The organism is Sulfurospirillum sp. HTRB-L1, from assembly GCF_059415125.1.
On sequence record NZ_JCAHZR010000003.1, the window covers coordinates 56,458 to 287,143 of the forward strand.

General features: G+C 47.5%; 216 protein-coding genes and 1 tRNA gene (2 of these 217 running past the window's edge). 95 read left to right on the forward strand and 122 right to left on the reverse strand.

Annotated features, from left to right (window positions below):
* A protein-coding gene (locus tag AC5SLM_RS05905) for a hydrolase (protein ID WP_495250009.1) crosses the window boundary here: on the forward strand, positions 1 to 291 show its 3' portion. Its footprint begins 279 nt before the window's first position; the window shows 291 of its 570 coding nt (coding positions 280-570); its start codon lies off the left edge, out of view; the stop codon is at positions 289 to 291.
* 10 nt (positions 292 to 301) lie between these two features.
* Positions 302 to 2,185, forward strand: a complete 1,884-nt coding sequence (locus tag AC5SLM_RS05910; RefSeq protein ID WP_495250010.1) for an AMP-dependent synthetase/ligase — start codon at positions 302 to 304, stop codon at positions 2,183 to 2,185.
* Here the strand turns inward: AC5SLM_RS05910 and AC5SLM_RS05915 are convergent.
* Complete coding sequence (locus tag AC5SLM_RS05915; protein ID WP_495250011.1) at positions 2,182 to 4,101, reverse strand: EAL domain-containing protein; 1,920 nt, start codon at positions 4,099 to 4,101, stop codon at positions 2,182 to 2,184. The genes AC5SLM_RS05910 and AC5SLM_RS05915 overlap by 4 nt on opposite strands.
* Before the next feature lie 171 nt (positions 4,102 to 4,272).
* Here AC5SLM_RS05915 and AC5SLM_RS05920 point away from each other — a divergent pair, with 171 nt between their 5' ends.
* From AC5SLM_RS05920 to AC5SLM_RS05940, 5 genes are all read left to right on the forward strand, one after another.
* Positions 4,273 to 4,656: a hypothetical protein gene (locus tag AC5SLM_RS05920; protein WP_495250012.1), complete on the forward strand. Its 384-nt coding sequence runs from the start codon at positions 4,273 to 4,275 to the stop codon at positions 4,654 to 4,656.
* Between the two features lie 298 nt (positions 4,657 to 4,954).
* Entirely contained in the window at positions 4,955 to 6,169 is a 1,215-nt protein-coding gene (gene amt / locus AC5SLM_RS05925) for an ammonium transporter (RefSeq protein ID WP_495250013.1), read from the forward strand.
* A gap of 9 nt (positions 6,170 to 6,178) precedes the next feature.
* On the forward strand, positions 6,179 to 6,517 hold the full coding sequence (locus AC5SLM_RS05930) for a P-II family nitrogen regulator (RefSeq protein ID WP_495250014.1): 339 nt from the start codon (positions 6,179 to 6,181) through the stop codon (positions 6,515 to 6,517).
* Between the two features lie 199 nt (positions 6,518 to 6,716).
* The gene (locus tag AC5SLM_RS05935) at positions 6,717 to 8,081 is read left to right on the forward strand and encodes an SLC13 family permease (RefSeq protein WP_495250015.1); all 1,365 of its coding nucleotides are present in this window, start codon (positions 6,717 to 6,719) and stop codon (positions 8,079 to 8,081) included.
* Positions 8,082 to 8,278: 197 nt separating this feature from the next.
* Complete coding sequence (locus tag AC5SLM_RS05940) at positions 8,279 to 9,643, forward strand: SLC13 family permease (RefSeq protein WP_495250016.1); 1,365 nt, start codon at positions 8,279 to 8,281, stop codon at positions 9,641 to 9,643.
* Here AC5SLM_RS05940 and AC5SLM_RS05945 read toward each other — a convergent pair.
* From AC5SLM_RS05945 to AC5SLM_RS05955, 3 genes are read right to left on the reverse strand one after another with little or no spacing between them, the layout of a single operon-like run.
* A complete protein-coding gene (locus tag AC5SLM_RS05945) occupies positions 9,609 to 10,301 on the reverse strand; it encodes a hypothetical protein (protein ID WP_495250017.1) in 693 nt (230 codons plus the stop codon). The genes AC5SLM_RS05940 and AC5SLM_RS05945 overlap by 35 nt on opposite strands.
* On the reverse strand, positions 10,298 to 12,031 hold the full coding sequence (locus AC5SLM_RS05950; protein WP_495250018.1) for a molybdopterin-containing oxidoreductase family protein: 1,734 nt from the start codon (positions 12,029 to 12,031) through the stop codon (positions 10,298 to 10,300). The genes AC5SLM_RS05945 and AC5SLM_RS05950 overlap by 4 nt, the downstream gene beginning before the upstream one ends.
* Positions 12,032 to 12,823, reverse strand: a complete 792-nt coding sequence (locus AC5SLM_RS05955) for an efflux RND transporter periplasmic adaptor subunit (RefSeq protein ID WP_495250019.1) — start codon at positions 12,821 to 12,823, stop codon at positions 12,032 to 12,034.
* Between the two features lie 88 nt (positions 12,824 to 12,911).
* Between AC5SLM_RS05955 and AC5SLM_RS05960 the strand changes: the two genes are divergently transcribed.
* The 19 genes from AC5SLM_RS05960 (at position 12,912) to AC5SLM_RS06050 (ending at position 29,119) form a co-directional block, all read left to right on the forward strand.
* On the forward strand, positions 12,912 to 13,832 hold the full coding sequence (locus tag AC5SLM_RS05960; protein ID WP_495250020.1) for a ketopantoate reductase family protein: 921 nt from the start codon (positions 12,912 to 12,914) through the stop codon (positions 13,830 to 13,832).
* 30 nt (positions 13,833 to 13,862) lie between these two features.
* On the forward strand, positions 13,863 to 15,299 hold the full coding sequence (locus tag AC5SLM_RS05965; RefSeq protein ID WP_495250021.1) for a GGDEF domain-containing protein: 1,437 nt from the start codon (positions 13,863 to 13,865) through the stop codon (positions 15,297 to 15,299).
* Positions 15,300 to 15,507: 208 nt separating this feature from the next.
* Entirely contained in the window at positions 15,508 to 15,732 is a 225-nt protein-coding gene (locus tag AC5SLM_RS05970) for a FeoA family protein (protein ID WP_495250022.1), read from the forward strand.
* Complete coding sequence (feoB, locus tag AC5SLM_RS05975) at positions 15,729 to 18,179, forward strand: ferrous iron transport protein B (RefSeq protein ID WP_495250023.1); 2,451 nt, start codon at positions 15,729 to 15,731, stop codon at positions 18,177 to 18,179. The genes AC5SLM_RS05970 and feoB overlap by 4 nt, the downstream gene beginning before the upstream one ends.
* Before the next feature lie 14 nt (positions 18,180 to 18,193).
* Positions 18,194 to 18,493 carry a hypothetical protein gene (locus AC5SLM_RS05980; RefSeq protein ID WP_495250024.1) on the forward strand — a complete coding sequence of 100 codons (300 nt, stop codon included), beginning with the start codon at positions 18,194 to 18,196 and terminating at the stop codon, positions 18,491 to 18,493.
* Positions 18,494 to 18,584: 91 nt separating this feature from the next.
* Positions 18,585 to 19,379 (forward strand): DUF4198 domain-containing protein, encoded by a 795-nt coding sequence (locus AC5SLM_RS05985; protein ID WP_495250025.1) that lies wholly within the window; start codon positions 18,585 to 18,587, stop codon positions 19,377 to 19,379.
* A gap of 9 nt (positions 19,380 to 19,388) precedes the next feature.
* A complete protein-coding gene (locus tag AC5SLM_RS05990; protein WP_495250026.1) occupies positions 19,389 to 20,468 on the forward strand; it encodes an Opr family porin in 1,080 nt (359 codons plus the stop codon).
* A gap of 44 nt (positions 20,469 to 20,512) precedes the next feature.
* Positions 20,513 to 21,253 carry an EAL domain-containing protein gene (locus tag AC5SLM_RS05995; RefSeq protein WP_495250027.1) on the forward strand — a complete coding sequence of 247 codons (741 nt, stop codon included), beginning with the start codon at positions 20,513 to 20,515 and terminating at the stop codon, positions 21,251 to 21,253.
* Between the two features lie 9 nt (positions 21,254 to 21,262).
* Positions 21,263 to 21,394 carry a hypothetical protein gene (locus AC5SLM_RS06000; RefSeq protein ID WP_495250028.1) on the forward strand — a complete coding sequence of 44 codons (132 nt, stop codon included), beginning with the start codon at positions 21,263 to 21,265 and terminating at the stop codon, positions 21,392 to 21,394.
* A complete protein-coding gene (locus tag AC5SLM_RS06005; protein WP_495250029.1) occupies positions 21,391 to 22,227 on the forward strand; it encodes an ABC transporter ATP-binding protein in 837 nt (278 codons plus the stop codon). The genes AC5SLM_RS06000 and AC5SLM_RS06005 overlap by 4 nt, the downstream gene beginning before the upstream one ends.
* Positions 22,224 to 23,855: a DUF4857 domain-containing protein gene (locus AC5SLM_RS06010; RefSeq protein ID WP_495250030.1), complete on the forward strand. Its 1,632-nt coding sequence runs from the start codon at positions 22,224 to 22,226 to the stop codon at positions 23,853 to 23,855. Before AC5SLM_RS06005 ends, AC5SLM_RS06010 begins: the two co-directional genes overlap by 4 nt.
* Positions 23,852 to 24,316 (forward strand): Fur family transcriptional regulator, encoded by a 465-nt coding sequence (locus AC5SLM_RS06015; protein WP_495250031.1) that lies wholly within the window; start codon positions 23,852 to 23,854, stop codon positions 24,314 to 24,316. The genes AC5SLM_RS06010 and AC5SLM_RS06015 overlap by 4 nt, the downstream gene beginning before the upstream one ends.
* A 114-nt stretch (positions 24,317 to 24,430) precedes the next feature.
* Positions 24,431 to 24,751: an HMA2 domain-containing protein gene (locus AC5SLM_RS06020; protein ID WP_495250032.1), complete on the forward strand. Its 321-nt coding sequence runs from the start codon at positions 24,431 to 24,433 to the stop codon at positions 24,749 to 24,751.
* The gene (locus AC5SLM_RS06025) at positions 24,748 to 25,428 is read left to right on the forward strand and encodes a ferritin family protein (protein WP_495250033.1); all 681 of its coding nucleotides are present in this window, start codon (positions 24,748 to 24,750) and stop codon (positions 25,426 to 25,428) included. The genes AC5SLM_RS06020 and AC5SLM_RS06025 overlap by 4 nt, the downstream gene beginning before the upstream one ends.
* Positions 25,429 to 25,480: 52 nt before the next feature.
* A complete protein-coding gene (locus AC5SLM_RS06030; protein WP_495250034.1) occupies positions 25,481 to 25,717 on the forward strand; it encodes a hypothetical protein in 237 nt (78 codons plus the stop codon).
* Entirely contained in the window at positions 25,714 to 26,040 is a 327-nt protein-coding gene (locus AC5SLM_RS06035; protein WP_495250035.1) for a magnetosome protein MamC family protein, read from the forward strand. Before AC5SLM_RS06030 ends, AC5SLM_RS06035 begins: the two co-directional genes overlap by 4 nt.
* 16 nt (positions 26,041 to 26,056) lie before the next feature.
* Positions 26,057 to 26,299 carry a YtxH domain-containing protein gene (locus AC5SLM_RS06040; RefSeq protein WP_495250036.1) on the forward strand — a complete coding sequence of 81 codons (243 nt, stop codon included), beginning with the start codon at positions 26,057 to 26,059 and terminating at the stop codon, positions 26,297 to 26,299.
* A 2-nt stretch (positions 26,300 to 26,301) separates the two neighbouring features.
* Positions 26,302 to 28,419, forward strand: coding sequence for a heavy metal translocating P-type ATPase (locus AC5SLM_RS06045; RefSeq protein ID WP_495250037.1), 2,118 nt, complete (start codon positions 26,302 to 26,304; stop codon positions 28,417 to 28,419).
* A 124-nt stretch (positions 28,420 to 28,543) separates the two neighbouring features.
* Complete coding sequence (locus AC5SLM_RS06050; RefSeq protein WP_495250038.1) at positions 28,544 to 29,119, forward strand: hypothetical protein; 576 nt, start codon at positions 28,544 to 28,546, stop codon at positions 29,117 to 29,119.
* Position 29,120: 1 nt separating this feature from the next.
* Here the strand turns inward: AC5SLM_RS06050 and AC5SLM_RS06055 are convergent, their stop codons facing one another.
* The 3 genes from AC5SLM_RS06055 to AC5SLM_RS06065 are packed head-to-tail and all read right to left on the reverse strand — an operon-like array spanning position 29,121 to position 30,060.
* Positions 29,121 to 29,678, reverse strand: coding sequence for a manganese efflux pump MntP (locus tag AC5SLM_RS06055; protein WP_495250039.1), 558 nt, complete (start codon positions 29,676 to 29,678; stop codon positions 29,121 to 29,123).
* Between the two features lie 6 nt (positions 29,679 to 29,684).
* Complete coding sequence (locus AC5SLM_RS06060; RefSeq protein WP_495250040.1) at positions 29,685 to 29,879, reverse strand: hypothetical protein; 195 nt, start codon at positions 29,877 to 29,879, stop codon at positions 29,685 to 29,687.
* A gap of 10 nt (positions 29,880 to 29,889) precedes the next feature.
* Positions 29,890 to 30,060 carry a hypothetical protein gene (locus AC5SLM_RS06065; protein WP_495250041.1) on the reverse strand — a complete coding sequence of 57 codons (171 nt, stop codon included), beginning with the start codon at positions 30,058 to 30,060 and terminating at the stop codon, positions 29,890 to 29,892.
* 190 nt (positions 30,061 to 30,250) lie between these two features.
* Between AC5SLM_RS06065 and AC5SLM_RS06070 the strand changes: the two genes are divergently transcribed.
* Positions 30,251 to 31,333, forward strand: a complete 1,083-nt coding sequence (locus AC5SLM_RS06070; RefSeq protein ID WP_495250042.1) for a GGDEF domain-containing protein — start codon at positions 30,251 to 30,253, stop codon at positions 31,331 to 31,333.
* 41 nt (positions 31,334 to 31,374) lie between these two features.
* On the opposite strand, the gene AC5SLM_RS06075 is transcribed toward AC5SLM_RS06070, so the two are convergent.
* The 3 genes from AC5SLM_RS06075 to AC5SLM_RS06085 all read right to left on the reverse strand — a co-directional run bounded on the left by AC5SLM_RS06075 (position 31,375) and on the right by AC5SLM_RS06085 (position 33,527).
* A complete protein-coding gene (locus tag AC5SLM_RS06075) occupies positions 31,375 to 31,869 on the reverse strand; it encodes a flavodoxin (protein ID WP_495250043.1) in 495 nt (164 codons plus the stop codon).
* Positions 31,869 to 32,612, reverse strand: a complete 744-nt coding sequence (locus AC5SLM_RS06080) for a hypothetical protein (RefSeq protein WP_495250044.1) — start codon at positions 32,610 to 32,612, stop codon at positions 31,869 to 31,871. The genes AC5SLM_RS06075 and AC5SLM_RS06080 overlap by 1 nt, the downstream gene beginning before the upstream one ends.
* 114 nt (positions 32,613 to 32,726) lie before the next feature.
* Complete coding sequence (locus tag AC5SLM_RS06085; RefSeq protein ID WP_495250045.1) at positions 32,727 to 33,527, reverse strand: ion transporter; 801 nt, start codon at positions 33,525 to 33,527, stop codon at positions 32,727 to 32,729.
* A 236-nt stretch (positions 33,528 to 33,763) separates the two neighbouring features.
* On the opposite strand from AC5SLM_RS06085, the gene AC5SLM_RS06090 reads away from it, so the two are divergent.
* From AC5SLM_RS06090 to AC5SLM_RS06100, 3 genes are read left to right on the forward strand one after another with little or no spacing between them, the layout of a single operon-like run.
* Complete coding sequence (locus AC5SLM_RS06090; protein WP_495250046.1) at positions 33,764 to 35,671, forward strand: TonB-dependent receptor plug domain-containing protein; 1,908 nt, start codon at positions 33,764 to 33,766, stop codon at positions 35,669 to 35,671.
* A complete protein-coding gene (locus tag AC5SLM_RS06095; protein WP_495250047.1) occupies positions 35,671 to 36,135 on the forward strand; it encodes a hypothetical protein in 465 nt (154 codons plus the stop codon). The genes AC5SLM_RS06090 and AC5SLM_RS06095 overlap by 1 nt, the downstream gene beginning before the upstream one ends.
* Positions 36,125 to 38,029: a putative bifunctional diguanylate cyclase/phosphodiesterase gene (locus AC5SLM_RS06100; RefSeq protein ID WP_495250048.1), complete on the forward strand. Its 1,905-nt coding sequence runs from the start codon at positions 36,125 to 36,127 to the stop codon at positions 38,027 to 38,029. The genes AC5SLM_RS06095 and AC5SLM_RS06100 overlap by 11 nt, the downstream gene beginning before the upstream one ends.
* 31 nt (positions 38,030 to 38,060) lie before the next feature.
* Here AC5SLM_RS06100 and glyS read toward each other — a convergent pair whose 3' ends face one another.
* The 4 genes from glyS to AC5SLM_RS06120 form a co-directional block, all read right to left on the reverse strand.
* Positions 38,061 to 40,112 carry a glycine--tRNA ligase subunit beta gene (gene glyS, locus AC5SLM_RS06105; RefSeq protein ID WP_495250049.1) on the reverse strand — a complete coding sequence of 684 codons (2,052 nt, stop codon included), beginning with the start codon at positions 40,110 to 40,112 and terminating at the stop codon, positions 38,061 to 38,063.
* A gap of 92 nt (positions 40,113 to 40,204) precedes the next feature.
* Positions 40,205 to 40,333, reverse strand: coding sequence for a hypothetical protein (locus AC5SLM_RS06110; protein ID WP_495250050.1), 129 nt, complete (start codon positions 40,331 to 40,333; stop codon positions 40,205 to 40,207).
* Entirely contained in the window at positions 40,330 to 41,730 is a 1,401-nt protein-coding gene (locus AC5SLM_RS06115; protein WP_495250051.1) for an endonuclease/exonuclease/phosphatase family protein, read from the reverse strand. The genes AC5SLM_RS06110 and AC5SLM_RS06115 overlap by 4 nt, the downstream gene beginning before the upstream one ends.
* Complete coding sequence (locus AC5SLM_RS06120) at positions 41,727 to 42,368, reverse strand: carbonic anhydrase (protein ID WP_495250052.1); 642 nt, start codon at positions 42,366 to 42,368, stop codon at positions 41,727 to 41,729. The genes AC5SLM_RS06115 and AC5SLM_RS06120 overlap by 4 nt, the downstream gene beginning before the upstream one ends.
* 106 nt (positions 42,369 to 42,474) lie before the next feature.
* Here AC5SLM_RS06120 and AC5SLM_RS06125 point away from each other — a divergent pair, with 106 nt between their 5' ends.
* Entirely contained in the window at positions 42,475 to 44,718 is a 2,244-nt protein-coding gene (locus AC5SLM_RS06125) for a GGDEF domain-containing protein (RefSeq protein ID WP_495250053.1), read from the forward strand.
* Here the strand turns inward: AC5SLM_RS06125 and AC5SLM_RS06130 are convergent.
* Genes AC5SLM_RS06130 through purU form a run of 3 tightly spaced genes read right to left on the reverse strand, consistent with a single transcriptional unit; the run spans position 44,710 to position 47,152 of the window.
* Positions 44,710 to 45,852, reverse strand: a complete 1,143-nt coding sequence (locus AC5SLM_RS06130; RefSeq protein ID WP_495250054.1) for a BaiN/RdsA family NAD(P)/FAD-dependent oxidoreductase — start codon at positions 45,850 to 45,852, stop codon at positions 44,710 to 44,712. The genes AC5SLM_RS06125 and AC5SLM_RS06130 overlap by 9 nt on opposite strands.
* Positions 45,849 to 46,319 (reverse strand): tRNA (cytidine(34)-2'-O)-methyltransferase, encoded by a 471-nt coding sequence (locus AC5SLM_RS06135; RefSeq protein ID WP_495250055.1) that lies wholly within the window; start codon positions 46,317 to 46,319, stop codon positions 45,849 to 45,851. Before AC5SLM_RS06135 ends, AC5SLM_RS06130 begins: the two co-directional genes overlap by 4 nt.
* Positions 46,319 to 47,152 carry a formyltetrahydrofolate deformylase gene (gene purU / locus AC5SLM_RS06140; RefSeq protein ID WP_495250056.1) on the reverse strand — a complete coding sequence of 278 codons (834 nt, stop codon included), beginning with the start codon at positions 47,150 to 47,152 and terminating at the stop codon, positions 46,319 to 46,321. The genes AC5SLM_RS06135 and purU overlap by 1 nt, the downstream gene beginning before the upstream one ends.
* A 127-nt stretch (positions 47,153 to 47,279) precedes the next feature.
* Here purU and AC5SLM_RS06145 point away from each other — a divergent pair, with 127 nt between their 5' ends.
* The gene (locus AC5SLM_RS06145; protein ID WP_495250057.1) at positions 47,280 to 47,879 is read left to right on the forward strand and encodes an acetyltransferase; all 600 of its coding nucleotides are present in this window, start codon (positions 47,280 to 47,282) and stop codon (positions 47,877 to 47,879) included.
* A 39-nt stretch (positions 47,880 to 47,918) separates the two neighbouring features.
* Here the strand turns inward: AC5SLM_RS06145 and AC5SLM_RS06150 are convergent, their stop codons facing one another.
* Entirely contained in the window at positions 47,919 to 49,583 is a 1,665-nt protein-coding gene (locus tag AC5SLM_RS06150) for a methyl-accepting chemotaxis protein (RefSeq protein WP_495250058.1), read from the reverse strand.
* Positions 49,584 to 49,691: 108 nt separating this feature from the next.
* Positions 49,692 to 50,093, reverse strand: coding sequence for a phosphate-starvation-inducible PsiE family protein (locus tag AC5SLM_RS06155; RefSeq protein ID WP_495250059.1), 402 nt, complete (start codon positions 50,091 to 50,093; stop codon positions 49,692 to 49,694).
* A gap of 90 nt (positions 50,094 to 50,183) precedes the next feature.
* Between AC5SLM_RS06155 and AC5SLM_RS06160 the strand changes: the two genes are divergently transcribed.
* Positions 50,184 to 50,891 carry a pirin family protein gene (locus tag AC5SLM_RS06160; RefSeq protein ID WP_495250060.1) on the forward strand — a complete coding sequence of 236 codons (708 nt, stop codon included), beginning with the start codon at positions 50,184 to 50,186 and terminating at the stop codon, positions 50,889 to 50,891.
* Here AC5SLM_RS06160 and gltA read toward each other — a convergent pair.
* The 10 genes from gltA to AC5SLM_RS06210 all read right to left on the reverse strand — a co-directional run bounded on the left by gltA (position 50,888) and on the right by AC5SLM_RS06210 (position 64,644).
* Positions 50,888 to 53,128 carry an NADPH-dependent glutamate synthase gene (gltA, locus tag AC5SLM_RS06165; protein WP_495250061.1) on the reverse strand — a complete coding sequence of 747 codons (2,241 nt, stop codon included), beginning with the start codon at positions 53,126 to 53,128 and terminating at the stop codon, positions 50,888 to 50,890. The genes AC5SLM_RS06160 and gltA overlap by 4 nt on opposite strands.
* 37 nt (positions 53,129 to 53,165) lie before the next feature.
* The gene (locus AC5SLM_RS06170) at positions 53,166 to 54,287 is read right to left on the reverse strand and encodes an HD domain-containing phosphohydrolase (RefSeq protein ID WP_495250062.1); all 1,122 of its coding nucleotides are present in this window, start codon (positions 54,285 to 54,287) and stop codon (positions 53,166 to 53,168) included.
* Positions 54,287 to 55,720, reverse strand: a complete 1,434-nt coding sequence (locus AC5SLM_RS06175) for a response regulator (protein WP_495250063.1) — start codon at positions 55,718 to 55,720, stop codon at positions 54,287 to 54,289. The genes AC5SLM_RS06170 and AC5SLM_RS06175 overlap by 1 nt, the downstream gene beginning before the upstream one ends.
* Positions 55,720 to 57,633 (reverse strand): PAS domain S-box protein, encoded by a 1,914-nt coding sequence (locus tag AC5SLM_RS06180; protein WP_495250064.1) that lies wholly within the window; start codon positions 57,631 to 57,633, stop codon positions 55,720 to 55,722. The genes AC5SLM_RS06175 and AC5SLM_RS06180 overlap by 1 nt, the downstream gene beginning before the upstream one ends.
* Positions 57,630 to 60,464 carry a PAS domain-containing sensor histidine kinase gene (locus AC5SLM_RS06185; RefSeq protein ID WP_495250065.1) on the reverse strand — a complete coding sequence of 945 codons (2,835 nt, stop codon included), beginning with the start codon at positions 60,462 to 60,464 and terminating at the stop codon, positions 57,630 to 57,632. The genes AC5SLM_RS06180 and AC5SLM_RS06185 overlap by 4 nt, the downstream gene beginning before the upstream one ends.
* The gene (locus AC5SLM_RS06190) at positions 60,461 to 60,817 is read right to left on the reverse strand and encodes a response regulator (protein WP_495250066.1); all 357 of its coding nucleotides are present in this window, start codon (positions 60,815 to 60,817) and stop codon (positions 60,461 to 60,463) included. Before AC5SLM_RS06190 ends, AC5SLM_RS06185 begins: the two co-directional genes overlap by 4 nt.
* A gap of 226 nt (positions 60,818 to 61,043) precedes the next feature.
* Positions 61,044 to 61,859 (reverse strand): phosphatidylserine decarboxylase, encoded by an 816-nt coding sequence (locus AC5SLM_RS06195; RefSeq protein ID WP_495250067.1) that lies wholly within the window; start codon positions 61,857 to 61,859, stop codon positions 61,044 to 61,046.
* 1 nt (position 61,860) lies between these two features.
* Positions 61,861 to 62,979: a metallophosphoesterase gene (locus tag AC5SLM_RS06200; protein WP_495250068.1), complete on the reverse strand. Its 1,119-nt coding sequence runs from the start codon at positions 62,977 to 62,979 to the stop codon at positions 61,861 to 61,863.
* A gap of 21 nt (positions 62,980 to 63,000) precedes the next feature.
* Complete coding sequence (locus tag AC5SLM_RS06205) at positions 63,001 to 64,326, reverse strand: alanine/glycine:cation symporter family protein (RefSeq protein WP_495250069.1); 1,326 nt, start codon at positions 64,324 to 64,326, stop codon at positions 63,001 to 63,003.
* Positions 64,327 to 64,443: 117 nt separating this feature from the next.
* Entirely contained in the window at positions 64,444 to 64,644 is a 201-nt protein-coding gene (locus AC5SLM_RS06210; RefSeq protein WP_495250070.1) for a hypothetical protein, read from the reverse strand.
* A 234-nt stretch (positions 64,645 to 64,878) separates the two neighbouring features.
* Here AC5SLM_RS06210 and AC5SLM_RS06215 point away from each other — a divergent pair, with 234 nt between their 5' ends.
* Complete coding sequence (locus AC5SLM_RS06215) at positions 64,879 to 65,097, forward strand: cold-shock protein (protein WP_205459343.1); 219 nt, start codon at positions 64,879 to 64,881, stop codon at positions 65,095 to 65,097.
* A gap of 43 nt (positions 65,098 to 65,140) precedes the next feature.
* On the opposite strand, the gene AC5SLM_RS06220 is transcribed toward AC5SLM_RS06215, so the two are convergent.
* From AC5SLM_RS06220 to AC5SLM_RS06300, 17 genes are all read right to left on the reverse strand, one after another.
* Positions 65,141 to 66,496 carry an aspartate kinase gene (locus AC5SLM_RS06220; RefSeq protein ID WP_495250071.1) on the reverse strand — a complete coding sequence of 452 codons (1,356 nt, stop codon included), beginning with the start codon at positions 66,494 to 66,496 and terminating at the stop codon, positions 65,141 to 65,143.
* 9 nt (positions 66,497 to 66,505) lie between these two features.
* Positions 66,506 to 66,904: an ectoine synthase gene (locus tag AC5SLM_RS06225; RefSeq protein ID WP_495250072.1), complete on the reverse strand. Its 399-nt coding sequence runs from the start codon at positions 66,902 to 66,904 to the stop codon at positions 66,506 to 66,508.
* Positions 66,905 to 66,913: 9 nt separating this feature from the next.
* Positions 66,914 to 68,191 (reverse strand): diaminobutyrate--2-oxoglutarate transaminase, encoded by a 1,278-nt coding sequence (gene ectB, locus AC5SLM_RS06230; RefSeq protein ID WP_495250073.1) that lies wholly within the window; start codon positions 68,189 to 68,191, stop codon positions 66,914 to 66,916.
* Positions 68,188 to 68,691, reverse strand: coding sequence for a diaminobutyrate acetyltransferase (ectA, locus tag AC5SLM_RS06235; RefSeq protein ID WP_495250074.1), 504 nt, complete (start codon positions 68,689 to 68,691; stop codon positions 68,188 to 68,190). The genes ectB and ectA overlap by 4 nt, the downstream gene beginning before the upstream one ends.
* A 190-nt stretch (positions 68,692 to 68,881) precedes the next feature.
* The gene (locus tag AC5SLM_RS06240) at positions 68,882 to 71,110 is read right to left on the reverse strand and encodes a diguanylate cyclase domain-containing protein (RefSeq protein WP_495250075.1); all 2,229 of its coding nucleotides are present in this window, start codon (positions 71,108 to 71,110) and stop codon (positions 68,882 to 68,884) included.
* The gene (locus tag AC5SLM_RS06245) at positions 71,107 to 71,898 is read right to left on the reverse strand and encodes a substrate-binding periplasmic protein (RefSeq protein ID WP_495250076.1); all 792 of its coding nucleotides are present in this window, start codon (positions 71,896 to 71,898) and stop codon (positions 71,107 to 71,109) included. Before AC5SLM_RS06245 ends, AC5SLM_RS06240 begins: the two co-directional genes overlap by 4 nt.
* A gap of 129 nt (positions 71,899 to 72,027) precedes the next feature.
* Entirely contained in the window at positions 72,028 to 73,152 is a 1,125-nt protein-coding gene (locus AC5SLM_RS06250) for a tRNA nucleotidyltransferase/poly(A) polymerase-related protein (RefSeq protein ID WP_495250077.1), read from the reverse strand.
* The gene (locus AC5SLM_RS06255; RefSeq protein WP_495250078.1) at positions 73,149 to 73,484 is read right to left on the reverse strand and encodes a CiaD-like domain-containing protein; all 336 of its coding nucleotides are present in this window, start codon (positions 73,482 to 73,484) and stop codon (positions 73,149 to 73,151) included. Before AC5SLM_RS06255 ends, AC5SLM_RS06250 begins: the two co-directional genes overlap by 4 nt.
* Positions 73,475 to 73,723 carry a tetratricopeptide repeat protein gene (locus AC5SLM_RS06260; RefSeq protein WP_495250079.1) on the reverse strand — a complete coding sequence of 83 codons (249 nt, stop codon included), beginning with the start codon at positions 73,721 to 73,723 and terminating at the stop codon, positions 73,475 to 73,477. Before AC5SLM_RS06260 ends, AC5SLM_RS06255 begins: the two co-directional genes overlap by 10 nt.
* Entirely contained in the window at positions 73,720 to 74,790 is a 1,071-nt protein-coding gene (gene leuB, locus AC5SLM_RS06265; RefSeq protein ID WP_495250080.1) for a 3-isopropylmalate dehydrogenase, read from the reverse strand. Before leuB ends, AC5SLM_RS06260 begins: the two co-directional genes overlap by 4 nt.
* On the reverse strand, positions 74,787 to 75,299 hold the full coding sequence (locus tag AC5SLM_RS06270; protein ID WP_495250081.1) for a 3-isopropylmalate dehydratase small subunit: 513 nt from the start codon (positions 75,297 to 75,299) through the stop codon (positions 74,787 to 74,789). The genes leuB and AC5SLM_RS06270 overlap by 4 nt, the downstream gene beginning before the upstream one ends.
* Positions 75,300 to 75,472: 173 nt before the next feature.
* A complete protein-coding gene (locus AC5SLM_RS06275; protein WP_495250082.1) occupies positions 75,473 to 76,090 on the reverse strand; it encodes a LysE family translocator in 618 nt (205 codons plus the stop codon).
* A 23-nt stretch (positions 76,091 to 76,113) separates the two neighbouring features.
* Positions 76,114 to 76,437, reverse strand: a complete 324-nt coding sequence (locus AC5SLM_RS06280; RefSeq protein ID WP_495250083.1) for a branched-chain amino acid transporter permease — start codon at positions 76,435 to 76,437, stop codon at positions 76,114 to 76,116.
* Positions 76,430 to 77,098, reverse strand: a complete 669-nt coding sequence (locus tag AC5SLM_RS06285; RefSeq protein WP_495250084.1) for an AzlC family ABC transporter permease — start codon at positions 77,096 to 77,098, stop codon at positions 76,430 to 76,432. The genes AC5SLM_RS06280 and AC5SLM_RS06285 overlap by 8 nt, the downstream gene beginning before the upstream one ends.
* An 80-nt stretch (positions 77,099 to 77,178) precedes the next feature.
* Complete coding sequence (locus AC5SLM_RS06290) at positions 77,179 to 77,352, reverse strand: hypothetical protein (protein ID WP_495250085.1); 174 nt, start codon at positions 77,350 to 77,352, stop codon at positions 77,179 to 77,181.
* A 9-nt stretch (positions 77,353 to 77,361) separates the two neighbouring features.
* A complete protein-coding gene (gene flgG, locus AC5SLM_RS06295; RefSeq protein WP_495250086.1) occupies positions 77,362 to 78,150 on the reverse strand; it encodes a flagellar basal-body rod protein FlgG in 789 nt (262 codons plus the stop codon).
* A gap of 5 nt (positions 78,151 to 78,155) precedes the next feature.
* Positions 78,156 to 78,959, reverse strand: a complete 804-nt coding sequence (locus AC5SLM_RS06300; protein ID WP_495250087.1) for a flagellar hook-basal body protein — start codon at positions 78,957 to 78,959, stop codon at positions 78,156 to 78,158.
* A 180-nt stretch (positions 78,960 to 79,139) separates the two neighbouring features.
* Here AC5SLM_RS06300 and rpoD point away from each other — a divergent pair, with 180 nt between their 5' ends.
* Positions 79,140 to 80,993, forward strand: coding sequence for an RNA polymerase sigma factor RpoD (gene rpoD, locus AC5SLM_RS06305; RefSeq protein ID WP_495250088.1), 1,854 nt, complete (start codon positions 79,140 to 79,142; stop codon positions 80,991 to 80,993).
* A gap of 27 nt (positions 80,994 to 81,020) precedes the next feature.
* Positions 81,021 to 81,707, forward strand: a complete 687-nt coding sequence (locus tag AC5SLM_RS06310; protein ID WP_495250089.1) for a hypothetical protein — start codon at positions 81,021 to 81,023, stop codon at positions 81,705 to 81,707.
* Between the two features lie 16 nt (positions 81,708 to 81,723).
* On the opposite strand, the gene AC5SLM_RS06315 is transcribed toward AC5SLM_RS06310, so the two are convergent.
* From AC5SLM_RS06315 to AC5SLM_RS06330, 4 genes are read right to left on the reverse strand one after another with little or no spacing between them, the layout of a single operon-like run.
* On the reverse strand, positions 81,724 to 82,254 hold the full coding sequence (locus AC5SLM_RS06315) for a hypothetical protein (RefSeq protein ID WP_495250090.1): 531 nt from the start codon (positions 82,252 to 82,254) through the stop codon (positions 81,724 to 81,726).
* Positions 82,251 to 82,526, reverse strand: a complete 276-nt coding sequence (locus AC5SLM_RS06320) for an AtpZ/AtpI family protein (protein WP_495250091.1) — start codon at positions 82,524 to 82,526, stop codon at positions 82,251 to 82,253. The genes AC5SLM_RS06315 and AC5SLM_RS06320 overlap by 4 nt, the downstream gene beginning before the upstream one ends.
* Positions 82,523 to 83,809, reverse strand: a complete 1,287-nt coding sequence (gene hemL, locus AC5SLM_RS06325) for a glutamate-1-semialdehyde 2,1-aminomutase (protein ID WP_495250092.1) — start codon at positions 83,807 to 83,809, stop codon at positions 82,523 to 82,525. The genes AC5SLM_RS06320 and hemL overlap by 4 nt, the downstream gene beginning before the upstream one ends.
* Before the next feature lie 26 nt (positions 83,810 to 83,835).
* The gene (locus AC5SLM_RS06330; RefSeq protein ID WP_495250093.1) at positions 83,836 to 84,168 is read right to left on the reverse strand and encodes a c-type cytochrome; all 333 of its coding nucleotides are present in this window, start codon (positions 84,166 to 84,168) and stop codon (positions 83,836 to 83,838) included.
* Between the two features lie 80 nt (positions 84,169 to 84,248).
* On the opposite strand from AC5SLM_RS06330, the gene folD reads away from it, so the two are divergent.
* The 13 genes from folD to AC5SLM_RS06395 all read left to right on the forward strand — a co-directional run bounded on the left by folD (position 84,249) and on the right by AC5SLM_RS06395 (position 94,985).
* Positions 84,249 to 85,088 (forward strand): bifunctional methylenetetrahydrofolate dehydrogenase/methenyltetrahydrofolate cyclohydrolase FolD, encoded by an 840-nt coding sequence (gene folD / locus AC5SLM_RS06335; protein ID WP_495250094.1) that lies wholly within the window; start codon positions 84,249 to 84,251, stop codon positions 85,086 to 85,088.
* A gap of 15 nt (positions 85,089 to 85,103) precedes the next feature.
* Positions 85,104 to 85,943, forward strand: a complete 840-nt coding sequence (lepB, locus tag AC5SLM_RS06340; protein WP_495250095.1) for a signal peptidase I — start codon at positions 85,104 to 85,106, stop codon at positions 85,941 to 85,943.
* Positions 85,930 to 86,574, forward strand: a complete 645-nt coding sequence (locus tag AC5SLM_RS06345) for a site-2 protease family protein (protein ID WP_495250096.1) — start codon at positions 85,930 to 85,932, stop codon at positions 86,572 to 86,574. The genes lepB and AC5SLM_RS06345 overlap by 14 nt, the downstream gene beginning before the upstream one ends.
* Before the next feature lie 60 nt (positions 86,575 to 86,634).
* Positions 86,635 to 87,063: a ribose 5-phosphate isomerase B gene (gene rpiB / locus AC5SLM_RS06350; RefSeq protein WP_495250097.1), complete on the forward strand. Its 429-nt coding sequence runs from the start codon at positions 86,635 to 86,637 to the stop codon at positions 87,061 to 87,063.
* Position 87,064: 1 nt separating this feature from the next.
* Positions 87,065 to 87,397, forward strand: coding sequence for a hypothetical protein (locus AC5SLM_RS06355; protein ID WP_495250098.1), 333 nt, complete (start codon positions 87,065 to 87,067; stop codon positions 87,395 to 87,397).
* Between the two features lie 24 nt (positions 87,398 to 87,421).
* Positions 87,422 to 87,976: an adenine phosphoribosyltransferase gene (locus tag AC5SLM_RS06360; RefSeq protein WP_495250099.1), complete on the forward strand. Its 555-nt coding sequence runs from the start codon at positions 87,422 to 87,424 to the stop codon at positions 87,974 to 87,976.
* Positions 87,976 to 89,181 carry a tryptophan synthase subunit beta gene (gene trpB / locus AC5SLM_RS06365; protein ID WP_495250100.1) on the forward strand — a complete coding sequence of 402 codons (1,206 nt, stop codon included), beginning with the start codon at positions 87,976 to 87,978 and terminating at the stop codon, positions 89,179 to 89,181. Before AC5SLM_RS06360 ends, trpB begins: the two co-directional genes overlap by 1 nt.
* 9 nt (positions 89,182 to 89,190) lie before the next feature.
* Positions 89,191 to 89,775 (forward strand): DedA family protein, encoded by a 585-nt coding sequence (locus AC5SLM_RS06370; RefSeq protein WP_495250101.1) that lies wholly within the window; start codon positions 89,191 to 89,193, stop codon positions 89,773 to 89,775.
* On the forward strand, positions 89,772 to 91,184 hold the full coding sequence (locus tag AC5SLM_RS06375) for a leucyl aminopeptidase (protein WP_495250102.1): 1,413 nt from the start codon (positions 89,772 to 89,774) through the stop codon (positions 91,182 to 91,184). The genes AC5SLM_RS06370 and AC5SLM_RS06375 overlap by 4 nt, the downstream gene beginning before the upstream one ends.
* Positions 91,184 to 92,284, forward strand: coding sequence for a redox-regulated ATPase YchF (gene ychF / locus AC5SLM_RS06380; protein ID WP_495250103.1), 1,101 nt, complete (start codon positions 91,184 to 91,186; stop codon positions 92,282 to 92,284). Before AC5SLM_RS06375 ends, ychF begins: the two co-directional genes overlap by 1 nt.
* Before the next feature lie 137 nt (positions 92,285 to 92,421).
* On the forward strand, positions 92,422 to 93,339 hold the full coding sequence (locus AC5SLM_RS06385) for a bile acid:sodium symporter family protein (protein WP_495250104.1): 918 nt from the start codon (positions 92,422 to 92,424) through the stop codon (positions 93,337 to 93,339).
* A gap of 126 nt (positions 93,340 to 93,465) precedes the next feature.
* A complete protein-coding gene (gene msrP, locus AC5SLM_RS06390) occupies positions 93,466 to 94,431 on the forward strand; it encodes a protein-methionine-sulfoxide reductase catalytic subunit MsrP (protein ID WP_495250105.1) in 966 nt (321 codons plus the stop codon).
* Positions 94,431 to 94,985 carry a protein-methionine-sulfoxide reductase heme-binding subunit MsrQ gene (locus AC5SLM_RS06395; protein ID WP_495250106.1) on the forward strand — a complete coding sequence of 185 codons (555 nt, stop codon included), beginning with the start codon at positions 94,431 to 94,433 and terminating at the stop codon, positions 94,983 to 94,985. The genes msrP and AC5SLM_RS06395 overlap by 1 nt, the downstream gene beginning before the upstream one ends.
* A 27-nt stretch (positions 94,986 to 95,012) precedes the next feature.
* Here the strand turns inward: AC5SLM_RS06395 and AC5SLM_RS06400 are convergent, their stop codons facing one another.
* From AC5SLM_RS06400 to AC5SLM_RS06475, 16 genes are all read right to left on the reverse strand, one after another.
* Positions 95,013 to 95,546, reverse strand: coding sequence for a PAS domain-containing protein (locus AC5SLM_RS06400; RefSeq protein WP_495250107.1), 534 nt, complete (start codon positions 95,544 to 95,546; stop codon positions 95,013 to 95,015).
* Positions 95,547 to 95,548: 2 nt separating this feature from the next.
* A complete protein-coding gene (locus AC5SLM_RS06405) occupies positions 95,549 to 95,902 on the reverse strand; it encodes a chaperone NapD (RefSeq protein WP_495250108.1) in 354 nt (117 codons plus the stop codon).
* Positions 95,899 to 96,855 carry a WD40 repeat domain-containing protein gene (locus AC5SLM_RS06410; RefSeq protein ID WP_495250109.1) on the reverse strand — a complete coding sequence of 319 codons (957 nt, stop codon included), beginning with the start codon at positions 96,853 to 96,855 and terminating at the stop codon, positions 95,899 to 95,901. The genes AC5SLM_RS06405 and AC5SLM_RS06410 overlap by 4 nt, the downstream gene beginning before the upstream one ends.
* Positions 96,840 to 97,331 (reverse strand): 4Fe-4S binding protein, encoded by a 492-nt coding sequence (locus tag AC5SLM_RS06415; protein ID WP_495250110.1) that lies wholly within the window; start codon positions 97,329 to 97,331, stop codon positions 96,840 to 96,842. Before AC5SLM_RS06415 ends, AC5SLM_RS06410 begins: the two co-directional genes overlap by 16 nt.
* On the reverse strand, positions 97,332 to 97,937 hold the full coding sequence (locus AC5SLM_RS06420) for a nitrate reductase cytochrome c-type subunit (RefSeq protein ID WP_495250111.1): 606 nt from the start codon (positions 97,935 to 97,937) through the stop codon (positions 97,332 to 97,334).
* Between the two features lie 9 nt (positions 97,938 to 97,946).
* Positions 97,947 to 98,765, reverse strand: coding sequence for a quinol dehydrogenase ferredoxin subunit NapH (gene napH / locus AC5SLM_RS06425; protein WP_495250112.1), 819 nt, complete (start codon positions 98,763 to 98,765; stop codon positions 97,947 to 97,949).
* The gene (gene napG, locus AC5SLM_RS06430; protein ID WP_495250113.1) at positions 98,758 to 99,567 is read right to left on the reverse strand and encodes a ferredoxin-type protein NapG; all 810 of its coding nucleotides are present in this window, start codon (positions 99,565 to 99,567) and stop codon (positions 98,758 to 98,760) included. Before napG ends, napH begins: the two co-directional genes overlap by 8 nt.
* Positions 99,568 to 99,570: 3 nt before the next feature.
* On the reverse strand, positions 99,571 to 102,363 hold the full coding sequence (gene napA, locus AC5SLM_RS06435) for a nitrate reductase catalytic subunit NapA (RefSeq protein WP_495250114.1): 2,793 nt from the start codon (positions 102,361 to 102,363) through the stop codon (positions 99,571 to 99,573).
* Between the two features lie 91 nt (positions 102,364 to 102,454).
* Positions 102,455 to 103,819 carry a type IV pili methyl-accepting chemotaxis transducer N-terminal domain-containing protein gene (locus tag AC5SLM_RS06440; protein WP_495250115.1) on the reverse strand — a complete coding sequence of 455 codons (1,365 nt, stop codon included), beginning with the start codon at positions 103,817 to 103,819 and terminating at the stop codon, positions 102,455 to 102,457.
* Positions 103,820 to 103,828: 9 nt separating this feature from the next.
* The gene (locus tag AC5SLM_RS06445) at positions 103,829 to 104,494 is read right to left on the reverse strand and encodes a Crp/Fnr family transcriptional regulator (protein WP_495250116.1); all 666 of its coding nucleotides are present in this window, start codon (positions 104,492 to 104,494) and stop codon (positions 103,829 to 103,831) included.
* Between the two features lie 52 nt (positions 104,495 to 104,546).
* Positions 104,547 to 105,212, reverse strand: coding sequence for a hypothetical protein (locus tag AC5SLM_RS06450; RefSeq protein ID WP_495250117.1), 666 nt, complete (start codon positions 105,210 to 105,212; stop codon positions 104,547 to 104,549).
* Positions 105,205 to 107,859, reverse strand: coding sequence for a cytochrome c biogenesis protein (locus AC5SLM_RS06455; RefSeq protein WP_495250118.1), 2,655 nt, complete (start codon positions 107,857 to 107,859; stop codon positions 105,205 to 105,207). Before AC5SLM_RS06455 ends, AC5SLM_RS06450 begins: the two co-directional genes overlap by 8 nt.
* A gap of 92 nt (positions 107,860 to 107,951) precedes the next feature.
* Positions 107,952 to 109,463 carry an ammonia-forming cytochrome c nitrite reductase gene (gene nrfA, locus AC5SLM_RS06460; protein ID WP_495250119.1) on the reverse strand — a complete coding sequence of 504 codons (1,512 nt, stop codon included), beginning with the start codon at positions 109,461 to 109,463 and terminating at the stop codon, positions 107,952 to 107,954.
* A 12-nt stretch (positions 109,464 to 109,475) separates the two neighbouring features.
* Complete coding sequence (gene nrfH, locus AC5SLM_RS06465; RefSeq protein WP_495250120.1) at positions 109,476 to 110,012, reverse strand: cytochrome c nitrite reductase small subunit; 537 nt, start codon at positions 110,010 to 110,012, stop codon at positions 109,476 to 109,478.
* A gap of 361 nt (positions 110,013 to 110,373) precedes the next feature.
* A complete protein-coding gene (locus tag AC5SLM_RS06470; protein WP_495250121.1) occupies positions 110,374 to 111,015 on the reverse strand; it encodes a Crp/Fnr family transcriptional regulator in 642 nt (213 codons plus the stop codon).
* A 63-nt stretch (positions 111,016 to 111,078) separates the two neighbouring features.
* Complete coding sequence (locus tag AC5SLM_RS06475) at positions 111,079 to 111,684, reverse strand: MarC family protein (protein ID WP_495250122.1); 606 nt, start codon at positions 111,682 to 111,684, stop codon at positions 111,079 to 111,081.
* 222 nt (positions 111,685 to 111,906) lie between these two features.
* Between AC5SLM_RS06475 and AC5SLM_RS06480 the strand changes: the two genes are divergently transcribed.
* The 3 genes from AC5SLM_RS06480 to AC5SLM_RS06490 all read left to right on the forward strand — a co-directional run bounded on the left by AC5SLM_RS06480 (position 111,907) and on the right by AC5SLM_RS06490 (position 114,116).
* Positions 111,907 to 112,830: a manganese-dependent inorganic pyrophosphatase gene (locus tag AC5SLM_RS06480; protein WP_495250123.1), complete on the forward strand. Its 924-nt coding sequence runs from the start codon at positions 111,907 to 111,909 to the stop codon at positions 112,828 to 112,830.
* Positions 112,831 to 112,964: 134 nt separating this feature from the next.
* A complete protein-coding gene (locus tag AC5SLM_RS06485) occupies positions 112,965 to 113,693 on the forward strand; it encodes a Rieske 2Fe-2S domain-containing protein (RefSeq protein ID WP_495250124.1) in 729 nt (242 codons plus the stop codon).
* 12 nt (positions 113,694 to 113,705) lie between these two features.
* On the forward strand, positions 113,706 to 114,116 hold the full coding sequence (locus AC5SLM_RS06490; RefSeq protein WP_495250125.1) for a hypothetical protein: 411 nt from the start codon (positions 113,706 to 113,708) through the stop codon (positions 114,114 to 114,116).
* A gap of 21 nt (positions 114,117 to 114,137) precedes the next feature.
* Here the strand turns inward: AC5SLM_RS06490 and AC5SLM_RS06495 are convergent, their stop codons facing one another.
* Positions 114,138 to 115,520 carry an FAD-dependent oxidoreductase gene (locus AC5SLM_RS06495; protein WP_495250126.1) on the reverse strand — a complete coding sequence of 461 codons (1,383 nt, stop codon included), beginning with the start codon at positions 115,518 to 115,520 and terminating at the stop codon, positions 114,138 to 114,140.
* A 213-nt stretch (positions 115,521 to 115,733) separates the two neighbouring features.
* Here AC5SLM_RS06495 and AC5SLM_RS06500 point away from each other — a divergent pair, with 213 nt between their 5' ends.
* Genes AC5SLM_RS06500 through AC5SLM_RS06510 form a run of 3 tightly spaced genes read left to right on the forward strand, consistent with a single transcriptional unit; the run spans position 115,734 to position 118,898 of the window.
* Positions 115,734 to 116,972: a glutamate--tRNA ligase gene (locus AC5SLM_RS06500; RefSeq protein ID WP_495250127.1), complete on the forward strand. Its 1,239-nt coding sequence runs from the start codon at positions 115,734 to 115,736 to the stop codon at positions 116,970 to 116,972.
* Complete coding sequence (locus AC5SLM_RS06505) at positions 116,969 to 117,262, forward strand: YggT family protein (protein WP_495250128.1); 294 nt, start codon at positions 116,969 to 116,971, stop codon at positions 117,260 to 117,262. The genes AC5SLM_RS06500 and AC5SLM_RS06505 overlap by 4 nt, the downstream gene beginning before the upstream one ends.
* Positions 117,252 to 118,898 carry a lytic transglycosylase domain-containing protein gene (locus AC5SLM_RS06510; protein ID WP_495250129.1) on the forward strand — a complete coding sequence of 549 codons (1,647 nt, stop codon included), beginning with the start codon at positions 117,252 to 117,254 and terminating at the stop codon, positions 118,896 to 118,898. Before AC5SLM_RS06505 ends, AC5SLM_RS06510 begins: the two co-directional genes overlap by 11 nt.
* On the opposite strand, the gene AC5SLM_RS06515 is transcribed toward AC5SLM_RS06510, so the two are convergent.
* Positions 118,831 to 119,292 carry a hypothetical protein gene (locus tag AC5SLM_RS06515; protein WP_495250130.1) on the reverse strand — a complete coding sequence of 154 codons (462 nt, stop codon included), beginning with the start codon at positions 119,290 to 119,292 and terminating at the stop codon, positions 118,831 to 118,833. The two genes, AC5SLM_RS06510 and AC5SLM_RS06515, sit on opposite strands and share 68 nt — an antisense overlap.
* A 154-nt stretch (positions 119,293 to 119,446) precedes the next feature.
* Between AC5SLM_RS06515 and mobB the strand changes: the two genes are divergently transcribed.
* From mobB to AC5SLM_RS06550, 7 genes are read left to right on the forward strand one after another with little or no spacing between them, the layout of a single operon-like run.
* Positions 119,447 to 119,956: a molybdopterin-guanine dinucleotide biosynthesis protein B gene (mobB, locus tag AC5SLM_RS06520; RefSeq protein ID WP_495250131.1), complete on the forward strand. Its 510-nt coding sequence runs from the start codon at positions 119,447 to 119,449 to the stop codon at positions 119,954 to 119,956.
* Positions 119,949 to 120,791 (forward strand): class 1 fructose-bisphosphatase, encoded by an 843-nt coding sequence (locus AC5SLM_RS06525; protein ID WP_495250132.1) that lies wholly within the window; start codon positions 119,949 to 119,951, stop codon positions 120,789 to 120,791. Before mobB ends, AC5SLM_RS06525 begins: the two co-directional genes overlap by 8 nt.
* Complete coding sequence (locus tag AC5SLM_RS06530) at positions 120,778 to 120,978, forward strand: hypothetical protein (protein ID WP_495250133.1); 201 nt, start codon at positions 120,778 to 120,780, stop codon at positions 120,976 to 120,978. Before AC5SLM_RS06525 ends, AC5SLM_RS06530 begins: the two co-directional genes overlap by 14 nt.
* Before the next feature lie 15 nt (positions 120,979 to 120,993).
* Positions 120,994 to 122,916 (forward strand): methionine--tRNA ligase, encoded by a 1,923-nt coding sequence (metG, locus tag AC5SLM_RS06535; protein ID WP_495250134.1) that lies wholly within the window; start codon positions 120,994 to 120,996, stop codon positions 122,914 to 122,916.
* Complete coding sequence (locus AC5SLM_RS06540) at positions 122,913 to 123,911, forward strand: hypothetical protein (protein WP_495250135.1); 999 nt, start codon at positions 122,913 to 122,915, stop codon at positions 123,909 to 123,911. The genes metG and AC5SLM_RS06540 overlap by 4 nt, the downstream gene beginning before the upstream one ends.
* A gap of 9 nt (positions 123,912 to 123,920) precedes the next feature.
* Entirely contained in the window at positions 123,921 to 124,340 is a 420-nt protein-coding gene (gene ybeY, locus AC5SLM_RS06545; RefSeq protein ID WP_495250136.1) for an rRNA maturation RNase YbeY, read from the forward strand.
* The gene (locus AC5SLM_RS06550; RefSeq protein ID WP_495250137.1) at positions 124,340 to 125,272 is read left to right on the forward strand and encodes a calcium/sodium antiporter; all 933 of its coding nucleotides are present in this window, start codon (positions 124,340 to 124,342) and stop codon (positions 125,270 to 125,272) included. Before ybeY ends, AC5SLM_RS06550 begins: the two co-directional genes overlap by 1 nt.
* Here the strand turns inward: AC5SLM_RS06550 and citC are convergent.
* The gene (gene citC, locus AC5SLM_RS06555) at positions 125,269 to 126,141 is read right to left on the reverse strand and encodes a [citrate (pro-3S)-lyase] ligase (RefSeq protein WP_495250138.1); all 873 of its coding nucleotides are present in this window, start codon (positions 126,139 to 126,141) and stop codon (positions 125,269 to 125,271) included. The two genes, AC5SLM_RS06550 and citC, sit on opposite strands and share 4 nt — an antisense overlap.
* Positions 126,142 to 126,314: 173 nt before the next feature.
* Here citC and AC5SLM_RS06560 point away from each other — a divergent pair, with 173 nt between their 5' ends.
* A complete protein-coding gene (locus AC5SLM_RS06560) occupies positions 126,315 to 126,611 on the forward strand; it encodes a hypothetical protein (protein ID WP_495250139.1) in 297 nt (98 codons plus the stop codon).
* Positions 126,612 to 126,627: 16 nt separating this feature from the next.
* On the opposite strand, the gene mrdA is transcribed toward AC5SLM_RS06560, so the two are convergent.
* The 16 genes from mrdA to AC5SLM_RS06640 form a co-directional block, all read right to left on the reverse strand.
* Positions 126,628 to 128,421, reverse strand: coding sequence for a penicillin-binding protein 2 (gene mrdA, locus AC5SLM_RS06565; RefSeq protein ID WP_495250379.1), 1,794 nt, complete (start codon positions 128,419 to 128,421; stop codon positions 126,628 to 126,630).
* Positions 128,421 to 128,906, reverse strand: a complete 486-nt coding sequence (locus AC5SLM_RS06570) for a hypothetical protein (protein WP_495250140.1) — start codon at positions 128,904 to 128,906, stop codon at positions 128,421 to 128,423. Before AC5SLM_RS06570 ends, mrdA begins: the two co-directional genes overlap by 1 nt.
* A complete protein-coding gene (locus tag AC5SLM_RS06575) occupies positions 128,873 to 129,331 on the reverse strand; it encodes an N-acetyltransferase (RefSeq protein ID WP_495250141.1) in 459 nt (152 codons plus the stop codon). The genes AC5SLM_RS06570 and AC5SLM_RS06575 overlap by 34 nt, the downstream gene beginning before the upstream one ends.
* The gene (gene yihA, locus AC5SLM_RS06580) at positions 129,328 to 129,933 is read right to left on the reverse strand and encodes a ribosome biogenesis GTP-binding protein YihA/YsxC (RefSeq protein ID WP_495250142.1); all 606 of its coding nucleotides are present in this window, start codon (positions 129,931 to 129,933) and stop codon (positions 129,328 to 129,330) included. The genes AC5SLM_RS06575 and yihA overlap by 4 nt, the downstream gene beginning before the upstream one ends.
* Positions 129,930 to 130,400 carry an LptA/OstA family protein gene (locus AC5SLM_RS06585; protein ID WP_495250143.1) on the reverse strand — a complete coding sequence of 157 codons (471 nt, stop codon included), beginning with the start codon at positions 130,398 to 130,400 and terminating at the stop codon, positions 129,930 to 129,932. Before AC5SLM_RS06585 ends, yihA begins: the two co-directional genes overlap by 4 nt.
* The gene (locus AC5SLM_RS06590) at positions 130,397 to 130,921 is read right to left on the reverse strand and encodes a hypothetical protein (protein WP_495250144.1); all 525 of its coding nucleotides are present in this window, start codon (positions 130,919 to 130,921) and stop codon (positions 130,397 to 130,399) included. The genes AC5SLM_RS06585 and AC5SLM_RS06590 overlap by 4 nt, the downstream gene beginning before the upstream one ends.
* Positions 130,912 to 131,406, reverse strand: a complete 495-nt coding sequence (locus tag AC5SLM_RS06595; RefSeq protein WP_495250145.1) for a KdsC family phosphatase — start codon at positions 131,404 to 131,406, stop codon at positions 130,912 to 130,914. The genes AC5SLM_RS06590 and AC5SLM_RS06595 overlap by 10 nt, the downstream gene beginning before the upstream one ends.
* Positions 131,403 to 131,975 (reverse strand): imidazoleglycerol-phosphate dehydratase HisB, encoded by a 573-nt coding sequence (gene hisB / locus AC5SLM_RS06600; protein WP_495250146.1) that lies wholly within the window; start codon positions 131,973 to 131,975, stop codon positions 131,403 to 131,405. Before hisB ends, AC5SLM_RS06595 begins: the two co-directional genes overlap by 4 nt.
* Entirely contained in the window at positions 131,972 to 132,754 is a 783-nt protein-coding gene (locus AC5SLM_RS06605; protein ID WP_495250147.1) for a septal ring lytic transglycosylase RlpA family protein, read from the reverse strand. Before AC5SLM_RS06605 ends, hisB begins: the two co-directional genes overlap by 4 nt.
* Positions 132,741 to 133,949 (reverse strand): lytic transglycosylase domain-containing protein, encoded by a 1,209-nt coding sequence (locus AC5SLM_RS06610; RefSeq protein WP_495250148.1) that lies wholly within the window; start codon positions 133,947 to 133,949, stop codon positions 132,741 to 132,743. Before AC5SLM_RS06610 ends, AC5SLM_RS06605 begins: the two co-directional genes overlap by 14 nt.
* Positions 133,950 to 134,008: 59 nt before the next feature.
* Entirely contained in the window at positions 134,009 to 134,800 is a 792-nt protein-coding gene (locus AC5SLM_RS06615) for a TatD family hydrolase (protein ID WP_495250149.1), read from the reverse strand.
* Positions 134,797 to 136,056, reverse strand: a complete 1,260-nt coding sequence (locus AC5SLM_RS06620) for a GGDEF domain-containing response regulator (protein WP_495250150.1) — start codon at positions 136,054 to 136,056, stop codon at positions 134,797 to 134,799. Before AC5SLM_RS06620 ends, AC5SLM_RS06615 begins: the two co-directional genes overlap by 4 nt.
* 20 nt (positions 136,057 to 136,076) lie before the next feature.
* A complete protein-coding gene (locus AC5SLM_RS06625) occupies positions 136,077 to 137,600 on the reverse strand; it encodes an AAA family ATPase (RefSeq protein ID WP_495250151.1) in 1,524 nt (507 codons plus the stop codon).
* A complete protein-coding gene (locus AC5SLM_RS06630; protein WP_495250152.1) occupies positions 137,597 to 138,472 on the reverse strand; it encodes an NAD(+) kinase in 876 nt (291 codons plus the stop codon). Before AC5SLM_RS06630 ends, AC5SLM_RS06625 begins: the two co-directional genes overlap by 4 nt.
* Before the next feature lie 114 nt (positions 138,473 to 138,586).
* On the reverse strand, positions 138,587 to 140,356 hold the full coding sequence (locus AC5SLM_RS06635; protein ID WP_495250153.1) for a sensor histidine kinase: 1,770 nt from the start codon (positions 140,354 to 140,356) through the stop codon (positions 138,587 to 138,589).
* A 46-nt stretch (positions 140,357 to 140,402) separates the two neighbouring features.
* Positions 140,403 to 141,185, reverse strand: a complete 783-nt coding sequence (locus AC5SLM_RS06640; protein ID WP_495250154.1) for a response regulator — start codon at positions 141,183 to 141,185, stop codon at positions 140,403 to 140,405.
* A 126-nt stretch (positions 141,186 to 141,311) separates the two neighbouring features.
* On the opposite strand from AC5SLM_RS06640, the gene AC5SLM_RS06645 reads away from it, so the two are divergent.
* Together AC5SLM_RS06645 and AC5SLM_RS06650 are read left to right on the forward strand one after the other, a co-directional pair.
* The gene (locus AC5SLM_RS06645) at positions 141,312 to 145,718 is read left to right on the forward strand and encodes a beta strand repeat-containing protein (protein WP_495250155.1); all 4,407 of its coding nucleotides are present in this window, start codon (positions 141,312 to 141,314) and stop codon (positions 145,716 to 145,718) included.
* A gap of 10 nt (positions 145,719 to 145,728) precedes the next feature.
* Positions 145,729 to 147,408 (forward strand): ShlB/FhaC/HecB family hemolysin secretion/activation protein, encoded by a 1,680-nt coding sequence (locus AC5SLM_RS06650; RefSeq protein ID WP_495250156.1) that lies wholly within the window; start codon positions 145,729 to 145,731, stop codon positions 147,406 to 147,408.
* A gap of 83 nt (positions 147,409 to 147,491) precedes the next feature.
* Here the strand turns inward: AC5SLM_RS06650 and AC5SLM_RS06655 are convergent, their stop codons facing one another.
* Complete coding sequence (locus AC5SLM_RS06655; protein WP_495250157.1) at positions 147,492 to 149,387, reverse strand: 7TM diverse intracellular signaling domain-containing protein; 1,896 nt, start codon at positions 149,385 to 149,387, stop codon at positions 147,492 to 147,494.
* A complete protein-coding gene (locus AC5SLM_RS06660) occupies positions 149,384 to 150,061 on the reverse strand; it encodes a response regulator transcription factor (RefSeq protein ID WP_495250158.1) in 678 nt (225 codons plus the stop codon). Before AC5SLM_RS06660 ends, AC5SLM_RS06655 begins: the two co-directional genes overlap by 4 nt.
* A gap of 319 nt (positions 150,062 to 150,380) precedes the next feature.
* Between AC5SLM_RS06660 and AC5SLM_RS06665 the strand changes: the two genes are divergently transcribed.
* From AC5SLM_RS06665 to AC5SLM_RS06675, 3 genes are all read left to right on the forward strand, one after another.
* Positions 150,381 to 154,679, forward strand: a complete 4,299-nt coding sequence (locus tag AC5SLM_RS06665; RefSeq protein WP_495250159.1) for a GLUG motif-containing protein — start codon at positions 150,381 to 150,383, stop codon at positions 154,677 to 154,679.
* Between the two features lie 9 nt (positions 154,680 to 154,688).
* The gene (locus AC5SLM_RS06670) at positions 154,689 to 156,362 is read left to right on the forward strand and encodes a ShlB/FhaC/HecB family hemolysin secretion/activation protein (RefSeq protein ID WP_495250160.1); all 1,674 of its coding nucleotides are present in this window, start codon (positions 154,689 to 154,691) and stop codon (positions 156,360 to 156,362) included.
* A 307-nt stretch (positions 156,363 to 156,669) separates the two neighbouring features.
* Entirely contained in the window at positions 156,670 to 157,323 is a 654-nt protein-coding gene (locus AC5SLM_RS06675; RefSeq protein ID WP_495250161.1) for a hypothetical protein, read from the forward strand.
* Positions 157,324 to 157,621: 298 nt separating this feature from the next.
* Here AC5SLM_RS06675 and thiC read toward each other — a convergent pair whose 3' ends face one another.
* A complete protein-coding gene (thiC, locus tag AC5SLM_RS06680) occupies positions 157,622 to 159,490 on the reverse strand; it encodes a phosphomethylpyrimidine synthase ThiC (protein ID WP_495250162.1) in 1,869 nt (622 codons plus the stop codon).
* Positions 159,491 to 159,803: 313 nt separating this feature from the next.
* On the opposite strand from thiC, the gene aspS reads away from it, so the two are divergent.
* The 3 genes from aspS (at position 159,804) to AC5SLM_RS06695 (ending at position 164,313) form a co-directional block, all read left to right on the forward strand.
* A complete protein-coding gene (aspS, locus tag AC5SLM_RS06685; protein WP_495250163.1) occupies positions 159,804 to 161,552 on the forward strand; it encodes an aspartate--tRNA ligase in 1,749 nt (582 codons plus the stop codon).
* An 8-nt stretch (positions 161,553 to 161,560) separates the two neighbouring features.
* Positions 161,561 to 162,133, forward strand: coding sequence for an adenylate kinase (locus tag AC5SLM_RS06690; RefSeq protein ID WP_495250164.1), 573 nt, complete (start codon positions 161,561 to 161,563; stop codon positions 162,131 to 162,133).
* A gap of 146 nt (positions 162,134 to 162,279) precedes the next feature.
* Positions 162,280 to 164,313: an EAL domain-containing protein gene (locus AC5SLM_RS06695; RefSeq protein ID WP_495250165.1), complete on the forward strand. Its 2,034-nt coding sequence runs from the start codon at positions 162,280 to 162,282 to the stop codon at positions 164,311 to 164,313.
* Positions 164,314 to 164,319: 6 nt separating this feature from the next.
* Here the strand turns inward: AC5SLM_RS06695 and AC5SLM_RS06700 are convergent, their stop codons facing one another.
* From AC5SLM_RS06700 to AC5SLM_RS06770, 15 genes are all read right to left on the reverse strand, one after another.
* Positions 164,320 to 165,474 (reverse strand): GGDEF domain-containing protein, encoded by a 1,155-nt coding sequence (locus AC5SLM_RS06700; protein WP_495250166.1) that lies wholly within the window; start codon positions 165,472 to 165,474, stop codon positions 164,320 to 164,322.
* On the reverse strand, positions 165,471 to 166,475 hold the full coding sequence (locus tag AC5SLM_RS06705; protein ID WP_495250167.1) for a BMP family ABC transporter substrate-binding protein: 1,005 nt from the start codon (positions 166,473 to 166,475) through the stop codon (positions 165,471 to 165,473). Before AC5SLM_RS06705 ends, AC5SLM_RS06700 begins: the two co-directional genes overlap by 4 nt.
* A 139-nt stretch (positions 166,476 to 166,614) precedes the next feature.
* Positions 166,615 to 167,316 (reverse strand): tRNA (5-methylaminomethyl-2-thiouridine)(34)-methyltransferase MnmC2, encoded by a 702-nt coding sequence (mnmC2, locus tag AC5SLM_RS06710; RefSeq protein ID WP_495250168.1) that lies wholly within the window; start codon positions 167,314 to 167,316, stop codon positions 166,615 to 166,617.
* Positions 167,317 to 167,322: 6 nt separating this feature from the next.
* Positions 167,323 to 168,780 (reverse strand): N-acetylmuramoyl-L-alanine amidase, encoded by a 1,458-nt coding sequence (locus tag AC5SLM_RS06715; RefSeq protein WP_495250169.1) that lies wholly within the window; start codon positions 168,778 to 168,780, stop codon positions 167,323 to 167,325.
* Entirely contained in the window at positions 168,764 to 169,861 is a 1,098-nt protein-coding gene (locus AC5SLM_RS06720; RefSeq protein WP_495250170.1) for a nitronate monooxygenase, read from the reverse strand. The genes AC5SLM_RS06715 and AC5SLM_RS06720 overlap by 17 nt, the downstream gene beginning before the upstream one ends.
* A complete protein-coding gene (gene tyrS, locus AC5SLM_RS06725) occupies positions 169,861 to 171,060 on the reverse strand; it encodes a tyrosine--tRNA ligase (protein ID WP_495250171.1) in 1,200 nt (399 codons plus the stop codon). Before tyrS ends, AC5SLM_RS06720 begins: the two co-directional genes overlap by 1 nt.
* A 23-nt stretch (positions 171,061 to 171,083) precedes the next feature.
* The gene (locus tag AC5SLM_RS06730; RefSeq protein ID WP_495250172.1) at positions 171,084 to 173,243 is read right to left on the reverse strand and encodes a RelA/SpoT family protein; all 2,160 of its coding nucleotides are present in this window, start codon (positions 173,241 to 173,243) and stop codon (positions 171,084 to 171,086) included.
* A gap of 9 nt (positions 173,244 to 173,252) precedes the next feature.
* Positions 173,253 to 173,471: a DNA-directed RNA polymerase subunit omega gene (locus AC5SLM_RS06735; protein ID WP_495250173.1), complete on the reverse strand. Its 219-nt coding sequence runs from the start codon at positions 173,469 to 173,471 to the stop codon at positions 173,253 to 173,255.
* Between the two features lie 14 nt (positions 173,472 to 173,485).
* A complete protein-coding gene (gene pyrH, locus AC5SLM_RS06740) occupies positions 173,486 to 174,202 on the reverse strand; it encodes a UMP kinase (protein WP_495250174.1) in 717 nt (238 codons plus the stop codon).
* Between the two features lie 123 nt (positions 174,203 to 174,325).
* On the reverse strand, positions 174,326 to 175,558 hold the full coding sequence (locus AC5SLM_RS06745) for a murein hydrolase activator EnvC family protein (protein ID WP_495250175.1): 1,233 nt from the start codon (positions 175,556 to 175,558) through the stop codon (positions 174,326 to 174,328).
* Positions 175,555 to 176,370, reverse strand: a complete 816-nt coding sequence (locus AC5SLM_RS06750; RefSeq protein WP_495250176.1) for an FtsX-like permease family protein — start codon at positions 176,368 to 176,370, stop codon at positions 175,555 to 175,557. The genes AC5SLM_RS06745 and AC5SLM_RS06750 overlap by 4 nt, the downstream gene beginning before the upstream one ends.
* A complete protein-coding gene (locus AC5SLM_RS06755) occupies positions 176,357 to 177,028 on the reverse strand; it encodes a cell division ATP-binding protein FtsE (protein WP_495250177.1) in 672 nt (223 codons plus the stop codon). Before AC5SLM_RS06755 ends, AC5SLM_RS06750 begins: the two co-directional genes overlap by 14 nt.
* Positions 177,025 to 178,188 carry a tRNA (guanosine(46)-N7)-methyltransferase TrmB gene (gene trmB, locus AC5SLM_RS06760; protein ID WP_495250178.1) on the reverse strand — a complete coding sequence of 388 codons (1,164 nt, stop codon included), beginning with the start codon at positions 178,186 to 178,188 and terminating at the stop codon, positions 177,025 to 177,027. The genes AC5SLM_RS06755 and trmB overlap by 4 nt, the downstream gene beginning before the upstream one ends.
* Positions 178,189 to 178,195: 7 nt before the next feature.
* Positions 178,196 to 179,422 carry a fibronectin type III domain-containing protein gene (locus tag AC5SLM_RS06765; protein ID WP_495250179.1) on the reverse strand — a complete coding sequence of 409 codons (1,227 nt, stop codon included), beginning with the start codon at positions 179,420 to 179,422 and terminating at the stop codon, positions 178,196 to 178,198.
* Entirely contained in the window at positions 179,325 to 180,332 is a 1,008-nt protein-coding gene (locus AC5SLM_RS06770; RefSeq protein ID WP_495250180.1) for an RluA family pseudouridine synthase, read from the reverse strand. The genes AC5SLM_RS06765 and AC5SLM_RS06770 overlap by 98 nt, the downstream gene beginning before the upstream one ends.
* Before the next feature lie 49 nt (positions 180,333 to 180,381).
* Here AC5SLM_RS06770 and AC5SLM_RS06775 point away from each other — a divergent pair, with 49 nt between their 5' ends.
* The 3 genes from AC5SLM_RS06775 to AC5SLM_RS06785 all read left to right on the forward strand — a co-directional run bounded on the left by AC5SLM_RS06775 (position 180,382) and on the right by AC5SLM_RS06785 (position 182,012).
* Complete coding sequence (locus tag AC5SLM_RS06775; protein WP_495250181.1) at positions 180,382 to 181,488, forward strand: FtsW/RodA/SpoVE family cell cycle protein; 1,107 nt, start codon at positions 180,382 to 180,384, stop codon at positions 181,486 to 181,488.
* Between the two features lie 45 nt (positions 181,489 to 181,533).
* Positions 181,534 to 181,610 (forward strand) — tRNA-Ile (locus AC5SLM_RS06780).
* A 48-nt stretch (positions 181,611 to 181,658) separates the two neighbouring features.
* Complete coding sequence (locus tag AC5SLM_RS06785; protein WP_495250182.1) at positions 181,659 to 182,012, forward strand: hypothetical protein; 354 nt, start codon at positions 181,659 to 181,661, stop codon at positions 182,010 to 182,012.
* Here the strand turns inward: AC5SLM_RS06785 and AC5SLM_RS06790 are convergent.
* Together AC5SLM_RS06790 and AC5SLM_RS06795 are read right to left on the reverse strand one after the other, a co-directional pair.
* Entirely contained in the window at positions 181,999 to 184,149 is a 2,151-nt protein-coding gene (locus AC5SLM_RS06790) for a WD40 repeat domain-containing protein (protein ID WP_495250183.1), read from the reverse strand. The two genes, AC5SLM_RS06785 and AC5SLM_RS06790, sit on opposite strands and share 14 nt — an antisense overlap.
* Positions 184,136 to 185,386, reverse strand: a complete 1,251-nt coding sequence (locus tag AC5SLM_RS06795) for a response regulator (RefSeq protein WP_495250184.1) — start codon at positions 185,384 to 185,386, stop codon at positions 184,136 to 184,138. The genes AC5SLM_RS06790 and AC5SLM_RS06795 overlap by 14 nt, the downstream gene beginning before the upstream one ends.
* Positions 185,387 to 185,478: 92 nt before the next feature.
* On the opposite strand from AC5SLM_RS06795, the gene AC5SLM_RS06800 reads away from it, so the two are divergent.
* Positions 185,479 to 186,180: a response regulator transcription factor gene (locus AC5SLM_RS06800; protein ID WP_495250185.1), complete on the forward strand. Its 702-nt coding sequence runs from the start codon at positions 185,479 to 185,481 to the stop codon at positions 186,178 to 186,180.
* Here AC5SLM_RS06800 and AC5SLM_RS06805 read toward each other — a convergent pair.
* The 8 genes from AC5SLM_RS06805 to AC5SLM_RS06840 form a co-directional block, all read right to left on the reverse strand.
* Complete coding sequence (locus tag AC5SLM_RS06805; RefSeq protein ID WP_495250186.1) at positions 186,143 to 187,879, reverse strand: two-component system response regulator; 1,737 nt, start codon at positions 187,877 to 187,879, stop codon at positions 186,143 to 186,145. The two genes, AC5SLM_RS06800 and AC5SLM_RS06805, sit on opposite strands and share 38 nt — an antisense overlap.
* The gene (locus AC5SLM_RS06810) at positions 187,867 to 189,093 is read right to left on the reverse strand and encodes a sensor histidine kinase (RefSeq protein WP_495250187.1); all 1,227 of its coding nucleotides are present in this window, start codon (positions 189,091 to 189,093) and stop codon (positions 187,867 to 187,869) included. Before AC5SLM_RS06810 ends, AC5SLM_RS06805 begins: the two co-directional genes overlap by 13 nt.
* On the reverse strand, positions 189,093 to 190,127 hold the full coding sequence (locus AC5SLM_RS06815) for an FIST C-terminal domain-containing protein (RefSeq protein ID WP_495250188.1): 1,035 nt from the start codon (positions 190,125 to 190,127) through the stop codon (positions 189,093 to 189,095). The genes AC5SLM_RS06810 and AC5SLM_RS06815 overlap by 1 nt, the downstream gene beginning before the upstream one ends.
* A gap of 1 nt (position 190,128) precedes the next feature.
* Entirely contained in the window at positions 190,129 to 191,181 is a 1,053-nt protein-coding gene (locus AC5SLM_RS06820) for an FIST signal transduction protein (protein WP_495250189.1), read from the reverse strand.
* Positions 191,182 to 191,382: 201 nt separating this feature from the next.
* The gene (locus AC5SLM_RS06825; RefSeq protein WP_495250190.1) at positions 191,383 to 191,748 is read right to left on the reverse strand and encodes a NifB/NifX family molybdenum-iron cluster-binding protein; all 366 of its coding nucleotides are present in this window, start codon (positions 191,746 to 191,748) and stop codon (positions 191,383 to 191,385) included.
* A gap of 186 nt (positions 191,749 to 191,934) precedes the next feature.
* The gene (locus AC5SLM_RS06830) at positions 191,935 to 192,273 is read right to left on the reverse strand and encodes a NifB/NifX family molybdenum-iron cluster-binding protein (RefSeq protein WP_495250191.1); all 339 of its coding nucleotides are present in this window, start codon (positions 192,271 to 192,273) and stop codon (positions 191,935 to 191,937) included.
* Positions 192,274 to 192,286: 13 nt separating this feature from the next.
* Entirely contained in the window at positions 192,287 to 193,156 is an 870-nt protein-coding gene (locus AC5SLM_RS06835; protein WP_495250192.1) for an ATP-binding protein, read from the reverse strand.
* Positions 193,153 to 194,010, reverse strand: coding sequence for a nucleotide-binding protein (locus AC5SLM_RS06840; RefSeq protein WP_495250193.1), 858 nt, complete (start codon positions 194,008 to 194,010; stop codon positions 193,153 to 193,155). Before AC5SLM_RS06840 ends, AC5SLM_RS06835 begins: the two co-directional genes overlap by 4 nt.
* A gap of 135 nt (positions 194,011 to 194,145) precedes the next feature.
* Here AC5SLM_RS06840 and AC5SLM_RS06845 point away from each other — a divergent pair, with 135 nt between their 5' ends.
* From AC5SLM_RS06845 to AC5SLM_RS06915, 15 genes are all read left to right on the forward strand, one after another.
* Positions 194,146 to 195,993 carry a diguanylate cyclase gene (locus AC5SLM_RS06845; protein WP_495250380.1) on the forward strand — a complete coding sequence of 616 codons (1,848 nt, stop codon included), beginning with the start codon at positions 194,146 to 194,148 and terminating at the stop codon, positions 195,991 to 195,993.
* A gap of 64 nt (positions 195,994 to 196,057) precedes the next feature.
* Positions 196,058 to 196,807: a bifunctional hydroxymethylpyrimidine kinase/phosphomethylpyrimidine kinase gene (gene thiD / locus AC5SLM_RS06850; RefSeq protein ID WP_495250194.1), complete on the forward strand. Its 750-nt coding sequence runs from the start codon at positions 196,058 to 196,060 to the stop codon at positions 196,805 to 196,807.
* The gene (gene thiE, locus AC5SLM_RS06855) at positions 196,797 to 197,405 is read left to right on the forward strand and encodes a thiamine phosphate synthase (RefSeq protein WP_495250195.1); all 609 of its coding nucleotides are present in this window, start codon (positions 196,797 to 196,799) and stop codon (positions 197,403 to 197,405) included. Before thiD ends, thiE begins: the two co-directional genes overlap by 11 nt.
* A complete protein-coding gene (locus tag AC5SLM_RS06860; protein ID WP_495250196.1) occupies positions 197,402 to 198,349 on the forward strand; it encodes a YbgA family protein in 948 nt (315 codons plus the stop codon). The genes thiE and AC5SLM_RS06860 overlap by 4 nt, the downstream gene beginning before the upstream one ends.
* Positions 198,346 to 199,653 (forward strand): cryptochrome/photolyase family protein, encoded by a 1,308-nt coding sequence (locus tag AC5SLM_RS06865; protein ID WP_495250197.1) that lies wholly within the window; start codon positions 198,346 to 198,348, stop codon positions 199,651 to 199,653. The genes AC5SLM_RS06860 and AC5SLM_RS06865 overlap by 4 nt, the downstream gene beginning before the upstream one ends.
* A 126-nt stretch (positions 199,654 to 199,779) precedes the next feature.
* Positions 199,780 to 200,787: a TAXI family TRAP transporter solute-binding subunit gene (locus AC5SLM_RS06870; protein ID WP_495250198.1), complete on the forward strand. Its 1,008-nt coding sequence runs from the start codon at positions 199,780 to 199,782 to the stop codon at positions 200,785 to 200,787.
* Between the two features lie 128 nt (positions 200,788 to 200,915).
* Positions 200,916 to 201,200, forward strand: a complete 285-nt coding sequence (locus AC5SLM_RS06875; protein WP_495250199.1) for a c-type cytochrome — start codon at positions 200,916 to 200,918, stop codon at positions 201,198 to 201,200.
* A 9-nt stretch (positions 201,201 to 201,209) separates the two neighbouring features.
* Entirely contained in the window at positions 201,210 to 201,767 is a 558-nt protein-coding gene (locus AC5SLM_RS06880; RefSeq protein WP_495250200.1) for a TorD/DmsD family molecular chaperone, read from the forward strand.
* Positions 201,742 to 204,015 (forward strand): molybdopterin-dependent oxidoreductase, encoded by a 2,274-nt coding sequence (locus tag AC5SLM_RS06885; RefSeq protein ID WP_495250201.1) that lies wholly within the window; start codon positions 201,742 to 201,744, stop codon positions 204,013 to 204,015. The genes AC5SLM_RS06880 and AC5SLM_RS06885 overlap by 26 nt, the downstream gene beginning before the upstream one ends.
* Positions 204,016 to 204,026: 11 nt before the next feature.
* Entirely contained in the window at positions 204,027 to 204,656 is a 630-nt protein-coding gene (locus AC5SLM_RS06890) for a 4Fe-4S dicluster domain-containing protein (RefSeq protein ID WP_495250202.1), read from the forward strand.
* Between the two features lie 10 nt (positions 204,657 to 204,666).
* On the forward strand, positions 204,667 to 205,023 hold the full coding sequence (locus tag AC5SLM_RS06895; protein WP_495250203.1) for a hypothetical protein: 357 nt from the start codon (positions 204,667 to 204,669) through the stop codon (positions 205,021 to 205,023).
* A gap of 91 nt (positions 205,024 to 205,114) precedes the next feature.
* The gene (locus AC5SLM_RS06900; protein WP_495250204.1) at positions 205,115 to 205,804 is read left to right on the forward strand and encodes a response regulator transcription factor; all 690 of its coding nucleotides are present in this window, start codon (positions 205,115 to 205,117) and stop codon (positions 205,802 to 205,804) included.
* A complete protein-coding gene (locus AC5SLM_RS06905) occupies positions 205,794 to 207,458 on the forward strand; it encodes an ABC transporter substrate-binding protein (protein ID WP_495250205.1) in 1,665 nt (554 codons plus the stop codon). Before AC5SLM_RS06900 ends, AC5SLM_RS06905 begins: the two co-directional genes overlap by 11 nt.
* On the forward strand, positions 207,459 to 209,114 hold the full coding sequence (locus AC5SLM_RS06910; RefSeq protein ID WP_495250206.1) for a sensor histidine kinase: 1,656 nt from the start codon (positions 207,459 to 207,461) through the stop codon (positions 209,112 to 209,114).
* Between the two features lie 61 nt (positions 209,115 to 209,175).
* Entirely contained in the window at positions 209,176 to 209,685 is a 510-nt protein-coding gene (locus tag AC5SLM_RS06915; RefSeq protein WP_495250207.1) for a lipocalin family protein, read from the forward strand.
* Positions 209,686 to 209,786: 101 nt separating this feature from the next.
* Here the strand turns inward: AC5SLM_RS06915 and AC5SLM_RS06920 are convergent, their stop codons facing one another.
* Positions 209,787 to 209,957 (reverse strand): hypothetical protein, encoded by a 171-nt coding sequence (locus AC5SLM_RS06920; protein WP_495250208.1) that lies wholly within the window; start codon positions 209,955 to 209,957, stop codon positions 209,787 to 209,789.
* Between the two features lie 353 nt (positions 209,958 to 210,310).
* Here AC5SLM_RS06920 and AC5SLM_RS06925 point away from each other — a divergent pair, with 353 nt between their 5' ends.
* From AC5SLM_RS06925 to AC5SLM_RS06935, 3 genes are read left to right on the forward strand one after another with little or no spacing between them, the layout of a single operon-like run.
* A complete protein-coding gene (locus tag AC5SLM_RS06925) occupies positions 210,311 to 211,750 on the forward strand; it encodes a phytoene desaturase family protein (RefSeq protein ID WP_495250209.1) in 1,440 nt (479 codons plus the stop codon).
* The gene (locus tag AC5SLM_RS06930; RefSeq protein ID WP_495250210.1) at positions 211,743 to 212,744 is read left to right on the forward strand and encodes a sensor histidine kinase; all 1,002 of its coding nucleotides are present in this window, start codon (positions 211,743 to 211,745) and stop codon (positions 212,742 to 212,744) included. The genes AC5SLM_RS06925 and AC5SLM_RS06930 overlap by 8 nt, the downstream gene beginning before the upstream one ends.
* A complete protein-coding gene (locus AC5SLM_RS06935; protein WP_495250211.1) occupies positions 212,722 to 213,408 on the forward strand; it encodes a LytR/AlgR family response regulator transcription factor in 687 nt (228 codons plus the stop codon). The genes AC5SLM_RS06930 and AC5SLM_RS06935 overlap by 23 nt, the downstream gene beginning before the upstream one ends.
* A gap of 98 nt (positions 213,409 to 213,506) precedes the next feature.
* On the opposite strand, the gene AC5SLM_RS06940 is transcribed toward AC5SLM_RS06935, so the two are convergent.
* The 3 genes from AC5SLM_RS06940 to AC5SLM_RS06950 all read right to left on the reverse strand — a co-directional run bounded on the left by AC5SLM_RS06940 (position 213,507) and on the right by AC5SLM_RS06950 (position 217,327).
* Positions 213,507 to 215,807, reverse strand: a complete 2,301-nt coding sequence (locus tag AC5SLM_RS06940; RefSeq protein WP_495250212.1) for a TonB-dependent siderophore receptor — start codon at positions 215,805 to 215,807, stop codon at positions 213,507 to 213,509.
* 93 nt (positions 215,808 to 215,900) lie between these two features.
* A complete protein-coding gene (locus tag AC5SLM_RS06945; RefSeq protein WP_495250213.1) occupies positions 215,901 to 216,848 on the reverse strand; it encodes a FecR family protein in 948 nt (315 codons plus the stop codon).
* On the reverse strand, positions 216,845 to 217,327 hold the full coding sequence (locus tag AC5SLM_RS06950; protein ID WP_495250214.1) for an RNA polymerase sigma factor: 483 nt from the start codon (positions 217,325 to 217,327) through the stop codon (positions 216,845 to 216,847). The genes AC5SLM_RS06945 and AC5SLM_RS06950 overlap by 4 nt, the downstream gene beginning before the upstream one ends.
* 204 nt (positions 217,328 to 217,531) lie before the next feature.
* Here AC5SLM_RS06950 and AC5SLM_RS06955 point away from each other — a divergent pair, with 204 nt between their 5' ends.
* Together AC5SLM_RS06955 and AC5SLM_RS06960 are read left to right on the forward strand one after the other, a co-directional pair.
* A complete protein-coding gene (locus AC5SLM_RS06955) occupies positions 217,532 to 219,238 on the forward strand; it encodes an autotransporter assembly complex protein TamA (protein WP_495250215.1) in 1,707 nt (568 codons plus the stop codon).
* Positions 219,235 to 222,411 (forward strand): translocation/assembly module TamB domain-containing protein, encoded by a 3,177-nt coding sequence (locus tag AC5SLM_RS06960; protein ID WP_495250216.1) that lies wholly within the window; start codon positions 219,235 to 219,237, stop codon positions 222,409 to 222,411. Before AC5SLM_RS06955 ends, AC5SLM_RS06960 begins: the two co-directional genes overlap by 4 nt.
* 156 nt (positions 222,412 to 222,567) lie before the next feature.
* Here the strand turns inward: AC5SLM_RS06960 and AC5SLM_RS06965 are convergent, their stop codons facing one another.
* The 5 genes from AC5SLM_RS06965 to AC5SLM_RS06985 form a co-directional block, all read right to left on the reverse strand.
* Positions 222,568 to 225,039 carry an arsenate reductase (azurin) large subunit gene (locus AC5SLM_RS06965; RefSeq protein ID WP_495250217.1) on the reverse strand — a complete coding sequence of 824 codons (2,472 nt, stop codon included), beginning with the start codon at positions 225,037 to 225,039 and terminating at the stop codon, positions 222,568 to 222,570.
* 10 nt (positions 225,040 to 225,049) lie between these two features.
* Positions 225,050 to 225,529 (reverse strand): arsenate reductase (azurin) small subunit, encoded by a 480-nt coding sequence (locus AC5SLM_RS06970; protein WP_495250218.1) that lies wholly within the window; start codon positions 225,527 to 225,529, stop codon positions 225,050 to 225,052.
* A gap of 421 nt (positions 225,530 to 225,950) precedes the next feature.
* Positions 225,951 to 227,198 (reverse strand): ATP-binding protein, encoded by a 1,248-nt coding sequence (locus AC5SLM_RS06975; RefSeq protein WP_495250219.1) that lies wholly within the window; start codon positions 227,196 to 227,198, stop codon positions 225,951 to 225,953.
* Between the two features lie 307 nt (positions 227,199 to 227,505).
* Complete coding sequence (locus AC5SLM_RS06980; RefSeq protein WP_495250220.1) at positions 227,506 to 227,787, reverse strand: nucleotidyltransferase family protein; 282 nt, start codon at positions 227,785 to 227,787, stop codon at positions 227,506 to 227,508.
* 256 nt (positions 227,788 to 228,043) lie between these two features.
* Positions 228,044 to 230,686, reverse strand: partial view of an AAA domain-containing protein gene (locus tag AC5SLM_RS06985; protein ID WP_495250221.1) — the 3' portion only. Its footprint extends 768 nt past the window's final position; only the last 2,643 of its 3,411 coding nucleotides appear in the window; its start codon lies beyond the right edge, outside the window; the stop codon is at positions 228,044 to 228,046.

A 230,686-nucleotide genomic window follows, 5' to 3' on the forward strand; every position in this document is an offset into this window, starting at 1 on the left:
GTGGAGCCGCTAAGTAAACTGGAGAAAACCCTTTACGGGGTAGATGAGCTCACGGGCCTTGTCATCGCCTGTGCCCTCGTGCGTCCCTCCCGCTCTTTGCAAGATTTGGAAGTCAAATCTGTAAAGAAAAAGTTTAAACAAGCCTCTTTTGCCGCAGGGGCCAACCGCGAAGTCATCCAAAAAGGTGCGGCCATGCTTGGCATGGAACTTGACACACTGATTCACGAAGTGATTGTGGCCTTGCGTCCGATTGAGACGCGTTTGGGCCTTGGTCAACCATCTTACATGTAAAGGAAATCTTGTGCCCTTTGGTCCTACGCTTTTTCATATGTTCATCCAAAGCTATCAGGCTTACAAAACACAAACGGCTTTTATTTACCGCATTGGCGAGAGTGAATACACCGTAACCTACGAAAAACTTTTTGATGACGCCTTATTGCTTGCACGCGCCCTAAGGGCTAAAAAAATCACCAAAGGCACCAAGGTCATGTTTGTGTGTGACAACCGCTACGAGTGGATTGTCACCGACTTGGCATTGTTATCCCTAGGGGCTATTAGCATCCCTAGAGGGTCTGACACGCCAACCCTTGAGCTTGACTTTATCCTCAAACACTCCGAAGCGGAGTTTTTGATTGTAGAAACCGAAGAACTCTATGAGCGCTACAAAGACGTGCTCGCCAACCAAAAGGCTATTTTTATCGTCGAAGGTGCGCGGGTTCACACCTTGTTTGATTCTCTTTATTCGTACAATGACCTGCTCAAAGACCGCACTATTAGCAAGAGCGAGGTAGAGGCGTTTATCGACCAAAAAGAGCACCTTTCCCCTTTGGATATTTTCACCCTCATTTACACCTCAGGCACCACAGGCACGCCCAAAGGCGTCATCCTCACCCACGGCAACATCATGCACAATGTGGAGCACATGCCCATTATGATTGGTTTGATGAAAGGGGAAACATGGCTTTCCATCTTGCCCTCGTGGCACATTTTTGAACGCTCCGCAGAATACCTCTCCATCGCCTATGGCTGTACGACAATCTACTCCACCATCAAAACCTTTGCTAGCGACCTAGAACACTACCGCCCCACTCTTGTGGCCACCGTACCGCGCCTTTGGGAATCCATGTACAGCAAAATCAACCAAGGCTTGGAGAAAAAAGACCCGAAAAAAGCCAAGATTTTCAACAAACTCGTACGCATTAGCACAGCGTACAACTACTACGACCGGTTGCGCAAAAACCAACTCCCCCGTTTTTACCCTGCGTCAAAATTTGAGAAATTTCTCCTTACATGTAAGGGCACCCTAGCCTGTTTTTTCCTCTCTCCGCTCAACACCTTTGCCAAAAAGAAGCTCACGTTGGTACAAGAAAAATTTGGCGGACGCTTGCGCCTTGCCATTAGCGGCGGAGGGAGTTTGCCTGAGTATTTGGACGAGTGGATTGACGCCCTTGGGATTCGCATCGTCAACGCCTATGGCATGACCGAATGCGCCCCTGCCATCGCAGGACGCGGGGTATTGTGCGACGTGTTTGGCACCCTTGGCTACGCTGTACCTGGCACGACACTGCGCATTGTCAACAAAGCAGGCGGCGACGTGCCCATCGGCGAAGTGGGAGAAATCTGGGTCAAAGGCCCCCAAGTCACGCCAGGGTATTATAAAGCCCACGAAGAAAATGCCAAAACATTCTCAGGAGATGGATTTTTAAAAACAGGGGATTTGGGCAAATTTACCCTCGGGCACGAATTGCTCATCACGGGGCGCTCTAAAGAAATCATCGTCCTAGCCAACGGCGAAAACGTCGATCCTAGCCGCATTGAATCCACCCTTTCCATGCTCCCTTTCATCACCGATGCCATCCTCGTAGGACACGACAAAAAGGGGCTAGGCTTACTCATCGTGCCTGATTTTGAAAAGCTCAAAGACTACGTGTTAGAACAATACGGCGAAGTGGTGCACAGCGTTGAACAACTGCTTGAGAATAAAACCCTCACCCAAAAAATCAAATCCAAGATGAACGAACTCTTGCACCCGCAAAAAGGGTTCAAACCCTTTGAAAAACTGCAAAACATTCATTTTTTAAGCGAAGAATTTAAACCCGGTGTTGAACTGACCAACACCTTTAAGAAAAAGCGGCACGTGATTGAGAAAAAATACAAAGAGCTAATCGACAAACTCTTGCACTAAAGCTTTTCCAAAGGGAGCGGTTTAGCAAGGTAATAGCCTTGGACATAATCCACTCCCATCTCCTCCAAAATATCGTAAACCTCTTTAGAATGGACAAATTCCGCGCACGTTTTAATGCCCAAGGCTTTCGCAAAGGAGAGGATGGTTTCCACGGTAATGCGCGCGTTTTTGTTGGTATCGATGAAGCGAATGAGTGAGGCATCAATCTTTAGCACGTCTACATGTAAGTTTAAAATATGCTCAAAACTCGAATACCCCGAACCAAAATCATCGATGGCGATGCTACAGCCTTTGGCCTTGACTTGGCGCACAAACTCTAACACTTCTTTGTAATTCTCAATCCCTTCGCTTTCTAAAATCTCAAAGGTGATGCGCTTTGGCTGGGGAAATTGGTCAATTTTGTCGACAATAAACGCCACGGTTTTGGGGTTTAAAATATCCATGATGGAAACATTTACCGAGAAAAAAGCGTCGCGGGTGCGCATCGCTTCAAAACTTTTACTAATAACAATCCGCGTCAACTGAGGGTACAGCTTGCTTTTTTTCGCCACATTTAAAAAAGAGCCCGGCAACACTTCGCCCCCCTCTTCATCCATGAGGCGCATCAGCACTTCGTAGCGCTTGGCGTTTTTATCTTCAAGAGAAACAATCGCTTGGTAATACGGAACAATGCGGTCATCATGGATGGCGCGCTTAAGTTTACGGGAAGACTCGATGTTTTTTTCATACTCTTCTTTGATTTCCATCGATGGCTCATACAGCAAGTAGGAAATGCGCTCTTTTTTTGCCCTTTTTAGCGCCATGTCCGCATGGGCTAACAAGGTTTCCTCGCCAATGGCTGCACCAACGGTCGCCATGATGTCAATGTCATGGTCTTCATCGGTAATCAACACAAATTGGCGCAGTTCTTCTTGTAAGGCGTGAATCTTCTTCTCCAACACCCGAGGAACGGTGCACGAAAGCACAATCGCATACTCATCCGCATGCAGTTTGTACGCATGGGCGCGGTGCTCCTTGGCAAAACTCAAGACCAACTGCCCCAAAGAAACCAACACCTCATCGCCAATTTCCTGGCCGTAAAAATCATTGGTTTGTTTAAAATCATCGATGTTGACAAGGGCTAGGGCGTTGCCTTTTTTAGCAGCAAGGTCTTGGGTGAGTTGGTTGCGGTTGGGGAGGTTAGTGAGGGCGTCGTGGAAAATTTGGTAGTGCATCTCTTCACTTTTTTGGCTAAGCATCTCCAAATGTTCCTTAAGTTCCTTCTCCAACGTGACACGGTAATGCTCGTCGCGCACATACGCTTTTCGCACAAAATACCCCAACAGCACGTACACCATCATGCCCACGACAGCGTACACCGCCATCGCATACATGTACTCGCGGCGCAAGGAGTTTAGCAAGGCGCTATTTTTCCCCTCCACGCCAATCACCCCTACCAAATCCCCCTCTTGGTGCCCATCCTCACAAAAAAGAACGCACAGCGCATGGGCATAAAAAGGTGCCGCATAATAATAAGTTCCATTTTTTTCGGCTTTAAAATACTCTTTTGCGTCAGGGTGTGCCAGAAAATAGTTCAAAGCATGGGCATCGCGCATAAACACCTCGGAGGAATCTTTTTTTATATGCTGCACCCGCACTTCTTTGATGGCCCCATCAAATTTTTGCGTAAGGTGTTCTGTAATATTGCGAGAAGAAAAGGGGGTTAAAGCGGGGTCAATCACAACTTTATGCTCTAAAAAAGCACGCTGGTACGCTTCCTCAAAGGCCATCACCGCATTTACCAGTGTTCTGGATTCTTCAAGGGCAACCGTTTGGTACACGCTTTTGATTTGTGCATAATCCTTATACGCTTTAATAAACAGAAGCCCCACAAGGACAACGAAGAGTGTAAGCAAAACCTTATGATATGTCTTCAATCAAGCTCCTAGATTAGGGATGTAATTCTAGTGTGTTAATACTTAAGAATCGACCAAAAATACCTTAACACGAAAGAATTAAGCCAAGGTAAAAAATAATTATTTTTTACCTTGTTTACTAAAAGTAAATTATTTTTGATATAATTCAAAAAACCATGAAGGGTTGCTGTGTTGTCTCATTTATTATTCGAACTCACACGCATTGTATTAACACTTGTTGTTATCGGAGGCTTCTTTGTCTCTATCTACCTTATTCCCTTGCTCATCACGTACACCTATGAAACATTGGCCACCTCCATCCTTGAGTGCTTCGTCAAAATTACCTGCATCGTTGTTTTGCATTTTTTTATGCCTCTTTTTCTTCTCTACGCTCTCCCCAAACCGAGTTTAAAAGCGGGGGTCTACTTGGTGATTTATGGGCTTTTAATGGGAGGGATGTACTTCCTTACAGGGATTATCTCCGCAACCATTGGGGCGATAATGTTTTTTATAGGCGTTTATTTCATGCTCGCCTACGTTTTAACATCCCCCAACCTGCCCGTTAAGAATGATTAATTTTTAATCATTTTTTAGCCTTTCGATTCCTCTTTTTTTAACATTTCGGCTCTTTTTTTAAAAAACCCTCCTCCCTTCTTGCGCCACAAAGCCGTTTTTCTTCCCCACACGCCAAGAGAAAAAAACCCCGCGCCCCTATCAAAAGCCTCGCCCTGTCTTCATTTTTGCATTTTTGCATTTTTTCAAGCCCTCCTTCAGGGCATTTTTAAATGAATTGCCTATATTTTAATCATTCAAGTGTTTATTTAAAATCAATTTACCTGTTATACTGCTTCCAACATTTCAAAAAGGAGAGCAAATGGAAAACTTTGCTGATGTAAAATATGTTCTTGATGGCTTCTTGTTCGTCATCATGGGTGCCTTGGTCATGTGGATGGCTGCAGGCTTTGCGATGCTGGAGGCGGGACTTACACGGTCCAAAAATACCGCCACCATTTTGACCAAAAATATCACGCTTTATGCATTAGCAGGTATCACGTACTACTTTATTGGGTACAACTTGATGTACGGTGATGGCAATGCGCTTTTTGGAAGCATTGGCCCTGTTGTAGTTGAAAGTGGCGGCGACTATCCCACCATGGCAGACTTCTTTTTCCAAATGGTTTTTGTCGCAACAGCCGCTTCTGTGGTTTCAGGTGCCGTTGCTGAGCGCATGAAATTGTGGCCATTTACTATCTTTGTTTTTGTGCTCACCTCCTTTATTTATCCCCTTCAAGGCCACTGGACATGGGGCGGATCTGAACTTGGTGGTTTGATTGAAGGCTTCTCTGACTTTGCGGGTTCTACCATCGTTCACAGTGTTGGCGGTTGGGCTGCATTAGCGGGTGTCTTACTCTTAGGAGCGCGCAAAGGCAAGTACGGCAAAGACGGCAGTATCAAAGCAATTCCTGGCTCTAACCTTCCCCTTGCAACCTTGGGTACGTTTATCCTTTGGTTGGGATGGTTTGGGTTTAACGGCGGCTCACAGCTTGCCCTTGGTAGCAAAGAAGACATTGATGGTATCGCTTCGGTCATTGCGAGCACCAACATGGCAGCAGCCACTGGCGCCATTACCGCAATGATTTTAACGCAAATCATTTACAAGCGTGTGGACTTAACCATGGTGCTTAATGGCGCACTTGGTGGTTTGGTTGCTGTAACAGCGGGTCCAGATTTAGGGATGAATGTTGCCTTTATCGACGGCCTTGTGGGTGGTATCTTGGTTATCCTTGCGGTGCCTTTCTTTGACAAACTGCGCATTGATGATCCCGTTGGAGCGCTCAGTGTTCACTTGGTGTGTGGTATCTGGGGAACCCTAGCTGTGGGTATCTTTAACCCTGATGTTTCCATCATTGCACAAGTCAAAGGGATTGTTGTGATTGGCTTATTTGTCTTTGTCGTTTCCTTTATTGTATGGTATATCCTTAAAATCACCGTGGGCATTCGTGTGAGCGAAGAGGTAGAATACGAAGGACTTGATGTTCACGAGTGTGGCTTGGAAGCGTACCCAGAATTTAGCAAGATTAACCGATAAGGAGAGAGTATGAAAAAAGTTGAAGCAATCATCAAGCCTTTTAAACTCGAAGACGTGAAAGAGGCACTGACAGAACTCGAACTTACGGGAATGACTGTCAGCGAGGTCAAAGGGTACGGTCGCCAACAAGGCCACTCGGAACTTTACCGAGGTGCTGAGTATGTGGTAGATTTCTTGCCCAAGGTTAAAATCGAACTTGTAGTGAAAGATGAGATGTTGGACAAAGTCCTTCACGCTATCATTTCCGCGGCCAAAACAGGCAAGATTGGCGATGGAAAAATCTTTGTAAGCGACATTGAAAAGATAGTCCGAATCCGAACAGGTGAAACGGACGAAGAAGCGGTTTAGCCTCTTCTTTCACAAGAAGTCAAGGAGGGTTTTTGCGCGTGTTTTGCGCAAAAACCCTTTTTTTATGTAACGATTCTACACATCTTTTCTTTCTTTTTTTTCCTTTACATGTAAGAACCAAAAACATCTCAATAATCTCCCACCCCTTCGTTACAATCAAAACAAGACTTCTTTTATCTTAAACTACAGGGGAGAATACATGCCGCAGGAAAAAACCCAGGAAATGCAGATAAAACTCATTATGATTGGCCTTTTGATTGGCCTTGTTGGCTACGGAATCGGCCTTTTGGTGTTTAATGAAAACCAAGCAAGACTCATCGGGCTCATCGCTTTTTTAGTCACCATGTGGACCAACGAAGGCCTTCCTGTAGGGGTTGTCTCTCTTTTGCCTATCGTGCTTTTTCCTTCTCTTGGTATCATCAGCATCACCATGACCGCCCCCAATTACTCCAATCCTATCATCTACCTCTTTTTGGGCGGATTTATTTTGGCCGTAGCGACAGAAAAGATTCATTTGCACGAGTTTATCTCCTCTAAAATTCTCAATGTCTTCCCCTCAACCCCACGGGGCATCATCTTTTCCCTCGCCACCACAGCGGCGATTTTAAGCTCCTTTCTCTCCAACACCACTGCTGCATTGTTGCTCATCCCTATTGCCTCTTTTTTAACCTCCGAGATGCAACTCAAAATCCGCTTCATCCTCGCCATCGCTTATGGCGCAAGCATTGGGGGCATCATCACGCCTATTGGAACCCCGCCTAATATGATTTTGCTAGGCTTCATGCAAAAAGAAGGGATGGAGATGATTCCTTTTGTCAAATGGATCATGCTAGTGGCCCCGTTGGCCTCCATGATGCTTGTTATGTCGTGCTTTGTCCTCACCTTTGGGCTAAAATTTAGCCAAAACATACGGGAGATTGACAACAGCAAAACCATCAGCAAAGACCAGAAACGTTTGTTGTGGATTTTGGGAGGCTTGGTGGCGCTATTGCTTGTTAACTCGCCCGTCAAGCCCTATTACAACGGCCTTGGGATTAATGAGAGCGTGATTCTACTGGGCTTTGGTCTTGTGATGTTTTTCCCCAAGATTGGCTTTTTGAAGTGGGAGGACAGTAAAAAAGTGCCTTATGAGATTATGTTTTTATTTGGCGCGGGCTTTTCCATTGCGCGGGCATTTTCTGAAACAGGGCTTGCCTCGGCTATCGCGGGGTATTTGATGGCGATTTCTAGTTTCCCGCCCTTGCTGTTGATTTTGTGTGTGGCCGCGCTTATGACCTTTACCACCGAAATCACGAGCAACACTGCGCTCATTTCCATCGCCTTGCCCATCATCTTTGCCCTTGGGCAAGTGGCAGATATTCAGATTGAACTGTTAATGATGGTGGCCACCATTTGCGCAAGCTACGCCTTCATGCTTCCCATCGCCACGCCACCCAATGCTATCGCTATGAGCACGGGGGTCGTCAACACCTTTACGATGATACGCATAGGTTTTGTGCTTAATCTTTTAGGCATCAGCCTTGTCACTTTCATCGCCCTAAGCTACTGGCAGTATTTTCTTTAAGCGAGTCAAAAAGCACCCTCTTTGTAACCCAAAAATTCCTAAAAAAGAGGGTGTGTAACTATTTTACACACCTTGCCCTCTTTTTTCAATGCCTTACATGTAAAGCGTTGAAACATCCCAATAATCTCCCATGCCCGTGTTAAAATCCCTACCGATAGTAGAGTAGTTCACTTTATTTTACCAATACGGGAGCACACATGCCACAAGAAAAAACCCAAGAAATGCAACTCAAGCTCATCGCCATGGGCTTAGTGATTGGCCTTATTGGCTACGGAATCGGCCTTTTGGTGTTTAATGAAAACCAAGCAAGACTCATCGGGCTCATCGCTTTTTTAGTCACCATGTGGACCAACGAAGGCCTTCCTGTAGGGGTTGTCTCTCTTTTGCCTATCGTGCTTTTTCCTTCTCTTGGTATCATCAGCATCACCATGACCGCCCCCAATTACTCCAATCCTATCATCTACCTCTTTTTGGGCGGATTTATTTTGGCCGTAGCGACAGAAAAGATTCATTTGCACGAGTTTATCTCCTCTAAAATTCTCAATGTCTTCCCCTCAACCCCACGGGGCATCATCTTTTCCCTCGCCACCACAGCGGCGATTTTAAGCTCCTTTCTCTCCAACACCACTGCTGCATTGTTGCTCATCCCTATTGCCTCTTTTTTAACCTCCGAGATGCAACTCAAAATCCGCTTCATCCTCGCCATCGCTTATGGCGCAAGCATTGGGGGCATCATCACGCCTATTGGAACCCCGCCTAATATGATTTTGCTAGGCTTCATGCAAAAAGAAGGGATGGAGCTCATCCCCTTTGTTAAGTGGATTATGCTTACCCTTCCCTTGGCTTCCATGATGCTCGTCGCTTCATGTTTCGTGCTTACCTTTGGCTTGAAATTTACCCAAAACGTGCGGGAAATCGACAACAGCAAAACCATCAGCAAAGACCAAAAGCGTTTATTGTGGATTTTGGGAGGTTTGATTGCTTTGTTATTTGTCAACTCGCCCATTAAGCCTTACTACAATGGCCTTGGGATTAATGAGAGCGTCATTTTACTGGGCTTTGGTCTTGTGATGTTTTTCCCTAAGATTGGCTTTTTGAAGTGGGAAGACAGTAAAAAAGTGCCTTATGAGATTATGTTTTTATTTGGCGCGGGCTTTTCCATTGCGCGGGCATTTTCTGACACGGGACTTGCCACAGCCATCGCAAGCTACTTGATGGCGATTTCCGACTTTTCGCCCTTCATGCTCATCTTGTGCGTCGCCGCGCTCATTACCTTTACTACCGAAATCACAAGCAATACCGCGCTCATTTCCATCGCCTTGCCTATCATTTTTGCCCTTGGAAAAATGGCCAATATTCAGATTGAACTGTTGATGATGGTAGCTACCATTTGCGCAAGCTACGCCTTCATGCTCCCCATCGCCACCCCGCCTAATGCCGTTGCGATGAGTACGGGCGTGGTCAACACCTTTACGATGATGCGCTTTGGCCTTGTTCTAAACCTTTTGGCCATCGGCTTGACGACCTTTATTGCGCTAAGTTACTGGCAGTATTTCCTCTAAACGCCTGAGTGAGGTTAAAGCACAACTCACTCACCATAAAAAGCTCCCACAAGGGGATGATTTCTAAAAATTCCATCCCCTCTTCAAGGGCTTCAAAATTGACGCTACATGTAAAGCCATACCCCTCATAAGGCGGGGAGATTTCAGGTAAATCGTACGCATACACAAAGGTAAAGCACACATCAGGATTGCGTCCCATGCGGCGGATGCGCTTAAGGGTGCCTTCGTAATCTTTGGCATTCAAAGCGATTTCGGCGTGGATGTTATGGGAAAGCACGTTGCGTACAAAGGAGAGAAGGTCGAAAAAATCTTCGTACCGCGGGCCCAAACGGGCGTGTAAAAAATCAGAAAAAGACGAATCAAACCGCAACGCTTCAACCATTGCCATGCAAATGCCACGAAAAGCATTAAATGCCACAAAATAATCAAACAAGCTCACTTCGCCACTGTTTTCTTTGGCATCCTCTAATACCGCTTTGGTAAATTTTGGATGAAAATGGTACGTGTGAATGTTGTCGCACACCAAAGAAACTTCAAAAAGCGTCTCATCAAACTGAGCGGTCTTGGCAAGCTTGCCAAAAAATTGCCCCGCATGCAAAAAATAGAAATTTTGCTCCACAAGCAACAAGGCATCTTCTAAAAGTTGTGCCGCCCTCACACGCGCTCCCAACGCACATGCATCTCTTGATACGCAGCACTGCGACCCTCTTCGCTCTCAAAAGAAGGAGTAATCGCATTGGCATTGGCGGCTCCTGAGTAAAGCAAAAAAGTATCTTCACGCAACCTAGCATCGTTTTTTACCGTATACACACAGGTGCCATAGCGGCTTGAAAGACGAACCTCTTCCCCCTCACTCAAGCCCAATGCTGGCGGTACATGTAAAGCATGGTGGGGCGAAAATTGGGAGTTGAGCGCACGGGGCCACTTGGCAAAAATCAACCACATCCCCTCCCCCTCCAAAGCATCATCAAACTCTTCTAAAAAGAAAAATTTTCCACTTGGGGTGTAAAAGGTCTCTTCGTAAGGCCACGTCTCATAAAGGCGGTTTTGCCATCGTCCCTCTTTCTCCACGCCGCCTGAAGCTAAAAAATCTTCAAGGTAAGCATCTTCGGACTTGAGCGCCTCGTACCCAAAGGCTTCCATCAACGCGGCGCAAAAGGCGTACTCGCTCAGGGCGTTTTCATTTTCCACTATTTTTGGCATACGGCCTAAAAAATGGTGCCCGTAGCTTGCTTTGAGGTCATCTTTTTCCAAAAAGCTTTTCGCTGGCAAGACAATGTGAGCAAGGTCTGAGGTGGCATTTTCATGAAGCCCAAGGTAAATCACGCAAGGGGTACGCCCCAAACGCTCCCGTACTAGAGCAGATGCGGGCATCTGTGAGGCAGGGTTTCCTCCTTGCACTACCACCACATCATAAGCAGAAAAATCCACATTCACCAAGGAAGCTTCCTTGGAAGTGACTTTAAAAGGAGAAGTAAACCCTGCACCGCTATCGCTTAAGTACCCTACCCCGCTTCCTCGCGTTCCTAGCCACCCCATCATGGCCGCAAACGAGTCGATGGCGCGTAGTACCACATGAGCATGGGCATAGCGTTGCACTCCTGTGCCCACCAAAAAGGCAACTTTCTTGCCTTTCATGAGGTTTAACATGTGGGCAACATCTTCCAAGGAAAGGCCGCAGTGTTGTGCTAGAGTCCGAATAGGCGTCCATAAAAACAACTCTTTAAACTCCCCAAACCCTTCCGTGCGCGCCTCGATAAACGCCGTATCTTCAAGCTGTTCCATGTAAGCAATGCGCGCTAAAAGCAAGGCCAGATACACATCCCCGCGAGGACGAATAGCCAGATGCAACTGCGCATTGGGCATAATAGCAGCAGGGTCGATGACAATCACCGTTTTGCCCTTAAGGGAAGGGAGCATGTGCGTGTTGGTTACGGTAGGGTTTCTTCCCCACAGCACCACCACTTCGGCTTCTTTTACATGTAAGGGAGAGAGTGTTAGGTTAAGGCCGCGCCCTTGTTCTATGCCAAAAGCACCGCCCTCATCGCACAAGCTTCCCTTAGCAATCACGGCACCGTGCTTGGCAAAAAAGAGTTTGGTGACCCCTTGCATGAGGCCTAGGTTGCCACTTCCTTTGTAAAAAAGGATTTTATCAGGAGGGGTTTGTTTGAGCGTAGCAATGGTTGTTTTAAGGGCAGTCGCAAGAGGCACTTCCTTGCCCTCCACCCGCGCTTTTTCAAGGCGTGGATGGTCAAACCAACGGTTTAGATGGGGACACAAGTACCCTTGCGTGATAGGATGATTTTTTTCTGCGCGCAGGGGTTTTCCCGCGTCGTACTCGACACTGCACCCATCAAAACAATCCAGTGGACAGGTGGTGCGTTTCACCTACTTAAACTCCACCTTCACAAGGCGCGAAAATAGCGTGGGAGAGGGGATGATGATTTCTGCTTTATAGGATGAAATGTTTTGTGCGTCGGCTACAGGCCAAAGCTTGTCCAGTTTTATCTGTGTCGCCACATCGTCAAGGTAAATGGTTTTTTCGCCAACCGTTTGGGCGTCGTTGGCATTGAGAAACAAGGTGAGTTTCCCGTGGCGCACATCGTGGGTTTCCACCAGTGTTGTTCCCACACTCACGTAGTCGCGTGCGTTTACATGTAAGGCATACACAAGCATATTGTCAACCACGATACGTTTTTTGGCAATGGTATCTTCCAAGCTTTCAATTTTAAACCGCAACTCCACAATCTGACTCTCAAGGTTGTGCAAGGTGGAGCGGGTAGAGATAGCTTGGTTTTGAGCGGTGACCAAGGCAATGTACTCGGCTTCTTTGGCGGATTGCGCCTTGGTTTTTAAATCTTTAACGCGCGCGTATTGGTCTTCTTTGACAGCGGCAATGGCTTCAAGGTTTTGCAAACTCTCACGGGTTGCTTCTTGCATCCCACGAAGGGCCACAAGTTTTTGACGTGAACGTTCTAGCTCTACCTTATCCAAGGCATCATCTAGTTGCACCACCACCAAATTTGAAGCCACCATACCTTCTTGGTCTCGGGCAATGTGACTCACAGTCCCGCTTGTACTTGCTTTGATTGTATACACTTCAACGGGTTCAACTTTTGCATAATACACAGAAGCGTAAAGCTGTAAAGCGGTAAAAACTAGAACGCTAAGGGCTCTCACACAACTCTCCTTTGATGGTCATTCAAAATTTCATGGTATTATAGCCAAGCAATGTTAATGTCACGTTATGCACACATAAGGAAAACAGATGAAAATAGCCATCGTTGGAGCAGGAGGAATCGGCGGGTATATTGGGGCAAAACTCATCCATGCCAAGGAGGCGGACGTAACCGTCGTTGCACGGGGAAAGCACTTAGAAGCAATCCAAAACCACGGGCTTTTAGTACACGACGAAGAACACGAATTTCGCGTCCTAGGAGACAATTTCACCCAAACTCCCCTGCAGTTTGCTCCCTTTGATGTGGTCATTTTTTGCACCAAATCCTATGATTTAAAAGAAGCTGCATGGCACATGGTGCCGTGTGTGGACGAAAACACCCTTTTGTTTGCCCTGTGCAATGGCCTAGGACACGCGACGACCTTGGCGCAGGTTTTTCCCCATAACCCCATCGCCTCGGCGTGCCTTTATATCCTCTCCAACCTGCAAGCACCCGGCGTCATTAAAAAATACGGGGGCGTATTTTTACTCATAGCTGGCCAAGAAGACACACCCCATCCTTACTTATACCAGCTTGCCATGGCTTTTAACAATGCCGATATGCCCTTTAAAATTAGCGAAGATATTGGTCTTGCGTGTTGGAAAAAATACCTTTTTATCAGTGTTTTTGGCACCCTTACTGCTTTTTATGACAAACCCATTGGCTGGCTCATGAAAGAACAAAGCGAACAAGTGCGTGCGCTTTTAACCGAGGTGGTTGCCATCGCCAATACGCAAGGTGTTGCCCTCAATGAAACCCACATCGCCCAAGCATACGAACAAGCCCAAACCAAGGTTCCCTATGGTGCCACCACCTCTTTGCAACTAGACATTCGCACAGGCAACCCTAGCGAACTTGAGGCCCTCACAGGCTACCTTGTCACCAAAGCGCGCGATTGCGCCCTTAGCACACCCACCCTTATTTCACTTTACACGGGATTATTACAAAAAACCAAAGGAATCCTTGGTTAAAATGGCGCCCACTATCATAAGGAATTCTTAATGCATTTAAAATACAAAGTGGTTAGCACGATTTGTTTGCTACTGATCTCTGTCTCCCTTGGTTCCTCTTTGTTAAACTACTACCACTCCCTTCAAAGCAGTGACATGGAGCTCAAAGAACGCTCACTTCCTCTTTCTATCGACAATATTTACACCGAGATTCAAAAACATTTCATTCAACCTACCCTGGTCTCTTCCATGATGGCGCACGACACCTTTGTAAAAGAGTGGTTAAGACGCGGCGAGCAAAACCCCGAAAAAATCTACGAATACCTCGACACCTTTAAAGAAAAATACAATATGTTTACCACCTTTTTGGTCTCTGATTTTACAAGAAACTACTACCACCCCACGGGCATTATCGATGTGGTTTCTCCTTCTAATCCTGCCAACGCGTGGTATTTTGATTTTAAAAAATTGCCCGAAGAGTATGAGATTAACCTTGATTTCAACGAACACCTCAGCCATGGCCTTATTATGTTCATCAACTACAAAATCCTCGACGAGGAAGGTGCATTCATGGGGGCAACTGGCATTGGCATTAACGTCTCTTATGTCCATGAAATGCTCAAATATTTTCGTGAAACTTACAAATTTAACGTCTTTTTTACCAATGCAGCAGGAGAGATTTTACTGATTGAAGAGGGGGTCAAGGCCGCGGATTCCTTGGTTGCCATCGAAGGGTTAGCTTCCCTTTCCCGCGAAGCGTTAAAAAACGAATCCGTACAGTTTGAATACCAATCGGGCAAAAATCATTTTATTGTCAACTCAAAATACATCCCCGAACTCAATCTTTTTTTATTTGTTGAAGCCAATACCTCAGACTTTACAGGTGAACTCAAAAAAAACTTTTTAGGCAACTTGCTTCTTTCTCTCTTGGTCACAGGCATTGTGGCTGCCATCATTGTCTTTACCATCAACACGTACCAAAAACAGCTCGAATCCCTTGCGGCCAAAGACCCCCTCACAGGGCTTTACAACCGCCGTACCTTTGACAACCACTTTCACACACTCGCCACCTTGCATCGCCGCACTAAAGCACCCTTGAGTGCTATTTTGTTTGACATTGATGATTTTAAACGCATCAACGACACCCTAGGACACCTCGCAGGAGATACTGTCTTGGAGCAAGTGGCACTTTGCGCCAAAACAACCGTTCGAGATTCGGACATCCTTGCCCGTTGGGGCGGAGAAGAATTTGCCCTCTTGCTCCCCAACACCACCAAAGAAGAAGCCTTCCAAGTGGGTGAAAAACTTCGTCATGCCCTCCTCTCCCACGCTCCCATCAACACCCTCATCAAAGGCACCCTAACCATCAGCCTTGGGGTGAGTGCCTTTCACGAGGACGACACCCTAAATTCTCTTTTTAACCGCGTCGATGAAGCGATGCTTCGCGCCAAAAACAATGGGAAAAATCAAACGGTTTTCGCCCTATAGCGTCCAAGATATTTTACTTGGACGCACTTTCAGGGTTTACATGTAAGGCTATTTTTCGCCACTTAACCTCTTCGCCTTAACAAAAATTTAAATTTATAATCACTCAAAATTTTTATGTAATCTCAGTTATTTTCATCTCCTTTTAAGCTCATTTTTCTTATAGTTCGAGAATGATTATCAAAAGCGATACTGAAGAAAAGAGGTTAACATGTGTTTAGATGAACTTGCCAGTGGAACCCTTTGTAGAATCGTCAAGATTCACGCCAACAACGCACTCAAATACAAACTCTTAGACATGGGCTTTGTGTTGGGTGCACACGTGAGTGTCGTACGTGAAGCCCCCTTATACGATCCCATGGAATTAAAAATCCATAACTACCTACTCTCTTTGCGCAAAAGTGAAGCAAAACTAGTAGAAGTAGAACTTGTATGATTAAAGTCGCCCTCGCAGGTCAGCCAAATTGTGGCAAATCGACCATTTTTAACCTTATCAGTGGCCTCAAGCAACACATCGCCAACTACCCCGGTGTCACGGTTGAGAAGAAATCTGGCACCTTTTCCCATCAGGGCCAAACCATCGAAGTCGTCGACCTTCCTGGCACGTACTCTTTTAGCTCTTACTCCCTTGAAGAGCGCGTGGCTAAAGAGTTTATCTTAAACGAAAACCCTGATATTATCGTCAATATCGTCGATGCTTCCAACATCAAGCGCAACCTCTACCTTACCTTTCAGCTCCTAGAAATCGGGAAACCGGTGGTGGTAGTGCTCAACATGATGGACGTAGCAGAACGCCGTGGAATGGAAATCGATGTTCAAAAAATAGCGCGAATGCTCTCATGTCCTGTTATTCCCGCGAGTGGTTCCAAGGGCGAGGGAAAAGAAGCCATCATCGACGCTATCATTCAAGCCCAAACCACCCCATACAATGAATTTAAAATCAACTACGAAGAACTTGAACCCTTTATCCAAGAAACCGAAGCCTTATTGCCAACAGATGCCCTGCAAGCCTCTCGCCGTTGGCTTGCCATCAAGGCCCTTGAGGGCGACAGTGTTATTTTAGAAAAGCTTCCCAAGACAACCCTTGCCATTCGTGAAAAATGTTTAGATTTTCACCGCCAATACGACAAAGATGTGGAGAGTTTTTTAGCCGCCATTCGCTATGACTCGGCCGATGTCATCTACCATCAAAGTGTCGTCGAAAAACAACAAGGCAAAAAAACCGCCACAGATATTGCGGATAGCATCATCCTCAACCGTTGGCTCTCTTTTCCCATCTTGTTTTTAATCATCTTCTTGATTTACCAATCCTCCATCGTTTATGGCTACAAACTCACCGACTACACGTGGCCCCTTTTAGCCGCTTTTAAAAACTTCATCATCAGCATTTCCCCCGAAGCGGACTTTACACAAGTGCCCATAATCACGGATTTTGCTATTTGGATGGTCAACAGCGCCAATGCACTATTAAACTACATCCCTATTTTCCTCATCCTCTTTGCCCTCATCGCTATTTTAGAAGACGTGGGCTACATGCCACGCATGGCGTTTATCTTAGACCGCATTTTTAAAAAATTTGGCCTCCATGGCCAATCCACCCTTCCTCTTGTATTAGGCGGTGCCTTTGTAGGCGGGTGCGCGGTCCCTGGTGTCATGGCGACCAAGGGCATTGCCGATGAGCGGGCGCGCATGGCGACCATTTTGGCGGTGCCGTACATGAACTGCCTCGCAAAGGTGCCTTTTTACACCCTACTTTTAGGGGCATTTTTTGAAGCACAAATGGCACTGATGATGTTTTTTATCTCTACCGTGACCCTTTTTGTTGCCCTCATTGTTGCCAAACTTTTAACAACAACCGTTTTAAAAACACGGGAAACGTCCCCCTTTGTTATGGAGCTCCCCCCCTACCATCTTCCCACCATCAAAGGGGTCATTTTTAGAGCCTTTGAACGGGTATGGATGTACATCAAAAAAGTAGGAACAATCGTTCTTGCCGTAGCCATTGTCTTATTTGTCATGCTAGAGCTTCCTGGCCTTAGCAAAGAACAAAAAGCGAGCTACGACGCGCGAAGCGAAGCCTTGCTTACCTCTTTTTACGCTCAAACCGCTAAAACTTCTTACGCCAAAGAGTTAAGCACGCGTGAGAGTGTTTCGGGGCTGTTAAACACCTATGATGACTACCGCGCCAGACGCATGTCCGCAAGTCCTGCGCAAGCGGGAAGTATTGATGAAGCCTTTGAAGCAAAGGCACCCTTTTACATGACCTTTATCAAGCCTCCTGAAGGTGACGCAGAAGCACGCACCATCAACCGCCATTTGCGCAACCTCTCCCGTGACCGACGGGGCATTTTGCAAGAGATGAAAAACGACAAGGTTGCCAGTTCACTCCTTGGCTTCATCGGCCGATCTTTGGAGCCCATCACACAATTTGCGGGTTTTGATTGGAAAATCAACGTGGCCTTTTTAAGCTCTTTTGCCGCCCGTGAATCCGCGGTAGCAACACTGGGCAGCATCTATGAAAGCAACGCGGCAGATAACTTAAGAGCGGAAGAAGCCATGGCACAAAACAGCGGCTACACCCCCTTGCATGCCGCAGCTATTATTATTTTCATGCTCTTAACACCCCCTTGTATCGCCACGATGATTGTGGTGAAACTCCAAACGGGAAGCTACAAATGGATGCTTTTTGCCATCTTTTTCCCCATTACACTGGGACTTTTGGCCTCATCACTCATCTTTACCCTTGGCACAGGGTTTGGTTGGAGTGGCCTAGAGGCCTTTGCGCTCTTTTATGGTGTAGTTATTGCCCTAACGCTTCTGATGGGAAGTTTGCCGCAAAAACGCATCAATTGGAGTGGTGGTTTTCGTTTTAATAAATCTTAACTAAAGGAGAGAAAATGAAGAAAATTGTTTTTGCAAGTTTACTTGCAGCAGGTTCACTGTTTGCGCATTCGGCGCTTATGAGTTGTTTTGACAACGGGGATGGCACTATTACGTGCGAAGGCGGCTTTAGCGATGGAAGCAGTGCAAGCGGGGTTGGTTTTTTTGTTAAACAAGGGGGCAATACCCTTGAAAGTGGCAAGATGGACCAACACAGTGAGTTTACGTTTAAAAAGCCCGCGGGCGATTACCAAGCTATCTTTGATGCAGGCGAAGGCCACCAAGTCGTCATTCAAGGCAAAGATATCATTCAGTAACGGCATTGGCGCTCTTGTTGTTTGATTTTACAAGAGGTCTATTGTTTTTCATTGAGAAAGATTATTATTACACTTACATTAAGGAGTTCGCATGAGAAAGAAGTTTTTAGGTTCACTGGTTGCAGCAGGCGTTTTAGCTACAGGTGCGATGGCGCATTTTCAAATGCTTTACACACCAGAAAGCGCTCTTGAAAAACCTACAAATATCGAACTACGCCACGTGTTTAACCATCCTTTTGCCGATGAACACACCATGGATATTGCAGGGATTGAATCTTTTATTGTGATTAACCGTGAGCAAGAAAAAAACCTACTCGACACCCTTAAGCCTATCGAGTTCAAAGGTAATGCCAACAGTGGTAAAGCGTACGCTTCTACATACCAAGCCAGACGCATGGGCGACCACGTGTTTATCATCACGCCAACACCTTACTATGAAAAAAACGAAGATGGCTACATTCAACAAATCACTAAAATGATGGTCAATGTGGCAGGTGCACCAAGCGATTGGGACACGACGTTTAACCTCAAAGCCGAAATCGTACCGTTGACAAAACCTTATGCCATTTGGGCAGGTGGCACTTTCACGGGCATCGTCATGACCGAAGGTGAGCCTGTACCCTTTGCAGAAATCGAAGTCGAATACCTCAACCACGATGTTGATCTTAAAACAAACTCCATGGGCAAACCCCACGTGGAAGCCCCGCAAGATGCCTTTGTTACTATGACCATTAAAGCCAACAAAGACGGCGAATTTACCTTTGGCATTCCTAAAGCGGGATGGTGGGGATTTGCAGCCCTAGGTGTTGGTCCGGATGATGAATATAAGGGCAAAGAACTTAGCCAAGATGCCGTCATTTGGGTTCAAGCCAAAGAAATGAAATAAGGATTGATGATGCACAAAAAACTTAGTCTCATCGCCGCCACCCTTTTGGTGGCAGGCTCTTTACACGCAGATGCTTTTGACATCGAAGACATGCTCAAAAGCGGTAGTTTCTCAGGAGACTTTGTCCTTTATGGCCAAAAGCTAAACTATAAAAACGCCCCCAACGAGAGCTACACCATGGGTTCTGTGGGCCTAGAGTACCAAAGTGAAAATTATAAAGGCTTTGAGATTGGCCTTGGTTTTCGTGCCAATGGTAAGATGAGCGAAAAAAATGACGGTTACAACAACGACGGACAACCTAGTGCGCTACTTCATACTGCCACTATCTCTTATGTGCATGAACTTTTTGCCTTACATGTAGGACGTCAAGCTATTGATTTGGTTTGGGTTTCAGACTACCATGAATCGGTCGTTGCACAGTATTTTGGGTTGCCAGATACAGTTGCTACCCTTGCTTACAGCCAAAAATATGCCGTTGCCGATGTGGATGGGCCACTGGAAAAATTTGAACGCTTTAATGAAAAAAAAGGCGGTTGGGTACTAGATGTGGTATATGAAGGAATTGAGCATGTTGCCCTTAACCCTTACTATTATTATGGCAAAAACGTTGCGAAGTGGTATGGTTTAAAAGCGGATGCGGACTTTGATGCTTTTGGTGCCACCTTGCACGGCGCAAAAAGTCATGAGGAAGCAGGAAGCAATGGGTACTTTTGGCACGGGGAAGCCAGAGCTAGCGTTTATGATTTAGGATTAAGTGCGGGTTACATGCGTGCAGGTAAAAAAGCAGGTGTTGGCAGTATGGAGACCCTTGGTGAAAATGTCAATCCTTTTGAAGAGGGCAACTTGGTCTTTGGTGAAAATGCCAAAACCTACTACGCTGCCCTTGAGTACGCGTACCAAGATTTTGCTTTTGGTGCCATCTATGGCCGAACCAAAGCAGCCAATGAAAAACAAAAAGAGTTAAACCTCACCGCAGGCTACTCGTACAACGATGCGTTAAGCTTTGAAGCAATCTTTGCAGACATCAACAGCAACGATAACGACGAGGATTATCGTAAGTTTTCCCTTAACGCTACCTACGCGTTTTGATCTTTACATGTAAGGGCTTTGGCCCTTACATTCATTGGAGCTTTATGAGCTATGTTCATCCTTTTTCCCCTTCTTGCACCTTCACAGCTTCCATGGCAAAAGAAGTCTTGATTTTAGGAAGTTATGGGGTCGAGTACCAACCCATAGTGCATTTAAAAAGTGGTACGGTTTTAGGTTATGAGGCATTGTCGCGTTTTGTGTATCAAGGAAGGGTGATTCCTCCCAATGTGTTCTTTGATGCCTTGCACGAAGACCGCGCCTTATTTTGCAAAGCAGAAGCGACGCTCAAAGCGTTTCAGTTTGCCCATCGCCCCAGTGAGGGGACGTTGTATGTTAACATCGACCCGCATATTTTAGAGGACAAACACGCCTCCAAGGCGGTGCTTGCATGCCTTAATCGGCACAGTGATTTTGTGGTGGAGTTGGTTGAAAATTCTTACACCACCTTACATGCCAAAGAGATCTTTGATGTTTTTTTGAGCCAAAATTACACCCTAGCGGTGGATGATTTTCTTCAAGAAAACAGCATGCTTTCGCTGTATTTGCTCAAAGCCTGCCACGTTCTCAAACTTGACCGTGGCATCATCCAAGAGTTGCGTTACGATAATGCTTTCTCAAGCGTTATCCAAGGGCTCATCGCCTTTGCCCACGCCAAAGGCAAAACGGTCATCTTTGAAGGGGTTGAAACCGAAGAAGATTTGCGTTTTGCCGAAGTTCTTTCGTGCGATAGCGTCCAAGGGTTTTTATTTCAACCGTTGTTTATCACACACTTTAATGCCTACTAAGGAGATTTTATGGAAACCGTTATTTTAATCCTCATTGCCCTTGGGGCCGGAGCGTACATTTACTATTCACTGTTTAAGAAAAAAGGCTGCAATTGCAGCGGTGGCGAGTCATGTGCAAGTAAAAAACCAAAGCAACCATGACCCCCATTATTGAGATTCGTCATCTTTGCCACGCCTATGGCAAAAAAGAGATTTACCGCGATCTTAACCTTACTATTGAAGCGGGATCTGTTTTTGGCATTTTAGGAAAAAATGGCGTGGGCAAATCAACCCTCATCAACATCCTCATGGGCTACACCCTCCCAAGTCAGGGCGAATGCATGATTTTTGGGGAACCCACCCATGCGCTCTCCCCTGCAACAAAGCGCAAGATTGCCTTGTTGCACGAAGGCTTCGTGGCCTATGATTTTTTTACCGTAGGCCAAGTCGAAGCCTTCCTTCGTGCCTTTTACCCCGCGTGGAAACGCGACTATTTTTATGACCTTGTGCGCCTTGCAGGCCTTGAAGACACGCAGCGCCTCTCCACTCTCTCTTTTGGGCAAAAATCCCAAGTTGTACTGGGTGCTTTGTTTGCCCAAGATGCGCAGCTGCTCATTTTGGATGATTATTCCATGGGGCTGGATTTGGGCTACCGACGGCTTTTTATTGACTACCTCAAAGACCACGTCAGGAGCACGCAAAAAACAGTCCTCATGACTTCTCATGTGATGGGGGAATTAGTAGGGCTTATTGATGAGATGCTTATTGTCCAAAAAGGAGGCCATATCTACCGCAACACCATGGAAACCTTTTTGGAAAGCTTTCATTGCTACGCCTTCAAAGAAACGGACGCCATTGATTCCATCGCCGTCCATCGCATCGAAATCCACGGCACAACGCGTAAACTTTTTACCTTTGACACCGTAGAACACCTCCCCCAAATTCCATGCGATTTTGAAGAAAAATTTCTAGGCTTTGTAGGAAAATACGAATGATACGCGCCATTTTTACCAAAGAGTGGACCAAGCTCAAACCCTTGGTGCCCCTATGCCTCATCATCCTTCTTGGGGCTACTTTTGCCCTGTGGCACCATGTGCGCTACTTGTTCATCAGCGTTGAGCCCGAATCCATGGCATGGTATCGCTTCTCTTTTTTGGGAGAAAAACCTTATTCCTCTTTATTGTGGCTCTATTTTCTTGTTGGCGGCTTAGTGGCGATGGTGCAGTTTTTACCCGAACGCCTTCACGGTCGCATGAAACTTCTTGCCCACCTTCCCTTGCGCCCTTTTTCCCTTTTGGCCTTACACCTTGGCATGGGCGTGGCATTTTTAGGGAGCTTTGCCCTGCTTCTTAGCGGTGCTTTGTACGCCCTCATGGGGCACTATTATCCCGCACCTGTGGGAATTATTGTCTTAAAAGACAGTTTCTTTTTTGCATTAGCTAGCCTCCTTATTTACAGTGGCCTAAGCGCTGCCATCCTTGAAAAATCCCCAAAGCGCGCCCTTTTTAAGCTCACCCTCACCCTTGCGATTGGCTGGATTTATGCCCAACCTCCCTTTGGTTGGGAGGATTTGGGCTGGATGGGCGTAGGGTTTTTCTTGATGGTTCTTGCGGGCGAGAGCTTTTTGCGCATCAAAGACATACCCCTGCGCTCTCCTGCCTTTTTTGGGTTAGCATTTTTGGCCCTTGGGTTTGCAAGCATCAAAGGTGTGGGGTTTTTCTTAGCCCACTACACCACACCCCTGACCCATTATTATCTTTTTTATTCCCCTATTGCGAACACCTTTGTCTACCAACGTAATTTTGGCGGACACCAGTTTGAATACGGCACCAAAGAAGGGGAAACCTTTGACCGCCTTACCTACGAAGGGTTGTTGCCTTTTGTATATTGGCGCAATTTCGAGATCCAAGGAAAGCTGCCCATAACACTAGAAGGCACCGTGTTTGAGGCGGAAGAAATCAAAGAGAGTCGCCTTAGTTTTGCCTACGCACCCAGTGCGTTGCGCCCTAAAGAAATAGCCTTACTTCCCCTTATTAACCCCAAAGCCAACACAAGCATGATTCCTTTTCCTGAGGAAGTTTTGTATGTCCAAAACGATGGCATCGTGGTGTACGGCGAAGACGCGCGTTTAGACACCGCACTTTCCCAAGAGATTGCCCAGCTTACAAAAAAGGCGGGGGTTCGCTTTCCACTGCGCCATGTTTGGGGGAAGCACACCAACCTAAAACCCCATGACTTTGGGATGTTTTTGATGGACAGTAAGGGGGCATTGTTCAACCTCAAACGCTACGATGACATCACCTCCTTTGAGCCTATTCAAACACCTCAGGGACTTGAGCTTGTTTACATGTACCCCAGCGAAAACCGCGCCAATCATTTGGCAGGATATGCCATTGATACCACAGGGAAAATGCATATTCTTTTAAGGGAAAACTGGGAATTTGTTCCCCTTGCTTTGCCAGATTTTGATTACACTTCTATGCAATTTCAATTTATCCAAGACCCGCTCCACTACCTTGCGCGCTATGACGATGGCACGCGGTACTACGGGGTGCTTTTTTCAAAAGAACTTACCCTCCTTGATGCTGTCTCTTTTTCATCTCGTTCCAAAGGTTCTTTATGAAGCCAACGACACTTGAGGGCAAAAAAGCCTTTGATGCGTTCTACCAACGTTTTTTAGCCATGACAAAAGAGCAAGGGCATTATGAATCTGCCCACCGAGAGGCGGTTTTAAAGGTGTTGTTTTTTAGCGCTTCTCACCTAAGTGCCGAAGAGATTGCTTTGCGGGTGCGCAAAGAGTCAAAAATCTCTCTTCCTACAGTGTACAATACCCTCTCTTTTCTAGAAGAACTTGGCATGATTCATGTCTTTATTTATCCTCCCTACACCCTCAAAACCTACCGATTGATGCTAGAATACCACGACCAACTCGTCTGCATCAAATGCGGGAAAGTTGTCACGTTTTACGACAAAGAACTCGAAAAGCGCGAACGGCTCATCCTCGAAAACCACGCGTTTACTGGCATCAACCAAACCATCATCTTGTATGGCATCTGTGACACCTGCGGGGGCCAGGCTGTTTAAAGTGAGGTTATTCCCCTGAAAAGCGGGCCAGTTGATAACAACAATCAGTAAACTTTAAGTTTTTTTTAAATCCAAGAAGACTAGGATTGCACCATTACATGTAAGGAAATAGTGTTGAAAATTTGTGCAGAAGAAATTGTTAAGATGGTTTCGTATTTTTCCATCATCCACCACATCAAAGGCCGCGTTCGCTTACGTGTAAACCCAAAGATTAAAGAACACGGCAAAGAGTGGAAGATTGAAGATATTGAACGGTTGGCCCAAAAGATTACAGGTATCCATCGCATCAAAATCAATAAAATTGTTGCTTCCATCACTATTGAATACGACGAAGCCATTCTTCCCATGGAACTTTGGAAAGATTTAACCCAAGGAACCAATACCCAAGAGGTCACCAAGCGCATCAATGCCGCTTACAAGGAGATACAACAGTGAAAAAAGCCAAAAAACCTTTTCTCAAGTACGTAGACCCCACCCTTAAGCTCTCTCCCTTGCACCAAGCCTTGCACATCGCATTGCGCGATGCGTATTATGGCTTTGCCCTGCACAAAAAGGCCGTTGAGACCTTTGGGTTTGTTGCCCCTTTTGCAACGGTACTTGAAGCCAAACAGCAACACATCACAGAACTTACCTCTTTGCTAGTGCGCTACGAAATTCCCTTGCCCGTCAACGACGAAGCGGCGTGCATCACCCCTCCCATGGGACTTTTAGAAGCCTATGAGCTCGGTGTTGCCTTTGAGATTGAAACCATGCAGCGCATCACCCACCTTCTTCCTCACGTTGCCACTTACGCTGACGTGCAAGAGATGCTTTTTCGCCTCCAAGCAGCGTCTTACAACACGTTTTTGCCCACCTTTCGTACCCATGTTGTCCAACAAGCCAACACCACCCCCGTAGCCACAGGGCTCTCCCAAGAAGAGATGATGGCCAAGGTTGAAGAGTGGCGCAATGTTGCCCAACGCATCGCCGCAGGAGACACCAACGCGCTAGGAGAGATGTTTCAAACCATGAATATCTCCTTTGTAGGAGGCATACTCTTAGGTGGTGTTGCCGCTTCACTTTTAAGTCAAATAAATACCCCCAAAGAACCTGAAGAACCCGAGTCGCTCTAAGTAGCCCACCGCGCACTGTCCCTGTGCACATTTACCCATCAAAGGAGAACGTATGGCACTACCATTTTTAGCAGGCATCGCCATTGGAAGTTTAGTTGTTGTTGCTTATAACAACAAATCTGTGCTTAAAGAAAAGCTCACCCAAGGGGCCCAAAAGGCCAAAGAAGTAGCCCAGTGTGGCATCGAAAAAGCCAAAGAGGTGGCACAAGATACCCAAGCGTGCCTTGCCAAAAAAGAACCCTGTTCCCCAACTAAAGAAAAAACCCCATCTTCGAAGGAAAAAGCATGATTGATACAGGCACACCACGAAGTGTTTTAGGACACGTTGTTAGCGGCACCATTGCTTCTGCGGCTATTGCGGGAGGGATGCAGTACAACCAAGTGCAAAAAGGCACCCTTGATAAAAAAGCGGCCATCCGCACTACCATCAAACTCTCTTTACAAGGGGGCGTTGCCACGGGTGCAGCCATCGCAGCAGCAAACCATTTAGGAAAAAGTAATTTTTTTGGGGTACTAAGCGCACTTAGCATCGGTGTAGCAGGCGTGTATGCCATCGAAAAAATCAACGACTACGTGCAAGAAAAAGCTCCCCTCGAATCACTAGAAGTATAATATAAAAGGAAAACCCATGGACAATCCCTACATCAAAACACCCCCTGCCATCGCCGAAAGCCTTAGCAATTTCAACACCAATGACTTCCTCAAAGGTGCCCTCATTGGCGCAGTAGCGACTTATTTGCTTACTAACGAAAACGCCCAAAAAGCTATCTTTAAAACCATCGCCAAAGGCACCCAACTGTTTCAAACAGGCATAGAAGAGATGAAAGAGCGCATGGAGGATGCTAAAGCAGAAATGGAAGCCCAAGGATAGCCATGCCTTCGCGCATCACATTGCTTCATGAAGCACCAGGTCGAGCGAGATTTTACCACCCTAAGGTGGGCGAACATACGGACATTAAACGCCTAGAATGTGCCCTTTTGGCCCTTGAGGGTGTTAGTTTTGTACGCATCAATCCAAAGTCACGCTCTATTGTTTTTATGTATGAAAGCGGTTCGGTAAGTGCTTTAAAAAAAGCCTTACATGTAACCGATGTGGGTGCGTTTATTCAAGAAAAACACCCACACCATTGCAGTATTGGCACCTCCAACGAAACCCCAAGCACTTCTGGGCTTGTGCGTGCAGGTGCTGCCCTTGTCACCGAACGTTTCGTGACAAACGACAGGCTTAAATTTCTCATCACAGGTGCAGCGGCTTCTCCTTTGTTGCTTGCTGGCACCACCACCCTTTTTACCCAAGGGCTTAGTTCTAAAGTTTTAGAAGCCATGGCCGTAGCTGTTTCCCTAGCGCGTAAAGACTACCTTGCCGCCAACAGCACCAACACCATGCTTGAATTGGGCGAATACATCGAAGAGAGCACCGTACATAAAAGCGATGACCTTATCAAAGAATTGGCCAAGCCCAACATCGAAGAGACGTGGATTGAGGTGGAAAAAAACGGCAAAAAAAGCCAAAGCCTTGTCAAAACTGCCTCGCTTAAAATCGGTGATATTGTGATTGCAAGTGCGGGTGAAACCATCTGTGTTGACGGACACGTCATCCACGGAGAAGCGTCCATCAACCAAGCTTCCATGACGGGCGAAGCCCAACCTGTGAAAAAAAGTCGGGGCGATCGGGTTATCTCTGGCACCGTCATCGAAGAGGGAAAAATCAAAATTTGGGCCGAACAAGTTGGGGAAGATACCGCCACCGCGCGCATCAAAGAGTACATCGCCCATTCGCTCAATGAAAAATCCGCCATTGGCTTGCGTGCCTCGCGTCTTGCAGATAAACTCGTGCCCATTACCTTGGGACTCGCAGGACTTTCTTATGCCATTAGTAGAGATTTTCAATCGGTAGCTTCCGTGCTTCAAGCGGATTATTCGTGCGCACTCAAACTGGCTACGCCCGTTGCCTTTAAAACCTCCATCGCCCAAGCAGGAAAAGACGGTGTGCTCATCAAAGGTGCCAAGCCCATTGAAGCTCTCGCCCAAGTAGACACCTTTGTCTTTGATAAAACAGGCACCCTTACCTACGGCGAACTCGAAGTCGTGCATATCGAATCCTTTGATGAAGCGTGGAGCGAGGATGCTATTTTAAACCTCACTGCAAGTGCGGAAGAGCATTATTTTCACCCTGTAGCAGAAGCCATTGTGCGTGCGGCTAAAGAGCGGGGGTTTGTGCACATGCACCACGAAGAGGTAGATTTTATCATTGCCCATGGAGTAAAAACCATTGTCAATGACAAGGAAGTTGTCATTGGAAGCCGTCACTTTTTGGAAGATGATGAAAAGATTCCCTTTAAACAGTATCAGAAAAAAATCGACTCTTTCCTCAAACGCGGCCATTCGGTACTTTACGTGGGGTATGATGGCAAACTTTTAGGTGCCATCGGGATGGTTGACACCCTACGCCACAATGCCAAAGTCACCCTAGCGCGCCTTAAAACATTGGGTGTCAAAGAGCTCGTCATGCTCACCGGAGACGTCCAAGCCAAGGCCGATGTGCTTGCTAAAGAACTTGGGATTGACCGCGTGTATGCAAGCATGCTTCCCACCCAAAAGGCCTCTATCATCAAAGCCTTACAAAGTGAAGGGAAGAAGGTAGCCTTTGTGGGAGATGGTATCAACGACGCACCTGCCCTCATGAGCGCTAATGTGGGGATTAGCATGCAAAAAGGAGCCGATATTGCCAAGGCGACGGCTGATATTGGGCTATTAAAAGACAATATCGAGGCGGTGGCCGAGATTAAGGCACTTGCCAATCAAACCATGGAACGCATTCACAATAATTTTTCGGCCACCGTGGGCATTAATAGCATGATTTTACTAGGAGCCACTGCGGGAGTGCTAAGCCCTATTGCAACAGCAGTGTTGCACAATGGCACCACCATTGGATTGCTTTTAAATTCGATAAAAAGACTAGACGTCCATCAGAAGAAAGCCAAGATTTAGAGTTGCTTTGCTATGATTGTGATATTTATTATCACTTCAGGAGTTAGTATGGCACTCTTTTTTCCTCTTGCTACAGGTATAGCAACCGTGATTACCTTAGCATTAACGTACGAGACAGGCAAACATGCAAAACGAAAACTTGAGCGCAAAAAAGGAAAGTCTTCCCACGATTGACCTTGAGACAAAAAAGGAAGTTGCCAAGATTGGCATGGCGGTTTCCTTGGTTGTTGTCACGGCTACGTCCATCTACATGAAAAACCGCGTGATGAAAAACTTGCACATTGGCGCAGGCTTTGCGCTCATTGGTTTTTCTGTATGGCACCACACCTTATACCAACCCGGCAAGGCAACCAAAGCCCCCTTGCCCAAACGCCCCAAGCCAAAAACCCTTGCCCTTGGGCATGTCTACACAGAAGTGATTCTCAAAGAAAAGGTCACCAAACGTGATGTGCGACTCTTGAAAGAAAGTTTGGGTAATTTGTGTAAAGAGAGCGGCACGCAAACGGTGCATGTGCTCATAGACGCACAGCTTATCCAAGAGCGCGCCATCTGGGAAGCCTTTGTGGCCCTTCTTAGCGAAGATGAGCGCATCGCCAAAATCGCTATTTTTGGCAACGATGCACTCCCTTCTGGGGAATTTTTATCAAAAACTGTACGGTTTTTTGACACGTACCTTGACGCTAAAACGTGGGCTTCTTAGCCTACGTTTCAAAAAAGAGGTGCTCTAGGAGAATCTTAAGTCCGATAAGCACTAACACAAGTCCACCAAAAAACTCCGCCTTACTCTCAAGCCACACCCCGCTTTTTTGCCCCACAAGAACGCCCGCGTAGGAAAAAATAAAGGTTACCACACCAATGAGCACAACACTTAGGCCCACGGAGAGGTCGAACAAATTCAGTGTAAACCCTGCTGCCATTGCATCAATACTGGTGGCAATCGCAAGGGTAAAAAGGATCTTGTGGGAGAGGGTACAAATCTCTTCAGTCATGTCTTCTTGGCGGGATTCTACCATCATTTTAACACCAATACCGCCAAGAAGCACAAAGGCAATCCAGTGATCAAAGGCCGTGATATACTCCCCCACGCCCACACCCGCAAAATACCCCACCAAAGGCATCAGCGCTTGAAAAAAGCCAAACAATACCGCAACTTTTAACCCAAGAAAGGGAAAGTTGGGGTATTTTTTAGCACCCAGTCCAATGGATACCGCAAAGGCATCCATACTTAAAGCAACCGCCAAAAGCAACACTTCTATCATGAAAGATTACCGCAACAGTTGGATTTGGAAATTACGTTCAAAACGGTAAGGCACGCGGTGGTTATCCAACACATGCTGTATGGCCAAAAACTCATCAATATTCGTCTCCTGAGCGTGTTTAAGATTGACAATTTTTTGTTGGGTTTTATCATAACGGTAGGTCGAGAATTGGTCCATCAAACGTACAAGTGATTGACTCATAACTGTCCTCCTATTTTCCCTCCAAAAGAGCGTATATTACCGCAGATGTCTCTTTGGAGTCAATGTTTTTATACCGCATTTTCATAATCTTCATAATCGAGCATGCCGATTTTTGGTCTTTTTCAAAACGGTGCTTTTTAATCACGTTGTCCACCACACACCGCAGTTCATTGTGTGACATTTTAACCCCTTTTTCATTTTTGATTTTGATAATGGTTATTATATACTAAAGAGATTAAGAAGGGCTTAGAAAACACACAAAGAAACCATTTTGTAATCTATTTGCCGCACCCTCTCACCAAGCAACCCTTAAACTCATTTTTGATATTATGATACCTATTATCAATATATCCGCAAAGGATTACTCCTCTATGAATTCCCCCCACTCCCTTAAACAGCCTTTTCTTTTTAGCCTTTTTGGATGCTTGGTCACCTTTGTTCTCATTGGCCTTTTTGCCAATTACACGCGCACCTTACATCAAGAAAGGGTGCTGTGGTCATTGCTGCAACAGGCTTCTCTCATTGAAAAAAACCTCGCCAACTTTTCTCCTTTTTTTCCTTTACATGTAGCCAACCACTCCTCCTCCCAAGACAGTTTCCTTACCTTAGGCCATTATCAACATCGCGAAGCCTTTGAGTACTCTCTTTTTGTCGACATTAAAGAGCCCCCGCTTCCTTCCTCTTTAGACCTTTTTCATCCCCAAAAAAACCATGCTTTGTTTTACCGTGTTCAAAAACCAACCCTCACGGTTTACTACCCGCTCTCCCAAAGCCAAAATCACCTTATCATCACCCTTAAAGACAGTACTTTTTTCAATACCCAAGAAGCCCTCTTTACCTACGGCGTGTATGGCCTAGGGATTAGCCTTTTGGGTTGGCTTGGCTTTTTCTTTTACATCGCTAAAATGCAACTGCAACACGCCTACTCCCACACCATAGAACAAACCTTAAACGACACCAAAACCCTCGCCCTCACCGACCCACTTACAGGCATCTCCAACCGCGTTAAAGGGGACGATGCCCTCACGGAGCTTATCGACCGGTCCAATCGGTTTGGGCAACCTTTTAGCCTTATCTCTTTCGACATCGACCATTTTAAAAACATCAACGACACCCTTGGGCATCCTGCGGGGGATACGCTGCTTGTTGGTCTGTGTGCTTTTGTTAAAACCCTCACAAAAAGTTCAGACATCTTTGTGCGTTGGGGCGGTGAAGAGTTTTTGTTGCTTTTGCCCGGCATTCCCCTTGCGCAAGCGACTCTTTTTGCCACAAAACTTTGTGCGCAAATCCCTGTGCAACGTTTCTTACCCGAAACATCCATCACGTGCAGTTTTGGCGTGGTGGAGCACTACCACCATGAATCACAAAAAGCGATTTTGGCACGTTTAGATGGGTTGTTGTACGAAGCAAAAACATCGGGGAGAAATAAAGTAGTCAGTGGGATTGTGTCTTGAGAAGCCCTTACATGTAAGGGCTTACATGTAAGGGAAGTGGATTAGAGTTGAGATTTTAATCCCTCGACCCACGTATCGATACGTCCATCCGTGAGGTCGTCTTGGTTGTCTTCATCAATCGCCAGCCCGACAAAAGCACCCTCTTTAACCGCTTCTGAGGCTTCAAAATCATACCCCTCCACAGGCCAACCTCCACCAATCATCACTGCGCCTTTATCAACGCACGCTGCATATAAAATTCCCATGCCGTTGCAAAACTCGTGGCCATACCCTTCTTGGTCACCTAAGCCAAAAAGTGCCACACGTTTTCCTGTTAGATCCAGGGTATCAAAGTCAAAGGACTCCCAATCGTCTTGCAATTCCCCGTCGTACCATGTGGATGTTCCTAAAATCAAGGTATCAAAGGTATTTAGTTTTGCAGCATCCGCCATTCCAATATCGAACACCTTAGCGTCCATTCCTAATGTCGCTTGAATCTTTTTCGCAACACCCTCCGTGTTGCCACCACTGCTTCCATAGACAATCGCTATTGCCATCATCGCTCCTTTACTGAATGTGAAATAATATAGGGCACCAACTTCACGCGCGCGCACTGCTCGTAAGGTTGACGCACTTCAATATGACGGGTGAAAAGCTGGTTGCGCGGAAAAACAAGATACACCGCGCGCGTCCCATTTTGCGCAAGGCGTTTCCACGCCCTAGAAATCTCTTCCTCAACGCATTTGGGGTTGTTTTTGTCCACACGCTTGACACACGGCACAACACTGAGCACTCGCTCTCCTGCTTCTTCGATGATGATTTCATCGCACTCAATGTAGACTTTTTTGTCAGGATTGCGTTTACAGATTTTCTCATACACAAACTGCAAAAACAGTCCACTCGCATCAAACACCATCCCTGGGTTTTCTTTCGCAAAGAGCCGATAGATGCGCTTTGCAGCCAAAGAAGAAGGGGTGGCAAGCATACTGCAAGCCAAAAGATGCGTAGCGCGCACGTCTTTGCTTAAAAAAGCGTGGATAAGCGCGGCGCTGCGAGGACAAAAGGTCTGGCATGAAGAAGCAGGAGAAAGAGGTTTTGGAAGGTCTTTGTGAATGGATTCAAAAAATGTTTCCACTAAAGGTTGATGGCATTGCTTTGCCATAACACGCTCGTCTTCACCCGCACATAGATTGTACTGGGTTAAAAAAAGAGCCCGGCGCTGGGGCCGCAACAGATGGCGAAACATACGGGGCGTACGCTCAACCCATGCACCCTCTTGATACTCAAATCCAACCAACATGTGCCCACCTCTTTATTTTGATAATCAGTATTGTATTCACAATACCTTAAAGAGGAGCTTAATATATGATAACAATTATCATATATTAAGCCGGAAAAAGCGACCGAGGAAGGGCTAAGGTTTTTGGGCGCGAAGCAACTGTTTGAGTTCTTTTACTTCAGTGAGAAGTTCTTTAAGGGTTTCGTGATCCGCATGGCGCTCTTGTTCAGCCTCTGCGTTTTGGAGTTTTTGCATTTCACCGATGATGACTGCCACAAAAAGGTTGAAAAAGACAAAAGCAGTGATGATGATAAAACTTACATAATACACCCATGACCACGGGTACACTTCCATGGTTTCATACATCACATCCGTCCAGTCTTCAAAGGTAAGGATGCGAAAGAGCGTGAGCATGGAGATGAGAAAATCCTCCCAAAGACCCGAGGGCATCTCGACAAACAAAAAACTGCCGATGATAGCATAGATGTAAAAGATGATAAACATCAAAATAACGATGTCAACGATGGAAGGGATGGCTTTAATGAGCATATCGATGATGGCTTTAAGTTCGGGCCGTGCGGTAAAAAGACGCAAGATGCGAAACACGCGCATGAGGCGCGCTATCGCCGCAAAAGAGCTGTTTTCCAAAGGCACCAAGGTCACCGCGACAATGAAAAAATCAAAAAGGTTCCAACCGTTTTTAAAGAAATTGGAGAGTTTTTCTTCGGCCGCCATTTTGATGCCAAGTTCCACCACAAAATAGACCGTCACAAACCAGTCCAATACGTACAAGATGTTACCATAGGGTTGGGCGGCTTCTTCGAGGGTTTTAAACCCTAAAACCGAAGCATAAAAGATAATGATAGCCGTGGTAAGATTGGAAAACCACCGCGCATCACGGATTTTTTTAACGCGTGCAAACCAAAGCTGATTCATTTTTCCCCTTTACATGTAAAGGCGGAATTATACGGGAAAAAGGTAAATGCCTTATGAAAACCCCCAAACCAAAAGAGTGTAAAAAAGAGAAAATAAATCCCTTATTGTGCTATTTTCGTAATAGGCATTTTAAAACGTCCAAAGAATAGCTATAATAACACGCTTTAAATTCTTTTGCGCCAGCCCCAAGGGCTTAGCAAAACAATGCGGCCAACTCCCCGATGAATTAGGTGCTTATGAAAAAGGTTCTCCTCTTGCTTTTGCTCTTTACTAGCACACTCTTTTGTGATGGGCTAGACATCCTTTTGCAAGAATACCAAAGCACTACCGAAAAATCATTAAAAACCGTCAATGAAAAGCTTGGCCACGTGGTGATTTATTCCCAGCAAGAACTTCGCATGATGCAATACAACAAGCTCGATGACATCCTTAAAGAACTCCCACTCATGAGCTTGGGTAAAAACCAATTTGGCTCCTCTTCCCCTTTACTCACAGGAAGCAAAGCCGTGAGCGGTTTTTTTCGGTTTTTTATCAATGACTATGAAATCAGTTCGGCCTACTTGCAGTCCCCCTCCTTGACATGGGGAAATTTACCCTTGGATTTTGTGGATCACGTCGAAATATATTATGGCGATAGCTCCTTTTCTATGGGCAACACAACGGGCATCTATTTTGTGCGAATCTACACCAAATCTGCCAAAAAAGAAAACGGAAGCGAACTCAAATCCCTTGTCTCCTCCAACGGCTCTAACGCACAAAGTTTCATTCAGTCTCAAACCTTTGAAAACGGGTGGTCGTACCTCTTTTTTGCCAACACCTCCAAGGCAAAAGACGACGCAAATTACAAAACAAATACCCTCTCTAATGACGAAAACAGACGGTATCTTTACGCCGATATCAACGACGACACCACCAAGATAAACATCGGCTATACCGATGTCAAAAAAGACCTCTTCGCAGGTATGTCCTTTGATGCCGCCCCTGATAGTGGCAAGCTAAAATCACGAGATTATTTCATCGATGTCACCAAACATCTCTTAGAAGACAAATCCCTCAAAATCAACGCTTCTGTGGGAGTCAACGAACGGCAATACGAAGAAGAAAATGCCCAAGGCATGGGTGTTGTTCCTGTTTTTGATTTTTCAAATATACCTGCGAGCATACTTACGGAGTTTTACGAAGATGCGACCTTCACCAAAACCAACGCCAGCCTCACCAAAACCTTCCAATACTTCAACCACAATATCCTCATAGGTGCGCACGCTTCTGGGAAAAAATACGACCTTAAAAAAAGAACGGGAGTCAATCTCCTTGGTCAAAAAAGTGACCTTGGGCAGTACAATAACTTCAACAAAGAAAATGTTTACTCCTTGCTCTTCCAGTACGATTATCGGGCAACGGAGAACCTCATTTTGATTGCCAACGCAAAAGTCGACAAGTACCAAAGAAACGGTTACCTTGGCGACACCTCGGAGCAGTTGGTCAGAGTGGGGGCTATCTACACACCCTATGAAAACTTAGGATTTAAGGGCTTTTACACCCGTACTTACCTTCCTGTCTCTTTTTATAATGTTGACTTTGTAAACAAAAACAACCCCAACCTTAAATCCCAGCAGTACGAACTTTTCACCGCTGAAGCGGTCTACACGCACGGAAAATCAAAATTTAACCTCATCTACAACAACGTCACCATAGACGACTTTATCTACTACACTCCCGTTGGTTTCATCAACGTAGACCATGCCGTTAAGACCCAAGGGCTCATTTTGAATTACGAATACGCCTTCACCAACACAGACAAAGTAGCCCTCAACTATTTCACCTCAACACAAAGTGAGGGGGTAAGCAACTACCAACGTGGCGGCTACGTCAAGTATATGGGCAACTACCACAAAGTTGACTACTTTGCCTCTTTGATTTATAAGGAATCTTTTTCTTATCTTGATGTACATGTAAAGGACAGTTTTGACTTAAGCTTAGGGGCAACCTACCACTTCACCAAAGATTTTAGCGTTAGCCTTAAGGGAGAAAATCTCCTAAAAAAATCCACCGAGTCCATCTATGAAGAGGGTTTTGGGATTCCTTTTTCCCTCAAAACAACACCCCAACGCAGTGCTTACCTTTCGCTAAAGTGGGTGTTTTAATGCGTGCCTTAACACTTTTCCTCATGCTTTTCTCCTTTTCCTACGCAGACCAGTATACGTTTTTGGTGGACAAATACGACAAAGAGATAGAACTTGAGGCAAAAATTCTCTTTAAAATTGCCACTGTCTCCACGGGGGGAGACATCACGTTGTTTATTCCAGAAATGACGCCTGTGGAAGCAAAGGTTTACGGGAAATTTTTTACACTCACACCCGATTGCCAGGGGGCAAATTTTGTCTTTATCAACAAAACGACAGCCAACACGATACCCTGCGACGCCTCTGGAAAACTGTTTTTTACCAACAATTACAAAAAACTGCTTTCTGATCGTAAATTCTTCGGAGCATTTTTTTGGGCCAAAAGCAGGCCTAATATTGTCTTTTTGAAAAAACGGCTCAGCGCGCAAAACATTGCCCTACCCAAAGAATACCACCGCTACGTAGAAGAGTTAGATGCTCAATAAGTTTTCCCTCAAAAACCCGCTGTATTTGATTGCTTTGAGTATCGTCATCGGGGGAGTGTTGACGGCCTTGCTGTATGGCACCCTCAAACTCGAAGAAAAAGTCGAAGCCAAAATGTTTGAGATTTCAACCTCGGATGTTTTTCAAATCGTTCAAAACAGCGCTCAAAGCATTGCTTTGTTGCTTAAAGAGAGTGAAAATTATATTGCCGACATCCAAAACACCCCCCTCCTCCAACAAGAAATCGAGGAGCACTTGCGCTTATTGCCCACCAAAAATATCAAGTATGTTTACCTTCTCTACAAAGACACAAGAGGGACCTTCCGCTTTTTAGCAGACGCTGCGGCTCCCCCTGAAAAAGCCCTACTCAATCAAAAACTTGACGTTGCTAGTCCCACATGGAACAGCATCTACGAAAAAAAAGAACCCATCCTCATTAAGCACGATTTTTTAAAAGAACTCTCCATCAGCTACCTCGTTCCCTTGCTTCACAACGGGGAGGTGCAATTGGTGTTGGTGATTGATTTTTCAATCGAAAAAGTAGAAAAGATAAACACCATCATCTCTTTTATGAAAATAACCATCCTCGCAACCATAGGCATCATCATCCTCTTTTTCATTATCCTCGCAGCCCAAACGTTCCGGTATATTGTCGCAAAAAAAACCGCCTATATCGACAAGCTCACCAACGTTTACAACAGAAATTACCTGCAAGAGTTGCAAGAATTTATCAACCTTGATGATTACGCTTTGGCTACTCTTGACATTGACCATTTCAAAAAAGTCAACGACACCTACGGCCACCACGCGGGGGACATGGTCCTCAAAGAAGTTGCCGCGCTTATCCTTGCCAACACACGCAAAAAAGACGACATTGTCATTCGCTACGGGGGAGAGGAGTTTGTCATTTTGTCCAAAATCAAAAGAAATGACCAAATGGCGCCTTTAAATATCATTGAGCGCATTTTTACAAGCATTCAAACCCACCGTTTTTACATTTTTGATGCAGACTGTATTGATATCACCGTTTCTATTGGCGTCAATTTAACCCCCAATAAATCTCGAACCTTTTCTGATGCTTTTAAACTCGCAGACATTGCCCTTTACAACGCAAAACACAAGGGCAGAAACACCATCGAGATTTACGAAGAAAACGAAAGGAATCTCAAGCATTCGCACCTTTCCATCAGCGAAATCAACGCCGCCATCGAAGAAGACCGTGTGGTCTGTTTTTTCCAACAAATTGTCAACACGCAAACCAAGGAAATATCCCACTACGAAGCGCTTTTGAGGATTGTTCACAAAAATGGCAGTATCATCACGCCCAGTAAAATCCTCCCCGCCATCAAAGGGACCTTTGTGTTGCGAAATATCACTAAAAGGGTGTTAGAAATTTGCCACAAAACACTCCTTCAAAACCCCACCATTCACATCAACATCAACCTCAACCCCCAAGATATCATCAATGACACCATTCTTACCCTCCTCAAAGAGTACGCCGCCCAAGAAAATATTGCCAAAAGAATCGGTTTGGAGATAGTAGAAAGTGAAGACATTGTCCACTTTAAACATGCAAAAGAAAACTTGCTGATGCTCAAAAAACTAGGCTACACTATCTTTATCGACGACTTTGGAACAGGGTATTCCAATTTTGTCTATTTGACCCAAATTCAAACAGACTTTATCAAGATAGATGGGGATATTATCAAAGAAATTGTGGAAGATAAGGTCTCACTCGCGGTAGTTAAAAGCATCGTCAATTTTGCAAAAGACGCAAACATCAAGGTGGTTGCTGAGTATGTTTGTAACGAAGAAATCTACACTATCATCAAATCCCTTGGCATCGAATATTCCCAAGGGTACTACTTCTCCATCCCTAAATCACTTCCCACCTAGCCGCCCTTACATGTAAAGGCGGCTAGGGGCACTAAATCGAAATCTCTTTAATATCTGCGATAGACAAAAATGCTTGGTAAATAGACGCAATCAGGTGCTGGCGATTACGGCGCAGGATAGGTTCTTCCACGTTAACCATAACCTTTTCAAAAAAAGCATCAATCTGGGGTTTCAAGCTAAACAAGGCGTCTAGTTGGGTTTCATAGTCTTTGTATTCCCTTGCCCTTACGGCTTCAAAGGCTTCAAAGAGTGCTTTTTCTTCTGCTGCTTCAAACAAGTGTGGCGCGACTTCAAGCACCCCACGCACATCCACGTCTTTGACACTGTTAGCCACACGTTTAAAGGTGCTCAAACTCTCTTTAAATCCACTGCTCGTCACGATGGTCTTAAGGGCGGTAATCTTTCGCTCAAGGGTTACGATATCGCGTTCCCCACTCTCCAACACCGCTTTAACAATAGAAGGATTGGCATCAAAAAACGGGTACAACCGCTCAATCACAAAGGCTTCCAAAAGCGCCACATCAAAGGCCTTGTAGTGTGAAGCAAGGGCCTTAAAGTCTGCACTAATATCAAAAGGAAGCTGTTGGTCAAGGGTGATTTTTACAATCCCGCCCACCGCACGCCGAAGGGCGAAGGGGTCTTTGGTGCCTGTGGGGATTTTGCCGATGCTAAAAAGTGCCAACAGCGAGTCAATCTTATAGCTTAGTGCTACGATGGCACTAAAAAGCGTACTAGGAAGCGCACTCTCTTCGCTATTGGGAAGGTATTGCTCCTTAAATGCTAGCGCCAAAGAGGGGTCTTGCCCGCTTTTGGTAGCGTAGTAGTACCCCATGGTACCTTGGAGTTCGGTAAATTCGTAGACCATCTCACTAAGCAAATCTGCCTTGCACAGACCGACCGTACGCTCTAGCAAAGCCATCAAGGCATGCTCTTCCAAATCAGGACGTTCTTGCGCCAAGCGGGCTTTGTAGCGGTGCGCCAAATACGTGCTCACTTTTTGCTCTCGCTCCACTTTGTCATACACCGAACCCAATCCCTCTAGGTAAACAATCTTTTTCAATCCCTCACTAGAAAGGCCGTTGCGCAAGTCATTTTCCCAAAAGAAAAGGGCATCTTCCAAGCGGGCGCGCAAGACTTTTTCATTGCCAAAGACAATGAGTTCGTATTCGTTGGCGATAGCATTAGAAACCACCACAAAACGGTTGGTGAGTTTTCCTTCTTTAAAGACTGGAAAATAGCGCTGGTTTTCTTTCATAGAGGTAATAATCACCTCAGGAGGCAAGGTTAAAAACTTTTCATCAAAGCTCCCCAATAAGGCTTTGGGGTGTTCGGTGATGGCCACCACTTCGGCAAGCAAGGCCGCGTCTTTTTCGACCTCAAGCCCCCAGATGGCCTCAATCTCTTGGATTTGTTCCACAATGCGCTCACGGCGCTCTTCTTGAAACAGTATCACACCGCCACGGGCAAGCTTCTCAAAATAATCCCCCGCGTGGTCAAAGGCCAAGGGCTCGTAGGAAACACTGCGGTGAGGGAAGGTAAAGTACATGGAGGCCACGCCAAAGACTTCCCCAACAACATGCTCATCCCCAAGCATCATCGCCAAAGATCGAACAGGGCGAATAAAGCTCTCTTCCAAACTTCCCCAACGCATGGATTTTCCAAAATTCAAACTTTTTAACCACGCCTCAACCATGCGTCCCAAAATTTCCTTACTTGCAACCCCACGGATCTCTTTTTTGACGTACAACACTTCCTTGTCGCCCCGCACGATGCTTCCAAGTTCTTCTACATCAACCCCGCATTTTTTAGCAAAGCCTCTTGCAGCAGGAGTGGGCTCTCCCTCTTTGTAGGCCGCGCTTATAGGGGCGCCAAAAAACTCTTCATAGCGGGTGGGCTGAGAAAGGGCAAAGGCAGGGTGCCACAACACCAAACGCCGTGGTGTGTAGTAAAATTCAAATTCACACCCCAAGCCTTCGCGCTCCAAAAGCTCAAGCCACTTGGCTTCAATATGAGGCAGTTCGTTTAAAAAGGGAATAGCAGGAAGTTCTTCAACCCCGATTTCAATCAACAATGGCTTTGTCATAGGACCTCTTTTTCTTCGTTTTAGGCAATAATACTTGTGATTTTAAGGGCTAAAGTCTAGCAAAAGCTTCGTTAAAAAAGGCTTTTTGGCAATCACTTACCTTTTTTTTTGCGTTCTCGCGCGTCGTGGCGCGCTTGCATTTGACGGTTAAATCCACGTACTAAAAAAACAATAAACAAGGCAAACGCCCCCCACGCAACAATATCCACGATTTCTTTCATTTTTGCTCCTCCAACATTAACTCTTTTTGACCCCCGTACATCCCCACGCGTACCCGTTCTAGTCGCACGCGTTCTCCCTCTTTAGGAAGACGCCCTTTGTGCTTGGCATAGATGCGCATGGAACCTTCTTTGCTCACCAAACGTCCTTGTTTTACCACACCCTCAACCTCGCGCAACACATCCCCTGCGCGCGCTTTTTTAAAGGCATTTTTTGGCAACATATGGGCATCAATATCCCCTCTTTGAGGCAAAACTCTCTCTACATGTAAGGCTACAATCTCGCGCATCCCTTGAAAGGTTTTCAGTTCGTGCACCCACACATCAACCACCTCACCACGCTCAAGGGAAAAGTCGGGTTTGTACACATACACTCCGCGCCCCGCACTGCCAAGCACCATCCCCTCATCGTGCACATAGATGACGGTCATCTCCTTTAAAAGCATACTCACCTTGCCTTCTTTTGCGTTAAAAAGTGCTTCGATATCCACAGGTGTTGGCACGGACGAAGATGTGCTCGTAAGGGTTAGCCTTAAGGGGAAATGGTCCGAATACCCTTTTCCCACATGCGCGCCCTTGCCTTTGTTGCGTCGCTCCCACCGAAGGGGTGCGCCACTTTTGGTGCGAAAAAAGGGGCGCGAAAAAACCTCAAAGCTGCCCATTTCATACACCAGTCCTTCCCCCTTTAGCACGCCTTGCCCAAGGATGATGCGATCAAGGGCTTGCTTGTTGCCAAAAAAATCATGGCTCCAGCGTTGTTTTTGGGTAAACCACGGATCAAACCACCCCTCGCGTACCTCTAAGCGCCCAAGGGTTTGGCGCAACACCGAATCTGGCCCCAACGGGTCATTAAAGTCCCCAAGCAAGAGGCGTTTTCCCTCTCCTTGCACAACCTCTTTCAGTGCTTTTGCGGCCCGAAGGCGCTCTTCTTGTGGGTTGCGCAATGAAGGCCAATGCACGTTAATGAGCTCCAAAACCTCACCCCCTACAACCACTTCTACCCAAAGCATCTCGCGCCACCGCCCTCCCTTAAGAGGGATGGCACGGGACGCCCCTAAGGGGTAGCGCGAAAGCACGCCCACGCCCGTGGCAACATGGGGAGGTTTTGTAAACACAAAGTACGGGTAAGAAAGTGCGGTGGCGAGGGCTTGCATCAAGGTTTCGTTTTCCACCTCTTGAAGGGCTAGAATGTCCACATCAAGGGCACGAATCACTGCGAGTGTGTTGTCAAATTTCCGCTTAGCCATCCCCTCGTCCCACGCAAATTTGCCAGGGATATACTCTTCGTATTCGCTGCCTTGTAAGGTGGCATCAAAGAGGTTTTCCACATTGTACGTACCGATGCTTACTCCAAAGAGTAAAACACCGCACACGCACCATGCGAGAAAAAATCGAATCATGCGTCACTTATCATGGGTTTAAAGGTCATGGAGTCATCATCGTAGTACTCCAATTCCCCTGTTTTGATTTTATAATACCACCCGCGCAAACTCAATGTTCCTTCTTCTACGCGGCGGGCGACTTCTGGGTAGGTGAGCAGATTGGAGAGTTGAAACACCACCGAGATGCGCTCGGTCATTTCCAGTTTTTTCTTCACTGACTCGCCATCTCTCATGGTCTCTTCCACATAATCTCTGGCTTGCTTGCCAAGTTCTAGCCATTTTCTTACATGTATAAGGGCGGGGTCATTGATTTCACGGTATATTCCATCAATCGCTCCACAATGGGAGTGCCCACAAACGATAATATCGCTCACGTTTAATACCGACACCGCGTATTCAACGCCCGCGGCCGTACCGTGAAAGTCATTATCCGGTGAAAACGGAGGGACCATGTTGCCAATATTGCGCAAGACAAACAACTCCCCAGGGTCTGAGTTGGTGATGAGGGCAGGGTCTACACGCGAATCACTGCACCCAATAAACAACACCTTTGGCCGTTGGCCTTCTTTGACAAGGTCAATAAAACGGTTTTTGTATTTTTTAAACTGTTTATCCCGAAAGGCACCATAGCCAGCTATAAGGTCATGAATATCCACAAAGGGGCTCCTCTTTTGGATTTTGGAGGCTCATTATAGCGATTTTTTAGTCTATTTTGATACAATGTTGACTTTCCCAAAAAACCCAAACAAGGATGATTCACTCGTGAAACGCTTGCACCTTCTGAGTAGTATTGCCCTTCTTTACTGTCTCTTGCAAGGTATGGCGAGTTATTTTTTGTACGAACGCTACACCCACGATCTTCGCACCCAATCAGACCTTAGTAAAGCCCACTTTATCGCTGCGTACCAGTCTAGTCTCAACACCTTTCGCCTTCTTCCTTTAAATGTCTTTGAAGGCATGATTTACTTTCGCGATTTTACCGCTATGGTTGCCAGTGCACCCACGGCATCTTTTGAAACCAAAGAACACCTGCGCAAGCAAATCTTTCAAACCCTTAAGCCTATTTTTGAATCCCACCTTAAACCCCATGGCTTTAGCCAACTCCAACTTCACCTCAGTAACGCAGAACGGTTTGTGCAGCTTTTTGACCCCCTCACTTACGGGGACAATCTCTTACATCTGTCACCCATGAAAAGCCTCTACGCTACGCCACGCTCTTCTGAGGGCCTCAACAGCGTTACGGGAGAGTACCACTACTTTTTTCCTCTTTACTTTGACCACGTCTTTGCGGGTTACATTGAGATGAGTCTTCCCTTTGAAACCCTCATGCAAGCCACCGCCCCTCTCCTTAGGGACCACCACCAAACACTCCTTTTAAGAGGATCAAACACCCTTGAAAGCGCCTTGGAAGCCTTTGCACACACCCTGCCCAAAGCCATCAGTGCAGATGTTTTAATCGACCATTACAACAGCGATGCGGCTGTTTCTATCATCGCCAACACCCACCTTTTGCTCACCCTCTCCCTTTTTGATGTTGATGGCTCCCTTTCGGGCGAATTGCTCAGTGTCCAACACAACACCACTATCGCCACGCTTTATAAGCGCATGGTGCAAGACACCCTCTTTTTTGCGCTTCTTTTGGTCGTCACCCTTATCATGCTCGCCTTATACCAAAAACAAAAAACCCTCTCAACCGCCCTCTCTCACCACGACGAAGAGATTGAAGAGACCGTCATGGAACGCACCGATGCCCTTGTGAAGCACAACTCTTTTATGCGTTCTTTGTTTCAAACCATTCCCCTGCCTGCCTTTTTAAACGACAAAGAAGGGCGCTTTGTGGAGTGCAACGAAGCCCTCACAAAACTTTTTAAAACGCCGCAAGAAAACATCATAGGTGCTTTTTTTGAAGAAATCATGGACAACGCCACCGCAGAAGAGGTGCGCAAGGCCAACGCCTACGTCTTAAAAATCCAACACCCCTTTGCCTATGAACACCAAATACGCATTCAAGGCGAACTGCGCGATTTTGTCATTCACAAAAATGTGCTCAAAGAAAACGGGAACGTTATTGGCGTTGTGGGCATCATGCAAGAAATCACGGAACGTAAAAATTATCAACTCAAACTTGAACGCGCCCTTGAAGACAACCACAAGCAAAGACAACAACTCACCCTAGACCACGGCATCATTAACCGCTATGCGATCTACGTCAAGCTCGATACCGTAGGCGTCATCACCGAAGCGAGTGAGGCCATGGCCCATGTAAGCGGCTTTAGCAAGAGTGAATTGGTTGGCAAGGGGTGGTACAATTTTTGCCTAGAAGATGAGAGTCGCTTAAAAGAGCTTAAAGAGCGCATGCGCGCCAAAGCAGAATGGGAAGGGAAGCTTTCCTTTAAACGAAAAGACGGCAACACCTACTGGCTCCACTGTTCACTCATCGCGCAATTCACACCCGAGGGAACCAAAACAGGCTACCTTGTGTTTGCCAAAGACATCAGCAACGAAGTGCGCATCAAAGGGTTGATTTACATGGACGAGTTGACCCAAATTTATAACCGCAAAAAACTTAACGAAACCCTCTTAAACGCGCTTAATATCGCCCAGCGCTACCCTGAAGAGCAAAGTGCCTTTATCTTGTTTGACATTGATGATTTTAAAGCCGTCAACGACGTCCACGGCCATTTGGTGGGGGATTCTATCTTGCAAGAACTCAGTGCCTTAGTGGCTCAAAATTTGCGCGATGTGGACACCTTTGCCCGTTGGGGCGGGGAAGAGTTTGCCGTCCTTGCGCCTAAAACAACCCTTGAGAGCGCCCTAAAGATTACCGAAAAGCTGCGCCATCTCATCAGCTCACACCACTTCAAAAAGGTGGAACACATTACATGTAGCTTTGGCATCACTGAAATCAAACCCACCGACACGCAAGATGACCTACTCAAACGCGCCGATGAAGCGCTCTATTCTTCCAAGAGCAAGGGGAAAAACAGGATTGAATTTCTAAGCTAACCCGCGCGCACACAAGGCGGCAGACGCAAAAGCCCACTGCAAATTATACCCCCCAAGTTTTCCCGTGACATCTAACACCTCCCCTAAGAGATAAAGCCCTGCACACAGGTTGCTCTCGAGGGTAAAAGGGTTTACCTCCTCCACACACACGCCCCCCTTTGTTGCTTCGGCTTTGGCGTAACCCACAGTGCCAGCAGGGGCAAAGGTGTAGTGGTGCACGGTTTCTAAGCGGGCAAGCTCTTCTTTGGAAAAGGCAGACACAGGCTTGTCTTCAAGGCCAAGGGCTTCCAAAAAGGCTTTCACGAACCGCTTGGGTAAGGGGATGAGGGAGCTAGGCTGTTTTTTGGGGTGACGCGCCATTAAAGTGCCAAGGGAGTGTTCGGGCAAAAAATCCACCACCACACTCCCCTTAGACCAAAACAACGACACATCCATCACCACAGGCCCGCTGATGCCTTTGTGGGAAAAAAGCAAGTCCCCTTCGCACACACGCGCGTTACATGTAACGCGCACGGGAAAGGAGATGCCGCTGAGGCTTTTCATCCAAAATTGCTCTTTTTGTACCGTAAGGCCCACAAGGGCAGGAAAAGGCGGGGTAAGCGTGTGGCCAAAGGTTTGCGCAATGCGGTACCCCACATCCGACGCTCCAATCATCGGCCAACTCAGCCCCCCACTGGCCACGATTAACCGCTTACATGTAAGGCGTGTTTTGTCCGTTTGCACCACAAAACCCTCTGCGTGTTTTTCCACGTCCACACAACGGTGCGTGAGGTAAAAGGCACAATGGGCGGTGCGTTTTTCAAGCACTTTAACCACATCTTTAGCACTGTGCTTCCCAAAGAGCTTACCACGGTCGCGCTCCTCAAGGGCAACTTCTTGGAAAAAGGCCACCGTCTCGTTTGGTGTAAAGCCTTCTAAAGCAGGGGTGATAAATTCAGGATTCGCGAGGTAGTCTTGGGGCGAAACGTGGCGGTTGGTGAGGTTGCATTTGCCACCACCACTGACTAAGATTTTCATCCCAACCTTGGCGTTGGCTTCCACAAAAGCAACGTGGATGTGCTTGGGCAAAAGGGCTCCTGCCATCAAGCCCGAGGCGCCCGCACCGAGGATGATGATGTCAAACGAGGGGCTCACAACGCAGCAAAGGCCTCGTAATTTTGGCGGATGGCTTCGTAGAGCACAATCCCTGCACTGGTGGCTTGGTTGAGGCTTCGCCCTTGTTTTCCCATGGGAATAGTCACGGCGTTTTCAAAGCGCCGTTGCATGAGCTCTTGGGGAAGCCCCGTGGATTCGCCGCCAAAAAACAAAAAATCTCCAGGCTGGTAGTGCGCATTAAAGTAAAGCTGTTTGGTTTTAGTGGTGGCAAAGAAAAAGCGTTCTTCTTTGGACCCATGGGCCTCTAAAAACGCGTCTAAATTTTCCCATACATGTAAATCCAACAAATGCCAATAATCCAACCCCGCCCGCCGCACCGCTTTTTCACTCAAATCAAACATAGTAGGCTTGATGATGTGAAGGGCGCAATCCGTGTTCACGCACATACGCCCGATGCTTCCCGTATTTTGGGGGATTTGAGGATGGACAAGTACGAGGTTAAACATTAAAAAATAATCGTCTTGTTTTCGTGCACAAAAATGCGGTCTTCCAAGGCCAAGTCAAGGGCGTTGGAGAGCACCACTTTTTCTACATTGCGCCCCGCGCGCTGCATCTGTTTCCAGCTCATCTCGTGGCTCACGTGAATCACATCTTGGGCAATGATGGGCCCTTCATCGAGGTTATCATTGACAAAATGTGCCGTGGCGCCGATGATTTTCACGCCCCGCTCATGGGCTTGCTTATAAGGGTTAGCCCCAATAAACGCAGGTAAAAAGGAGTGGTGGATGTTGATGGTTTTTTGCGCGTAGTGGTGCACAAAGGAGGAGGAGAGAATGCGCATGTATTTGGCCAAGACTAAAAAATCAACCGCATAATCCCCGAGCACTTCAAGCACCCGCGCCTCGTGCTCTTCGCGCTCCAAGCCCACGTGGGAAACGTAGTGAAAGGGGATGTCAAACTTTTGGGCCAACGGACGCAAATCGTCATAATTAGAAACAATAGCCAAGATGTTGGCATTGAGGTCGTTGCTGTCGTGTTTGAGCAAAATATCTCCCAAACAATGGCTCTCTTTAGTCCCCATAAGCACAATGTTTTTCTTGCGCTCTTCACTGCAATAAATCACCGCATCGTCTGGAAGCATCGCCCCAAGGGTGCCTTGAAACGCTCCCATGTCTGCCTCGCCACCCAAGACGGCGCGCATGAAAAAACGTCCCCGTTCGGGGTCTACAAACTCATCATTCTTAACAATGTTTAGCTGGTATTTAAACACCACATCAGCGATGCGGTAAATCAGCCCTTTTTCGTCTTTGCAATCAATCTTTAAAACATACTGTCCCATGGGTACTCCAAAGTAAAAAAGGGACATTTTACCAAAACTGTGCTTAGGCGTCGCATATCGCGGGGTTTTGAAGCATTTACCAAGAACTCTGCGCTATAATTGAGCTTAAAATTGCAAAAGGAATCCCATGAAAATCATTTACATTTATGGTGCTACGGGCCACGGTCTCGTGCTTGCTGACATTGCCCAAGCGTGCGGGTACGACCAAATTGTTCAGATTGATGACAACGAGGCAGGCCATCCGACTCTGGAGTCCATTTCTAGCGATCAAAAGATTCCTATTGCGCTAGGGGTCGCAAGCAACCACACCCGCAAGGCCCTCTTTACAAAACTCGTGGCCAAGGGGTTTGAGATTGCTACCCTCATTCACCCCAGTGCTGTCATTTCCCCAAGTGCTACCATCGGCCAAGGTACAGTGGTCATGCCCCATGTTGTTGTCAATGCCAAGGTGCGCATTGGCGAGGGAGTGATTTTAAATTCGGGGGCCATTGTGGAACACGAAAGCAGCGTGGGGGATTTTACGCACATCTCTCCTGGCGTTTCCATCGCACGCAAGGTAGTGGTAGAAGATTTGGTACATGTAGGCATCGGGTCGTGCGTCATCCAAAACTTACACATTGGGAGAGAATGCGCCATTGGTGCGGGGTCTGTGGTGATTTCCAACATCGACCCCAACACGGTAGCCTTTGGCGTGCCGTGCAAAATGCAAAAACCTAAAAGCTTCTAGCCAGTCCTCCTCAAAGGAGGGCTCGCGCACCTTTGGTACTTACGCGGCGCTGGGTTTATAGCCGATGCGAAACCCGCCCCAGTGCCGTCCTTTGACATAAATAGGCACGGAAATATCGTGCATAATCACCCCATCTTCCCTACGGTACGTTTGCAATAAAACAGGTTTTTCATGGTTTGCCCCACGCACCCCACGGTCTGCAAAAATGCGTTTTGTGCGGTTGCCAAAAAGGTCTTTTTCATACTCTCCGCTCAGTGGCGCACGGGCATTGTGGGTAGGAATGTAGCCTGATTTATGCATGGCAACGGCGTAGAGAGTGTTGGAATTTTCATGCATAATCGCATCAATAATAGCAGGGTGCGTTTGGTCGGTAAAGCTATCGTATCGGGTGGTAAATTTTTGAGGATTGGTATTGGGGATGGGCTTAAAGGCCGTATCAAACACATCCTCTATGCTTAATTTTCCCTTGCCAATAGCCTCTTCAAAGGCCCCCTCCACTGCTTTTTTCGCACCCAAACACAGGGCAAACATTTTTTCATGGTACGCGTCCATCGCAAAAGCGCTCAGGCTCTCATGGGCCACTTCCGCCCCAGCGATAATCCCTTCGGTTTGGCCTGAAATCTCGCGCATCTCTTTGGTTCCAGATTCAAGCTGTTCGCTAATTTTAGCAATAGCGTCGCGGATGGTGAGCAATTGGTCGCTGTTATAATCCGAACTTTGAGCAATGGCGGCGATTTGCTCTTCTATCTTTTGGGCATTGGCGATGAATTGCCCAATCTCTTCTCCCACGTGCGCAATTTTATCACTGGCTTTTTCCATGGCGCTGCGCAGGGCTTCCATGCTAGCAAACACGTCGTTGGTATCTTGCTGGATTTGTTTGACGATGATGGTCACTTCACCCGTGGACTTGGAGGTGCGCTCCGCAAGGTTGCGTACTTCTTCGGCTACCACCGCAAACCCGCGCCCATGCTCCCCCGCGCGCGCCGCTTCAATAGCCGCGTTTAACGCCAAAAGATTGGTCTGGTCAGCGATGTCATCAATCACCGTTGTGACGTTGTGAATCGTGATGGATTTTTCTTTCAAATCATTCACTTTGGCCGAAGAGGCTGCGGTTTGAAGATTAATAGCCCCCATGCTTTGAATAATCTCGCTTAATTCTTCCATGCTTTTTTGGCTCTCGCGCATAGAAAGTTTGGCAAAGGTGGAGGCTTCTTGGGAATTGGTGCTTACTTTATTGACGTGCTCAAAAATGTTTTGTGCTGAGGCAGAAATCTCTAAAATCGACGCGGCCTTTTCTTCAAGTTTTTTAGACATCGTATCAATGGAAAACATCAATTGCGCCGTAGCGATGGAGTTTTTTCCCGCACTTTGAGAGTAATTTTCACTCAACCGCGTCAAAATACCAAGGAGGGCATACACCCTGCCAAAGAGTTGTTTTAGCCACGGTTTTTGCGTCTCTTCAAACAGGCGCTTGGTCGCTTCACGCTCCTCTTTTTGGCGCGCATCAAGGGACTCAAGGAGTTCAAGGGATTTTGCCAAAGGGTACACCAATGCCCCGTACATGTACACGCCCCAAAGCACGGCCAAACCCAGTGCAATCCCGCCAATAACCTCTGGGCTTTGGATAACCCAAGAGAGCACAAATACCCCTGTAAATAAAAATCCAAAAAGTAGCGCCGCGTTTCGAAACTGATGTTGTAACATCCCTCTTGCCTTTCGTGCGAAATCTTTTTAGCTTACCTCAACTTCCATGAGAAAAGCATGGCAAGCATTTTTTTTAGATGGCTTCTTTAAAAAATGGGAACATTTGTATCAACCCTCTTTTTTGGTCCGCTTGCTCAGTTCGTCCTCAATGGCCGTAGGGCTATATTTTGTCGCAACAATCCGAAAAACAAAGAGTGTTGCGATGATGCCAAGCACCGAGGCAATCTTTGTCATGTCGAACTTGTCATTGACGATGAGCATAATATCGCGGATAAAAAAGACGATGGTTGAGTCAATCATCAAGCGCAGTTTGATGCGATTGCCCTCGTTAAATAAAAAGCCAATAAGCATGTGCACCAGTTCAAGAATAATGATAAACTCCAACAATGCCACCGCAAGGGTCGAAAAAGAATCTACCGCTGAAAAATCTTTTACCAAGGTAAAAAGGATGAGCGTAATGGTAAATTTGATGTACTCTGGGGCTTTTTGAAGGCTTAGGTATGAATTCACGCCGTTTCCTTGTTGTTAATTTTTTGGCATTATACTGTGTTTTTGGAAGCTTTTTCTTACATGTAAAGGTTTCCCTCACAAGGAGTCACCATGATTGCCCTACGCCCTGTTTCTTCCCTTTTTACCTCCCACCAAGGGTGGTTAACAAGCCGTTTTCATTTTTCCTTTGCCCAGTACCACAACCCTAAAAATGTCCGTTTTGGGGTCTTGCGGGTGCTCAATGATGACATCATCGCCCCCCAAAGCGGGTTTGGCACCCATCCGCACCAAGACATGGAAATCATCACTTATGTCGTTGAGGGCGAACTGACCCACCAAGACTCTCTTGGCAACGCAGAAACCTTAAGCCGAGGCGATATGCAGTACATGAGTGCCGGCAATGGGGTCGAACACTCCGAACACAACCACCATCCAACCACGCCGTTGCGGCTTTTACAATTGTGGATTTTACCGCCCGAGAAAGGCTTGCTCACCCTGTATGGCTCACGCCGCTTTCCCAAAGAAGCGCGCCACAACACACTTTTGGCGTTGGTCTCAGGAGCAAAGGGTGAGGGCGCGGTAAAGCTGTACCAAGATGCCGCGATTTGGGTGAGCGAACTAGATGCAAACACCACCCTTGAGATTCCCATCGCCCCAAACCGACAGCTTTATTTTGTGCAAATCGAAGGTAGTGTGCTGTTAAACGACACACCCGTTGACGCGGGAGATGGGGTTGAAATCACCTTTGAAAAAACCTTACATGTAAAGGCCACCACCCCTGCGCATTTTTTGTTTGTGGAGATGGCACAAGGGGCTTAGTGCCCCTGAATATACCTATCAATCTCCGCAGCCGCGTGTTTTCCAGCGCCCATGGCTTCGATGACTGTGGCTGCGCCCGTGACGATGTCGCCCCCTGCAAACACCCCTTTGCGGGAGGTTTGGGTACTGTTTTCGCGCACCAAGATGGTGCCTCGCTTGCTCACGTCTAAGCCTTTGGTACTCGCAGTCACAAGGTCGTTTGGCACCGTACCAATGGACATAATGACCGTGTCCGCTTCTAGCACAAACGCAGACCCTTCCACTGCTTTTGCGCTGCGCCGTCCATCTGCATCAGGCTCTCCTAGGGCCATTTGAACGCACTTTACTCCACACACATGGCCACTCTCATCGCTGAGGATTTCCACAGGATTGGTGCGTAAATGAAACGCCACGCCCTCTTCTTTGGCGTGTTCTACTTCTTCGGCACGCGCAGGAATCTCCTCTTCGCCACGGCGGTACACGATGCACGTTGCAGCACCCAAGCGTTTGGCCACGCGCGCCGCGTCCATGGAAACATTGCCCGCTCCCACTACCACCACATTTTTGCCCATAGTTGTAGGGGTTTGGTACCCTTCTTCGTGGCCACGCATGAGGTTGACGCGGGTGAGGAATTCATTGGCGGAGAGCACGCCTAGAGCGTTTTCACCCTTGATGCCCATGAAACGGGGGAACCCTGCCCCACTTCCGATAAACACGGCATCAAATTCCCCTTCAAGCAAGGTGTCTACGTCCACAGTTTTGCCGATGACCACGTTGGTGTGAAAGCGCACCCCCATGGCTTTGATTTTGGCAATCTCTCCCTCTACGATGCTCTTAGGAAGCCTAAATGAGGGGATGCCATAGGTCAACACGCCGCCAAGTTTGTGCAAGGATTCAAACACCTCAACCCCATACCCGCGCCTTGCAAGTTCGGCACTCGCCGCTAGGCCCGCAGGCCCACTGCCCACCACGGCGACTTTTTTGCCATTAAAGGGCGTGGGCGTAACCGCTAAATTTTCAAGGGCCCAATCCCCCACGAAGCGCTCCAAAAGCCCGATAGACACGGGGTCTTTTTTGATGCCCGTCACACACATGCTCTCGCACTGTTTTTCCTGAGGACACACGCGCCCACACACGGAAGCGAGCTTGGTGGTGCGGCTAAGCACCTCTGCCGCTCCGCGCACGTCCCCTAATTTTAACCTTCCAATAAAAGTAGGGATTTCAATACCTACAGGGCAAGCGCTCACACAGGAGGGTTTTTTACATTCCAAACAGCGGGTCGCTTCACGCACAGCTTCTTCGAGGGTAAACCCAAGGTTCACCTCCCCAAAACCCCGCACGCGGTGCGCAGCATCGGCAATGCGCGGATGCACCCGTCGCTTGGCCTCTTTTTGCTCTTCTTGGTGCACAGGACAGGCCGCGTTTTCACCTTCGCAGTGGAGTTTCTCTTCCGCTTTAAGGCGTAGGCGTCGCTGGGCTTCGTCAAAGTCCACCTTGTGTCCATCAAACTCTGGCCCATCCACACAGGCGAATTTGACGTTACCGTCTATCATGACCCGACAGGCTCCACACATGCCCGTGCCATCTACCATCAAGGGGTTCATGCTCACCGTGGCATCAAGGCCTAGTTTCTTGGCCATCATGGTGGCAAATTTCATCATAATCATCGGCCCGATGGCGACCATGTGGGTAAAAGGCTTGTGTTCCTTGAGCATCAAATGTTCTAAAAGTTGGGTCACGTTGCCGTTAAACCCGTAAGAGCCATCATCCGTACACACATGCACATTGGGCGTGAGCGCACGAAACGCCTCTTCTAAAATCACCAATTCACGGGAGCGCGCGCCAATGATGACATCCACTTCCAACCCTTGGTTTATGAACCATTTCACTTGCGGGTACACAGGCGCGGTGCCCACACCCCCTGCTACAAACACCACGCGCTCTTTGTCTAAACGCGCCTTGTCCATGTGGATGAATTCGCTCATGCGTCCAAGAGGGCCCACCACGTCGCTAAAGGCATCGCCCACTTCTAGGGTCGCCATGGCTTGCGTACTCTTGCCAATACTCATAAACACGATGGTGATGGTGCCTTTTTCTTTGTCTTCGTCGCACACGGTAAGGGGAATGCGTTCGCCAAATTCGTCCATCTTGACAATCAAAAATTGCCCCGGCATGGCCCGCGCGGCTAGGAGTGGCGCGTGAATATCCATGGAAATAATCCCAGGGGCTAAAAGTTCTTTTCGCACAATCGCATACATCTTTTTTAATCCTTTACTTTTAAAAATTTCTCTACCCTTACATGTAAAGGGTGTGGGCGGTGTCTTTTAAGCGTAGGTTGGTTTGGGTAAAAAACTCCTCGTGGCGCAAAAAAAGACGCACGATGTCGGGGTCAAAATGGGCCCCCGCTTCTTCTTGTACGAACGTTTTTATCTGTGCCATGGGCCACGGTTTTTTATACACACGTTCGCTAATGAGCGCATCAAACACATCCGCAAAAGCGACAATGCGCCCAAAGATGTGAATCCCTTCTCCCCTTAACCCCCGCGGATAGCCTTTGCCGTTAAACTTTTCGTGGTGTTCGTACGCCACAATGGCGGCGTGACGAAACAATGGAAGGCTAGAATCTTGCAACATCTCGTAGCCCAACCGCGCATGCTCTTTCATACGGACATATTCTGCTTCGCTTAGCTTGCCGGGCTTTTTTAAAATGTGGTCTTCGATGGCGATTTTTCCGATGTCGTGCATGGGCGAAACGATGCGCAAGGTGTCGACCTCTGTTTGCGAAAGTCCCAATTCTTGTGCAAAAAATTCCGCGTAGGTCGCAACCCGCTTTACATGTAAGCCCGTTTCGTGGGAGCGCGACTCCGCCATGCCCCCTAGGGATAAAATAGTGCTCTCAAGGGTGCGATGAATCTCGTGGTTTAGCGCCAACAGTTTAGTGTTGGCCGTTTCAATCTCGTGGGTTTTTTCCCTTACATGTAACTCCAATTGCGCTTGGTAAGAGCGGTGGTCAATCTCCCGATGAATCTCTGTGCATACTTTTTTCAAAAGGGCCAAAAACTGCCCGTGGTCAATGGGTTTTAACACATACCCGTCCACATTTAGCGCGATGGCTTGCATGAGCAGTTGGCTTTCACTGTGGGCAGTGGAGAAGATAAACCGTTGGCTTGGATTGCGCGCCTTGATGGCTTCGCACAGGGCAAGTCCGTTCATCTTTGGCATGGAGATGTCCGAGAGAATCAGATGGGGTGCAAAAGCCTCATAGGCCGCCAACCCCTCCTCACCATCCTTTACATGTAAGACCTCTTGAAACAGCGCTTTTAAAATTGAGGAGAGGCGCACAGCAATCTCTTGGTCATCTTCCACGTACAATAACCGCAATGTTTGTGTGAGGTGGCGCAACGACTCAAGTGGCATTAAAATAACTCCAAATCCTCACCCTCTGCCTCTCCTCCTCCAAAGTCCATTTTGATTTGCAAACACGAACTGAGCAAGGAAGCATCGAGATAATGGATGTCGCTGGAAGCTTGGGCCACAAAAATAGTTTGCCGCCAATTGGCCAAATCCTCACTCACTGCTTGGAGTAAAATGAGCATCTTGCGTTGGTTGAAATCCACACCCATGAGGCCTAGCAAAAACTCTGAAAGGTTGTGCAAACTGTACGCCACATCTTCAAAGTCCATCAAATACCCAATCATCTTCCCATAACGCTGAAAATGCCGCGCCACCGAATGCAAGGATGAGAGGTTAAAGTGCTCCTCAAGCTCCATAAAGGTCTCCTCCATCTCCCGCTCAAGCTCTTCCATCTCTTGGAGTTCGTCCATCACTTCACTACTCAAGCTAGCAATGTATTCTCGCGCACTTTCTTTGTGGGTCGCGTGCATCGCACTGAGGCGTATGTGTTCGTAACTTTGGGGTGCTTTAGGCAAAGGCGTGGGCGAGGAGGCAGGAACATTCTCTTTAACACTGCTTTTGGTGGATTCTTTGCGGGTCTGGCGTAGCACATCATGCAAGTAGGCGGAGAGGTTTTGGCTTTTTTGTTTTTCGTACTCCACTCGGGTGATGTCGGTGAGGCTCAACAGGGTGAGTGGGTGTCCGCTGGGGTATAAATGCGCCTTATTTAAAAGAAAAATACGCGTTGCACTTTTGGTTTTCAAGATAACCTTTTGGTCTTGATGTCCTGAGGGTTCCGCTTCATGGAGGCTTTCCATAAAGCCTTGTTTTTTAACCACAAAACCGTCCACACACGCGCCTTCAAGCAAAGCATTTAGCTCTTCTTGGCTAAAGAGCTTGCTTGCTCCGCTATTGAGAAAAATGAGCTTCTTCTCCGCGTCAAAGACAAAGGTAGGAGAGGGGTAAATGTCTGCGGTTTCTTTCAAAATACCCAAGGATGCTTCATTGATCTGGGCTTGGGTGCGGGCCTTTTGGTACGCAAGGGCTTCGCGCTTTTGGTGCACTCCGCGAAGCAGCACAAGAAGGTTTTTAAAAAACTCTTCATCATTAAGCGGCTTGGTCACATAGCGATCAATCCCTAAAAAAATCGAATCTAGCAAATAGCTTGTGTCGCTGTACGCGGTGATAATCATCACAGGGACTTCGTGGTTGAGGTTACGGATAGCCTTGACCATTTCAAGACCATTGACATGGGGCATGGTGATGTCTGAGAGGACAAGGTCGGGGGAGTGGTGTTTAAAAAGTTCTATCCCTTCTTGCCCGTCGCTTGCCACATACACGTGTTTAAAAAAAGTCAAAAGGATGCTTTTCATCACTTTTTGCGTTTGGAGGTCATCTTCTGCATATAAGACGCTTAGGTCTTTGGCATAATGTTTGATGGTTTCAATTTGTGTCATTATAATTCCTTTGCGGGGAAGTGCAAGCGCATTCTTGTGCCAATAGCGGCACCATTATACCAATTCGTCGCACGGATTTCCCCATTAAATGTCTTGTTCATGATGGTTGCACACATGTACAAACCAATGCCTGTCCCTTGCTTGTCTCCCTTGGTGGTAAAATAAGGGTCAAAAATCTTGCCAATCACCGCCTCGTCAATCCCCCCAGCGGTATCTTCCACCACCAACTCAACACCATCACCCTCTAAAGGATTGGTATAAAAACGGATGCTTTTTTCCACAACCTCTTTTTCCTCAAAGGCATCACGGGCGTTGGAAAGAAGGTTTAAAATCACTTGTTCAAGCTCACCTATCATCCCATGCACTATCACCTCTTTGGGCACTTCATTGTGCAAAACAATACCATGGCTGGCCAACTGCGCCGATAAAATATTGTTCGCGTACTCGACGCATTCGCGCAGTGAAAAATCCTTTTTTTGCTTGCTGGGCTTAAAAAAGTTCATAAAATCATCAATGGTCCGACTCATGGATTGGGTCATGTGGCTAAGTTCTGCGATGGCTTCATTGAAATACGCATCATCCAACAACCCCATCTGTTTTTTAAGGCGCATGTCCAACGTGGTGCAGTTAATCACATTGAGCGGTTGGCGCCACTGGTGAGCGATGGCGCCTAGCATTTCCCCCATGGAAGCAAGCTTGCTTTGTTGAATCAGTAGCGCTTCTTGGTGTTTTTGAAGCTCCCGCTCTTTGTGCACATCGGTCATGTCCGTGATAGTGGTGATTTTATAAGGCCCGCCTACGATATTTTCCAAGATACCCGCCGTGGCGACAACATGAATCTCCTTCCCGTCCTTGCCTATCACGTCCCATTCTTGGGGGATTTCTGTTTTTTCTCCTGCAATAAAGGCATCGTGCAAGGCGTTCATTGCCTCGTGCTGTTCAGGGGGAACTACCTTTGTAAAATACTCTCCGATGAGCTCTGCCTCCGCGTAGCCAAAAATCTTACAATACGCAGGATTGACCACCACAAAGCGTCTTTCTGCATTGGTGAGACAAATCCCTAGGTTTGCTGTTTCAAAAATCTTGTTAAAAAAGGCTTGGTGTTCGGTGCGTTTTTGCACTTCTTGGGAGATTTTTTCCTTCAATGTCTCTTCGTATTCCCGCTGCGATGTGATGTCTGTCCCAATACTCACCGTGGCGATCAACTCGCCACATTGCGTATGAATGGGAAATTTACGCACCCTATAGACGCGATGTTCTCCATTTAGCAAGGTCACTGCTTTTTCATGGACAACCGACTCCCCCGCAGGAAGGCTCTGTGCAAGGCGTTCGTGTTCCATGCATTGGCGCACGCGGGCATCTTCCTCAGCCACACCAAACACCTCCGCTTCTGTTTTTCCCATCACCTCGTCCACGTGGTGCCTTCCCATCACGTGCAAAAAGGCTTCGTTGGCGGTAATGATGCCCAAATCCATGCCGCGCACCGCCACGGTATCTTGCATCTCTTTGACAACCCGCGAGAGCACCATGACCTCTTCTTCAATCTGCTTGCGCTTGGAAATATCACGGAACAACACCAAATACCCAAAAGAACCCGCCTCATCCAGTAAGGGCGTGCAAGAGACTTCCGCGGTAATGTGTTGCCCTTGTTTGGTGCGAAAAATTTCTTCCCCAAAGTAGGAGACCCCGCGCTGTTGTGCTTTAAAAATAGGGCACTCTTCCTTGGGCATGTGTTCGTTAAAGGCGTGTTCGTGAAAAAGCTCATGACCCACTTTTCCCAGCATCTCCTCTTCGCTAAAGCCTAGTATTTTCAAGGTGGCAGGGTTTACATGTAAGATTTTCCCTTGGGCGTCAAACACGTACAACCCCTCTTTCATAGTGGTGTAAATGGTTTTATAAAAGGCCTCTTTCACGCATACTCCTCTTTAGGTAAAATCACTTCAAACACTGCGCCGCCATTTTCGTTGTGCGCCCTAATCTCGCCTCCTTGGTCGGTGACAATTTTTTGAGCGATATTGAGTCCAATCCCCATGCCAGAACTCTCCTTCGTGCTCACAAAGGGCTCAAAAAGCGTGGGTAAAATCGCAGGGTCAATCCCTCCTGCATTGTCTTGAAACCGTACATGTACAAAAGCTCCTTTTTCAAAAACACTGATGTGAAACTGGCGCTGGTCAAAAGATTCTATCTTCACAAGCTCATCAAGGGCGTTACTGATGATGATAATCCACACTTGTTCGATGCGTTGTTTTTGTACCAAAGAGCGCAAAACAAGGCTCTCTTTGGGCAAATTGAGGCGAAAAGGGATTTGATTAAGAAAGATGGGCACCACATGGTGGGCGCGGCTATACGAAAGGGTGAGGGCATCAACAAGCGTGGCGTACACGTTGACAACCTCTTTTTCCTCTGTGCTTTTTTGGGAGGCTTTGCGCATGGATTCGATGATATTGGCAATCCGACTCAGCCCTTCTAAAATCACCTGCGCATCTGCACTCATAGCCTCGCGCAACGCGGGGTTGTCGATGCGCTCAATGTCTGCTTGAAGCATCTCTATGTTGCCTTTGACGTAGGTGAGGGGTGTGTTGATTTCATGGGTAATGCCCGCGGCCATTTTTCCAATGGAACTAAACTTGGCTTCTTTGATTTGCTCCTCTTGGTGTTTTTTATACGTCTGGATATTTTTTTCCACTTCAAGGCGAATCTGCTCTTCGAGTATTTCTTTTTGCTTTTCCTTGCTAGTAATGTCAACAATCACGCCCACAAAGCCCTCAAACTCCCCTTCTTTGTAAATGGCTTTTTTATGAAATTCTAAAACCTTTTGCTCTTGGGTGTCGGGGGTGGTGTAAAAGGCGTGGTACTTTTGGTACGCAAGGTTAACCATCCCCGCATCTTTTTGGGTAGAGAGATTGGCTAATTCACTCGAAAAGACCTCTTCCACCCGCTTGCCCACCATGGCTTCTTTTTGGATGGAAAAAAATTGGCAAAACGCGGCATTACACCCTTTGTAACGAAAGGTTTTGTCTTTGATGAAAATAGGCATCGGAATAACGTCTAAGATGGTTTCGATTTCCACAAACTGCTCTTGGAGTTGCCGATTAAGCCGCTCGATGACATTGCGCGAATTTACCCTTGCGGTGATGTCGCGAATACTCCAAATGCTTTGGCGATGCTCTGCGTCCATGAAACTATTGCCAAACATTTCCACCCAGAAAACAGTGCCATTTTTGCGTCGCAACCGGTACTCAACCCCGTTCACGCCTTGTGCTTGGGTCGCATTAAGATAGGTCTCTTTCCAATTCTCATACAAGCCTTCCGAGGCAAAAAGTATTTTCATCTCTTTACCAATAAGCTCCTCGCGCGAAAACCACATCACTTCACACAAAGCAACGTTCACATCCGTAATGCGCCCCGCTTCATTTAAAATAATGTGCCCAAGGTCTGAGTGGTTAAAGTACAAATGCAGTCGCTTTAGGGCTTTTTCCAAGGCGCGTTTTTCTTCTCGCGACATCACAATAAACGTTAAGCTTTTTTGCTTAGGCAAGAAAGAGACCAGCGAATCTATCTCTATGCTTTTGCCTTTGGGGTTTTTAAATGCATGTACAAAATTCCCCCGTCCTCGTTTGTACACAACCCGTTGCAACTCTTTGGTTTGGCGCTCGCCCAAAAGTTTGAGAAAGTTTTCATTGACAAGCTCCGTGCGGTCCATTTGCATAATGTCGGCAAATTTTTGGTTAAACCGCTCAATCACTCCTCTAGCATTCACACTGGCAATCCCGCATTCTGCATGGTCTATGAGGGATTCGGTATTTTCTTTTTCAACGGTGAGCACTTCATTAAGGGACTCAAACTCCGCCCGTTTTTGCCACATCCAATACCCAAACACCACAGTCACAAACAACAACAATGCGACCAAAGCATAATGGCGCTGGAAAAAAAGTTCGATATTTTCAATCTCACTGTTGGTTTTTATCTGCGCCACATACGCACCCCTGCCTTCTTTTGCATGGGAGAAAATGGGCACAAACAGGGCAATCTTGGCCGTTTCGTATTGCGTGATAGCCCTGTAGACTTCCTTTCCTTGGGTGAAATCTTGCAGCATCACTTCGCGTTCTTTAGAAGAAAGAGAGAGGAAGTTTTGTTCCGAAAAAGCATTGCCACCTAACACATCATACCCCACAAGCAAGGCCGAAGGTGTGGCACTTGGCGTGCTTATAGAAGGCAGGTAAAACGCGTACGCACCATCGTCTTGCTCCTCAAGACGCGCAAGGGAAGTGGGGGCCAACATAGACAGCACCACGCCTTCGGTGGCGCTTAGGGGGAAAAAATGTTCCAACAAAAGCCCTTTGGGGCTCAGGGTGTGAAGGAAAAAAGAGAGTTTGGAGGAAAAATCCACATCGAAGATGTATTCTACTTGGGCAATGTCCAATGTTCGCAATAAGGTTGCCAACTGAGGAAAAGGCGCGTCAATCTCCGCCACAGGGACCTTGCGATGGGCTTCTCTTAAGAAAGAGAGGGCGGCTTCTTTTTTAGCAAAGGTGTCAAAAAAGGCGAAAGCAGCCGTGGCTTGTTGGTGGTGAAGTTGATTGGCGGTGTTCCAGTTTTTTTCAAAGCGCTCCACTTGCTGGCGCAAAACCTCATGAACCCGCTCCCCTTTCCAGACCTCCATCAACCCATGCACTAGCCATAAAACGCTTAGGGAAAAACATAGGGTCACTAGCAAAATTGCTAGCTTGTTTAAGGGTTTCACAACACCTCTTTGATTCTTGCTTCCAAATCCTTGAGCGAGGAAAAAGGCTTCATGATGTAGTGCGTTGCCCCCTCTTGGTGTGACTTTGGAACTTTATCAAGGGTCGAATAAGCCGTCATCATGATGACCTTTGCCCTGAGGTGTTTTTCTTGAATCTGAATCAACACATCCAAGCCATTCATTTGTGGCATCATGATGTCCAAAAGTACCACATCATAACTCTCATCCAACGCCGCAAGCGCCGCAAGGGGATTGGAAAATAGGTGAACCTCATAGCCCCCATTTCGCAGTAAATATTTCTCAATCATGTCTAAAATGCCCTGCTCATCGTCCACAATGGCAATCTTAATCAAGGCGCACCTCCTGGTAAATTTAGCAACCAAACGACTTACATTCCTTACATGTAAGGGAAAATATAAAACAATACTATTAAAAGAAATCTAAAAGAAATTTATTATACAGAAGATTAGTGGAAAATACCGTTAACGGGCACTTTTTCTGCAACAACTGTGCTTTTTTGCCGAATCCTCCATGCGCCCTTAACGCTTTGCGTTTCCTTTAAAGTCCCCAAAAACAGCCTTATCGGCTTGCAAGCAACTCGCCAAAACGCACATTTTGGCCTTCAAATTTCCCCAAAGCAAGCCGCGGGTTTTCAAAGAGTAGCACGATGGTTGAACCCATTTCAAAAAAGCCAAGTTCTGCCCCTTTTTCAAGCCACAAGGCTTCGTACATGTAAAAGGTGTGAACCCCATTTTTGGCGTTGGTTTGGATGCGTTCGTCAAACTCAAAACGCATTTTTCCCACGTTTAAAGCACCCACAAACACCATGTAAAACCGTTCTCCTAGAGCATCTTCGCACACTAACACCACCCGCTCATTTTCACAAAACAACCGCGGTTGTTTTTGAAGCCATGTAAAATTCACCGGATACAATTTCCCAGGAATATGGTGCGCTTCAAGTACCTTCATGTGGCAAGGAGCGTGGTAACGGTGGTAGTCGCGCGGAGAAAGGTAGAGGTTAAAAAACTCTCCCCCTTCCAAGGCTTGCACGTTATGCTTGGGCACGTATTCGCCCAAGAGTTTTCCCACCGAATACTCCATCCCTTTAATCTGCAACGCCAAGCCGTGGCTAATGTGTCCGCAAGCACTCACCTTAGCATCACACGGACTGATGTAAGACCCCTTATCTCCCTCCAAATGGCGCGGCCGCACTAGGGAGCGCGTAAAAAGACGTGCCAAGCTAACGTACGCACCAGAGGGTAAAAAATCGCCCATGTCTAGTTTAAATGCCCACACGTACACACGGTTAATGAGTGTTTGTACGGGCTTAGGAAAACGCGTGGCAGCAAAACGGCCAAAGCAGCGCGAAAGCAGTGAGGTGTAGTGGGGTTTCATGTTAGGACCTTAATGATAATTTGACAATTTCTGAGGGAGCCATGACACGCACAGGCGGCCCCCAAAACCCTGCCCCGCTACTCACAAACACTTGCGTACGCGGGGTGTGCTGATACAATCCGTACAAATACGGCTGGTCTAGCAATACCAACAACCCAAAAGGGAAAATCTGCCCCGCGTGGGTGTGGCCGCAGAGTACAAGGTCGATGGGCTCATCACCTTTTAAGTGCGTGACATATTTGGGCTGATGGGCCAGTAACACTGTGGGCAAGTCAGGGTTGTGTCCCGCAAGCGCGGCGGTGATGTCGGGTTTTAAAGGATGGTTCATGCGCTGTGCCATTAAGTCATACACGCCCGCAAGGTTAATCCCGCCCACTTGCACGTGAGTATTGCCCAACACCTTTACATGTAAGGATTCCAAATGGGCCAAAATAGCCTCCACACCATGGAAATATTCGTGGTTTCCAGGCACAAAATAGACACCTAGTTTACTGTGAATGTCCAACAAAGGATCCAATGCGTCGCCGATGCTTTCCACTTCCAAGTCCACCAAATCCCCTGTAATCACCACGATGTCTGCATCCAGCGCATTAACACTGTGTACAATCTCTTCTAAAAATGCTTTGCCTAGCACCTTTCCAATGTGCACATCACTCAGTTGCACCACTTCAAGCGGGGCTTCCAAACCCTTAAGACGCACGGCTACTTCGGTGATTTTGGGCGAAGACAAACCACCCATGAACCCACGCACCAGGTAAGAAAGGGCCAAAATAAGCATGGTCACGTCCAAAATGCCCTTTAGCATCATGCGACGCGACGCATCGTAGCGCACGCGCATCAAGGGCAAATGCACCAAATCGTACACGATGGCCACACAAAAAAGCATGAACGACGCCCCAATAAACCCCGCTATCACAAAAAAGACTTCAGAGGTTAGGGTGTCGTGCCGTAAAGTAAGAAGGAACAGCATCTCTAGCCCGACCACGCCTACCATGCCCCATTTGAGCACCGACTGAATCGGCGCAAACAGGTCAATCCGCTTCAAAAATCGGGTGTACACGTACGCATTCATCCCGATGATGACAAGGGTAGCAAAAAGGGCAAAGAGAAGTCGAAACACATTTTTCCTTTACATGTAAGGCTATTTGGCCTTAAAATACCGCGTTGTTTCGCCCGCGACCACATTGGACAACATCAACAAGGCGATCAAGTTTGGAATCGCCATGAGGCCGTTCATCATGTCGGAAAAATTCCAGACAAATTCCAATTTCATCATCGCACCCACCATCACCCCGGCGATAAACAGCACCCGGTACAAGCGCACACGGCGCTCTCCTAGCAAAAATTCAAAGGCTTTTTCACCATAATAACTCCACCCCAAAATGGTAGAGTAGGCAAACAACACCGTCGCCACGCTCACCACCAACACGCCCACGTCTCCAAGGTGATGGCCAAAACTGAGCATCGTCAGTTGTCCCGCACTCACCCCTTCTTGCCAAAAAGGCGACATCAAGATAATCAGTGCCGTCATCGTACACACCACCAAGGTGTCGATAAAGGTTTGGGTCATGGAAACCAATGCTTGCTTGACAGGGTCGTTGGTTTTTGCCGCAGCTGCGGCGATGGGGGCAGAACCAAGACCTGATTCGTTGGAGAAAACCCCGCGCGCAATCCCAAAGCGAATAGCCGCTGCAATGGTCGCTCCCGCAAAGCCACCCCCCGCGGCGATAGGCTCAAAAGCATGGTAGAAAATCAACCCAAAGGCACCGCCCACTTGGTCAAGATTGGAACCAATGATAATCAACGCAAAAAACACATACACCACAATCATAAAGGGCACCAAGAAGGACGTAAACCGACCGATGGAGCGAATCCCGCCCAAAATCACCAACGCAGTTAATGTAAGTAATATGAGCCCAGAAATCCAGTGTGCCACGCCCAGTTGCGAATACAACACTTCCGCCACCGCGTTAGATTGGGTCATGTTTCCAATCCCAAAAGCCGCACACGCCGTAAAAAACGCAAAGGCTGTTCCAAGCCAAGGAAGTTTCGCACCATAGGTCAAGTAGTACATCGGACCACCTTTAAACCCAAGGGCGCCTTCTTTGCGGTATTTTACCGCCAGTACGGCTTCAGAATACTTCGTTGCCATGCCCACAAGCCCTGTAAGCCACATCCAAAATACTGCACCTGGCCCTCCGAGGGTAATCGCCGTTGCCACCCCGACAATATTACCAATCCCCACCGTAGCTGCCAAGGCTGTCATAAGCGCCGCAAAATGGCTAATCTCCCCTTTGGCCCCCTCTTCTTTGGCAAAAATCATTCTGAGCGCATGAGGCAAGGCCCAAAATTGCATAAACTTTAGTCGAATGGTGAGGTAAATCCCTGTACCTACTAATAGGGTAAGCATTGGAACGCCCCACACAAAAGAAGAAATGCTTGAAACGATTGCTTCAAGGGTCTCCATAATCACTCCTTTGTGGGTCAAAATTTCGACCAATAGTACAAAAAAGGGACTTAAATAACCCTAGATTGAGGCGCCAAATCCCACGCTTTTTGCCGCCTCAAAAGTGACCAAAAAGCCTTAAGGGCGTTTTTGCTCTTCCGTAGCTTTAAGGGTATCAATGGCTTCTTGCATGGCTTTAAGAATAAACCCAGCCGCCGTAGGCCCATCATTTTCAGGAACATCCCACGTAAAGATACGCATGCGGTTGTGAAACACTTCTGCCACTTCTTCCATGATGGCTTCTTTTTCTTTCTCGTACTCTTTGCGTTCAATTTTCATCTTTTCCTCCTGTGTTTTACACTATCATAACAAAATGCACCTTCTCCTGCAAATCCCTTGCGCTTTCCCTAAATTTCAGATATGATACAGCGTTTGAAAGATGAGTGTGAGTTTCATCTTGGTTTATCTATCTGTGTGACCTTCCGTTAGCAGAGTAAATTCACCCTAAGAATACTTCACAATATATTTCGACCACCACCAGCAATGGGGTGTATTTTACCCAAAGGAATTGCCATGGCAACTCTACAAAACGGAACCGTTAAATGGTTTAACAACGACAAAGGTTTTGGATTTATCCAACCAGAAGATGGAAGCAAAGACGTATTCGTACACTTTCGCCAAGTAAACAACACTGGTTTTGGTCGTGTTAGCCTAGACGAAGGTCAAAAAGTAACATTTGAAATCGGACAAGGACAAAAAGGTCCTCAAGCAGAGAACGTTACCGCTCTCTAGTCTCCTTCTCCAAAGGCGCCTCGCGCCTTTGGAGCCCCTCTTTTTACTTCTTTAAAATCAACTTTTCATACAACAATTCTAACGCCCTATCCGCGTGCTGTTGGGCAATCCCAATATGAAACGAAATTTTCGCAGGCCCATGGTCAAGCATTTCAATGTCAATATGGTTGTTTTTCAACGTCCACACCGCATCGGCAATCACCGAGGAGTTGTATTTCATCCCAATCCCCACCAAACTTAAAATCGCAACATCGTACACCACCTCAAGGCTACTGGGAGAAAGTTGTGCTTCGATGTTAGAACGCAAGTTGTTGATATTGCCCGCTAAATCTTCCTTTTTAATCAACACCGCAATGTCATCTTTGTCTGTAGGATAATGGTACGTTTTAATGCCGTATTGGTTAAAAATGCTCAGCAAACACTCGGTAAACCCGATGGTTTCGCCAAGCCCTTCTTTTTCCAAATAAATATACGCCATGTGGTCAAGTTTTGCAATCCCTACCACATCTTCTTCAGGTACCCGTTCGTTTAAAATCATCGTCCCCACAGAAGAAGGGCGGTTGGTGTTGCGAATCGTGATGGGAATATTGCTTTTTTTACAATTATTCATGGCGTCAAAATGAAAAACATTAAACCCTTTTGAGGCAAGCAGGCGAATCTCTTTAAAGGTAAGGCGGGGAATCACATCACTCGTTTTGACGATGCGGGGATCTACTTCGTACACCCCATCCACATCGCTCCAGTTTTCGTACAAGCTCGCTCCCACAGCATAGGCCACTTCACCCCCTGTTAAATCCGAACCTCCGCGAGAAAGCACCGCAATCTCTCCTGCTTTTGTGACCCCATAAAACCCAGGAATCACACATACTTCTTCGTTTCCTTTTAATGCTGCCACATTCTCATAGGTCTCAGGCAAGACTTTGGCACACATCAGCGCATCACTCACCACAAACCCTATCTCTTCAGGAAGGCATACCCTCGCGGCGATGCCAGATTTATTCAAATACGCCGCGATGATTTTTGCGTTGTAGTGTTCGCCACGTGAAGCCAAAAAAGCGCTTTTGGCCTCGCCTTTGAGGGGCGTTTTGAAATCTTCTTCCAAACGTGCAAGCAAAGCCTCATCCTCAAGCCCCAAACCTTTGAGCAAAGAGGTAAATTTTTCGACAATGGCCTTTTTGCTTTGGGCTACGCTTACATGCTTGGTTAAATGCTCCCCCGAAGTGGCCACATTAAGCAAGTGATCGGTAATCTTTTGGCGATGGGTCTCATCCCTGCCAGGGGCAGAGACCACCACAAATTTTCTGTTCTTGCTATCACCGATGATATTTTTAACCTTTTCTATCTGCCCCGCGTTTTCAACAGAACTTCCTCCAAATTTACTGACGATCGTTCGTTTCAAACCTTTCCTTTATGCATCATCCAAGAGCGGGTAAACCCCGTCTCCGTCGTGATTTTCTGTGCCAACAATAGGCGGGTTAAACACGCAAATAAGCCGCATGTCTTCCGTGCCGCCGTAGAGGTTGTGCTCATCATGGGCATTGAGGGCATACATGATGCCATCATAGATTTTATGCCGCACTCCTGTAGCCAAATCTTCAATCTCCCCATTGCCGCCCACACAATACACCGCTTCAAGGTGGTTTTTGTAGTGGATGTGGGTTTTGGTATTTTTGCGAATGATGGTCTCGTGAAAGGAAAATCCCATTCCGTCTTTTTTAAGCAACATGCGCCTGCTGCTCCACTGCCCTTCCTTGGCGTGCACTTCTTTGTCGGTGCCTATAATCGTTTTAATGTCGCGTACTAACATGGTTTTCCTTTAATATTCGGTACTTAGTCGTTCTTTTTTTTGTGCAAACACTTCATCAATCGCCGCTTCAAGGCGGTCTAGCCCTTCTAAAAGCGTGGCTTCGTCGATGAGCAAGGGCGGCAAAAATTTTACCACTTGGTTGTTTGAACCCGCTGTCTCGATAATCAACTTGTGCTCAAAGGCCTTGGCTGAAATCTCCCCTGCGATGGTCGGGTCGTTTTTAATCTCAAACCCATACACAAGCCCACGGCCACGGATGGCAAAGGTGTACTCAGGGTACTTTTGCGCAATAGCCTCAAGGCGTTTCTTTAAAATCTCCTCTTTGTACTTCACAGCATTGGACAAATCATCGCTGTTCCAATACTGTTCCATCGCCACGCGCGACGCTACAAAGGCCAAGTTATTGCCCCGAAAGGTGCCCGTGTGTTCGCCAGGTTTCCACTGGTCAAGTTCGGGTTTAAAAAGCACCATCGCCATGGGAAGCCCACCGCCGATGGATTTGGAAAGTGTAATGATATCTGGCTTAATGCCTGCAAATTCAAAGCTAAAAAACTCTCCCGTGCGTCCATTTCCCACTTGGATGTCATCCACGATGAGCAAAATGTCGTATTCATGGCAAATACTCTCAAGCTCTTGAAGCCACGCTTTCGACGCGACATTGATGCCGCCTTCTCCTTGCACGGTTTCTAAAATCACTGCTGCTGGCGTGTCAAGTCCGCTACTGCCATCGCTTAAATATTTGCGGAAAATCTCTAGGGTGTTCATGTCGCCCAAGTAGCCATCAAAGGGCATAAAGGCGGCATTGGTACGGCTAATGTAACTCTCATCGCGGTATTCATTGTTTCCAGTAACTGCTAGGGCACCTTGGGAGAGGCCGTGGTAGCCGTTAGTGAAAGCAACGACATTACTGCGTTTTTTGACCAAGCGGGCAAGTTTGAGCGCTGTTTCAACCGCGTTGGTACCCGTTGGGCCCGTAAATTGCATCACATAGTCTAAACTTCTTGGTTTTAAAATCAAATCTTGAAAAGTTTGGATAAACGCTTTTTTGGCACTGGTGGCCATGTCAAGTCCGTGTACAATCCCATCTTCTTGCAAATACTCAATGAGTGCTTTAGAGATGTGTTCGTTGTTGTGTCCGTAGTTTAGGGTTCCAGCCCCTGCAAAAAAGTCGATAAAGGTGTCGCCGCTTTCGTCGGTCAAAATAGCACCTTTGGCGCTTTTAAAGATGGTAGGGAACGAACGGATATACCCGCGTACTTCTGACTCATAATTTTCAAATACTCTCATAGTTTTTCCTTTACATGTAATGGTCCGATGACATACAACAATTCTTCCTCGTGAGCATCCTCGCCAAAAAGCGTGCATTCAAAGCCACGCTCGCTGCGTATTGGCGCATCAAGTTTGGCGGCGATTTTTTCAAAAAGGCGGCGTGAGGGAACATTGGAAGGGGTAATCGTTGTGTGTATCTGGCGAACCGTTGGTAGTCGTGTTAGCAAATTTTCTAGCATTTGCACCGCTAAGCCGCGTCCTCGCATACGCTCATCTACCGCCACTTGCCAAACAAAGAGTGTTTGTGGGCTTTGGGGGAGCATGTAAGCACTCACGAGTCCTACGATGTTTTCGCCTTGTGTTGCGACGATACTGGTTGCTTGAAAATGGCTAGCAACCAACATGTACACATACCGAGAGTTCACATCAAGGGGTTTAGAGCGCGCTACAAGGGAAAAAAGCTGAGGGCTGTCACTGAGCGTGGGATTGCGAAATTCTAAGGTGTGTTCTTCTTGCACTGGTCTCCTTGGTAAGGGTTGCGGGGATTTTGGGGCGCACTTTTGCGCATAGTTTGGTTAAAAAAACCATGCTTTAAGTATACTGAAGAAATCTTTAATGTAAATTAATGTCATAAAATATGTTAGTTATTTACACGTTTTATGTAAATTTATCTCTTACATGTAACGAAATCCTTTACATGTAAAGCATCTATAAACTCTCCTTTTCGTAAGAAAAAATTTGCTTACGGCCCCGCTCTTTAGCTTGATACATGGCCATATCAGCCTCTTTTAGCACCTCTTGCGCTTCTTCATTGTCACCAAAAAGAGCAAACCCAATACTAGCGCCAATGACGTAATTCCCATGCGCTAGGGCATAGGGCTCACAAAGTCTGGCAAGGAGTTTTTGCGCAATAGCACGCACTTGAAACATCGCGTGTATTCGCTCTTCACTCAAATTTTCAAGCAACACAACAAACTCATCACCCCCCAATCGCGCCACCGTGTCACATTGGCGCGTTGCGTCTTGTAGCCTGTTGGCCACTTGGATTAAGAGCATGTCTCCCGCATCGTGCCCGTACGTGTCGTTGAGTTCTTTAAAATAATCCAAATCAAGAAACATAATAGCCCCATACTGCCCCTGACGTGCAAGGGCCGCATGCAAGGCATCATCTAGCACCGTGCGATTGGCAAGGTGGGTTAATGGGTCGCGGTATGCCAAGTCTTGAATCTTTTTTTGCGCCACCTTGTGGGTGGTGATGTCATTGAAATTTGCCAAGTAGTGCTTTATCTCTCCCGCTTCATTGCGAATGGCAGTGATGGTCAAATGCTCTGCGTAAATCTCTCCATTTTTGCGCTTATTCCACATCTCCCCTTGCCAAAATCCCTCCTCATGCAGGCCTTTCCACAGCTGTGCGTAAAAGGCGGCATCGTGTTGTTGGGATTTAAACATACGAGGCGTTCGACCAAGCACCTCCTCTTCAGAATAGCCCGTGATGCGTGTAAACGCTTCGTTTACCTTCACAATCACCTCATTCGCATCGGCAATCAAAATCGCCTCTTGGGTTTCAAAAGCCACGGCCAACAAATGCAACTCTTCCGCTTTTTTCTGCGCATCGATATTGATATACACCCCCGTAAGCAAATGTGGCGCGCCTTGCGGGGTAAATTCAATAACTTTTCCCCTTACCTGAACCCACACCCATTCTCCCCCAGCACTGCGCATCCGCCGCTCCACCAAAAAACTCTGATGGGCAATGATTTGTTCTTGGATGGATACAAACATTGCAGTTGATTCTTCCGGATGGGTGAGCGCTTTAATAGTGTCAAGGCTAGGGGTAAACGCATCGGGTTCGTAGCCCAACAAGGCATAACACTGAGGGTCCCACGTGATGGTATTGCGCACATAATCCCACGTCCACACTCCCGTTTGTGTCGCCTCCATGGCAATGCGAAACTGTTTTTCATAGGCCAATTGGTGGCGTTGACGTTCGCTTTCACGGTAGTACCGCAACACTAACACCAGCGCAAGCAAGCCCGAAAGGCTAACAAGCATCACACTCACCCACAGCACCTTACTGCGCTCTTTGTCCCAATAGCCCAACACTGTGGATTCATTCATGTTCACTTCCACCACAAAGGGCATCAACGTTGCCAAACGTGTCACATCCAAGGGCATGTGTTTGTTGCGGAGAAAATGGTCATAGATGGTTTCTGCATCCTTAGGGTGTGTGGGCGTGTAGTGCGAGGTGCCAAGGGGGCTGTCGGGATGGGTCGAAAACAAAAGGATGCCATCCATGCGCCACAAAGAGATGACTCCCTCCTCCACAGGCAAAGCCCGATCATAGCGATTTGCAAGGTAGTCGGTATTGAGGGTAGCCACTACCAAATAGGGCGCATCGCCAAAGGAGACTTTTTTGAGCACAGGAAGAAAACTAATGCCTCCAACAGGCACAGGCATAACAGAAGTGCTAGGCCTCCCCTCGTGCAAATCCCGTCCGCTCCAAGGCGCACCAAGGCGCAATACCGGCGACTCTCCAAAAGGAATGGGTAAAAAATCTTGCAAAGGAACAATGGTGCCAACATTGGGCACATGAGAGCTTGCAATCACGCGTCCATCAAGGGCCAGCAAAGATAACGAACGCAAGTAGGGTGCATTGGAAAGCAGTTGCTCTAAAAGCGGGGTAAGTTTTGTGTGCTCAAGGGCGGTCGCACTTAAAAAAGGCAGGCGGTCAATCGTATGGTTCACTTGTTGTAAAATCTGAGAAAAGTGCTCCTCTAGCGCATTGGCATGCAACGAAGCAATATGCCGATGGGTTTGGATAGCCTCTTGGCGCAAACTCGACAGCGCTACTGCAATCAAAAAAACAACCAATACCAGGGTGCTTAGCATTACTACTAAGAACCACGCGGTGCTTTTGCGCGTTAGTGAAGCTTTCATGGAAGAGGCTTGCGAACAACAATCGGGTCAAGTTGGTGGCGTTTGGCGGCCGCCTCGAGGGTTCCGTCCGCTTGGATGCGTTGGATAAATTCCTCAGCGCGTTGCCACAACCGTACCTCCTCTTTTCCCACGGCCCATCCGTAAGGGGTAAGGTAAAAGGGTTCTGGCGGAATGATAAGCCTTGCCCATTCGCGTTGTGCAACCATCCGTTTTCCAAAAGGAAAGTCTGTCATGAGCACGTCCGCCCTGCCCGCTTCCACTTCTTGTTCTCTTGCGTGGAGGGAATTGACGATGAGTACCTTTGCCTTACGAAGCCGCTCTTGCATCACTTCCACATGGTACGTTCCTTTTGCCACAACGACAACTACCCCCTCTTGGTCGATGTCCTCCCAAGTGCGAATACGGCGATTGCTCTTCGTCACAATGGCATACATATCGCTCACAAGATGGGGAGAGGTGAGGAGCAAGTGGGCTTTGCGTTCACGGGTATGTCCAATGGCAAACATGGCAATATCACACCGCTTGGAACGCACATCTTCAATCAAGGTTGCAAAGGAGCTAGGGATAAAGGTGGTTTCCACTCCCAAATCCTCCCCAAAGGCCTTTGCCAAATCCACATCAATCCCTTGCAAGGTTTGGGTGCGTGGGTCAAGATAAGAGATGCCATAGTACTCTGGCCAAATGCAAACACGCATCTGTTGGCGCGCATGAATCTCTTCTAGCACGTCGCTCATCGCCACATAAACCATACCGCTCATACACCACAAAAAGAGTATCAAGCGAACCATGACGCAACCTTTCCGCCGTGCGTCTTAGCGCACCAATGGCGTACAATTCGAGGTAAAATGCTAAAGTATACCGCACGGCAAATAAGGGGTGTATTAAAAAATAATACAATTGTGGCACATCAAAAGCCTTTACATGTAAAGGCTTTTGGCGCATTCTTGAATGCGTTTGCGTTTTTCTTCGCCAAGGGCTTTACCTAAAAATCCTTCCGCTAGCAATTCTCGTGCGCTCACCCCGCCATCAAACACCCGTTCGTACACTCCAAGAGCCTTGGCGCGCGCCACGTACCCAGGACGGCATACGCCCACCCACGTGTTTAACGGGCGCTCAAACGCTACTTCAATTAGCTCATAGTCACTCATGTTTTCATGGCCAAAAGGAACCCCCACCAGGGCACGGTGGTAATGCAGGGGAAGGGCAAGGCGCTTAAGAAGAGGGGCGGGTTCTAGGTTGAGCCAATGGCAGGCAAAAAAAAGCCACAAGTACGGCTTAAGGGGCGTGGGGCAATGGGGTGCATGGTCTCTTAGGGCACGGGCAAAGGCCACAAGGGCGCGGCACGAAGGGGTGGTGTGAAACAAGGTTTCAAAAAACCCAAGGCGGTACATGTAAAGCACGCCGTAGGAGGTAAACGGGGCTATAAAAAGCTTTTCAAGCTCCCACGTAATGCGGGTTTGGCTAAGTTCTAAGACGTCTAGGGTTTGCATGACCGCTAAGGTTTGAGGGGTGATGTGAAACCCAAAACGCGCCGCAAACTGCACCCCGCGCAACACCCGCAACGGGTCTTGCGCAAAACGCACTGGGTCCATCAGGCGAATCACGCGCGCGTGCATGTCGGCCCTTCCTCCCCAAAAATCAACCACCTCTTCAGTAAAAAGGTGCACCATGAGCGCATTCATCGTAAAATCACGGCGCAGGCTTGCTAAACGCTCTTCTTGGCACACTTCCACGCTAAAGCCTTGGTGTCCTTTGTCTATTTTTTGCTCCTTGCGGGGCAGGGAGAGGTCGATGTCTTTGTATTTGTACACAAAAAAAGATTTTCCAACACCCTTAGCGCCCAAGGATTGCATGAGCCCATCAAAAGCGTGGGGCGTCATGTCGTACACTTCGATGTCAAGGTCTTGAATAGGGTTTCCAAGCAACATGTCCCGCACCGTGCCACCGACGATATAAGCGCGGGACGTGTGGGGCAAGAGGTGGTGTTTAAGGGTGGCTAGGTGGGCTAAAAGTGCGGGGGGAAGCCCCGTTAAAAGGCTCATTTGCCCGAATGTTTCTCCGCTTTTTCAAGCCGTTCTTCGATGGAAGCAAGAAGGTACTCTAAAAAATTTAACGTCAAATCCACCTTGGCTTCGATGTTTTTATTGTTGGGAGATTGAAACCCTTCAAACAAAACCAAGATGCGCTCTCTGACATTTTTCAAAAAACGTGTATCGTCCATCACAGGAGGCTCTTCTTTTTTGGGCTCTGCCAAAGGTTCCGCAGGAGGTGGGGTGGGCTTGGCAGCGGGTGGGGCAAGTGGGGCTATTTTAGGAGAGTCCACTTCTTTGTCTAGCTCTGCTAGGGTTGAGAGAATCATGTCTTTTAGTTCCATAGTTTTGCTAGCCACCTTTCAAATTCCATAAATTCCACCTCACTGTCCATGTTGATAAAAAAGGTTTTCATCTCTTCGTTCACCCCGAGGTATTTTTTGCGAATCCCACATAAGCGTCGAATAGCAACCTTTGCTTCCTTGTTTTGAGGCTCTTTTTTTAAGATTTTTTTATAAATCTCCAACGCCTCTTCTTTGAGGCCTTGGAGTTCATACACGGAAGCAAGGGTAAGGGTATTCATACTTTTGAGACGTAGCTCGCGATGATAGAGCCGATTTCACTGGTTGAACACACCTCTTTAGCCTCATACGCCGAGAGATCTTTGGTACGGTACCCTTCTTTAAGCACGTGTTGGACTGCTTTTTCAATGCGACTAGCCGCACTCTCTTCGCCAAGGGCAAAGCGCAGCATCATTGCCGCGGATAAAATCGTCGCGATTGGGTTGGCGATGCCTTGGCCTGTAATATCAGGCGCTGAACCATGAATGGGCTCAAACAACCCCACCTGTCCGCCCACGGAAGCGGAGGGCAAAAGGCCGATGGAGCCGCTTATCATACTGGCTTCATCACTCAAAATATCCCCAAAGATATTGCCGGTTAAAATCACGTCAAACTGCTTAGGATTGCGAATCATCTGCATGGCCGCATTGTCCACATACATGTGAGAAAGGGAGACCTCTGGGTACTCTTTAGCCACTTCCTCGACAGTCTCGCGCCACAATTGGCTCACCTCCAACACATTGGCCTTATCCACCGAACAAACCTGCTTGCGGCGTTTCATTGCACTCTCAAAGGCCACTTTGGCGATGCGCACAATCTCTTCCTTGGTGTAGACCATGGTGTTGTACGCGCGGTCGGCCTCTTTAGCGCGCGGTTGGCCAAAGTAAATCCCGCCCGTAAGCTCGCGCACGACCATCATGTCCACACCCTTAAGCACCTCAGGTTTTAAGGTACTGGCATTAACCAGTTCATCATACACAGCCACAGGACGCAAGTTTGCAAACACACCCAAGGCTTTGCGCAGGTTCAAAAGGCCAGTTTCAGGGCGTTTTTCCCGCGGAAGCATGTCCCATTTTTCACCGCCAATGGCGCCAAATAAAATCGCGTCTGCTTTCAGGCATCCTTGCACGGTCTCCCCAGGAAGGGGCTCGCCAAAAACATCAATGGCCGCACCACCCATGAGAAAATCACTATAACTTAGCTCAAAATCCTCGTGAGAAGAGACCGCGTCTAGGACTTTAATGGCTTCATCGATAATCTCTGGGCCAATCCCGTCCCCTTTAATAATAGCAATCTTATACTGTTTCACGTGCGGTCTCCTTTTGAAGCGGCAAGCTCCACCTTAGCGTACTCCATCAACCCGCCCGCTTGAATGAGTTCTTGCATAAAGGGAGGGATGGGGGAGAATTGGTAACTTTTGCCCGTGGTGTCATTAATAATGCTTCCTTGTGCGGGCGTGATGCGAATCTTGTCGCCCTCGCTAAAGGCTTCGGTGTTGCCCAGTTCAAAGATGGGCAAGCCCGTATTAAAGGCATTGCGGTAAAAAATACGCGCAAAACTTTTGGCCACAATGGCGGCAACACCCGCAGCTTTTAAAGCGATGGGGGCGTGTTCGCGGCTGCTTCCACACCCAAAATTTTCTCCCGCAACAATCACATCTCCAGCTTGAAGCTTAGAGAGAAATTCAGGATCCGCATCTTCCATCACATGCTGCGCTAAGGCTTTGGGGTCAGACGTATTAAGGTACCTTGCTGCGATAATTAAATCCGTATCAATATTGTCACCAAAACACCAAACGTTTCCAGAAATTGTACTCATGAGAATCCTTACATGTAAATAGAGTTCTTGTCAAACACGTATCCTAGCGTTTCGCAAGAACTTCAAAGAAGAAATAGGGAACATTTTAACAAAAAAGTAGTATAAGAAAGATTAAATCCCTCAATCCCTGATTTGCCCTCTTGGTCTCTTACTTTGCGCCTTGAGGCCAACAATCACTCTAGGGCCAACCACACGCCCACGCCCATCATCAACACCCCCGCAATGCGGTTGAGAAGTTTCACGTGGGCCTCTTGTTGCAACAGCGCGCGCAAGGAGCTTCCCCCCAGCGCGTAGAGCAACATCGAACAAAACTCGATGACCAAAATCATCCCCACAAGCACAACCAATTGCCCAAACAACGGACGCTCATACGCGATAAAAGGAGGTAACAAGGCGATGAAAAATGCCCATCCTTTGGGGTTCGCAACAGCGGTCACAAACCCTTGGGTCATGAGCGCCACAGAAGGAATACGCGCCGCGCCCTTGTGGGCACCTAAGGACATTTTTCCCCGCGAACGCCACAATTGCACCCCAAGGTAAAAAAGGTACACGCCCCCAACCCATTTAAACACGGTGAAAAACTCCGGATAACGCACCATCACTACCGCCACGCCTACCGCCGAACAGACAGACACAAAGGCCACACCCACAAGTTCCCCTGCCATCATCCACAAGGTGCGTTTCAACCCCACGCTCATCCCAAGGGTCATGGCTAGCGTCATGCACATGCCTGGCGTCACCGAAACGGCAATAAACGTGGGAATAAAAATCATTAACGTCGCACTATTCATCCTTGACCTTCTTACATGTAAAGCTACAACACCACCTGAATGAGCACCATGTACGTCACCGTCGCCACCACAATGCTCATTAGGGCATTTTTAAACACCAAATGCATCCCCCCGGCTATCACAATCCCAAGCAATTCTGGCCCACCATAGGGGTACTGCCCAAAGGGAACATCGCGAATCGCATAAAACACCAAAATCACCATAATCATCAACGGCATGTGCTTTTCAATCAACCGCACCAAGGGGCCAGGTTCGCGCTTGGCAAAAAACAAAAAAGGCAAAAGTCGCGTTGCGTAGGTGGCAAGGGCGGCAAGGGCAATGCCTTGTATCAAGTACATCTCACTCATCGATCCACCCCCTTAGCCCAATAAGCAAGGCCGCAGCCAGTGCGAGGGAGAAAATAAGCATCTTGGCACTGGGTAAAATCACCATGCCCGCCATCCCGATAAGCAGTGCTACGATGAGTGGTTTAGGGCTAGGCTGTTTGCGGTAGAGTTCAATGGAGAGCACCACAAACAAGGCCGTCAGCGAAAACTCAATGCCCGTGTAATTAAAGGGCACCACATTCCCCAACACCGCCCCAATCACCGTTCCAAGCACCCAATAACATTGGTTCAGCGCGGTAATGTACAGGTAGGTTTTTTCGCGGTTTTGTGGAGACATGGAGGCAGTTTTTAGCAAGGCAAAGGTTTCATCGGTGAGGCCGTAGATAAGGTAATGTTTCCCCTTGCCCATCCCCTCAAAGGTACTAATCATGGAAAGTCCGTAAAAAAAATGGCGTAAGTTGAGTAAAAAGGTTGCCACGCCAATCTCCAAGAGCGTCGCATGGGCCGCAAAGAGCGTCAAGGCCAAAAATTGCCCTGAACCCGCGTAAATAAACATGCTCATAGCAAAGGCATAATACCAAGGAATCAGCATCGACGAGGCCAGCAACCCAAAGGCCATCCCTAAAGGAATATACCCCATCATCACAGGAACCGTCAGCTTTACAACACTGCCAAACCGCACGCAACCCCCTTGCCTAGTACATTTTACCTTTACATGTAAGGCATATTACAAGAAAAAAAGGGGATTTTAGCACAGCCCTCCTAAGGGGTTTCTTTTTTGTGAATATGCTGCTCTAAATAACGTTGGGCCCGCTCCTGCGACTCTTTTTCTTTGGGGCGCTCTACGCGCTTTTTGGGTTCGGCGTCTGAAAAATAAATCGCATCCACCGTCCACACCAAGATAATCGCCGCAATGAGAGGAATGATGAGTAGCATTATTTCACCTTAACGTTTGAGTTGGTTCACCGTTTGAAGCATTTCATCGGAGGTGACAATAGCTTTGGAGTTGGCCTCATAAGCCCGCTGTCCCGTGATAAGGTCGGTCATCTCTTCGACCAATTGCACGTTGCTCATCTCCACAAAGCCTTGACGAATTTGTCCAAACCCGTTGAGTCCTGGCACGCCCAAAATTGCGTCACCTGAAGCGTTGGTGTTGATGAAGTTATTGTCCCCGAGTGAGTGAAGACCTGCGGGGTTGATAAAATTGGCAATCTCGATTTGCCCAATCTCGTTCATCTGAGTATCGCCCGCTTGCAACACAGAAACCGTGCCATCCACTCCGATGGAAATCTGCGTCGCATCCTCAGGCACGACGATTTCAGGGATTAATCGGTACCCGTCGCTGTTAACCACATTGCCCTCACCGTCGAGCTTAAACGCACCATTGCGCGTGTAGGCAGTGGTGCCATCGGGAAGTTCTACTTGAAAAAATCCTTTGCCCGTAATGGCAAGGTCAAGGTTATTGGTTGTTTCTTTAAAGTTGCCTTGGGTGAAAATCTTTGTAATAGCGGTCGGGCGCACACCCAAACCCACTTCAATACCCGTCGGAGATTGGGTCGTGGCACTGGTGGCCGTTCCTGCGTACTCCATGGTTTGGTAAAACAAATCCGCAAATTCTGCGCGCTGCTTTTTGTACCCGATGGTATTGACGTTTGAGATGTTATTGGACGTGGTGTCAATTTGAAGTTGCTGGGCTTTCATGCCTGTTGCGGCGGTATAAAGAGAGCGAATCATTGTTGTTATCCTTTAATGTTTGCTAATTTATTAATGGCATCACTGTTTAAATCATCCATGTGTGCCGTCATGACTTTTTGGTACATTTCCACCATGCGTTGAGCTTCGATGAGCCCTACCATTTCCCGCACAGGGTTGACGTTACTCATTTCCAAAAACCCCTGAGCGACCACATCGGCTTCCTCAAGGAGGCGTATTTGGGCCTCATCTTCAAAGACATACAAATGGTCCCCCTCCTTGGTTAACCTTCTGGTGTCTTGAGCTTGTGCAATGTAAAGGGTATTCACCACGTCACCATCGGCGTACAAATTGCCATTGGCATCAGCGGTAATAATGGCCTCGGGGGCAAATTGGATGTACTGGTTGGTTTGAAAAAAGTTAGCAGGCAAGACAGGGTAGCCCTCTTTGGTGCTTAAAACGCCTTCTTCATTGAGAATAAAAGAACCGTTTTGGCTCAAGCGAACGCCCTGCGGGGTTTCCACCATAAAAAACACATCTTCCCGTTTGAGGGCAAAATCAAAAGGATTGCCCGTGGCTTTCACGCCCCCTTGGGAAAAGGTCACATACTGTTCGCTCACTTGGGGCACACGGTCAATGTTGCGGTTGAGAAACTTAGCGGCCTCTTTGGTGTGGTTGCGTAAAGGAAGCTCATCTTTGACTTCTTGGTAAATACGGCTAAAATCCGCCACCACCACATCGTCGCGTTTAAAAGCGGGGGTATTGATGTTGGCAAGGTTGTTGGAAATGACATCTAGTTTATTAAACTGTGTCACCATCGCACCCGCTGCTACATAAAATCCATTTTGCATACATCACCTACCTCATACGTTCTTACCCTCCCCTAAGCAATCAATGTTCCACATCTTCTTGTAACAAAAAGCGGGAGATAAATTTAGTGCTTTTTAATATGGTTTGGGTATAATATGGCCTTTTTTAAACCCATTAAAGAAATTTCTGATAACCTTCTCTATCCCTAGGAGTGCTTTGCTATGTCCACAAAAGAACAATACCAACAAATCGAAGACCTTTTCAAAGAAAACGAAAAGGGACATGTCACCTACGAAACCCTCATGGACTACTTCCCAAAGCAACCCACTACCACCAACGTTAAAAAACTTTTAACCCTGCTTGAGAAGTATGCTATCAGCCTCATTACCTCGGCCGAAATCGCAAAAATGCGCAACATCGAAGAAGCCAAAAAGCGCGAAGAAGCGCGTAAAAAACTCCAAGACGAATCCTTGGAAGATGAATTTGACCTTGCCAGTGAAAAAGAGCTGTTAGAGTGGTCACGCAGCGACAGTCCTGTGCGTATGTACTTGCGCGAAATGGGACAAATCTCTTTGCTAACCAAAGAAGAAGAGATCGACATCAGTAAAAAGATTGAATTTGGCGAAGACATCATCATCGATGCCTTTTGTTCTGTGCCCTATTTGATTGATTTTATTCTTGATTATAAAGAGTCCCTCATCAACCGCGAACGCCGCGTCAAAGAGCTTTTTAAAAGTTTTGAAGATGACAACGAGAGCGACAACGATGATGATGAGGACGATAGCGACAGTGACGATGATGGCGACAGCGAAGAAACGCGTAAAAGTTCACGCAAAGACAACAAACGCACCGAAAAAGTCATCGAAAGCTTTAAGGCCCTTGAAAAAGCAAAAAAAGATTGGATGCGTACTGGCTCCAAAGAACCCGAAGGCGACGAAGTCGAAGTCCTCACGTACCACCTCAGTCAAGCCTTTAAAAAGAAACTTTTAAAAGAAAAATTGATGGACCTAGGGCCTACCAGTAAGCTCATCAACGAGCTGGTCAAATCCATGGAAACAGCCCTTAAGAGTGATGGCGAGTTTGACAAAGAACTCAAACGCCTTGAGTACAAGCTCCCGTTGTTTAACGAAACCCTCAAAGAAAACCACCTTAAAATCCTCACGCGCATCATTGACCTTTCTAAAGAGGACATCACGCTAGAAGTGCCTGAGGCAACCATGGTGTCTACGTACATGGAAATCAAAAAACTTTTCCAAACCAAAGAAGCGAGCAAAAAAAGCTTCAACCTTGAACCCACCCTCTTAAAAGAGATTTTAGAGCAAATCAAGCGAGGAAAACGCATCGCCGATGAGGCAAAAACCCGCATGGCAAAGTCCAACTTGCGCCTTGTGGTTTCCATCGCCAAGCGTTACACTAACCGAGGGCTTCCCTTTTTGGACCTCATTCAAGAGGGCAACATTGGCCTCATGAAAGCGGTCGATAAATTTGAATACAAAAAGGGTTACAAGTTTTCTACGTACGCGACGTGGTGGATTCGCCAAGCCATCAGCCGCGCCATCGCCGACCAAGCGCGCACCATTCGGATTCCCATTCACATGATTGAAACCATCAACCGTATCAATAAAATCATCCGAAAGCACTTGCAAGAACACGGCAAAGAACCCGATATTGAAACCATTGCCGAAGAAGTAGGGTTAACGCCTGATAAGGTAAAAAACGTCATCAAAATCACCAAAGAGCCTATCTCCCTTGAAGCGCCTATTGGTAACGAGGACGATGGCAAGTTTGGGGACTTTGTGGAAGACCGCACGACGTTGAGCCCCATGGACCACATCTTGAAAAACGACCTTAAAGACCAGATTGACGAAGTCTTAGACCAACTCAATGATCGTGAAAAAGCCGTGATTCGCATGCGCTTTGGTCTTCTAAGCGATGAGAGTGACCGCACTTTAGAAGAAATCGGGAAAGAACTCAGCGTTACCCGCGAACGTGTGCGCCAAATCGAAAGTTCTGCCATCAAAAAACTCAAACACCCTAAAGTGGGTCGAAAATTGAAAAACTATATCGAAGGCTAAAAAAACGCGTTACATGTAAGGAACCCTGTGCAATTTTTAGAAAAATGGATTGAACACGATTACAATCCTTTCATCATCTTCGACGCTAACGGAAAAGTCAAAAGCCTCAACCAAGAAGCCCAATACCTTCTTGGGGAGGTTTCCACCAAAGAGATTTTCGACATCGCCGGTGCCTATGCGGCCATTACCTACGGTTTTAAGACCACCATCTTAGACCTTGAATTTGGTTCTTACCGCTTTTATGGCATCACAGTAGGGTATGAAAGCGAAGAAGAGATTGGGGTAAAGCTCTACAAATACGCCACGCAAAAATTCTCTACCATCCAAGAATACGGCGAACCTGTCAACCTCTACACCCTTTTAGATTTGTGCATCAGTGCCACGTCTACTGGGCAAAACACACAGTTTAAAAAAGAGTTTGACCCTACGTTTCCAGACCTGCGCCTCCAAATAGACGGCTTTACCAAGCTCCTCAATAAAACCTACGCGAGCTTTAAGCACGCCTCCAAAATCACCACCAAGCTCTCCTTAAGAACAGGGGAACATATTCGTTTTAAAGAGAAAAAATACCCTATTTTTACTATCTTGGTGGAAGGGGAAACGCGCGATCGCCGTTTTGAACTTGACATACAAACCATCGCCCAAACGATTAATTGTATTGTACATTTTAAAGAAGACCAAACCATCATCACCTCACCCCTTATTAGCGCATAAGGGGTCTGTTTTGACTCTATTGGGGCCTTAAAAGTGGCGTCAGTAGTGACATTATGGGTACCACCCCAAGGCCAATGACAAAGGGTACCACTTCAAAGATTTCTTGCCGTTGCAAAGCCAAAAACCCCACATAAAGCAAAAGATACGCCACCAAGCGGTAAGGAAACATAAGGCTTGGTAAGGATTGGGAAAGGTGGAGTTTTCCAAAAAACCCTTGTTTTTGGTTCTTTTGGCGGGCTTTTTCTTCCTCTACCATGGTTTTAAAATCAACCGCAGGAAGAGGAGGTTCTTCTTTCCATAATCCCGCAGGGTCATCAGGGTCTTTTTCTTCGTCTTCATCTTCCTCTTCCAGCACATACGCTCCCGCTTCCACCCGCGTTTCTACCATGCGGCGGTAAGAAAAAAAAGTTGCTGTCGTAATGCATAAAGAGCAAAAAAACGCCACTTGGGTATTCACTAGCCACACAAAACCAAAAAAGAGCGAAAGGAGGATCAAACACCCCTCCGCAAAGGCGTACATGTAAAGAAAATACCGCGGGGCAATCACTTTTCTTCCTTGTCCTGCTTGTGCCGTGCCTCTTCGTTGTATTCATCCAAGGATTTTAATTGGCGCTTGTACGCCTTGCGCACATTAAGTCCCGCCGCCGCCACGCCCCACGCAACGCCTACCCAAAACAACCACCCAATGCCTGTCATGTCGCGCATCAAAATTCCCACACCAACACCTAGCACCAACGCCACCACCATGGACACCCCAAGGGTGAGTTGTTCTGCCCCTTCAATCACACGCCTAACGCGTGGTTTTTCTTCTTCTTTCATAGTGTTTTCATAACCTCGTGTGTGTGGGCAATGACCGTATCTATCATCGCTTCGTTCATAGGTTCACAAATGAACCCTGCCTCAAATTGGCTGCACGCAAAATAAACCCCGCGCTCTAGCATCCCTCGGTGAAAGGCCGCAAACCGCTTGGTGTCTGAACGCAAGGCTTCATCAAAGTTTGCCACAGGCGCTTCGTTAAAGAAAAAGCCAAACATGGACCCACGGTGCCCCACTTGCAAGGAAATCCCTTGTGCTTTAGCCGCGGCTTCAAGACCCTTAGTCAGTCGCACTGCCAAGGCTTCAAGATGAGGGTAGAGCTGCGCTTCTTTGCGGATAATTTCCTTCAAAGAGGCGAGTCCCGCGTTCATGGCGATAGGATTGCCGCTGAGCGTTCCTGCTTGGTACACAGGGCCCTCAGGGGAAAGCATCGCCATAATCTCTGCGCGCGCGCCAAAGGCGCCCACAGGCATCCCGCCCCCAATCACCTTGCCAAAGGTCACCATGTCTGGACGGGTTTTAACGAGGCCTTGAGCCCCTTTGAGGGAAGCGCGAAACCCGCTCATCACCTCATCAAAAATCAACACTGCTCCATGCGTGTCACACAAGGCGCGCAAGCCTTCTAAAAACTCAGGCGTGGCGGGCACAAAGCCCATATTGCCCGCAATGGGCTCAATAATCACACACGCAACGCCCGAACTCGCTTCAAAACACGCCTTCACGCTTTCTAAGTCGTTGTAACGCGCTAGCAACGTGTGCTTGGTTGTTCCTTCTGGCACACCCGGACTTGAAGGGTTTCCAAAGGTCATCAATCCACTGCCCGCTTTTACCAAAAGGGCGTCGCTGTGGCCGTGGTAACATCCTTCAAATTTGATAATATCACTACGCCCTGTGAATCCACGCGCAAGGCGAATGGCACTCATGACCGCTTCGGTGCCGCTGCTAACAAAACGTACCTTATCGATGGCCGGAAAAAGACCGCAAATGAGGCTAGCAAGCTGGGTTTCAACTTCCGTTGGCGCTCCAAAACTGAGTCCTTTTTTGACCGCTTCAATAACGGCTGTTTCAATCACTTCGCTGGCGTGTCCCAAGATAAGCGGGCCCCAACTTTGCACAAAATCGATGTACGTGTTGCCATCGATATCGGTCATGAAAGCCCCTTTGGCTTCTTTGATAAACGGAGGAGTTCCACCCACGCCGCCAAAGGCGCGAACTGGCGAATCTACGCCTCCGGGGATGACCTTTTGGGCGGCTTCAAAGGCGTGAATGCTGTTGGTAAATTGCATGGTATTCCTTACATGTAATGTCTGTTTTATTGCTCTTTTGACTGGGTCACGTAGTAGTACAAACTTTCGATTTCATCTTTGGTTAAAAAATAGGTCGGCATGATGGTGTTACCCCGCGCAAGTCCTTTAACAAAGGCTTCTTTTGAGAGGGAATGAATCGGGGGGGCGATGAGCTCTTTTTTCTTCCCTTTGTCTTGGTAGCGCGCCAACACTCTCCCCTCTCCCTTGGGACCATGGCACTGGTTACAACCAATACCTCGGGGGTTTTCATAGAGCATTTTTGCGTATTCCATCTGCGTCATAAAATCCCCTGCAAGCGCAAGCGAAACACTAAAAAAAAGCGCAAGGGTATACTGCATCGACGTTGATTATCCTGATTTTAATCTGAGTTTGGATACTATACCCGACATTCAATTAATACCACATGAAAAGGTACTTCATGACGCTTCTTGATGGCAAAGCCCTCAGTGATTCACTCAAACACACCCTAAAAACCGAATGCGAAACCTTAAAAACCAAAGGCATTACCCCCGGTCTTGCCGTGGTCCTTGTGGGCTCTGACCCTGCGAGTGCGACGTATGTTGGCATGAAAGAGCGCTCTTGTGAAGCCACAGGCATCCGCTCCATCATGCATCGGCTCCCCGAATCCACCACCCAAGAGACCCTTCTTTTGCTCATTGACACCCTCAACAAAGACCCCGAAGTGGACGGCATTTTAGTGCAACTTCCTCTTCCTGCGCACCTTGATAGCGATGCCATTTTAGAGGCCATTGACCCGCGCAAAGACGTGGACGGCTTTCACGCTATCAATGTGGGCAAACTGAGTCAAAACCTTGAAGGCTTTGTCCCTTGCACACCCCTTGGCGTGATGAAACTTTTAGAAGCCTACGCCATCAATCTCAAGGGCATGGACGTGTGCGTCATTGGGCGCAGCAACATCGTGGGTAAACCCATGATGAACCTTTTGATTAACGCAGGTGCGACCGTCACCGTGTGCCATAGCCAAACCAAAGAGCTAAAAGCCCATACCTCACGCGCGGATTTGCTAGTCGTTGGGGTAGGAAAACCTGCTCTCCTTAAGGCCGACATGGTCAAAGAGGGTGCCATCGTCATCGACGTAGGCATTAACCGCACCGACAAGGGCACCTTGGTGGGCGATGTGGATTTTGACGCGGTTGCACCCAAATGCGCCTACATCACGCCCGTACCTGGTGGTGTGGGTCCCATGACTATCGCTATGCTACTTTCCAACACTGTACACGCAGCCAAAAATCGCTAAGGAATCCTCTCACGCATGAAAAACTTGCTTAAAAAACTCTACTCCTTTTCCAACAGCTGGACAGGAACGGTTGTCATCGTTTTGTTGATTATTTTCTTTGTCGCCCAAGCCTTTGTGATTCCTAGCGGCTCCATGAAACGCTCTTTGCTCATTGGCGACCATTTGTTTGTGAAAAAGTTTTCTTACGGCACCCCTGTGCCGCACTTGCCGTGGATTGAAGTGCCCGTGTTGCCTGATTTTTTTGGCAATGGCCACCTCATCGAAGGACCACGACCTGCGCGGGGTGACATTGTGGTGTTTCGCTACCCCCGCGAACCCAAAATCCACTACGTTAAACGTTGCGTTGCCCTTGGCGGCGATGAAATCCTCTACCAGGACAAAGCCTTTTACCTTCGACCACACGAAGGGGATGCGTTCATTAAAAGCACCTATCCTGAGGAAAAAATCGTTTCCCTTGGGGGAAAATTGTGGGTAAAAAACCCTCTCATGGGACAGTATTCGGGTATTTCTTATGATGATAATGTGGACCTTTTTGTGCAAATGACCCTTCACCTCATGGGCAATGACCTCGCCATGCGCCCTGCCCTTGTTGAGGAACTCCCCTTGCGCAGTGACCTTAGCCACAATGCCTATTATTTTAAAGTACCCCAAGATGAGTTTTTCATGGTGGGCGACAACCGCGACCACTCCAACGACAGCCGTTTTTGGGGAAGCGTGCCCTACAAGCACATCGTAGGCAAGCCGTGGTTTATTTACTTTTCGTGGGATGATGATTATGTTATCCGCTGGGATCGCATCGGACGGTTTGTCTCAACCGTAGAAACACAAACCCATTTTACCCGTGGACCTTATTAGCATTCTACCCATCCTCGCGTTGGTTTTGGCATTGGTCATCGCCATCGTGGGGCATGAGATTATGCACGGGCTAATGGCCTACCGTTACGGGGACGATACGGCTAAAAATGCGGGCCGCCTTAGCCCCAATCCCCTCTTACATGTAGACCCCATAGGAACCTTGCTTGTCCCCACCCTTCTTTATTTTTCCACGGGGTTTTTGTTTGGCTGGGCCAAGCCTGTGCCTGTGTATATTCGCACCGTCATTCGCAATGGGGGCTACCTTGCCGCTATCCAAGTGAGCCTTGCGGGGATTGCTTATAACATCGCCCTCGCCTTGTGTGCCTCGGCCGTGCTTCACACCCTCTCCACCCCTAGTTCCTTAGTGGGTCTTTTTATCTACTCCTTTTTCTCCTCTCTTGTCATCATCAACGTCATCCTTGCCCTGTTCAACCTCTACCCTATTCCACCCCTTGATGGCGCCCATGCGCTGAGTTATTTTGCCGCATGGATGGGTTGGCACAAAGTTGCCTACGGGATGGACCGCGCGGGAAAGTACGGGTTTGTGGTACTTATCTTGTTGCTCATTTCACCTTTTTCTGCGTATGTCTTCGCTCCCATGCGCTATTTTATTGCACTTTTGCTCCCGTAACGCGTCTTTAAACCTCGCTGTGCTATAATCGCGACACTTTTGAACACAAAGAGGATGCGCATGAAATTCTACATCGGCACCGACCATGCGGGCTTTTCCATTAAAAATGAGGTCATCGCTATGCTAAGCGCACGGGGATGTGAAGTCGTAGACTTGGGGCCAGACTCCGATGCACGGGTTGATTATCCTGATTTTGGACACAAGGTCGCCTTGGCGGTTTTAGAAGATGTGGGAAGTTTTGGCATCGTAATTTGTGGCACGGGCATTGGCATCTCCCTTGCGGCTAACAAACACCACGGCATCCGCGCCGCGTTGTGCCACGACGCTTACACGGCACAGATGGCCAGAGGCCACAACAACGCCAACATCCTTGCCTTTGGGCAACGGATCGTGGGACTTGGCGTCATCGAGTCGATGCTAGATGCATTTATTTCCACCCCGTTTGAAGGCGGACGTCACGCCACCCGTGTCGATAAAATCGAGTGCTGAGATGTTTTTAGATTGGATTTTCACCACTATCCTCGCTTCGTTGTGTGTCTATTTGACCGTCATGGTCTTTTACTTCAAAACACTCTTGCGCAAAGAAAAACTGGGGAACGCTATGGTTAAAAACACCCTAGGGGACGCAGAAGTGGTCATCCGAAAATACCAAGTGCAACTTCAACGCGCCCTTGGCAACATCGATATTTTAAGCGATGAACTCAACAAAATCCGCGGCGATACCAAATCCCTTCGCACGCGCAACAGCCAATACCGCATCGAAAGCGACAAGCTGCGTCAACGCATCAAAGAGCTTGAGGGCAAAATCGAAGCACTGTTATAATCCAATATTTTCCAAAGGTCATCCATGCACACACTCACCGAAAGTGAAAAGTCTCATCTACTTGCAGCGATTCGCAATGTTCCTGATTACCCCAAGCCTGGCATCCAATTTAAAGACATCACGACCTTGTTAAACAATCCTGAAGCCTTTCATTTTTTGATGGACCACCTTGTTAAGCGCTACGCGGACATGGACATCCAATACATCGCAGGTATCGAGTCGCGAGGCTTTATTTTTGGAGCGGCCCTTGCCTCCTTACTTCGCACCCGCTTTGTGCCCATCCGCAAACCGGGCAAACTTCCCTACACCACCATCAGTGAAAAATATTCCCTAGAATACGGAGTGGATGAGGTAGAGCTGCACATTGATGCGTTTAGCCACGGCTTGGCCAATCCGCGCGTGTTGCTCATCGATGACCTCATCGCCACGGGTGGCACAGCCAATGCGGCGGTCAACCTCATCAACAAAGCAGGCGGCGAATGCGTGGAAGCGTGTTTTATCATCAACCTAACCTTTTTGCGTGGCGACGAAGCCATCAAAAAAACTACTCCCGTGTATTCGGTCTTGGAGATTGATTAATGTATATTCCTAAACCCTCCCCTTTTGACCCCGACCACAACGGCCATTTTGGCATTTTTGGCGGACGTTACGTACCTGAAACCTTGATGCCCGTACTGTGCGAACTGGACGAAGCCTACCGCGCGTTGCGTTTTGACAAAGACTTTTGGATGGAGGTGGATTATTATTTTAAAGAATACGTCGGCCGCCCTTCGCCTCTTTATTTTGCCAACAACCTCTCCGAAGAACTCGGTGCCCGTGTTTACCTCAAACGGGAAGATTTAAACCACACGGGTGCCCACAAAATCAACAACACCATCGTCCAAGGCTTGCTCGCTAAGCGCTTAGGCAAAAAACGGGTCATCGCTGAAACAGGGGCGGGACAACACGGTGTAGCCACAGCAACCGTCGCGGCCTTACTGGGCCTTGAATGTGACGTGTTTATGGGCGAAAAAGACGTGGAACGGCAAGAGCTTAATGTCTTTCGCATGAAACTTTTAGGAGCTAAAGTCCACCCTGTCAAAAGCGGAAGCCGTACGCTCAAAGATGCCATGAACGAAGCCATCCGCCACTGGGTTACCCACGCGCGCGACACCTTTTATATCATCGGCACCGTCGCAGGACCCCATCCGTATCCCCTCATGGTGCGCGACTTTCAAGCAGTCATTGGCTACGAAGCCAAGGCACAGATTTTAGCAACAGCAAACCGCTTGCCTGATTTTGTGGTCGCGTGCATTGGCGGGGGAAGCAACGCTATTGGCATGTTTAGCCACTTTTTAGGGGAAGAAGGAGTGCGATGCATCGGCATTGAAGCGGGTGGTTTGGGACTTGACACGCCCAAGCACGGGGCCAGTTTACAAAAAGGAAGTCCGGGTGTGTTGCACGGACAAATGAGCTACTTGCTTCAAGATGAGGATGGACAGATTTTAGAAGCCCACTCCTTTTCTGCGGGATTGGATTACCCGGGCATTGGGCCAGAACATGCCCACTTGAAAGATTTAAACAAAGTCACTTACGAGAGCGTCACTGACCAAGAAGCCCTAGACGCCTTTGTGTGGTTGAGTCAAAAAGAGGGCATCATCCCTGCATTTGAGAGCGCCCATGCTGTGGCATACCTTAAAAAAATGGACCCTAAAGTGCGTGAAAATGCCCTCATCATCGTCAACCTCTCAGGCCGTGGCGACAAGGACATGGTGCAAGCTAAATCCTTACTCCATTTTGACTAAGCATAGCCCATGGAAGGAACATTTATTGACCTTATCCGTACCTATGGGTATATTATTTTATTTGTATGGTGCGTGCTTGAGGGCGAAACGGCCCTTGTCATTGCAGGAGTCTTTTCCCATACGGGCGACATGAATTTGCCCATCGCCCTTGTGGTTGGCACCCTTGGAGGCATGGCGGGAGATTTGCTCTACTTTCACATTGGCAGGTACAACAAGAACTACATTTACAAAAAACTCAATACCCAACGGCGCAAGTTTGCCATCGCCCATATGCTGCTCAAAAAATACGGGCGGGCGATTATCTTTTTTCAACGCTTCATGTACGGCTTGCGCATTGTCGTGCCCATGTCTGTAGGGCTTACGCGCTACAGCCGCGCAGAATTTGTGCTCATTAATGGCATCAGTTCCTTTACATGGGCCTGTATCTTCTGTTTACCCGCTTGGTACATGGGCGACACTATCCTTGGGCTGCTCACGTACGGGCAAGAGCATTGGTATTTGGCTATTCCTTTGGTCATTGCCTTTGTGGGTAGCATTTTTTACTTTTTCCACCGTGTGGAAAACACTATCTTAAAATTACGGAGTCAACGATGAAATTTACCCCCATACAAACCTCTTTTGAAACCTCAGGTGCCCACGCGCGCATTATCCTCGTGGATGCAGCCATTTTTGAAACCTTAGAAGAAAAAACCCTCCTTGAAGCCTACGGCTTTAAACCCAAAAGCGAAGCGGGGGTCTACTTTCCCCACACCAAAACTGTTTACGTCGGCTGCGACAACTTTGAGGCGGATGAACTGCGCTTGGCTGCTGCTAAGGCGTGGGAACTGTTAAAAGCCTCTACATGTAAAGTCGTATTCACAGAAGCGTACGGCAACATTGGCGCTTTGGTAGAAGGCTTTGAGCTAGGAAGCTACCAATTTACCGCCTACAAAAGCAAAAATGACCCCGTGCACTTAGAAGAAGTGCGCATCGCCACTACCGCTTCGGACGCGGTCGCACAAATCCAAAAAGCCTACACCATCGCTAACGCGACCAACTACGCTAAGGAAGCGGTCAACACTATCCCCAACGACTACACGCCCGTGCGCATGGCGGATGATGCCATGAAACTCTCCGCGCTTGAGGGCGTTACATGTAAAGTCTATGACAAACACTTTTTAGAAGAACAAGGCATGGAAGCGTTTTTGGCCGTCAACCGTGCTAGCGTGCATCCTCCGCGCCTCATCCACCTCACCTACACCCCCAAAGTGCCCGCGAAAAAACGGGTGATTTTTGTAGGCAAAGGGTTGACGTACGATAGCGGCGGGTTGAGCTTGAAGCCAGGAGACAGCATGGTGACCATGAAGGCCGACAAAAGCGGCGGCGCGGCGGCTCTTGGTATTTTAAAGGGGGCGGCAGAACTGGAACTTCCCTTTGAAATCCACGCCATCATTGGCGCAACCGAAAACATGATAGGCGGCAACGCGTACAAGCCTGATGACGTGCTCAAAGCCAAAAACGGCACCACCATCGAAGTGCGCAACACCGATGCAGAAGGGCGCTTGGTCTTGGCCGATTGTCTGTGCTACGCCCAAGGGTTCAAGCCTGACATCCTTGTTGACATGGCAACATTGACGGGTGCTTGCGTGGTGGCCGTGGGCGAATACACCACCGGCGTCATGGGACATAACCAAGAACTCATCGCTTCGTTGCACAACGCGGCGGCGATGAGCGGCGAGCTTACAGGCTCACTGCACTTTAACCGCTACCTCAAAAAACTGCTCAAAAGTTCGGTCGCTGACATCTCCAACATCAGCTCCTCGCGCTATGGCGGGGCTATCACGGCGGGGCTTTTCCTTGATACCTTCATCGAAGAAGAGCACAAACCCAAGTGGATTCACCTTGATATCGCAGGGCCTGCGTACGTGGAAAAACCGTGGGGTTACAACCAAACAGGTGCCAGTGGTGCGGGTGTGCGCATGAACCTTTACTGGTTGGATGCATTAGCCAAGGAGGCAAACTAATGGGGTTGGGTGTAGGTATCGTTGGCTTGCCAAACGTAGGAAAATCGACCACCTTTAACGCGCTCACTAAGGCGCAAAACGCCGAGGCGGCAAATTACCCCTTTTGTACTATCGAGCCCAACAAGGCCATCGTGCCTGTGCCCGATAAACGCTTGGGCGCGCTTGCAAAGATAGTCAATCCTGAGCGCATTCAACACTCTACCATCGACTTTGTGGACATCGCGGGGCTTGTGCGCGGAGCCAGCAAGGGCGAGGGATTAGGTAACCAGTTTCTCTCCAACATTCGCGAAGTGGAAGTGGTGTTGCACATGGTGCGCTGCTTTGAAGATGAAAACATCACCCACGTAGAAGGGGGCATCGACCCTATTCGCGACATCGAAATCATCGAAACCGAACTCATGCTTGCCGATGTGCAACAGCTTAGTAAGAAAATCGACAGGCTCACCCGCATGGCCAAGTCCGACAAAGACGCCAGAGGCGCCCTTGAAGTGGCCCAAGCCTTGTTCCATCACCTCGATGACTTGCACCCTGCTAGCACTTTTGCCGACAGGGAAAATCCTTACTTTGAAGCGCTCAACAAAGAACTGCGTTTCTTGTCTAACAAAACCGTCATCTACGGCGCAAACGTGGACGAAGACGGGCTTTTGGAAGACAACATGTACGTACAAGCCCTTCAAAACCACGCCGCGCGCGTGGGGGCAGACGTCATCAAACTGTGCGCCAAAATCGAAGAAGAGATGGTCGCCTTAGAAGAAGAGGAAGCGGCGGAATTTTTGCAAGAACTTGGCATCGAAGAGTCGGGTTTAGAGAAAATCATCCGAACGGCCTTTGAAAAACTGGGCCTCATCAGCTACTTTACCGCCGGTGTTAAAGAAGTGCGCGCGTGGACCATTGAGCGGGGCTGGAAAGCCCCCAAAGCGGCTTCAGTGATTCACAACGACTTTGAAAAAGGCTTCATCAAAGCCGAAGTCATCGGCTACGAAGATTTCCTTACATGTAAGGGCGAAAGCGGCGCCAAAGAAGCGGGGAAAATGCGCCTAGAAGGCAAAGACTACCTCGTCAAAGATGGCGACGTGATGCACTTTCGGTTTAACGTGTAGGGTTTTAACTCAAGAGCTGTCGTGGCTAGCACGGCAGCTTTTTACTAGTCCGTTACATGTAAAGACCTTCCACCCCCAAAATTACCACTTTTTACCCCAATCACGCTACAATTGACGTTTTTCAAAAAGGAGTGTGTATGGTTAACCGCATTAATGGACTCTTTCCCCTTTGGGCTATCTTGGTGGGCGCTTTGGCGTACCTTGCGCCGATGCTTTTTAAGTCCCATGCTTCGCTCATCGTGCCCTTGCTTACGATGATTATGTTTTTCATGGGCGCAACTCTCAAAGCGGAGGATTTTTTGCGCGCGCTTAAGCGTCCTGTGGTCATTGGTTTGACGCTGGCTTTGCAGTTTGGCTGTATGCCACTGTTGGCTTTTGGCATCTCTAAAACCCTTGGATTTTCCACCGACTTGCTTGTGGGGATGCTCCTAGTGGGCGCCGTTTCAGGAGGCACCGCTTCCAATGTCATGGCCTATCTTGCCAAAGCGGACGTTGCCCTTTCCATCACGCTCACCGCCATTAGCACCATTCTTTCAGTCTTTCTAACCCCCTTTTTGGTGTGGTTTTACGTGGGGCACGAGGTGGATGTCAACGCCCTTGGCATGCTCATGGGCATCGTTAAAATCGTCCTTGTTCCCGTCCTTGCTGGCCTTGTGTGCAGCCACCTTTTTAGCGCCAAAATCCAAAAACTCCACAACCTTTTTGCCCTCTTTTCCATGGGGGCGATTTTATTCATCATCGCCATCGTTATTGCTCTGAACCAACCCAAAATCGCCACCGTGGGCGCGCTCATCTTTCTTGGTGTCGTGTTGCACAACCTCTTAGGACTGTTGGTGGGGTACCTTGCCCCCAAACTCTTGGGTTATGATGCTAAAACCTGCCGTACCATCGCCATCGAAACAGGGATGCAAAACTCAGGCCTTGCCGTAGCCCTTGCGGGCAAATACTTTGCCGCCACGCCCCTAAGCGCCCTCCCAGGTGCGCTTTTTAGCGTCTGGCACAACATCTCAGGCTCGCTTCTTGCTGGCTTTTGGGGGAAACGGGAAGTCTCCTAAGGCACCGTTTCCTTAGAGGAGGCTTGTTCTTCTTTTGGGGTATTGGGATTTTTTAGGACTTTAAGGCGCCTTACGCTTACATGTAAGGCGCTCTACATGTAAAAAACATCCCCCAAAGGAGACCCCGTGCATATTTTCAAAAAACCCCGTTGGCAATTGAGCGAAAATGATGTCACCGACGAAACACTTTTTCACAAACGCAGGGATTTTCTCAAACTGGGCGCGGCCGCACTTGTCTCTTCCAGTGTGGTGATGGAGACCCTTTGGGCAGCCCAAAACGACCCCCTTGCCCCTCTTGCATTCACCCCAACTTCTCATGGAAAAGGGTTGGAACTGAGCACCTTTGAACAAGCAAGCACCTACAACAACTTTTACGAATTTTCCACCGCCAAAGAAAAACCTGCGCGCATGGCCCACACCCTAAGATCCGCACCGTGGGAGGTAGGATTGCACGGCGAGTGCGAAAACACCACGCCCCTTGAAGTGGCAGCGTTGCTCGCCAACATTCCCCTTGAAGAGCGGATTTACCGTTTTCGTTGCGTGGAGGGGTGGTCGATGGTCGTGCCGTGGATTGGATTTCCCCTCTGGGCACTCCTTGCCATCGCCAAGCCAACCTCCAGCGCCAAGTACGTGCTGTTTCAAACCAAATATGACCCAACCATGTTCCCCGACCAACGCAAAGGCCTCCGAAGTGGGGCGATTCCTTACCCCTACGTGGAAGGCTTACGCCTAGATGAAGCCATGCACCCGCTCGCCTTTGTGGCGGTGGGCATGTACGGAAAAGTCCTCCCCAATCAAAACGGCGCACCGTTGCGCTTGGTTGTACCGTGGAAATACGGCTTTAAAAGCATCAAATCCATCGACCATGTGGCCTTTACTACCACCGAACCCAAAAACACGTGGCAAGCACTCAACCCAAAAGAATACGGTTTTTACGCCAACGTCAACCCACACGTTGACCACCCAAGATGGAGCCAAGCCAAAGAGCGCAAACTGGGCAGTTTTTTAAAAACCGATACACTGATGTTTAACGGCTATGGCGAAGAGGTGGCTTCGTTGTACAAAGAGATGGATTTGAAAAGATTTTTTTGATGGCAAAAATAGCGGTGTTTGTCGGCGCACTTTTGCCCCTAGCCTACCTGCTTTACAGCGTTCAAAGTGCCAACGACCCCATCAAGCACCTCTACACCCTCACGGGCCTGAGTGCCATGGGGTTTTTGTTTCTTTCTTTGTCCATTACGCCCTTGCGACGCGTCCTTAACCTCTTGCGCTACAAAAGGATGCTCGGGCTTTTTGCGCTGTTTTACGCCACGTTGCACTTTAGTAATTTTTTCCTTCTTGATGCACAGCTTGATGTGGGATTTGTGCTCAAAGAGACCCTCGACAAGCCCTTCATTTACCTCGGCATGAGCGCATTTGCCATCCTTGTTTTTATGGGCATCACCTCCACAAAACGCCTCTTTGCCAAGCACCATGCCAAACACAAACTGGTCTACCTCGCCCTCGTGCTCATCCTCATCCATGAAACCATGGCACAAAAAGTCCTAGGAGAGCGTGAAGTGTTTTTCATCTTTCTCACGGTTATTTTGCTGGGGTATAGAGGGATTGGGTTAGTCAAACGGGTGAAAAAAGATAAGCACACATAGGCTGTAAAAGCCTTACATGTAAGGCTTTTACAACAACCGTTCATCCAATAGCTTTGTCAAGGCTTGGCTGTCGCTTTGCTGGGTTTGGGCGGCGTAGTTTTCTAACTTTGTCAAAAGAGCACAAGGGAGGTAAAAACTGGCCAGACATTCGCCCTCTTCTGTGGCTTTAAGCGCTTCGTACTCTTTTTGCACACGGCGTTTGAGTGTTTCATCGATGGGCGAACGCATAGACTTGTACTCTACCAACTTTCCCTCTTTGTACACCCCTGAAACTTCCGCGTACACCCAGTAAAAACCGCCATCTTTACGGAGATTTTTAATCACCCCTTGCCACAATTCTTCCCGCTTAAGTGTGGCCCAAAGAGAAGCAAACACCGAACGGGGCATGTCAGGATGGCGCAAGATATTGTGGGGTTTGCCCACTAATTCTTCCACTGCATAACCACTCACCCGCGCAAATATCTCGTTAGCATACGTCATCACGCCACGCAAATCCGTCCGTGAGACAATCAGTTCATTCTGTGGCACCTCGGTTTCAATAAAAGCATCCTGTCCGCGCATGGCTACACCTCTTTTTTCTTCAAATCACCGCGGTAGACAATCTCTTCCGCGCGCACCGATTCATCATTGAGTACCAAAGGCACAGGATCTTTGCCGACAAACTTCTCCCGCTCGCGGTCAAGTTCGTCCTCGCTGTAGGCCATCATCATGTCCGCACTCACCACATGAGGAACGCTTTTAATGCGTTTGATTTTCTCTATCTCCTCCGCGATGCCCTCGCCTTCCACTGTCAACACAATCTTTCCAAGGGCCGCGTCATGAAAGTGGTAATCACAATAATCGCACGCCTTAAACTCTTCCACCAACCCTGCAATGTACACAGCCTTCGCTTGCACCACAATACTCGAAACATTCATGGCAACCTCCATAATAGTATAGTTTTGTCATCACTCCCGCTCACTAGCGTCTTTTCGTCCACAAACACTATCGTGTTCATCGTACTGCGTTGGCCTTCGAGTAAAAACCGTTGCGTCTTGCTTTTGATGTCAAACACCGCAATGGCATTGTCCTCCGTAAACGCCCACGCCCCAAGGGCGGCACTAGGACTAAGGGCGCACGCATAGAGCAAAAACTCCGCGTCAAACCGCACAAACGTCCCCGTAGCACGCTCATACACAATCCCTCGCCTGTCTTGACCTGCGGTGATGATGCGCTCTTTTTTCATCCCAACCTTGTACACGTTGTCCACATTGCCGCCCTTGTAGGTTTGAAGCACGCTACCGCTCGCCACCTCCACCAAATGCACTTCACCCGACTCATCGCCTGTGACCACGAGGGTTTTGTTTTCATTAAGCGCAAAATCCGAAAAATGCGACTGGCTGAGTTGAAAGCGATACACCGCCTCTTTTTTCTCCACATCAAACAGTACAAGCTCATTGCTCATAAGCCCTAAGAGTATGCGCTTGGGGCTAATAAACTTGGCTTTTTTAATCATCATCCTCTCTTTTGCGTCAATCACTCGCTCTTTTTCCCCACGGCTAATCACGTACACTTCGCGAAAACTTGTCGGGCCTTGCACGGTGGCCAAAAGCATCCCCTCGCTCCCAAGGGCATCCACGGAGTAGACTTTTGCCGCCATCGCATTGCCCATAAAATCCTTAATGGGCGCAAAACGCACCTCCTTTTCCCACGCGCCGCTTTGCACGTCAAACCATTCGATGGTTCCCGCGTCTGTTCCTGCTACCACTTTCCCCTCGTGCACCACAAGGTCAAGCACATTGCCGTGGGCTTCGAGCATCGTATAAGGCGTCAAGGTCTGCGCGTAGAGCACACCAAACCCCACCAACCACACCGCTAAAAATCGTCGCATTTGCTTCTCCTTTTCACTGCATCCACAGGACACACGCCCACACAAAACCCACAAGCGGTACAAGCGCTTCCAACAACAGGGCGGTACAAGCCAAAAAAATCGATGGCTTTTTCGTTGCACACGTCTTTACATGTAGAACAAATGACACTGTTCCACGCCAAACACATGGCGGTGTCAATGGTGATGTGCGCGTGAATTTTGGGGCTATTTTCTACCTCCAACACCCCCTTTGGACACGCAAGAGCACAGGCCTTGCACCACGTACAGCCTGAATTTTCAAAGGAAAGTTCAGGGTTTTTTTCTGCATTGATGCGAATAATCCCTTCTTCACAAACAGTGCCACAGGGTGCGTCGATGCACGTGGGGCACTCTTGGTGAAAAAGCGCTTCACCCCCACCATAAGGCGGGCGGATAGCCTGATGCTGGCGTGAAAACGCGAGGGATGCAAGCATCCCTCGGCGTGAAAGGTTCGCCATCTAGCGCACACCTTCGTTGAGCACATCTAGCAAATTTGAATTGCCTGTTGCGCCTGTGTTACTGCGAAACTCAGGACTAAACTGATTCGCAACAAGGGGCGTATTGTCCGATTGTGGCGCATGGCAAGCTGTACATGTAAAGCGGTCCATACTCAATCCCTCGCGTGGATGCAAGGCGGTTTTAATATCCGAGGTATTAACCACCAACACACCTTCTTTTTGAAACTCCCCACGCACATACTGGGTCAACGGACGAAAAGAGGCCAAGTGTGAAGCGGGCACAGGCGTAGCATTTACCATGGCGGCCATCTCAGGCATGTGGCAGTCCATGCACATGTTCATCTCTTTGGTGATGTCCATCATCCCTTCCACATCGTGGGGAATCATGGGTGGCGCATTTTCAAAAGCACGCCCCAGTACTTGCGACTCGCCCGCTACGGATTTTGCGTAGTTGGTTGGGTCTGCTACTGTTTTTTCTTCTCCATACAAAGAGGTTTTGCGCAACCCAATCTCTTCTTCGCTTACGGTTTGTTGGGCAACCGCACAGCCCGTGATAATCAGCGCGCCAAGCGCCAAGCCCAAAAGAATACTGCTTTGTTTTAACATAATTAACTCCTATTCGTTTTGATGAATATAACGACGAACACCAAAAGAGAGTGCGTTGTCTTCGCACACTTCAACGCACCGACCGCAATTAATGCATTCCCCCATCGTGATAGCGCCACTGCGCTTACCGATGGTTTCGAGCACTTGTTTTTCAGGGCAAATCTCCTTGCATTTCATACACAAGGTGCAACTTGGCTGATGGTGCATCACCCGCACCGCGCTCCAACGACCAAGGAGGGCGTAAAATGCCCCAAGGGGACACACGTGTCCGCACCAACCGTTTTTTACCCCAAAGAGGTCAAACAAAAAGAGGGAAAACACGGCGGCAAAGCCCATGCCCATCCCAAAAATCACGCCACGGTGCAAGATGCCAATGGGGCTAACCATCTCAAAAGCCGCTACCCCAAGGGCAAAAGAGAGTACGAGGCTAAGGCCAAGCACCCAGTATCGCACCCCGCGTCCTAGCCACACTTTGCGTTCACTTTTATCAAGCATCAACGCTCTTCGTAGCCCATTGGCCGCGTCGGTGACCATGTTCATGGGGCATACCCATGCACAAAAAGCCCGTCCGCCCACAAGGGCGTAAAAAAGAGCGATAATCACCGCCCCCACAACAACACTCATGCTCACCAACGCCCCTGTAGCAAAAATCTGCACCAAAGCAAAAGGATCAGCCAGTGGCACGGTTCCAAACAACAAGGAACTGCTAAGATTTCCCTTAAGCACGTTCCAACCCGCCACATTGCCCGCCACATAAAGCCCAAGAAGTCCTAACTGCACAACGCGCCTTGCAAGCATGTAGCGGTATTTTTTTACAAGACTAATCATCTAGCAGCCCTCCTTCATTTAAGTACTCTTGTGGGGAACGTTTGCTACGGTTGGTGGTCGTGGTTTCTAGCCCTTCGATGCCTTCCACCCTGCGCTCATCCGTTGTGTCCCATCCTTTGATGTAGTGGCGTCCCACATCCCCTTGCACAAGGGCGTGAGGGCGAACAAAGATGGCCGGTTTTTCGGTCACACACGCCCGCTCACACATCCCACATCCCGTACACGCTTCGCTACTTACGATAGGAATAAGATAAGCGTGTTTGCCCGTGCGTTCATTGCGGCGGTACTCTAAAGAAATCGCACTGTCCATCACAGGACACGCGCGGTAGCACGCATCGCACTGAATACCCCAATGGGCAATGCACGACTCCATGTCCACCACCGCTAGCCCCATGCGCGCTTTTTCGATGTCTAGCACGCGGGCGCCGTTTTCGATGCGCGAAATAGGCTTTGCATCCAATGCGCCCGTGGGACACACCGGTACACAAGGAATATCCACGCACATGTAACACGGGATGCTCCGTGGGATAAAATAGGGCGTTCCTAAGGGCTTTTGATCACCAGGCCTAGCAAGCAACAAGGTATCATAAGGACAGGCTTGCACACACTGCCCGCACCTGATGCACAATGTGAGAAAATCCTCTTCGTCCCTAGCGCCCGGTGGACGCAACAGCAAGGGGGCCGTTTTGGCCTCCACCACGTACCCTGTCCACACCATTCCCCCTAAAGCAGACAAGCCGACGCTTTGTGCCATGAGGGTGATGAATTTACGGCGCTGGGTGAGTGCTTGCTTGGGTTCCATGGTTTAGGCTTTGTAAATTTTCACAGCGCATTTTTTAAAGTCTGTTTGCGCGGAAAGTGGGCACGTTGCGTCAAGGCACACTTTGTTGATAAAGACTTTTTCATCAAACCAAGGCACATAAATAAGCCCTCGTGGGGTTTTATTACGCCCTCTGGTTTCCACCCGTGCTTTGACTTTGCCGCGACGGCTCTCCACCCACACTAAATCACCCTGCTTAACCCCGTACGTTTCCCCATCTTCACTGCGCATAAAACACAACGCTTCGGGTACGGCGCGGTACAACTCAGGCACGCGCATGGTCATGGTACCACTGTGCCAATGCTCCAACACGCGCCCTGTACATAACCACAACGGATACGCGCTATCTGGCATTTCAGGAGGATCCATATACGGACGGGCAAAGATTTTGGCTTTGTTTTTGAGACTTTTTGCTGTGGTGTCGGTCACCCCGCGCAAATCCCCTTGTTGCAAGGCTTTGGCCAAGGTGCCGTAAAAGGCAAACTCGCCCGTATTTTCCTTACGCGCATAAGGGTCATACTTGGAATTAAACCGCCACTGGGTCTCTTTGCCATCTACCACGGGCCATTTGAGTCCGCGCACACGGTGGTAGGTATCAAAGTCGGCCAAGTCGTGCGCTTTGCCGCGTCCAAAGTAAGCGTACTCTTCAAAGAGGTATTTGTGGATTTGGAAACCGTACCCGCTCCATGGCTTGCCATCGCTGCCGATGACGTTGCGGCTATCGCCCCTTGAATCAGAATCATCGTACCCTTCGCCCACAGGGTCGTCGGCTAAAAAGGCTTTCGCACGCGGGGAGGCAAACAAAATCTCATACATGGTGGTCTCTTCCGTGTAGCCCATCGCTTTGGCTTTGTCTATCATGCTTTCAAGTTTTTGACCCCCACGCAAGGTGTACTCGCCCCACACGTCTTTAACGGTAAAGCGTTTGGAAAGCTCTACCCATTGCCACGTGTCGCTCATGGCATCTCCCACGGGCAGGACTTGTTGTTTCCACAGCTGGGTGCGACGCTCAGCATTGCCATACCCGCCCCATTTTTCATAAATCATCGCGGAAGGTAAAATCAAATCCGAAACCTTGGCCGAGATACCCGGATACGCATCAGATGTCACGATAAAATTGTCCATCTCGCGTGCGGCCTTAATCCAGTGATTCGCATTGGCCGTGTCTTGGTAGGGGTTACATACGTTTACCCAGGCAAATTTAATCACCCCATCTTCGATGTCACGGTGGATTTTCATGATGTGTTGATTGCCAATGGCGTTGAGTGTGCCCTCAGGAATCTTCCACACATTTTCCACGATTTGGCGGTGTTTTGGGTTTTCAGTCATCATGTCCGCGGGAAGTCGGTGGGTAAAGGTTCCCACTTCTCTAGCCGTACCACACGCACTGGGTTGACCCGTCAACGAAAACGCGCCGCTTCCAGGTTTGGCTTGCTTGCCAAGGAGGAAATGCACGTTATACGCAAGAGTATTGACCCATGTGCCTCGTGTGTGTTGGTTCATCCCCATTGTCCAAAAAGAGACGATTTTGCGCTCTTTTTCGATGTACAAACTTGCCAACTCTTGAAGCTTAGCTTTAAAGCTTTCCAAGGACTCATCGGGGTCACCTTTGGAGATGGTCGCCACATAATCAAGCGTGTAAGGGTCAAGGAATTTTTTGTACTCTTCAAAGGAGATTTCCCAGTGTTTTAGCCCTGCGGGTTTGTGTTCCATCACGTCGCCCTCTTTGTAGCCAAAAGGCTCAAGTGCTGGGCCTTCTTTGGCAGAAACCACGGTCTTCATCTCTTTGTCCACAATCTCCATCTCCAAAGCCGAATACTTGCCCTCTTTGATGGACTTGTCATCCCCGCGTCGCATGCCATAACCGATATTCACAGGCTGTGAAGCAAAAACGATGTACTTGTTTACAAAGTCCCAATCAATGGCTTCAGGGTGGTTGTAGACAATCTCTCTGGCAATGTAGTTCCAAATGGCAAGGTCAGTGTTGGGAGAAAAGATGATTTCCGTGTCTGAGAGGTCAGACCCACGGTGGGTGTAGGTGGAAAGGTTGATGACTTTGACACGCTCTGGCGAAGTGAGCTTACGGTCGCTCACGCGAGACCATAAAATCGGATGCATCTCCGCCATATTAGCACCCCACGTGACGATGGTGTCAGTGAGTTCGATGTCATCGTAACAGCCTGAGGGCTCATCGATTCCAAAGGTTTGGTAAAATCCCACAACCGCCGAAGCCATACAATGGCGCGCGTTGGGGTCGATGGCATTAGAGCGCAAGCCGCCTTTCATCATCTTTTGGGCGGCGTAGCCTTCCATGATGGTGTATTGGCCTGAGGCAAACACGCCCACCCCTTCAGGGCCGCTTTCTTTGAGGGCACGCTTGATGTGTTTTTCCATCTCATCAAAGGCACGCTCCCATGAAACGGGGCGGAATTTGCCTTTTTTGTCAAACTCGCCTTTAGCATTGGTACGCAAAAGAGGTTGGGTTAACCGGTCGGCCCCGTACATGATTTTGGCGTTGAAGTAGCCTTTAATACAGTTGAGGCCACGGTTTACAGGGGCTGCAGGGTCACCCTTGACGGCGACAATTTTTCCTTCTTTGGTTGCTACCATGATGCCACAACCGGTACCACAGAAACGACACACAGATTTATCCCAACGCCACCCCGACTCTGCTTGTGCAGTCGCCGCGCGCGCCGTGCTTGGGACACTAATACCTACAGCAGCAGCAGCGGTAGCAGCGGCCGATGTTTTGAGAAAGTCTCTTCTTGAAAGGGACATGAAAACCTCCTGGTTTTTGGGTTACGAGCAATTGTAACCTTTACCCAAGAGGTAAAGCTATGACCTATGTCAAGCCATAGCTGTCCATTTTTTAGGAGTTCAAAGGAGGCTGTTTGGCGTTTTGCGCCAAGGTATTGAGGTTTTCTTTGAGTTTATTGAGCATCTTTGAAACGTTCATCAAGCTTTCGGTCGACTCAATGGCAATGTCTTCGGTGACATTCATGCTGCGCCCTAATGTTTTGCGTGTCTCTTCATCAAGCACCAAATCCCGCAAGGCCTCTTCCACATTTTCCGCCAACGCTTGCAGTTCGCTCATGGAACCTTCCGCCCGCTTGATGGCTTCTTCGGAAGAGCGCATCGCGAGGCTTACCTTGCTCACATAGGTTTGCAAATAAGAAGACGCTTCTTGAAGCTCCGTCTCCATGCCCTCAGGTACCGAAACGGTTTCAGGCGTGACGGTGTCGGTGTTGGCAAGGCGTTTTGCCCTGTCCACAAACCGGTCGATGTTAGACACCATGTCGCGCACCAATACAAAGGTGTACAAAATGACAAACATCGCCATGATGGCCACTAAAAAGAGCACATTGACCAAGAGTTGGTTTTTGCTCTCACTGTGTTCGGTATAAAGCCATACCGCTTCATCCATGTTGTCCAAAATGCGCACGTTGTTGCGATTCACATAGGCGATGGAGGCGTTCATGGCGCGCTCGATTTCTAGCAAATGGGTTACGTAGGTTTCAAACTCTCCCCAATACTGCTGCAAATGCACTACCGCCCCGTGCACGTCGGGGTGACTTTGGATGGTCGTATCTTGCGCAAACATGGTAAGGGTTTCATCGTACAATGCCTTTGCATTGATAAATAAAAAATAATCCTCCCTATTATCCGTGCGCAAATACCGTTCGATGAACAAGCCCATGCGTTGGGAGAGCATCCGTTGGCGGCCTGAGAGGTCGATGTACACCCCCTCTAAGTGCTTGGTAACCATCTCTTGGACGATTTTATCGGACATATTCAAAAGCAGTTCGATGCGTTTGCTAAGCACTTCTTTGTCGCTTTTGACACTCAAAATCCCTTTTTTCAGGCTTTCGAGTTCTTCTTTAAAAGGCTCCCATCCTGCGGCGACTTCTTCTAATTTGCGCTCAATCACACTGTTTTGGGGCGCGTAAATCCCCCGGTCGGTGTTGCCAAAACGCAGGTCATTGAGGTTGTTTTCAAACAACTCCATCGCCCCATCAAGTTGGCGAAAGTCATGGCTGTCGCGGTGGCGCAAAAAGAAGATTTCCTTGCTCATTTTTTGGGTGAGCATCCGCTGCTTGCCTGCAATGTTAATGATGAGTGAATCTTTTTTGGACCGTTCGTTCATGGCAATCACAAGGCCGATGATGAGAAAAATCATCAACGAAAGCAAGCCGCCAACAATGCGCAGTTTGGTGCTAATGCGTGAGGGTTTCATGCCAAATTCCTATTCATAAATTTCTCTTAAGGCGATTTCGTCGCGGATGATAACACAGTTTTTTTCAATTGCAATGAATCCGTTGCGTTCTAGCTTTTTCAAAATGCGCGAGAGGGTTTCGGGCTGAATGTGTAGCATGTACGCAATTTCGTGTTTTTTGAGGATGTTAAAGTTCTCCAAATCGCTCACTAGCATATGGGCCACCTTGGCCGACCCATCAAACACCACGTCGCGGTTGATGATGCATTGAAGTTGGGAGATGGCGCGGAAGGACTCTTTTAAAATGCGCTGCATCAAGGAAGGGGTTGCCTTTAACACGTCTCTAAATCCAACGCTCTCAAAGGCAAGCAGTTCGGTATCTTGGGTAAATTCCGCGTTAGCATAGCAAACAAAACAGTGGTCTTGGCAGATTTTCGCCACATCAAACACGAGGGTGTTGGCGCCTAAGTGGTACAAAAAAATCTCGTTATCGTAGCGGTCTACTTTGTAAAATTTCACCCCACCTTGCACGATAAAATACAAATACGGGTCTTCCTCTTTTTCGTAATACAAGGTTTCGCCAACCCCATAATACGCAAGCTTGGAACAGGCGCACAACGCTTCCAAAACGCCTGTTTCTAGACCTGAAAACAGAGGGATTGAATCCAAAAAAGCAACCGTAATCTGGCTTTGCATTGGCTTCCTTTTTTACATGTAAGGCAGTGTAGCATACCTTTACATGTAAAGGTTATTTCCCTTCAAATACCGTCTCTTCTAACACGATGGCATAAACATACCCTGAGCCAAAATCCTTATCCACACGCACCACCCCTTTGGCGGTAAGAACATCTCCCACGCGCGGTGTCTCCAAGGTCGTAGCGACAATCCGCCCCACCACATCGCCCGTGCCTGTGCCATCTTGCAAATGCACCCAATTGCGCCCCATGATGTTTTGGGAAACTTTCACCACTTTGGCGCGAATCGCCACGGTTTTGTCCGCGTGTTCTTTGCGTTTTTCCATGGCTTCTTGAATGCTCAGGGTTCCTTGTTGTGCAAAAGGCGAAGTGGCAACTTTTTCGGTGATAAAGGCCAAATGTTTTGCCTCGTCTTCTTGGGTGCGGTACTGAAAATCACTGGTGAAAATCACATCCTCAAAAGTCTGTCCCAACGCCTTGCTCTCGTATGAGGGCATGGCAATCTCTTCTTTAAAACGCATCCACGCCCCCACAGGCAAGGCACTGCGCGGCGTTACCACCCAGTAGTTGCGCTCCCCATTTTGAATGCCATAATAGGTATAGCTTCCCGCGTGCACCACCTCTTTTACCTGTGCTTCGTGGATTTTTACCTCCGAAGCAAAGGCCAAACAGGCACCAAACACCAAGCACAGGAGACTTTTTTTAAACATATTATTCATGTTGTTCCTTTTTTACATAAGATTGATTTTTATACGCCACTCCTGCCAATACGGCCACGGCACCCAAAAGAACAAAGACCCACACAGAAAGGGGCACAGGGTCGCCTGAGGCATAGGAATGCAGCCCTGCGAGGTAAAAATTCACCCCAAAATAGGTCATCAAAATCGACCCAAAGGAGAGCAAAGAGAGAAGGGAAAAGCTAAACACACTGTAACACTTTGGCAAAAACCGCCAATGCACCACAAGGGCGTAGAGCAAAATCGACACAAAAGTCCACGTCTCTTTGGGGTCCCACCCCCAATACCGTCCCCACGATTCATTGGCCCAAATGCCGCCAAGAAAATTTCCGATGACCAAAAGCGTGAGGCCAATAATGAGCGCGATTTCATTCACCCATGCCAAATATGCCACGTTTTCACGCCTTACATGTAAGGATTTTGCCAAGGCCATCAACAGCAAATTCATCGCACCCAAAAGAGCGCCCACACCCAAAAATCCGTAGCTTGCTGTGATGATAGACACATGCACGCTAAGCCAAAAAGAGTGCAGCACAGGCACCAAAGGTGTGATTTGCGGGTCACTGTTTCCCAAATGCGCCACCAACATAAAAATGCCTGCGAGCAACAACGCCGCACTTAATCCAAAAAACGAACGGCGAAACAGCACAAGCCCCGCCAGTGCGCACGACCACGCGATGTAGACAATGGACTCATAGGTATTGCTCATGGGAATAAACCCGCCCACGTACCACCGCAACACAATCCCGCCAGTGTGCACCACAAACAGCGCCGCTAGCGTGCCAAAGAGCACACGGTGCAGCCATGCTTTTGGGCGCTCTTTGCCAAGGTGGGTAAAGGCGAGAAGCAAACACAACGCCCCAAGCCCTACATACCACCCCATCAAGCGGGGGAAAATCCCCAAACGGTTAAGCCAAAGTTCCCCCTGAAGGCGCGTAGGGCTCAGTAAGTAAGGCTCCCCAAATGTTTTGGTGTAGGTTGCAATTTCATCCAAAGGCACCATCGCACCCGCATAATCGCGGGCAAACACGCGGTCCATAAAACGCTGCGTCGCACGGTGCATGCCGTGGGCTTTTTGCGCCCACATGGCATCCATGCTTAACCACGGCGCGTGCACATCACTGGGGTCTGGAAAAAACCGAAACAACGCGCCATAAAAGCTCATCACCGCCACATTTAACCGCTCATCCACGCGAATCAACTCTTTTTCAAAGGTGCCTCGGTTGGCTGGTCTGGTTTGGTGGGCTTGATGGGCTAAGACTTCTAGCTTGTACACAGAGCCTCGAAAAAAATCTTCAAAGGTTGCCAAAGAAGCCTCTTTGGGCAAGCCGATGAGCTCTTTAATCTTAGGGTCTTTTACTTTAATGAGAGGTAGGCGCTTCCAAAGACGTTGGTGGGTGAGCATCCCTAACACCACTTGGTTGGCGTTCATGCCAAAGTAAGTCTCTTTTCCCGTAAGCTTACGCAAAATCTCGCGGTTGAGGGTATCCATGGGCTTCATGCGCCCCGCGCGCGTTTGCACCACTAGCTCCCCAAACGCTTGAGCTAAAGCCACAGAGCCTTTTTTATGCTCCTCCAAATAGAGCTCTTCGTAGGTTTGGGCTTGCAAGGGCGCACTAAGGGCACACAAGAGCAACACACCAAGGGCGGCTTCGTGGGCACGCACTTTAGCCATGAGCGTACGCACCCGTGAGCGCGGGTCTAAAAGGTTCCAAATCAACCCCAAAAACAAGAGCCCATACCCTGCGTATGTGGGCCATTTGCCGGGGTCTTTATTGACCCACAAAATGCTCCCGTGTGCATCATAAGAGCTTTGGTAAAAGGCGTACCCCTCAAGGCGCAAAGGGGCGTTCATGCCGATGGGATAGCTTTGGTCTCCGATGCGCACGTGACTACCGTACGTCGCGGGCGAAGTGCCTCCGGGGTAATAGACAATCTCAAACTCCTCTAGCGTCACTGCAAAAGGAAGGGGCATGTAAGTGGCGCCATAAGAGAGGGCCACGTGCACATCACCCAGGGTAAAAATCACCGGTTCGGCCAGCCTGAGGTTTTGCTCTTCAAGGCGCACGCGGTGCGTGATGTCTTTATAAAACAGTTCCATTTCAAGGGTCGCTTTAGTCGCCAAACCTTTTTTTTCAATCTCCACACGCTTTACATGTAAGCGCACGTTTTGGCCTTCAAAGGCAACGCTTTTGCTAAAAGTATTGTTCCACGCGTTTGCCGTGTAAGCAAAGGTATACGCTTGGGTTTTTCCCTCTTTATTTAAGGTCAAAGCAATGCTGTTTTGCGCACTTAAAAAGCCTTGAACCCTCTCGTCTTGGGGCAAGTTTAGCACCCCTTCTACGCCAAAATACCGCGTCAACGCCGCGCCTAGTATGATGAGCACAAAGGCCCCGTGAAAGAGAAACCGTGGTAAATGGCGCACCATGCGTGTTTTGAGCATCACGGCAACCATGTTGAGGCACAACAGCACCAAAAGGAGTTCAAACCACCACGCCTCATACACCGCAACGCGCGCCGTGGACGTGCCATAGTCATTTTCCACAAAGGTCGCCACACCCGCACTTAACCCAAGAGTCAAGAGCAACACTAGCATCAACCAAAAAGAACCCACTATGCGTTTTACCATTTGCTCACTTTCCTCTTTAGCACTTTTTAGCCTTACATGTAAAGCTAAAAACTACACTATCCCCAAGGGAAACCCTTGGGGATAAAAAACAACTATTTCTTCTTAAAGTACGAAGACTCTAAATCTACATCTTTACGGTTTGCCTCGTCTAACAACCCTTTAGCTTTGGCTTGGGCGTGCCACTCTTTTTCAAGGGTTTCTTTAAACTTGAGTTTTGCCGCAATCTCTTTTTCAAGATTTACACCCGCAAGGGCTTGGCCTTTTTCTTTGGTGTCAAAATCAGGTGCCATGTACTGGGCATCCCCGTATTTTGCCAAAAGGCGCACAAGGGAAATACGCGCTTGTTGGGCTTTTTCATTGGCATCCGCGAGTAACCGCAAGGTCTCTTCGGGTGCGTGGAAAAATGACCCGTGGCTTGCGATGGAATAATCCCAACGCCATTGTCCATGGCGAAGCAAGGTACGAATCGCTTGAAGCTCTTCGTCTGTGGCACCTAGTTCTATGGCGCGACCCGCTTCGAGGTGGGCTTTGGCTAGGTTATCCATGGAAATTTCCATCAAAAACTCTTTGCGCTCAAATTTTGTATGGACGATGTTGCGTAGCTTCTCTTCGCTTTCACGGTGGCAGGTCATACAACTGCGGTCCATGTTATCTAACGGGTTTCCGATTTTGTGGTCAGAATATTTCACTGAACCTTCTTGGGTGTAAGGCATGTGGCAATCCGCGCATGAGACACCTTTTTGGTAGTGAATACCCGTCGAAGCAATCTCATAGTCAGGATGTTGGGCTTTGAGCATCGGGGTTTTAGAGATGCCATGCGTCCAGTCGCTAAAGTCGATACTGTCGTAGTAACGCTCCATTCCCTCAGCACTCAAGCCTTCATGCCATGGTAAAGTGACAACCATGGCCACTTGGTCTTTGCCTGCTTTGTCGGTGTACTCGGTTTTTTTGAAGTAATATTCGGAGTGGCACTGGGCGCACACTAAGGAGCGTTTTTCTTGGTGCGTAGCGTCTTCAAAACGGGGAAGTCCTGCTACTTCAAGACCACGGTTGAGGTATTCTCTCCCCATGGCAAGCTCGGCGGTTTTTGGGTTGTGGCAATCTAAACATCCGATACTATTGACCACTTCACTACCATAGCGTGCCCATTTTCCTGTGAAGTACTCAAGCTCGCCATCTTCTTCCATTAAGCGCACCACATCGGTGGATTTACACGTCCAACACGCCGTAGGAAAAGGGCCCGTGTTGTCATCCACCGGGGCACCTGTGCGCAACGAGTTGACGTTATCTTGCACCGCGTAGTAGTGTCCGCGCGGCGAATTGTAATCAATCGCAAAGCGGTACCCGGCCCAAATGACGGGAAGTTGAGGCTTTTTCTTGAGCAAATCCTCCATCTCATCGCCCTCTTTGGTGCGTTTCCAAGAGTCATACTGGCGGGGATAATACTTCGCCCATTCTGAGCTCACCGAAGCATTCGCAGGAATCCCTTGCACTTGATTTAAGGCGACACGTTCTGCTTCTCTTGCATTAATATTGCTTGTTAAAAACGCCATTGCAACAATCGCTAGCAATGAAGCCACAAGTAACAGTTTAAACTTCTTCATCAACACTCCCTTTTATAGTACTTCTTTAACGCCCAAATTGTTTGGCGTTGTGGTTAACCCTCGCACCTTCCCGTGAGGCACGCCCTTATGGCACTCCCAGCATCGTCTTCCCGTGTCCACACTCGCATCATCAAAGGTGTGGTAGTGGTCTGCATTGCTCACTAGCGTCGAGGTAAGGCTTGCGTGGCAGGAAATACAGTTTTCTTGCACACGTCTGGCGCCATCATCGCTGATTTTGATGCTGTGGTCAAAACTCTGTAGCGTAAAGGCAACCGAGTGATTCCAGCCATCGACCGCTTTAGCGATGTATTTGTCCACGAAATCTCCGCGCGGCAAATGGCAATCTACACAGGTTGCGTTTCCAAAATGCGCACTGTGTTGCCATGTGGCGTATTGCGTGTTCATGACGTGACAATTGATGCACGCTTTGGGATCGCTAGAGAGGTAGGAGAGTGCTTTTGAGGCGTGTACGGTGTAGGCAAACATCCCTACAGCAAACACAAATGCACCCAGTGCACTAAATATAAGGAATTTATTTGGTTTCAACATTCCCTCCTTGATTTGGATTGGTTGCGCGCTGCAACACCGCTTTTTCTACCCCTAGGTTTCACGCCTCCTTTTTGCAAACCTTATGTGTTTTTTTGGTAATCGCTCTTACCAATACGTCAGAAGATTGTACTGAAGTGACGAACCATAAAGCATTGACTTAGGTCAACAAGGCTTCTTTTTTTCATCTCTTTTATTTAAGATTTATTTAATAGTCATCTTGCGGTATTGCTTTACATGTAAGGCTTTTTAGGGGGTTAAACGCGTATCTTTAGGAGGGGTTAGTTTAAGAAGTGTTGCCTTTTTATTGAAAAAGGCAACCGTGAGGCTTTCTTGTTAAATGGCGAAAAAATAGGATTAAAAATTATTCGTACAGTTGGCGCAGTTTTGCTTCGTCGTAGTTTGTAATGTTGAGCGATTCGTCCATGCTGATGAGAGAAACTTGCTTAAATTTCGTCAAGGTGCGCGACAAAGTTTCGGGGGTGAGGTTGAGCAGTGCGGCAATCTTGGTGTGTTTTAAATCCCCAAAAAGCTCCGTGTGTTCGATGATAAACTTTGCCACCTTGGCCTCGGAGGTGAGGATAATCTCCTTATGCACCACCTCAGACATGATTTTGAGCTTTGCGGAGAGGGATTGGATGATGTTAAAAGAGAGCTGGGGGTTGTTTAGCAGTTCGGCCTTAAAGGTCTCATACTCAATCTTGAGCACTTGACCATCCACCATAAATTCCGCCGTAGCAGGGTAAGGGATGGCTTCAAAATTGGCAAGTTCGGCTACAAAAGAGATAGGGTAAAACTGGTGCAAAAAAATCTGCGTGCCTTTAAAATTGGTCTTGTACAGTTTCAGCACCCCATCAAGCAGTACATGTAAATAGGTCGGGGCATCCCCCTCGTAAAATAAAATCTCTCCCTTTTGGTAAGACTTTACCGTACTAATGCGCTCTAACAGCGCTAGGTCTTCCTTACCCAACTTTGAAAAAAGCGTGATGGTTTGTAAATCTAACATAAAAACTCCTTAAAAACATGCCCACACCTTACAAAGCCAACCCTTAAAAAGAGTTAATCTGTCTTAAACCCCTAAGACAATGAGCCCGCGCACCCCGTCGATAAACATTTGCACCGCCAACATCAAGAGCAACATCCCCATCAAACGCTCTAGTGCCATCAACCCTTTAGCTTTAAGCATTTGCAACAAAAAAGGAGAAAGCATCATCACAACCGCCGAAAATACCCACGCCGCTATCAATGCTCCAAACAACACACCAAAGGCATCCGAATGGGCGCTTGAGAGTACCAACAAGGTCGCCAATGCCGAAGGGCCGGCCACCAAAGGCATCGCAATGGGCACCACAAAGGGTTCTCCTTCTTTGCCATACAAGCTCGCACTCCCCGCCTCTCCTGGAAAAATCATCTTCACCCCAATGACAAAAAAGATGACCGCCCCTGCGATGCGCACCGCTTCGGTTTCAAGGTGCATCATGGCTAAAAAACTTTCACCAAAAAACAAAAAGAGGGCCAAAATCACTAGACCAATAACCATCTCTCTGGCAATAATACGCCGTTGTCTTTCCTTTGGGATTCCCTTTAAGATGCTCAAAATCACTGGCACGTTTCCAAAAGGGTCCAACACAAATACCAGTAAAATTGTTGTCGATAAAAGGGAAAATTCACCCACAAAATCTCCTTAGTTAATTCTTTATTTACCGTCCGTTTAGACGCTGTTTAATTGAGGGGATTATACTTCACTTGTCCAAACAAAGCAACACCCTTTTTGTAATCAAGAGCCCCACCCGCCAATCGGGGCTCTTGTCTTTTTCCCCTCTTTTATCTTTCCTTCTTAACCTTTCCCTTACGCAAATCCGTTATAATGACAAACATTTAATTCCAAAGGATACTTATGCCTATTTATGTCGTTGGCCACACCAACCCTGATTCAGACTCCATCTGTGGCGCCATCTCCCTTGCGTACCTTAAAACCCAACTCGGACAACCCTGTGTGCCTGCACGCCAAGGAGAACTCAGCCCTGAAACGCGCTTTATTTTAGAAAAATTTGGCGTAGAAACCCCTGTGCTTAAAACCGAATACGCAGGTGAAGAGGTCTACATCGTGGACCACTCCGACCTCGCCCAAAGCCCCAAAGACATCAAACAAGCGACCATTCTTGGCATCGTCGACCACCATAAACTGGGTGACCTCACGACCGACACCCCTCTTGAGTGCTGGATTCGCCCCGTGGGATGTTCTAACACCATCATCAAACAAATGTACGATTACCATGATGTGGAAATCCCAAAAGAAATTGCAGGTATTATGCTCTGCGCCATTTTAAGCGACACGGTTATTTTCAAATCCCCCACCTGCACCCGCGAAGACACCAAAGCCGTCAAAGAGCTCGCTAAAATCGTCGGACTTGAAGACCCGCGCGCCCTGGGCATGGAGATGTTCATGGTCAAGTCCGCGGTTAAGGGCACCAGTCCAAGAGACCTCATCATGCGCGATTTTAAAGACTTTAACATGAGCGGTTCCATGGTAGGCATCGGGCAACTCGAAGTGGTAGATTTGAGTGTATTTGATGCAATGAAAGAGGCACTCTTTGCCGAACTTAGTGTCATGAAAAACGAAACAAACCGCCACAGTATCATGCTCCTCTTAACCGACATCATCACCGAAGGCTCCCAACTTTTATGTCTCAGCGACGCCCCTGAAAAAGTCGAACAAGCATTTAAAACCTCCCTCAAAGACCACCAAGCTTGGCTTCCCAAAGTCCTTAGCCGCAAAAAACAAGTGGTGCCTTTTTTAGAAAAGGTTTTTGCCTCTTAACACCTAAAAGCTGGGCAAACCCCAGCTTTTTTCTTTGCCCTCCCTTGCTAAAAAATAAAACTGTTTCACCTTTAGAACTTCGTAAGACATATCCGACTAAAATGGTTGACTATATTCCCAGTAGCGAGGTTCCCATGCAGCGACGCACGTTTCACAAAGTGTTAGGCTCAGGTTTGTTGGTGGCGGCATCTGCGTCACTTATTCGAGGGTATTTGTTCGCCAATGACGGCGCACTCTTTGCTAGTTATGAGCGGGTGTTACTCGTAGACAGCAAAGGCGAACCGGTGCGCTTAAGTGCACTCTCCACCGAAGTGCCTTATGTGTTTCATTATCCCCATATCGCTACCCCCTGTTTTCTCATCAAACTTCCCAACCCTGCCAAACAAGAGGTTGTTCTAAAATCTGCCTCTGGAGAAACCTACCTCTGGAAAGGCGGCATAGGTAAAGAAAGCAATGTGGTTGCGTTTAGCGCCATTTGCTCCCATGCCCTCACCCATCCCAACCCCGAGGACAGTTTCATTACCTATGTCCCAAAAGAGGGAAAAACCTTGGCCTATGAAACAGGCGGGGTCGTGGTATGTTCTTCCCATCTTTCCGCCTTTGATCCAACACAAGGGGCAAAAAGCATTGCAGGAGAAGCCAAAGAACCGCTCGCTTCTATTGTCTTAGAATACGACGAAGCCAACGACAAGGTCTATGCTTCAGGTGTTCTTGGTGTGGAAATGTTTCACCAATATTTTCGCATTTTCCGCCCGCAGTTAGCCGACAGGTTCCAAAATGCGCGCAAGGCAAGGCAATTGGTTAAGGTCTCCACCGCCACGGTTACGCTGAGCGAATTTTCCAAAGAAATCATTCAATATTAAAGGGGTTGAATCATGAAAGCATTGATAGCATTGGCACTCGCCATGGTGCTTGGCACCGCACTAAATGCCACCCAATACACCAAAAAAGAGCGCCTAGAAGACATGCGCGCCATGACAAACGCGCTAAGCCATATGCAAAAAACCCTTGTAGGGCAGTGCAAAACCTGTCTTTACAAAGGAGCAGAAGAGTTGGTGTTAGCCCTTCGCGCCCTTGATTCGGTGGATGCGGAGGATTACTTGCCTAAAGAGCAAGCCAGTGCGCACAAATTTGCCACTAAAACAGCCAAAAGCATTAAGGTTTACACCAACGCTATGCTTAAAGCCTACGATGAAAAAGATTATTTTGAAGCCATTGACATGTACGGGCTCATCCTCAACCAATGTGCCTCATGCCACATGCGGGTAAGGGACTGGGAAAAGTAACCCGTCCCTTTGTTTGGGGTTTTACACCCCAAACATATCACTCATAATTCCCCGATACCACTCCCTTGTCGCTCTACCAAGTTGGGTGGTTCTAAATTTTCCACTCGCGACGTCTTTGGGCACAAACCCCTTTCCCACAAGCATCCCATTTTCATACACAAACTCATGGGTAACCATGACGGCCTCTTCGGGGTCTGCTCCCACCATGGAGTAGCACATGTTGGCATTTTTATAAGGAATCTCCGCCATCTCATCCACCGCCTTTCCTGCAAAACGCAAAGCGATGTGTTTGCCCGCACGTTTACCTGCCCAATTGGCCGCTTGGCCGCTTGCAGGAACCCCATGTCCCACACAATCTCCCACAACATACACGTTAGGGTCACTCACAGAAACAAATCCCGCGCCCTTAAGCTTCGCACCACCCCAAGCATTGGTCTCAATGCCCGCCATCGCAATGACAGGATTGGCCTTGTTTTGAGGGATGAGGTTCAATACCCCATAGGGCAATACCTGCTCTTTTGTGTTAAAATTTTCATCTTCTGTTGTGTAGATAATCTCTTTTGCCTCCACATCAACGTCTTTGATTTTCACCTCACCCACAAAGACAATGCGCTCTTTAAAAAGGTCATTAAACGCCTCTTTAAAAGCACCCGCCTTAGCCTGAGGCTCTTTGGCGGCATCCAGGATGATTACCTTGCCTTCAATGCCTTCTGTATCCATATAATGGGCAATCATGCACGCACGCTCATAGGGTGCGGGCGGGCAACGGTATTTGCCAAAGGGAACCGTAATAACCACGTCTCCATCGTCCATTTGCTCCAACTGGCGCTTGAGCGCTAAGTGTTCATTGCCTGCAATTAAGGCCGCAGGCGCTTCTTGGGCCACGCGGGCAATCTTAGCAGCATCCCACTGGGGGAATTGCTGGTCATAGGCGTAGGCAATGCCTGGAGAAAGGACCAAAACATCGTAGCCAATGTCACCAAGGCTGGTACTCACGGTTTTTTTAGCACGCTCAATTCCCACCACTTCACACTGGATAAACCGATACCCAAACTCTTTAGCCGGGCCATAATAATCCCGCGTCAACACACCCAAATCCACCCCATCCATCTCTGCAAGGTAGGTGTTGGAAAAGGGGCAAGAAAAAAACAAGTCGCGGCGTTCTAGCACCACCACTTCACTCTCAGGGCTGTTTTGGCGCACCGATTTTGCCAACGCAAGGCCGCCAAAGCCTCCGCCAATCACCACCACACGGTTTCCTTTTGGTTTGTCCATAAGCCATATTTGCGTTTTTTGGCTCTGCGCGGGAGCATCAGGTTGCGTCAAAGCACCACATCCTCCCACCGCAGCAGCTACTACACCCAAGCCACCGACTTTTAACACGTCTCTACGATTTAATCCCATGTCTCACTCCTTGCGATTTTTTGGATAAATTCGTCACTATCATAATCCTTTCATTTGAAAGAAGCGTTAAAGAATCACAACAATATCACTCAACAAAGGAAGGCTTTATAAAACGGGGTGGCGCCATAGGCCATTAAGAATCTCCTGCTATAATACCCACCCATTCTTACATGTAAAACCCTTACATGTAAATCCCATGTAAACAGGATAAGTATGTACCGATTTACCCCCTCCCCCACGGAAGATATGCACCTAGGCGACCTTCGGGTTGCGCTGCTTAATTATCTTTGCGCGAAAAAAGACGGGGCGCGTTTTTATGTGCGCATCAACAACACACACAAGGCCCATAAAGACCAAGAGGTTTTAGACGTGCTTGCCGCCTTTGGCATCACCTATGATGGGTTGCATTACCAAAGCGAAACCCTTAAATTCCACCACCAATGCGCCGCTTCCTTGCTCTTAAATGGCAAAGCCTTTTCGTGTTTTTGCACCCCCAAAACCCTTGAAGCCAAAGAAGAGACGGCCAGAAACAACGGCGAAGTTTACTTGTATGATGGCACGTGTGAAACCTTGAGCAACGAAGAAGTTCTTAACAACGAAGGACCCTTTACAGTGCGCATCAAAGCCTCGTCCCAAAGCCCTGAACGCTTTGTCTTGCTCCACCACGACAAAAGCCCTTCGGAGGATTTTGCTTGCGCGGTGGACGATATGCTTCAAGGCATTAGCGTGCTACTCGACGATGAAGAACGCGTGGCCCAAGCACCCAAACACGAACACATCCACCGTAGCCTTGGGTTTAATGAACCCTTGCGTATCATCGCATTGCCCGCCCTTTTAAATACTAAGGGCGAAAAAATGGGCGCGCAAGATGAGGGGTGGCGGGTGGCTTGGTTGCTAGAAGAAGGGTTTTTACCCCAAGCTATCAGCAACTACCTCCTTTTGCTTAGCATGGAAACCCCGTGCGAAATCTTCACCCCAGAAGAAGCCCTAGTCTGGCTTGATGCAAGCAAGGGGTTTAGCTCTAGCGCACCCTTTGACATGGAAACCTTGCGCCACCTCAACCGCGCACACCTCTTGCGCATGGAAGATGCTAAACTGGCCGCGTTATTGGATTTTTCGGGCGCAGATTTTGGAAAATTGGCCAAATTTTACACCCAAGAAGCCGCCACCTTGCAAGAGCTTAAGCCCAAACTTCACGCCATTTTTTCCCCAAAAGTTGCGCCAAAGGGCGCTGAAACGGCGTTTGAAACCCTGCAAAATGCCCTGCTTCACGCGCCGCATTTTGAAACCTTTGAAGCACTAATCGCCCACCTTAGCCTTACATGTAAGCTTGAGGGCGAACACCTCTTGACCCCTTTGCGTGCCTTACTCACAGGCTCACACCACAGCCCCGACCTTGGGGAGCTTTACCCTCTTATTACCCCCTATTTAAAGGAGATTGTACGTTCATGATTCTCTCAACACTTATCGAAGCCATCGCCCAATTGTTACACATGGTGATTACCATTTACATTTGGGTTATCATCATCGCCGCGTTGATTACTTGGGTGCGCCCTGACCCTTATAATCCCATCGTCCAAACGCTTATGCGCCTCACGCAACCTGTGTACGCCTTCATTCGCCGCTATATCCCGACCGTCATTGGTGGGATTGACCTAGCGCCTATCATCGTCATTCTTGTGTTGCAGTTTTTGGACCTTTTTGTTGTCAAAATTCTTTTTGGGATAGCCCATGGCCTTTAAGCGTTTTGCGCTTTTTTGCTTTACATGTAGCACACTTTTGGGTGGCGCTTTGGACTTTAAAACCCTTGAGCTCTACCCCAGAAGCCTTGCAAAAGACTATTACATTTACCGCTACCTTACAGAGCATTCTCCCACGCCTCACGAAGCATGGGAACTCCTAGGCCAAGCCCACCGCATGAGCAATACGCTTTTGTACGCCTTTGGCGACACCATCCAAGAGCCCGGTTTCAAAGAAGCTATCGCGTGCTTGCGCCTGGATAAAAAAGCATTTTTGAGTGCCAAGACAGACTGCCAAGCCATTCGCATGAGCCCTTCTTTTTTTCTAAGCCTCTCCAAAGCTGAGCAAGACCATGCCCTCAAAAAGGTACACGCGGCTTACCCTGAAACCTTTGCATGGATGGTTCTCCTAAGCGCCGAAGACCCCCATGCTGCCATGCTGGAAAATGGGGCACCCCATTTTCTTTACCTGTTCACAAACACAAGCGAAGCGTTTCGCAAACAAGCACTCAACCGACCACTCCCTAAAGAAACCCTGCTTTTTTTTAGCACCCACCCCTTGTTTCAAACCTTTGTCACCCAAGTCTTGTTTGAACGCACACACACGGAACTTAGCACTTCGCTGCTCACCCTCTCTCCCCAAGAGAGTCGCCCCAGTGCGCAAAGTGCTTTTTTTCTTGGGCTTATGGCCTTGCAACAAAACCTTTTACCCTTAGCCGATGCATGGTTTGCCGCGAGTTTTGAGGGTGCTTCGTTACGCTTTGATAAAGACAAGGCCTTGTTTTGGCGCTACCTTGTTACCCAAGAAGCAGGGTATCTTGAAGCATTGGCGGAGAGTTTTGATGTGAACATGTACACGCTAGCAGCCCGGGAAAAACTTGGCAAGCCTTTGCCTGAGCTTCCCCATCTTTCTCCCCAAGAAGAGGTGCTTTTGGGCTACTCCATCACCGACCCTTTTACGTGGCGCTTTACCCTAGAGCACCTGCGTGGCATGGAAGCAGATGCACTTGAAGCGTTTGCAAAGCGTTTCAACACCCAAGCAACCCTACCCCAATATGCTTTTATGCAAGAGCGCCTTAGCCGTTACCAAACACCCTATTTCATCATGCCCTATGAGGCACTTTTAGAAGGGGTTGAGACTAAACGCAAGGCACTTATTTTTGCTATTGCTAGGCAAGAGAGTCGGTTTATTCCTGCGGCTATCTCCACTTCATACGCCCTTGGCATGATGCAGTTTATGCCTTTTTTAGCCCGCGACATTGCACGCAAAGAAGGGATGGAGGGTTTTGATATTGACCACATGTTTCAACCCCACATCGCGTACCGTTTTGCCACTATTCACCTAGATTACCTTGAAACATGGCTCTACCATCCCGTACTTGTGGCTTACGCTTACAATGGGGGTATTGGCTTTACAAGGCGCCTGTTACAACGGGGAGATTTATTTAACAAAGGCCCGTATGAACCTTTTTTAAGCATGGAGCTTGTGCCTTACGCGGAGAGTCGGGAGTATGGGAAAAAAGTCCTTGCAAACTACGTTATCTACCGCCATTTGCAAGGAGAAGCCGTCTCTATTTGGGATCTTTTTGAAAAGTTAAGCGAACCTGACGAGACGGATCGATTTCGATCTCCAAAATAAGCGTATCGGGGTAACTTAGCGGAGCGCGAATGTGATAATAATGGCTCCAATTATTGGACATAGGAAGCAAGGCTAAAAGCGGGCTTTCGCGTTCCAAATATTCCCACGACGCATTCACATCATTCATCCGCACCCCTTGAATGGGTGCCTTGTAGGGGTTTTCTCCTCCTTCATACAAGGCGATGATAAAATGCTCTTCCGTGTCCAGTGGCGCGTTGGCATGTGCGATGTCATTTAGATAGGTACCTATCACTAAAAAACGCTTTTCTTCTTCGATAATCTCAGCTTTTTGGGTTTTAGTGATGGCTTGATTTTTTAAAGGCGTCACTAATGTCTCTTTTTGTGCACATCCTGCTAAAAAAAGTGCCACAACACATATGATTGCATACCGCATGTTATACCCTGAATTTTTAAGTGGGGGTATTGTAGCTTGTTTGATTTAAGGAAAGGATTAAATAAGCCTCTTACAAAAACGCTAGGGCTAGACAGAAGGGGGTTTAAACCTTTTTTTGTTATAATCCCCCAATTTTAAGCACAAAGAGAGTGGTATGAATGCACGCGCCGTCGCCTTTTCGGGGCCTTCTAACAGTGGTAAAACAACCGCCATTGTCAAAGTTGCCCACATCCTAAGCCAAACCTACAAACTCGCCATCATCAAGCATGACCCCAGCGACAAAGCCGTCTTTGACAAAGAGGGCAAAGACAGTTGGAAATTTAGCCAAACGGGCGCAGAAGTTGTGGTCGCCTCCCCCAGTCGCACCACCTATTTTTCCAAACAACCCCGCGACATCGAGGGCATTATTAGCATGCTTGGCGCGTTTGACATTTTGCTTGTCGAAGGCCTCAAAACCCTTCCCTTGCCACGTATTTCTGTCTTTCGTGACCGTTTAGACCCCGCGTATTTTGACGTCAGCGACGCCTTGGCGGTGGATGAGAGCGTGGATTTAAAGGCTTATGATATCCCCGCACACTTAGACATCCTTGACCTAAACGACCCTGAGGCGTTGTGTACGTGGATTTTGGCCCATGCTAAAGAGGTAAGGAGGGAAAATGACTGAGATTTTTGACGCCATCAAACACGCCGCCATTGGCATTAGCCGTGCCATCGTAAACGCCGACACGGGCGCCACAAGCCACACCAACGCCACGGGCGATACCCAACTTAAACTTGATGTCTTAAGCGACCACATCATCGAAGAAGCCTTTGCCTCGGTTACGAGCGTACAGGCTATTATCAGTGAAGAAAAAGAGGCTCAAACCCCTTTACATGTAACGGGACGCTACATCGTCGGATACGACCCATTGGATGGGTCAAGTTTGGTGGATGTGAACCTGAGCGTGGGTTCCATTTTTGGGATTTACGAAGGGGGCATTAGCGGGGCAAACCTCAAAGCCGCCGTGTACGTGGTGTACGGCCCTAGGGTCGAGCTGGTCATCGCCCATGAAGACGTGCGCCTTTACCGCCTCACACCTGAGGGCAACTTCGCCTTTGTGCGCACCTTAACCCTAAACCCCAAAGGCAAACTCAACGCCCCTGGCGGCACCCAACAGCACTGGCCTGCCCACCACAAAGCGATGATTGATGGCTTCTTTGCCCAAGGGTACCGCTTGCGCTACTCCGGGGGCATGGTGCCAGACTTGCACCAAATCCTCCTCAAAGGAGGCGGGTTGTTTTCCTACCCTGCCACTTCTGATGTGCCCAAGGGAAAACTGCGCATGGTCTTTGAAGTGTTTCCCTTTGCCTTTGTTTACACCCTAGCAGGCGGCGAAGCCATTGATGGCAAAGTGCCTTTACTGGGCCTCACGCCCAGCCATGCCCACGACACCACGCCATGCTTTTTTGGTTCCCGTGAAGAAATCGCCACGGTGAGGGCAACCTATGCAAGCTACTGAAGCTTTGGATGCCTTTGAACAACGCCTTGAAGAGGTCAAGGTGCGGTTGCAAGCGTGTCAAAAGGAAAAAACCCATGAGAGTTGCACTCAGTGCGATGCCCTCTTTACATGTACCCTTCGCAAAGAGTACGTTGCCGCCGTGTATGATAGTATGGCCAAGGGCCAAGGCGGCGGATTTGAATTTTAACCCACAGGAAATAGAATGAAATCTTACGTGACCACCCCCATTTACTATGTCAACGACGTGCCGCACATCGGCCACGCGTATACCACCATCATTGCCGACACCATGGCGCGCTATTATCGCCTCAAAGGGAGTGACACCTTTTTGCTTACAGGCACCGACGAGCACGGCCAAAAAATCGAACAAGCCGCCAAGGCCAGAGGCTTTACGCCAAAGGTGTATGCTGATGAAATCAGCGGCAAATTTAAAGCCTTGTGGGATGATTTTGACATTAGCTACAACCATTTCATCCGCACCACCGACGAAGAGCATAAACGTGGGGTGCAAAAAGCCTTTGAAGTCATGCTTGCCAAAGGTGACATTTACAAGGGCGAATACGAAGGCTTTTACTGCGTAAGCTGTGAAACCTTCTTTACCGAAACCCAGCTCTTAGACGATGGCGGGTGCCCAGATTGCGGTAAACCCACCAACCTTGTCAAAGAAGAAAGCTACTTTTTCCGCCTTTCCAACTACCAAGATAAGCTTTTAGAGTGGTACCAAAAAGAGGAAAAATGCGTGGTGCCAAAGGGTAAAAAAAACGAAGTGATTAGCTTTGTCAAGCAAGGCCTCAAAGACCTCTCCATCACCCGCACCAGTTTTGATTGGGGGGTAAAACTACCCGAGTCCATGAACGACCCCAGACACGTGATGTACGTGTGGCTTGACGCCCTTTTAAACTACATCACCGCCCTAGGATACGGCAAAGACGATGCCAAAATGGACTACTGGCCCGCCTCCATGCAGCTTGTGGGTAAGGACATTTTGCGCTTTCATGCCATCTACTGGCCTGCGTTTTTGATGAGCCTTGATTTGCCTCTTCCCAAACACGTCGCCGCACACGGTTGGTGGACGCGCAACGGTGAAAAGATGAGCAAATCCAAGGGCAACGTGGTCAACCCTAAAGAAGTCGCGGATGCGTACGGGCTAGAAAATTTCCGCTTTTTCTTGCTCCGCGAAGTCCCTTTTGGGCAAGATGGAGACTTTAGCCAAAAAGCCCTCATCGACCGTATCAACTCCGACCTTGGCAATGAATTTGGCAACCTTTTAAACCGCATCATTGGCATGAGCGGCAAGTACAGCAACCACGTCATCGACTCTGGACGCGTGAAAGAGTTTTACGCCAAAGAGTTAGAAGAGGGGCATGCCATTTTGCGCCACGTAGAAAGCTATATTCAAGAAGTCCAAACCAACCGCTACTTGGAAGAGCTTTGGAAGGTACTCACCCTTGCCAACCAATCCATCACCGTGCATGAACCGTGGGCAAAAATCAAAGAAGGCAAAACCGAAGAAGCCCTAGCCCTTGTGGCGCTCGTGGCCAACCTTTTGGCTAAAGTGGCCCTCTTACTCTCTCCTATCATGCCTCAAACCTGCCAAAAAATCGCCAAAGGAATGCACTTTTCCCTAGACAAAGAGGGGTATGACGCGCTCATCACCCAAGAAGCACTTCTTGCACCTTTTACCATCGAAAAAATTCCTCCTTTGTTTCCACGCATCGAAGAAGAGCGCATGGACTCACCCGAGCCCACGCCTCCGCCCAAAGAGACACCCAAAGTGACTGCGCCTAAAGTGACAGAAGGATTGGTGGATGTGAAAGAATTTTTCAAAAGCCAACTCAAAATCGCCACCATCGTCGAAGCCGAAGAGGTGCCCAAAAGCGCCAAACTCTTAAAGCTCCAAGTGGACGTGGGCGAGGGTGAAACCCGCCAAATCATCGCGGGCATCAAAGAACACTACAGCGCCCAAAGCCTTGTGGGAACCCAAGTGTGCATCGTCGCCAACCTAAAGCCCGCTAAAATCATGGGACTTGAGAGTTATGGCATGCTCTTGGCCGCAAAAGACGGCACGGGCTTGTGCCTCATGCGTCCTGAAAACCCTAGGGAAAACGGCGCTTCGGTGGGATGAGACTTGATAATTTACTTCGGCTTACCGAAGGGGTACTGCTCACGAACCCCTCGGTGAGCGCGGCTGAGGGGTTTGCCCTTGAGCCTTCTTCTGTGCAACGCGGGGTTGCCTACTTTGCCCAAGATAGGCTTGTTGCGTCCATAGAAGAGGCGGTAAAAAAAGGGGCGTATGCCATCTTTACCGACAAAGATGTGCCCATCAGTGACCCTGAGATTGCTTGGATTCGGGTTGAGAGCATTGAGATGGCACTCATCCGCCTCATGCGCTTTGAAATTGCCAGCCACCACCATCGCTTTGTGCACCTTTCTCCCCTCCAATACGCCCTTATGCGCGCCCTTTCCTTGCCAAAATCTTTGTGTTTTTTAACCGACTCCCTTGCCCACTCTTTTACCACTTTGATGCAAACCCACGCGCCTTTGTCTTTTTTCTCCACCAACCGTTCCTTGCTTGAAAAAATCGCCCCCCAATTTAGCGTGCTTCCTCCCTTGCTTCACCCTCCGTGCTTACTAGAGCGAAGCACCTTGTTTCAAAGCACCTTTACCCACAAGGAACGCTACTACAGCCAGTTGCCCCTATCTTCCATCTTCATCACGTCTTTTGCACAAGTGGTAGAATTTTTGGACACACTCGCGCTTGAATACACCCCATGGCACCTCAAGCCCATCGCCCATTTTGAGCCCCTTTTTGTGGACAAACGGTTGCGCATCCACCCTTTTGGCACCACACGCCAAGCCTTGATTATTGAGTCTGACCCGGTCTTGTTTGAACAAGAAATTGCCTACATTCAGACCCATTTTCCTACGCTTTCCCTCTTTACATGTAAACCTTTGGGCGAAGCCTTACATGTAAAGACCACCCAAACGTACGCAAACGTCGACGCGTTGCTTTCCCTCGACCCACACACCTTTCGTTATGGGCTGATTTTGGGCAACAAAGAAGAGATAGAAACAACGCTTTCCCACCAACCTAGCTCAACCCAATTGAGCCTTTTTTAAGGAACCCCTGTGATTACGCTTGAAAATGAAACAAACAGCACCTTCTCCCTTGCGCCCCTAGAAGCCATCGCCGCTGCTTTGTCTGAACTTGAAATAGAACTGCTCATCCTCCACGCGCCCCAAATGCAAGAGCTCAACAAGGCACACCGTGGCATCGACGCGCCCACAGACGTGCTCAGTTTCCCCATCGACCCCTTTCCCCACGCGCCTTTGGGCACTATCATCATCAACATCGACGCCGTCGATGAAGTCTCAAAGGCGCTAGGACACAGCCTAGAAGAGGAGCTTAGCTTGCTTTTTATCCACGGTGTGTTGCACTTGCTTGGGTTTGACCACGAAACAGACGCAGGGGAAATGCGTGAAAAAGAGGCACAGTTGGTACACCACTTTGGCCTTCCCCCCAGCCTCATCGTGCGAACAGAGGCGTAATGGAATACCTCGTTTTTGCCCTCTCCATGGCCGTGCTCATTTACGGTGCCAACCACATCATTTTCCAAAGTGAGCGCATTGCCTTGCATTTTGGCATCTCCCATTACGTCATTGGGGCAACACTGATTGCCTTAGGAACTAGTCTGCCTGAAATGGCCACAAGCATTTCTGCTAGCATGGCAGGCAAGGGAGAGATGGCTGTGGGCAATGTCATCGGAAGTACGATTTTTAACATCACCCTTGTACTGGGCCTTGTGTTTCTTTTGGCCAAAACCATCACCCCTAAACGCGACATGTTTAGGCACGACAGCGCTTGGGCACTGTTTCCCTTGGTCCTTTTTCTTCTCATGGCCTACGATGGGGTTATTGGGATGCTCGATGGGGTAGTTTTTTTAATGATGATGGGGGCTTACTTACTTTTTTTAAACAAAGAAGATGCGGAAATTGGGAACGAAGAGGTGGAGCTTGATGCAAAAACCTTTGCGTGGGGAAAGAGTGCTTTGTGGCTCTTTTTGGGGTTTGCCTGCGTGCTTAGCGGGGCACATTTTACCATCGAAAGTGGCGCGTTGATTGCGCGAGGGCTGGGGGTAAGTGAGTGGCTCATCGCCCTTTTGCTCATCGCCCTAGGGACAAGCTTGCCCGAACTTGCCGTGAGTGTGGTTGCCGCACGCAAAGGAAATGGGGATATGATTATTGGCAACATCATCGGCTCAAATGTTGCTAATTTCACCGTTGTTTTAGGGGCCGCGGCGCTATTTAACCCTCTTCCTGTGGATTTTGCCGCCAATGGCTTTGACATCGCATGCGCAGGGGCAGCAAGCATCATGCTTGTGTTTCTCACTGCCAACCGCTTGTATAACCCTTCGGCGGGACTAGGATTACTCGCCATCCTAGTCCTTATGTTAAGCAATAGTTTTGGGCGCTTTTTTTAGCCTAGCTGCACCACTTCGATAGAGGGCGCATCTTCCCAAGACTGGGGTAAAATCCTCTTCATTAGGGTATTGTACGCTTCATTCACGTCACTCTCACACCCTACAAACCGATGGGTGATGCCAAGGGCGGGGGCGATGTGACGTTTAAAAATCTTCACATCCAACTCCGCATGCAAAGCATTAATATGCTCTTGGTCTTTGATGAAATACGTGGGAAACGTCGCCTTTGAAATCAAGTATTCAGAATTTTCATGCACCGTAATGTTGGGAAATTCTGCCACAGCAAGCCCTAGTGCTTCCGTGCGTTCACTCGAATGTGAACCGTCTTCGCACACACTAAAAATATGCAACCAATCGCACTGCTTGGACGCTTGAGCGATGAGGGCTATCTCTTTTTCTTGCAAGGGAGAATCGCACAATAAGGCACTGCCTATCACCTCTCCTTCAACGCGCTTTTGGCGTAAGCGCGCCTTGTAGTGCGTCAAATTGTCACTGTTTTCCATCAATAACACTTCATTCCCACTTGATTCAATGAGTTTAAACCCGTGGGATTCAAAGTACGCTTGGTTCTTAGGCGCACTAAACAAAAACAACTCTTCTTGCCCGCGCTTTTTTGCTGCGGCAAGCAGTTCGTCGATGACCTTTAGCACAAACCGTTGCCCACGAAGGCGCGGTGTTACGGCAACGCATTTGAGGATTTTTCCACTAATGCCCCCGCACGCTACCATCTCGCCCTCTTCGCTGGCGGTCACAAACAACTCCACGTCGTCGCTTAACGCCAACTCGTTTTTGTCCAAAAAGTCCTTGACTTTTGCAACACGCCGTTCGTTGGTCGCATCAAATTCGCTAAAGCGCACCCATTGCCCCATAGTTTCTCCTTCATTTGCCTAATTTTGTACCAAAAGTGCCTAGCTTTTAGTACAATACCGAAACTGTCAGAGGATTATAACAGCGAAAGCTTGCATTAGGCTTTTCTTTTTCTTAACTATTTTTTCTAATTATTTACCTTCTGACTTATTTTAAAACAGCATTAAGGTTGGCTATGGAGACGTTCGGTATTATCGCGGTGGTAGGCATATTGGCTGGTTTTTCGTGGCTCTTACTCAAGCCCACTTTGCACCCCAAGAGTAAAGAAGAAAAGCAAGCGCAAATCAAAGCCTCTTACCTGCTTTTTCTCGACCAAAAACTCTCTCCCTTTAAAGAAGACAGGGAAAGGTTCAAAGAAGAAAAAGCGAAGCTGTTGAAGCGTTTTGCCAAAGAATTGCGCCATAACCTCTTTTTCGACGAAGACGAAGTGCGAACCTTGCTTAGGGAGTTGGCTTATTTTGAACCCAATTAACCCTTACATGTAAGGGTTAATCGTCCTCAATGTAGCCTAGTTCGTGGAGTTTGTTGTAAATCTTGGTGACAATTGGCCCTGCCGCTTGGCCGCCGTGGCCGCCGTGTTCCACCAGTACAGTCACCACGTAGCGGGGATTTTTATAAGGGCCGTAGGAAGTCAACCATGCATGAGAGCGGTGGAAATACTCCATCTCTTCTTCTTTGATACGTTTTTTGACATCCTGACCAATCCCTACCACCTGCGCTGTTCCTGTTTTGGCCGCGACTTTCACCTTGGAATTAAGCAACCGGTAATACGCCGTTCCGCTAGGGTGATTAGCAACCTCGTACATGCCCCGTTGGATGTGGGGCAATTCGGCTTTTTCAATCTCCGTGAGCACGTTTTCGTCCACCGGATAATCCACCTCTTCGCCGTTAATACGCTTCACAAAATGGGGGGTTACTTTTTTCCCTGTGGCCACAATCCCCGTGTGCAAGGCAACCTGTAGGGGTGTGGATAAAAAATACCCTTGTCCAATGGAGGTAATCAGCGTTTCTCCTTGGTACCACGGCTTTTGGTAGCGTTGCATCTTCCAGTATCTCCCTGGAACGGTTCCGATAAATTCGTTAGGCAAATCCACCCCCGTGCGCTCCCCAAAACCAAGACGCTCTAGTACAGGCGTGAGTGCGTCAATGCCGACTTTGAGGCTGGCTTTGTAAAAATAATCATCGCAACTCTCCCTAATGGCCTTGTTTAAATCCGTCTGCCCGTGGCCACCAGTGCGCCAACACCGAAAATTTCTTCCTCCAAGTTCAAAGGTTGCCGTGCAATAATAAGAGGTTTGGCGGGTGATTTTTTGCGTTCCTAAAAGCGCCAAACCCACGCCCATTTTTACAACCGAACCAGGAGGATAAAGGCCGTTGACAAGCTTGTTGGTAAAAGGATTATCCAAGTTTCCCATGAGTTCTTCCCATGCCTCATGGGAGATGCCTGTCACGAATTGGTTCAGGTCGTATTCGGGGTAACTTCCTGCGGCAAGGAGTTTTCCATCTTTCACGTCCATCACCACCACGGCCCCTGCATCTTCTCCAAAAATTTCAGAAATGTACCGTTGAAGCTCAAGGTCAATGGTAAGCTCAAGGTCTGTACTGCTAGGAAGGGTTTTAGAAATCTCTTCAATCTCTTGATTAAACGCGGTGACCTTGGTACGCCGCTCCCCTTCTTTTCCTTGTAAGACCGCATTGTAGTAATGCTCAATGCCCGTGCGCCCCACGTGGTTGGTCAGGCGCGAGATAGGGTCTTCGTTGTAATCATCCAAATTAGCGCGCCCAACATACCCAATGATGTGGGAGGCGAGTTTTCCATAAGGGTAGTGGCGCTTGGAGCTGGGGACTATTTGGAGGTTATCTCGCAAGCTAATCCGTGAGAAATGCTCAATAAGGGCATCATGGGAGATAAAATCAATAACCGTTACAAACCCTTGAAAATAGGGCGAATCTTTACGCAAATAGCGTTTTTTTAACTCATCGGGGTCTTGCTTGAGCAAGGTACTTAAAAAGGCGATTTCTTCATCTAAGACCGCTTGCTTTGCCCGCGCGCTTAAGTGGGGAGCAATCCCTATGGAAAAACCCAAACGGTTCACGGCCATAGGGCGCCCTTGCATGTCCATGATAGACCCGCGCAATGGCGCAAGACGCTCTACTTTGATGGCATTTTGATTGGCAATTTCTTCGTAATAGGTGTTGGATTTAATACTGATGTAATAGATGCGTACTAGCAAAATAATCCACACCAATACAATGGCGCTAAACACAATGCGCATGCGCATCATAGGCGGTCTCGGAAAACAATAATGGCTACAAACGCGTCAAAAACAATGTAGATAAAATACTCCCAGCCCAGCATAAAAAAGGCTTCATTTAAAATATAGGCAAACAAGTTATTGATAGCCAAAACCCCCAAATACCCCGAGGCCGTAAAGGCGACCAAGATGCAAGGGCGGCATTTAAAGGCGCTTTTCATCCAATCCACCACCAAGGTGTAAAAGAGAAAAAAGAAAATCAGGGTCGAAAAAAGGTAAAACCCTTTGTTGAGTTCTGTGAAAATCATGTACCCAAAGATTGCATTGCGCTCCCAAAAATACTCTTTCATGCTCTTTTCTTCTTCTTCTTTGAGCAACAAGGCATAGCAAAAAAAGAATCCCATCAAAGGGCTTAAGAGCGGGTATAAGGAAGTGGCGATTTGGTAGAGCACCAATGCGCCGACTAAGACTCCGTTTTTTACAGAGAGTAAATCAGCGCGATTTCTTCGCATACTGGAAAATACTTGCATTTAATACAATCGGCCCAAATTTTATGGGCAGGAAGGTCTTCTTTGGGGATTTCACGAAAATCCAAACGCTCGAAAAAGGCTTTTTGGTAGGTTAAGGTAAACACTTGTTTGACCCCATACATCCTCGCTTCTTCCAACAATCCTTTGACGATACTCGCCCCAATCCCCTGCCCACGCAACCGGTCAGAAACAATCAAACTGCGCACTTCTGCTAAGGTAGGGGCATGAAAATGCAACGCCCCAAAGCCCACGAGTTCTGTTCCTTCAAAGGCAAGTAAGTAGGAGCGAATATTTGTGGCCATCTCATCACTGCTGCGGTACAAGATGATTCCCTTGTCCACCTCAGGTTTAACAAGGGCTTGCATGGCGATGATATCTTCCAAGCTTGCTTTTTTATACACAATCATGCTTCGACCCCTTGAAACAATTGGTTAAAAATAATCTCCGTCATCTTAGCGATACCGCGCTGTTTGAGCACCGACGCAAAGACGCTATTGGGGTACGTTTTGCGAATTGCAGCAAGTTCGTTTTGTTTGAGCTTATCGCTTTTGGTAAAAACCCTTAGCATTTGCTGATCGGGGCGTAAATTTTCTTGTACATGTAAGGAAACTTGCTTGTCAATCTCCAAATCAGGGTGCCTCGCGTCCACCAACACCACAAACAACCGAATAGAGGCGCGCATGGCGATAAATTCTGTGAGGTTTTTTTGCCACGCGTACTGTTCCGCCTTGGACACCTTTGCATACCCAAAGCCAGGCAAGTCCACAAAACGGGCGTGAAATTTTTCGCCTTCTTGGTCAAACACCACCTCAAAAAAATTAATCAACCGTGTTTTGCCCGGCGTCGAGGATTTTTTTGCCAAATTTTTACGGTTAGTGAGGGCGTTGATAAGGGAGCTTTTTCCCACATTGGAACGCCCCAAAAAGACCACTTCCATGCACCCTTCTGGCATGCATTCTCGCAAGGAAGGAGCGGAGGTGACAAAGGCGGCTTCGGTAATGCGAATCACTGGGTGGCCTCTTTTTGATTGTTCATCTGAAAGATAAATTTCACAGGCTCGTTTGGCTTGCTATCAACCGCATAACTTCCCGTGGTCTGATCAACCGTAATAAGCTCTCCGTACACCTTGCGGTCTGTTTCAATCTCATGCAAAAACCCCTCCCCTTGGACGGTATACACAAGCGCGACGGGGTCATAGGTGAGCACTTTCCCTTTGGCAAAATAACGGGTTTCATTCATCGTAATATTTCCTTTTGCATTGCCCGTAGCCTCGTACTTCAAGGGTTCTTTTTGCGCGTTAAAGTAGATTGTCAACACATTGGAGGTGAGTACATCGCTCCCTTTGGTGACTTTAACATTGCCTGTAAAAACTGCTTTTTGTGCCGCTTCACTGGCATTAAATTTGTCCGCTACGACTTCTACTTGTTCTGCTAGCAGCACGCTTAAGCCCAGTAGTAATCCCCCTATAATTCTCATCGTTGCTCCGTTTCTAAAAGTGCATCCACGTGGGTTGCTTCAAGTGTTTTATCGTTCATATTGTACACAAAGCTTTTGCCTTTGCTTTGGTGCGGACCGTACATGGCCACAAAAGGAAGGTTTCCTTCAAGCACCTTTGCTTCTCGGTGGTACGTTGCCTCTTCGCTTTCAAAACTTATCTCGTCGCTTCTGGCAAAATAGACATCGCCCAGCAAATAAACCGTTTCATCTGTAATAGTCGCCTTATTTGCACGCAGCAAACTAACATACGACTCGCCTCGCATGAGCGTTTCGACCTCCTGCAATTCATCATAATGGTTAAAACGCTTCAGGATTTTAGCGTTGGTAATGCTTTCCACGCCAAGGTTGGAAATCTCATAATTTTGCACCCCATGCATGACCATGTGCGCCACCTTGGGGTCTTGGGGTTTAAAGTGAAAAGAGTACTGTTCTTGGGTCATCAAAAAAAGCGCAATGCTAATCATCGTACCCAAAAAGCCATAGAGTGTTTTTAGAGCCAAAGTGCTTCAAGCTCCTTTTCCCGTCCTTCTTTTTCCAAAATGCATTCAATCATTTCCCGCGCCGCGCCGCGCCCACCCTTACATGTAAGGACTGTTTGCACAAGAGCACGAATCTGTTTCGCCCCATCTTTTGGCGTAAAAGACCATCCTGCGCGCATCAACATGCCTCGGTCATTCAAATCATCTCCCAAGGCCGCCACGTTTTCCCACGTGAGGTTTTCTTCTTTTAAAATCTCTTCCACGACAGCGACTTTATTTTTTACACCCTGATGCAAGTGGGAAACACCAAGCTCCTTGGCACGGCGTTCTACCGGTACAGAAGTGCGCCCTGTAATGATGGCGATTTTCCCACCCAAACGCCCCCACGACTCCATGGCCAAGCCGTCTTTAACATGGAACGCTTTAATCTCCTCGCCCCCACTGGTGTACGTGATGCGTCCATCACTCAAACATCCGTCCACATCCAACACCAAGAGTCGAATCATAGCACACCTTTAGTACTGGGAATGCTTCCGCGTGCACTGGGTGCCACCGCCCTTCGTAAGGCAACGGCAAAGGCTTTAAAAGCGGCTTCGGTGATGTGGTGGCGGTTCTTGCCCCGCTCTTGCACAAGGTGAACACTAAGCCCCGCATTGGTCACCAAGGCGCGGAAAAACTCTTCCACCAACTCCCCATCAAAAGCACCAATCTTTCCCTCTACATCCAACGTACAGACTAAAAAAGGGCGGTTACTCACATCCAGCGCGCAGGTCACAGCTGCTTCGTCCATAACCACCGTCGCGTTGCCGTAGCGTTCGATGGCGCCCACGGGAAAGAGTGCTTCTTTAAGGGCTTGGCCCAAGACAATGCCCACATCTTCTACCGTGTGGTGAAAATCCACATGGGTGTCCCCTTTACATGCAAGGGAAAGGTTCATCCACCCGTGTTTACACAAGGCTTCAAGCATGTGGTCAAAAAACCCCACTCCCGTACTAATCTCACTTTTTCCCTCACCATACACCTCTAACTCCAGTGTAATGTGTGTCTCTTTGGTTATGCGTTCTTGTGTTATCATTTTGAATCCCTTATGACAAATGACCCTTGGTAGCGTCCAAGGCCGATGAAATCGCGCGCCTCATCTTCGCTTCTAAACCCACCCAGATACACGCGGTAAATGGGACTTCCCTCTAGCACATCTTCTTGCACACTCGCAGGGTACCTGCCCTCTTCCATTTGGTGGTCTCGTGCAAAAGTGCGCGCCCCCTCAAGCCGTCTAAAGGCACCAATTTGTACCAAAAATTCTCCGCCTTCTACTTGCTTGCTAGCTGCTATTGTTCCCCCAACCGTTCCACCAAAGCCAATCACATCCACCCGCACGGGCGCGGTGCCTGATTGAATCATGTCGATGCGTTGGGCACCTGTATAAGAAAGGTCGATGATACGGCTTGCCACAAAAGGGCCGCGGTCATTGATGCGCACCACAATACTTTTGCCATTTTGCAAGTGGGTCACCCGCACCATGGTGTTCATGGGTAAGGTTTTATGCGCAGCAGTCATGGCGTACATATTGTAAATCTCGCCATTAGAGGTTTTTTTACCGTGAAAATCTTTCCCATACCAACTGGCAATCCCGCTAAAAGAATCTCCATGGCTCACCGTTGTGGGGTGGTACGTTTTGCCATTGATGGTGTAAGAGCGCATGGTAGCGCGGTGCATTTGGGGCGTGTCAATGATGCCACCAGAAGTTGTTGCTGGCGTCGAAGATGAAGGTGCTCGGTATACGCGCTGCTTGGAAGAACAGCCCCCCAAGAGCAACACAAGTGCTACCACAGCACTGATTCTAAGGAACAACAATCCTACCTCCTGGATGAATCACTGTCGAGGTGAGGTTGTTAAGGCGCATCAGCTCGTTCAAGCCGATGTTAAATTTTTGGGAAATAGACCCTAGGGTATCACCTTGACGCACCACATAATGCTTGGTTGTAGGCTTTGTGACAGGGACGATGAGCTTTTGGCTAATGCGTAAGGTATTGGAGGAGAGGTTGTTGAAGTCTTTGATGACCTTGTAAGAGATTCCGTACCGTTTGCCAATATCATAGAGCGAATCTCCCTTTTTCACCACATGCACATAAAAGGCTTCCGAACCGTCCGAGGGCTTAAAATTTTGTACGAACAGGGCTTTTTTATCGTAAGGAATGTACACCACATACTCTTTAACATTAGGTGGAGTAAAAAAATAATTAAGGTGCACGTTGTACTCTTTGACCACCTTCACAGGCAAGCCGATGCTTTTAGCGATGTCACTGAGCGTCGTGCCTCCTGGCACCATCACGGGCGCAAAGGTAAAACTACTGCCTTGGTTCATCAAATGGTCCCCATCATGGCCGATGATAAAATCTGTACTGCTAGAAAGATGGGCCATGGTTAAGATTTTTCGGATGTAGTTGCGGGTTTCTAGGGGAACGTATTTTTTATTGGGGTCAAGCAAGACGCTTAGTTCGTCGGTTCCCGCTTCGATGATTGCACGACGCACGCGGCCTTCACCGCAGTTGTACGCCATGGCGGCAAGGTACCATTTGCCAAAATCATCGTGCAGGTATTGCAAAAATTTAATGGCCGCTTCGGTGGACTTGATGGGGTCACGGCGTTCGTCCACGTACTCATCAATCGCCAAGCCAAATTTTCTTCCTGTATAGGGCATAAATTGCCACAAGCCCACGGCCCGTGCACTCGAATACGCCCGTGCAGAAAAATTAGACTCGGTCATTGCTAAGTACAAAAATGCATCAGGAATCCCCGCATCCCCAATCATCTGACGCACAATAGGCACAAACTGATACCCGCGCTCCAAGATATTTAAAAAGTGGCGCGTGCGGTACAAGTCGAGGTCGTCACGCATGGAGAGCAAAATGGGGTCGTTCAAAAAGGAGGTGTCAATGTCAAGGCTTTTTAAAACCCGCTGCTGTTGGGTGTAATTGTTTTCGGTAACAAAATAGGCAAAGAGTGTATTTGCGCAGAAAAAAAGGGCTAGCATGAAGCGCCAGAGCATGAGAATCCTTTAGGGTTAAATCAGGGAGGGAAAAGCTATTTTAAAGCATTTATCGTACCTTAATCTAACTTTCCAAATGCTTTAAAGAGTACTTTGGCATTTTGAGTGGTGAGGGCAGCTAGTGCCTCCTCGTCCATTGCAAGCACCTGCGCCAAATGGCTCGCCACGTAGGCGGTGTAGGCGGGCTCGTTGCGCTCTCCTCGCTTGGGATGAGGGGTAAGATAGGGCGCATCGGTTTCAAGTACCAGTTTGTCTTTAGGGATGCGTGTTACGATTTCACCTAGTTTTTTCTCATTTTTAAAGGTCAACACCCCGCCAATGCCAAAATAAAAATTGGCCTTAGCCAAAGGTAAAAGAACTTCACTGGCGTTATAACAGTGCAAGACACCTGAGGGCACCTTGCCTGCAGCAAAGGTGTTAAGCATTTCAAAACTGTCCGCACTGGATTCTCTCACGTGAACAATAAGAGGTTTTTGGTGCTTGGCGGCCAAGGCAATGTGAGCGCGAAAGACCTCTTTTTGGGCGGCTTTTTCCTCCGCTTTGGCCTCTTCGTCTTTAGGAAGACGAAAATAATCCAACCCGCACTCCCCTATGGCAATGCATTTTTCATCTTCTAAGTAGTGTTCCAACACGGCCTCATCGTACTGACCATGGTGGTACGGATGCACACCCGCCGCGTAAAACACGTGGGGGTAGCGGTGGGCGATTTCTTTGGCTTTTGGCAAATCTTCAATATCGGCCCCAGGCAGCATGATGCCCTTGACGCCCGCTTCCAAAGCGCGCGCAATCACGGCATCCAAATCGTCGTTGTAGCGGAGGTCGTCTAAGTGGCAATGGGTGTCGATTATCATGCCTCTTCCTCGTAAATCTCAACGCGGTTGCGGCCTTGCTCTTTGGCTTTACACAAGGCTTCATCGGCGTGTTCTAGCAGGGTTTCCACGTGTGCTTCCCCCTCAAAGGCAAGACCCATGGAGACGGTGATGCGCACCTCTTTTCCCTTTACATGTAAGGGGTGGCTGGCCAAATGGGCGCGCATTTTGACAAACCAACGCAAGGCATCTTCCTTGGCTGTGCGTTTTAACAGCACCCCAAACTCCGCCCCGCCAAACCTACCCACAATGTCTAGTCCTTTTGCCTCACCACGCAAGGTTTTTCCCACATGCACGAGCACATGATCGCCTGTTTCGTAGCCGTAGGTTTCGTTGATGGATTTGAGTTGGTCAATGTCCACAATCCCAAAAGCATAAGCCTCTTTTTTTTCTTTGGCCTCGCCCATGTGCGCTTCCATTTGGCGTAAAAAATAGCGGCGCTCTAGGGCGCCCGTGAGCGCGTCGGTCATGCCAAGCATGGCGATAGTTTCGATGTTTTCTTGCGCTTCAATGGTGTTGTTTACTCTACATGTAAGCTCTTCTTTGCCAAAGGGCTTGATGATAAAATCATTGGCACCGTGTTTTAAAAACTTGGCCGCCATGCTTTCCTCTTCACTAGAAGAGATGGCGATGATGCCTAGCTCGTGTTTGCTTTTTGTTTTGCGCAGCTCCAACACCAATTCCATGCCATTAATCACAGGCATGTGGTAGTCTGTCACCACTAAACTAATGTCATCATGGTCTTCAAAATAGCGCAAGGCTTCCTCCCCGTGCGCCGCTACGAGGACTTTAAATTGTTGGCTTTGTAAAATCATCTTGGTGCGGTTGCGCGACGTGATGGCACTGTCGACTATAAGCACCTTATGTTGGGTATTTTTACGCAACCGCTCCACCATACTAAAGATATAATTCACATCGTCCATGTTGCCCTTAAAGACATAATCTACGATGGGTTTTTCTTCAAAAAGGGCTTTGGTTTTTTTGTCGATATTGCCCGTTAACACAATGACAAGCATCCCTAGTTCTAACACATAATCCACAATCTCCCCATCAGGAGCATCGGGCAAGTTTAAATCCAACAGGGCAATAAAATAGTCATTGGCGTGCTTTAAAAATACCTTCGCTTCTTCCATGGAATGGGCCACATCCACTTGCATTCCCAAGGAACTTTCCGTTTTTTTGGCCAAGAGTTTGGCGAGGGCTTTGTTATCTTCTACCAGTAAAATCTTTTCTCGCATAAGCTTACGTTTCCTTGTATTTAGGGTTCTAATAAAGAGAGGGCCAGCTCCCTTGCTTCAGAAGTGATGGCCTCGCCGCTCACCATGCGCGCCACTTCTTCAATGCGCTCTTTAGGGTTCAAAAGGCGCACCTTGCTCTCTCCGTTTATTTTTTCTACCACAAAGTGTTGGTCGGCTTTGGAGGAGAGTTGGGGTTGGTGTGAAATGGCAAAAATCTGATACGAGCGCGAGAGGGTTTTTAAGACATTGGCCACGCTCATGGACTCTTTGCCGCTTAAGTTTGCGTCCACCTCATCCAAGATAAGCACCCCACTTCCGCTGTTGAGCACCTCTTGGGCTGTGGCGATAAAGGCAAGGCGCAAGCGGTTAAATTCCCCCGAACTGATGGAGCGCACTTCAACGCCTTCAAGCACGACTTCAAGGGCATCTGCGCCTGTTTGGCTCACTTCACAAGGGGCCATCACCACGCGCGCATCGTGCAGGTAAAGGGCCTTTAAAAACCCGTTGATGCGTTTTTCCAAAGGGGAAATGGCTTTGGCGCGCTCTTGGCTTAAAAAAGCGGCTTTGGTGTTGACTTCCTTCCAAAGGGCTTCGTGGCGCGCGTGCAACTCTTTTTTCTCAAAAGCGATGTTTTCGTAGCGGCTTAGTTCTTCCTTGCGTTTTTGCAGGTGCGCCAAAATCTCTTCGATGGTGCCATAACGGTTTTTAAGGGCGCTGATTTTTTCGATGCGGTCTAACAATGCTTCTACGTCCGCTTCTTCTAAATTACCCAAACGCTCACTGGCTTGCTCAAAATGCATCCGCAATTCATTCATGCACGCCTCAAAAAAATCACTGGGAATCTCACTGTGGCCCAACGCCTCGTACACCGCGCTTTCAAACTCAAAAATCCCCTCGGCTTTAACTAGGGCGGCTTCGAGTTTTTCTTTTTTCGAGAGCATTTTTTTAACGCGCATGAGCTCTTCGTCTTCGCCCATTTTTGGGCTAATTTCTTCGATTTTTTGAATTTCAAAGCGAGCAAACTCGCGCAACTCTTCCACGCGCCGCTCTTCGTCTTCCACTTTTTGCAAGGCGGCTTTGGCGGCTTTATATTCTCTAAAAAGTTCCCCAAAGGCCGCTTTTTCTTGGGCAAAGTTAGGGGTCTGAATGCTCCCATCCAACAGCGCTAACAAGGCTTCGGGGCTAAATTCACTGCTCTCTTTGACCGACAGGTAACGCACCGCGTCTTTGCACACGTGGGTCATGTTTTTGCGGGAGAGCATTTGGCCGTTGACAAAGTAGCGCACGCTTTTTTGCTTCACACAACGCAACACATTAGGCTCTGCGGCTTCTATGCCCACCTCTTCAAGACCAAGGGGCGCATCAATCGCCGCTTCAATCAGCGACGCATCGCTTTCTTGAAACCCAAACAAGGCTAAAAAAGAGCGCATGAGCACCGACTTTCCCGCCCCGCTAGGGCCTGTGAAAGCCACAAGGCCAGGAGCAAAGGTCAGGTCAACCTCTTTAAAACTTAAATGGTCTTTGACCAACAACCGTTCAATCATTCGTCCCCCCAACGGAGTTTATCTTTGAGTACATCAAAATAGTTGCGCTCTTTTTTGTGCATCAAATAAGCACTTTGGGGCGCAATCCCAAGCTCTATGCTTTCAAATTCGCTCATGGCGTAGGTGTCTTGGCCATCCACCACCACCACTGTCTCATCCAAGCTTTTAAGTGTGATGCGAAACTCCACGGGCAACACCATGGGGCGCTGGGTCAAGGAGTGCGGGCAAATGGGCGTTAAAATGAGCGCTTGGGTCAAAGGAAACACGATAGGCCCACCCGCGGAGAGATTGTACGCAGTAGAACCCGTGGGGGTGCAGACGATAACCCCATCGCCGTGGTAGGAGTTGAACAATTCTCCGTTGATAAACGCGTCGATTTTAGCCATGGCAGAGATGGAGGCGCGGGAAAACACCACGTCGTTAAAGGCTACTTTGCGCACTTCATGGTCCCCTTTTTTAAGCACCACTTCAAGCATCATGCGCGTATCGATGCGGTACTCACCCACCACCAAAGAGGCCACAAAAGACTCAATCTCCTCCAATCGCACATCGGTCAAAAACCCCAATTGCCCCGCGTGAATCCCAAGCACAGGAATGCCGTACTTGTAACTTTGCCGACACACAGAAATGAGCGTACCATCACCCCCAAGGGAGACGAGCATGTCGCATTTTTCGCACAACGCATCAAGCGCAAGCCCCGCTGGAAGTCCCAACATGCGCGCGCTTTTTTCTTCTACATGTAAAGCGATGCCATGCGTTTGTAACGCCTTTTCTAAACGCGCTACATGTAAGCGCAAATCACTATTAGGACGCGCCACAAGACCAACATGCGCTAAGGATGCTAAGGGATGGGTGGGTTTGATGATTTTCATAAGGGGGATTTTACCATATTCTCAGAAGATGGCGCGCGCGGTGTGTTGGCGGGGTTTGAAACCATTATATTGTCATGCTTCATATTCACGTTATGATGCAACGAATGCAACTCTCTAGGGTTTACACACAATGGTAAAACAGGCGCCAAAATGTTCTTTATTTTCAAAGTGAAAATGCCTGTTTTCAACACTGAGCTTTCCGCCAATATGCTCATGAATAATCTGCTTTGCAATGTAAAGCCCAATGCCAGCTCCCTCTTTTTTGGTGCTAAAATGCGGGTTGAAGATGTGATGGATGATTTTTTCAGGCACCCCACCGCCGTTGTCTTGGACTGTAATGGTAAAAGTTTTGTCTATTTTAGCGGTTGTGATAAGAATAATTTTTTCCTCATCTTCATGCTCCATCAGAACATCTTTAGCGTTCATAAGAATATTAAGAATGACGTGCTCAAACTCTCCTTGATAACTCTGTAGTACGCAAGTCGTATCCAGGCGCACAATGATGAGAATATCATCCATTTCCAACGTCTTTTCCATGAGTTTAACAATGTTTCTAACGGATGTGCCCACATCAAAGGCGTCTGTATTATGTTTGGCATTAAAAAAGTTCTTGAAAATATCGATAGTCTCTGCCATTTTTGATATTAAGGTGCGAGCGGCCTTGGTCTCTTTTTCTAAAAGCGCTTGCGTAAGAAGATTTTTATGGTAGGCAAACTCAAATTTTTGCAGCACCAAGCCGAGTTCATTGAGGGGTTGTTTCCACTGATGGGCGATGGTGGCTATCATCTCTCCCATAACCGCATGTTTTGAAAGGTTAATAGCAGGGGTGAGAATATTTTTAAACAAAAAAAAGCTATACACGGCAAAAAGACACAAAAGAGCTAAAGCCAAAAGCGATGCAAAATACTTAATTTCCTTTGAGGAAGCGTCAAATTCTTCAAGATAGGCAGACGATGCCACGTACCATTCTAATTCAGGAATTTGCTCTATCCAAGCAATCTTATCGTATCGATAATTTTGCGGGTCTTCGGGTCGATTCCATTTGTACATTAACTCTTTTGTGGTGCTTGCCTTTTCAATCAACTCATCCAAGATAAATCTTCCTGTCGTAGGGTTTTTGATGGTTTTAAAATTTCCTCCCTCAAGCGTTGTATTTGGATTGATGAGCATCGTGCCATCTTTGTCAAAAAGGAAAAGATAGCCTGTTTTCCCAATACGTGTGGTTTGAATAATGTGAGCTAACTGCTCCATAAGCTGAGCTTTTCGCTTATCAATCTCTTGTTTAATGTCATCAATATAAGCACCCGACATGACCACCATTTCCCAAGGAGGAAAGGCTTTTATAAAAGATATTTTTTCATGTCCAACCGTATCTTCAGCATTTTTTTTCCAAAAATACCTGTAAAAACCTTCACCTTTTTCGCTAATGAGCTCTCGAATTTCAGGGATGATTGCTCTGCCTCTCATGTCATCCATATTAGTCATATCCATTTTATGCATGTAAGGATGTGAAATCAAGACATTATCATAAGAGCTGATGTAGAAATAGCCATCGCCACCATAGCGTAGTTTTGAAATAAGACGCAGCACTTCCTCTTGGTTTTTTTTGATAGTTTTAGCTTGTTGCTCTTGCGAGAGGTTTTGAGCGGAAGATTCTTCATATTTCTCCTGCAAAAGAGAGATGACCATATTAACCGCATTTGTCAATTTATCTTTATGTTGTTCTAAGGCTAGTTCTTCATAGCTTTTTAAATCTTTATAAGTGTTTTGCGCTAAAAGTGTGACTTTTGACAGGGCTTCATGGGCATTTTTTTCTTCCAAGTGTTGCGTAATATGCTGGATTTTTGGCAAGATAAAGATATAAATCGCCAAGGTATAAATCACAATAATGCTCGAAACAACCAACATTGCTTTTAGAAAGAGGTTGGACTTAAACATCGATACCAATTTTATACCCAACGCCAGAGAGGTTTTGAATAATACTTTTTGTGGTTTTCTTTCGTATAGATTTGACAATGGTACGTACCAAATCTAAAGAGGGATTGTATGCCGACATGTGATGCATGAGCGTGACGTAAGGGACAACTTCATATTTATGGGTAATGAGGTACTCAATCAGTTTGATTTCTTGATGACTCAAGAGAATGGGGTGCTCTAATGCAGTGATGCGTTTGGTACAAAAATCGTAGCGGAAGGTATCGCAAAGTTGGACACTTTTGCGGTTACATGTAAGCTCCTCCAACGCTTGATCAAAGGCCTTGGAAAAGGTGGTCATGTCGAGGGATTTTAGCGCCGACATTTTATCGTGCAACACCCCAAGGCAGTGGTGTTCACAAATCGCCTCATGCGCCAAATGCAATTTTTCAAATAAAAGCGCGACATCCACGGGCTTAACCACATAACTCACCACTCCAAGTTCTATCGCTTCGAGCAAATATTCTTGGTCATTGTAAGCCGTGGTGAGCAAACACGCCACTTTAGGGTTAATGTGTTTGATTTTTCGGATCATCTCTAACCCATCCATCTTTGGCATGTGAATATCGCTGATGACCAAATCAATCGTAGGCTCCTCTTGAAAAAGTGCCAATCCTTCTGCGCCCGTGGTGGCTACCCAAACCTTTTTGAAGCTGTTTTCAAGGTAATAAAGCAGGTGATTCCTTGTCCCCTCTTCATCTTCAACATACAAAATAGAGATGTTTTCAAAATTTTTCATAGGGTGATTGTAACATAGGTTAATAGAATAAAATTAAATTTTATTCTGTAGATACCTTTCATTTTTTCTTCATTTTTTTGCATTATGATTTTTTCGATAATAAAATTCATGTATGCAGGAAAACCCATGCGAAATGCTTACCTACAAAGGCGCGATTATCGCTCACGCTTTAGAATTCTTAAAGGTGGAAAAATATCCCTTGTTGTTTCTGCACTACTTGCTAGCACAACCTTTCTGTATTCAGCGCCTAGTGGCGGCGTCGTTACTAGCGGGAGTGCAAGCATCACAGGAAGTGGCACAACCACAACTATCACCCAGTCCACCAACAAAGCTTCCATTAACTGGAACAGTTTTTCTATCGGCGCCAACGAAACCGTTAACTTTAAACAACCTGATGTTTCTTCTGTTACATTAAACAGGGTTGTTGGCAATGAAAAAAGCATTATCGCTGGAGCATTAAACGCCAATGGGCAAGTTTTTATTTTAAATTCAAACGGTGTTTTGTTTAGCAAAAACGCTTCGATTAACACTGCGGGGCTTGTGGCAACTACTATGAATGTAAGTGATGAGGACTTTCAAGCAGGGGTGTATACCTTTCAAGGCAACGCCACCGCCTCGGTCATCAACCAAGGTATCATAAATATCTCCAATAAAGGCTACGCCACACTCTTTGGAAAAGAGGTTATCAATGAAGGTGTTATCAGGGCAACCCTTGGGAGAGTAGCATTGGTTGGAGCCAAGGAAGTCACGTTAAATCTTAATGGCAACTCTCTTGTCAACCTCAAAGTCAACAAAGGCGTCCTTGATGCGCTCATAGAAAATAGAGGCGCCATTTATGCTGATGGCGGAGACATCTACCTTACCATCAACGCAGTAGACGAGCTTCTAAAAGGCGTAATCAATAACACAGGTGTTCTTGAGGCCAACGCTCTAGAAGATGTTACAGGAGAGATTATCCTTTATGCCCACGGGGGAACAACCACTGTTTCAGGCACCCTAGAAGCCAAAGAAGGGTTTATCGAAACCAGCGGAGAAACCTTACATGTAAAGAGTGGTGTGCACATCAAAGCCAAAAAATGGCTCTTAGACCCGACCGATATTACTATCACCGATGGAGGAGGAAGCGACATCGCTGGCGCAACCATGGACGCCGATACTATCACTTCCGTTTTAAACGGTGGCACCGATGTCACGCTACAAGCGGACAATGACATCACTATAGATGAAGCCATCACATGGACAGCCGCAACCCAACTTGAACTAACCGCTGATAATAATATCTATGTCAATGCTCTTATACAAAACACCAATACCACAACAGGCGGTGTCTATTTCAGCGCAGCCAACACAAGCGATGCCGTTATCTTTGGTGCCAACGGCAAAGTCATCATTTACAACCCCTACCAACTCCAGTGGGTCACGACAGCGTTAAACGGGAAGTATGAATTAGGGGGCAACATCAATGCTTCAGGAACATCCTCATGGAATGGCGGCGAAGGCTTTGTGCCTATCGGAACAGAGGCAAACCGCTTTAGTGGAAGCTTGGACGGGAAAGGTTATGTGATAGACGGTTTGAGTATTAACCGCCCAAGTACAGACTATGTAGGACTCTTTGGGGTGATGGTGGGGGTAGATAGCACGGTAAGCAACCTTGGGCTGAGCAATGCAACTATCATAGGACATAACTATGTTGGTGGAGTTGTGGGGTACAATGGTGGTGCTATCACTAATGCCTATGCCACAGGAAGTGTGAACGGAACTAACTCTGTCGGTGGAATAGTGGGGAGCAATAATGGCACCATCACCAATGCCTATGCAACAAGCAGTGTAAGTGGAAGTGACTCTGTCGGTGGTTTTGTGGGAGGGAATGTTGGTACCATCACCAATGCCTACACTATAGGAAGTGTGAATGGAACTAATTCTGTCGGTGGGCTTATGGGATGGAATACTGGAACCATCACCAATAGCTACTGGGATATAGATACAACAGGACAAGCAAATGGAGTGGGTAATGGAGATGCCTCTGGAGCCACAGGGCTTACCACTTCGCAGTTTGCCAACGCTTCAAACTTTAGCGGATGGAACACTGCTGTATGGTCGTTTGGTGGAGGAAGTTTGGTGGAGGGGTATGAAGTATCCTTGCGACCGTATCTTGTTTCTGTTACCGCAGAAGCAGATAAACCAACACGGACGATTCTTTTTAACAGCGGTTTTGGGACAGATGTTTCTCCTTATACCATCACCAACTGGAGACACCTGCAAAACATCAACAACAACAATATTTTAACGCACAACTACTATTTTGATTTAGCAAACGACATAGGGAGTGCAACAGCAGGATATACAGACTTAGCAAGTGCGACTGCAAATACAAATACAGGTTGGATACCTATCGGAAATGCAACCCACCACTTTGTAGGTCATTTTGATGGACAAGGGTATACCATTGATGGCTTACATGTAAGCACTACACGGAGCATGGTAGGATTGTTTGGCGTAGCTGGTACTGGTTCAACCATTCAAAACATCGGTCTTACCAATGTAGATATTGTATCGACCACGTCTTATGTCGGTGGACTTGTGGGGTATAATCTTGGAAGTATCTTCAATGCGTATGTAGCAGGAACGTTGGTTCAAGGCAATAATCATGTCGGTGGACTGGTAGGTTATAACGACAACGCAGGGACTATCTCCAACGCATATGCCACAGTGTCTGTACATGGCACCAATAATATCGGTGGGCTGGTAGGTTCTAGCGCGTCCACTAGTGCTACAATCTCCAATACGTACGCCTCAGGTTCGGTAACTGGAAGTACCAATGTTGGTGGACTGATTGGATTGCGCGAGTATGGAAGTATCTCTCATAGTTTTTGGAACACAGATGTCATCGCAAGTGGCGTGGGAAGTGGCTCATCTAGTGGGCTCACAGGGAAAACAACCACGGAACTCCAACGCTTTAGTACCTTTGATAGTGCGGGTTGGGATGTCGGTGTAGGCACAAGTGCAACCCCCTCTTTAAGTATGGGCGGTGCATATATCTGGATGATGGCACCTGAGACAGTGCATTACACCCTTTCTGATACAAGCACTACCTACAAAGGAGATGCTTATACCCTTGGCGATTTATGGAGTGCAACAACTCTTTTTGGTGCCAATTTTAGTACATGGGTGTTGGGCACGGATTATACATTTTTAGATACCAATAATGCTGTTGTAACAAACTACACCAACGCAGGAACCTATAGCAATCTTCACGTCAATATCTTACGAAATGGCTATGCGCAAGCAGGTGTTGGTAATACCGCAGGTACCCTTGCCATCACCAAAGCCCCCTTAACCGTCACGGCAAACGCCGCTTCTAAAACCTACAATGGGTTAGCCTACAGCGGGGGGAATGGGGTGAGTTACAGTGGCTTTGTTGGCAGTGAAGATGCTAGCGTTTTGGGTGGAGGTCTTAACTATGGGGGAACAAGCCAAGGCGCTATCGATGCGGGAAACTACGCCATCACTCCAAGCGGACTAAGCAGTGATAATTATGCATTAAGCTATGCCGAGGGAAGCCTTACTGTCAACAAAGCCAATGCCATTATAACCGTTGACGCTATCGATACTACATACAACGGCACTACTCAAAATATCAGTGGCAACTACACCCTCAGCGGACTTGTCAATGGAGAGAATGCTTCCGTCTTAGACAGTGTTTCCCTTAGCGGAAGTGGAACCAATGCAGGAACGTATGCTATAAACGGAACAGCAAGCGATAACAACTATAACCTCAGTATTGTCGGCGGAGTTTTTACCATTCACAAAGCCAATATTACCATCAGTTCAACAGATGTCACGAAGACTTACGACGGGACAACCAATGCAGCAGGCTTGGCAAGCATCACAGCTGGAACCTTGTACGATTCAATCTCGGGCGGCACCTTTGCCTTTACCAACAAAGACGCAGGAACAGGAAAAACTGTAACCGTGTCGGGTGCGACAATCAATGATGGCAACAATGGAAACAATTACAATGTTACGTATGCCGACAACACCACCAGTACCATTACCCAAGCCCCGCTAACCGTCACGGCAAACGGCGCTTCAAAAACCTACGATGGTTCACCCTATAGCGAAGGAAATGGGGTGAGCTACAGCGGATTTGTCAATGGCGAAACTGCTTCTGTTTTAAGTGGGGTACTAACGTATGGGGGAGATAGCCAAGGCGCTATTGATGCGGGTACCTACACCATTACTCCAAGCGGACTCGCTAGTGGTAATTATCTGTTTAGCTATGCCAATGGTGTGTTAACCATTCAAGCAATCTCCCTTCCTCCTGCAGATGAGAGCATCAATCCTGCGCTACCCAATACCGCCCATATTGAAAACGGCACAGCTGTTCGCGCCCCTTTCTCTCGTGCTTTTGCAGATATAACCAGAAAACAATCAGGTGGCATCCCCGTAGAATTAGCCAAAATACACCTTCTTAACGGTGGCATCAAGCTTCCTGATGGACTAGAAGCAGACATCTTAACAGCACAAAGGTAGAGGAAACTGCATGAACCAAAAAATACTTCAAATAATTATCACATTTTCTCTCGCGATGGCAAGCGCCCTTCTTGCCGCACCACCAAGCAGTGGCGATATGGAAAAACAAGTCAAACCTCCTCGTGAAGTACAAGAGATGAAAGAGGCTATTCCCCCTCTTCCCGTGGAACCTTTTAAAGAACCGATGGCAGAAGAAGGCGGAACTATCATTGAAGTGAAACATTTTAAACTCACAGGCGCGTTACATGTAAAGCCCGAAATCCTGCAAACACTACTAAACCCCTATGAGGGTAAAAGCCATAGTTTCGCACAACTTCAAAAGATAGCCTCGTTGATTACGCGGCACTACCGCGAACAAGGCTACTTCGTCGCACGTGCCTACATTCCCAAGCAACATATGCGTGAGGGCATCTTAGAAATAGCCGTGATAGAAGGAATGTACGGTGCATTTCACCTAAACAATACCTCCCTCGTCTCACACAAACGCATACAAGGCGTACTAGATGCCGCCAAAAAAGAGGGTGTTATTAGCACTGCTTCGCTAGAGCGTGCCATGCTCATCCTTAACGATACCCCAGGGGTGAAGCTCACGGGCATTGATGTTAAACCTGGAAAAACAGTAGGCACAGCGGATTTTGATATAAAAACAGAAGCGACCACTCCTTACAGTGCGTATATCGTAGGCGATAACTACGGCTCAAAATACACAGGACGCTACAGAATAAATCTCGGTCTTAGTGCGAACTCTCCTTTAGGGTATGGGGATAAACTGAGTCTCAATGGTGTACTCTCAACCACAGGAGATTTGAAAAATGGAAAAATAGCCTATGGTTTTCCCCTAATGAGCAATGGTCTTCGAGGTGAAATCAGTGCCTCTCACACAACGTACTCTTTGGCGCAAGAGTACGCGAGCTTGGATGCCACGGGAGAAGCTACTACCCTAGAAGCCTCACTCTCTTACCCACTGATTCGCACCCGCCAAGAGAATTTAAACCTCTTTTTAACTTATGCCCACAAAAAGATGGAAGATGAAGTAAAAAGCACTGCAACCCTTGTAAAAAAAGATGCAAACGTAGCAACCTTAGAGATGGTCTACTCAAAAAACTGTCTGCTCTTTGATATGGAAAGTAGCACCACCCTCGCCCTTGCTCTCACACACGGAAAGGTGCGCTTTGGCGATGATGCCTCAAAAGCGATAGACCATGCAGGTGCGCAAACCAATGGAGATTACACCAAGGTAAGCGGAACGATTGAAAAAGCGATTGCCTTTAACCCGCGATATTCCCTTACCACAAGCCTAAGATTTCAAAAAGCCCTAGGAGGTAAAAACCTTGATGGCTCGGAAGATTTCTCCTTGGGTGGAGCCTACGGTGTCAGAGCTTTTCCTGATGGCGAACATAGCGCAGAAAACGGTTATATCCTTGGCGCAGAACTTTTTTACAGTTTACCTAGTACGGGGAGTCTAAACCATACAGTAAGCCTTTTTGGAGACACAGGTTATGCAAAAATGGAAAACCTCATCAGTGATAGCAAAGGAAGGCACCTTAGCGACATTGGGCTAGGTTATCACGCCGCTTACAAAAAGTTCTTTGCCAAAGCCCAGATAGCTAGAGTTATTGGCGGGGAGAAGGTAGAAAGCGAAGACCAACATTCCACGCGTTTACTTTTACAAGCGGGGTACGTTTACTAGACGTTACATGTAAGGATTTTTTCTTTACATGTAACGGAAAAATCCTTACATGTAAAGCGTATTGGCACCAGACGTGTCTAGAGCTAATGAGAAAGGGGCTGTGTGTAGGGTATAGTCATGGTAAAACACATTCCGTTGCCGGTATTTGCTGCACTAATTTTTCCTTCCAATTTTTTTTCCACCAGCGTCTTAACGATGGAGAGACCTAGCCCGAAGTTGTCTTTTTTGGTTGTGTAATTCGATGAAAAGAGCTGTTGAATGTGCGTTGTATCTACCTTGCCTGCATTGTCTTGAACCACGATAGCAAGTTTGGAAGGTTCAGGCTTTTTAAAAGAGATATCAATGTATTTTTCCAACGGGTCGTTGTACACAAGGGCATCTATGGCATTTTCACATAAAATCATTAAACAATTCGTCAGTGCACTTTTATGGGTGTAGAGGGTATCAATTTCTGAAGTGACACGCATCTCTATCATATTGAGCATCAACTTGACTTCAAGTATTTTTTCGATTGTTTTGAGTTCTCGAATGGGATTAAACTCTGTTTTGTCGTTGGAGTGTTTAAAGAAGTCGCTAAAAAGATCAATGTTCTCTTGAATGTATTCGATGCTGTTGACGATTTGGGGTATTTTTTTCTCAAACTCCTTTAAAAGCACCTCTCTTTTATGTATAAAGGTAGCGTGCAAAAACATAAACTGTGAAGCAAGTTGAGAAACAGGCGTTTTACATTGATGGGTGATATTACCAACAGTTTGTCCTAGCGCGATAAAACGTGATTGGGCAATGAGAAGATCCTCGCTTTCACGCTGTTGTTGGTGCAAACGTTTGATTTTCTCACCATGCGCTAAAGATAAAAACAAAAGGTCTATCACGATGCCAAAAGGAAGTACAAGCCACGAGTATGTTTGCAGTTGGACATAGCCTCCAACAACCAAAGTATCGTATATCATGCAGAGTGTAAACACGATTTTAGCGATGGCAAAGTAAAGGCTTCCGAGCCGTTTTTGGATGACACTTAGCACACAAAACGCAATCAGATAAAGAGCAAAAAGGTATCCAAATAACACCGTATTGTGCGAATAGTAAAGAATATCCATATTAAAAACAGCACACGAAAAAAAGAGTGCAAATCCCATGATGACACTAGCACAACCAAGGAAAACTTTGCCATACCACTCGTTTTGCAACTGAAAGAAAAAATACGGCATCAACAGCAAAAAAAACAGAAATAAACGAATCGACACCCATGTTGCGATGGTCAATAAATCGAAATGTTCAAAAGAAAAAAATTGATACGCAAACCCTTGATAGAGAAAGTGAAACAGTAATAAACTGATCATATATCCTGCATAAATCATATAAAATAGCTCTTTCAATGACACATAAAGCACGATATTATAGAGAATGAGCGCGATGAGTATGCCCCCTGTGAGGCCCCAAATCATCGTTTTAAATGACGTGTTTTGGGTAAAGTAATTTAAACTCTCAACCTGCCACCACAGCTCATAAGGACCATACGATTGCAAACGGGTTACGACCGTGTAAAGCGCATTGGGTTCGAGTGTGAGACTTTCAACGCTACTAAAATGCTTTATGGAACGGTTCTCTTTTAGTCGCATGTCGCCTAGTTCGCTTCGTTGATGCAACACATCACCTTTGTATACATACACATCGATAAAATCAAGTCCTGCACGAGGATGTTCAAGCATAATTTTTTGAGGCTCTAATGTGGTGTTTTTAAGGCAAAATTTTATCCAGTACACATCCCGCGTTGAAGGAGTATGGGTCAATGCTATGTCAGTAGGTTCGGCTTGTTTTATTACCTCAGCATTCAAAGCATCGAACCCTGATGTGCTTTTGTAGATTATCTGATAGGCACTGCTTTTTTCGACTGAAAAATGTGCATTAATCTCTACGCATGCATCTTGTGCAAAGCCATAAACCGATGCAAGCATGAAACACACAAAAAAGCGTTTCATTTGATGATATACCCTGTGTTTTTGATGGTGTTGATAATGTCAAGAGAAATTTTTTTGCGCAAGCGATAGAGCAGATTTTTGAGTAAATTGTCTTCGATGTCCCACGTGCCATAAAGATTTTCTTTAAGCATCTCTTTCGAAAGAACCTTGCCTTTGTGTTCAAGTAAAAGCTCTATCAAGTCTGACTCTTGCTTTGAGAGCGTAAACTTCTCTTCTTCGATGAAAAGCGTTTTTGAGAGCTTTGAGTACGTCACATAAGGCTCCAGACAAATAGTCTCATTGGCGTTTGAATGCCTAAGTGCTGTACCTATTTTATGCACTGCTTGTGAGAGCTTGTTGTAGTCCAAAGGCTTCACGATATAATCGCTAATTCCTAGAGGAATGCATTTAAGAAGTTTGTCTTGGTCGGTATAACTGCTGGTGACAAAAACGATGAGTTTGGGGTACAGCTTGCGGGCTTCTATGATAAGGGTATACCCGTTCATGTAAGGCATCACATAGTCGGTGATTAGCACATGTGGTTCAAATGTTTGAAGCATATTAAGCGCTTCTTTGCCATTTTGAGCAAGGGTGATGTTTTTGAAAAAATAGCCCAGTGTATCAGTAGTATTGTCACGCACGATAGCGTCATCTTCAACATACAGCACTTTGAGTTCAAAAATCTTTTTGTTCACCACCTGTCCTCATGAACGAAATTTATTGTCTAAAAAGTATTATAACGTTTCAAAGTCATTTCAAAGTCATCCCAAAAGAGACAAAAAAAGTCTTTGGGATGACCTAAATACCTAAAATTACATGCTAATTTTTTTAATTAAGCTAAATGTTAGGTATTTTTATGCGTTTTTTTTTAATTTCATCTTTTTCTAAGCAAAAAAAGCCTCCGAACAATCCTATACTGAAATAACTCGGGCTCCTTTCATCTCCTTTTGCCGCAATGCACAAGAAGAGCGATGCACGAAGTCGATACGTAAAATTCAACGATAAGGCTCTATCATGCGCACATTCTATCTGCAAAATTGCAACTATAGCTCACGGTTTCGCATTCTCAAAGGCGGGAAAATAAGCCTCGTGGTTTCAGCTTTCCTTGCCGGTGCAGTGCTACTTCACGCCGCCCCAAGTGGCGGTGTTGTCACAGCAGGAAGTGCAAGCATCGCCCAAAGTGGAAGTGTGACGAACATCACCCAAACCACCAACAAAGCCGCCATCAACTGGCAAAACTTCTCCATCGGAAAATCCGAAACAGTTAACTTTAACCAACCCAATGTAAATGCTGTGACGCTAAACAGAGTTGTCGGAAATGAAAAAAGTGTCATCAATGGCGCCTTAAATGCCAATGGGCAAGTTTTTATCTTAAACTCCAACGGTGTGCTATTTTCCAAAACCGCGAGCATCAACACCGCAGGACTTGTTGCAACGACGATGAACCTAAGCGATGCAGACTTTATGGATGGCAATTATGCTTTTAAAGGCGGCAGCCAAGCTTCGGTTATCAATCAAGGAACGATAAATATAAGCGATAAAGGCTATACCGCTTTATTTGGCAAAGAAGTCAAAAATGAGGGCTTCATCAAAGCAACCCTTGGCAAAGTCGAACTCGTCGGCGCCAAAGAGCTCACGTTAAATCTCAATGGCAATTCACTGGTCAATCTCAAAGTGGATAAAGGCGTTTTAGATGCGCTTGTTGAAAACAAAGGGGCTCTTTACGCAGATGGGGGCGAAGTCTACCTAACCACCAATGCGGTGGGTGAACTGCTTAAAGGTGTGGTCAACAACACAGGCATCATCGAAGCCAACTCACTAGAAGACATCACGGGGAAGATTGTATTGTTTGCCCATGGGGGAACGGGGAAGTTTGGTGGAAGCTTAAGTACGGGGAAAGGTGAAGGGTTTATCGAGACTTCAGGAAAAGAGTTTGTCAATGATGCTTCTTTACATGTAGAAACAGGAGAGTGGCTTATAGACCCTGTCAATATCACTATAGACCCTGCCCTTGCAGGAACTATCTCTAGTGCTCTTGGAAGTGGTGGCGTAACTGTCACCACAGATGGTGCATGTACAGGAGTTACATGTAGTGGCACAGGAACAGACGGTGACATCTTCGTAAACGCTGATATCACCTGGTCAAGTGGCTATGCCCTCACACTTCGTGCGGATAGAAATATCCTCATCAATGCAGTGATAAATGCGAGTGGTGGAAGCGGTGGAAGTCTAGTTTTACAATACGGACAAGGCGCGCTTGCCTTAGCCAATACCGCTTACTATTTGATAAACGCCCCTATTTCATTGCAAGCCAGCGGTGCGACTAATGGAAACAATGGTACAACCTCGACCAATTTTAGCACGAAGCTTGGCTCGAATGGGACTGTAGTAAATTACACCACCATCACCAACAACACTGGTACGGCGTTAAACACACAACTAAGTAGCTACCTCGGTGGCAACTTCGCACTTTCTACTGATGTTGCACTCAGTGGAACAAATAACTGGACACCCGTAGGGACTTTCATAGGTCGTTTTGAAGGGCTGGGACATACGATAGATGGCTTAAATATTAACCCCCCATCAACAGACTATGTTGGACTCTTTGGGAAGATTGGCACAGGCGGCACGGTAAGCAACCTCGGAGTTACCAACGCAACAGTTGAAGGGAATGAATATGTCGGTATTTTAGCTGGCGATGCGAAACCAGGTTCTTTAATCGTCAATGTGTCATCAAGCGGGAATGTCGTGGGTGTTGATGAGGGAGTGAATCTATCTTCTCATGTTGGCGGTCTAGTAGGCAATAATAATGGTGGCAAAATCACTTTTAGTCATTCTAGTGCAAAGGTTAGCTTGAAAGATGGCAACAACGGCGGAAATAGTTTTGGTGGGTTGGTGGGGTTCAATAATAGTGGAATAGTTGAAAGAAGCTATGCAACGGGAGAAGTATCGGGCAACGGGCTCGTCGGTGGGTTGGTTGGGGGTAACAATGGAGGAACAATCTCCAGCGCTTATGCTACTGGCAAGGTCACGGGAGCCAATTATGCCGGTGGGTTGGTTGGTTACCATTATAATGGTGGAACAATCTCTAACACCTATGCTACAGGAGAAGTCGCGGGCAATAATAATGTCGGTGGACTGGTGGGAAAGACTGATAATTCTGCAAGCATTACAAATAGTTATGCCACGGGGCGTGTTACGGGCACTGATGATGTCGGTGGACTTGTGGGAGAGACTGCTAATTCTTCAATCATCACAAACAGCTATGCTACTGGGAGTGTTACGGGTGTTTATTATATCGGTGGACTGGTGGGAAGCAATAGTTCCTCAACCATCACAAACAGCTATGCCACAGGAAGTGTTACGGGCCAGCAATATGTCGGTGGACTGGTGGGATTCGATGATAGTGGAACCATTACCAATAGCTTCTGGGATACTGAGACTAGCGGACAAACAACTTCAGCAGGAGGAACAGGCAAAAGCACTGCGCAGATGATGGACGCATTGACTTATACTGGTTGGAGCACAACTATCTGGTCATTTGTTGATGGCGCAACAGTAGCAGGCTATGCCCTAGGTGGTTTACCGTATCTCAAAAATGTAACAAGAGCCCAAGACATCGTCACAAGTTCTGAAACACTTTTTGCGGGTGGTTTTGGAACCGCTCTAAACCCCTACACGCTCACCAATTGGACACAACTGCAAAACATCAACTACAACACCGCTACACTTAGCAAATATTTCATTCTCTCAAACAACCTAGATAGCGCAACAACAGGTTACACTGCTCTAGCAAGCTCTACGGCAAACAGCGGTGCAGGCTGGATGCCGATTGGAAATTATACTAGCAAGTTTACAGGAACCTTCAACGGAGGTGGAAATACCATCGCAGATTTGTTTATTCATCGACCAACTACAGATCATGTTGGATTATTTGGCTACACGGATGGCGCTACGGTACAAAACGTTGGCGTTATTAGCACCATAACAGGTCAAAGTAATGTTGGCGGACTGGTGGGAACAGCTTATAATTCTTCAAGTATCACAAACAGCTATGCCATGGGGAGCGTTACGGGCACTAGTCGTGTCGGTGGACTTGTGGGGCACGCTGCTTCCTCAAGCATTACCAATAGCTACGCCACTGGGAGTGTAAGCGGTACTAGCCTTTTGGGCGGACTGGTGGGCTTCGATGATGGTGGAACCATTACCAATAGCTTCTGGGATACTGAGACTAGTGGACAGGCAACTTCCGCAGGAGGAGAAGGTAAAACCACTGCACAAATGCAAACATTGTCCACATTTGCGGGTTGGGATATAGCAGGCACCGACGGAGGCTATCCAACACTCAGCTTGGGTGGGGCAACCATTTGGACAATGTCCCTCTCTCCAATAGGTCTTTCCTATACCCTAAGCACCCAAAACCAAGTTTATAAGGGCAGCAACTACACTCTTGCAGATTTTTGGAGTGCCTCATCCATCTTTGGCGCAAGTTACGCTTCATGGGTACTAGGAACCGACTACATCTTTATCTATGATGGCAGTAGCACGACAGGATTTAAAAATGCAGGAACCTACAGCAACATCACTATCGATATTCTTAAAGGCGGATACACCGAAGCAAGCAGTGGCAATACCGCAGGAGCGCTTACTATCGCGCAAAAAGCACTCACTATCTCAGGAATAACAGCAAGCAATAAAACCTACGATGGCACAACAAGTGTCACTATCTCCAACTGGGGAAGTTTATCTGGCTTGGTGGGAACGGAAACCCTTACGCTACATCACGGTACGGCCAGTTTTGACACGGCTACTGTGGGCAATGGTAAAACCGTCACCGCTATAGACTACACCCTAAGTGATGGAGACAATGGAGGAGTTGTGGGTAATTATCTGCTAGCAGCCACCACAGCTACTACGACAGCAAATATTATTAGTACGACACCGACACCACCTGCCCCGACGCCACCTGCTCCAATACCGCCAACCCAAAACTTAACTCCCATCATCACCCAGATCATCAATGGCACCGCCATAACACCGCCGGTGCTACCAAATTTCACACCACGCCTACCTCTAGCTCAAGCACCACAGCAATTTACTTTCGCGGGGGCTCAAGTGCAACTAACTTCAACCCCAAGCGGAGATGTGCCAAGCCAACGCATAGGAATGCAAGAAGCAAGAGCCATGATACAAGGTGGAGGAACGGGTGATATCCGTATACCGTTGGGACAAAACTCACTCATCCAACTCATAAATGGCGGCATTCATCTTCCAAATGGTTTAGAACAAGAATTTTTCATGACACAACGATAAGGGAAACAGATGAAAACAAAAAACATACTCATACTATCACTAGCAACAGCATCTTTTCTATTGGCAGCGCCACCTAGCAGTGGAGACATTGAAAAACAAGTCCAAGTCCCTAGAGAAGTTGAAAAAGGAATGGACAATGTCATCCCCTCACTTCCTGTGCCTGAGCCAAAGCCACTCATGAGCGACATGGGAGGAAAAAGCATTGAAATCAAAGGATTTAAACTCAGTGGGGCTTTACATATAAGCGAAGATAAGCTTTTATCTCGGATCAATTCTTACGCAGGAAAAAGCTATACCCTAGGAGAACTAGAAAAAATAGCTTCGCTAATCACTAAAGCCTACCGAGAAGAAGGCTACTTTGTAGCCCGTGCTTATATTCCTAAGCAAAGTATGAGTGAAGGAATTCTAGAAATTGCCATTATAGAAGGAAACTACGGAGCCTTTAAACTTACCAACAGTTCTTTGGTTAATGATGAAAGAGTGCAAGGAATATTAGATAATGCAAAAGGCGATACTATCGTCTCTGCGCATACCCTAGAGCGCGCTATGCTTCTCATCAATGATACTCCCGGTGCTAAAGTCACAGGTGCGGATGTTATGCCTGGAACGAAAGTAGGAACCTCAGACTTTGCCATTACCACAGAAGCCACCACTCCTTACAGTGCGTATATCGTAGGCGATAACTACGGCTCTAAATACACAGGAAGATACCGCGTTAACCTAGGACTAAGTGCGCTCTCTCCACTAGGATACGGTGATCAGCTCAGTCTTAATGGCGTGATGTCAACGACTGGTGATTTGAAAAATGGAAAAGTCTCTTATGGCTTTCCATTGATGGATAATGGCTTAAGAGGTGAACTGAGCGCCTCTCATACGACGTATTCCTTAGCAGAAGACTATGCGGCCCTTGATGCCCTTGGGACGTCAACAACCCTAGAAGCCTCACTCTCTTATCCACTGATTCGCACCCGCGAAGAGACGCTCAAGCTTTCCGTAAAATTTGCCCACAAGAACATGAAAGATGAGGTCCAAAGTGCCGCCATTAACACTAAAAAAGAGGCTGATTTAGTCACCGTTGGCGCAAGCTATAGCAAAAATTCTCTTTTTTTTGGGTGGGAGAGCAGTACGACGGCAACACTTGACATTACCCATGGCAATCTAAGCTTCAACGATGCCATTTCACGAGCTATTGATAATGCAGGTGCGCAAACCAATGGAGACTACACCAAGGTCAGTGGCAGTATTGAAAAAGCGATTGCCTTTAACCCGCAATATTCCCTTACCACAAGCCTAAGATTTCAAAAAGCCCTAGGAGGTAAAAACCTTGATGGTTCAGAAGACTTCTCCTTGGGTGGAGCCTACGGTGTCAGAGCTTTTCCTGATGGCGAACATAGTGCAGAAAACGGTTATATCCTTGGCGCAGAACTTTTTTACAGTTTACCTAGTACGGGGAGTCTAAACCATACAGTAAGCCTTTTTGGAGACACGGGTTATGCAAAAATGGAAAACCTCATCAGTGGCAGTGAAGGAAGGCATCTTAGCGACATGGGTCTAGGTTATCACGCCTCTTACAAAAAGTTCTTTGCCAAAGCCCAGATAGCTAGAGTTATTGGTGGAGAGAAAGTCGAAAGCGAAGACCAACATTCCACGCGTTTACTTTTACAAGCGGGGTACGTTTACTAGACGTTACATGTAAGGATTTTTTCTTTACATGTAACGGAAAAAGACCGCGGCACCAAAGGCCGTTTTGCACGCGCTAAGTCATTTCCTCTAAAGACTCAGACTCACGTGTGTCAAAACGGCATTCATACGCCACCAACAACTTCAACAAAACCCTCAATTACCCAAACACGCATCCACGACATTCCTTCTTGCATTTATTAAAATACCTTTTTCATAGACCCCTTACATGTAAGGATTTATGGGGCTTTTTAACGCCGAGTCGTCATGTTGACGGGAAAAGAGTATACTGAATCTGAAAGGCTTTTACATGAACACCCAGCAGCTTCTCCCCCTTTTTACAGGGGTTATTATGGTGTGCATGGTCATTATTGCCGCCGCTATTGTTTTTCTAACAATCAAGCACATTGCTGCCATGCACAAAGCAAACGCGTTTATTGCTCTTAGCCAACAAGAAGTGAGTGTGCTTTGCCACAAAGCCACTTTTGCGCTAGAGGATGTCAGCGACCTTATTGCTACAGTGGAAGAGAAAAGTCACTTTCTAGCACAAAAGGCATCTGTAGGTATCGCTCAGCTTACCCATGTCTCGACGCTCGTTGGAGCATTTTCCCAACTGTTTCGCAAAAAAACACCCAAAAAAGAGGATACTATGAACCAAAATCACTTACTCGGTTTCGCACTTGGCGCGACTGTTACAGGAATCAGCGCTTACTATGTTTACAAAAATAAAGATGAAATCGTCGAAAAATTTAACGACCTTGAAGAGACATTGGCCGAAGACTATGAAATCTTGGCTGGAAAAGTAAAAGAAAAATTCGATGCCCTGAGCGAAACATTTCAAGAAACAACCCAAAAAGCCCTAAACGGTGACGCTAAAGGCACTCTAAAAGGAAGCAACCTTAAGCACTTGATGAGAAAACTTGAAAAGCTTCAAAAAGAGGTGCAAACCCTGAGCAAAAGTTAACTTTTCGCCACGCAAGACCATGAGATGAGCGTTTGGTCTTGCAAACGGTTCCAGTGCTAAAAACAGCGCCCCCTTGTCGCCATGTAACGGGAGTTTTTCTGCTTATTAAAAGGAAAAAGCCTATGCCTCACTATAAACACACGCTTCATGAAAAGTCGTCAATTTTCTATCAATGATGTGTGTAGATAATGGGGTTACATGTAAAAGCTAACGCTTAGCCTTTTCCTCTTTTGTTCAATTGAGCTAAATATGTACCGCAACGTGAGGGTTTTAGCCCTTTTTCAAGGGCTAAATCTCCTTACATGTAAAGCTGTCCACCACTCTTTTGAAAGGCTTCGGCTTGTTCTTCTAGCCCTTTTTCCAAGGCAACATTCACATCATCGGTACCGATTTTCTCCGCGTAGTCGCGAATGTCTTGGGAGATTTTCATGGAGCAAAATTTCGGGCCGCACATGGAGCAAAAGTGGGCGACTTTGGCACTTTGGGCAGGCAAGGTTTTGTCGTGGTACTCGCGGGCGCGGTCAGGGTCAAAGCCGATGTTAAACTGGTCCACCCAGCGAAACTCAAAACGGGCCTTGCTCATGGCGTTGTCGCGAATTTGCGCACCGGGGAACCCTTTGGCTAGGTCGGCGGCGTGAGCGGCGATTTTGTAGGTAATGATGCCCTCTTTGACGTCTTCGCGGTTAGGCAATCCCAAGTGTTCTTTAGGTGTCACATAGCACAACATCGCCGTGCCATACCACCCAATCTGCGCCGCCCCGATGGCCGAAGTGATGTGGTCGTATCCCGGTGCAATGTCCGTCACCAACGGCCCAAGGGTGTAAAAGGGCGCTTCAAAACAGTCCTCCAGCTCCTTGGTCATGTTCTCTTTAATCATCTGCATCGGCACGTGTCCAGGGCCTTCAATCATCACTTGCACGTCGTGTTTCCACGCGATTTTAGTCAGCTCTCCCAAGGTTTCAAGTTCGGCAAATTGGGCCGCATCATTAGCATCATACAACGACCCTGGACGCAAGCCATCCCCTAGTGAAAACGCCACGTCATAAGCCTTCATAATCTCACAGATGTCTTCAAAATGGGTGTACAAAAAGCTCTCTTTGTGGTGGTGCAAACACCATTTTGCCATGATGCTTCCCCCGCGCGAAACGATGCCTGTGAGGCGCGTAGCCGTCATGGGCACATACGCCAACCGCACGCCCGCATGGATGGTAAAATAATCCACCCCCTGTTCGGCTTGCTCGATGAGCGTGTCGCGGTACACTTCCCACGTGAGGTCTTCGGCGATGCCATTGACCTTTTCGAGGGCTTGGTAGATAGGCACCGTCCCAATGGGCACCGCGGAATTGCGTAAAATCCACTCTCTGGTTTCGTGAATGTTTTTGCCCGTGGAGAGGTCCATGACCGTGTCGCCACCCCAGCGCGTGGACCACAGCATCTTTTCGACTTCTTCTTCGATGGACGAGGTGGTCGCGGAGTTACCGATGTTGGCGTTGATTTTGACCATGAAATTGCGCCCGATAATCATAGGCTCCGCTTCGGGGTGATTTACGTTGAGTGGCATCACCGCGCGTCCTGCGGCGATTTCTTGGCGCACAAATTCAGGGGTGTACACTTCGGGCAAATTGGCTCCAAAGCTCTCGCCCTTGTGCTGTTTGCCTAGGAGTTTGTGTTGGCGCGCTACTTCGAGATTGCAGTTTTCGCGGATAGCCACGTACTCCATCTCAGGGGTGATGATGCCCTGACGCGCGTAGTGCAACTGGGTGATGTTTTTGCCCTTTTTGGCCCGACGCGGGGCTTTGAGGTTGGGAAAACGCAAGGCTTTAAGTTCAGGGTCGTCGTGGCGTTCGTGAAAATACGCCGAACTAAAATCCTCCAACACCTCGCTGTCCCCGCGCTCTTCAATCCATGCCTTGCGGATGGGCTTTAAGCCTTGGTGCAAGTCGATGGTCACGGAAGGGTCGGTGTAAACGCCCGAAGTGTCGTATACATGTAAAGGCGGATTTTCCTCGATGGTACCATCACTTTTTGTGGTTGGTGTGAGGGTGATTTCACGCATGGGCACTTGAATGTCAGGGCGTGAGCCTTGGAGGTAAATTTTTCTGGAACTTGGGAAGTTTTCGATGTATGAAGCGTCAATTTTTTCGAGGTTGTCAAGTACTTTACTCATAGCGGTTATCTCCTTATTTCCTACGCTGGCATTACCCAGATCAGGTTCATGAAGCCACATTAATGACTTCTTGGGGTATTATCTCAGCCTTTTACAGCACCCCCACAGACAATGATAAAAAGTGCATTATACAAACCCTGTGTAAAAACTCACTTAATATGGCGGTGCATCAAAAATCTTAAGTATAGACTAAACAGGCTTTTTCGCTCAAAAGCCTGTTTAGTCTGTGCTTTTTAAGATAAGCCATGCACAAGCAAGGTTTTGGTACACTTTAGCCTTTTAAAATTTCCAAAGCTCCCACAAGGAAGACAGATTGCGAAGTCATTATTGCACTGATTTAAACACGACCCACATCGGCCAAGAGGTCGAATTGTGCGGATGGACCAACAGCTACCGCGACCACGGCGGGATTATTTTTATTGACTTACGAGACAAAACCGGACTCATTCAGCTGGTTTGCGACCCAGAAGATAGCCAAGAAGCCCACGATGTGGCCTCAAAAGTACGCGACGAATTTGTCTTGCGCGCCTACGGAAAAGTACGCGCGCGCGGCGAGGGACTAGAAAACCCCAAGCTTGCCACGGGCGCCATCGAAGTCATCCTTAGCCGCCTTGTGGTGGAAAACCCAAGCGCCGCCCTTCCCTTTGTCATCAACGACAAAGACGTGGGCGAAGAAGTACGCTTAAAGTACCGCTACCTCGACCTTCGCACCCCTAAAGCTTACGAAACCTTCCGTCTGCGCAGTAAAGCCGCCATGGCCGTGCGCAACACGCTGGATGCCAAAGGCTTTTTGGAAGTTGAAACCCCTATTTTAACCAAAGCAACGCCCGAGGGTGCGCGGGATTACCTTGTGCCAAGCCGTGTGCACAACGGTGAATTTTACGCCCTTCCCCAATCCCCACAGCTCTTTAAACAACTCCTCATGTGTTCAGGGTTTGACCGCTATTTTCAGATTGCTAAATGTTTCCGTGACGAAGACTTGCGGGCTGACCGCCAACCTGAATTTACCCAAATCGACATCGAAATGAGCTTTTGCGAGCAAGATGACATCATCGCCGTGACCGAGGACTTACTCAAAGCCGTCTTCAAAGAAGCGGGCCATGAGATTCACGCACCCTTTAACCGCATCACCTACAAAGAAGCGATGGAACGTTACGGTTCGGACAAGCCCGATTTACGCTACGACCTTTCCATGGTGGACGTGATGGACATTTTTGAAACCTGCGACAATGAAATCTTTAGCTCCATCGCCAAAGATGCCAAGAAAAACCGCATCAAAGCCCTCAAAGTCCCCCAAGGCGACACCATCTTTTCCAAACGCCAAATGAAAGGCTTTGAAGATTACGTGCGCAAGTTTGGCGCTTCGGGTCTTGGGTATTTTCAAATGAAAGAAGACGGTCTCAAAGGCCCCTTGACCAAGTTTTTTACCGAAGCGGCCCTTGAACAGATTGTGGCGCGTTGTGAGCTTGTGGCAGGAGACGTGGTCTTTTTTGGCGCAGGCCCTAAAAAACTCGTGCTTGATTACATGGGACGTTTTCGCATCTTTTTGGCTGAACAAATGGACATCATCCCTAAAGACCGTTTTGAGTTTTTGTGGGTAGTGGATTTTGAAATGTTTGAAGTGGAAGAAGGCAAGCTCAAAGCCTTGCACCACCCCTTCACCATGCCAAAAGACATCAACGCACCGCTGGATGAGATGGAATCCATCGCCTACGACGTGGTGCTTAATGGCGTTGAACTTGGCGGGGGAAGTATTCGTATCCACAAAGCGGACATCCAAGCCAAAGTCTTTTCACTCCTTGGCATCAGTGACGAAGAAGCGGCAGAAAAGTTTGGCTTTTTGCTAAATGCTCTTAAATTTGGTGCACCACCACACGGTGGTATCGCACTTGGACTGGACAGACTCATGATGCTACTTACTGGCTCTTCTAGCATCCGTGATGTCATCGCTTTCCCTAAAACCCAACGGGCCCAATGCCAACTCACCGGTGCTCCAAGCCCCGTTGAGCCTGCGCAAATGCGTGAACTTGGTATTCGACTTCGCGAAAAAACATCCCATTAAGGACTCTTATGAAAAAACTTTTTCTCATCATTGGCGCACCTGGTAGCGGCAAAACCACCGATGCGAGCTTGATTGCTCAACACAACGCTGAGACGATCGCCCACTACTCTACGGGCGAGTTGTTGCGGGACGAAGTGGCACGCGGAAGCGCGCTTGGCAAAACCATCGACAGCTTTGTGAGTGCGGGCAACCTTGTACCCCTCAACATCGTCATCGACACCATTGTTGGCGCTATTAAACAGAGTGAGAAAAATGTCATCCTCATCGACGGGTTCCCCCGAAGCGTAGAACAAATGGAAGCCCTAGACGCCATCTTGGCCAAGGAAACCACCATTGTGCTTGAAAGCGTTATCGAGGTAGAGGTAAGCGAAGAAGTGGCGTGTGACCGTGTTTTAGGACGCGGACGCGGGGCGGATGATAACGCCGAAGTGTTTAAAAACCGCATGAACGTCTACACGTCGCCACTGGGCATGATTCAGGCATTTTACACCTCAAAACGCTTGTTACACAAGATTAACGGCGAACGCACCATCGAAGCCATCGTGGAAGAGATGGAAAGATTTGTAAAGTCCAAGCTCTAGGAAACTTAAGCGCAAAGCCCTTTTGTTTCAAAGCAAAACACTCTTTTTAAACACCCTTTCTAAAAAGGGATTGCTACCGTACTTTTAGACAGGTGAGTGCTTTTTTGCACTATAATGTTGGCATACTTGTTTCAAAAGGGATTAGTGTGCAAAACCTAGACATTCTTTATATTGAGCGTGAACCTTCACTGGCGCAACAGGTTATGGGGCTTCTTCACCCCAAGCCGTTGCACCATGTTACAACCACCCATGAAGCACTACGCGCCTTCAAGACCACCCCTTATCCTTTTGTCATCCTTTGTGCCTCCTTGCCTGAGGGAGAAAGCATTGATTTGTGCAGAACCCTTAAAGCCCTTAACCCTCAAACAAAAATCCTTTTACATGTAGAGCCGGCCCAATGCCCTCAACTCCTTGAAGCTATTCAGATTGGCGTGGATGCTTTTGCCCTAAAACCTCTTGAAAAATCCGCCTTTTTAACAGCCTTTACTGCCATGGTGGATGCTTCTTTTGCCTCAAAAAAAAGCGAAGAAGCCCTCCACCTTGCACAGCAACTCTCTAGCGCCTTTGAGGCAAGTGCTATTGTCTCCAAAACAAACCCCAGTGGTATCATCACTTACGCCAACAAAGCCTTTGAAAAGATTTCAGGTTACACCCAAGAAGAGCTCCTTGGAAAACCGCACAACATCGTCCGTCACCCCGACATGGACAAATCAATCTTCAAAGAAATGTGGAACGTTATTGGCAACGGACAGATTTGGCGGGGTGTTGTCAAAAACCGCCATAAAAGCGGGAGTTTTTACGTGGTGGAGGCAACCATCATCCCGATTCTTGATGTGGAGGGCAAGGTTATTGAATACATGAGTGTGCGCCACGACATCTCCCAACTCGAAACACGCAATTCCTACCTCCAAGACGTGGCCGCACGCAACGAAGAGATAGCTAAAACAAAATCCAACGAACTCTTGGAAAAACTTTACAAAGACGAAATCACCAACCTTCCAAACTCCCTAGCGCTCCAACGGGACATCGTACGCTTTGAGGGCGGGACACTCTTTCTTTTGGACATCAATAATTTCAATATTTTCAACAAACTCTACGGCTTTGCCTTTGGTGATTTCTTGCTTCAAGAAGTGACCAAAAACCTGATGTTTCTTTCATTCAAGGGAGAAACCCTCTATAAACTGAGTGCGGACAGGTACGCATTGCTTAGCCGCACCCACAACGAAGCGCACATAGAAAACACCTGTAATCAAATTTTTGCCTACTTTGACACCACGGAAATTGTGATTGAAACCATTGAAAATTTTATTAGTTTTAGTATCGGGGTAGCCAAAATCGAAGACGGAAGAGATGCTATCGTCGATGCAGAATTTGCCCTTGATATCTCCAAAAAACACGGCAAGCGCTTTAAAGTCGTGTACGATGGGGGCTCTTCTCAGATTCGCGAAGAGCTTGAGAGCATCAGTTGGCTCAATAAAACCCGAGAGTTCATCCACAAAGATATGATTGTGCCTTATTTTCAACCCATCGTCGATGTGCACACGCGGGAGATTTTCAAATACGAGTGCTTGGCGCGGGTTATTGATGGGGATTTGGTTATTCCGCCAATGATGTTTATCAGCGCGGCCACCAAACTAGGACTCCTGACCTCAGTCACCAAAAGCATGATTAACAAGTCGTTTCAATACTTTGCAGGTAAAAACATCCGCTTTTCGATTAACATCACTGAGCGGGACATTATGGATGGGTATTTACTGGAATTTATCAAATTTAAAGCCCAGCGCTACAACATCAACCCGCGCCATGTTACCTTTGAAATTCTCGAAAATATCACCCTCTCCAAAGAATCTGACCTTATCACCGGGACTATTGGGCTTGTGAAAGACTACGGGTGCGATATTGCTATTGATGATTTTGGAAGTGAAAACTCTAACTTTAGCCGTTTGCTCTCCTTGCAATCAGACTACATCAAAATCGACGGCTCCTTTGTGCACAATTGCGACAAAGACCTTGAAAAACAAAAAATCATCGATGCTATCGTGCAACTTGCCAAGCGCCTTGGCATCAAATCTATCGCCGAATTTGTCTCCACGGAGGCAATTTTTGACACCATCAAAGCCCTAGGGGTAGATTACGCGCAAGGGTACCTTTTTGGCAAACCTGAGCCCAAAACCCTTTAAGCGCACCTAGATAACAATAACAGCTTGGTTTTTACCCCTTGCTTTTGCCTCATACAGTGCCTTATCTGCGCGCAGCATCATTTTTGACACCCCTTCACCCTTGCGGCATAACGTGCCGCCCACGCTAATCGTCTGAGGCTCAGCGCCTCCAAAGGGCGCCTTGGCAATGCATTGCACTATTTTCCACGCAAACTCTTCTAGCGTTTGGGCATCCGCCTCAGGGCAAATCACAATAAATTCCTCTCCACCCCAGCGCCCAACCGTATCACTGTGGCGGCTGTTTTTCCGTAGCAAAGCAGCTATCTCCACCAAAACACGGTCTCCTATGTGATGCCCAAAGGTATCATTGGTGATTTTAAAATCATCAACATCAAGCAACAAAACACCAAAAGAGCGACCATAACGCTCAAGGCGTTCTTTTTCCTCTTCAAGCACGGCATCTGTTTTGTGGCGGTTAAACACTTTTGTCAATTTATCAATCTCGGAGGCGCTTTTTAGGGCATGGACATGTTCGCGTATTTGCACTCTGGCGAGTTCAAAACTTTGCCCAAGCAGGCTGATTTCATCTTTGCCTTTCCACTCAAAGGGCTCATCTAGCTTTCCATTTTGTAGCTTAAGTGCTTGGTGCGTCAACTTTTCCAATGGCCGAAGAACTTTCAAGTACAACAAAGGGACAAGAACGGCAAGAAGCATCAAAAAGGTGACGCCAAAGATGCGCAAAAAAAAGCTTTTTTGCTCTTTAAGGTGTTTTATGAGCATGCTATCGTTATACGTAATAGCAACATAACCTATGGGTTTTGCCTGCATATAAATCATTTCAGTATTCAAAAAAAGCTCGCCCACTTCTCTTTTAGGGACATGTATCTCTAAAAATTCCATGTCGTTGTAAGTGTCATAAACAACAATCTTAACAACCCTCGGGTCGTGTTTTAAAACTTCAAGTACCAAACCGCCGCTGTTGGGATGAAAAAAATAGACAGGTTTGCTCAGTGCGTCGGCAATATTGCGTGTTGTTTTATAGCGAAAATCTTTAAAATCCGCGTACAACCTCTCTTGCACATCCGTAGAGGTGTACCACAGGGCAAAAATAATAGGTAGCAATAACGAAAAAAATATGCCGATTGTCAGCGTCGTATTGATGGAAAAAAATCTCTGTTTCAAAAAAGTTCTTTTCCATTAAACAAGCATGTGCCTGTTTGTGCATAATCGGGCAAAGTAATTCTGCCCAGGATAATTTCCGAACGAATGTGGTCAAGCTCTTTTTTTAACCTCTTGGGAATAAGCGGTTCATTGTGGTGATCATAGGCCAAATCAACCCCTTTTTCTTGTAAACCCATCACCCGAACCTGATTTTGCCAATTCCCTCGCCTTGCCGCAGTGAGTGCTATGTAGGCCGCATTGTCTACCCGCACCACCACTGAAGTTAACACACTTCCAGGGAAAAGGTAGTTTTGATTGCTATCTACCCCAATACCAAGCTTTTTTTGCTCGTGTGCTGCTTGAAGAATCCCCACAGAACTCCCCCCTGCTGGGCCAAAGATAACATCTGCCCCTTGGCTTATTTGCTCAAGGGCTATAGCGTGTCCCCTTGGTGCGTTATTCCACGCGTTAAAGTCATCCCCGATAAAATCGTGCAACACTTCCATGGCAGGATTGGCGTACTTTGCGCCTTGCATATACCCGCACAAAAAGTCTTGGATAATAGGCACCTTCATGCCTCCCACAAAACCAATCTTCCCTGTTTTGCTTGTTTTGGTGGCAAGATAGCCCGCTAGAAAAGCTGCTTCACGGTAGGCAAAGATAAAAAAATCTGCGTTGGGAATATCAAAAGAGCCGTTAAAGATAATGAAGCGTTTTTTAGGATAAGCTAACACGATTTCTTTAATCGCTTTTTGTTTAATACTGTCTACGTTATTGACCATAATAGGGTCATAGCCCTCCTCGGCCAGCGCCTTTACTTGCGCGTTAAACTTACTAATATCAAGAATCATCACTTCCTTAACTTCCACCCCAAAACGCTGCGAAAAACGCTCGATTCCTTGGTGAATCATCGCATTCCACGATTTGTCATCCAAAATTTCTGAGTCGTAAATCATGACAGGTTTTAAAGTGGTGGCAAAAAGGTGGGCGGTAAAAAGCACCAAAAAAAGAAGATTTTTCATCACGGTTCCTTTGAAATGGCTCTTTTCTCAAAACAAGACAATTTTATCAGAAAAGATTCCATTTCTCGCAGGTTGCCTCTTAAAAAGTCTTACATGTAAGCAAAAGGGTGGGGAGTTAATTTTTCATGGATTATTGGTATTATTGTGGGTTAAATGCTCCCACGCTCATCTCTCGTTTTTTGCCAAAACCTGGGATTTTTCGCACGTTAAACCCTAAGGCTTCCAACCCTTTACGCACCTTTGAAGCGGCAGTAAAGGTCGCAAAAGTCGCACCTTCGTTACTGTGCGTAGCCAGATGTTTTAAAAGGCCCTCTTCCCACATTTCTTCATTTTTACTCGGTGCAAATCCGTCTAAAAACCATGCATCCACCCCTTTAGGAAAAAGCGAAAGTGCCTTGGGAGCCTCTTCAAAAATAAGCCTTACATGTAAAGACCCAAAAGACAACGCATGCACCCCTTGCACCAAAGGCGGATAGGCTTCTTGCAAAGACGCGGCATAAGGAGCCAAAGAGGGCCACATGCCATGGGCGCGCACCACATCTTCTTTGGCAAGAGGAAAGCCTTCAAAAGAGACAAAGAGTAGCTCTTTGGGCGGGAATGCACAGGTATGAAAAAGTTCCCACACCGCCAAAAGGTTTAAGCCCGTGCCAAACCCCCACTCGCCGATGACAAACCGTTCTTTGTTTGCCCACCGCTGCTCAAGGCGGTTTCCTTCAAGAAACACATAACGGCTCTCATCCAACCCACCGTGCTTGGAAAAATAATAATCCCCAAAGGCCGGGCAAAAGGGTTGACCTGCCGCGTCCCACACAAGGGTTGCTGGGGTTAAAGGGCGCGCCATAGCGGGTTAATTGTTTTTATGAAAATACGCATCCACCCCATCGGTCACCCCTTGTGCTAGCAATTCTTGATAGGAGGCATCAAAGATGCGTTTGACTTCTTCAGGATGGGTAATGTAACCCACTTCCAGTAAAATCGCAGGCATCTGGGCTCCCACCAAGACCCAAAAAGGTGCTTCGCGCACCCCACCATCGCGCACGGTGAAACGTTTTTTAAGAGAGTCTAACATGCCTTGTTGTACATCAAGGGCAAACTTATTAGACGCGACGATTTTCTCTCGGTTTAAAAAATTCAAATAGGTTTGCTTGGAAAAATGGTTCATCTCTTCAATGTCCGATTGGTTTTCTAAGGCCGCCACGTTTTTAGAGCGCTCTGAGCGCGCCGGAGAGAGAAAGAAAGTTTCCACCCCATGCATACTCTCGTGTTTGTCCTTAGAGGGCGCCGCATTGGCGTGCACCGAGATAAACACGTCGGCATTTTTATCATTGGCAATGCGCGTACGGTTGCGCAATTGGATGTGCGTGTCTTTGGCGCGCGTATAGTGGACTTTATAGCCACGTTTTTGAAGTTCTTTGCCCAGTTTTAAACTAATGGCAAGCACCGCCACTTTTTCCACGTATTTGCCATTGACCGCGCCACCATCCCGCCCGCCATGGCCTGGGTCAATCACAACGGTTTTTGTAGCAGGGTCAAAACGGCGCACAGGGGGTGTGGGCGTTGCTTGGGTGTAGGGTTTTGCTGCAGCGCTTTGGGTGCCAGATTTTTGGGAAAGGCCGATAAAGACGTGCTCATCTTGGGTACGAAAATGCAAGTTGAGCGGTTGGGAGTGGCTAAAGACAACGCGAATCGTGTTTTTATCGTACTGGGCCACCCGAATTTGGTCCACACTTTTGCCCTCATAAGTACGAGAACTTCCCATCAGCGCCCCAGGAAGGTCAAACACATACCGGTGGGTCTTGCTGGCTTTTAGCAAAAAAGATTTAATCTCTTTTTCACCAACGGGACGGTTAAAACGCAGGGTTACATCCCCTTCATCAAAACGCACAGAAAGGGCCGCTAAGGATGTAGAAGAAGAAACTGGTGATGGCGTACTCACCTTTGGCGTGGTGGGACGTGGAGGGATAACAGGCGCAACAGGAGGCACCTTGGCCAGTTCTGAGGGCTTTGTCAAAGAAGAGACACCAAGGGTTTGCAACTCCCGCTCATAAGGCGAGGCATCCAAGCGTAAGGAAGAAGAGCTTTTGACAAGGCGCTTTAATACGTCTACCTTTAGCGCTGTATCGTTTTGAATAATGGACTGGATGTAGACATTTTTAAGCATGTGATGGAGCTTTAAAAGCTCCTCACTGTTGGCACGCGTGAATTCTTTGTCAAAGTGCTCAATCTGTTTTTGATAAAGGCCACTAGCGCAAAGCGTCGCGACTAACGTAAGCCATACCCAAAAAAGTTTAACTGTCTTCCCCATTAACAAGTTTATCCATAAGTTCTTTGACGGAAATAATTTCGTTGAGTTTGTAGCCATTAGCCCCCGTAAAAAAGAGCCCGGTCTCGACCTTTCCAAGGTGGGCATCCGCAAGCCTATCGGCGATACAATACCCCACCTCGCGCGCTTCTTTTCCCCGTTGGCAGGGACTAACACAGTTGCTAATGCATTTAATCGCGGGGCCTTCACGCTTGTCTACGAGGTTAATAAGTGCCGTACGCACCCCTCTTGCAGGATACCCAACAGGGGATTTGAGCAGTTCAATGTCGCTCTCTTTGGCATTGATGATGACTTTTTTAAAATTTTCATGCGCGTCACATTCGTGGGTACCAATAAAGCGCGTTCCCATCTGTACGCCATTGGCACCAAGGCCAATCACTTTTTCGATGTCGCTATGGTCCCACACGCCACCCGCGGCAAAAATAGGAAAATCGCCCCATTTGGCTGCTTCTTCTTTGACAGGCCCAATAAGGTTTTCAAGCTGAAACTCTTCCATGATGCATTGCTCATAGGTAAAACCTTGGTGCCCGCCACTCTTTGGTCCCTCCACCACCACAGCATCAGGGAGCCTGTCGTAGCGTTGCTTCCAACGTTTACAGATGATTTTTAAGGCTTTGGCGGAAGAGACGATGGGCACAAGGGCCACATCAGGAAACCCTTCGGTAAATTCGGGCATGTTTGTTGGAAGTCCCGCCCCCGTAATGATGATATTTGCCCCCGCTTCACAGGCATCGCGCACCATGCGTGGGTAATCGTTGCTCGCATACAAAGCATTGACTGCCAAAGGGGCATCGCCGCAAATCTTGCGGGCATTTTTTACAATGGCATGCAACCCTTCTTTGGAGTAAAAACTTTCTGCTTCATATGGGCGCGCACCAATGCTACGTTTTACATGGGCTTGGGCTTCATAATACCCCGTTCCTACCGCACTAATGACCCCAAGGCCACCTTCCTTACTCACTGTTCCTGCGAGTTTATCCCAGCTAATTCCAACCCCCATGCCCCCTTGGATAATGGGGTATTTGAGTGTGTGCTTGCCGATTGTTACGCTTGAGAGTTTCATTAGACCACCTTTAGCTTCATAAACTTGCGTTTGCCAACTTGCAATACAACCTCACCCGCCTCAAGTTGCAACTGCTCATCGTCTACTTTTTCTTGGTTTAACTTCACCGCCCCTTGCGCAATATCACGCCTTGCTTGTTTGGTTGAAGGTTCCAAGCCCGCGTCCACTAAGGCCTTTGCAATCCACACAGGCCCCTTACATGTAAAGGTTTCCATGTCACTTGGTAGCTCATGTTGTCCGTGTACTTTATCAAACTCTTCTTTAGCATCCCTAGCAGCTTCTTCGCTATGGTACTTGGCTGTAATCTCAAGCGCCAACATCTCTTTGGCATGTTTAGGGTGCAGTGTGCCTGCTTCCACTTGCTCTTTAAGCACTGCAATCTCTTTGAGGGATTTGGTACTCAAAAGCTCATAATAACGCCACATGAGGGTATCAGAAATGCTCAAAAGTTTTCCAAACATCTCGCTTGGCGCGTCGGTTACACCGATGTAATTTCCCAAACTCTTGCTCATTTTTTGCACGCCATCTAACCCTTCGAGCAAAGGCATCATCACCACGGCTTGTTCTTTGCCGACGTTATACACACGCTGAAGCTGGCGTCCCATAAGCAAGTTGAACTTTTGGTCTGTGCCCCCCATTTCAATGTCGCACTTCATGGCGACACTGTCGTACCCTTGCAACAAGGGGTATAAAAATTCACTGATAGAGATGGGGGTTTGAGATTTGTAGCGTTTTTCAAAATCTTCTCGCTCAAGCATGCGCGCCACACTAAAGGTCGTAGCAAGTTCAATCATACCCGCCGCGCCAAGGCCTTCAAGCCACGCGGAGTTAAACATCACTTCTGTTTTTTGGGGGTCTAAAATCTTAAACACTTGCTCTTTGTAGGTTTGGGCGTTTTTAAGCACCGTTTCACGGTCAAGTTTTTTGCGGGTTTCATTTTTACCGCTAGGATCACCAATCATCCCCGTAAAATCCCCAATCAAAAACTGCACCGTTGCGCCATAGCGCTGAAGTTGCGCCATTTTTTGAATCAAGACCGTGTGTCCAAGGTGCAAATCAGGGGCCGTGGGGTCAAAACCCGCCTTAACATAATAGGTTTCACCTGTTTCAAAATAGCGTTTCACAAGGGTTTGAATACGTTCAAAATCGATAATTTCTGCAACGCCTCGCTGAATTTCCTTCAGTGCTTCTTGAACCATTTTTTCTCTCTTTACATGTAAGGTTATTTTTTATACGCGTCGTTGAGTGAAATAAACTCAATGAGCTTGTAGCGCATTTTTATGCTTTCTCTGATGTGGTTTGAATCTGCCCCTTCGGGAAGCTCAATCACCAATTCAAAGTAGTCCACGTGCCCATCTTCAGACTTTCCAAGTTCGATGGTAACGAGGTTGATTTGCATTTTAGCCAAATAAAATAAAAACGAGGCTAAAGATCCGCGCTTGTTTTCGATGCTCACAATCAGCTTATAACGGTGCGGAGCATTGCGGGTCCATTTCACAAAAATCATCTCGTCTTTGTGTTCCATCAGCTTGCTTGCTTTTTCGCATAGCTTGTGGTGGACAATCACATCGCTCCCTTTGCGAAAGCCGATAATATCATCGCCGCGCTTAGGGTGGCAGCAGTAGTCAAACTCCACATTCTCCACTTTATGATTCGAATAAATCACAATATTTTCAAACTTTAGCTTTTTGATTTTATAGCGGTCAATCTTAAGAAGCGGGAACAACAACCCATCGCTTCGGGGGTATTTTTTAAGGGCGTTGACCACATCTTGCAAGTAGATAGAATCGGTCGCGGCTTTGAAGATTTTTTTGGTAAGGTTTTCGCTGGCTAACCATGCCAACAGTTTATTTTCACGCACGTTAAAGATGGCGACTAAAATATCGATGGCCACGCGTTGATTAATCTCTTTAATCTTTTGGCGGCAATTTTGCTTAATGGCACTGCGCGCCTTTCCTGTGGTAACACTGTTGGCCCAACTGCACCGAAAATGTGCCTCTTTGCTGGTGACAATACGCACAATATCGCCATTTTTTAGCTCCGTGAGCAAGGGAACTTTTTGCTTATTAACGTAGGCTTCTTTGGTGTGCATCCCCACTTCCGTGTGGACTTCGTAAGCAAAATCAAGCACCGTCGCGCCTCGGGGCAAGGTAAAGATGTCACCCTTTGGCGAAAACACAGCAATGTCTTCGCTAAAAAGGCTGTCTTTGGCGTATTGGTAAAATTCTTCAATATTTTCAGAATCTTCATCTTGCAAGGTCAAGTCGCTCAACCACCCTAATTTTGGGTTCAAACCGCCTGTTTTGTACTTCCAGTGTGCCGCCACGCCATACTCTGCCGTACGGTGCATGTCATGGGTGCGCACTTGGGCTTCGATGATGGATTTATCATCAAAAACTGTGGTGTGGATGGTTTGGTAGCCGTTTTCCTTAGAAAGGGCAATATAATCTTTAAAGCGCGAAATGAGGGGATTAAAGTGTTGGTGAATCACCCCAAGGGCGCGGTAGCAATCGTTGGGTTTGTTGACCACAATACGAATGGCAAGCAAGTCCAACACTTCCTCAATCGACACCCCCTTGCGTTGCATTTTGAGGTAGATGGAATAGTAGTGTTTAATACGCTTATAGATGGCAAAATCGCCCTCGTTAAAGCCATTGCGTAGCATTAAGGTGGTGACTTTATCGATAAAGTGGTTAAGTTTAAGTTGGAGTTGTTGTTTTTGTTCTTGAAGGTACGCATCAATCTTTTTGTACTCATCGGGCAAAATGTACATGAAACTTAAATCTTCTAGGGTATTTTTAATGGATGAAATCCCTAAACGGTGGGCAATAGGAACATACACCACCAATGTTTCTTCGCTAATGCGTTGTTGTTTTGCGTCGCGCAAGGCCCCAAGGGTGAGCATATTGTGCAGCCTGTCACACAGCTTGATCACCAACACGCGCACGTCTTTGATGGAAGCAAGCAACATCTTGCGAAAGGTCAAAGCCGAAGAGACAAGTTTTTCACTAGAGGTTGAGGGAACCAACTGGTCCTCTCGAATCTCCATAATCTTTGTCAACCCTTCCACCAAAATAGCCACTTCTGGGCTAAAATCGCGGCGCACATCTTCGATGGAACAGCACGTATCTTCCACCACATCGTGCAACAACGCGGCGATTACCATCACCTCATCGCCCCCAAAATGCGCCACAAAAGAAGAGACTAAGATAGGGTGAATGGAATAGGGTTCACCGCTTTTGCGAAGCTGTCCTCCGTGTTTTTCAACCGTAAAAGCAACTGCTTCGTTAATCTCTTTGGTCATCTCCATCTGAGAGCCCAAAATAGCAACAGCAGTGGTGATGTCCGTGCAAGATTGAACTTTTTTTAGCAGTTCTTCCAAGGGGGTGTCCTACTCTTCGCAGCGTAAAAGCGTCTCGATACTCAGTTTTCCCTCAGCCACTTCCATGAGTGCAATGTCTGTAAACTTGACTTTGTTTTTATCGACATTAATCAAAGGCATGGCACCAGAAGCGAGTTCTTCGGCACGTTTTGCGACAACAAGCACAAGCTTGTAACGGTCGCCGTCCATGTATTCCATGGCTTTTGCGGTAATTTTTTCAATTCTCATAGGATGCTCCTTGGTTATTTGACGACAGAACAGAGGGTATAGTCGCCGTTAATGATATTGAGGATGTTGCCTTTTTTAAACATATTGCACACGACAATAGGAAGTCCATTGTCCTTAGCAAGTGCTATCGAGGTATCGTCCATAACTTTAATACTATCTTGCATTGCTTGGTCATAACTCAGTTCACGCAACAACGTGGCGTCTAAAAATTTCTTAGGATCTTTGTCGTACACGCCATCCACCTTGGTGGCTTTGATAATCATATCCGCACCGATTTCAATGGCACGCAAGGTTGCCGCGGTATCGGTGGTAAAAAAAGGATTGCCTGTGCCTGCAGCAAAAATGACGATACGCCCTTTTTCCAAGTGACGCTGCGCACGACGCACGATAAAGGTTTCACAGATGGCTTCCATTTTGATGGCACTTTGCACCCGCACATCCGTACCCACGTATTCGAGTGCTTCTTGCATGGCGATGCTGTTAATCACCGTAGAGAGCATGCCCATATAATCGCCGCTAGTGCGTTTAATGATGCCATCTCTTGCTGCGCTCACGCCACGGATGATATTGCCTCCGCCAATCACAATACCCACTTCCACGCCCGCTTCAACCATCGACTTAATCTCAGAAGCGATAAACCGCAAGATAGAGGTGTCGATTCCAAACCCATTTTCCCCTGCCAACGCTTCGCCCGAAAACTTTACTAATACCCGTTTTTTGGTCTTCTCCATGCCTTTTGCCCCTTTACATGTAAGGATAAATCCGCGTATTCTACTTAAAAGAACCTTATAAATCGTTTTACCACGCGCGTTAACCCTTTCACGGGCCTTGTTTTGTAGCCTAACGCCACAATGCTAGCGCACTGTAATGAGCTCAAGGGGATTGATGTGGTAATTTTGCTGGGTGACCTCAAAGGTTAAGTCATGGTTCACTCGACCAATCACGTAGCCTTGTTTGATGCGCGAGCCTACTTTTATCGTGGGGGCAATCTGCGTCATTTGGGCGTAAATGGTGTGGATACCATCATTGTTTTCCACAATCACAACATGGTTAAGCATGTTGGTAACACCCGCGTACACTACCTTCCCTCCTAGCACATTTTTCACCTGCGCCAAGGCGGTTTTCGAACGCAACACCACAGACTCGTTGAAAATCTTGATGTTGTAAATAGGGTCAACATAATTGCCAAATTCTTGTTTCACTTCAAAAGCGTCCAAGGGCGCGATGGTCTTTTGTCCCGTGTAACGCTTCACGCGACTGTTTTGATAAGAAGAGCCAATCTGCCGCACCGTCACTTGCTGGGCATCCGAGGGCGTTTGAGCGGCCGCAGCAGCACGCGCGGCGGCCTCGGCTTGGGCTTGGGCTTTTTTCTCTTCTTCGGCACGCTGAACAATCTTTAAGCGCTCAAGGGTATCTTGGAGCTCTTTTTTCTGCGCGTAGATTTGATTTAGCCTTGCACGGTAGAGGGCATTTTGCTCATCGAGTGTTGCAATACTCTTACGCTGTTTTTCACGAAGTGCTAGCAATGTGCTCTCTTTTGCGCGCAATCCTCGCAAGGATTCGTTGAGCCTTGCGATGCTACGATTGCGCTTGCGAATCTCTTCGGTGGTATGGGTATATTCTGCATTAAGAGCTTTAAAATCTTTTTGGATAATCGCATCCATCTTCTCAAGCACCGCATCGGCCATGATACTCTCAATACTCTCTTGGTACCCTTGGTCGGTCACCATATGAAAGGAAAATTGCTCGGCAATAATGCGAATCATGCGGTGTTCCAACTCTTGCTTTGTTTTCTCTAGCGTTGCATTTTGCTGGGTGAGCTCTTCTAGTTCTGCGGAAGCTTCTTTGGTCTCTTCTTGCAATGTTTTAATCTGGGTTTGGAGTTGTGAAATTTCCCTGGCAAGGGCGTCTAGCGCCTTTTTTTCATCGGCAATTTCTTTGGCAATAGCTTCAAGTTTTTGGCCAATCTGCCGTTCTTGCTTTGCGGTTGCGGCTAGGGAAGCACTGCTCGAAGAAATCTTATCCTTTGTCGTAGCCCCACTTGTAAGCATGCCAACAAAGAACACGCCCACCAACAAACGCATCATGGGGTTTCTCTTTTGACCTTCACCATCACCATGCTCACCGACACGAGGGCAAAAAAGAGGGAAATCCCTAGCAGTATGCCCCCTTCATAAAAAGGGCGAATGGCCGGAATCACCACGTCGATTTCACGGGCAATGGCCACCACTTCAGGAATCTGAGGAATCCCGTAAAAGAGTGCCACCACCACAAAGGTAGCAATCAAAGAATCCACCACCACCAAGCGGTACAACACAGCACTTTTCATCCAAAAAGGGGCACCAAAAAGGGTCATGATGTCCATGCGTTCTTTATGCTCAAGGACCCAAATACGCATTTGTTTGAGCATCAATAGCAACGAGACGATGACAATAAGGGTCGTAAATACATACGCCATGCTCTTAGCAATCGTCAAGATGCGGTAGATTTTGTCGTAGGTTTTTGCAAAGGTTTCCACCTTGCTCACGGATTCGATGCGTTCTAAGTCATTTTTAATCTTACTAAGCTGTGTATTGGAGGGAAAAGAGGCAAGTTTAAGGTTGTAAAACTTAGGAAGAGCAAGGTGAAGTAAAGAGAGATTTTGGGTTGAAATATCCCCCTTAAGGCGGTCTAAAATCACCTTTGGACTCACCTCTTCCATGTTTTTCAATGAGGGCACACTGCGTGCAAGGTCTGCTTCTTCAAGGGCTTTGGATGAAACGACAATGATGCTGTATTCGTTGATAATACGGCTCTCATACTCCGCCACAATCACTTCTAGCCCACGGGTAAATTGAAAGGAAAACAACAACACTACTAAGGGGAAAATGACGGAAAAATGGTTCTTAAGAGACTTCATATAAGACACCGCTTTCAAGGAAAAAATGTTTGTAGTTTGACCCCATGGTGGTAGGGATGCGGTGGGTTACCACCACGACGGTTGTTCCTAAATGTTCTCTGGCACTTTTTAAAAGCGACCAAATGACATCACTAGAGTACTCGTCCAAATTTCCCGTTGGCTCATCGGCCAAGAGTAACACAGGATTGTGCGCTAGGGCTCTTGCCATGGCGACACGCTGTTGTTCGCCCCCACTTAGCTCCAAAGGATACCTTCCCGCTTTATGCAAAAGCTTAACGTGCTTAAGCAATTTTTGTGCCTGTTGCACACACACGCTTTTTGAAAACCCCCCAATAAGCAAGGGGAGCATCACGTTTTTTTCCACGGTCCATTCGTTAATCAAGCGGTAGTCTTGAAACACAATCCCAATATACCGCCGCAACGCGTTTAGTTTCTCTCCCGCAGTCCCCTTCATGGAAACCCCACACACGGAAAGTTCCCCTGAACGCAGGGCAATCTCCCCATAAAGTGACTTTAAAATAGTAGACTTTCCACTCCCGCTTTTGCCTGTGATAAAGGCAAAATCATGGGAGTCTATCCGCATGTCACCGTCGGTAATAACAGGCTCATCGTTGCGGTACCCTAGGGAAATTTTTGAGGCTTCAATGACATGGTTCATGGGTTCATCCATTGCGTTAAGGCTTCATGGGCAAGGGTGTTTGCTTTGGTTGAAAACACCGCTTCAGGAAAATAATACGCCTTTTCCCCTTCTACTATCACGTACCGATGCTCAGGCCGATCGTACGCCCCAAAGGCGACTTTGAGCATCCCTTGGGTTGGACTAATCTCATACCACCCTTCGACATGCACAAACCATGTCTCCCCCCGCAAGGTTGCATTTGTCTCTTTGTGTCTTAGCGCGACGACATCAGCAGGGGCTTCAAACACCAAGGCAACCGGCGGTGGCGTGGGTGCGTGTTCGTGTTGGTTTACTAAGGTAAGGTCATAGATGTTTTTCTCCATACGCTTCCAACGGTCTTCGTACTTGCTACTCACGGCCAAATCGATGTTTTTTTGAATCTGCACCTTTGCCTTTGAGAGGGACATAAATACCTCCAATGCGTAGGCATAATACGCATCGCTGTCCGTGCGAAGTTCTAGGGTGCCACCCACGCTTAGCACCCGCAAGGCTTCTTCCACAAAACCCTCGGAGATGACACGTCTGTGAGGTTTTTTATCCCACGGAATGGGAAAATGCACAAAGAGCCTCCCCACGCTATTTGCTGGCAAAAACTCCATCAAAATGCGCGCGTCGTAATCCACCACTAGCACATTTTCAAGGCCTTCATGCTCAATCCGTTTTAACACTTGTTCCACCGAAGGTTTGTGGATTTCTATCCCTACATGTAAGACTTCAGGATGGGACGCTGCTTGATGGAGCAAATGCCGCCCACTCCCAAAACCTACCTCCACCCAAATCTCCCGCGCTTGGCCAAATTCTTGGGCAAAAAAAGCAGGAGTTTTGAGGTGCGCAGAAGGGTTTTCATGGTGGTTTTTGCTGCTGTGGATGTTACTAAAACGCACCGCCGCTTGGGATGCGCGCTCGTAAGCAATCAATCCTTTTTGCAACACTTTAACCTGCGAAGGGCGGGTAATTTTCTCCCCCTTGACAAGCACACCTTCGGGTCGACGTATCTGCTTGATAAAAAACTGATGGTTTTCCAATTGCGTTAGGACAAGGGATTCGTTGGCGGAAGTTGCCTCCCACACAAACAGCACTTCCCCCTCTTGGTGCGGGGTGGCAAGAGGGGTTAGGGATGAGGCATGAAAATTTGGCATGGGTTCCTTACTCGTTTGGTATTTGGACGCGAACGCTTTGGGACGCTTTGGAGGCAAGACCGTAAGGGTCAATTGCCACCACTTCGTATGTGTAACTCACGCCCTTAATAATATCATGGTCCAAAAACTGCCCTGAAGTAATCCCTTGAATCACCTGCGTGTCCCCTCGGGCTTTTTTAATCACTTCAAATTTTTCTGCCCGTTGGTCCACTTGGCTCCACGTCAGCAACACGCCCGATGCATCTTGTCTTACTCCCGTGATAGCAGGAGGAAGAGGCACATCAAGGGTTGTTCCCATGATGGGATTGGGTTGCCTTAAGGATTCCAACCCGTCCACATCCACCGCGGTGATTTTATAGTAGCGGTCTGCCCCGTTGGTGTTGATCAAGTCTTCAAACTTTGGCTCATTGGTTTTAGCCAAAAAGGTGTAAAAGAGCACCGAAGTGGGCGCGCGGTACACGCGGTAGTGGGAGATGTCTTGCTCAGAAGAAGGGCTCCACGTGATAACGATTTTTTTAGGCAAGGTGCGGGTGGCTTGGATGCCCTCAATCATCTTGGGCAAAGGCTTGGTTTTGGCTTCGATGATTTCGCTTGGTTTAGAAACAATCCCATCAAATGTGCGCACCATGACGCGGTAGCGGTACACGTGGTTGTCTTTTAATCCCACATCGATATACTCAGCATTTAGCCTTCCTTTAACTTGCGCGACACGCGACCAAGCCGCCGAATTTAGCTCATTACGCTCAATAATATACGATTCAACGCGCTCATAAGGATGCGGACGCCACAGCAGTTTTACACGGCTTGGAAGCCCAACAATAGCCTTCACAAACGGTACCGAATCCAACAAAGGACGCGTCTGGGCACTCACGAGAGCGCTAGGGGTGGACTCTTGTTTAGACGCACTAAAGGTTGACATGCGGTAGTGGTACAAGGTTTCAGGAGCAAGTCCCGAATCCACATAATGAGAGGTGTAGCGGTCGTTGATAGTCGCTATGCGCGTCAATGGCCCCTCTCCCATTCCTCGGTAAAGGTAGTACCCTTCAACACCTTCGTCGTATTGGGGTGTCCACTCAAAGCCCATGTCGGTCATGTCTGCAATGGTTTTGATGTTTTCAACAACAGGAAGGTTGGGGTCAATCGCAGGCACGTCGGGTGGGAGAGGTCCCCTTTGACACCCACTCATCAATGCCATCGAAACGGTGAGTAAAATCAGTAAATAAAAGCGCTTCATCTATTTCCTCCTGGGTAAAATACTGGTGCAGTTGTGTTTCAAAATCTTCATACAAAGGCGCACACCATTGCATGGGTTTTTTTGTGATAGGATGGTCTAAGTAAAGGGCGTAGGCGTGAAGCATAACCCTTGGGATTGTAGCTTTTTGGCTCTTAAAGCCGTATAAAGTATCACCTAAAATATGACGGGAGAGGCTTTCAAGGTGCACGCGTATTTGGTGGGTGCGGCCTGAAAAAAGTTTCGCGCCCACCAATTCTGTGGTGCCATTGTTTCCTAGGGCAAGTTTACAAAAGGCACTCTTGGCCTCTCGCCCGCCCTCAACGATTCCCATTTTTAAGCGGTTTTTAGGGTTGCGTGCGATGGGCTTATCTACAACACAGGCTGTTTTTAAGGGTAAATCAATAAGGGCCACATAATACCGCCCCATGCTTTTATCCTCAAGTTGCAACGCCAAGGCACGGTGGGCTTCGTTGGTTTTAGCAATCACCAAAGCACCTGAGGTTTCTTTATCTAGGCGGTGCACGATACCATGGCGCTCTTCGCCGCTAAGGGTTGAGAGGGAGACCCCACGCGCGCGCAACCAATCTACTACCGTGGCTTCTTTGACGCTGGGTGCTGGATGGACGGTGAGCAAAGGAGGTTTGTTGAGCACTATCAGGTGGTCATCTTCATACAAAATAGGGATTTCAAAATCCACCCTCACTGCCTCAGGTATTGGCGCTTCCACTTCGTGCACTTCTACCACGTCGCTCTCTTGAAGTTTGAGGCCCGTTTTATGGACTTTTGTACCATTTACAAGGACGCCGTGGGTTTTGATGAGGTGGGCAACTTGATTGCGCGAGGTGGACAAAGCTGCTGCTAAAAAAAGGTCAAGGCGCCAAGGCGCGTTACATGTAAACGAGTTTACCAAGGATTATCCCTTATCTGTTATAATGCCAAAAAATTTTCAAGGTGGCGGAGTGCTTCAACTAGACAAAAGGATTCTAACACATTTTGACTTTTTGATTCCCATTCTCGTCTTGCCCATCATTGGTGTTTCTTACTTTCTTGTCTCTGAAGCCAGTCCTATGTTAGGCAATAAACAAATCGTCTATTTTGCGGTGGGATTTTGCGCGTTTTTCTTTTTCTTTTTCTTTCCTATCCGTAAACTCGAATGGCTCATTCCTTCGTTTTATTGGGCGAGTATCACCTTGCTTGTTAGCGTGGAGTTTTTCGGGGTGAGCCGTTTGGGCGCGAAACGTTGGCTGGAGATTCCCTTTGTGCATTTTACCATCCAACCTTCCGAGATTATGAAACCCGCCTTTATTCTCATGCTCGCTTACCTCATCAAACACACGCCTCCTGAAGAAGAAGGTTATGGGCTAAAAATGTTTTTGAAACTCAGTTTTTTTATTTTTTTACCCTTTGCGCTCATCGCCAAAGAGCCTGACCTTGGTACGGCACTGGTGATGCTCATTGTGGGGTATGGCATCTTGTTTATTGCCGGGGTAAATAAAAAGATTTGGATATCCTTGCTCGTGCTCGTCTCCCTTGGGGCGCCTTTTTTATACAACAGCTTACACGGCTACCAAAAACAGCGCATTCATGATTTTATTAGCGAAAAGCCCAGCTACCATGTGCGCCAATCCCTCATTGCCATCGGCTCAGGAGGCTTACTGGGTAAAGACAAAGACGAGGCCACGCAAACCCATTTTAAGTTTCTTCCCATCGCCACGAGTGATTTTATTTTTGCTTACCACATTGAACGGTTTGGGTTTTTGGGCGCTCTGGGACTTGTGGTGCTGTACGCCTTTCTCATCCTTCACCTGCTCACCCTCAACCTCATGCTTAAAAGCGACCACTTCACGCGGGTGGTCACCTCAGGCCTTGCTTTGCTCATTTTTGTGTACATGAGTGTCAACATCTCCATGACCATCGGATTTGCCCCCGTCGTTGGCGTACCGTTGCCCTTTTTTAGCTATGGGGGAAGCAGTTTTATTACTTTTATGATTTTCTTTGGGATAGTCCAAAACCTTTTAGCCTTTCGCTTTGACCCAACCTACCGCTTCGTGAAGCTTAAGTTTTAGAACCTCGTAAGCAAAAACACTCTATAATCACACTCTTCATTTTTTGGGTCTATAGCTCAGTTGGTTAGAGCATCCCGCTCATAACGGGACGGCCGTAGGTTCAAGTCCTACTGGACCCACCACCTTGACACCGTTTGTATCCTTAGTATGCAAGCACAGAAAGGGGTTTCGTGTTAAAATACATCCTTCTTGGTTTTGCACTCACACTAGGACTTTTTGCCTGTACAAGCGACTGTACTTCGTGCCACCCAAGCCTTGATATACGCACCGATATTCGCCACCAACCTCTTGCCACCTGTGTTGGCTGTCATCCCCCAGAAAGCTTCAAAGACACCACCATGGCCACAGGGTGTGGGACCGATTGTTTTGTTTGCCATGCGGTGGAAAAAGTGGTAGCTGCCACGCCTGAACACGAGGTTATCAATGCGTGTATCGAATGCCACGAAGGGTTAAAACCTGCGCAAATTTTTTACAAAATGCCCGCCACCTTGCCCAAAGGGTTTGAACTGATTAAGGGATTTTAAGCGTCGTCGCCTCGCGGTAGTGGATGATGCTAAGGGGATACAGGGTTCCCTCTGGCACTTCCTCTTCTTGCAAAGTTTTTGGCGGTACGATTTGTGCCAACCTCAGCCTATCATCCAACGCTTTTGTAATGGCAAAAAATTGCAAAAAATGTTTCAAACTCATCTCCCAATTTACCCTTACATGTAAGGCTTTTTTTAAGTGGGTAGTGAGTTGGTATTCGTACAAAAAGCGCATAATCTCTTGGTGCATCTCATGCCCTTCTTTGTTGCGCGCAAAGGGAGTGATGCGCTCGTACACCTCGCGCATTTTTCCCTCCAAAATCTGTTTTTTTAGCACCACAAGAAAGCGCTCTTTGGCTTTTTTATAGTGCTGGATTTGCACGTACGCTTCGTTCCACACCCCAAGGTCTGAAACCACTTCACACGCTTCAAGCATACGTCCAGAACCAAGCAAGGTATCCAAGGAGAGAACTTGCTTAATGTGGTTGATTTTTTGGGTTGCATAGGAAGCAGAAGGGGTAAATTCTTGGAGTGCTTTGGCTAGCGTGGTGGCTTCTTCAAAACGCTGCTCCACAAGGGCGCGTTGGAGTTTTTGCTTGAGCTCTTCTTGCAGCCAACCCACTTTTTCATACAAGGCCGTCTCTTTTAAAAACGCGTATGTTTCAGTAAGGGCAAAATAGGCTTTAAAGTCTTGGGCGCGAATGCACTCTTGGGCTTTTACAAAGGAGGAGAGGTGTTTAAACATTAAGGCGATTTCGTGGTTTTTTTCAGGCACTTTTAAAAACAAGGTGAGCATTTCAAGCACAGCGGCTTTATTAAGTACTGGGTCACGGCTCAATAACCGCTGCGCCTTCCCATAAAGAGTGCGCCACATTTGCTCAAGTTTTTTGTAGTGTTCGCTTTGCTTCAAAAAAGGCGTTTTTTCACACATGTCGTACGCCCTTGGAAAATCACGGGATTTGATGCACCGCAACAGCGCGGCAAGCTCCCCTTGTTGGCCTTCGAGTATTTCCATTTCCAAACGGCACTTGGGGTGAAACATAAAAGGCCTTGCTTCTTGTTGGGCTTTTTCAAGGGCGCCTTCACTTAAAAGGACGGTGATGCTTTTTTTGGCTTCTAGCCACTGCTCGTACATATTCCACGTGCTCTCATGGGTCATCAAAAAGGCATTTTTATCAAAAAAAGCGTTCGCTTCGTCCATGTTTCCTGCGGCAACGTTGTGGGAAAATTCTTTTTCGTATTCGCGGTAATTGAGCACCGCAAGCTCACCGCTGGTAAACCCCACAAAGAAAAATGCTTCAGATTGGGCCAGCACGCTCACCCCGCCGCACCCAAAATCAAAGACGAACATTTGCTCCAAAGAGGTGATGTGAAAGGCTACCACATTGGACTGGCGCGTCCCAACGAAACAAAACTTTTTATGAGGGGCGATAAACAACATGCTAGGCCACACCCCTAAGGGAAGTTTGGTTTCTTTAAGGATTTTTCCTAGGCGCACGTCTAGTTTAAGAACACGTCCATCGCGCAAAACGGCCAAAGCGGTTGTCCCTTCAAGGTATTCCATCGCTTCGACCACACTGCCTAATTTCATGTGGCTAACATGCTCCATGAGAAGAATATTTTGCGTCACAATGCTCCCATCAAACCCCGCCACGCTCACAAGGGCATCGTCTTGTGAAAAGCACAAGGCGCTCACCGTGTCAGGCAAAACAGGCAAACGGTGTTCAATGGCACCGCTAATGAGGTTGACCACATAACTGCGCCCTTTTTCATCGCCACTCACAAGCTTGCGTTTTGAATGGGAAAGGGCAACCTTGCTCAGCGCGCCATGGTGGTGCGTGAAGCGAAACACAAAGGAGATAACCCTACCCACATTGATAAGATACCCGTAGTCTGCATCCCTTGGCCAAAAAAAGAGCTGGTCGCGCTCTAGTAAACACATGGAGCGTTGGTAGTAATCAAAAGGGGCTTGGGCGGGCTTGGAAAAGTTGGTCACCTTAACAAGGTTTAGCGTCGTCAAATCCACCAAAGTGTGGCGCCTCGCGCGGTCAGTAATGGCTAATTGTTGGCTCTCTTCATCAACGTACACGCCTGTCACTGCAACATCGAGGGAAAACCACCGCCTAGAGGGCATCATCCCTAGCTCCTTGAAAACACAACAATGCGAGGTAGTTTTTAGCGCCTTTATCTAAAGGCTTAAGGTGCACGCGCACGCTTACCTCTTCCAAAACCGTCTCGTACACCCCCTGCACTTCAAAGCCTTTGGGTTTTTTGTCCCACAAGGAGGGGAGGCGCAAAAAGGGGTCTTCTGTTTGAATCATCTCTTCAAGGTGCAAGGTCCCCTCTTTTAAGCGGCACATAATCCCTTCTTTTAGCCCCTCTTCCACCACTTGGATAAACTCAAAATTGTGCAAGGTGATGCACCCTTGGGCATCTATCATCGCAGCAGGGAGGGGAAGCGCGTCTAGCACATGCTTACATGTATACATCACCAAGCAACTCTCAGCCGCCTCTTCTTCGTCCTTTAAGTGGGTTTGGTCTTGTATCACAAGCAAAAATTCCACCGCCTCATCTGCCAAAAACACCGGTGTGTTTTCAAGGTGTACATGTAAGGGTTTCATGGTCTTGGTTTGGCACACCACTTCCCCTTCCCATGGGGTTTTTTTAGTCATACTTGCTAAGAAATCCTCACGCACACGCAAGGGGGTTTGCCCATGAAGAAACAAGACGCAGGGCTTGCCTTCTAGTTCTTGAACCCCAAAACCCAAAAGCTTAGCCGCATGGGGAGCCGCTTTGAGGATTTCCCCACGGGCATTGAGCAACAAAAAACTTCCTGATTGGTAAAAGGCCTGTTGGTACGCGTAGGCTTTAGCACAACTCTCTTTTAAATCCTTGCTTTGGCGCGCCACCTCTTCTTGCAAAGAGGCGTTGAGTTGGCTCAGCTCTTCTTGGTAACGTGCGCGTTCTTTAGCCTCAAAAATATGTCCGACACTTTTAGAGAGGGTTTCAAGGATGCGGTCACTTGAGAGCGGTTTGGTGATAAAATTATCCACACCTAGGTGGATGAGCTTGAGCAAATACTCCGCTTCATCATGGGCGGAAGTGACGATGATGGGTTGGGATAAATCACGCGCTTTAATGGCCTCAATCAGTGCAATACCGTCCATTTTTGGCATGCGAATGTCGGTAATCACCAAATCAAAAGTCTCTTTTTCAAAGGCTAAAAGCCCCTCTTCACCGTTACTTGCAAGCACAATGGTCTCAAAAATATCCGAGAGCAACATGGTGAGCTCTTCCCGCAACGCCTCATCGTCTTCCACATACAAAATGCGCATTGTCTTGCCCATTTCTAGTAATTTTTCCAACTGTCCCATTCCCGCTCCTTTGGATGTTTTATCTTACGCCCTCTCAGTTGCATCTGTGTTGCATTTTGGTATAGTTTTTTAAACACACCACAGGAACCACCATGCTCTCGTTGCTTTTAGTAGAAGATGACACGACACTAGGGACCGAGCTTCGCCTTTTCTTGTTGGATTTTTTTCATGAAGTCACCCTTTTTACCAACGCGCACGACGCCCTTGCTTGGCTTAAAGACAACACCGTAGATGTGGTCATGAGCGACATTTGCCTGCCCCAGGTCAACGGCCTTGACTTTCTCAAACGCGTGCGCAAAGAACGCCCCCAACAACTCCTCATCGTCATCTCAGGCCATCCCCAAACGGATTATTTGCTTGAGAGCATTACCTTGGGAATTTACCGTTTTTTAATCAAACCCTTTGACACCCAAAAACTCATCGACGAGATGCACACGCTCACGCAAACCCTGCGCCAACAAAAGCTCAAACAGGCCACGCCCACGCTTTTTATCGGGGATGCGGTGTGTTATAACCTTGAATCAAAAACCCTCACTATCAACAACATCCAAGAACACTTAACCAAAAAAGAGAGTCAACTGCTCCATCTTTTAGCACTAAACCGCCACCAATTTTTAACCGAAGAAGCCATGGGGCAGGCGATTTGGGGAGACGAACTCATCGCTCCTTCCACGGTACGTGCCCTCATTCGTCGGCTAAGAGAAAAGTTAAGGCTTCCCAGTTCCATCGTCAATTACCGTGGCTTTGGGTACCAACTCAAGACCCATCAGGCAACGCCGCAAGAGGCTGACTAAAGTAAAACCCTTGTGCGTAAGGCACACCCAAACGGGCAAGGGCTTCTTTTTCTTCACGGGTTGCCACGTGTTCTGCGATGACTTCTAATCCCATGCCTTGTGCTATTTTGACGATGTTTTTAACAATACTTGCTTTTTGAGGCAAGGCGTCGATATTGCGCACAAATTGGCCGTCGATTTTTAAAATATCGCACGGGATTTTTTCAAGCCGACTGTAATTTGACCGCTCCGCCCCAAAATCGTCGATGGCAATCTTAAAGCCCACAGCACGCAACCGCGCAAGGGCTTCCTTGGCATACACTGCCCGCTCATCAATCACCACATCTTCAAGGATTTCTAAAATCACCCGCGAAGGGTCCATGTGTGAAAGTTCGGTACGTTTGATGAGAAAATTAACAAATTCATGGTCCATGATGTCTTCATGGGAAAGGTTGATGCTAAAAGGAAGTGTGTTGTCTTTAAACGCTTCGTAGCACTTTTTCACCAACATACGCGTCAGGTTTCCCATAAGCCCACTTAAACGCAACGGCTCAATAAAATACAAGGGCATCAAAATGGACCCGTCCACTTCCCGCAGTCGCGCCAAGCATTCGTACTTGACATGCGCCCCTGAGTGTATCTCCACAATAGGCTGAAAAAAAGGCACCACGCGGTCTTCTTCTAATGCTTTGCGTGCCTTGTGAATCCACAAAGCGTTGTGTTTTTGCGTCAACGAAAACACAGAATCTTTCACATACACCTGGTACTTCCCCGCCAAGCCTGCTTCTTTGAGTTCATGCAAGGCCGTGCGCGCTTTAAGCAACGCCGTTCTTGCGGGCGCTTTGACGCAAATCCCGATAGAAAACGAAACATACACGTCCGCTTCTTCTTTGTGGGTGATGGGTGTTTCTTTGAAAAAACTGATGGCTTGCTGGGCGATTTCCTCAGGGATGTACTTGGTGCTTTCTTGCAACAAGACGACAAATTCATCGGAGGTTTCACGGTACAACAGCGCATCTTCGGGCAGTACATACCGCAACATTGTTCCTATTTTAAACAGCAAGGCATCCGCGGCTTCGTAGCCTAAAAAATCGTTAAACCCACTAAAATGGTCCACATCAAACACCATCACCGAAAGGTCTGTGTTGCGCCCCATGCAATACAACTCTTCGTGCAAAGAGGCTTGGTTGGGCAAGGACGTCACCAAATCCCTTGTTAGGGCATGTTGGAGTTTTTGGTAGTTTTCTTCTAACTCTTCGGTCTTTTTTTCAATCGACTTTTCCAAGTGTTGTTTGTAAGCAACGTTTTCTTTCATGGCGCAAATCACGCGGGCCGTTTTACCCAAGGTGTCAAGAAATTGCGCGTACTGCAACGGTTTGAGCATGTACGCGTTCACGCCCGTTTGAATACTGTCCAAAAAAAGCTCCGTTTCATTGTGGGCAGAAATGATAATCACGGGAAAATTTTCATCTTTTTCTTTAATGGCACGTATCAATTCAATCCCGTTCATGCGGGGCATGTTGATGTCGGTAATGAGCAAATCTAGCGTCCCTTGGTGGGCGTTAAACACCTCCAACCCCTCTTCGCCATCGCTCGCGTAGAGCACTTGGGCAAAAAACTCTTCCAACAAAGCGCCCGTTTCAGCGCGCAATGGGGCATCGTCTTCCACATACAACACCCGCAAGGATTCTGTCAATTGTGACACGGCTATTTCGTCCATGCACCCTCCTCCTCTTTAGCAACAAACACTATCGTAAAGCACGCACCATGGGCGGTATTAGCCGCATGGATGCGCCCTTTGGCATGGTCTTCGATAATCGTCTTTGACATGTATAACCCAAGGCCCGTGCCGTTTTTTTCTTCTTTGGTGGAAAAATACGGCTCAAAGATTTTTTCCATAATGAGGGGCTCAATCCCCCCAGCACTGTCTTCGATTTCCAAAACCGAGGTTTGGGGCGTGTCATAGGTGCGCAACCAGACCGTTTTTTGGCTAGGAGTACGCTCTTTTATCGCATCTTCGGCGTTTTTGAGCAAATTTAAAATCACTTGCATCACTTCGTTGGTGTGCAACACTAACGTGCGTAAAGAGCGCTCTTCGCGCACGAGGGTGATGCCATTGACCTCCAACGCTTTGCCAATCACCCCTAGCGTGCGCTCTATAAGCTCGTGCAAGGTTGTGCTGTCGCGCCGTTTGTCGGGTTTGAAAAAATTACGAAAATCATCAATCGTGGTTGTAAGAAACTTCACATAATGTTCTATCTTTTCCACCGATTCTAGCAAATATGCCCTCAATGCCTCTTGGCCCTCTTGTGTTTCGAGGTTAAATTTATTCAAAGCCAGTTTCACCTTCACCGATGCTGCCACGGTAGAGATAGACCCTAAAGGTTGGCGCCATTGGTGGGCAATCATGCTAATCATTTCCCCCATTTGCGCCAAACGGGATTGCTGTAAGATGTGCTTGTCTTTTTCCCGATTTTGTTCCACTTCAAAGCGCACTTTTTCTTCTAGGGTGGCATTAAGCTTCACAAGGGCTTCGTGGTTGTTGCATGCGCAAATGGCATTGTCAAGTTTTGCATGCAAGGAGCGCAAAATCGCCTCGATGGCGGCAAGCTCTTCTTCTCCGAGGTAAAACATGAAGCTCATCACCCCTTCACCCACGTACATGTAAAGCACTTGTTCGCCATTGCGCCTTACATGTAAGTCCCACGAATGGTTGTGAATCTCAGGGGCAATCACGCTGTAAAGGCTGCGTTTTCCCTGCCCGCATACCAAGTCAAACCCCTCGCCATTGGTGCGCCAAAACCCGCTGACAATCGCACCGCTTTTGCGCGCAAAAACACGCAAAAACGTTCGCAACATCTCCCCTAAGTCCAACGAAGTCCCAATGGCATTGACACACTCGTACGTCACTAACAACTGTTGGTTAAATTGCATCAGTACGCCCCCACAACGCATGTATTATTGTACAGTTCCACATAACTTTTTGAACTGTTGGCAATCTCCCCTAAGGAAAGTACTCCCACCAACGTTCCCTCGCCCGCGTACGCGCGTACCCCGTCGATTTCTTCGCTAAACCTTTGCGCTAGCACGCTTTGCCTCCCCACGCAATCAAACACAAACATCGGCCCCTTTGTTTCACGGCGCTGTTTTGTCACAGCATGAGCGCACGAAGCTGAGGCTTCAAGAAGCTTGGCTTTGGTGGCAAACCCTAGAGAAACAACCGTGTCCTCTAGGGCATCGCCTGCGAGTTTTAACATGCGCCCGTCTGTTTCCTTGGGGATGCGAATGGCTTTTTCCCCAAAAGCACGCTCAAACATCAACGGGTACAAAAGCCCTACTTCAAAAAGATTTTGCGGGGTGACTTCTGCCCCAAAGCGCTCTTGCACTAAACGCTTGTAGGCGCCAAAGGCTTCTTTAAAATCAATGGCTTCAATCACATTGTGTACCGCTTTTGAAATCATCGAAAAATCGCCCACGCACGCATACCCGTGCCGTGCTTCGGCGACAAATTTCTTGGCACTGCCCAGTAAAATCATCCCCTCGTTGGTGTACCCTTGACCGTTGTACATGTAAAGGCGCGTTTGACTCTCCAAACACCCCGAACCGCCCCCAAACACCACTGCCCTTGCGGAGGTATTCTCAAACAGTGCTTCAAGTTTTTCCCCTACCCTAGCATCATTTCCATCCACAATCGTCAAAAAACTCTGGCACCCTGTTAGCGTCTTTTCTTCCACATTCCACCCTAAGGTTGTCTTTGGGGCAAGCTCGCACACAAAGGCTCCTGTTTTTGTAAGGCTATTTTTACTAAAAAGTGCAGGAAAGACCGCGCCTAGCCAAGGGGCGTGTACCACTGCGCTAAGGTTTTCAAAAGGAAAGGCTTCCCCAGCTAAGACGAGGTACCGCTGCTGGGGGTCAATGTGCCCTGCCACTTCATCGATACTTTCCACTTCTTCAATACGTGCAAACATTTCATACCACCCCAACCACACAGGTTTTGTTATAAAATTCAATATTGCCATCGTGTTTATTGGCAATCTCTCCAAGGCTTAAAACGCCCCAAAAAGGCACCAACACGCCCGCGCTAATGGCCTCTAATTCGCGCGCAAAATCCTCTTCCAAAAACAGCACCCGCGACACGCAATCCACCACAATCGCCCCCGTGGGTGCGCGTCCAAGTGCCATGACCGCATCTTGGGCGGCTGCGTTGGCGGCCCGAATGAGTGCGTCTGTTTCCCCTTTTAAAATCGAAACGATAGAATTCTCCTCCATTTCCCCCACAAGCACCAAGGCCACGCCATCGGTGGCAATGGGGTCACGCACGACCATTTCTGAACCGTAGTTGCGAATGCCAAAAGGGTACGATTTGGCAAGGGAGAAAAAGTTTTCAGGGGTTAGCTTTTCCCCGCTATCGCGCTCAACAATCCGCTTGTACACTTCAAAGGCGTCTTTGTAATTTAACTCCAAAAGGAGATTTTTAGCGGTTTTTGTGGCCATGAGCGGCCCCATCAGTTCGTCCCAACCGTGCCCAACTCCAAGACCAAGGGAAGCCCCACAAGAGAGAATCAACGCGGCATCTTGGTAGGTTTGTTTGCCATCAAAGAGCAAGGGTTCTTGCTTTAGGGTAAGCTTTCCACACCCGCCGCCCAAAAGAGACGTAGCAGGGGCTGTTGCTTCAAACAAAGTTTCCAAAAAAGCAACAATGTGCGCAGAAAGCCCGTCCACAAGCACAAACAACATCCCGCTAAACCCCTCGCCCTCTTGGTCAAATTGCGCGTGTGCCAAGGAAGGAACCAGTGTGATGCGCGTCTCCTTAGAGAGCCGTACGGCTAAAATACCCTTATCATAATAGGCATTTTCCGCCACCACATAGGGGAAAACTGCTCCCACACACGTGAGATCTTGCGGCAAGGTTTCATTACAAAAAGGGGTATGCTCGGCGACAAGAAGCAAATACCGCTCTTCCTTTATGGCCTCGCGCTGCCATGCTTCTTGCGATGCGTAAAACGATGCAGATACAAACATGGTGACTCCTTTTCCTTATGATAACATGAGAATGTTGTATTGGTGTTACACTGTGCCTGAGGAAGAAAAAAGAGGGGAAAATTGGGCATTTTTGGAAAATTTTAGCGCATAGAAGGGATTTAAAAAAGCCTTACATGTAAGGGAAATATTCAGCACAATAGTGCTGAATATTCACAGGTTGTTCACAGGGGAAAAAGTGCCTTAATGGGCTTTACATGTACCTTCGCCCGCGCTTTTTTGAAGGCTGTTTGCCAAAAAGGCTTGAACGCTTTCTTCTACGGTTTTAGAGTGCTTGTCAAAATACAAGGGCAAGCCTGCTTTGGAAAACCCTTCCGCAGGACGTCCGCCAATGCCTGTCACCACAAGGGCATCAGGGGAAAGGCTCATGATGTTAAGCACTGCGTTGCCACATCCGCCCTCTTGGTGTCCAGGGTTTTCTACCGTAGAGACTTCGACAATCTGCCCCTCGCCAAGGGTGACAATGGTGTAAAACTTTGCCTTGCCAAAATGGCCATCCATCGGGGAAAGTTTCCCCATATTTTTGTTGGTTGGAAATACTAATCGCATCTTTTTTCCTTTTTACTTTTGATAACGCTTCTAGAGCAAAGCTCTAAAAGCTACGCTAACGCTGAGTTCCCTTCGGCAGGGAGCCCGCGCACCAAGGTCTTCTTTTGATAACGCTTCTAGAGCAAAGCTCTAAAAGCTACGCTAACGCTGAGTTCCCTTCGGCAGGGAGCCCGCGCACCAAGGTGCTTAGAGTTGTTGGGGCAATGCCCCTTGTTTGTACGCTTCGTACGCCTCTTGCACACACATCTCGCCCGCCCCAATGAACAACTTCACAGGAGAGCCTTGTAGTACTTTGATGGCTTTTTCGCCCGCGCCGTTGCCCGTGATAATCACGTCCACACCTGCTTTGAGCGCGCTTGCGGCCATTTTTAAGCCTGCCCCTTGGGCGTCGTCTTTGCCACTGTTGCTTAGCACCTTCACGCTATTGGTCTCCTCATCATACACCAGTGCCATCTGCGTGCGTCCAAAACGGGGGTCCATCGCTGAACTCCAGTTTTCACCTTGGGTTGTAAAGAGTAGTTTCATGGTTTCTCCTTGGTTACATGTAAGCGCAAATGTTTTGCCAAAGGCTTTGCACTTGCGGGGCTAATCGGGGGTGTTCGTATAAGGTTTTACCCTCTTTAAGCACCTCCCAAAACGCTTTTTGGTAGCGAAATTTTCCCACTTGCGGAATCTCCTCTTGGGCCAAGTACGCTTCCACCGCATGGGTTGCTTCGGGGCTTAAGTCCCACTTATTAATCACCGCTACACAAGGGATGCTAAACTGGCGCGCCAAGCGCACTACCCGCTTGGCGTCGTGCAATCCTGAGGTGCTTGATTCGATGACCACCAGCGCCAAAGACGCCCCACTGAGCGAAGAGACCACAGGGCATCCAATCCCTGGACTCGCGTCGCTAATGAGGTAATGCGCACCCACCTCTTTGGCTTTTTTTCGGGCGCGCTCTTTGACATGGGCGACGAGTTTTCCCGAGTTTTCCCCGCCAATACCCAAGGTTGCATGGACCAGATGGCCCCCAAAGCGCGTGGAAGAACAAAAACTCTCCCCTGCGATGCGTGGCACCATAGTGATGGCTTTAGGACGGCATACCACAGAACAATAATGGCACCCCTCACACGCCAAAGGGTCCACCACAAAGACGCGCCCTTCTCCTTGGACAATCGCCTCAAAACGGCACGCATCGACGCACCGCCCACACCCTTTGCACAACGCCGCGTCAATCACCGCTTCATGGCCGCTCTCAAAGGCATGTGCTTCTTTAAAATCTGCCCCTAGCACCACATGCAAGTTTGCCGCGTCCACATCACAATCACACGCTAGGGCTTCTTGGGATTGCAGTGCTGCCAAGGCGGCGCTGATGGAAGTTTTCCCTGCACCACCCTTGCCTGAAATCACTACGATTTCTTTCATACTAACTCCTCAATATGGCGTGCAAGCACTTCTAGGGAAGCTTGAAAATGGGGCACTTCTTGGGCAGCCAATGCGCCAAGGGCGTAACGGCGCGCTACCCCTTTGTCGTGCAAAAAGCGCGCGATGACCACGATGCCCTCACGTTCACAATACGCCTCAACCGCATTATCTCCCATGCCCACGCGGTTAACGACCACGCCAAAGGGTTTTCCAAGAGCGCGCACCGTCTCAACCGCAAGCGTTAAATCGTTTAACCCAAAGGCGGTTGGTTCACTCACGAGCAGCACATAATCACTCTGGCGCGCCGTCTCCACAAACGAACACGAGGTACCAGGAGGCGCGTCGCAGATGAGCATCTCTTTAGCATGGCACTTGGCCTCGCGAAGAGTTTGGTGGATAAGCGGGGTTGCCATCTCTTGCCCCACGTCCAACCGCCCTTCCACGACCACTAAGCCTTCGCATTCACCCCATTGAATCTCGCCCATGCGCTCTTGCACCATAGGAAGGGCACCTGCTTTGCACAGCTCACTGCACGCAAAACAGCTGTGGCACAACTGGGGAAAGACAAGAATCTCATAAGGAAGAGCAAGGAGTGCATTAAAATGGCAGTGGCTCACACATGCGCCACACATCACACACGCAGCTTGGTCCCACGAAGGCCTCTCTTTAGTTGCAACCTTTACATGTAAAGCATTAGGACGCAAAAAAAGAAAGATGTTTGGCTCTTCCACGTCCGCATCGGCTAGCACCACTTCATGGCCACGGGTTGCAAGTAAATGGGCGAGGTTGGTGCTGATAGTGGTCTTTCCTGTCCCGCCTTTTCCGCTAGCGATGGCAATGGTTTTGGGGTGCATTTTCATCCTTTTTTTAACATATGGAAAATAGTACTCTTTATTTTTACATATGTCAATAAAAAATGTCACATCTTTTCATTATTTTTTTGTATACTTCTCTTTTTCAACAGTGCGAGAGGATTTTCCGTGAAACGTATGCTAAAGCCCATTACCCTTCCTGTGCTCATCTTTTTCATCGGCTTTAGCTTCTCACTGCTTGTGTCTTACAAAACCCAAGAGTGGATACACCTCACCGAAATGTCCCGCTTTGAAACAGCCATCACCCACACAACACTCCTCGTGCAAAAACGCCTTGAGTCCAACGTGCAACTGGTGGAAAGTTTAAGTGGGTTGTTTGCTGGTTCTGATGAGGTCACGCGGGAAGATTTTAAAAAATTCCTCAGTACACACAATCTTCCTCAACGGTTTCCAGGCATCCAAGCCGTAGGCTTTGGCCCCTTTGTGGAACCCCACCAAAAACGCGCCTTTGAACGCGCTTCGGACGTGGAAAACTTTTTTATCCATCCCGCGACAACAAAAACCGCCGTGCCCGTATATTACCTTGAACCCTTTACCCCACACAACCAACGCGCCCTTGGGTTTGACATGGCCTCCGAAGCCACCCGCAACACGGCCATGCTACGTGCCCTCGCCCACAAAGATGTGGCCCTTTCTTCACGCATCGAGCTTTTACAAGATGAGGAGCATAAAGAGGGGTTTTTGATTTACAAAGCAGCCTTTGATGGCGCCAACGTACACCAAGGCTACGTCTACGCCGCCATCAACGCCAAACGCATTTTTGATGGCATCATGCAAGACCGCTACATTCCTGTTGATTTTACCCTTTACGATGGGACCCAAGCACAAGAGAGCGCCTTGCTGTATGATTCTAATCCTAAGCTAACCCAAACACGCCTCTCTCGCTGTGTCTCCTTACCTACTTATGGGCACACGTGGGTGATGTGTTTTAAAACAAACCGCGTGCTTGACTTTGGCGTCAGCCAGTACTTGCCATGGATTCAACTCCTTTTTGGCTCCCTCTTGGCCTTTGCTATTAGCGCGTGGATTTACGTGCTCTTGCATACCCAACGCCGCGCCCTTACTATGGCTAAAAAAATGACCTACACTATCCAAGACCAACTGCGCATCATCGATAAAAACGTCATCATCTCCTCCACAGACACCCGGGGCGTCATCACCGAAGTGAGCCAAGCGTTTTGTGATGTTTCAGGCTACACCAAAGAAGAACTCATCGGCAAAGACCACCTCATCGTCCGACACCCCGACACGCCCAGTAGCACCTACGAAGCCCTTTGGGAAGCTATCTTGCAGGGCAAAATCTGGGAAGGAGAGCTTAAAAACCGTAGCAAAGACGGCTCTGCTTATTGGGTGCACGCCATCATTACCCCCAAAATCAACAGCAAAGGGGAAATCTTAGGCTACACCTCCATCCGCCAAAATATCACCGACAAAAAACGCGTTGAAGAGCTTTCCATCACCGACCCACTCACAGGACTTTACAACCGCCTCAAACTTGATGAAATGTTTAAAGCCTCTGTACATGTAAGCCAACGCCACCACGGCGCTTTTTCCATCCTGCTTTTGGACATTGACCGTTTTAAAAGTGTCAACGACACCCACGGGCACCAAGTGGGCGACACGGTGTTGCAAGAATTTGCAACCATTCTTCGAGACAATGTTCGTACCGAAGACGTGGTAGGTCGCTGGGGTGGGGAAGAATTTATGATTTTAGCCCCAGGAAGCGACCTAGCCGCCGCCTTATCTCTTGCAGAAAAATTGCGCACTAAGATAGAAGATTTTTCTTTTTCGGTGATTGGCCACAAGACGTGCAGTTTCGGACTTAGCACCTACCACGCAGGGGATGATGAAAAAAGCATGGTCTCCCGCGCCGATGATGCCCTTTACCGCGCCAAAAAAGGCGGGCGAAATCGCGTGGAAGTCGAAATCGCCCAAGGGGCTTCCACGAGCCTAGCGCCTCACTAACCGCCACCCACCCCCTACGAATCTTAAAGGGTTTTGTTTATAATGCTCCTAAAAAAGGAGTGCCATGAAAGTCATGCTCAGCATTGCAGGAAGTGATTCAAGTGGCGGGGCAGGCATCCAAGCCGACATCAAAACCGCCGAAGCCTTTGGGGTCTTTTGCGCCACCGCCCTCACGGTTCTCACCGCCCAAAACACCACCGGAGTGCGTAGCATCTCTCCCGTGACGCCTCAGTTTTTAGACGAACAACTGGCTATGGTGATGGAAGACTTGCCCGTCAAAGCCGTGAAGATTGGGATGCTTTACAGCACCGAACTCATCCACGTGGTGGAGCGTTTTGTCAAAAGCCTTTCCATCCCTGTGGTACTTGACCCCGTGTTTCTCTCCAAAGCGGGTTCACCTTTATTACAACCCGAAGCGGTGGAAGCCATGCGCGCACTTTTTCCTTACGCCACCGTCCTTACGCCTAACCAACACGAAGCCAAAGCCCTCTTTGGAGAACCCTACCATGTAAAGGCTCCTTGCCCTGTCCTTGTGAAGCATTTTACCACCCAAGAGGAGAGCCACGACACGCTGTTTTACCCCGATGGCACCAAGCGCACCTTTGCCTCACCCAAGCTTGAAACCAAAAACTTGCACGGGTCTGGGTGTTCCTTTTCCTCAGCAATCGCGGCCAATCTTGCCCTTGGTAAATCCTTAGAAGAAGCCATCATGCGCTCCAAAGCCTTCATCTACCACGCCATCTTTCACGCCCCCGCTCTTGGACACGGACCTGGCCCATTAGGCCACAAACAAGGAGGCTTACATGTACGCTAATACCCTTTATGTTTTAACCGATGACATCCTCACGCCCCGCGAGAGCATCATGGCCCAAACCAAGGAGCTTTTAGACGCAGGCGTGCGCACTCTTCAACTGCGCGACAAGACCCATTCAGACGCGGATTTGCTCCCTTTGGCTAAAGCCATGGTCGCTTTGTGCAACGTCTATGGCGCAACCCTTATCATCAACGACCGCGTCAACCTTGCCCTTAATGCCAACGCCCACGGTGTACACATTGGGTTGGAAGATGGCTCCCTTGAAGAAGCCCGTTCCCTTTTGCCAGATGCGCTCATTGGCGTGTCGTGTTATGGGGATTTGGAGCGGGCCAAACGGGCCCAAGAAGGAGGAGCAAGCTACGTGGCTTTTGGGTCGTTTTTTCCCTCGCCCACCAAACCCCACGCTAAAACTGTCCCTTTGGACATCATCGCTAAGGCAAAAAGGGAACTTTCCATCCCCGTGTGCGTCATCGGAGGCATTAACGCAAGCAACATCCACCTAGTCAAAGATGCGGATATGATTAGTATCGTCAGTGCGGCTTATGGGCCTGATACTATCGCTCAAAATATCGCAACACTCACCAAAGGGCTTACGTGAATATCGCGGTCTCTTCGTGCCTTTTAGGCAATGAAGTCCGCTTTGATGGCGGCCACAAACGGGAGCGCTTCATCACCGATTTACTCTCCAAATACGCCACCTTTATCCCTTTTTGCCCTGAGGATTTGGCCTTTGGCACACCGCGTCCTTCTATTCGCCTCGTCAAACACGATGAAGGATTGCGCATCCTTTCCAACAAAACGGGCGAAGACCTTACATGTACACTTGACGCACAAAACCACCACGAATGCTCCCGCCTCCAGCACATCCCACTCTCAGGCATCATCTTTAAAGCCAAAAGCCCAAGCTGTGGGTTTGGGAGTGCCAAAGTCTACTTGCCAAACGGGCATGGCGAGGGTAAAACCGACGGGCTTTTTGTCCTTACATGTAAAGCCGCGTTTCCCCATCTACCCATGGAAGAAGAAGCCAGACTGCTTGACCCGTGGCTTCGGGAAAACTTCATCATGCACCTTTTTGCCACCGCGCGCTTTGAGGAATTTTGCGCCCAAAACCCTAGTATGGGCGGCTTGGTGCAGTTTCACACGGTCAATAAATTCCTCCTTCAATCCAAAAGCGAAGCCCTCTACCGCGCCCTTGGAAACGTGGTGGCCAACCACGAAAAACGCCCTTTTTTGGAGGTGCTAGCGGCGTATGGCGTGCTTTATAAAGAAGCGCTTGCGTGTAAAAGCAGTGTGAGCAAAACCCGCAACGTCCTTGAACACATGGTGGGATTTTTCAAAAAAACCCTTGAAAGGGGCGAAAAAGAGTTGTTGCACCTCATGCTTGAGGATTACACCCAAAAAATCATCCCCCTCATTGCGCCCATCTCCGCCATCGCCCTTTTGGCCCAGCGCCACAAGGTGGAGTATTTGCTAGCCCAAACCTTCCTCTCCCCTTACCCTAAAGAGCTCGCCTTGCGCTCACACGTGGACGCGGGCAAGTGAGGCGCATCCTCTGGTTTCGGCGAGATTTGCGCGTGGATGATAACCCGCTTTTAAGTTTCGAGGGCGAAGTCCTGCCCATTTTTATCTTCGATCCCAGCATTTTAGGGGAACTAAATAAAGACGACAAGCGCATGGGTTTCATCATGCACCATGTGCAAAAACTCAAACAAGATTTGCAAGGACTCGGACTAGACTTGGCTATTTTTCACGACACCCCTAGGCGCGTCTTTGAAACCCTTACACCGTTGGGGTTTGATGAAGTGGTGGCCTCGGGAGATTTTGATACCTACGCCACCGCGCGCGATAGGGAAATCTCCCACCTGCTTCCTTTCAGGCTTGTCAAAGACACCTACGTGTTTGAGCCCGAGGAACTGCTCAAAAAGGATGGTTCGCCCTATTTGGTTTTTACCCCCTTTTACAACGCTCTTAAAGCACGGTTTACTCCCTTACATGTAAAGGAATGTGTGCCCGCCAAACAGACCCTTTTTCCTTACATGTACACCGCTTTTGACATGAACACCTTAGGGTTTAGTGCGCCCACGCCAGTTGAACTTGACCCCCGCAACACCCTTGCGCGTTTTGCGCTAGAGCACTACGACGCAACGCGGGATTGGATGGCGCAAGAGGGCACGTCGCGCCTTGGGGTGCATTTGCGTTTTGGCACGCTAGGCATTCGTGCGCTTTTGCGCCTCCTTGCTAAGCGGAAAAAAGAAGGGGTGGATACAGAACCCTTTTTTCGCCAACTCATGTTTCGGGAGTTTTATGCCCATATGCTCCACCATTTTCCCCATCTTGAAACCCAAAACTTCCGCTATGCTTTTGAGGGCATCCCCAACGCCACCCTCCACCGTGCATTTTGCGAGGCAAAAACAGGCGTGCCTATCGTGGATGCAGGGGTGCGCGAACTGGTGCAAACAGGCTTCATGCACAACCGCGTGCGGATGATTTGCGCCTCCTTTTACACCAAACATTTGCTCTTGCCCTGGCAATGGGGTGAGCGGTTTTTTGCTGCGCATTTACTCGACTACGACCGTGCCAGCAACGCCCTTTCATGGCAGTGGAGTGCGGGTACGGGCGTTGACCCACAGCCTTATTTTCGCATCTTTAACCCCTATGCCCAAAGTGCTAAGTTTGACAAAAACGCTATCTACATCACACGTTTTTTGCCCGAGCTTCATGCCATTCCTGCCAAAACCTTGCACGATGAAACAGCTCTGCTTGAGGGCAACCATGCAAACTACCCCAAACCCATCGTGGCACACAAAGAAGCTAGAGAGAAAGCCTTAGCGCATTTTAAAAAGTGAAGGTAAATATTAATTTTCTAATTTAATCATTTTTTCCATTTTTAGTTAAAGTTTTTTGCCTTATTTGCACTCAACTTGGCTATTTTTTGTTATACTTTGAAACACAAAATGCCCAAGGAGTTTCCCATGGCTTTTTCTTTTGCACGTTTTTTCACCCTGCTTGCTTCGGTTTTTGTCTTCTTTTCTTCGCCACTTTTTGCCCAAGAAGCGCCTCACACTTACGTTTTTAAAGGTGGGCCAGAAGGGGGGACCGTGCACCATCTTGCCAGTGGTCTTTCTACGGTTTTGGGTCAAAACATGCGCGAGGTCTCCTTTTTCTACGAACCTTCCAAGGGTGCTTCTGTGGGTTCTAAAGCCAACGTCAAGCACATCGCCCTCAAAGAGGCAGATTTTGGCATTGCCTATTCGGGAGATTTGTACCTAGCCATCCAAAACGACAAAAGCATCCCCGCCAAAAACGTGCACGCCCTTGCTTACCTTTTTGGCTCACCCGTTCATGTGGTGGTACGCGCGGATTCTAACATCAAAAGCGTGTTTGACTTAGCGGGCAAAAAAGTGGGCGTGGGGCCAACGGGTGGCGGGCCTTCCATCGTGGCAGAACGTTTTTTCAAAAGCATCGGTTTGTGGGATAAAATCACCCCCATTGGGTGCAACTACCAACGCATGGCACAGGTCATAGCCAGCGGGGAACTCGACGCGGTGTGGGTGTTTGCAGGCTACCCGCACCCCTCTGTCATGGAAACAGCCAAGACCGTTCCTATTCGCATCTTGTCTTTGGATGAGGCCGCCAAAAAGGGGGATTTGGCTTACGAACACCCTTATTACATCCCTGTTACCATTCCCGCAAACACCTATCCTGGGGTTTCTTACGCGGTTAACACCTTCCAAGACTCAGCCTTATGGATTGCAGGAGCGCACGTAAATGAAGCGGTGGTTTACGAGGCTTTGCGTCAAGTCTTTGCCCCTACCAACCTTGCCTTTTTACACTCCCTCACCCCTGCGGCCAAAAGCGTCTCAGACACCGCGCCACTCACGGGCATCATCACCACCATCCACAAAGGCGCCCAGCGGTACTGGGGTGAAAAAGGCTTAGATACCAACTTCGCCAATGGCCATTTTACGGGCTCTTTTTAAGATTTAATTTCTTTACATGTAAGCCCCTTACATGTAAAGAAACTCACCCAAAAACTCTCTCATTCCCCAATTTTTTCCCAATTTTTTTTCGTCATCATACGGTATCACACGACCAAAAGGAGGTAAGAATGAGGGCTGTTATTGCCTTAGCAATAGTGTTGCAAAGCATTGTTTTTGCGAATGCAGATGCACTGTATAAACCCTGTGCGGGGTGCCACGGACTTGAGGGCGAAAAGGTAGTCAATGGAGTGAGTAAAATCATCAACCAGATGAACAAGGAAGACTTCATTGCAGCCATGGAAGGGTATAAAAACGGCACCTATGGGGGCAACCTTAAAGCATTGATGCGCGGGCAAGTGATGCGCCTTAGTAAAGAAGATATCGACGCGCTTGCGACCAAAATCACCCAATAAGGCATAGCCATGACCCCTTCACGACTTGCGGATGCCAAAGCCCTAAGAGACATCTTTAACAGCACCGACACCGCGTCTTTGTGGGCAGCTTTTAGTGCCATCACTCCAAAAACATCTTCATCTCCGATGCTTTTGGAGGCAGAATTTAACCGTTTTTTTGTTGGGCCAGATGCGCCCCTCGCACCACCGTATGCTTCGATTTATCTGGAAAAATCAGGGCTTCTCATGAGTAAAACCACCCAAGAAGTAAGAGAACTCTACACCCTTTTTGGGCTCAAAAACCCCAAAGATGGCCAACAGCCCGATGATTTCTTGGGGTTTGAGCTTGATGCGTACTATCAGTTGCTTTACATCGAACTGCACAGTAACATCCTCTACCTCAAATCGCTCCGGTGCTATTTCCTACAAGAACACATGGCGCGGTGGATATTTCCTTTCATCGAAGCAGCCGCGCAACACGCGCCATCGGCTGATTTGACGCGGGTTTTAGACCTGCTTCACCGTTTTATCACCACAGAACTTTCCATCCAAGGAGAAAACTATGCGTACTCACCTATCCCCTGTTGATACCCTGCTTCGCGAGGGCATCAGTCGCCGTAACTTCCTCAAAGGGTTACTCGCCAGTGGCGCCGTGGCATCATTTCCCGGTGGCGCATTGGCCGCAGAACCTTACGTGGACACCAAAATCCCTTTTACAGGCAAGCAAAGTTACACCACCTTTCGCAACGCCTGTCCTCGCAACTGCTACGACACCTGTAGCATCAAAACCTTCGTCAAAGACGGGGTCATCCAATTCCTCGAAGGCGCCAAAGAGTCCACCTTTACTAACGGTGGCATGTGCGTCAAAGGCAATTCCTACGTCAGGCGCGTTTATTCACCCGACCGCATCAAATACCCCATGATGCAAGTGGGCGGCAAGGGTTCTGGCACATGGAAACGCATCAGTTGGGATGAAGCCATGGAGACCATCGCTAAAAAATTGCTTGCCATGAAAAAAGAAGACGGCCACCTTTTAGGCGCCGCACTGACAAAATACTCTGGCAACTTTGGTATCACCCATTATGGCATCGAGGGGATGTTTAGCTCCCTTGGCTACACCACACGCTTTGCAGGAACGCCCTGTTGGCCTGCGGGCATCGATGCCCAAAACCTCGACATGGGCGCCATGTGGACCAATGACCCCGAAGAGATGAAAGACAGCAAGTACATCATCTTGTGGGGCGCAAATCCCGCGGCCAACTCCGTACACTCCATGAAGTACATTTTTGAAGCCAAGAAAAAAGGAGCGAAGGTTGTTGTCATCGACCCCGTTTTCACCGAAGCGGCTTCTAAAGCAAGTGAGTGGATTCAAGTCAAAGTAGGCTCTGATGGCCTTTTAGCCCTTGGTATGGCCAAGATTATCATCGATGCGAACCTGCACGACAAACAGTGGCTTGCCAAAAACACCAAAGGCTACAAAGAGTTCAAAGCCTACCTTGACACCATTAAGCTTGCCGATGTCGCTGAAACTTCGGGGCTTTCACTAGAACTCATTCGCCAAATCGCCCTAGAATTTGCCAAAGCAGACCCCGCCACCATCTGGTCAGGCTACGGTTTGCAGCGCCACACCAATGGCGGCTCTATGATACGCGCTATCGACGCCCTTGTGGCCATCACCGGCAACATCGGCAAATACGCCGGCGGCTCACGCTACGGACACCTCGACACGTGGGGTTTTAACTACCACGCCATGAGCATGGAAAAACCCGCAGGAAGCGTGGGGTATGTGGGCGGCAAACGCATGGGAGAGTTTGGCCATGGCGCGGCAGGCGAAGAGAAGCCTGATTACGATGACCGCTACCTCAACATCAACAAAACCGCGCGTGAAATCTTAAATGCTGACCCTAAAGTACGGCTTTTGTGGGTAGCGTGTAAAAATACCTTTGCCCAAGATTTTGACCGTAACCTTCTCATTGAGGCGTTTAAGTCCCTAGAAATGGTAGTCGTCGTAGACCAATTTTTCAACGAAACCACCAAGTGGGCCGACATCGTCTTGCCTGTCACCACACAATTTGAAGAGTACGATGTGAACGTCTCTTACTGGCACTACTGGCTCTCCCTTAACGAACAAGCCATCAAGCCCCTTCATGAAGCCAAAAACGACTTGCACATTGCCGCGCTACTTTCTCAAAAAATGAACGCACTGGAAAAAGGCTCATGCACCTTCCCTGAATACGTCGACACCAAGCAGTGGACGGCCAAAGAGTTCAACGCGGGCATTTACGAGAAATTTGGCATCCGTTCTTGGGAAGAGCTCAAAAATGGCCCCGTGAAAGCAAAAGCGGTTATTCCCTACGCCGATGGCAAGTTTTTTACCCCTAGCGGAAAGTATGAGTTTTATTCGGAAACCTCAGCCAAACACGGTTGGAAAGCGCTTCCTGAGTACATTGAAGTGCGAAAGCCTTACGACAAGTTCCGTCTAACCACACCACACAGCCGCTTTAGCCTCCACTCTCAGTTTCAAAACCTAGACTGGATGGAAGAGTTTAATGCGGAGCCTTTTGTCTACATCAACCCCAAAGATGCGACCGACAAACGCGTCAAAACGGGCGATACCGTTGCCCTCTTTAGCAAGGTAGGCTTGTTACGCGTTAAAGCAAAAGTCACCGACAATGTCCCCTCTGGCACCGTGATGATGTACGAGCAGTGGTTCAACAACAACATTTACAATGTCAACGAACTGGTGGATGACACCTCTTCAGACATGGGCGCGTTTAAAACGGGCGCACCGGGCGTTGCCTTGCACGATGCCTATGTTAACTTTAGAAAAATTTAAAAGGATTACGCATGCAAAAAGCATTTTTAGTCGACAGCAGCATCTGCTTAGGCTGCAACACCTGTGCGATGGCCTGTAAAAACCAATACCACCAAGACAATGGCATTGCGTGGAGAAAGGTGCGTGAAATCGGTGGCGAGACATACCGCGAAGACCAAAACAACATTCTCCCCACGGTCACATGGTACGCCAAGGCGCCACAAGCCCAGATGCCCCAAGAGCGGTACTATTTCTCCCTCGCGTGCAACCACTGCGAAAACCCGGCGTGCGTGGAAGTGTGCCCTGCAAATGCCCAAACCAAAGACCCCATTACAGGGATTGTCAAGCACGACCAAGCCTTGTGCATTGGGTGCAAAGGGTGTGTGGTGGCCTGTCCTTTTGGAGCTTCCAAATACAACGAGCACTTGGGTAAATCAGAAAAATGTAGCATGTGCTGGGAACGGCAAGATGAGGGGTTGCTCCCCGCTTGTGTTCAATCGTGCCCAACAGGCGCCATTGCGCTCATCGACATCCATGACCCAGCCTACGCTAACGTTGGCACTACCGACCCTCTTGGCATTGATTATGCCATCGGCGCGTCCACAATGCCTTCCACGCGCTTTGTACATCCTAGCTTGCCGGCTAAGATGCACAGGCTCTAAGAAGCCTCCCATGAAACTATGGATTTTCATCCTGCTCGTGGGGTTCTTGCCGCTCTGGGGAGAAGAAGCCTCCCCAGAGGCTTGTCCGCTCATTAACATCAAAGAATTTAACGATTATGCCAACCAAAAGGCAACGATTTCCGTGCCCGAAAAAGCGAAGCTTGGAGAAAACATCATCACTTTTACCCTCGAAAAAAGCGCCCTTCCTTCGGGGTATATGGTTGCGGGTTACGCGGATATTCATGCTTTTTCTAGCCAAACACCTCCTAGCATCGTCGATGGTTTTCCCCGCACGACCATCACCTTGCACGAAGCGGGCACCTACGAGTTTAGGCTAAAGCTAAACCTGATTTACAAAGGCAGTTGAGGCGGGATCAAATTTGCCAGTTTGGCAAAACAATCTTTGGTCTTGAAAGTTGAGGACAAATAACCTATAATCATTTCTCTAAAGGACGGCGATGGACAAAGCACTCAAACTTCAGCTTAAAACCCTTCGCATTTTGTATGCGGAAGACGAACCCAACATCCGTAAACCCATCAGCGATACCTTGCGCTTTTACGTGCACAGCGTCATCGAAGCCCAAGATGGCCAAGAGGCCTATGAACTTTACCAGCTCCACAAACCCGACATCATCCTCTCCGACATTCTCATGCCCAAACTTAGCGGCATCGAATTTGTCCAAAACGTGCGGGCCAAAGACCGCACCACACCCATCGTGCTCATCACCGCCCACACAGAAAAAGAGTACTTGCTTAGCGCGGTAAAGCTTCACCTAGAACAGTACCTCATCAAGCCCGTCACGCTTCCTGATTTGCTAGGGGCGCTTGAAACCTGTCTCGCCCAAATCGCGCAGACCCATCCACTGACCCACGGCTTGCCAAACGATTACCATTATGACATCGACCACAAGCTTTTAACCCACAAGGGAAAAGAGATTCGCCTGAGCAAAAAACAGATTGATTTTTTAGAAATGCTCATCCAAAACCGCCACCGCGTGGTCACCTACGACGAACTTCAATACGAAGTGTGGAAAGACGATGTCATGACCGACAACGCCATCCGTTCTTTAGTGCTAAGCTTGCGTAAAAAACTCCCCAAAGACCTCATCGTCAACCTCTCAGGCATCGGATACAAGCTTGAAACGTAGTATAACGCTTCTTTTTTGCCTTTTTAGCACCTTGGTAGCCTCGGGGTATCGGTTGGATGATAGCGCTTCTTTGGCCCTTCAAACCCGCCATCCCAACTCGCACATCAAGGTTTTTTTACCCACCATGCCCTACCTCTACCTCTCCAAACTCGTCAACGGTACCTTGGTGCGCTCCAGTGACTCTTCCCAGGGGTGGGAGTACATGATGGCCCATTCCCACCGCCAACTCTCCCCTACGGTGTATGACTTTTTTTTGGTCAAAGGCGCGGTGTTTCAAGATGGCTCGCCCTTTGATGCGGACGCGGTGTTAGAGAATTTTGAAGCCATGCGTCAAAGCCCTTTTCGGTATTCTGATTTGTTTTCGCGCTTGGACCGTGTTGAGAAGATCTCCCCTTTACATGTAAGGTTTACCCTCACCCAGCCTTACGAACTGTTTATGTTTGATTTAACCATGGTCAACCTCTACACCAGTGCCTACTTAAAGCAGTACGGTTGGGGGTTTAAAGGCGCTTCGACGTCCAACAGCATGAAACACCCCGGCCCCCACGGACTTGGGCCTTACATCCTCAAAGAAGGCTTTGCCACAGGCGGAGAGCAAACTCCTGTTATCGAACTAGAAGCCAACCCGCACTACTACAACCCGCGCTTGCCTTACATCCAAAAAATCACTATCTACACGGAACTTAGTACCCAAGCAGTGCTAGAAGCGGCCCTAGGAAGAGAGGGCAACCTTGACATCGCGCCCATTCCTTTTAACCGCAAAACCGAAGCCGTCCTTTCCCCTTACGCCAAGCTCATTACGCACCCTTCGACGCACAATATTTCGGTTTACTTTAACATGCTCAAACCCCACGGTGTACTCAAAGACAAAGCCGTACGCATCGCGCTCAATGAAGCCATCAACCAAGAAAATCTTTTAAAGTTTGTCTACAAAAACGAAGGGCGCATCGCCCCCACTGCCGCCACGCGCAACTACGCCTCCGTGGAAATAGCCACCCAAGACTTGCCTACCCACTTTGAGCGCGCCGCGGCGGCACCTGATGCAAAAGAGCGCACCAAAAAACGGCGGGAGATTTTAGAAGGGCTAACCCTAAAAGTGTACACCCTTGAGCGCTTTATGTTTTTATGGAAAGGCATCGAATACCAACTGGGCCAATACGGCGTACATCTTGAGTACGAAACCACCACCAGCGAAAAAGAGCTTTACGACCAACTGCTCACTAACCGTGAAAGCCCAAAAAACTGGGATATTTTAGCGTGGGGCAATGATGACTGGTGCAGTAACCACCCGTGGACGGTCTTTTTTAATTACCGCACTGATGATGTGTGGTCAACCATCGACGAAGACGCGCCACTGCAGGGGTTACTGCAAGAGTTTTTCACCCTGCCCTACAATTCCCCTGCCTTTATCCAAAGCGTGGGGCGCATCACCAAACGGGCCTACGAAGAAGCTTACATGCTCTTTGTACCCTCCCCCAACATCGTCCTAGCCCTCAACAAAGAAGTCAGCTACACCCCTTCCGCGGTGTTACTCATGCCCTTATGGGAGGCAAAAATCACCCCTTATCACTGGTCAATTCGTCAAGGCGAATACCCAAGTGCCAGACAGGTGCCCATTCGCCCTAACACACACCTTTTTGAAGAAAGGCCCTAAGTGTCGCACCTTCGCATTCGCACCAAATTTATCCTCATTGGCGCCATCGGGTTTTTGACCCTCTTATCCTTGGTGGGCTTGGCCTTTAATATCGGAAGGCTTGGCATCGACAGCCTTGACCATGTGTTTCAAGACTCCAAAAACGTTCAAACCCTTCAGCAAGAATTCATCGCCCCTTTGTTTTACCTTAGAGAGCTTTCTCTCTCCCTTGTGGTCGCACCCAATGAAGATTTTCGCCAAGAAATCGAAAGGGCGCTAGAGCCCCTGCTTGGCACCTTGGATGCAAAAATGAGCGCCCAAGAAGAGGTCATCGCCAAAGAGTGGCGCGCCTACAAAACCCAGCTCAACCAAACCCGCGCGTTTATCCACGAAGGCTTTGAAGAGGGGGCATTTATCAACGCAAACACGGGAGAGCGCGAGCAGTTTTACGTGCTTGCCGCGGCCTTGCAAAAAGCCCAAGCAAAGCAGCTTGACACCTCTTCTAACACCTACTTAAACGCTAAAGAAAAGATTGATAACACCCGCTGGACCATTGTCATCATTTCCGTCCTCTTAAGCCTTTTGAGCCTTACTCTTGGGTGGCTGGTGATTCGCAAGATTGCCCTGAGTATTGAGCGGGTAAAGTCGGGATTGTTAGAGTTTTTTGAGTTTTTTAAACACAAGACCATGACCAAAAAACCCATCGCCATCGCCCTTGACTCCCACGATGAGTTGGGAGAGATGGCACGGGCCATCAACGTGGAAATCGACGCGGCCAAAGACGCACTCAAACAAGACATGGAGTTCATCGAATCTGCTACCCAAATGCTCCAAGCCCTCAAAGGCGGGGATTTGCAAAAACGCCTTGGCGCGCAAGCCAAAACCCATGAACTCAACGCGCTTAAAGAAGTCATCAACCACATGGTGGATGATTTGGAGCACAAAATCCAGCAAGAAATCAGCCGCCGCACCGACCAAGAAAAACTCCTCATCCAACAATCAAAACTCGCCTCCATGGGAAATATGATTGGCAATATCGCCCACCAATGGCGCCAACCCCTTGGGGAACTCAACGCCATCTTGATGAACCTAGAAACCCGCTACAAGTTCAACCAATTTGACGGGGCATTTTTGGAGCATTGCGTGAAAGAGTGCAACACCATCACCGCCTACATGTCCCGCACCATCACAGACTTCCAAAACTTTTTTAAACCCTCAAAAACCAAAGAGTTTTTCAACGTGGTCACCGCGTGCAAGAGCGCGGGAGGCATCCTTGCTTCTTCCCTAAAGCACCACAACATCGCCCTAGAATGGGAGATTGCTAAAGAATACGAAGTGCTTGGCTACCCCAATGAATTTTCCCAAGCCTTTTTAAACATCCTCTCAAACGCCAAAGACGCGCTCATCTCACGCCTCATTGTGCGACCAAAAATCCGCATCAGCATCAGTGAAGGCGCCCAGTGCGTGCTCATTAGAGTGGAAGACAATGCCGGAGGCATCCAAGAGGAACATTTGGAGCGGGTCTTTGAGCCCTACTTCACCACCAAACACGCCAAACAGGGCACGGGTATCGGGCTGTACATGTGTAAAACCATCATCGAAAACAACATGGACGGTTACCTCAACGTCGCCAACACTCCCGAGGGCGCGTGCTTTACCATTAAACTCAACAAATAGCCATTTTTTCCCTACGAACCGCGCCAAAAAGGCGGTACACTCTTTTAAAAAAGGAGGTGCCATGCGCGCCATGCTTGCTCTGTTTTTAGGTCTTTTTCTAGGCGGTTGCGCCTCCAGGCACCCCGAACTTCCCACGGTCTTACATGTAAACTTAGAACGCTACGCGGGCACATGGTACGAGATAGCCCGCTACGAAAACCGTTTTGAAAAAGGATGCGTGGGGGCCACGGCCACCTACACCCAAGAAGGAAAGCGCTTGCGTGTGGTGAACCGCTGTTTTGATGCACAGGGCACGCAAATTGGCGAAGCCAAAGGCGTGGCGAAGCTGGCCTCACCCTTTGACACCTCCAAACTCAAAGTAAGCTTTTTTCGCCCCTTTTATGGGGACTATTGGGTGCTTAAGCTAGCAGATGACTACCGCTACGCAGTCATTGGCGAACCCTCGCGAAAATACTTCTGGATACTCGCCCGCGAAAAAGCCTTACATGTAAAGGACAAAGAAGAGATTTTAGCCCACATGAAAACCCTAGGCTACGACCCTGAAAAGCTCTTTTGGACGCGGTATCCGTAGCCTTACATGTAAAGAATTTTAGCGAAGGCTAATCTAGTGCCCCTAGAGAGTTTATTGTTATGGAGTTTTGAACAGGAGAGAAATTGGATTGCGGAGCGGTTTTACTCGATGACTCTTATTACTTTTGAGCGACCTTTACCAATATCAGACAAGGCTTGCTTAATGTTTTTTTGCAACAATTCAGCCTCTTCTTTTCTTTTGCTTTTTACAGCTTTTTTAGGGAGCATATCTAACAATCTCGCCTCTTTGACAACAAGAAGTCTTTTAGGCACTACCCACTCCGCTCATCGCCATGCCAACCCTTCGGTTGGACTCATGTGTTATATGGATTGACATGCAAATTTCGCTTGCTTTAATTTTAACCGTCGAACCATGACATAAAATCATCTTCATCGCAACAGTGTGTATTTTTAATTTTTAATGGTAGAAAATACTGGAATAAACTCAAACAAAGACTAAAAGAAGAAGGAAATGAAACGGTGATAAATTGTCACCAGTTGAAACTAAGAGCAGAAGATGGGAAACAACTTTTGCGCCTGATTCAGTCCATCCCCTCACCCAAACCGCCATTTTTTCCCTACCAACGGTGCGCGCCTTGCGTTACACTTTCCCAAAAAGAGGTTTCATGGTGCACAATATGTACGACGTAGTGGTTGTGGGCGGGGGGATTGGTGGCACGTGCGCGGCGGCGATGCTCTCTTCCAAAGGCAAAAAGGTTTTGTTGTTGGAAAAAGAGCCTGACCTTGGAGGGTGTAGCGGCACCTTTTCCCACCAAGGGTTCCGTTACAACACGGGGGCCACGACCTTTGCGGGGTTTGAAGAGGGGATGCCTGTGCATGCCTTTTTTAAAGCCTTACATGTAACGCTTCCCACTTCTCCTTTTTCGTGCGCTTTTGTACAAATTCAAAAGGGCAAAACTCTACCGCGTTTTGAAGCCTTGGAGCCTTTTTTAGAAGCCCTTGAACGCGTCCACCCGCACCCTCAAAACCGCGCGTTTTGGGAAGAAATCTGGCGCATTAACCGTGCTTTTTATACCCACCAAAGCTATGTGTTTTCCAAGCGCTCGTGGGGGGATTTCATGCGCTCTTTGGTAAGTTTCTTGCCCATCGCACGGGCGTTTTTTCCACTACTGTTGCGCCGAGGCGACGCGTATGTGTGTGCCAAGCTTCCTGAAATTTCGCCCGCCTACAAAGCCGCCCTTGATGCGTCCTTGCGCATCGTCACCCAAACCACCACCCGCGAAGCCAGTGCGCTTTCCACCGTTTTGGCGCTTGGGTATCCTTTTTTGCGCAACGTTTACGTGCAAGGGGGCATGGGCACGTTGTTTAATGCGTTGGAGCCTTGCATTACACACGTACGCAAGAAAACGCCCGTTACGCGCATCTTCCCACGCGCTTATGGCTTTGAAATTCACGCACATCACGAGGTGTTTCACGCGCGCACCCTCGTGCTCAACACCCCTGTGTTTGAAAGTGCCAAGTTTTTTGAACCCGGGCCCATCCAAAAGTATTTCACCCGCTTTGCACCGCTTGATAACGACCAAAGTGCGTTCATGGTCTACGCCACGCTTAGCACCGATGCACCCTTGGAACACCACTATCAGCTCCTCTTAGACGCACCTTTTCCCCACACCACGTCTGACGCACTTTTTGTCTCTTTTTCTAGCGCCAACGACACCCGCTTAGCACCGCCAAGACACCGCTCCATGACCCTTTCGGTGCACACTAAAAGCAGTTGGTGGAAGGGATTGCCACCTGCGCTTTACAAAACACAAAAAGCCGCCCTTGTTTCACAGATTCTTGACCAAGTCTGTGCTACACTTGGGCTCGAAAAATCGTGTATCGTGCACCATTTTGGTGCCACACCCAAAACCTTTGCACGCTACCTTGGACGCGCGCAACTTGGAGGAATCCCCATGTCTTACACCCGCCCGTTTTTCCTCAATCCTGCCAACGACACCCCATTTCGCGGGCTTTACATGGTAGGTGACACCACCTTTGCCGCCCAAGGATGGCCAGGCGTCATTGCGGGAGTCAACAACCTCCAAAAGCTTCTTGATGCTTGAACTGCACATCCGTTTTAAAGACTGGCTTGGCGTACTGGGGCTTGGGGTCTTTTTTGCGGGACTTTTGGCGGGGTTTTTGTACCTTTTGCTTGCCCTGCCTTTTGTGCATGGATTGGGGTTTGGGGCCTTGCTTGGCGGGTGGATTGGTCTTGGTTCATGGGGACTTTTTAGCCTCGCAAACCGCTTCATCATGCCCAAAATCTCCCCCACATGGTGGGTGCCCTTAAGTGCGTTCATCGCATTTTTGGCGGGGTTTTTAGGTACCTTGCTTGCAGTGCGTTTTCCTTTTGGCTTGACGCTACCTGCAACGCTACCTCACATGGAGAGCGCGCTCATTTTAGGCGTATTGACGTACCTTTTGGGTGCCTTGTTGTACCACCTCGTGCGCTTGCGCAACATCAACACACACCTTGACACCCTCTTGCTCCAAAGCCGCCTCAAATCCCTCGAAACCCAGCTCAATCCCCATTTTTTGTTCAACGCCCTTAACTCTTTGGCGGAGCTTTACCATACTAGCCCACAAAAAGCCGAAGCCATGGTGGTTAAACTCTCCACATTTTTGCGTAACACCATGCAAGAAAACGCCCTGTTAAGCCTCGCCCAAGAACTGGAAAACACGCGAGCGTATGTGGAAATCGAAGCGGTGCGCTTTGAGGGGAAAATCACCCTGCATGAAGAGGTTGCACAAGTGTTTGGTGCACACCTTGTGCCAAAATTTTCCATCCAACTTTTGGTGGAAAACGCCATCAAGCACGGCTTTAAAGGCACCCCTTTTGAGATTCGCATCACCGCTTCGCGCCACCAAAAAGCCTTACATGTAAAGGTGGAAAACACCGGCCCTATCCCCAAAAACCCAAGCTATGGCATCGGTCTTTCCAACCTGGGCGAACGCTTAGAATTCCTTTGCCACGGACGTTTGGTGCATTCATCCTCTCAAATGGCTAGCTTTACCCTCATTTTAGGAGAACCTCATGCACATTTTAATCGTCGATGACGAACCTTTAGCCCTCTCGCGCCTTGCCCGCTTACTGGGTCAACTGGGTCACCAAAACATCCTCCAAGCAACTAGCGGCGCCCAGGCACTCGAACTGCTTCAAACCCAGCCCGTCTCTTTGCTCATCACCGACATCGCCATGCCCGACCTCTCAGGCATCGCCCTAGCCTACCAAGTGCGTCTACGCGCACCCATGCTTCCCATCATCTTTCAAACGGCCCACGAAAAACACGCCCTTGAGGCCTTTGACATCGGGGCGGTGGATTATTTGCTCAAGCCCTACACCGCGGAACAACTCCACCGCGCCCTTTCGCGCGCCAAGCCCGAAGCCTTACGCTTACTGACAAAAAACGGGGAACTGTTTTTCTTGCTAAAGCCCGAAGAGATTTTTTACATCAAGGCAGATTTGGCCGAAGTCATGGTGCGCGCACGCGAGGGGTTTTCCTACTACGCGGCCAAAATCTCCCGTATGGAAACACTCTTAGAAGCCCACGATTTTGTGCGCATCCACCGCTCCTTTCTTCTCAACCTTGCCCATGTTTCGCACTTTGAGAGCCTAGACCAAAGCCGATTGGCGTTTTTTTTCAAGGGCATCGATGAGCGTATCGAAAGTAGCAAGGAAGGTGCTAAGCTCTTTCGTGAACGGTTTAAAAAGCAAGCCTGAGAGCGCCAAAGATTGACCCACTAGCATACAAACCTACGTACTTGCGGGAGTTTTGTGGGCAAAGGATGAAGCTTGTGTGCTTTGCCCACATCGGCATTTTAAAAATTGTATTTCATGCTAAGCATAAAACTTTGTGGTACACCATAGAGCAAATTATTTTCATCAGAAAGTCCTTCATAATATTTTTTATCAAAAATATTATTGATATTGAGTTGAAAATCTAGGTTTTTGCTTGCTTTGTATCCTGCCATTAAATCAGCCGTTGCAAAAGCATCTTGGGTGATTTTACCCGCGCCCGTTTCTGAGTAAAACTTACTTTTGTAGTTCACACCTGCGCCAAATCTGTACTTGGCAATCGCATATTTGGCCCATACATTTGCCGTTGTTCGCGAGTTTGTCGTCCTGTATTTATCGCCATTTGCATCTTTGGCTTCAAAGTTTGCTAGTCCAAAGTCTACGCTAAATTGGTCTGTAATCCTCCCCGATGCGCCCACTTCAAACCCTTTGCTTACCACCCCTTTTTTGGCGACTGAAATATAATGACCATTAGAATTTATGACGCCTGTGCTTTCGCCCACACCATCTTGCTCTATTCTAAATACAGATAAAACCGTATTTAAATTTCCATCAAAATACTCCCCTTTGATTCCCGCTTCATAGCTTTTCCCATCGATGGGGTCTAAAAAGTTATCATTGGCATCCCATGCATATTGGGGTTGAAAGATACTGGTGTAACTGACATACACTGAGTGATATTTATCTATGTCATAAACCAAACCAGCATATGGTACGAGTTCATTGTCAAATTTTCTATTAAAATTATTCATATCACTTTTCCACGATGTAACTCTAAACCCAGCAATTAACTTTAAATCTTCCATTAGAGAGAATCTCCCTGCTAAATAGTAGGCTTTTTGTGTTGTTTCGCCGTTGGGCTCAGTATCTACGTCTATATGTGGATTGACTAAACTAATATGGTTAAAGTTGATTGTAGGAGTGATAATACTTGATGCAATATCAGTAGTTACGAACCCATATCCTTTATTCTTGTATTTATTGTAGGAAACACCCGTGATTATCTCATGGTCAAGTTTTCCCAGCTCAAAGGGAATAGAAGCATAGACATCTAAATTATTCTCTTCATCTTTCAACTTCCAAGCACCAATGGTAGTGCCCCCCTCTCCTATGCCTGTTGCTTTATCAACAGTTCCCCCAAAGTATGCACCCATCATATCCATATTAATCTGCCTATTTGAATAAGCCACATTTAAAGCGATATCCTTATAAAGATATTGTTTGAAGTCCGCAAAATAGGTTGTTGTTGTATCATCCCAATAGGTCCAATCAGCTGCGACATTTTTAGAACGGCTAAAATTTGTTTTTGAACCGTCCGTGTAAAAAGCAGGTAGTCCACCCCAGCGTGTCCCATCTCTTTGAGCCTTTTCATAACTTGCCCCCAAGGAGAGGTAGGTAGTATCGGTTAAGTCCATATCCACCACGCCATAGAAAACATCATTTGTTTTTTCATAAAAATCTAAAAAGGATTTGCTCTCTTGATGTTTGGCTACAAAGCGTGCGCGTATGGTTCCTTCATCATTAAGTGGTGATTGCACGTCTAAAGAGGCGCTATAGTTATCCCAAGAACCCACACTGGCATCAACACTGCCTGTTAGCTCTTTTGCGTTGGCGTGTTTTCGTATGAAGTTCATCCCCATAGCAGGATTTCCCGCACCCGTCATCAACCCATTGGCACCTTTGACAATTTCAACCCTATCATACACAATCAAATCAGGGTCTTTTGAATCAAATACAGTGGTTGGAATTCCATCGTATAAGTAGTAATCAACTTCAAATCCTCTGGCTGATATATTTAATCTTTCGTCCCATCTGGTTAGTGAAACCCCTGGAATTTTTGATACCAGTTCTTGCGTTGATGTGATATGTTGGTCATCAAGTTTTTGTCGTGTGTAAACGACTACCGTTTGTGGGGTATCTCGAAGAGATAAGTCCAGTTTGGTTGCCGTGCTTGTGCTTTTTGTTGTGTAAGAGGCAGTACCTTCTGTGGTAGCGCTTTGCTTGGCGCTAATCGAGATGACATCTAGCACAGAAACCTCTTTTATCTCTCTAACGATAATCGTGCCATTGTCGATTACCGCCTCAAGCCCGCTTCCTGAGAAAATCTCATCTAAGGCATTTTTTACGCCTTCGACATTTTCTATCTTTGGAGCCATTTTGCCCCTAAGCAGTTTGCCATCCGCAATGTAAGGCATCTGCGATTGTGCGGCGATTTGCTTGACCGCCTCTTCCAAACTCTGCCCCTCCACGCTAAAACTTTGCGCATACAAACTTGAAGCTAGCACCAAACATAGGGCAATTTTAGAGTATCGAACACCCATCATCTCTTCTCCTCTTTGTGTTTATTATTTTGAGAATGGTTCTCTGAATAATGAGACGTACGAGCTTGTAAAAAGTGGATATAGGCTGTGAAATTTTTACAATTTTTTACGAATGTAAAGTGCATCACCCTTTTGGTCGACCCTGAGGGCGTAAATTTTCGTCAGGGCGTACAAAAATTTGTCGACTTCGTTAAGGGCGAATGCTCCTGAGATAGAGAGATGTTCCACCTCTTTTTGGGTAAAGATGGTGATGTTTTGATAATGCCCAAATTCATCTAGGGCATTTTTCAAGCTCTCCTCTTGAAAAATGAGGAGGCCTTTTTGCCACGAAGCAATGGAATCAAGGGAAATCTTCTTAAGCGTAACAGTTTGACGCTCTTTGTCAAAGGAGAGTTTTCTGCCCTTAGTGAGTGTCGTCGGACTCTTTTTTTCATCGATTTGGACACTAACAACGCCCTCTAGCACGCTTACATCCACGCGGTTAGCATAGTTTTTCACCTCAAAACGCGTGCCTAAAACTTCTATCTTTACCTTTCCGGCATTAACAACAAAAACTTTCTCAGGAGCCTTAGTCACGTCAAACAACGCTTTCCCTCCTTGCAAAACGACTTCGCGCTTGTTGTGCGCGTAACGAATCTTTGCCTTCGTTTTGACATCCAGCAAGACTGTCGAAGCATCGGGCAAGGTGATGGCTTGTGTGGTGCTTTTGGTTTCATAATAATGGGGCACAAAAAAAGCAAGGTAACGCTCAACCACCCCCACACAAAGCACCAAAAGAAGCGACGCGGCGAGGGCGAGGGTCCTGCTTTTTCTAAAAACGCCCTCTCGCTTAATCTCTTGGCGCACGTTTTGCGTGATTTCGTCTTTGACATTAGTGGGAAGCGATGCGTACAGCCGCTTCAAGCGTTTGCGTGCCTCAAAGGCTTTTTGATGCTCTTCTTTTTCACTCATCCACTCATCAAATGCCTCTTGTTGTTCGGGTGTAAAACCGTCTATCATACAGGTAAAAAAATAACTTGCTTGGTCTTGTACGGTTGGGTTCATGCTTCGTTCCATTCTATGCGTTGGACATATTCGGTGAGTTTAGTGGTGGCTTGAACAACGTATTTTTGCACGCTGTTGAGGTTAAGGTTCATCATGGAGGCAATCTCTTTTTTACTACAGCCTTCCATGACATGTAAAACAAACACTTGCTTTAAATGTTTAGGCAAAGCATCGAGGGCTTTTAAAAGTACCTCGTCTTTGACACTTTCAAGAGCGATTTCATCGGGTTGTTCGTGCGTAGCGCAGCAGTGGTTTTCTTCTTCGTAGGCAATAAAGGTTTTGTTTTTATCTTTGCGTGACTGATCGATGACGATATTACGTGCGACTTTGTAGAGAAAAGCCCTCTCATTGTCAATGACCGTCTCTTTGGACTTTTCGATGGTTTTGGCATAGGTCTCTTGCGTAATGTCCATGGCAAGCTCTCGATCACCCACCATTTTTTGCACAAAATAGACCAACTCTTTGTAGTATTTTTGCATTGCTCATTTCGTTTTTGATAAATAGTATCATAATTAATTTAAGTCTTGCCTGAGGCTTTGCAAAAGACAAAGAAGGCGATAAAATTATTTGCGATTGGCTTTCTTCTCAAAATACTCTCAAGCGCCCAAGCATTTGAAAACGCTTAGGTTAAAAACAGCCACAACCTTACCCTTTCCCAAGGATTGACGTGGTATTATTCGCCCATGCTAACCCGACTTTTAAGCGCGTTGTGCCTTACTGGCACCTTGTACGCTACTCCCATTACCACGTTACATGTAACAGGCGACATTGACCCACTTTTTGGGCCTTTTACTAAAGACACCTTACTAAAAGCGTGCAATATTACCTTGCCAAGCGTGTATAAATTTTGGCAAAACGCCCCTGCTTTTTCTCCCGAACAAATCCCACAATGCGCCCAAACCCTTACGCAATACGCCCACAGTTACGGGTTTTACAATGCGGAAGTGACACATACCATCAACGAGGACTCCGCTACCTTACATGTAAAGAAAAATGCGCCCATTCGCGTGGCGTCTTTGGAGGCGGACGAGGCATTGCGCCCTTTGATTGACTTTGGCCCAGGCGATGTTTTCACCACCCTTGCTTTTTCTAACGCCAAGCGGGACATTAAAAACCATTTTGCAAATCTGGGTTACCCCAAGGCTGAGCTTGACACCAAGGCCTTTGTGGATTTGGACGCGTATAAAGTGGACGTGCATTTTCGCGTCACCCCAAGAGACCTGCACACCTTTGGGCCCATTTCTCTTTCCAATAATGCCAACGTGGACGAAGCCCTCATCACCAATGCCATACAGTTTAAAGAAGGCGAGCGTTACGACGCACGTTTGCTTGAAGAGACATACGAAACGCTGTACGAATTTGGCGTTTACAAATACATCGCGCTCAACCAAGACCTCGACCGCTCCGACGCCACTGTGCCTATTGAGATTATCCTCCTCCAAGGCGACCACCGTGAAATCCAATACGGCTTTGGTTACGACACGGACTCGGGCGGGCGCATCAAGGCTTTGTACAAAAACGATAACTTTCGCGGCAATCTCAAGAAATTTTCCCTTGGGGGCACCCTCAATGAAAACGGTGTGAGTGTGTACAACTCCCTCTTTCTCCCCCGCCTTTTTTGGAATGACAGCCTCCTTGAGGGCGTCACCTTGACCAATGACATCACCTTTGAAAACACCGACTACGACAGTTACCGCCAACGTAAATTTGACGAAAAAATCACCTTTTCAAAAACCTTTTGGGGGCTTAAACACAGCGTGGGGGCTTCCAGTGAGATTAGCCGCATTACCTCCAACTTGGCCGAATACGAAAGTGGCAGTTACTGGATTAACGCGTTGTTTTACCAAGTCTTGCTTGATAGACGCGATAACGCGCTAAACCCCAAAAACGGGTATTATCTCTCTTTTACTTTGGAAAACGGCACCAAACTCCTTGCTAGCGAAGAAGAGTACATCAAAACCCTCACCGAATTTCGCGCCATGAAAACCTTTGACCGCCTTACTTTTTCCCTTAAAACCAAAGTGGGCACCCTTGACCAAAACCTTCCTATCTTCAAGCGCTTTTTTGCGGGAGGCGACTACAGCAACCGTGGCTACCAATACCGAAAAGTCGGCAAAAAAGACCACGAAGACAACCCCTACGGTGGGCTTACCCTCATCGACAATAGCCTTGAACTCGAATACGCTTTTACAAAAACACTCGGGGTCACCACCTTTTTAGACTCCACCATGTTGCGCGAAAAACCCAACGATTTTGCCAACGATTTTTACCATTCCCTAGGCGTAGGGATGCGCTACTACACACCCATTGGGCCATTGCGCCTTGATATTGGCACCCCTTTAAAAGAAGGGGGCGTTGTGTTTCACCTTGGAATAGGACAAGTCTTTTGAAACGTTTTGTACGCCTTTTAACCCTCTTTGTCGGTCTTTTTGTCTCTCTTGGTATTGCGTTTTGGTGGGCACTCACTTCGCCTTTTGCCGCCCAAGTGATCCTAGAAAAACTCGCCAACGCCAACGAGGCTTCTTATAAAAAAGGCGAAGGCACTCTGTGGGATGGCGTGCGCCTTGAGGGGCTTTCGCATCCTTTTGGAAGCATTGACACCTTGCATCTCTCCCTTGATTTACCTGCACTTTTGTGGGGCGAGCTTCGCATTGGAACCCTAGAACTCTCGGGCGTTTCCTTGGAAAACGAATTTAGCGAGTCGCTTTTTTCAAAAGAAGAAACGGGAGAGGGGTGGTTTCCTTTTCAGTCGGTTTTTATTAACACGTTGCGGGTGCGTTTGGATGCTTTTTCCTACCAAGATTACCACATCTCCTACCTAAACCTTCAAGGCAAGGGCCTCGCCTATGCGCCCAAGGAGCCTCCTAAAGGCACGCTTTCTTTGACTGTCGGTGCATCACTAGGCGAATTACACGCGTTTGCAACACTGGATGAAGAGGTGGAAGCAAGAGGTACCTTTGTGCCCACGGTTTTGCCTTATGATTTTTTCCTTGCACCCAAAGATGCCCTTACCTTTAGTGCCAAAGGCAAAGCGCAAGAGGTGAAGTTTACCCTTGAAACCCAAAGCGTGGATTACCGTGGGTTCCCTTTGCCTGTTTCTTTTCAAACTCCATCCTTTCAAGGAACCTACAACCTCCTCACCCATGCGCTAAACGCAACCCTTGCCTCGCGCGTGCATTACGGCTCCCTAGACATTGACGCGCACGCTTTGGTGGAGATGCAAGGGTGGAAAACGCCCACCTTCACCCTTGAAGCGTCCACCCAAGCGGGTCCAAGTACCGCCGAAGAACTCCGAGCATTATTGCCTTTTTCGCACCCACGCTTAGAAACGCTTTTGCTTCAAGGAGAAGCGCGCCTAAAGGCCAATGGCACCCAAGAAACCCTGCACTATGAAGCTTTTTTGGCGCAAGCGCGTGCGCCAGAAGCTAGCCTTGAAGAGACCTTTGTTGCAGGCACCTTGACAACCACCACCCTCACCGGAGCGTTCACGTCGCAGCTTACTACCGCCATAAGCCAAAGCGGCCTTGAAGGCGCCTTCTTAGTCCCCCTTAAAAACCCGGAAGAGTTGCGCTTTGATGTCAAGGGCGACACCTTTGTTTCCCTCTCACCCACTTTGCAAAGCACCCTGCACACTACCGCCAAAGGTTCACTTGACGCGGTTGCGTTTCACACTACTGTTGCGCCCGCCTCTCTTGTTTTTGGCGAACACCACGCCCAAATAAAAACCCTGAGTGTCCAAGGAGAGGCCACGGCCAAAGAGACGGTTTTTGACCTTACGGGGACCTTTTCCCACCAAGGGCGCAACGTGGACGTGGAGACAAAAAACGCAATACTCGCTTATAGTACCTCACGCGTTAGCCTTGATTTTTCCCCATTTATCGCGGTGGAAGGGATTGACCTTGATGAGATTCTCAAAGACGCCCACATTTCTCTTTGGCATACGTCAAATGAAATGCAGGGCACCTTTACCTCTTCTTTGCTCGAAGCTTCGCTCTTTCAAAAACCCAACCAACCCCTCAAAGGTACTTTACATGTAAAGCCTTTTGACCCAGCACTTTTAGGGGAACTTCCCGCGTTTATGGCCATCACCAAGGCAGAAGGAAAAGCAAGCTTTACCTACAAAAACACCTTGCGCGCCAAGGGTGCTTTTACCCTTGAGGGCGTCACGTTTGAGGGAGACTTCACGGGTACGGCGGAGGCTTTTAAAGCGCACCTTTCTCACGAAACCTTTGCCTTAGAATTTTCGCGTCAAGGGGCTAGTACCAACGCCACCTTTGATGTGCCCTCTTTAAGCGCCCTTGGCCAAAGCTTGTCGCTCCTTACCACTTTCTCGCCCCTACGCCTTGAGGGCGCAGTGCACGCCTTTGCTTCTCACGATGGCGCGCAAACTCGGTTTAACATTACTTCACCCCACCTTTCCCTAGAAGGATACGGGGTCGATGGGATTGCCTTAACAAGCGTGCTTCAAGAAGAACACTTGCGCATCGAGCAGTTTGATTTTACCCTCGGAGGTGCCTTTGGAGAGCCCCGTGTGTACAGCCTCACCAAAGCAGGAAGTATTGACCTTGCGACGCGCCAAGGAAGCCTTGAGTTTGAAGGCCTTTCCTTAAACGCAAGTTTTTTGCCCCAGTGGTTCCTAGACCTTCACGTCAACGATTTTTTCCTCGCCCATCCTGATTTTGGCGCAGGACGCATAACGGGGGACTTACATGTAAGCGCCCAAGAAGAGGTGCTTCGCTTTGAGGGGGAATTGCATGCCAAAGATGTGCTTGTCCATTACAAAGCCCCTGCCCTTAGCATCCACACCGACCAAGACATTGTTATTCTTACAAGAAATGGGCAAAGCACCAAAGAGGATTACTTTAAAGCGCGCGTCGCCCTTGAGCTTGCCCTTTTTGTGGATGGCTTGACCTATGCCCACAACGGCGTCAACCTCAAAAGCGACGGGGTGTTTTACTTCAAAAAAGCAGCCAAAGAACCCTTGCAACTCTACGGTTCGTTGCATGACATCGCAGGAACGTACACAGAACTGGGCAAAACCTACACGCTAGAGCGCTCTAACCTCTATTTTCGGGGTCTTGAGCCCATCGACCCCGTGCTAGACATCCACGCGCGCTACGCCCACAACGAAGTGGATATCACTATCCGCATCAGCGGCACCCAAAGCAACCCGCGCATCTACCTTAGCTCCAACCCCATCATGCCCCAACAAGACATCCTTTCCTTGCTCATCTTTGGCACCCGCTTGGGAGGCGAAGGCTCCTCCTTGAGCGAAGAACACCGCGCTAGCCAAGTGTCCCTATTTTTGGTCAACGAACTCTCTAAAGATTACGCCAAAGAGCTGGGACTGGATGTGTTGTATTTTGAATACGACCCTAGCAACGAATACGTCGAAACCGTGGTAGGAAAAAACCTCTCCACCAACACCGTCGTGCTCATTAAAAACAAATTTGAAGGGGGTGAAGCCGTGCTTCAACGCCAACTCACCGACAAATGGAACGCGGAACTGGGCGCTAGAGAAAACGCAGGAAGCCTTGATTTTGTGTATAAAAAGCGGTATTAAGGGGTTTTGTTTGCAGGGGTGATGTGCCTTACATGTAAAGCATTTAAAAGCACAGTCCCCGCCAAAAAGCACTTCTAATAAATATTAGGCATTGTTGATAGCATTTTACAATAACACACGAGTCCCACCGCCATAACCTGACGGTGGGTGGTTTTTCTAGGCGCGTGAGGCGAAGGTCATGTCTTTGATGAGCCCTTCACTGCGGCCGATTCTGACGATATTTGCGGCTGTTCCTTTGTAAAAAGGAATCTTCGTATCAGGGTCTACGTAATCCGTGCACAAGTCGTTGATGATGGAGTTTTGGAAGCCAAAAGCCCCAAAGACCTCGCCAGGACGCACCGCATCGGTGACGATGGTGATGGCGCGTGTGGAGCCGTAGTCGTTGTACAGTTGCACAATATCTCCATCCACTACGCCTAACTCTTTAGCGTCTTTTGGGTGCACTTCCAAAGGTGCCATCGGCCAACGTTTGGCGGTAAAAGCGAGCCTTCCGGTGTGGTAATTGGACTGCCACACTTCGTTGATGCGGCCTGTATTGACCCAGTATTTGTAGCGGCGTTGTTGCTTGGCTACTTGTTCGGGCATGGCAGGTTGTGGGGTGGGCAAGAAGGTCGCGCGGCCCGTTTTGGTGCCAAACTTTCCATCGGTGTAGAGCATACGCGTGCCTAAAAGCTTGTCGCCCTCTTTTTTAGTGATAGGCAATTGCACACCGTCGTTTCCTGCCTTCTCAAGGAGCTTGTAAGTGGCGAGTTTGCCTGTAGCGCCGCCTTGGCTGGCCATGTCTGCACCTTGCCCTGCGAAGCCGTCTCTAAAGGCGTCTTCTTCACTTTTCCACTCAAAGCCCTCAAAGCGTTTTGCCATGGCCGCGTTGCCAACTTTGAGGTATTCTGCCTTCATGGCGTTGGCAATAGCTGCGGCGATGAGACAATCAGGTTTAGCGGTGCCTGGTGCGTCGATGGCTTTTTGGGAAAGGCGCAAACGTCGCTCGCCGCTCATGGATGTGAGGTTCATCTCCATGGTGGTAGCTGCGGGCAAGACCACGTGGGCCCGTTCGCTTGATTGGGTAGGGTAAATGTCCACGTCCACCACAAACAAGCCGCCAGATTTACACGCGCGGTAAATGATTTCGGCCAATTGGTCTAGGTCGTTTCCATGGTAGCCGTTGATGGCGTCTTTGACGATTTGCGCGCGCTTGGTGACCACGTTGCGCAAGCGTTCTGTGGCGATAGATTGCCCAAAAGGGTTGGTCGCCCAAATAGAATAGGCGAGGTATTTGCCTTGGATGATGTCCGTGTCGATGACCGCGAGGTTTTGACGGCTTGGGCCGTGGTAGTGAGGTCTGGTGTACCCTTCTTGGTGTCCACCCGCGCGGCACACGCCTGTTCCTGCGCGCCCAACACTGTGGGTAAGAATCGCCAAATTGACGATGGAGGCGATGTTTTCATAGTTTTTAATCCCCCAAATCACCCCTTTTTCGTAGTAGATTGAGGTGCGTGGGCGGTGGCCACTGGCTTTGGGTGCGGCGATCCACTGGGCCGCTTTTTTCATGTCACTTACTTTAAGTTCGGTGATTTTCGCTGCTTCTTCGAGGGAGATTTTATTGGCCTTGTACATCGCGCCAAAGTTTTCTGCATGGTTTTTGATGAAATCTTCATCCGCCCATCCTTGCTCGAAAATATAGCTCACAAGGGCGTTCATAAGGGTAATATCAGTGCCGGGTTTAAGTTGGAGATGCAGGACATTTTCCGCTCCTGCGGCGTCGATGGAATTGGTGATGGACGCCATGCGTCTGGGGTCTACATAAATGACCTTAGCCGCCGCCGCGCTCTCGCCTTTGTCAAACTCTTTTTGCTTGTCACTGATGGTAGCACCTTGCATGTTAGGAAGCATGTGCACATTAAAAAGGTTCGTTTGGCACTCGTACGGGTTACAGCCGATGATGAGCAACGTGTCGGCAATGCTCGCGTCATAATAACTGCTGTTTAGCTCGCCTATGCCCATCTCACGGCTTGCGTGTACTTCAGAGTTGTACGCAGGACGGTTGTGGATGGAAGCGGACTTGGTGTCGATGGCCGTGTGGAACAACTTACCTGTGGCCCATGTGTTTTCAAAACCGCCGCCGCCGCCGCCGTGGTCGAAGGTTTTGTGGGAGATTTCATCGGCTCCATCGCGGTCGATGATTTTTTTGTACACTTTAGCCACTAAGCCTATGGCCTCATCCCAAGAGGTTTCCATCTGCATGCCACCACGGTAAATCATGGGTTCTTTCAGGCGGTCTTTGGTGGGGCTTGAGGCATTAAAGGTGGAGACGCCCATCATGCCACCTCTAACGGAGTTTTGGCCTTTGTTGACGACGCACTCTTGGTCGGGAATGACCATGAAGTTGTACTGTTTGCCATCGCGGTCGGTGACGGTGTTAAACATGCGTTCGCTACACCAAATGCCATCGACAAATTGTTGCTGGGAAAGGTCGACGCCAAAGGCGTTGTTTTTAAGCGTGCCTTCCGTCCCTGCGGGCCATTTGTAAGATTTGTAGCCACAACCCACGATACAAAACTCACAGGTGATATTTTTGACTTCTGCTTGTGCATGGGGGATGGGTAAGCGGTCTGTTAATGTGATTGCCATGGGGTGCTCCTTAACCGATTGTGTTGGCGATACGCCCAAAGATAAGCCCGTCTACGCCAGTAGCATAGAGCGCATCACCTTCAATCTCAAGCCGAACTTGTGGCAACCCGCCTGTGGCATGTCCGATAATCATTTGCCCGTTTTTCTTCGCGTCGTACTTGGTGTAGTGGCACCCACAGGTAAATACGGCCGTGCTTTGGTCGTACATGGTCGGGCACCCTTTGTGGGTACAGATGACGCTAAATGCCTTGGCTTGGCCATCTACATAAACGGCCTTGCATAGGGAGTTTGCATCGGGGTAAAAAAAGTCTAATTCGCCGTTGGTTTGTAACGCTTTGAGTGAGCCAATGTTGGCTTTGGGGTATCCGCCAAAGAGTACCTTTTGTGTACTCACCTCGCTTGCACTTAGCGCTGGTGCTAGGGTTGCTGCCCCAAAGCCCAGAGCCGAAACCCGTAAAAAGTCTCGACGACTGCTTGCTAATTCCGCCATTGTATACCTCCTCATAAGATAAAGGGGTGCCGTGAAATCATAATAATTTTTCGTCACATCGCCCTTTTTAGGAAGTCTACTCCCCATGTCCTTAAAGTGACTTTTTAAAAAATTTATAACAATACTATTTTTGATGGGTTTATTGTTGTGAAAATTGTAGAGGTTTTTTTATCTTAGCACACAATCACAAACACCGTAATACCCGCGTCTTTAGCCACAAGTTCTAGTCGCTTAAGGTAGCGCGCGTCCTTTTCACCCACGATGAGCACGACGTCAGGTACTTTGCCTGTCATGTTGGCGCAGTACAAGACTTGGCTGACACCCTTGACCCATTTTTTCGCCCAGTCGCTTTCGTTGTTTGCGTGGAAATGCTTACATGTAAAGAATGTTTAGAGAAAAAACACTCATCACCCCTTGGGCGTTATGTATAAAAATACTCCCAAAAACTTACTACTTTTATACCATCGATTGTCTCTTTTTGATTGTAGGTGATGATGTATTTCTCCTGCACATCAAAGGGGAGTTTTTTGATTCCGTTTATCTCTCTGGTTTTGTTTTGGTCATTTAGCGCATAGCACACTTGTATAGCGATGGTTTTCTCTTCTTTTTTGACGATAAAATCACATTCGCTCTCTTTGTTGTAAAAATATATCTCAAGCCCATGTTTTTGGAGTTCGCTAAAGACCAAATTTTCAAGAAGTTTTCCGTAGTTTGCACTAAAACTGTATCCTAGATTCATAAAGCCGTTATCGCATAAGTAGAGTTTCTTTTTGTTGTTCATCTGCTCTTTTAAAGAGTAGGAAAAAAGTTTTAGCTCACTAAACAAATAGCAATCTTCCAGCGCTTGAATATACTCTTTGACCGATTTATCGTTCAACGTTACCGCTTTGGCTAAAGATGCGTAAGAGTAGAGGGAAGTGAGGTTGCTTAGGGCATAAAAACTCAACTCTTTAAACCCTTTGATGTCTCTGATTTGATTATTCGCTACGCAATCTTTTAGGAGGATAGTCTCATAGTAACTGCTAAGCACTTCCCTTTTTAAGTCATCTTGCAGCCCATATACCTCTACAAATGCGCCATAAAGCATCATGTCATCTACAAGTTTTAAAACTTTTGGGCGGTGTTTGTTGAGCTCTAAAAAACTCGTAATGCCATTGATATGTAAAATCTCATGAAAACTTAGGGGGTAGACCTTTGTGGAGATATAGCGCCCCGTAAGTAGCGTTGCAAACGCACCGTTTAGAAGCGAAGAGTTAGAGCCTGTGATAAATATCTTTTCAAACTCGTCGCTATCATAGACACTTTTAACATACTTTTCCCAACCCACTATGGCTTGAACTTCATCTAAAAAAAGATACTTTATCTCTTTTTGGGTAAGTTTTTTGGCTGCTTGGAGGATTTCATAAAAACTTGTAGGGTCGTTGGAATATTTGGTAAAAAAGGGGTCATCCAAATTGATATAGAGTATCTCATGGGGGTCTATGGTTTGGGAGAGATGATTGATGAGGAGCTTAAAAAGTGATGACTTTCCGCTTCTTCTTATCCCTTGCAAAACTTGGATATGTTTGGTTTGTAGATTTGTAAGGAGTTTTTGGAACACATCTCTGTCGTAGAGGTTTTTATACCCATGTTCCCAATGTTTGTTTTGAGATATTATGACATTATTCATAGTATAATCCTTATAATCTATAAATATCTCGTATTATATTACGATATATCTCACCAGTCAAGTTGTTTGGTGGTAATGTTTCTTGCTTTTCAATAAGGGCAGGCTGGATGATGTTCTGTAAAGATGTTTGAGGAAATGGTAAATGCTTGGGATTGTTTGGCACATCTAAACCTAGACCCCATTACCCGCCAAAAAAACCCTTACATGTAAAGCATTTAGGCGTAAAATGGGATTTAAAGTAGCCTCGTTTTATCCGACGCGCTCGCATGAGAGAATCATTTGCTCAACAATACTTTTAGCAAGCTCTCTATCCAACGCGCACCCCTTCTTCAAGAATGCGTTTTTTCAAAAGAGGATTCATGCGTTCTCTTAATTGCACTATGTCAACTTTTCGGCGTAGTTTTTCTCTGGCTTCCTTGAGGATGTGCACCAACAAAAGCGCATCTGTTTTTTCAAGGCGCACGGCAATGTCCACATCGCTTTGGTCATTTTCTTGGTGTTTAGCAAAGGAGCCAAAAAGGTAGAGTTCGGGGATGTTATATTTCGTTTTGATTTGCGCCAGCGTGGTTAAAAGTTCTTGATACCCCATTGGTTTTCCTTGTTTTTTCTTTGGTGCATTATGGCATAGCCAAAAAATGGCAAAAATGAGAACGGGGCTAATTTTTTCCGCTTTAGCCCATCCCCCATCTTCATCAAATGGTATAAAATGTTTTTTACAATACTCTTTCACTTCTGAATCATTTTTAAAATATTCATCACAAAAACTACTTAGCTCATTTTTAACCGATTGATAGCTCCTTTAACGGTTGACTTCAGTGACGCTATGCGTTCACTGCTAGGTTTTGTTAGATGATTTTTTCTGTATATTTACAGTTTGGAAAATTGCAACATCCATAAAAGCCTCCAAATTTACCTTTTATTTCCTTTAGTTTACTTTCACATAGAGGACATTTCTTATTCTCTTTATCTGCGGTTTCTATATAAATATCTTCACTCTTCTCTTTTAATAAGTTGTTAATTTTAATATCCAATAGAAATGTTTTATTATTTAAGATAATTTCATTATTAATTAACAAATTCACTAAATCATTTTTATTAATGTCACAGTTTGTTGTTTTGTTTGATTTCCATATTATAAAATTACAACCAGTTACTTTTTTTGTTTTATAATCCCATTTATAATTTTTACATTTGAAAGCTTTTTCATCTTCATTAATGCAATCATTACATATTGGACATTTTATTTCACACTCGCAATTTGTATCAATATAATCTACCAATTTTTTTGTGTATTCACCACAATTTTTTAAGCCTTGTTTACTTCCAAATACCCAAAAAGCACTTTTCGCTCTTGAGACTGCTACATTCATCATGTTTCCATTATCATGATTGCTAAAATGTACTCCATTATAATTTTTGTCAACTGTTGGTGAAAATATAATAATTTCTCTTTCACTACCTTGAAAGGCATGTACAGTTCCTATAAGAATTTTATCTAAGTTGTATTTTTCTACTTTTTTTAATTCACGAATAATCATCTTTTTTTGATTATTAAATGGTGTAACAATTCCTATATGCTTATAAAATTCTTCATAAGATATGTTTTTTTCATTATGTTTATTGTACATATCAGTTAAATTACAAATATTCTCCAGTAGAAATTTAACTATTTCTTTTGTCTCTAGATAGCTACTGTTATTTTTAACAGTTGAATCAATGTTAAATAATTTCATGGATGGGTAAAAATCTTTCGCATCATCAAGGTATAATTTATTTGTATAAAATCTTACTTTTGGAATTAAAATCCCTTTGTAAATTATTTCATTGCAATATTCAATTATTTCATCTTTACATCTAAAGTGTTCTTTTAACCACAATGCATTTTTTTCATGCTCTTTCATTTCAAAACTATCGAAGTAAGTTGATCTATTAGCAATTGTTAAAAAGTTTGAAAAAATTGCAGAATGATCTTTTTTAAACTTACTATAATCAATATCCGATGAAATATTATCAACAATTGATTTATCAACAATTTCATCAAATGGATATACTGGCTCTATTTGTTTTTCATCACCAACAATAATCATTTTTTTAGCAATATATAGTGCAGGAAGTCCGATAGGAGCTAAAATCATTCCAGATTCATCAGATAAAACTAGGTCAAAAAACTCTCTAATAAGTATATGCTCATCATTCTCTTTATGCTTAAATGCACCAAAAAGGGAATGCATAGTTACTGTTATCATTGGAAATAATGGTGTTATTAAATATATATTATTAATGTTGTTAGATAAATCTGAACCAGATTCATCTTTTGAAACAATTTTATAACCACCATCGTAATATTTAATTCCATAAAATTTATCATTTTGCTCTAAGTTATTATCTAATAGAGCTTTTAAATCTTCAACTTTTGTAATACTAATGTCATTAAATTGGCCTTCTTTATAAATTTTGAACTCACAAGATTTACATTGAAAAACATAATCATTACTTTCAATAGAATCACTACAAATAGGGCATTTCCCGTTAGAAGATTTTTTATTTAATCTTTTTAAATTTAAAATAAAAAAAGCTTCTAATAAATGTAGACTAATAAAAAATGTATCAAACCTCTCATTTTTATCTAATTTTTCATATGTTTTGAATAACTCGTTGTCTGGAGAATTATCAATTTTTGTATTTATTTCATTTGAAAGTCTATTAATGTTTGAAAAAAGAAATTTTATAGCATCGTCTAGGTCTTCAATATTCCTTTTTGATATTAAGTTAATCTTATTTAAGTATTCAATTTCAGCAAGGTCAACATCTAAAGAAGAGATATAGTCAAAAATTTTATTTATACTTGTAAATAAAACCTTGTTTTCATATTTATTTTCACTATTTCTAATTTGAGGAACAACACAATCTTCTTCTATTAAATCAACTTCTATATCAGCTTCAAAAAATTTTAACTGTAACCATCTTTTATATAAAACTTTTTTACTCTTTTTAGCATCATCAAATCCACCTGATATACCTTCAATAATATTATTAATAGCCTGTCTAACACTAGATGTTCCTAAAATAGGTTTTCCAGTATCTATAAAAGTATAAGGATCATTTTTAACATTGTCATAACTATTTTTTGCTCTTATTGCAGTTTTAACAATATAATCTGCAAAAATAGCCCTTAGTAAAGCGGTCTTTCCAGTTCCAGGAGGTCCATTGACTGGAACAATATCCATGGGAGATAAATAACTACTTAGTGCTAATCTTTGAGATAAGGTAATTGCAAACTCTGAATTAAATGAACCTAAATGATTTTTTTGTAAAGCTTTAAGAGTATCTTCGTTAATTTTAAGTGTATTTTTTTGACTTTGTTGAATGCAAATATCATTTAAATATTGAGATGGGTGATAGTATAATATTCTATTTAGCTTATCGTCAGTATTAATTCCTTCAAAAAAAGGAATTAATGAACTTTTATAAGAATTTAGTAATCCTTT

Bases quoted from the DNA above. Each gene is read 5' to 3' on its own strand.
- AC5SLM_RS06955 (WP_495250215.1), top strand. From the start codon at position 217,532: ATGCTAACCCGACTTTTAAGCGCGTTGTGCCTTACTGGCACCTTGTAC.
- AC5SLM_RS06515 (WP_495250130.1), bottom strand. From the start codon at position 119,292: ATGCGGTATGCAATCATATGTGTTGTGGCACTTTTTTTAGCAGGATGT.
- AC5SLM_RS06110 (WP_495250050.1), bottom strand. From the start codon at position 40,333: ATGAAAGAAATCGTGGATATTGTTGCGTGGGGGGCGTTTGCCTTGTTT.
- AC5SLM_RS06625 (WP_495250151.1), bottom strand. From the start codon at position 137,600: ATGATTGAACGGTTGTTGGTCAAAGACCATTTAAGTTTTAAAGAGGTT.
- AC5SLM_RS06640 (WP_495250154.1), bottom strand. From the start codon at position 141,185: ATGAAAAATTTTGAAAACATCTCTATTTTGTATGTTGAAGATGAAGAG.
- hisB (WP_495250146.1), bottom strand. From the start codon at position 131,975: ATGATAACACAAGAACGCATAACCAAAGAGACACACATTACACTGGAG.
- AC5SLM_RS06575 (WP_495250141.1), bottom strand. From the start codon at position 129,331: ATGATTGTGTATAAAAAAGCAAGCTTGGAAGATATCATCGCCATGCAA.
- AC5SLM_RS06975 (WP_495250219.1), bottom strand. From the start codon at position 227,198: ATGAATAATGTCATAATATCTCAAAACAAACATTGGGAACATGGGTAT.
- AC5SLM_RS06170 (WP_495250062.1), bottom strand. From the start codon at position 54,287: ATGCCACTTGAGTCGTTGCGCCACCTCACACAAACATTGCGGTTATTG.
- AC5SLM_RS06210 (WP_495250070.1), bottom strand. From the start codon at position 64,644: ATGAAAATTGAACGCAAAGAGTACGAGAAAGAAAAAGAAGCCATCATG.
- AC5SLM_RS05990 (WP_495250026.1), top strand. From the start codon at position 19,389: ATGCACAAAAAACTTAGTCTCATCGCCGCCACCCTTTTGGTGGCAGGC.
- AC5SLM_RS06595 (WP_495250145.1), bottom strand. From the start codon at position 131,406: ATGATTCGACTCTTGGTGTTGGATGTGGACGGATGTTTGAGTGATGGA.
- napH (WP_495250112.1), bottom strand. From the start codon at position 98,765: ATGATTAGTCTTGTAAAAAAATACCGCTACATGCTTGCAAGGCGCGTT.
- AC5SLM_RS06080 (WP_495250044.1), bottom strand. From the start codon at position 32,612: ATGTTGGTTGGATTTGAGTATCAAGAGGGTGCATGGGTTGAGCGTACG.
- AC5SLM_RS06320 (WP_495250091.1), bottom strand. From the start codon at position 82,526: ATGAAAGAAGAAGAAAAACCACGCGTTAGGCGTGTGATTGAAGGGGCA.
- AC5SLM_RS06610 (WP_495250148.1), bottom strand. From the start codon at position 133,949: ATGCTCTGGCGCTTCATGCTAGCCCTTTTTTTCTGCGCAAATACACTC.
- AC5SLM_RS05965 (WP_495250021.1), top strand. From the start codon at position 13,863: ATGCATTTAAAATACAAAGTGGTTAGCACGATTTGTTTGCTACTGATC.
- AC5SLM_RS06810 (WP_495250187.1), bottom strand. From the start codon at position 189,093: ATGCAATTTAACCAACAGTTGTTAGTGACGTACGAGTGTGTCAATGCC.
- AC5SLM_RS06070 (WP_495250042.1), top strand. From the start codon at position 30,251: ATGAATTCCCCCCACTCCCTTAAACAGCCTTTTCTTTTTAGCCTTTTT.
- AC5SLM_RS06445 (WP_495250116.1), bottom strand. From the start codon at position 104,494: ATGCAAAGCCAGATTACGGTTGCTTTTTTGGATTCAATCCCTCTGTTT.
- AC5SLM_RS06000 (WP_495250028.1), top strand. From the start codon at position 21,263: ATGGAAACCGTTATTTTAATCCTCATTGCCCTTGGGGCCGGAGCGTAC.
- AC5SLM_RS06655 (WP_495250157.1), bottom strand. From the start codon at position 149,387: ATGAAACGCTTTTTTGTGTGTTTCATGCTTGCATCGGTTTATGGCTTT.
- AC5SLM_RS06405 (WP_495250108.1), bottom strand. From the start codon at position 95,902: ATGAATGTTTCGAGTATTGTGGTGCAAGCGAAGGCTGTGTACATTGCA.
- AC5SLM_RS06820 (WP_495250189.1), bottom strand. From the start codon at position 191,181: ATGTTTGTATCTGCATCGTTTTACGCATCGCAAGAAGCATGGCAGCGC.
- AC5SLM_RS06480 (WP_495250123.1), top strand. From the start codon at position 111,907: ATGCCTATTTATGTCGTTGGCCACACCAACCCTGATTCAGACTCCATC.
- AC5SLM_RS06630 (WP_495250152.1), bottom strand. From the start codon at position 138,472: ATGAAAATCATCAAACCCACCCATCCCTTAGCATCCTTAGCGCATGTT.
- AC5SLM_RS06840 (WP_495250193.1), bottom strand. From the start codon at position 194,010: ATGCACCCCAAAACCATTGCCATCGCTAGCGGAAAAGGCGGGACAGGA.
- AC5SLM_RS06485 (WP_495250124.1), top strand. From the start codon at position 112,965: ATGCAGCGACGCACGTTTCACAAAGTGTTAGGCTCAGGTTTGTTGGTG.
- AC5SLM_RS06470 (WP_495250121.1), bottom strand. From the start codon at position 111,015: ATGTTAGATTTACAAACCATCACGCTTTTTTCAAAGTTGGGTAAGGAA.
- AC5SLM_RS06160 (WP_495250060.1), top strand. From the start codon at position 50,184: ATGATTGCCCTACGCCCTGTTTCTTCCCTTTTTACCTCCCACCAAGGG.
- AC5SLM_RS06805 (WP_495250186.1), bottom strand. From the start codon at position 187,879: ATGGACGAAATAGCCGTGTCACAATTGACAGAATCCTTGCGGGTGTTG.
- AC5SLM_RS06645 (WP_495250155.1), top strand. From the start codon at position 141,312: ATGCGAAATGCTTACCTACAAAGGCGCGATTATCGCTCACGCTTTAGA.
- AC5SLM_RS06495 (WP_495250126.1), bottom strand. From the start codon at position 115,520: ATGGGATTAAATCGTAGAGACGTGTTAAAAGTCGGTGGCTTGGGTGTA.
- AC5SLM_RS06540 (WP_495250135.1), top strand. From the start codon at position 122,913: ATGAGACTTGATAATTTACTTCGGCTTACCGAAGGGGTACTGCTCACG.
- AC5SLM_RS06570 (WP_495250140.1), bottom strand. From the start codon at position 128,906: ATGCGAAGAAATCGCGCTGATTTACTCTCTGTAAAAAACGGAGTCTTA.
- AC5SLM_RS06970 (WP_495250218.1), bottom strand. From the start codon at position 225,529: ATGGCGGAATTAGCAAGCAGTCGTCGAGACTTTTTACGGGTTTCGGCT.
- amt (WP_495250013.1), top strand. From the start codon at position 4,955: ATGGAAAACTTTGCTGATGTAAAATATGTTCTTGATGGCTTCTTGTTC.
- AC5SLM_RS06250 (WP_495250077.1), bottom strand. From the start codon at position 73,152: ATGAGCCTTTTAACGGGGCTTCCCCCCGCACTTTTAGCCCACCTAGCC.
- AC5SLM_RS06045 (WP_495250037.1), top strand. From the start codon at position 26,302: ATGCCTTCGCGCATCACATTGCTTCATGAAGCACCAGGTCGAGCGAGA.
- AC5SLM_RS06845 (WP_495250380.1), top strand. From the start codon at position 194,146: ATGCTAAAGCCCATTACCCTTCCTGTGCTCATCTTTTTCATCGGCTTT.
- AC5SLM_RS06620 (WP_495250150.1), bottom strand. From the start codon at position 136,056: ATGCGAGAAAAGATTTTACTGGTAGAAGATAACAAAGCCCTCGCCAAA.
- AC5SLM_RS06400 (WP_495250107.1), bottom strand. From the start codon at position 95,546: ATGCGCGGACAGGATGCTTTTATTGAAACCGAGGTGCCACAGAATGAA.
- AC5SLM_RS06935 (WP_495250211.1), top strand. From the start codon at position 212,722: ATGCACATTTTAATCGTCGATGACGAACCTTTAGCCCTCTCGCGCCTT.
- rpoD (WP_495250088.1), top strand. From the start codon at position 79,140: ATGTCCACAAAAGAACAATACCAACAAATCGAAGACCTTTTCAAAGAA.
- AC5SLM_RS06330 (WP_495250093.1), bottom strand. From the start codon at position 84,168: ATGCAGTATACCCTTGCGCTTTTTTTTAGTGTTTCGCTTGCGCTTGCA.
- AC5SLM_RS06825 (WP_495250190.1), bottom strand. From the start codon at position 191,748: ATGCGATTAGTATTTCCAACCAACAAAAATATGGGGAAACTTTCCCCG.
- trpB (WP_495250100.1), top strand. From the start codon at position 87,976: ATGTATATTCCTAAACCCTCCCCTTTTGACCCCGACCACAACGGCCAT.
- AC5SLM_RS05995 (WP_495250027.1), top strand. From the start codon at position 20,513: ATGAGCTATGTTCATCCTTTTTCCCCTTCTTGCACCTTCACAGCTTCC.
- AC5SLM_RS06370 (WP_495250101.1), top strand. From the start codon at position 89,191: ATGGAAGGAACATTTATTGACCTTATCCGTACCTATGGGTATATTATT.
- AC5SLM_RS06795 (WP_495250184.1), bottom strand. From the start codon at position 185,386: ATGGGACAGTTGGAAAAATTACTAGAAATGGGCAAGACAATGCGCATT.
- AC5SLM_RS06720 (WP_495250170.1), bottom strand. From the start codon at position 169,861: ATGAAACTCTCAAGCGTAACAATCGGCAAGCACACACTCAAATACCCC.
- AC5SLM_RS06875 (WP_495250199.1), top strand. From the start codon at position 200,916: ATGAGGGCTGTTATTGCCTTAGCAATAGTGTTGCAAAGCATTGTTTTT.
- AC5SLM_RS06085 (WP_495250045.1), bottom strand. From the start codon at position 33,527: ATGAATCAGCTTTGGTTTGCACGCGTTAAAAAAATCCGTGATGCGCGG.
- AC5SLM_RS06440 (WP_495250115.1), bottom strand. From the start codon at position 103,819: ATGAAACCCTCACGCATTAGCACCAAACTGCGCATTGTTGGCGGCTTG.
- lepB (WP_495250095.1), top strand. From the start codon at position 85,104: ATGAAAAACTTGCTTAAAAAACTCTACTCCTTTTCCAACAGCTGGACA.
- AC5SLM_RS06900 (WP_495250204.1), top strand. From the start codon at position 205,115: ATGGACAAAGCACTCAAACTTCAGCTTAAAACCCTTCGCATTTTGTAT.
- AC5SLM_RS06800 (WP_495250185.1), top strand. From the start codon at position 185,479: ATGCTCTCGTTGCTTTTAGTAGAAGATGACACGACACTAGGGACCGAG.
- AC5SLM_RS06925 (WP_495250209.1), top strand. From the start codon at position 210,311: ATGGTGCACAATATGTACGACGTAGTGGTTGTGGGCGGGGGGATTGGT.
- AC5SLM_RS06060 (WP_495250040.1), bottom strand. From the start codon at position 29,879: ATGAGTCAATCACTTGTACGTTTGATGGACCAATTCTCGACCTACCGT.
- AC5SLM_RS06115 (WP_495250051.1), bottom strand. From the start codon at position 41,730: ATGATTCGATTTTTTCTCGCATGGTGCGTGTGCGGTGTTTTACTCTTT.
- AC5SLM_RS06355 (WP_495250098.1), top strand. From the start codon at position 87,065: ATGTTTTTAGATTGGATTTTCACCACTATCCTCGCTTCGTTGTGTGTC.
- AC5SLM_RS06050 (WP_495250038.1), top strand. From the start codon at position 28,544: ATGCAAAACGAAAACTTGAGCGCAAAAAAGGAAAGTCTTCCCACGATT.
- folD (WP_495250094.1), top strand. From the start codon at position 84,249: ATGACGCTTCTTGATGGCAAAGCCCTCAGTGATTCACTCAAACACACC.
- AC5SLM_RS06095 (WP_495250047.1), top strand. From the start codon at position 35,671: ATGCGTGCCTTAACACTTTTCCTCATGCTTTTCTCCTTTTCCTACGCA.
- AC5SLM_RS06915 (WP_495250207.1), top strand. From the start codon at position 209,176: ATGCGCGCCATGCTTGCTCTGTTTTTAGGTCTTTTTCTAGGCGGTTGC.
- AC5SLM_RS05985 (WP_495250025.1), top strand. From the start codon at position 18,585: ATGAGAAAGAAGTTTTTAGGTTCACTGGTTGCAGCAGGCGTTTTAGCT.
- nrfA (WP_495250119.1), bottom strand. From the start codon at position 109,463: ATGAAGAAGTTTAAACTGTTACTTGTGGCTTCATTGCTAGCGATTGTT.
- AC5SLM_RS06715 (WP_495250169.1), bottom strand. From the start codon at position 168,780: ATGGGGAAGACAGTTAAACTTTTTTGGGTATGGCTTACGTTAGTCGCG.
- AC5SLM_RS06010 (WP_495250030.1), top strand. From the start codon at position 22,224: ATGATACGCGCCATTTTTACCAAAGAGTGGACCAAGCTCAAACCCTTG.
- AC5SLM_RS06705 (WP_495250167.1), bottom strand. From the start codon at position 166,475: ATGAAAAATCTTCTTTTTTTGGTGCTTTTTACCGCCCACCTTTTTGCC.
- AC5SLM_RS06240 (WP_495250075.1), bottom strand. From the start codon at position 71,110: ATGAAAGCTTCACTAACGCGCAAAAGCACCGCGTGGTTCTTAGTAGTA.
- AC5SLM_RS06145 (WP_495250057.1), top strand. From the start codon at position 47,280: ATGAAAATCATTTACATTTATGGTGCTACGGGCCACGGTCTCGTGCTT.
- AC5SLM_RS06450 (WP_495250117.1), bottom strand. From the start codon at position 105,212: ATGAATAATATGTTTAAAAAAAGTCTCCTGTGCTTGGTGTTTGGTGCC.
- AC5SLM_RS06735 (WP_495250173.1), bottom strand. From the start codon at position 173,471: ATGAGAATTGAAAAAATTACCGCAAAAGCCATGGAATACATGGACGGC.
- AC5SLM_RS06205 (WP_495250069.1), bottom strand. From the start codon at position 64,326: ATGGAGACCCTTGAAGCAATCGTTTCAAGCATTTCTTCTTTTGTGTGG.
- rpiB (WP_495250097.1), top strand. From the start codon at position 86,635: ATGAAATTCTACATCGGCACCGACCATGCGGGCTTTTCCATTAAAAAT.
- AC5SLM_RS06525 (WP_495250132.1), top strand. From the start codon at position 119,949: ATGACTGAGATTTTTGACGCCATCAAACACGCCGCCATTGGCATTAGC.
- citC (WP_495250138.1), bottom strand. From the start codon at position 126,141: ATGGGGCAATGGGTGCGCTTTAGCGAATTTGATGCGACCAACGAACGG.
- AC5SLM_RS06930 (WP_495250210.1), top strand. From the start codon at position 211,743: ATGCTTGAACTGCACATCCGTTTTAAAGACTGGCTTGGCGTACTGGGG.
- AC5SLM_RS06075 (WP_495250043.1), bottom strand. From the start codon at position 31,869: ATGGCAATAGCGATTGTCTATGGAAGCAGTGGTGGCAACACGGAGGGT.
- AC5SLM_RS06420 (WP_495250111.1), bottom strand. From the start codon at position 97,937: ATGTTAAAACAAAGCAGTATTCTTTTGGGCTTGGCGCTTGGCGCGCTG.
- AC5SLM_RS06745 (WP_495250175.1), bottom strand. From the start codon at position 175,558: ATGATGCGTTTGTTGGTGGGCGTGTTCTTTGTTGGCATGCTTACAAGT.
- AC5SLM_RS06260 (WP_495250079.1), bottom strand. From the start codon at position 73,723: ATGAATACCCTTACCCTTGCTTCCGTGTATGAACTCCAAGGCCTCAAA.
- feoB (WP_495250023.1), top strand. From the start codon at position 15,729: ATGATTAAAGTCGCCCTCGCAGGTCAGCCAAATTGTGGCAAATCGACC.
- AC5SLM_RS05980 (WP_495250024.1), top strand. From the start codon at position 18,194: ATGAAGAAAATTGTTTTTGCAAGTTTACTTGCAGCAGGTTCACTGTTT.
- hemL (WP_495250092.1), bottom strand. From the start codon at position 83,809: ATGCAATTTACCAACAGCATTCACGCCTTTGAAGCCGCCCAAAAGGTC.
- AC5SLM_RS06500 (WP_495250127.1), top strand. From the start codon at position 115,734: ATGTACCGATTTACCCCCTCCCCCACGGAAGATATGCACCTAGGCGAC.
- AC5SLM_RS06225 (WP_495250072.1), bottom strand. From the start codon at position 66,904: ATGTTAGTACGCGACATTAAAACGATTATAGGCACCGACAAAGAAGTG.
- AC5SLM_RS06965 (WP_495250217.1), bottom strand. From the start codon at position 225,039: ATGGCAATCACATTAACAGACCGCTTACCCATCCCCCATGCACAAGCA.
- AC5SLM_RS06410 (WP_495250109.1), bottom strand. From the start codon at position 96,855: ATGCGACGATTTTTAGCGGTGTGGTTGGTGGGGTTTGGTGTGCTCTAC.
- AC5SLM_RS06375 (WP_495250102.1), top strand. From the start codon at position 89,772: ATGAAATTTACCCCCATACAAACCTCTTTTGAAACCTCAGGTGCCCAC.
- AC5SLM_RS05935 (WP_495250015.1), top strand. From the start codon at position 6,717: ATGCCGCAGGAAAAAACCCAGGAAATGCAGATAAAACTCATTATGATT.
- AC5SLM_RS06215 (WP_205459343.1), top strand. From the start codon at position 64,879: ATGGCAACTCTACAAAACGGAACCGTTAAATGGTTTAACAACGACAAA.
- AC5SLM_RS06650 (WP_495250156.1), top strand. From the start codon at position 145,729: ATGAACCAAAAAATACTTCAAATAATTATCACATTTTCTCTCGCGATG.
- AC5SLM_RS06945 (WP_495250213.1), bottom strand. From the start codon at position 216,848: ATGAACCCAACCGTACAAGACCAAGCAAGTTATTTTTTTACCTGTATG.
- AC5SLM_RS06490 (WP_495250125.1), top strand. From the start codon at position 113,706: ATGAAAGCATTGATAGCATTGGCACTCGCCATGGTGCTTGGCACCGCA.
- purU (WP_495250056.1), bottom strand. From the start codon at position 47,152: ATGGGACAGTATGTTTTAAAGATTGATTGCAAAGACGAAAAAGGGCTG.
- AC5SLM_RS06255 (WP_495250078.1), bottom strand. From the start codon at position 73,484: ATGGAACTAAAAGACATGATTCTCTCAACCCTAGCAGAGCTAGACAAA.
- gltA (WP_495250061.1), bottom strand. From the start codon at position 53,128: ATGTATGCGATTGTGCGAAAAGAACTTTTAGCCCCTGGGATTATTTCC.
- mnmC2 (WP_495250168.1), bottom strand. From the start codon at position 167,316: ATGGCGCGCCCTTTAACCCCAGCAACCCTTGTGTGGGACGCGGCAGGT.
- AC5SLM_RS06275 (WP_495250082.1), bottom strand. From the start codon at position 76,090: ATGAATAGTGCGACGTTAATGATTTTTATTCCCACGTTTATTGCCGTT.
- AC5SLM_RS06195 (WP_495250067.1), bottom strand. From the start codon at position 61,859: ATGAAACCCCACTACACCTCACTGCTTTCGCGCTGCTTTGGCCGTTTT.
- AC5SLM_RS06065 (WP_495250041.1), bottom strand. From the start codon at position 30,060: ATGTCACACAATGAACTGCGGTGTGTGGTGGACAACGTGATTAAAAAG.
- AC5SLM_RS06175 (WP_495250063.1), bottom strand. From the start codon at position 55,720: ATGACACAAATTGAAACCATCAAACATTATGCCAAAGACCTAAGCGTC.
- thiE (WP_495250195.1), top strand. From the start codon at position 196,797: ATGTACGCTAATACCCTTTATGTTTTAACCGATGACATCCTCACGCCC.
- AC5SLM_RS06815 (WP_495250188.1), bottom strand. From the start codon at position 190,127: ATGTTTGCACGTATTGAAGAAGTGGAAAGTATCGATGAAGTGGCAGGG.
- mobB (WP_495250131.1), top strand. From the start codon at position 119,447: ATGAATGCACGCGCCGTCGCCTTTTCGGGGCCTTCTAACAGTGGTAAA.
- AC5SLM_RS06510 (WP_495250129.1), top strand. From the start codon at position 117,252: ATGGCCTTTAAGCGTTTTGCGCTTTTTTGCTTTACATGTAGCACACTT.
- AC5SLM_RS06895 (WP_495250203.1), top strand. From the start codon at position 204,667: ATGAAACTATGGATTTTCATCCTGCTCGTGGGGTTCTTGCCGCTCTGG.
- AC5SLM_RS06360 (WP_495250099.1), top strand. From the start codon at position 87,422: ATGCACACACTCACCGAAAGTGAAAAGTCTCATCTACTTGCAGCGATT.
- thiD (WP_495250194.1), top strand. From the start codon at position 196,058: ATGAAAGTCATGCTCAGCATTGCAGGAAGTGATTCAAGTGGCGGGGCA.
- AC5SLM_RS05930 (WP_495250014.1), top strand. From the start codon at position 6,179: ATGAAAAAAGTTGAAGCAATCATCAAGCCTTTTAAACTCGAAGACGTG.
- AC5SLM_RS06270 (WP_495250081.1), bottom strand. From the start codon at position 75,299: ATGAGTACAATTTCTGGAAACGTTTGGTGTTTTGGTGACAATATTGAT.
- AC5SLM_RS05970 (WP_495250022.1), top strand. From the start codon at position 15,508: ATGTGTTTAGATGAACTTGCCAGTGGAACCCTTTGTAGAATCGTCAAG.
- AC5SLM_RS06830 (WP_495250191.1), bottom strand. From the start codon at position 192,273: ATGAAACTACTCTTTACAACCCAAGGTGAAAACTGGAGTTCAGCGATG.
- AC5SLM_RS06885 (WP_495250201.1), top strand. From the start codon at position 201,742: ATGCGTACTCACCTATCCCCTGTTGATACCCTGCTTCGCGAGGGCATC.
- AC5SLM_RS06300 (WP_495250087.1), bottom strand. From the start codon at position 78,959: ATGCAAAATGGATTTTATGTAGCAGCGGGTGCGATGGTGACACAGTTT.
- AC5SLM_RS06005 (WP_495250029.1), top strand. From the start codon at position 21,391: ATGACCCCCATTATTGAGATTCGTCATCTTTGCCACGCCTATGGCAAA.
- AC5SLM_RS06530 (WP_495250133.1), top strand. From the start codon at position 120,778: ATGCAAGCTACTGAAGCTTTGGATGCCTTTGAACAACGCCTTGAAGAG.
- AC5SLM_RS06880 (WP_495250200.1), top strand. From the start codon at position 201,210: ATGACCCCTTCACGACTTGCGGATGCCAAAGCCCTAAGAGACATCTTT.
- ectB (WP_495250073.1), bottom strand. From the start codon at position 68,191: ATGAGAGTATTTGAAAATTATGAGTCAGAAGTACGCGGGTATATCCGT.
- AC5SLM_RS06675 (WP_495250161.1), top strand. From the start codon at position 156,670: ATGAACACCCAGCAGCTTCTCCCCCTTTTTACAGGGGTTATTATGGTG.
- AC5SLM_RS06550 (WP_495250137.1), top strand. From the start codon at position 124,340: ATGGAATACCTCGTTTTTGCCCTCTCCATGGCCGTGCTCATTTACGGT.
- pyrH (WP_495250174.1), bottom strand. From the start codon at position 174,202: ATGGAGAAGACCAAAAAACGGGTATTAGTAAAGTTTTCGGGCGAAGCG.
- AC5SLM_RS06755 (WP_495250177.1), bottom strand. From the start codon at position 177,028: ATGAACCATGTCATTGAAGCCTCAAAAATTTCCCTAGGGTACCGCAAC.
- AC5SLM_RS05940 (WP_495250016.1), top strand. From the start codon at position 8,279: ATGCCACAAGAAAAAACCCAAGAAATGCAACTCAAGCTCATCGCCATG.
- AC5SLM_RS06280 (WP_495250083.1), bottom strand. From the start codon at position 76,437: ATGAGTGAGATGTACTTGATACAAGGCATTGCCCTTGCCGCCCTTGCC.
- napG (WP_495250113.1), bottom strand. From the start codon at position 99,567: ATGGAACCCAAGCAAGCACTCACCCAGCGCCGTAAATTCATCACCCTC.
- AC5SLM_RS06150 (WP_495250058.1), bottom strand. From the start codon at position 49,583: ATGTTACAACATCAGTTTCGAAACGCGGCGCTACTTTTTGGATTTTTA.
- trmB (WP_495250178.1), bottom strand. From the start codon at position 178,188: ATGCCAAATTTTCATGCCTCATCCCTAACCCCTCTTGCCACCCCGCAC.
- AC5SLM_RS06015 (WP_495250031.1), top strand. From the start codon at position 23,852: ATGAAGCCAACGACACTTGAGGGCAAAAAAGCCTTTGATGCGTTCTAC.
- AC5SLM_RS06670 (WP_495250160.1), top strand. From the start codon at position 154,689: ATGAAAACAAAAAACATACTCATACTATCACTAGCAACAGCATCTTTT.
- AC5SLM_RS06055 (WP_495250039.1), bottom strand. From the start codon at position 29,678: ATGATAGAAGTGTTGCTTTTGGCGGTTGCTTTAAGTATGGATGCCTTT.
- AC5SLM_RS06615 (WP_495250149.1), bottom strand. From the start codon at position 134,800: ATGATAATCGACACCCATTGCCACTTAGACGACCTCCGCTACAACGAC.
- AC5SLM_RS06385 (WP_495250104.1), top strand. From the start codon at position 92,422: ATGGTTAACCGCATTAATGGACTCTTTCCCCTTTGGGCTATCTTGGTG.
- AC5SLM_RS06950 (WP_495250214.1), bottom strand. From the start codon at position 217,327: ATGCAAAAATACTACAAAGAGTTGGTCTATTTTGTGCAAAAAATGGTG.
- AC5SLM_RS06100 (WP_495250048.1), top strand. From the start codon at position 36,125: ATGCTCAATAAGTTTTCCCTCAAAAACCCGCTGTATTTGATTGCTTTG.
- AC5SLM_RS06585 (WP_495250143.1), bottom strand. From the start codon at position 130,400: ATGAGAATTATAGGGGGATTACTACTGGGCTTAAGCGTGCTGCTAGCA.
- AC5SLM_RS06090 (WP_495250046.1), top strand. From the start codon at position 33,764: ATGAAAAAGGTTCTCCTCTTGCTTTTGCTCTTTACTAGCACACTCTTT.
- AC5SLM_RS06395 (WP_495250106.1), top strand. From the start codon at position 94,431: ATGGCAAAAATAGCGGTGTTTGTCGGCGCACTTTTGCCCCTAGCCTAC.
- napA (WP_495250114.1), bottom strand. From the start codon at position 102,363: ATGTCCCTTTCAAGAAGAGACTTTCTCAAAACATCGGCCGCTGCTACC.
- thiC (WP_495250162.1), bottom strand. From the start codon at position 159,490: ATGAGTAAAGTACTTGACAACCTCGAAAAAATTGACGCTTCATACATC.
- AC5SLM_RS06030 (WP_495250034.1), top strand. From the start codon at position 25,481: ATGGCACTACCATTTTTAGCAGGCATCGCCATTGGAAGTTTAGTTGTT.
- AC5SLM_RS06765 (WP_495250179.1), bottom strand. From the start codon at position 179,422: ATGAAGCGCTTTTATTTACTGATTTTACTCACCGTTTCGATGGCATTG.
- mrdA (WP_495250379.1), bottom strand. From the start codon at position 128,421: ATGCGCATGCGCATTGTGTTTAGCGCCATTGTATTGGTGTGGATTATT.
- AC5SLM_RS06890 (WP_495250202.1), top strand. From the start codon at position 204,027: ATGCAAAAAGCATTTTTAGTCGACAGCAGCATCTGCTTAGGCTGCAAC.
- flgG (WP_495250086.1), bottom strand. From the start codon at position 78,150: ATGATTCGCTCTCTTTATACCGCCGCAACAGGCATGAAAGCCCAGCAA.
- ychF (WP_495250103.1), top strand. From the start codon at position 91,184: ATGGGGTTGGGTGTAGGTATCGTTGGCTTGCCAAACGTAGGAAAATCG.
- AC5SLM_RS06290 (WP_495250085.1), bottom strand. From the start codon at position 77,352: ATGCTACTCATCATTCCTCTCATTGCGGCGATTATCTTGGTGTGGACG.
- AC5SLM_RS06665 (WP_495250159.1), top strand. From the start codon at position 150,381: ATGCGCACATTCTATCTGCAAAATTGCAACTATAGCTCACGGTTTCGC.
- AC5SLM_RS06505 (WP_495250128.1), top strand. From the start codon at position 116,969: ATGATTCTCTCAACACTTATCGAAGCCATCGCCCAATTGTTACACATG.
- AC5SLM_RS06560 (WP_495250139.1), top strand. From the start codon at position 126,315: ATGGAGACGTTCGGTATTATCGCGGTGGTAGGCATATTGGCTGGTTTT.
- AC5SLM_RS06790 (WP_495250183.1), bottom strand. From the start codon at position 184,149: ATGATGCCCTCTAGGCGGTGGTTTTCCCTCGATGTTGCAGTGACAGGC.
- AC5SLM_RS06980 (WP_495250220.1), bottom strand. From the start codon at position 227,787: ATGGGGTATCAAGAACTTTTAACCACGCTGGCGCAAATCAAAACGAAA.
- AC5SLM_RS06870 (WP_495250198.1), top strand. From the start codon at position 199,780: ATGGCTTTTTCTTTTGCACGTTTTTTCACCCTGCTTGCTTCGGTTTTT.
- AC5SLM_RS06415 (WP_495250110.1), bottom strand. From the start codon at position 97,331: ATGGCGAACCTTTCACGCCGAGGGATGCTTGCATCCCTCGCGTTTTCA.
- AC5SLM_RS06245 (WP_495250076.1), bottom strand. From the start codon at position 71,898: ATGGTTCGCTTGATACTCTTTTTGTGGTGTATGAGCGGTATGGTTTAT.
- AC5SLM_RS06040 (WP_495250036.1), top strand. From the start codon at position 26,057: ATGGACAATCCCTACATCAAAACACCCCCTGCCATCGCCGAAAGCCTT.
- AC5SLM_RS06135 (WP_495250055.1), bottom strand. From the start codon at position 46,319: ATGTTTAACCTCGTACTTGTCCATCCTCAAATCCCCCAAAATACGGGA.
- tyrS (WP_495250171.1), bottom strand. From the start codon at position 171,060: ATGGTTCAAGAAGCACTGAAGGAAATTCAGCGAGGCGTTGCAGAAATT.
- AC5SLM_RS06835 (WP_495250192.1), bottom strand. From the start codon at position 193,156: ATGAAAGAAATCGTAGTGATTTCAGGCAAGGGTGGTGCAGGGAAAACT.
- glyS (WP_495250049.1), bottom strand. From the start codon at position 40,112: ATGACAAAGCCATTGTTGATTGAAATCGGGGTTGAAGAACTTCCTGCT.
- AC5SLM_RS06750 (WP_495250176.1), bottom strand. From the start codon at position 176,370: ATGAAGTCTCTTAAGAACCATTTTTCCGTCATTTTCCCCTTAGTAGTG.
- nrfH (WP_495250120.1), bottom strand. From the start codon at position 110,012: ATGTTGAAACCAAATAAATTCCTTATATTTAGTGCACTGGGTGCATTT.
- AC5SLM_RS06940 (WP_495250212.1), bottom strand. From the start codon at position 215,807: ATGATGGGTGTTCGATACTCTAAAATTGCCCTATGTTTGGTGCTAGCT.
- metG (WP_495250134.1), top strand. From the start codon at position 120,994: ATGAAATCTTACGTGACCACCCCCATTTACTATGTCAACGACGTGCCG.
- AC5SLM_RS06035 (WP_495250035.1), top strand. From the start codon at position 25,714: ATGATTGATACAGGCACACCACGAAGTGTTTTAGGACACGTTGTTAGC.
- AC5SLM_RS06455 (WP_495250118.1), bottom strand. From the start codon at position 107,859: ATGGTAAAACGCATAGTGGGTTCTTTTTGGTTGATGCTAGTGTTGCTC.
- AC5SLM_RS05960 (WP_495250020.1), top strand. From the start codon at position 12,912: ATGAAAATAGCCATCGTTGGAGCAGGAGGAATCGGCGGGTATATTGGG.
- AC5SLM_RS06690 (WP_495250164.1), top strand. From the start codon at position 161,561: ATGAAAAAACTTTTTCTCATCATTGGCGCACCTGGTAGCGGCAAAACC.